The sequence below is a fragment of the Massilia sp. 9096 genome, assembly GCF_000745265.1.
Classification (GTDB): domain Bacteria; phylum Pseudomonadota; class Gammaproteobacteria; order Burkholderiales; family Burkholderiaceae_D; genus Telluria.
The window spans coordinates 4,800,396-5,027,007 of record NZ_JQNN01000001.1; the positions used below are offsets into that span (position 1 = coordinate 4,800,396).

A 226,612-nucleotide genomic window follows, 5' to 3' on the forward strand; every position below is an offset into this window, starting at 1 on the left:
AAGGGCTACGCGCTGCGCTCGATGCTCGCGCACCCGGCCGCGTGCGCGCTCGCGCGCGAGCAGCCGGTGCTGTTCGGCCTGTTCCGCATGAAGTACCACGGCACCTGCGAGAGCATCGCCGTGCGCCTGCGCGATGGCGACGAGCTGGTGCTGTCGGTGCTGCCGCCGCGCTCGGCCACTTCGCCCGAACGCACCGACTACACCGGCACCATCGTGCTGTTCCTGGTCAGCGTGGGCGGCCTGGCCTACCTGGTCGCGCGCATGACCACGCGCCCGCTCAAGCAGCTGGCGCAGGCCGCGAAAAACCTCGGCAACGACATCAACCACGCGCCGCTCGACCTGACCGGCGCCGACGAGATCCGCCAGGCCAGCGCCGCCTTCAACGCGATGCAGGCGCGCATCCGCCAGTACATCTTCCAGCGCACGCAGATGCTGGCCGCGATCACGCACGACCTGCAGACCCCGCTGACGCGCATGCGCCTGCGCCTGGAAAAGGTCAACGAGCCCGAACTGCAGGAGCGCCTGATCGGCGACCTGTCGGCGATGCAGGCGATGGTGCGCGAGGGCCTGGACCTGGCGCGCAGCATGGACACCAGCGAAACCATGCAGATGCTCGACCTCGACTCGCTGCTCGACTCGGTCTGCGCCGACGCCGCCGACGCCAGCCAGAACGTGTCCCTGAGCGGCCACGCCGGCATGGCGCTGCTGGGCCGCCCGCTCGACCTGCGCCGCTGCCTGGTCAACCTGATCGACAACGCGGTCAAGTACGGCCACGCGGCCAAGGTGACGGTCGACCGCATCAACGGCGCGGCGCGCATCCGCATCCGCGACGGCGGCCCGGGGATCCCGGAAGCCGAGCTGGCGCGCGTGTTCGACCCGTTCTACCGCGTCGAGGCCTCGCGTTCGCGCGAGTCCGGCGGCACCGGCCTGGGCCTGACGATCGCACGCAACATCGCCGAGCAGCACGGCGGCAGCATCACCCTGGCCAACCATCCGGAAGGCGGCCTGGAAGTGACCCTGATGCTGCCCGAGTACTATCCGGGAAAATAAGCGACACCGACGTAAAACAAACAACACTCGACATCCGTTTGTCATGGCCGCGTGCGACAATCTGCGCCGCATCCTCGTCGAATAACCGAGCCGCCTCCAAACGGCCATATCAAAAAAACCAGAAGAGAGAAGCCGCCAGCAACGGCGGCCCCGGGAGTGGAATGAAGAACAGCAAAGTTGGAATCATCGCCGGCCTCGTGATCGTCGCCGGCGCGGGCGCGTGGTACCTGAATGGCGGCGCCGGCGCGTCCAGTGCGCATGCTCAGGCCGCGACCGGCGCCAAGGACGGCAAGACGGAGCAGCCGCCCGCAGTCGTCAACGTGGTCGACCCGCAGCGCCACGACATCCCGGTGGTCCAGCAGGCCAACGGTACCGTGACCCCGATCCGCACCGTCGACCTGCACCCGCAGACCACCGCCACCATCCGCACGGTGCACATCAAGGAAGGCCAGTTCGTCAAAGAGGGCGAGCTGATGTTCTCGCTCGACGACCGCGCCGACCGCGCCAACCTCGACAAGGCCAGCGCCCAGGTCGAGCACGACCGCGCGCAGGTCGCCGACCTCGAACGCCAGCTCAAGCGCAGCCAGGACCTGTTCGCCCAGCACTTCGTCGCCCAGGGCGCCGTCGACACGCTGCGCGCCCAGGTCGACCAGGCGCGCGCCACGCTCGACGCCGACAGCGCCGCCGTGCGCGCCAGCAGCGTCGCCAACAGCTACACCGCGATCCGCGCGCCGATGTCGGGCCGCGTCGGCGGCATCGGCGTCTACCCGGGCAGCCTGGTGCAGCCGACCACGTCGCTGACCACCATCACCCAGCTCGACCCGATCACGGTCGCGTTCACCCTGCCGGAATCGAGCCTGCCGGCGCTGCTGGCGGCGCAAAGGCGCGGCAAGGTCGAAGTCCAGGTGATGCCGGGCGCCGACCTGGCGCCGGTCAACGGGCTGCTGAGCTTCATCGACAACACGGTCGACGTGCAGTCGGGCACGATCCGCGTGAAGGCGGAATTCGCCAACCGCGAGACCACGCTGTGGCCAGGCCAGTACGTCAACGCCAAGGTGACCGTGCAGACCATCAAGGACGCCGTCGTGATCCCTCAGAACGCGATCGTCACCAACGCGCAAGGGACCTTCGTGTACGTGCTCGACAAGGATTCGGCGCACCTGGTGCCGGTGCAGCGCCTGTACGCGGCGGGCGTCGACGCCGCCGTGTCTGGCCTGAACGGCAACGAAAAGATCATCACCGAGGGCAAGCAGAACGTGCGCCCGGGCGGCAAGGTGAGCCTGGCGCCGATCACCGCCAAGGGCTGAGCATGAACCTGTCCGAATTGTGCATCCGCCGGCCGACCATGGTCGTGCTGCTGTCGCTCAGCCTGATCCTGGTGGGCGTGCTGGCTTATTTTCACATCCCGGTCGCGGCGCTCCCCAGCTACAACACGCCGGTCATTAATGTTAACGCTAACCTCGACGGCGCCAGCCCGGAGACGATGGCGTCCTCGGTCGCGCTGCCGCTCGAGAAGCAGTTCTCGACCATCGCCGGCATCAGCCTGATCACCTCGACCAGCAGCCAGGGCTCGACCAACCTGACGCTCGAGTTCGACCCGTCGATCGACGTCAACGCCGCCGCGGTGGACGTGCAGGCCGCGCTGCTGTCGGCGCAGCGCCAGCTGCCCAAGGAGATGACGACCACGCCGTCCTACCGCAAGGTCAACCCGGCCGACGCGCCGGTGCTGTTCATGACCATGACGTCGCCGTCGATGAACCTGTCGGAACTGGACGACTACGCCGAAAATTTCGTCTCCCCGGCGATCTCGACGCTGCCCGGCGTGGCCCAGGTCCAGGTCCAGGGCGGCAAGAAGTTTGCCGTGCGCGTGCGCGCGAAGACCGACCTGATGAACGCGCGTAACCTGACGATGGACGAACTGGCCACCGCGCTCAACTCGGCCAACTCGAATTCCGCGCTCGGCATCCTGGACGGTCCGCAGCAGACGCTGACCATCCAGGGCCCGCAGCAGATGATGCATGCGGCCGACTTCGAGAACGTGATCGTCGCCACCCGCGACGGCGAGCCGGTGCGCCTGCGCGACGTCGCCACCGTCGAGGACAGCTACCAGTCGACCAAGGCCTTCGGCGCCTACAACGGCGAGCGCGCCGTGGTGTTGCAGGTGCAGCGCCAGCCGAACGCCAACACCGTCGAGGTGGTCGACGCGGTGCGCAAGATGCTGCCGCGCTTCCAGTCGCAGTTGCCGGCCTCGATCAAGATCAACCTGGTCAACGACCGCTCGGTCTCGATCCGCGAGGCGATCCACGACGTCAATTTTACGCTGGCGCTGACCGTCGGCCTGGTGGTGCTGGTGATCTTCCTGTTCCTGCACCGCGTCTCGGCGACCTTCATTCCGGCCATTACGATGCCGATCTCGCTGCTCGGCGCATTGTCGCTGCTGTACTGCCTCGGCTACAGCCTGGACAACATCTCGCTGCTGGGCATTACGCTGGCGGTCGGCCTGGTGGTCGACGACGCCATCGTGGTGCTGGAAAACATCGTGCGCCACATCGAGATGGGCAAGAAGCCGATGCGCGCCGCGCTCGAGGGTTCGCGCGAGATGGGCTTTACCATCATCTCGATCTCGGTCTCGCTGATCGCCGTGTTCATCCCGATCTTCTTCATGCCGGGCGTGATCGGTTTGCTGTTCCATGAATTCGCGGTGATCGTCGGCCTGGCGATCCTGGTGTCGGCGGCGGTGTCGCTGACGCTGGTGCCGATGCTGGCCTCGCGCCTGCTGCCGGCCGAAGGGCATGACCATCACGAAGAAAAGAGCTTCATCGGCCGCCACTTCGAGGCCGCGTTCACCTGGCTGCGCGACGGTTACGAAAAGACGCTCGATGTCGCCCTCAGATACCGCTTCGTGGTGCTGATGATCGCGTTCGGCACGTTTGCCCTGACCGCCGTGCTGTATGCGGCCAGCCCGAAAGGCTTCTTCCCGGAAGAGGACATCGGCCAGCTACGGGTCAGCACCGAAGCCTCGGAAGACATCTCGTCCGCCGCGATGGCCAAGCTGCAGACCCGCATCGCCGCCGTGTTCCAGGCCGACCCGGCGATCAAGGACGTCACCGCGTTTTCGGGCGGCGGCAACGGCGGCTTCATGTTCGTCGTGCTCAAGCCGCGCGAGCAGCGCGACAAGATGCCGGTGGTGATGGAGCGCCTGCGCAACGCCTCGCGCAAGATCGCCGGCATCAACGTCTACATGTCGCCGGTGCAGAACCTGCAGCTGGGCGGGCGCCAGTCCAAGAGCCGCTACCAGTACACGCTGCAGAGCGTCTCGGGCGCCGACATCGGCGGGTGGGCCGACCAGTACCTCGAGCGCATGCGCAACAACCCGCTGTTCCGCGACGTCACCAGCGACACCCAGAACAAGGGCTTGCAGGCCACCGTCGACATCGACCGCGACAAGGCCAACCTGCTCGGCGTGCAGATGGGCGACGTGCGCACCGCGCTGTACGCCGCCTTCGGCGAACGCCAGGTCTCGACCATCTATTCGACCGCGGCCAGCTATTACGTGATCCTGGAGACCGCGACCGCCGACCGCCAGTTCGAGGACGCGCTGTCACGCCTGTCGGTGCGCGGCAAGAACGGCCAGCTGGTGCAGCTGTCGAGCGTGGCGCGCATCAAGCGCACGGTCGGCCCGCTGGCGATCAACCACCAGGGCCAGCTGCAGGCGGTGACGCTGGCGTTCAACCTGGCGCCCGACGCTTCGCTCGGCGACGCCACCGCCGCCATCGAAAAGATGGGGCTGGACATGAAGCTGCCGTCCTCGATCATGACGAAATACGGCGGCGACGCGGCGGTGTTCCAGGCCTCGCAGTCGAGCCAGCTGGTCCTGATCATCGCGGCGGTCGGCGTGATCTACGTGCTGCTGGGCGTACTGTACGAGAGCTTCATCCACCCGATCACGATCCTGGCCGGCCTGCCGTCGGCGGCGGTCGGGGCGCTGCTGACGCTGCGCCTGTTCAACATGGATCTGACGATGATCGCCATGATCGGCATCCTGATGCTGATCGGTATCGTCAAGAAGAACGCGATCATGATGATCGACTTCGCGCTCGACGCCCAGCGCAATGGGGGCATGACGCCGCTCGACGCGATCCGCGAGGCCTGCATCCTGCGCTTCCGTCCGATCATGATGACCACGCTGGCGGCGCTGATGGGCGCGCTGCCGATCGCGCTCGGCCTGGGCGCCGGCGCCGAACTGCGCCAGCCGCTCGGCCTGGCGGTGTGCGGCGGTTTGATCTTCTCGCAGGTGATCACGCTGTACATCACCCCGGTGATCTACCTCTATCTCGACCGTTACAGCGGCACCGGCCCGATGACCGACGAGCAGCTGGCCAAGCTGGAGCAGCCGGACGTGCACGTGGTGCTGACGCGCGCCGCCTAGGCGAGGCGTCGCCGTTCGACACCGGCGCGCCACGACGATCGAACGACCGATCGGTGTGGCGCGCCTGATACATACTGTAACAACCATTAATCAGGGCAGCTTGTAAGCTGTCCCTTGATGCCCAAGAGCGTGCGCACGTGCGTCATTCCGGTTAGACTGCGCACGACACCTTATTTGATGCTCCTTGGAAAGCCGTTCGATTATCTTGCGTGACCATTCCCACACTTCCGTCGACGACAGCGATGTCTGCGTGCATTGCGGCCAGCCCCTGCCTGGACGGAATACGGTGACCTACGGCGAGCGCAAGCCGAACCGCATCGGCATCATCGTCACGATCGCGCTGCACCTGCTGATGGTGGCGATGTACTTCATGCAGCCGAAGATCGTGATCGACAAGACCGCGCGCAAGGCCGGCGAAGCCATCGTCTGGGTCCCGCCGACGCCGCCGAGCAAGCAGGCGGTGAAACCGCAGCAGAAGGCGCCGCAAACCCCCAACAAGCCGATCCCGATCAAGACCCTGCCGCCGCCGAGCGTGCCGCGCGTGGAGCGCCTGCCGGACACGATCACGCTGCCGAACGAAAAGCCGGTCAAGGTCCAGGACAAGCCGACCCCGCTCAAGGAAGAAAAGAAAGAGGCGCCGCCGCAGGAAGAAGACATGATGGCCCACGTGCGCGCCCAGAAGGCCAAGCGCGGCCAGATGGACGACACCCCGGGGCCGGAAGAAAGCGAAGCCTCCAAGGGCACGCGCGCCGCGCTGGCCAACATCGCCGCGATCAACGGCCGCGGCGGCCAGGACCCGAACGACAGCGGCGGCGTGTTCAGCGTCACCAATAAAACCTTCAATTCGGCCGACTTGAAGTTCCGCGGCTGGAACCAGAACTTCAAACGGCGCTGGCTGACCGCCGTCACGGTCGAGCGCGGCGGCGAGCCGGACATCGAGACCGCGATCGTCAAGAAGATGATCGAGCTGATCCGCAAGGAAAAGACCGGCGACTTCGAATGGGATTCGCACCGCCTGAACAAGGTCGTGACCTTGTCGGCGCGGCCGCAGGATACGCAGGAGCTGACCAACTTCCTGTACAAGGAAATGTTCCCGGAGTACAAGCCGCCGCGCGGCTGATCTTGCAGACGTAAAGTCGCAGCCAACAAAAAACCGCGCCGAGGCGCGGTTTTTTATTGGCGAAGCAGGGCGATCAGGCCGCGGCCTTCAAACGCCGCGCCACATCCATCGCAAAATAGGTCAGCACGCCATCGGCGCCGGCGCGCTTGAACGCCATCATGGTTTCCATGATTACCTTGTCCGGGTCCAGCCAGCCGTTCTGGAAGGCCGCCTGCAGCATCGCATATTCGCCGCTGACCTGGTAGGCGAAGGTCGGCACCTTGAACTCGTCCTTCACGCGGCGCACCACGTCCAGGTAGGGCATGCCCGGCTTGACCATCACCATGTCGGCGCCTTCGGCCAGGTCGAGCGCGACTTCGCGCAGCGCCTCGTAGGTATTGGCCGGGTCCATCTGGTAGGTGTTCTTGTCGGCCTTGCCCAGGTTGGCGGCGGAGCCGACCGCGTCGCGGAACGGGCCGTAGTAGCCGGAGGCGTACTTGGCCGAGTAGGCCATGATGCGCGTGTGAATGAAGTTGCCTTCTTCCAGCTTGGCGCGGATCGCGCCGATGCGGCCGTCCATCATGTCCGACGGGGCGACGATGTCGACCCCGGCCTCGGCCTGGGCCAGCGCCTGGCGGATCAGCATGTCGATCGTCTTTTCGTTGACGATGTAGCCGTTCTCGTCCGGCAGGCCGTCCTGGCCGTGGGTGGTGTAGGGGTCGAGCGCGACGTCGGTCATCAGGCCGAGCTGCGGGAATTCTTTCTTGAGCGCGCGCACCGCACGCGGGATCAGGCCGTCCGGATTGGTCGCCTCGACGCCATCGTAGGTCTTGAACGACGCGTCGACCATCGGGAACAGCGCCAGCACCGGGATGCCCAGCGTGACGGCTTCCTCGGCCAGCTTGAGCAGCAGGTCGATCGACAGGCGTTCGACGCCCGGCATCGAGGCCACTTGCTGGCGCTGGTTCTCGCCATCGAGCACGAAGACCGGGTAGATCAGGTCGGAGGCCGTGACGGTGTTCTCGCGCATGAGCGCGCGCGAGAACGGGTCGCGGCGCATGCGGCGCATGCGGACGGCGGGGTATTGCTGCGAGGGGATGATGATCGGCATGTCAGGTTCCTTCGGGTTCGGAGACGTCCTGGGCCGGATCTTCCGGATCCTGGTCCAGGCCGAGCAGTTCGATGATCTTGGCGTCTGCCTCGTCGATGCCCACGCGCTTCAGGGCCGAGAACAGCTGCACCGTGAACGGGAAGCCGTTGCCGTCCTCGTCCACGTAGCTGTCGAGGATCTGGCGCGCCTGGCGCAAGGCATTGGTCGACTCGTTGCGGTTCAGTTTGTCGACCTTGGTCAGGATGCAGTGGATCGGCTTGCCGGTGGGGGCGAACCATTCGAGCATCTGGATGTCCAGGTCGGTGAAGGGGCGGCGCGAATCCATGATCAGCACCAGCGCCGCCAGCTGGTCGCGGCGCTGCACGTAATCGCCTAGCAGCCGCTGCCAGTGCAGCTTGGCGTCGCCGGAGACTTCGGCGTAGCCGTAGCCGGGCAGGTCGACCAGCAGCGCCTGGATCTCGTCGACGTTGGTGGCATCCTTGCGGTGCATCGCCACATGGGCGCCGCCGATCGAGAAGAAGTTGATGTGCTGGGTGCGGCCGGGCGTCTTGGACGCGAATGCCAGGCCCTTCTGGTTGGTCAGGATATTAATCGCCGTCGATTTGCCCGCGTTCGAGCGTCCGGCGAAGGCGATTTCCGGCACCTGCAGGCGCGGTAGATCGCGCAGCTGGTTGACGGTCGTGAAAAAACGGGCTTGCCAGAGTTTGGACATGGGAAAGGATCAGACGGGGAATAAAGAAAAAGACAACAAAAAAGCGGCCAGGAAACAAAGCCATTGTACAATAGGGAGTTACCTGCCGTTGGACGCGCCGCGGCGGGGCACGAGCATCACCGCTGCACTGTCACAGCAAGAAGATCTTGAAACAGCCGCACGCGGCGGATTTCCCGATGATTTTTGACTTTTTCAGGGTGCTTGAATGAATCGTGTGTCGAAACGTGGTTTCCTGCTGGCCGCCTTCGTCATGGCCAGCTTCGTGACGTTCAACCCGGCCATCGCGGCCGATGCCGCCCACGCCGCCGGCGCACCCAAAGCCGATCCGGCCAAGGGCGGCTCGCTGTACGACACCGGCGACAACGCGCGCGGCCTGCCGGCCTGCGCGTCCTGCCACGGCGCCGCCGGCAATTCGGCCATCGCCACCAATCCCAAGCTGGCCGGCCAGGTCGACACCTACGTCCACAAGCAGCTGGTCGATTTCACCACGCCCGCGCGCAACCAGCCGATCATGACGACCTACGCCAAGATGCTGACCGAGCAGGAAAAGACCGACATCGCGGCTTACCTGTTCAGCCAGCAGGCCAAGCCGGGCGCGGCGCGCAACAAGGACACGCTCGATCTCGGGCGCAAGATTTACCGCGGCGGCATCGCCGACCGTGGCGTGGCCGCCTGCGCCAGCTGCCACGGCGCCACCGGCGGCGGCTTGCCGGCCCAGTATCCGCGCCTGGCCGGCCAGCACCAGGACTACACGCTCGCCCAGCTGCAGAACTTCAAAGGCGGCGCGCGCAGCAACAGCCCGCAGATGGGCGCGCTGGCCAAGCGCATGTCGGACGAGGAAATGAAAGCGGTGGCCGACTACATTGCCGGTCTCAAGTAAGACCGGCAGCGGTGCAACAAAATGAAAAGGGCGGCAGCGCAAGCGGGCCGCCTTTTTTGTTGTATGCTCGCGGCTGAAATTTGCTCTCATTAAATGTCCGAATCCGATGCGCACCACTGGAATTGAACTGAACACCCGCCGCCGCGGCCTGGCCACCGCGGTCGAGCTGCTGTCCTCGATGCGCTTCGCCATCACGCTGCTGGTCATGCTGGCGATCGCCGCCATCGTCGGCACCGTCATGAAGCAGGACCAGGCCACGCCGGACTACATCAACCAGTTCGGGCCGTTCTGGTACGCCGTGTTCGACAAGATCGGCTTGTACGCGGTGTATTCGGCCTGGTGGTTCCTGCTGATCTTCGGCGTGCTGATGACCTCGACGGCGCTGTGCATCGCGCGCAACGCCCCGAAGATGCTGCGCGACGTGCGCAGCTGGCGCGAGAACGTGCGCGAGCAGTCGCTGCGCAATTTCCACCATCGCGGCGAGTGGGCCAGCCCCGTCACCGCCCCGGTGCTGGCCCAGCGCAGCGCCGCGCGCCTGGCGGCCGGCGGCTACCGCGTCAAGGTGGTGGAAAAGGAGGGCGGCTTGCTGGTCGCGGCCAAGAAGGGCGCCGCCAACAAGCTCGGCTACATTTTCGCGCACACGGCGATGATCGTGATCCCGCTCGGCGGCCTGCTCGATTCGAACCTCCCGATCCGTGTGCAAGAATGGTTCGGTGGCAAGACGCCGTTCAATGGCGGCGGCCTGATCGCCGAGATCGCCCCGCAGCACCGCCTCGGCCTGGGCAACCCGACCTTCCGCGGCAACACGATGATCCCGGAAGGGCAGAGCAGCGCCACCGCCATCATCAACGAGCCGAACGGCGTGCTGGTGCAGGACTTGCCGTTCACGATCCACCTGAACAAGTTCATCATCGACTTTTACTCGACCGGCATGCCCAAGCTGTTCGCCAGCGAGGTCACGATCCGCGATCACGAAAGCGGCAAGGTATTCCCGGCCCGGATCGAGGTCAACAAGCCGCTGATCTACCGCGGCGTGGCCGTCTACCAGTCGAGTTTCGACGATGGCGGCAGCAAGCTGAAACTGACCGGCTGGCCGATGAGCGGCGCCGGCGCCGATTCCTTTGCCGTCGACGGCGAAGTCGGCGGCGCGACCCCGCTCAAGGGCGGCGCCGAGCAGTACTCGGTGGAGTGGTCGGGTTTCCGCGCGTTCAACGTCGAGAACATGGGCGCGGGCAGCGGTAATGGCAGCGCGGGCGACCCGCGCGCGGTCGCCAAAGGCGCCTCGCTCGAGAGCGCATTCGCCAAGACCCTGTCCGAACACACCGGCTCGGCCGCCAAGCACGCCAACGACAAGGACCAGAAAAACGTCGGCCCCAGCGTGCAATACAAACTGCGCGACAAGACCGGCCAGGCGCGCGAATTCCTGAATTACATGCAGCCGGTCACGCTGGACGGCGCCCAGTTCTACCTGGCCGGCGTGCGCAACAACCCCGGCGACCCCTTCAGCTACCTGCGCATTCCCGCCGACGACGGCCACGGCGTGCGCGAATGGATGCGCCTGCGCGCCGCACTGGCCGACCAGGCCGCCCGCAACGAGGCCGCGCGCCGCTACGCCGAGCGCGCCATGCCGCAAGCCGTCAACAACGTCCAGCTGGCAAACCAGCTGCAGGAATCGAGCGCCAAGACGCTGGCGATCTTCGCCGGGGAAGGTTCGCGCGGCGGCTTCCTCGGCGTCGCCGACTTTTTGGAACGCATCCCGGGCGCCGAGCAGGAAAAGGCCGCCAACGTGTTCATGAAGATGCTCAACGGCAGCCTGTGGGAGCTGTGGCAGGTCGCGCATGCGCGTGCGGGCGAGGCGGCGGTCGAGCCGAGCGAAACCCATGGACGCTTCCTGCAGCTGGCCACCAATGCGCTGTCCGACAGCTTTTTCTATGGCGCGCCGGTCTACCTGGCGCTCGACGACTTCGTGGAAGTGAAAGCCTCGGTGCTGCAGGTCACGCGCTCACCGGGCAAGAAAGTGGTGTACCTGGGCTGCCTGCTGCTGGTGCTGGGCGTGTTCGCGATGTTTTATATCCGCGAGCGCCGCATCTGGGTCTGGGTCAAGCCGGACGACGCCGGCGGCGCACACGCGCTGATGGCGATGAGCACGCAGCGCCAGACGCTCGACTTCGAACGCGAGGCCGAGGAATGGAAAACCAGGCTGCCCCAATCGGAGTAAGCTAGAGCAGTAAGGAGAAGATGACGATGGATATATCGCAGACCACGACGCCGCAGGGCGGCGCTTCCAAGCCGGCTTCGCAGCCCGTCGGCCAGCAGGTGTATGTCCAGCCGCGCGGCTATTTCCAGCGCCTGGGTATGCTCGACTGGCTGTACGGCATCGGCCTGTTCGCCGCGATGCTGTTCGCGCTGAACCGCTTCGGCGGCTACATGGATTACTACGAAAAGGCGATCCTGGTGCTGGCCGCGCCGGTCTTCACCGCGCTCGGCTGGGGCTGGAAACCGGTGCGCTGGCTGATTCCGCTGATCGCCGTGCTGGCGCTGTGCGGCGTCGCGTCGTATGGCGGCTCGCTCGATGCCGCCAACCAGAAATTCGTCCTCAAGTACATGCTGTCGAGCCAGTCGGCCATTTTGTGGATGAGCGCGCTGTTCGTGTTCTCGACCGCGTTTTACTGGCTCGGCCTGCTGGCCCGGTCGCCGTTCGGCGGCAGCGTCGGCTCCAAGCTGTGCTGGGCCGCCGTAGTGCTCGGCTTTACCGGCATGATGGTGCGCTGGTACGAGTCCTACCTGATCGGCGCCGACGTCGGCCATATCCCGGTGTCGAACCTGTACGAGGTGTTCATCCTGTTCTCGATGATCACCGCGCTGTTCTACCTGTATTACGAGCAGCGCTACCGCACGCGCGCGCTCGGCCCGTTCGTGCTGCTGGTGATCTCGGCCGCGGTCGGCTTCCTGCTGTGGTACACGGTCGCGCGCGACGCCGCCGAGATCCAGCCGCTGGTGCCGGCGCTGCAGAGCTGGTGGATGAAGATCCACGTGCCGGCCAACTTCATCGGCTACGGCACCTTCGCCCTGGCGGCCGCGGTCGGCAGCGCCTACCTGCTGAAATCGTACGGCATCCTGGCCGACCGCCTGCCGGCGCTCGAGGTGCTCGACGACGTGATGTACAAGTCGATCTCGGTCGGCTTCGCCTTCTTCACGGTGGCGACCATCCTGGGCGCGCTGTGGGCGGCCGAAGCCTGGGGCGGCTACTGGTCGTGGGACCCGAAGGAAACCTGGGCGCTGATCGTCTGGCTGAACTACGCGGCCTGGCTGCACATGCGCCTGGTGTCCGGCCTGCGCGGCCGCCCGGCGGCCTGGTGGGCACTGATCGGCCTGGTGGTGACGACCTTCGCCTTCCTGGGCGTGAACATGTTCCTGTCCGGCTTGCACTCCTACGGCAAGTTATAAACCCGAGGCGGCGTCGACGCCGCCAAGATGACAGATCGATTACAGCGTGTAACGAAGCGTCAAGCGTCCAGCCAATTCCGGACGCTTGGTGTAAGGTGATTGCTATCAAACGCAACATTGGGCAAGCACCTGTTGCGACACAGTCACCGGAGTCCGTCATGCTGATCAAACCATCCGAAATCACGCCGCGCGAGATCGTCGAAGGCCGGCGCAAATTCATCGCCGGCATCGCCGCCACTGCCGTGGCCGGCACGTCGGTCTGGGAAATGGCCAACCGCCAGGCGTTCGCGCAAGGCGCCCAGGCGCAAAAGCTGGCCGCCACCCGCAACGCCGCATTCTCGACCGGTGAGCCGCAGACCAGCTTCAACGACGCCACCCACTACAACAACTTCTACGAGTTCGGCACCGACAAGGGTGACCCGGCCGAGAACGCGCACACGCTGCGCACCCGTCCGTGGACCGTGCAGATCGACGGCGAAGTGAAAAAGCCGCTCACGCTCGACATCGACCGCCTGACGAAACTGGCGCCGCTGGAAGAGCGCGTGTACCGCCTGCGCTGCGTCGAGGGCTGGTCGATGGTGATTCCGTGGATCGGTTATTCGCTGTCGAACCTGATCCGCCAGGTCGAGCCGACCGGCAATGCGAAATACATCCAGTTCATCAGCCTGGCCGACAAGGCGCAGATGCCGGGCGTCTCCAGCCGCGTGATCGACTGGCCCTACCAGGAAGGCTTGCGCATGGACGAGGCGATGCATCCGCTGACCCTGCTCACGGTCGGCATGTACGGCCAGGTGCTGGCCAACCAGAACGGCGCGCCGGTGCGCGTGATCGTGCCCTGGAAATACGGTTTCAAGTCCGCCAAGTCGATCGTGCGCATCCGCTTCCTGTCCAGCCAGCCGCGCACCTCGTGGAATATGCTGGCGCCGGACGAATACGGCTTTTATTCGAACGTGAATCCGAATGTCGACCACCCGCGCTGGTCCCAGGCCAGCGAGCGCCGCATCGGCGAAGGTGGCCTGTTCACGCCCAAGCGCAAGACCCTGATGTTCAACGGCTACAACGAGGTCGCATCGCTGTACACCGGCATGGACCTCAAGAAGTTTTATTGAGCGGGGGCGGCCGATGGCGTTCAATCCCAGCCCTAAGCAGCTCACGGCCATCAAGGCGGTCGTCTTCGTGGCGGCGCTGCTGCCATTCCTGCGCATCGCCTACGCGCTCGGAACCGGCCAGGCCGTCGATCCGATCGCCTTCCTGACCAACGGCAGCGGCGACTGGGCGCTGTACCTGCTGTGCGCCACGCTGTGCGTCACGCCACTGCGCCGTTTTACCGGCATGAACTGGGTGATCAAGCTGCGCCGCATGCTGGGCTTGTACGCCTTTTTCTATGCCTGCGTGCACTTCCTGACCTTCGTCTGGTTCGAGCATGGCTTCGACGTCGCGGCGATCTGGAAGGACGTGCTCAAGCATCCTTACGTCACGGTCGGCTTTGCCGCCTTCGTGCTGCTGATCCCGCTGGCGGCGACCAGCACCCAGGCCATGATCCGGCGCCTGGGCCGCAACTGGACGCGCCTGCACCGGCTGATCTACCTGATCGCGCCGCTGGCGATCCTGCACCTGTGGTGGATCCGGGCGGGCAAGCACAACTTCCAGCAGCCGATCGTGTGGGGCAGCGTGGTTGCGGTGCTCTTGCTGCTGCGCGTGTATTGGGCCGTGACGCGCGCCCGTGCGCAGGCGGGGGCGCCGGCGCGCGCAAAAGTGCGCACTTGAGCGCCTTCGTGGCACGGTTCAAGCCGGCGGCCGGCACACCAGGTTGATCGGCTCGGTGATCGCATCGAAGCGGTGGGCATCGGCCGAAGTCACCGTTGCGCCATCGCCGGCCGGGGAAAACACCGTCATCTCGTAGCCGAGCTTTTCCAGCATGTCGATGTAGCCCGGTCCCGAGATGCCGCCGATGGCGCGCAGCGAGCGCGGGAAGAACTCGGTCAGGATGATCGGCGCGTGCTCGGCCAGCGTGCGGGCGGCGCCGCGGATGATGTGCGGCTCGAAGCCCTCGACGTCGATCTTGACGAAGCGGATCGGGCGCGCGTACGCGATCGCGTCGATCGGGCGGATACGGATGCGCTCGCCGTCGTCGGCCGTCGAGATGTAGGAACTGCCGGGATTGGTCGCGTGCCTGCTGAGGTGGAAGGAACCGCCGCCTTCGCGCTCGCCCAACGCTTCGTTGAACAGCACGCAGCGGTCTTCGAAGCCGTTGGCCAGCACGCTGCGCTCGAGCATCTGCCAAGTCTTTTTCATCGGCTCGAACGCATACACCCGGCCGGCGCCGCCCACCGCGCGTGCGGCCTGCAGCGTGAACACGCCGACGTTGGCGCCGGCATCGATCACGCCGTCGCCTTCGCGCAGGCAGGACAGCATGAAGCCGACCTCGTCGTTTTCCCAATTGCCCTGCAAGACGCCGAACGACACGAAGCCGTCGAACAGGTTGACCCAGACGCGCAGGCCGCGGTAGTCGGTCATCACCCACTTTTCCTCGGGCCAGAGGCCGATCTTGTCGCGGATGCTGCAGCGGAACCGGTCCGCGTCGAGCATCCTGAGCGCGACCTGGCGGATGTCGGCGCAGGCGAGATAGTCGGCCCGCGGCGTCAGGGCGTCGCACGGCCAGCCGTACAGGGCGGTGTGCAGCAGGTCGATCTGCTCGGCGAATCCGTGCCGCCACAGGTTCAGCTTGCTGTGGCTGTCGTGGCGGAAGCGCTCCGAGTCGATCATGCGCAGCGCGACCTGGTGGATGTCGCCGCAGGCGAGGTAGTCGTCGAGCGGCGTCAGGGCGTCGCAGGGCCAGCCGAACAGGGCGGTGTGCACGAGGTTGACCTGGTCGATGAAGGGCAGCGAGGCCGGCGGCTCCGGTTTGGGCTGGCCTTTCGTGATCTGCAGGTTCTCGAGAAGCCGTGTCGTCAGGTTCATGCGCGTCCCTTTCAAGCGGCCGATGGGCCAGGCGAACGCAGTGTATGCCGCGAGCCGCGTGAAACCTTGGCCGGGATCAGAGGTGCGCGCCTGTGCGCGAAAAGGAAGGGAGAACGCGTGCTGCCTCGGGCGCCTTCCGACCGCGTTCCGGAAATCGGCGCCCAGGCAGGTGTTGCCTGGACTTGCTTGGCGAGGCTGACTTGACGATGCTTATTTGACGATGCTTATTTGACGATGGTTTCCAGCGCAAACAGCTCGTCCGCCGTTTCGCGGCGGCGGATCAGGTGCACCTGGTCGCCGTCGACCAGCACCTCGGCCGGACGGCCGCGCGTGTTGTAGTTCGAGGCCATGGTAAAGCCGTAGGCGCCGGCCGCCATCATGGCCAGCAGGTCGCCCGGCTCGACGGCCAGGTCGCGGTCGCGCGCCAGCCAGTCGCCGGATTCGCACACCGGGCCGACCAGGTCGTACTTGACGGCGCCGGCGTCGCGCGGGGTCACTGGCTTGACGTCCATCCAGGCCTGGTACAGGGCCGGTCGCGCCATGTCGTTCATCGCGGCGTCGATCACGCAGAAATTCTTTTCTTCGCCGGTCTTGATGAACTCGACCGACATCAAGAGCACGCCGGTGTTGCCGACGATCGAGCGGCCCGGTTCGAACACCACCTTGATCGGCTTGCCGTCGTATTTCTCGGCGCGCCAGGCGTCCACGCGCGCGAACACGCGCTCGACGTAATGCGCGATCGGCACCGGTTCGCCGTCGCCGGCGCCGTAGTCGATGCCCAGGCCGCCGCCGACGTCGAGGTGGTGGATGTGGATGCCTTCACCCGCCAGCGTGTCGATCAGCTCGATCAGCTTGTCGAGGGCTTCGAGCAGCGGCGCGTCGTCCAGCAGCTGCGAGCCGATGTGGCAGTCGATGCCGACCACGTCCAGGTGGGCCAGCGCGGCGGCCTGGCGGTAGGTGTCGAGCGCGTCCGAGAAGGCCACGCCGAACTTGCTGGCCTTCAGGCCGGTGGCGATGTACGGGTGCGTCTTCGGGTCGACGTTCGGGTTCACGCGCAGCGAGACCGGGGCGCGCTTGGCCAGGCGGCCGGCCACTTCGTTGATGCGGTGCAGCTCGGGGATCGACTCGACGTTGAAGCACAGGATGCCCTTCTCGAGCGCCAGTTCGATCTCGGCCACGGTCTTGCCCACGCCGGAGAAGATCACCTTGCCCGGGTCGCCGCCGGCGGCGATCACGCGCTGCAGTTCGCCGCCCGAAACGATGTCGAAGCCGGCGCCCTGTTTTGCCAGCAGGTCGAGGATGGCCAGGTTGGAGTTGGCCTTCATCGCGTAGCAGACCAGGGCGTCGCGCCCGGCGCAGGGCTTGGCGTAGCCGTCGAAGTTGGCCAGCAGCTGGGCCTTCGAGTAGACGTAGGTCGGGGTGCCGAATGCCTTGGCGATGTCAGGCAAGGCGACGCGCTCGGCGTGCAGGACGCCGTCTTGGTAGGTGAAGTGCGACATGGGTTATTGTTGCTGTGGCTGGGATGTTGGCTGCGGCTGCTGTTGCGACGGCTGTTGCTGCACGGCCGGGAGCGGCTGGCCGGAGGCTTCGGTATTGTTGGCGTTCGATCCCGCGCCCGTGGCCGGGGTCGATGGCGCGGGCGGGGCCGGCGGCGGCGTGGCGGCGGCCGCGGCCGGGGTCGGCGGCTTGGGCATGTAGAGCGGGCCGGGCTGGCCGCAGCCGGTCAACAGCAGCGCCGCAGCGGCGCAGAGCGCAAATGGGGACTTCACGATTAGAATCACGGTTTGATTAGCAGACCTTGGAGTGTAGCATGACCGAAACCGAATTTTTGGACCTCGCCGAGTCCACCCTGGACCAGATCGAACAAGCCTTCGATCGCCTGTTCGACCAGGACGTGGTCGACGTCGAATGCAAGCGCAGCGGCAACGTGCTGGAAATCGAGTTCGTCGAGAACGGCTCGAAAATCATCGTCAACAGCCAGGCCCCGCTGCAGGAGATGTGGATCGCGGCGCGTTCCGGCGGTTTCCACTACAAGCGCGTCGGCGACCAGTGGCGCAACACGCGCGACAACAGCGAGTTCTTCGAGTCGCTGTCGCAGTACGCCAGCGAGCAGGGCGGGGCGCCGGTCAAGCTGGGCTGACTTTCAAGCCCGGTTGGGGCGTACGCGCGCCAGCACCGCCAGCAAGGCCTGCATGTCGACCGGCTTGACGAAGTGATGGTCGAAGCCGGCCTGCGCGCTCCTGGCGCGGTCGGCCTCCTGGCCATAGCCGGTGATCGCGATCAGGGTCGCCGAGGCCGTCTGCGGCAGCCGGCGCAGCTGGCGCGCCAGGTCGTTGCCGTCCATGTCGGGCAGGCCGATGTCGAGCAGGCACGCGTCGGGCGTAAACGTGCGCAGCGCTTCCAGCGCAGCCCGGGCACTGCCGGCCACCATGACCTGGTGGCCGCTCGCTTCCAGGTACAGGCCGAGCATGTGCGAGGCGTCGTCGTTGTCGTCGACGATCAGCAGTCGCAGCTGGTCCAGGTGTGCCGTGGCGCCGGCGGCCGGTCCGTCGGCGGCGGTTTGAACCGGCGCGGCCGCGCGCGGCAGCTCGACCGTGAAGCGGCTGCCCTTGCCGATGCCCTCGCTGAACACCGCCACCCGGCCGCGGTGCAGCGTCACCAGGTTCTTGACCAGCGCCAGGCCGATGCCCAGGCCGCCCTGGGCGCGGTCCGAGGTGCGCTCGGCCTGGGCGAACAGGTCGAACACGTGGCCGATGACGTGCGGCGCGATGCCGATGCCGTTGTCGCTCACTACGAAGCTGACGGTGTCCGTATCGGCCTGCAGCGCCACCGTGATCGCACCGCCCTCGGGCGTGTACTTGGCGGCGTTGTTGACGATGTTGGCGACGATCTGCACCAGGCGCTTCTGGTCGCCGTGCACGAAGACCGTTTCCTGCGGTGTCTCGATCGTCACCCGGTGGCGGCGCGCGTCCAGCAGCGGACGCACCTGTTCGACCGCGTTGCCGACGACCTCGCGCGCGTCCAGCAATTCCTCGTCGAGCGTCACCAGGCCGCGCGAGACGCGCGACAAGTCGAGCAGGTCGTCGATCAGGCCGGTCATGTGGCTGACCTGGCGCGAAATGATCTCGCTGGTGCGGCGGATCCGGTCCGAATCCAGCGCCGGCATGCGCAGCAGGTCGGAGGCGGCGCGGATCGGCGCCAGCGGATTGCGCAGCTCGTGGCCGAGCATGGCCAGGAACTCGTCCTTCCTCTGGTCGATCTCGCGCGTCGCGTATTGGCGCTTGCGCGCGCGCAGGGCCGCCCGCGCCGCGCTGACCAGCGTCACGCCCTGGGCCGGGCGCTCGATCAGCGAGACGTTGCCCAGCGCCAGGTGGCGGTGCTGCAACTCCGCGGACGCCGCGCCGCGCCGGGTCATGATCAAGAGCGGCAGGTCCGACCAGCTGGGCTGCTGCTCGATCACCTGGCCGAGGGCCTGGTGGAATTCCAGCGTGACGGCTTCGTCGCCGACCAGCAGCGCGCCGGCGCCGCGCGCGATCTCCGCGACCAGCTGGCCCACGTCGGCGCAGATGCAGCAAGCCAGGCCGGCGCGTCCGAACAGATCGGCAAGCAGCCTGGCGTCGCGCCCGACCGGGGCGTGGATCAGGATGCGGTATTCGAGATCGGTGTCGGGGCTCACGACGGTGTGTCGTCCTGGTCGGCCAGGATGGTCGGTACGCCGGTCAGGATGCCCTGGAAGTTGCTGAGCACCGGCCCGAGCGCGATCCCGCGCGGCGTGATCGCGAACCGGCGCAGCGTGGTCTCGTGCGCGCCGCCGCGCTTCTTGAACACCGAGATCGCCTTTTCCACCGCGCCCTGAGCCTCGAAATAGCGCAGGATCACGACGTTGTCCGCCATGTAGCTGACGTCCATGCCGGTCGACATGGTGCTGCCGACGATGCCCTGCTGGACCCCGACCAGGAAGGTGACGACGCCGCGCTGGCCCAGGTAGGTCAGGATCTCGTGCAGGTGGGTCGACAGGAAGCCCGCTTCCGGCATCGCGTTCATGTAGCCGTTCAGGCTGTCGATGACGACGACTTTCGCGCCGCGGTCGGCGGCGCCGCACACGGCGTGGCTGAATTCGCCCGGCGACATCTCGGCCGGATCGATCTGGTGCACGGTCAGGGCGCCCGATTCGTACGGCGTGTGCAGGTCGATGCCGATGCCTTCGCTGCGGTTGAGCATCGTGTTGAACGATTCCTCGAACAGGAACATGGCGGCGCGTTCGCCCCGGTCGGTGATGGCTTTGACGAACTGCACAGCGACGCTCGACTTGCCGGTGCCGGGCGGTCCCGAGATCAGCGTGCTCGAGCCTTCCTCGATGCCGCCGCCGAGCAGCATGTCGAGCGCCGGCAAGCCGCTGCCGACCTGGGCGCGGCGCGTGACTTCGCGCGATTCGGCCGCGACGATGCGCGGATAGACCACCAGGCCGCCGGTGACGATCGAATAGTCGTGCGGCCCGCGCCGGAACGCGACGCCGCGGTACTTCAGCACCCGCACCATGCGCCGCTCGGCGCCGTATTCGGAATCGGCGTGCTGCAGCGAGATCACGCAATGGGCGATGCTGCGCACCTGCTGGTCGCCCTTGAGCGACGTCTTGTCGTCGAGCAAGATGGCGGTGCAGGAACGCCTGGCGAAGTACTGCTTGAGCGCCAGCACGTGGCGCCGGTAGCGCAAGGGGCTGCCCGACAGGAGCTGCAGCTCGGACAGCGAATCGAGCACGACGCGGGTCGGGTTCAGCTTTTCGACCAGCGCCAGGATCATGTTGTTGGTTTCGCCCAGCTCGACTTCGGACGGATGCAGCACGGTGTACTGGTCGCTCGGATCGAGCAGGCTTTCCTCGGGAATCACCTCGTGCACGGTGACGCCGTCGAGCGACATGCCATGCGCCATCGCCACGGCGCGCAATTCGACCTCGGTCTCGGCCAGGGTGATGTACAGCACGGTCTCGCCGCGCGCCGCCCCCTCGGCCAGGTACTGCAGCGCCAGCGTGGTCTTGCCGGCGCCGGGGTCGCCTTCGACCAGGTACAGCCTGTCCTTGGTCAGGCCGCCGCCCAGCACGTTGTCGAGGCCGGAAATGCCGGTCGAGATGAAGGCCGTGCTGGAGGTGTTCTGGATACTCATGACTGCTCTTTCGTTCGATAAGCCTGCAAAATGCAGGATGGGAGCCATGATGACACAAGTCCTACGGCGTCAAAACAACTCGTTCCTCACCGCATCGCGCTGCTTCTGCTCGGTCGCCGCAGGAATGCCGACGTCGAGCGACTGCACGCCCGTGCCCGGCGGGTTCTCGGCATAGTAGTACTCGTCGCCGACCAGCACCAGCCCACCCGGCACCGGACGCTCGGCCACCGGTTCGGTCTTCAGCGCCTGCTGCATGAAGCCGATCCAGATCGGCAGCGCCAGGCCGCCGCCGGTTTCCTTGTTGCCCAGGTTGCGCGGCGTGTCGTAGCCGATCCAGGCGATGCCCACCAGGTGCGGCTGGTAGCCGGCGAACCAGGCGTCCATCGAATCGTTGGTGGTGCCGGTCTTGCCGGCGATGTCCGGGCGCTTGAGCACCAGGCCGGCCTTGGCCGCGGTGCCGTGGTGCGCCACGTCCTTGAGCATGCTGTCCATCAGCCAGGCGTTGCGCTCGTCGATCACGCGGTTGGCTTCCACGCCGGCGCGCTCGGGACGCGCCTCCGACAGCACCTTGCCGTCGGCATCGGTCACCTTCGAGATCAGGTAGGGATTGATGCGGTAGCCGCCGTTGGCGAACACCGAATAGGCGCCGGCCATCTGCAGCGGATTGGTGGCGCCCGCGCCCAGCGCCAGCGTGAGGTAGGGCGGGTTCTTGTCCGGATCGAAGCCGAAGCGGGTCGCGTATTCCTGGCCGTAGCGTGCGCCGATCTTGTTCAGGATGCGGATCGAGATCATGTTCTTCGACTTCATCAGGCCGCGCCGCATCGTCATCGGGCCTTCGTACTGGTTGTCGTAGTTCTTCGGCTCCCAGGCCTGGCCGCCGGTCGAGCCGGCGTCGAACGAGATCGGGGCGTCGTTGATCAGGGTGGCCGGCGACAGGCCGCGTTCCAGCGCCGCCGAATAGATGAACGGCTTGAACGAGGAGCCGGGCTGGCGCCAGGCCTGGGTGACGTGGTTGAACTTGCTGCGGTTGAAGTCGAAGCCGCCGACCAGCGCCTGGATCGCGCCGTCGTTCGGATCGACCGCGACGAAGGCCGACTCGACGTCCGGCAGCTGGGTGATGGCCCAGGCCGAGCCGCCGTCCTGGCTGACGCGGATCACGGCGCCGCGGCGGATGCGGCGCGTTTCCGAGGCCTTGGGCGAGAGCCACTCGCGCGCGAATACCAGGCCCGGGCCGGAAATCGCGATCTCCTCACCCGAGGCCAGCACCGCGCGCACCTGCGTCGGCGAAGCGGCCAGCACGACGGCGGCGACGATGTCGTCCGAGTCCGGATGCTCGGCCAGCTCGGCTTCGATCGCCTCGTCGGCGTCGCCCTTGCTGCCGCCCAGGTCGATGTATTTTTCCGGGCCGCGGTACGGATGGCGGCGCTCGTACTCCATCACGCCGCGGCGCAGCGCCAGGTAGGCGGCGTCCTGGTCGACCTTGGTGATGGTGGTGAACACGTTCAGGCCGCGCGTGTAGGTGTCTTCCTTGAACTGCTCGTACACCAGCTGGCGCGCCATCTCGGCCACGTACTCGGCATGCACGCCGAAGGCCGTGCTGTCGGTCTTGATCTTGAGATCCTCGTCCTTGGCCTGGGCGTACTGGGCGTCGGTGATGTAGCCCAGGTCGTGCATGCGCAGCAGGATGTACTGCTGGCGCTGGCGCGCGCGCTTCGGGTTGACCACCGGGTTGTAGGCCGACGGCGCCTTGGGCAGGCCGGCCAGCATCGCTGCTTCGGCGACGCTGATGTCTTTCAGGTCCTTGCCGAAGTAGATCTGGGCCGCCGAGGCGAAACCGAAGGCGCGCTGGCCCAGGTAGATCTGGTTCATGTAGACCTCGAGGATCTGGTCCTTGCTCAGGTTCTTCTCGATCTTGTAGGCCAGCAGCGCCTCGTAGGCCTTGCGCTTGATGGTCTGTTCGCTCGACAGGAAGAAGTTGCGCGCCACCTGCTGGGTGATGGTGGAAGCGCCCTGGCGCGCACCGCCGGTCGCGTTGTGCAGCGCCGCGCGCAGGATGCCCAGGTAATCGATGCCGCCGTGCTCGTAATAGCGGTCGTCCTCGATCGCCAGCACGGCCTTCTTCATCACGTCGGGGATGTCCTTGAAGTGCACCAGGGTGCGGCGCTCCTCGCCGAATTCGCCGATCAGGACGTTATCCGCGGTGAAAATCCGCAGCGGCATCTTGGGGCGGTAGTCGGTCAGGGTGTCGAGTGCGGGCAGGTTCGGGTAGGCCATCGCCAGCGCGAACACGACCACCAGCACGCCGCACAGCGCCAGGCCGGAGAGCAGGGCCAGCAGGGTGAGAAGAATGCGTTTGGTGGTGCGCTTGGGGCGGGGCTGGTTCGACGGCGGCTGCGGGGCAGGCGAGGCCGGCCCGTTCTGGGAAGCTTTCATGCGGGAGTGGATTCGCTTAAGAGTTCGCTGTGTTGATCGGTTTCATTATAAGTCACGGCCGCGTCCCGATCACCGCTGATCATATTGACAACAGTTGTGTAAATGGCGGCAATGTTGATCTATTACAGAAAGAAACCAAGTGTCGTTTTCCTGCTTCCGATCGGATGTTCCCGTAAAGAAATTTCTTGTCGCGGGTCATCAGTATTGCTACGATTTAATGTAGTGCCTCAGGTCAACTCACTAAGTCACCGTTTTCATAACGATTCCCCAACGCGGGCGTTCAATCAAGCACAGAGGGAGTACGCTCGTGATCAGTCTAGGTTCCTTGTTCGGACAGTCCAACCCGCCATTGGTCGGGCTCGACATCAGTACGTCCGGCGTGCGCCTGGTGGAGCTGGCCGACGCCGGCAAGGGCGAGCTGCGCCTGGAGCGCTACGCGTCGGAGCCGCTGCCGCGCGGGACCGTCGTGGACGGTAATATCGAGAACATCGAGGCGGTGTCGGACGCCGTGCTGCGCGTCTGGAAAAAAAGCGGCACCAAGGCCAAGCACGTGGCGCTGGGCATGCCGCCGGCCGCCGTCATCACCAAGAAGATCATCCTGCCGGCCGGGCTGGCCGAAGACCAGCTCGAAGTGCAGGTCGAATCCGAGGCAAGCCAGTATATCCCGTTCGCGCTGGACGAGGTCAGCCTCGACTTCGACGTGATCGGCGCGGCGCCGAACGCCCCCGACGATATGGAAGTCATGCTGGCCGCGGCCCGGCGCGAGAAGGTCGAGGACCGCGTCGCGATCGCCGAAGCGGCCGGCTTGACGGCCACCGTGATGGACATCGAGTCGTATGCCGCGCGCGCGGCGCTGGAGCGCGTGATCGCGGCCGCGCCGGGCGCCGCGGGTAACGCCAACGGACGGATCGTCGCCTTGTTCCAGATCGGCGCCCAGGTCACCCACATCTCGGTGCTGCAGAACGGCGAAACGATCTACGAACGCGAACAGCCTTTCGGCGGCAACCAGCTGACCCAGGACATCGTGCGCAGCTACGGCCTCTCGTACGAGGAAGCCGAGACGCGCAAGAAGGGCGGCGACCTGCCCGACAACTACCGTAACGATTTGCTCAATCCATTTCTAGAGAACGCGGCGCTCGAAGTCACGCGCGCGATCCAGTTCTTCTTCACCTCGACCCCGTACACGCGCATCGACCAGATCTGGCTGGCCGGCGGTTGCGCGCTGCTGCCCGGCCTGCTCGACATCATCGCCGGGCGCACCCGCATCGCCACCGGCGTGGTCGAGCCGTTCAAGGGCATGCAGCTGGGCCCGGGCGTGCGCGAGCAGCAGCTGCGCAACGAGGCGCCGGGCTACCTGGTCGCGTGCGGCCTGGCGCTGCGGAGGTTTGGCTGATGATCCGGATTAACCTGCTCCCGCACCGGGAAGCGAAACGCAAGCAGAAGCAGGCCGCCTTCGTGGCCCTGATGGCGCTCGGCGGCCTGGCCGGCGTCGCGCTGGTGCTGGTGATCGGCGGCTACAACGCCAGCCGCATCGCCACCCAGAACGAACGCAACCTGGTGCTCAAGAACGCCAACGCCGAACTCGACACCAAGATCAAGAAGATCGCCAACCTCAAGTCGGAGATCGAAGCGCTGAAGGCGCGCCAGCAGGCCGTCGAAGACCTGCAGGGCGACCGCAACCAGCCGGTCTACCTGCTCGACGAACTGGTGCGCCAGATGCCGGAAGGCGTCTACCTGAAAAGCTTCAAGCAGGACGGCCAGCGCGTGGTGCTCAACGGTTATGCGCAGTCGCAGGAACGGGTCGCCGAACTGCTGCGCAACCTGGCCGGCAATTCGCCCTGGCTGGAGCGTCCCGACCTGAGCGAAGTGCGCGCGTCGACCCTCGCGCAGGGCAAGAGCGCACGCAAGGTCGTGGAATTCACGCTGGCCGTGGCGATCAAGCGCGCGCGCGACAAGGATGGCGACGTCAAGAAGGACGGCGATGCCAAAAAGGACGGCGACACCAAGCCGGCCGGAGCCAAGACATGAATATCGACGTGAAACAACTGGGCGCCGACCTGGCGGCCCAGTTCCAGGGCCTGCAGGGCCGCCCGCCCGGCCTGTGGCCGCTGGCGCCGCGCCTGCTGTGCGCGGCCGGCGTCATGGCCGCCGTGCTCGGCCTGGGCTATTTCTTTTATTGGAGCGGCCAGTTCGAGGAGCAGGACACCCTGGCCGCCCAGGAGACCCAGCTGCGCGACAGCTACAAGCAGAAGATGGCGCAGGCGATCAACCTGGACGCGCTGGAAGCCCAGCAGCAGCAGGTCAACCGCTACGTCGAGCGCCTCGAGAAGCAGCTGCCGAGCAAGGCCGAGATGGCCGCGCTGCTGTCGGACATCAACCAGGCGGGCCTCGGGCGCGGCCTGCAGTTCGAGCTGTTCAAGCCGGGCCAGGTGCTGGTCAAGGATTACTACGCCGAGCTGCCGATCGACATCAAGGTCACCGGCAGCTACCACGACATCGGCGAATTCGCCGCCGACATGGCCAAGATGCCGCGCATCGTCACGCTCAACAACCTGTCCCTGAACACCGGGACCAACGGCACGCTGTCGCTGGACGCCATCGCCAAGACCTTCCGCTACCTCGACCAGGACGAGCTCGAGGCCCAGGCCAAGGCGCGCAAGGCCAAGAAGGCCAAGGGCGGCGCCGACAAGGAGAAGGCATGAGCCGCACCGCCATCGCAATGACGGCCGCCATGCTGGCGGCAACCCTGCTGGCCGGCTGCGACAGCGACGAGCGCGAGGTGCGCGACTGGATGGCCGAAGTCCAGCGCGATACCAAGCCGACCGTCAAGCCGCTGGCCGAGCCGAAGGATTTCATCCCCTACGCCTACGGCGCCAAGGGCGAGACCGACCCGTTCAGCCCGAACAAGCTGATGACCGAGCTGGCCAAGGCCGACGTGGCCTCGGCCGACCCCAACAAACCCGACCTGCAGCGCACGCGCGAACTGCTCGAGACCTTCCCGCTCGACACCATGCACATGGTGGGCACGATGGCGAAGGGCGGCGCCAGCTACGCGCTGGTGCAGATCGACCGCTCGCTGTACCAGGTCAAGCCCGGCCAGCGCATCGGTCAGAACTTTGGCGTCGTCACCCGCGTGAGCGACGATGCCGTGAATATCCGTGAAGTGGTGCAGGATGCCGCCGGCGAGTGGGTCGAGCGCATGGCGACACTGGAGCTGCAAAGCAAGGAGACAGGAAAATGACCCGACTTGGACGCATGGCGCTGGCCCTGCTGTTGACCCTGCCCGCCCTGCGCGCGCTGGCCGAGGACAACGCGATCGAATCGATCAGCGCCAACCAGCAGGGCGGCAACGTCGTGATCCGGGTGGCGATGAAGGAAGCGCTGCCCAAGCCGCCGATCGGCTTTTCGATCACCAATCCGTCGCGCATCGCGCTCGACTTCGGCGCCACCGCGAACGCCACCGGCAAGAACGTCCAGGACATCAACCTGGGCGACGTGCGCGGCGTGAACGTGGTGCAGGCCGGCGAGCGCACCCGCCTCGTGCTGAACCTGGCGCGTCCGCTGAGCTACGCCACCGCGATCGACGGCAAGTCGGTGATCGTGACCGTGGAAGGCTCGGGCGCGGGCGCGCAGGCGACCACGCGTGCGAGCGAACCGGCGGGCGCACCGGCGCGCGCGGGTGCGGCGCCTGCGCGAAATCAGTTGCGCGACATCGACTTCCGCCGCGGCAGCAACGGCGAAGGCCGCGTCGTGGTCGACCTGCCCAACGGCCAGGTCGCGGTCGACGTACGCCAGTCCGGCAACCAGATCCTGGTCGACTTCCTCAACAGCGGCGTGCCGCCGACGCTGCGCCGCCGCCTGGACGTGAGCGACTTCGGCACCCCGGTCTCGCGCATCACCACCACCCCGCAGGGCGACCGCGTGCACATGGTGGTCGAGGCCCAGGGCAACTGGGAACAGAGCGTGTACCAGAGCGACACCCAGCTGGTGCTCGACGTCAAGCCGGTCAAGGACAACCCGAACCGCCCGGCCGGCGGCGGCGACGGCCAGGCCTACCGCGGCGAGAAGCTGTCGTTCAACTTCCAGAACGTGGAGGTGCGCGCGGCGCTGCAGGCGATCGCCGACATCTCCGGCCTGAACATCATTACCAGCGACTCGGTCGCCGGCAACCTGACGCTGCGCCTGAAGGACGTGCCGTGGGACCAGGCGCTCGACGTGGTGCTGCAGGCCAAGGGCCTGGACATGCGCAGGAACGGCAACGTGCTGTGGATCGCGCCCAAGGAAGAGCTGCTGACCAAGGAAAAGCTCGAGCTCGAGCAGAAGGCGCAGATCTCCGACCTGGAGCCGCTGCGTTCCGAGATCTTCCAGCTGAACTACCAGAAGGCCGAAGCCTTCCGCACGGTGTTCGGCCTGGACCAGAACGGCGCGGCCGCCGGCGGCGCCGACAACCGCAACCGCGTGCTGTCCAAGCGCGGCAGCGCGATCATCGACGCGCGCACCAACCAGCTGTTCGTGACCGACATCGGCGCCAAGATCGAGGACATCCGCAAGCTGATCCAGAAGGTCGACGTCGCCACCAAGCAGGTGCTGGTCGAGGCGCGCCTGGTCGAGGCCAACGATGGCTTCTCGCGCAACCTGGGCGCCAAGCTCGGCTTCGCCGACCTGCGCACGCTGCGCGGCGGCGACTCCGGCTACCAGGTCAGCGGCAACCAGCGCGTGGCGGTCGGCGGTAATCTCACCGGCGTGGGCCAGATCACCGGCCAGACCCCGGACAAGGGCGACGGCTACACCAACAGCACGCTGGTCAACCTGCCGGCGGCCGGCATCAACGGCGCCGACGCGCCCAGCATCGCGTTCTCGCTGTTCTCCTCGGCCGCCAACCGCTTCCTGAACCTGGAGCTGTCGGCGCTGGAAGCCGACGGCAAGGGCAAGATCATCTCCAGCCCGCGCGTGGTCACCGAGGACAACGTCCCGGCGATCATCGAGCAGGGCGTCGAGCTGCCGTACCAGAACGCCACCAGCAGCGGCGCGACCTCGGTCCAGTTCCGCAAGGCCAGCCTGAAGCTGGAGGTGACGCCGCAGATCACCCCGGACGGCAACGTCGTGCTGGACGTCGACGTCGCCAAGGATTCGCAGGGCGCCAACACCACCGCCGGCCCGGCGATCAACACCCAGCACGTGCGCACCAAGGTGATGGTCGAGAACGGCGGCACCGTGGTGCTGGGCGGTATCTACCAGCAGACCCAGACCACGGACACCAACAAGGTGCCGCTGGTCGGCGACATCCCGGTGCTGGGCAACCTGTTCAAGAATACCCAGCGGGTCGACAACAAGACCGAGCTGCTGGTCTTCATCACTCCGAAGATCGTGGCCGAACGCCTGCAGAACGGGCACTGAACCCGAACGTAAAGAAGCTTTTCACGCAAGAACAACCGACAACAATCGCTGACATGACTGACTTCAAGACCTCACCCGTGCGCCGCTCCGGCCTGCACGCCCCCGTCCTCCTGACCGCGCTCGTGGCCGCGGCGCTGCTGTCCGCCTGCGGCGGCGGCGGCGGCAACCCTGGTGCGGTCGGCCCGACCGCCAGCAGCGGCACTGGCAGTACCGGCAGCACTGGCAGCACCGGCAGCACCGGTACCACCACGCCTGCGCCTGCCACCCCGACCGTCGCCGTAGCCTTCGCGAGCGCTGGCGGTAGCGCGACCAATACGCTGACCAGCGTTGCGCCGCTGACCGTCAGCGCGACCGTGCTCGATCAAGACAAGAAGCCGGTGCCGAATGCGATCGTGACCTTTGCCACCGATCCGACGCTGGCGGCCTTCTCGCCGAGCGCAGGCACGGCCCTGACCAACGCCAACGGCGTGGCCAGTGTCACCATGCACGCTGTCAGCCTGGCTGGCGGCGCCGGCACCGTTACCGCGACCAGCAGCGTGGCGGGTACCGCAATCACTGGCGTGTCCAACTATGCGCTGGGCGCCACCACGTTGACGCTCGGCAGTCTGAGCGCTTCTCCCGCCAGCCTGCAGGCCTACGGCTCGAGTACCTTGTCGGTCGACTTGATGAACGGCGCCAGCAAGTACATCGACCAATCGGTCAACGTCAGCTTCACCTCCGCCTGCGTAGCAGCGGGCAAGGCCACGCTCACGGCAATGACGTCGACCGTCAGCGGCACCGCCCAGGCCACCTACCGTGACAATGGCTGCGGCCAGGCTGATACCATCACTGCCTCGGCCAACGGCGTCTCCAAGTCGGCCAGCACCACGTTGCAGATCGCGCCGCCGAGCACTGCCTCGGTACAGTTCACGAGCGCCGCACCGGTCGGCCAGTCGATCGTGATCAAGGGCCAGGGCGGCAACGGCCGTACCGAGACCGCGACCCTGACCTTCAAAGTGGTCGACATCAATGGCCAGGGGCTGGCCAACAAGACGGTGAACTTCAGCGCCAGCACCAGTGCCGTCACGGTCAACATCCCCACCAGCGTCACCCAGGCTGATGGCACCGTGTTCACGACCGTCAATTCGGGCACTACGCCCACCTCGTTCCGCGTACAGGCGTCGCTGCCGGGCACCAGCATCTCGACGCTGTCCGATCAGATCCTGGTCAGCAACGGTTTGCCGGTGCAGGCTGCCGTGTCGGTCAGCAGCGCTTCCTTCGACGTCGAGGGCTGGACCGTCGATAACGCAACCGCGACCACCATCAAGGTCATGCTCGCCGATGCGAACGGCAACCGCGTGCCGGACGGTACTCCGGTCCTGTTCCAGACCAACATGGGTTCAGTGGGTTCGTCGAGCCAGGGTGGCTGCAGCACCGTCAACGGCCAGTGCTCGGTCGACTTCGGTACGCAGAACCCGCGTTACCCAAGCCCGAACTCGCCGGCCACGCCATGCAACGGCAACGGCACCGGAACCGGAACCGGAGTCACCAACGATAGCACCCGCCCTGGCCTGGCCACGATCTGCGCCAGCACCACCGACGGCACCACCACGCTGTTTGGCAAGACCACGATCTTCTTCAGCGGCAGCCAGGCCAAGAACGTGACCATGAACGGCAATCCGGTGTCATATGATGCGCTCTCCCCGAATGACCTCGGTACGATCAAATCGTCGGACACCAAGGTGTTCCAGCTGCAGCTGAACGACGTAAACAACAACCCGCTGCCGCAGGGCACGACGGTGGCAATCACCAGCCCGCTCAACGTCAACGCGGCCGCGCCACAACCCTCGGCCGTGCCGAACGTTGCGCCGCACACTACGGCGGCGGACGACGCGAGCGGCAATTCGATCAGCACCACGGCGGCCCAGGGCTCGATCCATACCTTCAGCATCGCCAGCACGCAGCCCACCAGCTGCACCGCGCCCAGCCAGGGGTCGTTCAACGTCACCCTGACAACGCCAAACGGTACGGTGACCAATATTCCGTTTAAACTGTCGTTCTCCTGCCCATAAATAAATCGGGAACCGAATGATACGCAGCGGCCAGGGATTTCCTGGCCGTTTGCTTTTTGAGCGATCACATACGTGGCTGAATGCAAGAACAACAATATCTTCCTGGTCGGGCTGATGGGCGCCGGGAAGACCACCATCGGCCGGCTGCTGGCGCGGCGCATGAACATGACGTTCATGGATTCGGACCATGAAATCGAAGCGCGCACCGGCGCCTCGATCCCGTGGATCTTCGAGATCGAAGGCGAACCGAGCTTCCGCCGGCGCGAAGCCGACATGATCCGCGAGCTGACCGCGCAGTCCGGCATCGTGCTGGCCACCGGCGGCGGCGCTGTGCTGAACCCGGAAAGCCGCGCCCTGCTGGCCGAGCGCGGCACCGTGATCTACCTGCGCGCCAGCGTCGGCAGCATCCTGCAGCGCACCTCGCACGACAAGAACCGCCCGCTGCTGCAGACCGCCGATCCGCGCAGGAAGCTGGAAGACCTGACCTGCCAGCGCGAGCCGCTGTACCGCGAGATTGCCGACCTGGTCATCGACACTGGCCGGCCTAACGTACAATCGATGGTACAGACAATTCTGGACCAGATGGCGGCGCTGAGCGCGGCGCGCGCACGGTCCGAGGCAAAGACGAGAATGAACGAACAGGCATGCATTTCCATTGACGTCGAACTGGGCGAGCGCAGCTACCCGATCCTGATCGGGCGCGGCTTGCTGGACGACGGCGCGCTGCTGATGAAGCACATCGGCGGCGCCGGCGGCAAGGTGGCCGTCGTCACCAACACCACCGTGGCCCCGCTGTACCTCGACAAGGTCGCGGCGCCGCTGCGCGCGGGCGGGCGCGAGGTCGTGCCGATCATCCTGCCGGACGGCGAGGAATACAAGAACTGGGAGCACCTGAACCTGGTGTTCGATGCGCTGCTGGCCAACAAGTGCGACCGCAAGACCACGCTGGTGGCGCTGGGCGGCGGCGTGATCGGCGACATGACCGGCTTTGCCGCGGCCACCTACATGCGCGGCGTGCCCTTCGTGCAGATCCCGACCACGCTGCTGGCCCAGGTCGATTCCTCGGTCGGCGGCAAGACCGGCATCAACCATCCGCTCGGCAAGAACATGATCGGTGCGTTCTACCAGCCGCGCGCCGTGATCGCCGACACCGCCACGCTGGACACGCTGCCGGACCGCGAGCTGTCGGCCGGCCTGGCCGAGGTGATCAAGCACGGCGCGATCCTCGACGCCGTCTTCTTCGACTGGATCGAGGCCAACATCGGCGCACTGGTCGCGCGCGACCACGCCGCGCTCGCGCACGCGATCGCGCGCTCGTGCGAGATCAAGTCCGACGTGGTCAAGCGCGATGAGCGCGAAGGCGGCCTGCGCGCGGTGCTCAACTTCGGCCACACCTTCGGCCACGCGATCGAAGCGGGCCTGGGCTACGGCGCCTGGCTGCACGGCGAGGCGGTCGGCTGCGGCATGGTGATGGCGGCCGACCTGTCGCGCCGCCTCGGCCACATCGACGATGCCGCGGTCGAGCGCGTGCGCGCGCTGGTGCGCTCGGCCGGCCTGCCGACGGTCGCCCCGGACCTGGGCGCGCAGCGCTGGATCGAGCTGATGGAAGTCGACAAGAAGAACGAAGGCGGGGCGATCAAGTTCATCCTGGTCAAGCCGCTGGGCAGCCCCAGCATCGGCAATGCCCCGCGCGAGCTGCTGCTGGCGACGCTGCAGGCCGGCGTGAGCGACGCAGTGGCAGACGCAGCGGGAGCAAACGCACGATGATCGACTTCGACGCCCACCTCGCACCGTATGCGGCGCATTCTTCGAAATCGCGTGGGCGTCGTCATCCGGAAGGTCCGGCCGGCGCGCGCAGCGAATTCCAGCGCGACCGCGACCGCATCATCCACTCGACCGCGTTCCGCCGGCTCGAGTACAAGACCCAGGTGTTCCTGAACCACGAGGGCGACCTGTTCCGCACGCGCCTGACCCACTCGATCGAGGTTGCCCAGATCGCGCGCACGCTGGCGCGCAGCCTGCGCCTGAACGAAGACCTGGTCGAGGCGCTTGCGCTGGCGCACGACCTCGGCCACACGCCCTTCGGCCACGTCGGCCAGGATGTGCTGAACGAATGCATGCACGACTACGGCGGCTTCGAGCACAACCTGCAAAGCCTGCGCGTGGTCGACCACCTGGAAGAGCACTACGGCGCCTTCGACGGCCTGAACCTCACTTTTGAAACGCGCGAAGGCATCCTGAAGCACTGCTCGCTGACGAACGCGCGCCAGCTGGGCGAACTCGGGCAGCGCTTCATCGACAAGAAGCAGCCCAGCCTGGAAGCCCAGCTGGTCAACCTGGCCGACGCGATCGCCTACAACAACCACGACATCGACGACGGCCTGCGCTCCGGCCTGCTCACCATGAAGCAGATGGAAGAGGTCGAGCTGTTCGCGCGCCTGCACCGCGAAGTGGTGCGCCAGTACCCGGGCCTGCCCGGCCGGCGCGAGCTGTACGAGACGATCCGCCTGATGATCACGGCGATGACGGTCGACCTGGTCGAGGCCTCGGGCGCGCTGATTGCGCAAGCGAATCCGCAATCGATCGAGGACGTGCGCAACAGCCCGCCTCTGATCCGTTTTTCGGACTCGATGCGCGCCGAGACCTCGGCGCTGAAGCGCTTCCTGTACGCCAACCTGTACCGCCACTTCCAGGTCAACCGCATGCGCGTCAAGGCCAGCCGCGTGATACGCGAGCTGTTCGACGCCTTCATGACCGACCCGGTGCTGCTGCCGCCCGACTACCAGGTGGCCTCTAGCGACACCCACAAGCAGGCGCGCAAGATCGCCGACTACATCGCCGGCATGACCGACCGCTACGCGATCAAGGAACACAAGCGCATTTATTCGCTCGACACTTTCTGAGGACGCCCATGGACCCGCGCTACCGCCTGCACACCGACCTGCCGACGATCGACGAATACCTGCGGCTGCGGCGCGTGTCGGGCCTGACGCGGCGCTCCGAGGCGGCCGCCAAAGCCGGTTTGCCGCACACGGTCGCGGCGGCGGTGGTGCGCTGCGACGGCCAGGCGGTCGGGATGGGGCGCGCGATCGGCGACGGCCTGTTCTACCTGGTGGTCGACATCGCGGTCGACCCGGAACATCAGGGACAGGGACTGGGCAAGGCCATCGTCGCCAGTTTGATGGAGGCGCTGCGCACGCTGGCGCCGGCCGAAGCCTACACCTGCCTGATCGCCGATGGCCGGGCCAACGAGCTGTATGCGCAGTACGGTTTCGAGCCGACCGCGCCGGCGTCGATCAGCATGGCGCAGTGGCTCAATCGCTAAGCTTTCAATCTCACTCGCTGCGCGCGAACACGCGCACGCGGTGCCCGTCCGGATCGGCGCCGCAGAAGGTGTAGCCGAAGTCCAGTTCGACCGGCGCCTGCAGGATGCGCAGGCCGGCCTCTTTCCATCTCACATGCAGCGCATCGACCTCGGCCCCGTCGGCGACGCGGAAGGCCAGTTCGCTGCCGCTGCCCTGGAAATCGTGGGCCGGCTTGACGCTCGACCTGGTCCACAGCCCGAGGATGCGGCCGTTTTCCAGCGCGAACAATTGAAACGTGGGCGAGGCCTCGACCGGCTCGGCGCCCAGCAGTTTGGCGTACAGCCGGGCGCTGGCGGCGGGCGAGTCGACGTAGAGGATGGTGTAGTTCGGGGTGTGCATCGCGTGGCTCCTTCAGTGGTTGGAATGGAGCCAGTGTAGGCAGCGGGACTGTCAGATCCTGTCAGCAGTCATCGACGTTCGGGGATGCCTTGGCTGGCGCGCCACTCTCCCAGCAGCGCACGGCGATGGCGCGGGTAACGTTCGCCAGTCACCTCGAGCGCGGCGATGCGGTCGAGACGGAAATGACGGAACCCCTGGCGCAGCTCGCACCACGCGGCCAGCATGCGGATGCGCTCGAAAAAGCCGAGCGCCACCGGCCAGACGATGCGGCGCGAGCCGTGGCCGGCCTCGTCGCGATAGTCCAGCACCAGCTTGCATTCCTCGCGCAGGGCGCCGCGGATCGCTGCCATGTGCGGATTCGAGGCATCGATCTCGCGCGCGGGCGCGACCAGCAGGCCGGTGCCGTCGAGCGTGCGGCGCAAGTCGTCCGGCAGCACCGCCGCGATTTTCTCGACCGCTTCGCGCGCCGCATCGGCCAGCCGTTCGTCGCCGTGTTCGGCGACCCAGCGGCCGCCCAGCACCAGCGCTTCGATCTCGTCTTCGCTGAACATCAGCGGCGGCAGCAGGAAGCCCGGCTTTAACACGTAGCCGATCCCGGGTTCGCCTTCGATGCGCGCACCCTGTTCGCGCAAGGTGGCGATGTCGCGGTACAGCGTGCGCAGGCTGATGCCCAGTTCCTGCGCCAGCGTGTCGCCGCGCACCGGCGTGCGCCGGCGGCGCAAGGCCTGGAGCAGGGCGAGCAGGCGTTGCGCGCGCATGATCGGCAGACGGCGCAGCTGTAAAGGCTCAGCCGAACAGCGTCGGCTGTCCCAGCTGCTCGAGCAGCTTCTTGACCGGCGCCGGCAGCGGCGCGGTGACGATCGCGGCCAGGTCCCACCACACATGCCCGGCCGGGGTGCCGCCGCGTGCCGCCAGCGCGATACGGTAGGGCTGGATGTGCAGTTTGTAGTGGGTAAAACCGTGCACCAGCGGCAGCAGCGGTTCGACCTCGGCGACGTCGCCGAATTCGCCGCCGGCATTGGCCAGCGTGGCGACATCGACCTGGTCCGCATCCTCGAGCGCCACGTGGCCGTCGAATTCAGGCAGCGACAGCAGGCCGCCCCAGATGCCCGATTCCGGCCGCTGCTGCAGCAGCACCTGGCCGCGATCGACGACCGCCAGCATCAGCGCGCGCTTTTCCGGCGTCGCCTTTTTCGGTTTCGGCACCGGCAGCACGCCCGTGCGGCCGGTGGCGTAGGCCACGCAGCGTTCCTGCAGCGGGCAGCGATTGCAGTCGGGCTTGCCGCGCGTGCACAGCGTCGCGCCCAGGTCCATCAGGCCTTGCGTGTAGGCTTCGATGCCTTCGCCGTTTGCGGGGAGCAGGGCGTCGGCCCGTCGCCACAGCGCGTCCTCGACCGGCTTGATGCCCGGGTACTGGTCGACGCCGAACACGCGCGCGAACACGCGCTTGACGTTACCATCCAGGATCGCGGCGCGCGTGCCGTACGAAAACGCGGCGATGGCGGCGGCGGTCGAACGGCCGATGCCGGGCAGCTCGGCCAGCAGCGCCGGGTCGCTCGGGAACGCGCCGCCGTAGGCTTCGACCACGCGCTTGGCGCAGGCGTGCAGGTTGCGCGCGCGGGTGTAGTAACCCAGGCCGCTCCAGTGCGCCATCACGTCTTCCAAGGGCGCTTCGGCCAGCGCCTGCACGGTCGGGAAGCGCTCCAGAAAGCGCGCGTAATAGCCGAGCACCGCGGTCACCTGGGTCTGCTGCAGCATGATTTCCGACAGCCAGACGCGGTAGGCGTCGCGTGTGTTCTGCCAGGGCAGGGCGTGGCGGCCGTGGGCCTTTTGCCAGTCGATCACGGCGCGCGAAAAAGTCGGGTCTTCCAGTTGGGTGATATCGAATTCCGTCAGTCGTTTCATGCAGCTTCCAGTTGGGGCGACGCGGCGCCGAGCGCCGCATGCACCGCGCCGCTCAAGGCGGCCAATTGATTGCGCACCTTGTCCAGGTCGGCGCGCGCGGCATCAAAAGCCGCGATCTTCTGTTCCAGGTTCTCGGTCGCATCGTGGATGCGCTGGATCGAGGTCTGGCGGTGGCGCAGCTGCTCGCGGTGCTGGCGCACCTGGGTCTCGAGCGGCGCCATGATCACCTTCAGCCAGGCTTCGACGTCGGCGTTCACCGCGCGCAGCACGTGCTTGACGCGCGAGGCGATCGAGTCGAAGAAGCGTTCCAACAGCACGCCGCGGCTGGTCATCAGCAGCGTCGCGGTGCCGAACTGCTTGACGTAGACGGCTTCGATGGCGTCGATCTCGGCGCCGTAGCGCGCCAGCGAGAGCGGCATCGGCATCGTCATCGACAGCGCGTGGTCGGTGGCGAACTTGCGGTACATGGTCTCCATCATCGCGCCGATCTCGCCGATCTTGCCGGCGGCCGCCGCCAGGTCGGCGCGCACCGCCTCGAAAAACGCACGCACCGGCGCGCGCGTGCCGGTGCCGAAGCGGGCCGCCTGCATCGCCGTGCGCACCGCGTCGATCTGCTGCTGCACCACGTCCATGCCGACCGTGCTGTACAGCTCCGTCGACAGCGTGGTGAACACCGCGCGCGTGCCCTGCAGCTTGAACAGGCTGGCGTCGAATTCCTTCTTTTCCATCTCGACGCGGCGCACCATGTGGGCGATCACGCCCTGGTTCTTGCCGCGCAGGCTTTTCAGTTCCTCCTGCTGCTCGACCAGGTCGCGCACGCGCGCGCCGAGCAGCGCCTGCTGGCCGACTTCCAGCAGTTCGAGGTCGCGCACCAGCTGGCCGCGCAGGATGCCCTGGCGCGCCGGCACCAGTTCGTTGAACAGCGCCGATTCTAGCAAGCCGAGGCGGCTCTTTTCGAACAGGGCCAGGTCGCCATTGATCTTCCCGACCAGCGCCTTTTGCGCCGAGACCGGGAACACGTTGGCATGGCCCACCCCGAGCAGCTGCGCCACGCTGTGCTGCTGGCGCGCGATCGTCGCGTCGTTGTCCTGCGCGCTCTTCAGCTCGTCCCACAGCGCGTCGATTTTATTGAGCACGACGATCCTGCCTGGGCCGTTGCCGATATGGTCGCGCCAGACTTCGATGTCGCTCTTGGTCACGCCGGTTTCGGCGGCCAGGATGAACAGCACCGCGTGCGCGTTGGGGATCAGGTTCAGCGTCAGTTCGGGCTCGGTGCCGATCGCGTTCAGGCCGGGCGTGTCGAGGATCACCAGGCCTTGCTTGAGCAGCGGATGCGGGAAGTTGATCAGGGCGTGGCGCCATTGCGGGATCTCGACCAGGCCGTCGTCGCCGAGCATGCCGGCCAGGTCGGGGTCGTGCGGATCGTACAGGCCGTAGCGCTGGGCTTCCTCGAACGGCACGCGCCGCGTCAGGCTGACCTGGCGGAAGGCTTCGCTCATGCGCTCGGGCGCGTCCAGCTCCAGTGGCAGCATGGTCCAGGCGCTATCGATCTCGCGCCAGTCGCCGGTGGACAGGTGCCGGACGCGCGTTTCGATCGGCAGCAGCCGGATCGACGGGGGCAGGGCGGCGTCCCAGGCCAGCTCGGTCGGGCACATGGTGGTGCGGCCCGGGCTGGACGGCACGATGCGCTGGCCGTAGTCGGCGAAGAAGATCGCGTTGATCAGCTCCGATTTCCCGCGCGAGAACTCGGCGACGAAGGCGACCGACAGGCGCTCGTCCTGGAGGCGGCGCAGCGCCTGCTGCAAGCGCTGGTCGCCGGCGTCGTCCAGCAGGTCGGCGGCCTGCACCCAGCTGCGGTAGCGTTCCAGCGATTCGGCGACGCGCGTGCGCCAGTCGCCATATTGTTGTAGATCTTGCATGCTCGCGCCTCTCTCCGCGTTTCTGTATGGCCTCACCGCTGGCAAGTCGCACAGTAGAAGGTGGAGCGCTGGCCCTGCTTGATCTGGCGGACCGGCGCACTACAGTTGCGGCAAGGCACTCCAGCACGATCATAGACGAAATATGTCTGCTGGAAATATCCAGATTGACCATTTACTGCAATAAAGTCACGCAGCGTGCTGCCGCCCTGCACGATGGCGGCCGCGAGGATGTCGCGGATCGCTTCGGCCAGCTTGTCGTAGCGCGCGCGGCTGATCTTGCCGGCCGCCGTCTTCGGGTTGATGCCGGCGCGGAACAGGCTTTCGCAGGCGTAGATGTTGCCGACGCCGACCACGATGTCGCCGGCCAGCAGCACCTGCTTGATCGGGGCACTGCGGTTGCGCGTCGCCTTGTGCAGCAGCGCGCCGGAGAAGCCGTCTTCGAGCGGCTCGACGCCGAGTTCGCGCAGCAGCACGTGCTGCTCGAGTTCGCCGTCGTCGTGGGCGTGCCAGAGCACGGCGCCGAAGCGGCGCGGGTCGTGCAGGCGCAGCACCTGGCGGCTGCCCGGGCCCGCATTTCCTCCGCTCACCACCAGGTCGAAATGGTCGTGCTTCTTGAGTTCCGTCCCCTCGGGCAGCACGCGCAAGTGGCCCGACATGCCGAGGTGAACGATCAGCGTGCCGTGCTCGAACTTGATCAGCAGGTATTTGCCGCGCCGGCCCGTGCCGAGGATGCGCCGTCCGGCCAGCAGTTCGCGCAGCTTGGGCGGGAAGGGCCAGCGCAAGCCTTCGCGGCGCAGGATGACGTCTTCGACGATGCGGTCTTCGAGGTGGGGCGCGACGCCGCGCCGGGTGACTTCAACTTCCGGTAATTCAGGCATGTATCATTAATCCGATGTTCGAAAGGCTCGTAAACCTGCTGCGCGTTGCATTGCCGGCTTGCGATGCTCCGCACCGGCGGACCGGCTGTACTGCTCGTACAGCTGCGCTTCTCAGCCAGCACTGCGGTCGCTCGCGACGGTTTCCAAGCCTTTCGTGATAACTGTGTAAATTCGTGTTGCGGCGGCGCACGCGCGACAGGCGAACAGCGTAGAATCGGACATCTTTTTGATGTGGGGGTGCCTTGAAAAACGCTGTCGCCATTGTAACTCTCTCCGCCTTGCTGTCGGCGTGCGCCGTGGCGCCCAAACGGCAGCCGGCGGCGGACAACGCCGACCAGCCGTTGGCCGCCGCCGAAGCCGCCGACGCTGCCCGGAACGGCCAGTCCCAGGCCGGCCAGGAAGGCGCGGACGAGAACGTGCCGAACGTGAAAATGACGCCCCAGATGATGACGCAACTCATGGGCGCCGAACTGGCCTTCAAGAAGGGCGACTGGCAAGGCCCCTATCTCACGATGATGAGCCTGGCCCAGCAGACCCGCGATCCGCGCCTGGCCAAGCGCGCCGCCGAGATGGCGCTGTCGGCCAAGCAGGCCGACGACGCACTCGCCGCGGTCAAGCTGTGGCGTGAATTCGCGCCGAACTCCGATGAGGCCAGCCAGTACTATCTGGGGCTGGTGGTCCTGTCCGACAACCTCGGCGAAGCAGAAAATCTGCTGAAGCAGCGCCTGGCCGACGCCACCCCCGGCGCCCGTGGCCTGGTGATGTTCCAGATGCAGCAGCTGCTGCTGCGCGCCAAGGACAAGGAAGCGGCCGCGGCCATGCTCGAGCGCCTGGTCGCGCCTTACCCGAACATGATGGAAAGCCACGTCGTGCTGTCGCAGGCGGCGCTGGCGCGCAACGACAAGGCCGCCGCCCAGCGCGAAGCCCAGACCGCGCTCAAGCTCAAGCCCGATTCCGAGATCGCCGTGCTGACGCTGGCCCAGGTCAGCGACAGCGAAGCCCAGGCGACTCAGGTGCTGCACGATTACCTGGCCGCGCACCCGGACGCGCGCGAGGTGCGCGTCGCCTACGCGCGCCTGCTGGTCAACGCCAGGCAGTACGACGCCGCGCGCGCGGAATTCCTGGCGCTGGACAAGGCCCAGCCCGACAATCCGGGCACGCTGTACGCGCTCGGCATCCTGTCGATGCAGATGAACGATTCCAAGGCCGCCGACGGCTATTTCAGCCGCTTCGTCGACCTGGCCGAAAAGACCCCGACCGACGAGACCGATCCGACCAAGGCGATCCTGATCCTGTCCCAGCTGGCCGAGGAAAGGGGCGACAACAAGGCCGCGCTGGCCTGGCTCGACCGCCTCGAGACCGACGACCCCAAGATGGCCTTCGGCGCCGAGCTGCGCCGCGCCCAGCTGACCGCGAAGGACGGCGACGTGCCCGGCGCGCGCAAGCTGCTGGCCACGCTCAAGACCGCCGACCCGGCCGAGCAGGCCCAGATCCTGCTGGTCGAGGCGCAGATCCTGCGCGACGCCGGCAAGCCGCAGGAAGGCTTCAAGCTGCTCGAGCAGGGCGCCAAGCGCTTCCCGGACAACACCGACTTCCTGTACGACTACGCGCTGATGGCCGAAAAGCTGGGCCGCACCGACGTGATGGAAAAGACGCTGCGCCAGGTGATCGCCAAGCAGCCCGGAAACCAGCAAGCCTACAACGCGCTCGGCTACTCGCTGGCGGAACGCAACGTGCGCCTGAAGGAAGCCTACGCGCTGGTAGACAAGGCCCTCAAAATGGCGCCGGACGACCCGTTCATCATGGACAGCATGGGCTGGGTGCAGTACCGCATGGGCCACCTGGATGCCGCCGAAGCGCAGCTGCGCAAGGCCTACGGTTTGCGCGGCGATCCCGAAATCGCCGTGCACCTGGGCGAGGTGCTGTGGAAGAAGGGCGACAAGGAAGGCGCGCGCAAGCTGTTCCTCGACGCCCAGGCCAAGGACCCGAAGAACGACGCGCTCAAGAGCACCCTCGCGCGCCTGCGCACCAGTCTGTAATTTCTGATTCAGTTTATGTCGATCCGTTTTCTCCTGAATGCGGCCGTGACTGCCGGCGTCCTCGCGCTGGCCGGTTGCGCCGCCCCGGCCGGCCACGTGGCCGATCCGAACGCGCAAGTCGGCGCTTACCGCGACACCATCGACCTGACCGGTCACCTGTCCGTCAACTACATGCGGGATGGGAAAGTGGAGCCGCTGACCGGCAAGTTCGAATGGAGCCAGAAGCCCGGCCTCGTCGACGTGGCACTGCTCAATCCGCTGGGCCAGACGGTGGCCGAGATCAGCGTCACGCCGCAGGCCGCCACGCTCAACCAGGGCAACAAGCCGCCGCGCACCGCCGCCGACATCGACAGCTTGACCGCCCAGGCGCTCGGCTTTCCGCTGCCGGTGAGCGGCCTGCGCGACTGGATGCAGGGCTACGCCACCGATGCGGCGGGCAAGCGTTTCGTCGCCTCGCCGGTCAGGAACAGCGTGGTGACCAAGGACGGCTGGCGCCTCAAATTCGCGACCTGGCAAGACCAGGCGGCCGGCGCTACTGCCGCGCCAATGCCGCAGCGCATCGATATCGCACGCGGCTCCGCCGCCAACGGCGACGCGCTCGACATCCACGTGATCCTCGATCCGGCGGGCTGAGATGGCGCTGACTTCCCTGCATGATTGCCCGGCGCCGGCCAAGCTCAACCTGTTCCTGCACGTCACCGGCCGCCGCCCCGACGGCTACCACTTGCTGCAATCGGTGTTCACCCTGATCGACCGCAGCGATACCTTGCACTTCGACTTGCGCGCCGACGCGCAGATCGTGCGCAGCAACGACGTGCCCGGCGTACCCGCCGAACAAGACCTGATCGTGCGCGCCTTGCGCGCGTTGCAGCTTGAATACGAAAAGCGCCACGGCCGTGTGCCGCCCGGCATCGAGGTCGCCGTCGAGAAGCGCTTGCCGATGGGCGGCGGCCTGGGCGGCGGCTCGTCCGATGCGGCCACCGCGCTGATGGCGGCCAATCACCTTTGGCAAGCCGGCCTGACCGACGCCGAACTGATGGCGATCGGCCTGCCGCTGGGGGCCGACATCCCGTTCTTCCTGTTCGGCGAAACCGCTTTCGCCGAGGGCGTGGGCGAGGCCTTGCAAGCCATTCCCGGTCCGGATTGCTGGTACGTGGTGATCGAGCCGGGCGTCGCGGTGCCAACCGCTGCAATTTTTACTGCGCCAGATTTGACAAGGAACACAAAACCCATCACAATAGCTGACTTCCTAGGGAGACAAACCGATTCTAGCGATTTGGTTGGCTTCGGGAAAAATGATTTGCAGGACGTGGCAATTCGCCTGTTTACGCCGGTAGCAGAGGCGGTCGAATGGTTGAGTGGCTACGGAGCAGCCAGGATGACTGGTTCAGGAGCGTGCGTGTTTTGTGCGTTTTCCAGCGAGCAGGAAGCGGAGCGGGTGCTGCAGCAGGCGCCGGCGAAGTGGAAAGCGTGGAAAGCCAGATCGCTGACACGTCATCCGATGAAAATCGCTCTTGCAAATCAACGAGTTGTAGAATAAAATTCTGCCTGTCGACGCAGCGACGAAATACAAATCGATGCGTAGATGAGTAGTACAAGTTTCAGCGTAGGGGAATCGCCAAGCTGGTTAAGGCACCGGATTTTGATTCCGGCATACCAAGGTTCGAATCCTTGTTCCCCTGCCAAAGTTTTATTGCCTGGACTGTCGATGACTCGTGCTCCAGCAGGCAACCGAAATGGAGCCGCCTCGAGCGGCCCATTTTTTTTGTAGCTCAGCCGTTGATTTTATTGCACTGCGCTTATTGCACTGCGCTTCGTGAATTCCGGCTTTCAAAAGTTTTTTCATTACTCTTCTGGGACTCCCCATGGCTTACGAAAACCTGATGGTTTTTACCGGCAATGCCAATCCGGCGCTAGCAGAAGGGGTCGCAAAAAGCCTCGGTCTTTCCCTCGGCAAGGCCGTGGTGTCGAAGTTCTCCGACGGCGAAGTCATGGTCGAAATCAACGAGAACGTTCGTGGCAAGGATGTCTTCGTCCTGCAATCGACCTGCGCTCCCACCAATGACTCTCTGATGGAAATCATGCTGATGGTCGACGCTCTCAAGCGCGCATCGGCAGGCCGCATCACCGCGGCGATTCCCTATTTCGGCTATGCCCGCCAGGACCGCCGTCCGCGCTCGGCGCGCGTCGCGATCTCGGCCAAGGTCGTCGCCAACATGCTGGAAGAAGCCGGCGTCGAGCGCGTCCTGATCATGGACTTGCACGCCGACCAGATCCAGGGCTTCTTCGATATCCCGGTCGACAACATCTACGCTTCGCCGCTGCTGCTGGGCGACCTGCAGCGCAAGAACTACGACGACCTGCTGGTCGTGTCGCCGGACGTCGGCGGCGTGGTGCGCGCGCGCGCGCTGGCCAAGCGCCTCGGCTGCGACCTGGCGATCATCGACAAGCGCCGCCCGAAGGCGAACGTGTCGGAAGTCATGAACATCATCGGTGAAGTCGAAGGCCGCAACTGCGTGATCATGGACGACATGGTCGACACCGCCGGCACGCTGACCAAGGCCGCCGAAGTCCTGAAAGAGCGCGGCGCCAAGAAAGTCGTGGCGTACTGCACGCACCCGGTGCTGTCGGGCCCGGCGATCGACCGCATCACCAACTCGCCGCTGGACGAACTGGTCGTGACCGATACCATCCCGCTGAGCCCGGCTGGCCAGGCTTGCGGCAAGATCCGCCAGCTGACTTGCGCACCGCTGCTGGCCGAAACCTTCAAGCGTATCGTGAAGGGCGATTCGGTCATCTCGCTGTTCGTCGACTGAGCTCGCAAACGTTTCAATTGCGGCGCGCCCGGCTGAAACAGCCGGCGCGCCGTTGACGTATCAAGATGTGCAGCATTCTTGAGCGCGCAAGCGCTCTTTCTTTGATGTCCCTGGTCGCGGGGACATCGCAACCGGGCCGCCGGGCCAGCCAGGAGCTGGCATTCGGGGTCCATTTATTTGGAGTAACACCATGAAAGTCGTCGCATTCAACCGCGAACTGCAGGGGACCGGAGCGAGCCGCCGCCTGCGTAACGCCGGCCAGACCCCGGGCATCATCTACGGTGGCGCCGCCGCCCCGCAACTGATCGCCGTGGACGGTAACGCCCTCTGGCACGCGCTCAAGAAAGAAGCATTCCACGGTTCCGTGCTGGACCTGGAAATCGAAGGCCAGACCCAGCAAGTCCTGCTGCGTGACTTCCAGATGCACGCATACAAGCAGCTGGTCCTGCACGTCGACTTCCAGCGCGTCGATGCAGCGCAAAAGATCACCACCAAGGTCGCTCTGCACTTCGTCAACGCCGACGTGTCGCCGGCAGTCAAGCTGGGCGGCGCCATCGTGTCGCACGTGCTGAACGAGCTGGAAGTGTCGTGCCTGCCGGGCCAACTGCCGGAATTCATCACCGTCGACCTGTCGACGCTGGAAGCCGGTGCATCGGTCCACGTGTCGCAGCTGACCCTGCCGGAAGGCGTGACCGTGGTCGCTCACGGCAAGGACCAGACCGTCGCCACCTCGTCGGTGCCGCGCGGCGCCGCATCGACCGACGCTGCCGAGTAATCAGCGCGTCCTGCCGCCCATGCGCTGGGCGGCAATCACGAAAACCCGTCGCGACGCGAGTCCGGCGGGTTTTTTGTTGGGCGCGTTTTACACGCCAGGTATTGGACGTGTTTACGCGCTAAGTCTTGAACACGTTTTACGCGCTAAGTGTTGAACGCGTTTTACGCGATAATTCTCTTTTTCCCCACTTCCACAGTCTCATGTCCATCCGCCTGATCGTCGGCCTCGGCAACCCCGGCCCGGAATACGAACAAACCCGCCACAATGCCGGCTTCTGGCTGGTCGATAACCTGGCCAACACGCTGCCGGGCTGCCGCCTGCAGCGCGAGTCCCGCTTCAACGCGATGGTGGCCAAGACCTCGATCGGCGGGCGCGATGTCTGGCTGCTCGAGCCGCTGACCTACATGAACCGCTCCGGCCAATCGGTCGGCGGACTGGCGAAATTCTTCAAGGTCGCACCCGACGAGATCCTGGTCGTGCACGACGAGCTCGACCTGCCGCCGGGCGCCGCCAAGCTCAAGAAAGGTGGCTCGTCCGGCGGACACAACGGCTTGAAGGACATTACCGCCGCCCTCGGCACCCAGGACTACTGGCGCCTGCGCCTGGGCATCGGCCACCCGCGCACGCTGAACCTGCAGCAGGGCGTCGCCGATTTCGTCCTGCACCGCCCGCGCCGCGAGGAGCAGGCCCTGATCGAAGAGGCGATCGACAAGGCGCTGCGCGTCATCCCGACCGTGGTCGAAGGCAAAATGGACCAGGCCACCATGGTGCTGCACAGCGCTTGAGAACTGGCCAGAAGTTTCCCAAAAGTATCGTACGTACAACAAAATGACAAAATCATTTATTGTTCTTTATCAATAAAGATTTCTGTGAAATAATTATCACTGAATTCAATCAGTGAAACCGTCATTTTGACCGTGCCGCCGGCTGTGGCGTTGCCCGTCATACTCAAATTTGGGAAATTATATGCGCTTTAAATCTGCGTTACTTGCGATCGCCACCGTGGCGTCGCTCTCGGCCATCGGCAGCGGCAATGCAACCGAACTGATCACCAACGGTAACTTCGACGGCAGCAACTACGGCCAGATCGGCTGGAACGGCAATACGCTGCAGGGCTGGAACACCACCGGCTACAACTTCCTGTTCAATACCTCGAACGACGAAGTCTACGGCACGAACGGCGCCAACGGCGCCGTGCGCCTGTGGGGCTGGAATAACGGCGGCCTGAACAACCTCGTCGCTAGCCCGACCGGCGGCAACTACGTCGCGGCTGATGGCGCCTACGGCGTCGCACCGCTGACCCAGACGATCAATGGCCTGACGGTTGGCCAGCAGTACAACCTGACCTTCTATTGGGCCGGCGCACAGCAGTACGGCTACGACGGCATCACCACCGATCGTTGGAAAGTAACGCTCGGCAACGAAACCTATTCGACCGCCATCAAGACCGATGCCAGCCACGGCTTTACCGGCTGGACCCAGGAATTGATGACCTTCACCGCGACCGGCACCAGCGAGCTGCTGAGCTTCCTGGCGATCGGTACCCCGAGCGGCGAGCCGCCGTTCTCGCTGCTCGACGGCGTGTCGATGAACCAGGTGGTGCAGCCGACGCCGGCCCCGACGACGAAGGTCCCGGAGCCGGGCACGCTGGCCATGATCGGCCTGGGCCTGGGCCTGCTGAGCTTCGGCGTACGCCGCCGCAAGTCGAAGCAGAAGTAATTCCGTAGCCGCTTCAACGACTGCCGGGCTCGTGCCCGGCATCGTCGTTTGTTCTACCCCTCGTTCCTGACGGATGCAGCGATGCTGGCCCATTTACCTCCTTTCGCAATGAACGTCGTGCGCCTGTGCGTCTGGCTGGGCTTGCTGTCGCTGGTGCTGGCGCCGCTCGAGCGCTGGCTGGCGCTGCGCCAGGTCCAGCCGAGCCGGCGCCGCCTGGCGGCCGACGTCGGCCTGTACTTCTTGAACAGCATCCTGCCCATCGCCGTCCTGAGCCTGCTGTTCGGCGCCGCCGCGGCTACCCTGCAAGTCATCCTGCCCGAGGCGCTGCGCGCCGCGATCGGCGCGCTGCCGTTCGGCGTCAAGGTCGTGCTGGCGTTCCTGGTTTCCGAAACCGGGTTTTATTGGGGCCATCGCCTCAGCCACCAGATGCCCTGGCTGTGGCGCTTCCACGCCGTGCACCATGCGCCCGAGGACCTGTACTTCCTGATCAATACCCATGCGCACCCGGTCGACATGATCGTCACCCGGCTGTTCGGCATGACGCCCTTGTATGTGCTGGGGCTGGCGGGCGCCGGCACCGCCGGCAGCGCCGTCCCGGCGGTGGTCATCGTGCTGGGCACGGCCTGGGGCTTCTTCATCCACTCGAACGTACGCGTGCGTCTCGGCTTGCTCGAGCAGGTCGTCGCGACACCGTTCTTCCACCACTGGCATCACACCAGCCTGGCGCCGCTGGACCGCAACTTCGCGGCGACGCTGCCGATCCTGGACCGCGTGTTCGGCACCCTGCACATGCCGTCGGAATGGCCGCGCGCCTATGGGCTGGCCGACGCCGGTGCGGCGCACGAGCTGCCGGCTGATTCCGTTTCCGAGACCACGGCGCAAGCGCCGCTGCCGGCGCCATAAGCCAGGCGCACGCGAGGCATCGCCTTTCAGATCAGGCCGCGCGCCAGCGCCTTGAGCGTGGCCGCCGGGCGCGAATTCGAACCGAGTTTTTCGAAGATGACGTCGACGTGGCTGCGCACCGCCGCCGGCGTCATCTTCAGCGCGCGCGCGGTGTCGCGGCTCGTCTCGCCCAGGCTGACGTGGCGCAGCACTTCGGCTTCGCGCGCCGACAGCAGGCCCTCTCGCGCTGGTGCGCCCGCCAGCGCACCAGCGGTTGCACCTGCGCGCGTACGCGAGGGTGAAGCCTGCGCCGCCGCGATCACCGCGGCCACTGCCTGGCGATCGAAGCGGCCGGCCGCCGCCTGCGCCGTCAGCAGGGCGGCGGCAGCCGCTTCGCCATGCGGCGGACGCCACGGCCGCGCCGAGCACAGCGCCGTGAACACCACCGCCACCGCCAGCACGCTCTCCTGCATCCCGAGCGCCGCGCCGCGCGCCTTGCGAAAGTAACCGCTGCCGTCCAGCCGTTCGTAGGCATACGACGCCAGCGTCGCTTCCAGCTGGATCGCCGGCACCTGGCTGGCCGCGCGCGCAGTCCAGAACGGCGCCTGGTGCGCCTTGTCCCAGTCGGCGGCATCGAGCTTGCCGGGACGGTCCCACACCGCGTTCGGCACCGCCACCCGGCCCAGGCCGTGCAGCAGAGCCGCGCGCACCATCGGCTTTTCTTCCAGCGCCAGCATGCCGGCCAGGTTCGCGCTGTGCCGGGTCAGCTCGGCCACCCGGCGCGAAAAGCCGGCCAGCCAGGGCAGCTTGAGTTCGATGACGTCGGCCAGCAGCGCCATCGGCACGCGCCGGTCGTGGCCGGCGTAGTCGGCGGCGCAGGTCGGCTCTTCGAGCGCGTCGAGCCAGGCCTGCGCATGCGGCGCCAGGCGCTCGACCAGCAAGGCCGGGTATTTCACGCCGGCGCGCTCGCCGATCAGGCGCAACGCGCCCTCGGTGCCGTGCGCCGGCGCCAGTACCTCGAGGTCGCCGGCCAGGCGCACGTAGAATACTGAACGCGGGATGCCGGGCGCGAACAGCGGGTCCTGCATGTCGCTATGCTGATGGGTGCCGAACAGGTGGCGCAGGCTTTCCTCGACGTCCTCGGACAGCCCGAGCAGCGCGGCGATGTCGCCGGCGACCTCGCATTGCATCTGCGCCAGCGGCAGCACGTTGTGCAGGCTGAGGTTGCTGGCGCCGGGCAGGGTGCGCGTGACCATCGCCAGGCGTCCGCCGACGTCGTCGCCGAGCAGCTGGGCGAAGCCGCCTGCGGTGGCCGTGCTGCCCGACCAGCGCAGCAAGGCCACCAGCCGGGTGCTGGTGCAGGCTTGCGCGCCATCGCCGTTTTCCTCGGCGAGGCGGGCGGCCAGGCGCGCCGTGCGCATCGAGTGGTCGATCGGCAGGCCCATGCTGAGGTCGCCGACCACGGCCAGCACCTGCACGGCATCTTCGACGCTGATGGTTTCTAGGGATTGCATGGTCATAATGTAACGGCCAAGCAGAGAGTGAACAAGGAGCACGATATGAAGAACCGCATCCGCCGCTACCGGGAGAGCGACCGCAAGGCCGTGATCGCCGCGTTCCGGACCAATGTACCGGACCATTTCCCGGCGTCCGAAGAAGCCTGGCTGCGCTCGGCGCTGGATGAACCGGACGGTCCAATGTTCGTGGTGATCGAGGGCGAGGGCAAGCACAAGGCGCTGGTCGGCTTCGGCGGCTACGAGATCTCCGCGTTTTACAACCTCGCCACGCTGGTGTTCGGCCTGGTGCGCGCCGACCGCCACGGCAGCGGCATCGGCCGCATGCTCTTGCAGTACCGCCTGCTGCACATGGCCGGGCGCAAGCTGCGGCCGCGCTATGTGACGGTCGATACGCATCCACACACGGCCGGCTTTTTTCAGCGCTGCGGTTTTACGGAGATGGCGCGCTGGCCAGGCGGCTACCGCTCCGGGCGCGACCGGGTCGACTTGCGCTTCGAGCTGAGCGACGCCGCCCTCGATGACGTGCGCGCGGCGCTCGAGCGCGATGGCATCCGGCTGCCGCACAGGGCGCCGCGCATCCAGGTCACTGCGAAGGCTGGCGTGCAAGCGTGATGCGGCTTCGCAGGTCGCGCTCGATGCGCGCCAGCGCCGGCTGCATCCGCTTGATCTCGAGTGCGCCGCAGAGCGGGCGGCCGCTGCGGAAGGTCAGGCGGCGCCGGATCAGCACCGTGTTGCCTTGCCGCTCGTAGGCCGCGTGATAAAACACGCCGCCTTGCACCACGCTGAGCGGCGCCGGCAGCTCGGCGATGCGCACGTCGGGCGGCAGGCGCACGCGCAGCTGGTCTTCGGCATCGATCGCGGCGCAGGCGGCGCGGCCGCTCGAACCGGACAGGCCTCCACGCGGCAAGCCAGCCACGGCTTCGCCGATCGTGCCCAGGTGGCCGTAACTGGTCGGCAGCGCCGTCGACAAGGCGTGCGCATCGGGCAGGGCGAGCCGTTGCGCAGCGGTGCCGGACAGCGCGATGCGGTAGTCGCCGCCGCCGTCGAGCGAACCCGAGTTCAAACTGGCATGGCCGAACTGGCGGGCCTCCGGCAGCAGGTAGCCCGCCAGCTGCGCATGCGCGGCCGGAGGGGCATGCCGCACCAGCGCGCGCGCCGCCATGCGCGCAGGCTCGGCGGCAGCGCCGGCGTAGGTGCGCTCGAGCCGGACGCTGGCGCGGCCGTCGCGCCGTACGTCGACGACGGCGGCGCTGCGCACGCTTTGCGGCTGCGCCATCGGCGTCATCGCGAAGCCGCCGCTCGCCAGCAGCAGCGCCGGCTTGCCCAGCAGCGCAGGCGGCAGATAGCCGGCCCCAGCCTCGGGCGCATGCGGGGCGAGGTAGAGACCGAGGGCGGGCAGGTAGACGATCGCGTCGTCGAAGGCGGCCAGCGTGGGCGGGTCCGGCACGCCGTCGTCCGGAGCGTGCCCGACCAGCGCCGGGGTCGCGTCGATGCCGGCGGCCGCCAGCAGCGCCTGCAGCAGCAGGGCGGATTCAAGACTATCGGCCTGGCCGCTCTCGAGCACGGCCGCCGCCGGACGCGGCGCCGCGCCACCGGGCGCTATCTGCGTATCGAGTGGCTGGATATGCTGGCGCACCCAGTCCGCCAGCGCCAGCGCGCGCGTGCGCGGGTCGGCGTACCCGGCCGTGAGCCGGCGCGCGAGCGCAGTCAGCGCCGGTGTCGGCGCGGCCTTGCCGGCCACGCGCTGGCGCAGGGCGGCGGCCAGGTCGGGGTAGTCGGCGCGCGCATGTGCATGCGCCTGCGCGGCGCCGGCCTCGCGCGCAGGCGCATGCACATGCGCGCACGCGAGGAGGGCGGCAAGCAGGAGCGGCAGCAGTCGCAGCAGCGCCGTCAATGGCGCAGGGAAAGGGCAATAAGGCATCAAGGCTCCGCAACAGGTCTGGGCATGAACCGGACCATGGTACGGGGCCGCTTGCGCCAAGGCTTGTGGCGGCGCAAGCGTGCTGGAGGCTCGGTTCAGGCCGATGCGATGGCCGCACCGGTCAGGCGCTCCCAATTTGCGCTGGCAAACCCGGCCCGTGCATCGCCTTCCAGGCCGCACGCGTCGAGGAAGCGGCGCGCCGTGCCGCCCGGTTTGTACTGGTAGGGATAGTCCGTCGAGAACAACAGCCGCTCCGGCCTCACGACTTCCAGGGCCCGCTGCAGATAATGCGGCATGAACATGCCGCTCGAGGTCACGTACAGGTTGCGCTTGAAATAGGAGGTGATGGGCTGCTGCAGCTTCGCGAACCGGTCCATCGCCGCCAGGCGCTCGGCGAAGAACAGCACCATTTCGCCCCAGTGGCCGAGGATCACCTGCAGGTCCGGATGGCGGTCGAAGGTGCCGGCGAGGACGAGGCGTACGAATTGCACCCCGGCGTCGTAGTGCCACCCCATGCCGAAGTTGGCGAAGGCTAAGTCGAGCTCCGGATTGAAGCCGGAATAATAAGCCTTGCTCACCGCGTCGTCCGGTGTGCGCGGATGCAGCAGGATCGGCACGTGCAGCTCGGCCGCGGCGGCGAAGATGCAGGCCAGGTCGGGGTGGTCGAGATTACGCGTGCCCACCCGGCCGCACAGCATCGTGCCCTTGAAGCCCAGGGTCTTGACGCAGCGCTCCAGTTCTTGCGCCGCTGCCTCGGGCGCCGCCACCGGCAGCGTGGCGAAGGCCTGGAAACGCGTCGGATGGCGGGCCACGGCTTCGGCAACGGCATCGTTGACGCGGCGGGCCAGGTCGACGCTGTCCGGTCCCAGTTCGTGCAGGGCCGGGGTCGTCAGCGACAGCACCTGCACGTCCAGCCCGGTCTCGTCCATCAGGGCGATACGCCGATCGCCCATGTCCATCAGCCGCTGCGCCATCGGCCCCAGGTCATAGGCAGCCATGGGGTTGGAAGCGTCCAGGCCCAGCGCGCGCCAGGCGGCGCCGACGTCGGGTGTCAGGTAGTGTTCCTCGATACCGATCAGTTTCATATCAATTCCTCGCGTCAGGGGTTTGTAGGGTGTGGCGACTATATCGGCGCCTGCATGGGGGCGGAAGGCGCTTGCCATGCAAGGTGTCTTTGCACGGCGTGGATGGTTCAGCGGGGTGCGGACGAGGTACCATGCCTGACATGGATTTGAATCTGCTTTTGGCACTGGATGCGCTGCTCGCCCACGGCAGCATCACGCGCGCCGCCGGCATTCTGGGCCTGAGCCCGTCGGCGATGAGCCGGACCTTGACCCGCTTGCGCGACGCGACCGGCGATCCGCTGCTGGTGCGCGCCGGCCGCGACATGGTGTTGACGCCGCACGCCGAAACGCTGCGCACGCGCACGCGCGCCGCCGTCCTCGAAGCGCAGGCGCTGCTGGCGCCGGCGCCGCATGCGCTCGACCTGGCGGCGCTGCGCCGCACCTTTCGCATCCGCGCCAACGAGGCCTTCGTGGAGGCGTTCGGTGCGACCCTGATTGCTGCGGTGGCGGCGCAGGCGCCGCTCATGCGGCTGCATTTTTCCGGCAAGCCCGACAGGAAGCCGGCTTACCTGCGTGACGGCGACGCCGACCTCGAGGTCGGTGTCGTCGAGAACATGGGGCCCGAAGTGCGTGTGCGCGCCTTGTTCCGCGATCGCTACGTCGGCGTGGTGCGCGCCGGTCACCCGCTGGCGACGGGTGGCGCCGTCACGGCAGCGCGCTACGCCGCCTTTTCGCATGTGGCGACGCCGCACGGCGAGCGCATCGTCCAGGCGCTCGATGCCTCGCTGGTCGAGCAGGGCCTGCGGCGCAGCGTGGCCGCCGTCGTGCCGGTGTTTTCGGCGGCGCTGGCGGTGGCCCTGGCCTCGGACCTGGTCGCGCTATTGCCGGCATCGTTCATGTTGGCGCAGCACCGCCCGGCCGCGGCGCCGGCCGCGGCGCATCCTCACGCATTCGAATTGCCGGTGCCGCTGGACGGGTTTTCGATTTCACTGATGTGGCATCCACGGGCCGAGGCCGATCCGGCACACCGCTGGCTGCGTGAACTGATCGTGGCGGCGTGCCGGGAACGCATGCCGCTGTGAGGCGACCGCCTGTGTTTGCCGGCCAGCCCGTGAAGCGTATGGCATAGGCCGATATAATGGCGGAACCGGCTTTGGCCGCGTCCTCATGGCGTCAAGTCATCACCTGGAAATACGCAAAATCATGGAATGGATCCCGATCGTCTTCGTTGTATTCAAGGTGCTCGTGCTCGGCACGGGCATGTTCTTCGCCGTGAAGTGGCATTACGATCAAGGGAAGAAGGGCCGCAAGACCGAGAACGAGAGGCGCGCGGTGCTGCGCGCCGGCGGCAAGGCGGCCGCGCTGTTCGTGCTCTCGCTCGCGGTCGTGGGGCTCGCCACCTTCGCCCTCGTCAAGGTACTCGGCATGTAAGCGCCGTTCTTATTCGTAGCGCAAGGCCTCGATCGGGTCGAGCCGCGCCGCCTGGCTGGCCGGCACCACGCCGAACACCACTCCCACCGTACCCGAAAACAGCACCGACAAGGCCACCGCCCACCACGGCACCACCGCCGGCGGGAAATCGGGAATCATCGCCGCGATCATCGCGCCCAGGCCGTAGCCGATCGCCAGGCCGAGCAGGCCGCCCAGCAGCGACAGCGTCACCGCCTCGATCAGGAACTGCAGCAGGATGTCGCGGCTGCGCGCGCCGATCGCCTTGCAGATGCCGATCTCGCGCGTCCGCTCCTTCACCGACACCAGCATGATGTTCATGATGCCGATGCCACCCACCAGCAGCGCGATGCCGACAACGCCGCCCATCACCAGCGTCACCGTGCTGCTGAGCTTATCGAAGGTCTTGGCGATCTGGTCGGCCGATTCGAGCTCGAAGTCGTCGGTTTCAGCGCCCTTCAGGCGGTGCGCCTGGTGCATCACCATGCGGATGTGGCCGCGCGCCTCGTCGATGCGGCCGAGGTCGCGCACCGCCATCGTGATCGACAGTTGCGGCCGCGTGTTGTTGCCGATGATGCTTTGGCCGGTCTTGAACGGGATGATCATGTAGCTGTCCTGCGACATGCCGAAGATCTCGCCGCGTTTTTCCATCACGCCGATCACCTTGAACCACTCGTTGGCGTACAGGATGAACTGGCCGACCGGGTTGGCCGGCAGGTGCAGGTCCTCGATCAGCTTTTCGCCGATGACCGCCACGCGGCGCGCGCCGGCGTCGTCCGAATCGCTGACGAAGCGGCCCAGGCGCGCGTAGCGCTGGTTGACGTCCTGGTAGCTGCTGGAGGCCGCGAACACCTGTGCGGTGGCCGACAGGCCGGTGAAGCGCACCTCGGAAAAGCCGGGCGTGAACACCGGGCTGAGCTCGCGGATCTCGTCGACGCGCGCGCGCAGCTGCTCGACGTCCTCGAAGCGCAGGTAGTTGACCTTGCCGCGCATGACGTCCTTGAACTCGTTGTGCGGCCGCACCGTCAGGCCATTGCCGCCCAGGCCCTCGAACTGGTCGCTGACGCTTTTCGACAGGCCCTGGATCAGGGAGATGACCGTGATCACCGAAGCCACGCCGATCACGATGCCCAGCGACGTCAGGAAACTGCGCAGCCGGTGCGCGCGGATCGAGGCCAGCGCCGAGCGCACGCTTTCGAGCAGCAGGTTCATGGCGCGCGCTCCGGACGCGGCGCCTGCACGCGTTCGTCGGATACGACCTTGCCGTCGCGCAGGCGCACGATGCGCTGGCACTGCTCGGCGATCTCGGGCTCGTGGGTCACCATGACGACGGTCTGCCCCTCGGCATGCACTTCGCGGATCAGGTCCATGATCTCCAGGCTGGTGGCCGAGTCGAGGTTGCCGGTCGGTTCGTCGGCGAGCAGGATCGACGGCTTGCCGACCAGCGCGCGCGCGATCGCCACACGCTGCCGCTGGCCGCCCGACAGTTCGTTCGGCCGGTGGTGCAAGCGCGTGCCCAGGCCGACGCGCTGCAGCGCGCGTTCGGCCAGCGCCAGGCGCTCGCGCAGCGGCACGCCGCGGTAGATCAGCGGCTGGGCCACGTTGTCGAGCGCACTGGCGCGCGGCAGCAGGTGAAAGCTCTGGAAGATGAAGCCGATCTCCTGGTTGCGCACGTGAGCCAGGTCGTCGCCCGACATGGCCGCTACTGCGCGCCCGTTGAGCCAGTACTCGCCGCCGCTGGGCCGGTCGAGGCAGCCGACGATGTTCATCATGGTCGACTTGCCCGAGCCCGACGCGCCGATGAAGGCGACCATCTCGTTGCGCCCGATCTGCAGGTCGATCCCCTGCAGCGCGTGCACGGTCTGGTCGCCCATGCGGTACTGGCGCGTGATGTTCTGCAGCTTGATCAACGCGCGGCTCCGCCGGCGTCGGCGACCTTGGACGCCGGCGCGGCCGCCGGTTCGGCCTTCTTCGCGCTCACCACGTCGCCGTCGTGCAGCTCGCGCAGCAGGCGCGCCGGACCGACCGCGATGGTCTGGCCGACCGCGATGCCCTTGGTGACTTCCTGGTTGGCGTCGTCCGACTGGCCGAGCTCCACCGGCGTCTTCTTCGCCTTCCCGTCCTGCACCACGAACACGTAGCTGGCGTTCTTCATGTGGTCGCGGGCAGAGGCGACTTCCTCGTTCATCACCGCCTGGATCGGCACCGCCGGGCGCGCGGCGTTCGAGCCGACCACGATCTCGACGCGGCAGGTCATGCCCGAGCGCAGCGCCAGTTTCGGGTCATCCAGGCGCAGCTTGACCACGTAGCTGCGGCCCTGGGCGCCGGCGACGCCGGGCAGGGCGGTCTTGGGCGCCATCGCCACGCTCTCGACCTTGCCGACGAGCGGCTGGTCGGGATACGCCGCCGGGAACACCTTGGCCTGCTGGCCGACCGTCACGCGCGCGATGTCGGCCTCGTCGACGTTGACCTCGGCCATGATCGAGCCGACGTCGGCGATCGTCATCAAGGACGAGCCGGCGATGCCGGTGGCGCTGGCGACCGCCGTCTCGCCGATCTTGATCGGCACCGCGGTCACCGTGCCGTCGATCGGCGCGCGCACCTCGGTCTTGGCCAGGTGCTCGCGCGACTGCGACAGCAGCGCGTTGGCCTGCTCCAGCGTCCCGCGGCTGGCGCTCAGGTCGACCTTGGCCAGGTCGACCTGGTGCACCGCGTCGTCATAGCTCGAGATGTTGATGAACTTGTCCTTGACCAGCTTGGCGCTGCGGTCCAGGTTGCGCTCCTGGTTGGCCAGGTTGATCTGGGCGCGCTGGATGGCGATCGCGGCGTTTTTCCGGCTGGCGTCCTGCTGCGCGACCTCGGCCACGTACACGGTCGGGTCGAGTTTCAGCAGGATCTGGCCGCGCTTGACGCTGTCGCCTTCCTTGACCAGCACCTCCGACACCTTGCCGATCACCTCGGCCGACAGCTGCACTTCCTGGCGGAACACCAGGTTGCCGGTGGCCAGGATCGACGGGTGGATCTCGAGCTTCTGGACGGTCGCCAGCTCGGCCTCGTGCTTCGGCTTGCCGGCGCCGAACTTGACCGCCACCGGCACGGCCAGGAAGGCGGCCACGACGGCCGCGACAATCAGCTTTTTACGCATGCGTTCGATTCGATTGATTTAGCCGAGCAGGGCGATCTTGGCGGCCCACAGGCCGTACACGATCAGGTAGGGCAGCACGGCGAGGAAGGCGCAGGTGCCAATCGGACGGCCGGTCCAGGCTTTCAGTCCGAGCGTGGCCAGCGCCAGGCTCCAGAACATGGTCAGGTCGATGCTGCCGACCAGGCCGGCCCAATGATTGGTCTGCGGCAGGTGGAACAGCAGGTAGTTCAGCGACGTCATGTTCAAGTCTTCCGGCGCCAGCTGGCCGTGCGAGGTCACGATCTGCAGCGCCGTCAGCGGAATGGTCAGCAGGCGCGGCACGCTGGTCCAGACCGCGAAGCCGAACCATTTGCCGAAGGTGATATCGCTGCCGATCGCCTTGCCGGCGATGAGGTAGTACAGCGCAGCCAGGGCCGACATCAGCAAGGTGCCGACCACGACGCCGAGGCTGGACGTGATCAGCATCGTCCGGGGCGTCATGAATTTCGCCATCGCCGCGCGCATCTCGGGCTTGGGGTTGGGCTGGCTGGCCAGCATGTGCTGCAGCAGCCAGTCGAAGTCGAGGGTCATGATCCACCAGCCCATCACCGCGAGGCTAAGCACGACCGACACCAGCAGCGGCAGCCAGGCGCTGGTCTTGCTCTTGAGGCGGCCGAAGGTCGGCGTGGGGTCCAGGATGACGTTACCGATATCGAAAAACGCTTGCGCAGCCATGGTCGCTCCAGTGAGTAAAGACAGCCGAGTGTAGGTTATTTCAATACCCATAATACTCACCCATTGTCACAATGCAATCTATCTTGGCAAGCGTCGCTTTGCCGCAACGGCGCCGGCCTTGCTGCGATAATGCGCCCATGAGTGCTCTGACTTTCCACGCCGGGCCGCTGGCCCTGGCTCACATCCGCGCGCATGGATTGCGCGCCCGCGACATCGGCATCGTGCCCGCCGCCGCGGGCGGTCCCAAGGGCCTGGTCTTCCGCGCGCTCGACCAGTGGGTGTTCGGCGACTGGTTTCCGAAGTCGCCGCGCGAGCGCACGCTGATCGGTTCGTCGATCGGCGCCTGGCGCATGGCCGCGGCCTGCCAGCGCGACCCGGTCAAGGCGTTCGCGCGCCTGGGCGAGCTGTACAGCGGCCAGCGCTACACCAGCAAGAAGCCGGCCCAGCAGGAAATCGACGAGGTCGTGCGGGGACTGCTGGCCGAATTCGTGCGCGGCCACGAGGACGACATCGTCGACCACCCGCAGCATCGCCTGCATGTGCTCACCGTGCGCGGCAAGCGCGCGCTCGAAGCCCCAGGCGGCCCGCGCGCCGAACTGCGCGGCTTTGCGCAAGCGGCACTGCACAACTTCGCCTCGCGTGACCGGCTGGCGCGGATGGTGGACCGCGTCGTGATCGGCGACCGCCGCGCCGATGCGCGCTGGCTGCGCGAGCGCTTCGACGGTTTTCACACCCATTTTTCGCCGCTCACGCGCGACAACCTGGCCGCCAGCCTGCTGGCCTCGGGCACGCTGCCGATGCTGATGAAGCCGGTGCGCGACATCGCCGGCGCGCCGCCCGGGCATTACTGGGACGGCGGCATCATCGACTACAACCTGGCGCTGCCGTATGCACGGGCGCACGATGCGCCGCTGCACGATGCGCACGCGGGCGAGGCCGCCGAGCTGGTGCTGTATCCGCACTTTTCCGAGCACATCGTGCCCGGCTGGCTCGACAAGGCGATGCCGTGGCGGCGCGCCGCGCGCGGACCGAACCGCGCCTGGCTGGACAACGTGCTGATCGTCGCGCCCAGCCGTGAGTTCCTGTCCAAAATGCCGCGCGGGAAGATCATCGACCGCAGCGACTTCCAGTTTTATGGCCTGGACCACGACGCCCGCATCCGCGCCTGGAACGCCGCGATGGAGGAGGGCGAGCGGCTGCGCGACGCGTTCGCGGCCTTCGTGCACAAGCCGGATCTGTCGTTGATTCGTCCTCTTTGAGCGACGATTCTCGGTCAGCGACGGCAAGCCGGGGTACAAGGGATGTAGAATACAAGGTTTCGTAATTCGACCTGAAAGCTTCCCATGAGTCTCAAATGCGGCATCGTCGGCCTGCCCAACGTTGGCAAGTCCACCCTGTTCAACGCCCTGACCAAGGCCGGCATCCCGGCTGAAAACTACCCGTTCTGCACCATCGAGCCGAACGTCGGCGTGGTCGAGGTGCCGGATCCGCGCATCGACCAGCTGGCCGAGATCGTCAAGCCGGAGCGCGTCGTCAAGGCCATCGTCGAGTTCGTCGACATCGCTGGCCTGGTGGCCGGCGCCTCGAAAGGCGAGGGCCTGGGCAACCAGTTCCTGTCGCACATCCGCGAAACCGACGCCATCGTCAACGTGGTGCGCTGCTTCGAAGACCCGAACGTGATCCACGTCGCTGGTAAGGTCAGCCCGATCGACGACATCGTCGTGATCCAGACCGAGCTGGCGCTGGCCGACCTGAGCACCGTCGAAAAGGCGCTGCACCGCGAGCAGAAGAAGTCGCGCGCCGGCGACAAGGATGCGATCAAGCTGGTCGCGCTGCTGGAAAAAGTGCTGCCGCACCTGAACGAAGGCCTGCCGGTGCGCACCATGGGCCTGGACGACGAGCAGCTGGCGCTGCTGTACCCGCTGCAGCTGATCACCGCCAAGCGCGCGATGTACGTCGCCAACGTGTCGGAAAGCGGTTTCACCAACAACCCGCTGCTGGACCAGCTGACCGAATTCGCCAAGGGCCAGAACGCGCCGATCGTCGCCATCTCGGCCGCGATCGAAGCCGAAATCGCCGACCTGGACGACGCCGACAAGCAGGAATTCCTGGCCGACATGGGCATGGAAGAGCCGGGCCTGGACCGCCTGATCCGCGCCGCCTTCAAGCTGCTCGGCCTGCAGACCTATTTCACCGCCGGCGTCAAGGAAGTGCGCGCCTGGACCGTGCCGATCGGCGCCACCGCCCCCCAGGCGGCCGGCGTGATCCACACCGACTTCGAACGCGGCTTCATCCGCGCCCAGACCATTTCGTTCGACGACTACATCGCCTACAAGGGCGAGGCGGGCGCGAAGGAAGCGGGCAAGATGCGCGCCGAGGGCAAGGAATACATCGTCAAGGATGGGGATGTGTTGAACTTCCTGTTCAACGTCTAAGCGCTCCATAAAACAAAGCCCCGGCCGCCTTCCAGCGCCGGGGCTTTGTCACATCTGCCGCAAGCCTAGCGCCGCGGATTTACCACGGCCCGATGACCGGCGCATGACTTCGGTCGTCGCGCCAGTATTATTTTTTTGTAATGAAGATGAAACACGCGTCGCCTACTCTCCCGGTCATTCCCGCGCCACAGAACGCGGCCCATGACCCAGCCACTGGAGAGATGACGCATGAACCCGAGCTCGACCCCGAATACCGACCTGTCCCGCCGCCGCCTGCTGCGCATGATGGGTGCGACCCCGATGCTGCCGCTGGGCGCCGGTGGCGTGGCCGCACTGCTGTCCGCCTGCGGCGGCGATGACCACGACACGGCGCCGGTGAGCAGCACCCCGGCGCCGGCCGTGACGCTGGCAAGCGTGTCGTTCGGATCGATGAATGCGCCCGCGCTGGCCGATGCCGCGGCGATGGCCAGGACCACGGTCGGCTCGACCATGACGGTCAGCTTCAGCGACGCCAGCAAGCTCGATTTCAAGCTGTCCTACCAGCCTTTCTTCATCACCGGCGACATGGTCCCGAACGGCAGCGGCGGCACCGTCCTGGCCGGCGGCTACTACGACATCAACAACAAGCCGATCATCGACGCCAGCGTCGCCGGCAAGGAGCGCCAGTTCTTTTCCGATTCGCCGGACGGCACCTCGCTCTTGAGCGTGCCGAACGCCAAGGTCGCCGGCGTGAAAGGCAACACCGTGTTCGCCGTCGTGCAGTTCGAATACACCACGCTGGCCCAGGATGGCGCGACCAGCATGTACGGCCGCCTGCCGTCGCCGATCGCCGTGCTGACGCTGGACCAGGACACCACCACCGGCAAGCTCACGCTGGTCAAGTACCACAACGTCGACACCTCGGGCGTGAACGGCCTGTGGATCACCTGCGGCGCCAGCCTGTCGCCGTGGGGCACCCACCTGTCGAGCGAGGAGTACGAGCCGAACGCCTTCACCGCCGCCACCGACGCCCAGTTCAGGGGCTTCAGCACCAGCCTATACGGCGACGCGACGAAAGCCAATCCGTACAACTACGGCCACCTGCCGGAAGTGACCGTCAACCCCGACGGCACCGCCAGCATCAAGAAGCACTACTGCATGGGCCGCATCTCGCACGAGCTGGTGCAGGTGATGGGCGACAACCGCACCGTGCTGATGGGCGACGACGCCACCAACAGCGGCTACTTCGTGTTCGTGGCCGACAAGGAGAAGGACCTGTCGAGCGGCACGCTGTACGTGGCCAAGGTCGGCGCCGGCTTCTCGCTCGACCCGGCCGCCGCCGCCGCGCCGCTCACCTGGATCAAGCTGGGCTCCGCCACCAGCGACGAGATCCGCTCGCTGGCCGCCTCGATCAAGGCGCCCGACATCATGGACGTCAAGACCAGCGACCCGGCCGACGCGAGCTATACCAAAGTCGCCGCCAACGGCCGTATCGAATGGCTCAGGCTCAAGCCTGGCATGGAAAAGGCCGCCGCTTTCCTCGAAACCCACCGCTATGCCGCCCTGATGGGCGCCTCGATGGGCTTCACCAAGATGGAGGGCACGACCGTCAACCTGAAGGACAAGATCGCCTACTCGGCCCTGCAGAACTGCCAGAGCTCGATGGTGGCCGGTAACGCCTTGAACGTGCCGGGCAACGGCATCTCGATCCCGAAGGCGCTGGATGCGGGCGCGGTCATGATGCTGAACCTGAAGGGCGGCCAGAAGGACATCGCCGGCAACGCGATCAACAGCGAGTGGATGCCGGCCGACACCAAGGCGCTGCTGGTGGGCGAGGACATCGCCGCCGACGCGCTGGGCAATACCGCCAACCCGAACAAGGTCGGCAACCCGGACAACCTGAAGTTCTCGGAAAAGATGCGCACCCTGTTCATCGGCGAGGACAGCAGCCAGCACGTCAACAACTTCCTGTGGGCCTACAACGTCGACACCAAGCAGCTCTCGCGCGTGCTGTCGGTGCCGGCCGGCGGCGAATCGACCGGCCTGCACGCGGTCGACGACATCAACGGCTGGACCTACATCATGAGCAACTTCCAGCACGCCGGCGACTGGGGCGGCATCCACGCCGGGGTCAAGGCGACGCTGGAACCGCTGATCCGCGCCAACTACAAGGACAAGTTCGGCGCCGCGGTCGGCTACGTGACCGCGGAGCTGGCGCAGTTCAAGCTGGCCAAGGCCTGAGTCGCCGCCGGCGACGAGCGCGACGGCTTCGTCAAGATCGACGGCGAAGCTTAGCGGGCGGGTGGGTACAGCGCGCGCTGGTCGCTACACGGCCGGCATCGCAATAAGCTGGAACAGGTTCTTAAAAAGCCCTGTCGTCATTTTGGCGCCGGGGCTTTTTACCGTCCGCTTTTATTTCGGTATTCGGGACCAGGAAACAAGACATGATGTCTGCGGCTTTGGCTTGGTAGCCGCTGGACTTGTCCGCCAGCTGGCTGGCTTTCTGCATAACGGGCAAGCAATATGTCAGCTTCTTCGCGTAAGCGGGATCGCCGACGTTATATAAGCTTGCGATGCTGTTTGTGTTGGCGGAAGCCCACCTCGCGATGACTTTTTGAATCGACGCTTTTCGATACCGGAGGGATTGCCCGGGACGTAAAACGAGCGCGCCGGTGCTGCACTTCCTTATCGTCCCTACGGTAGTGCCATTTGATTTTGCGATCTTTTCGAGTGTGTCCCCAGCCTTCACCAGGACATCGTAGGTCTTGTTACCCTGCTCATCCTGGACAGTTGTAAAGCTGTAGGACGCATGACGCATGAGAAGACAGGCAATGCCGGCACTGATGTTCATCTGCGGCGACATCTTCACGGTTCCGATGGTCAGCCTGTTTCGGAGTTCGGGCGGGATGATGAGTTCGCCCCCCTCACGCCCAGAAAACAATGCGGAAAGTCCGGGATCGCCTGGATTGCCGATCTGGATAGGATTGTCGCGCCAAGCCCTGCTGTTCGGGCCGCCGGATTCAGTCCAGACCATTGCCTTGATGAGCCGCCAATCAAGCGCCCTGTAGCCGGCAGTACGCGATAGATGCTTGTTGAATTGATTGACGGCGCGTTGGATATCGCAATCGTAGCCATGCCACCGCGCGTCGCTCATTGCTCCATCAATGGTTTCTTGCCAAAGTTCATAGCCACTTGTTGCACGTGACGGTGTTTCCTTCGCCTGCCCCTTGGTCTGTCTTGCCTCCAGTCGAATGAAAAGGCCGGTCGCCATTGTGCTCGGCGAACAATCAGACAAGTTGGCCTTTCGCAAGAATCGAAGGCAGAGCGGCCTGGGGTTAGAACAGCGCTGCGAACTCCTGCGCCGCATTCCGCGTATCCTGCGCCAGATACACGCTGCTGATCGCCGCCACCATATCCGCCCCCAGCGCGACCAGCGGCTTGCTGTTGGCCGCCGTCATCCCGCCGATCACCACCACCGGCACTTGCAACTCCGCCTTGGCGCGCGCGACGATATCGGGACGGGTGGTGACTTCGTACTTCTTGACCAGCGACGGATAGAAGCCGCCGAAGGCGACGTAGCTGGCGCCGTTTGCCTCGGCGGTGCGCGCCAATTCGAAATCGCCGTAGCACGAGGCGCCGACGATTTTCGATCCGCCGAGCGCCGCGCGCACCGTGGCGACCGCGGCGTCGGTGCCGCCGACGTGCACGCCGTCGGCGTCGATCGCCATGCACAGGTCGACGTGGTCGTTGATGACCAGCGGGCAGTCGTGCTCGCGGCACAGCCGCAGCAGGGCCTGCGCCTGTTCCTGGCGCAGCGCCGGCGAGGCGTCTTTGTGGCGGTACTGCAGCAGCGCGAAGCCGGCCCGCATCGCCTGGCGCGTCACGTCCAGCAGACGGTCGGTGTCATCCCAGTTGGGCGTGACCAGGTACAAGCCGCGCAGATTCGCTCGCAGATTCGCTTGCATATTCGGTCCTTTCGTTCAGAGGTGAGTGCGGTGCGGGATGAGCTGGCCCGGCGCGATCGCATACGCGTCGGCCAGCGCCTGGTTGCAGTAGCGCTGGCCGTTTTCCAGCGCCTGTTCCATCGTGTCGCCCAGCGCCAGCCGGGCGGCGATGCTGGAGGCCAGCGTGCAGCCGCTGCCGTGGAACTCGCCGGGCAGGCGCGGCCAGCGCCATTCGCGCGCGCCGGCCGCGCCGGTCCAGCGGTTGACGACCACGGCGCCCTCGCCGTGGCCGCCGGTGATCAGGAGGTGCGGGCAACGCGCGGCGCTGGCCGCGATCGCCTGCGCTACCGGCGCCACATCCGTCTCCAGCGCCGGCAGCAGGCCGAGCGCCCGTGCTTCCGGCAGGTTCGGCAGCAGCAGCGTGGCATGCGCGAGCAGCGGCGCCAGGCTGTCCAGGGCGCTGCCTCGTGCAAGGGCGTCGCCGCGGCCGCTGCCCAGCACCGGGTCGAGCACCACCGCCAGATCGGGCTGGAGCGCGCGCAGCTGCGCCACGACCGCGGCGATGGCCTCGGCATTGGCGCGGTTGCCCGGGATGCCGAGCTTGACCGCGCGGATCGGCATCCGTTCGAGCAGCACGGCCGCCTGGCGCGACAGCAGCGCGCTGTCGACCGGGACGATGCCGTGCACGCGCTCGTTGTCCTGCACGGTCAGCGCGGTGACGATCGGCAGCGCGTGCGCGCCGTTGGCGCCGATCGCTTCGATGTCGGCCTGGATGCCGGCCCCGCCGGACGGGTCCAGGCCGGCGAACACCAGCACGCACAGACGCATCCGCGCCGGCGTCATACCCGCCCGGCCATCGGCGAGGAAGGCGAGGCGGCGAAGCGGCGCGCCATCCGGCCCGCCAGGAAGGCTTCGCGTCCGGCCTGCACCGCCAGGCGCATCGCGCGCGCCATGCGCACGGGGTCGCGCGCGTGCGCGATGGCGCTGTTCATCAGCACGCCGTCGCAGCCGAGTTCCATCGCGATCGCCGCGTCCGACGCGGTGCCGACGCCCGCGTCGACCAGCACCGGCACCTTGGCCTGCTCGATGATCAAGGACAGGTTCCACGGGTTGAGGATGCCCATGCCGGAACCGATCAGCGAGGCCAGCGGCATCACCGCGACACAGCCGATATCCTCCAGCATCCTGGCCTGGATCGGGTCGTCGCTGCAGTAGACCATCACGTCGAAGCCGTCGCGCACCAGTTCCTCGGCCGCCTTCAGGGTTTCGGGCATGTTGGGGAACAGCGTCTTCTCGTCGCCCAGCACTTCCAGCTTGACCAGCTTGTGGCCGTCGAGCAGTTCGCGCGCCAGCTGTAGCGTGTAGACCGCGTCGTTCGCGTTGTAGCAGCCGGCGGTGTTGGGCAGGATGGTGTAGCGCGAGGGCGGCACCGCGTCGAGCAGATTGGGCGCGTTCGGGTCCTGGCCGATGTTCACGCGGCGGATCGCCACCGTGATGATCTCCGCTTCGGCCGCTTCGGTCGCTGCGCGGGTCTGCTCGAGGTCGCGGTATTTGCCGCTGCCGACCAGCAGGCGCGAGCGATATTCCTTGCCGGCGATGACCAGGGGACGGTCTTCGCCAACGATGTCGTCAACCATGCCGCGCGCCGCGGCGTGCGAGGTGTTCATGTCGTTCATTGCTTGCTCCAATTTTTCAAGTGGCGCTCAGCCGCCGCCGATCGCGCGCACCACGTCGACCTTGTCGTGGTTCGCCAGCAGCGTCTCGCGCCAGCGCTCGCGCGGCACCACGCGGCGGTTGACGGCCAGCGCCACCGCCTGGCCCTGCAGCCCGAGCGATTCGACCAGGGCGAGCAAGGTCGCTTCGCCCGCCGATCCAGGCGCGGCATGCGCCGCGCCGTTCAGTTCGATCTCCAGCATGGCGCCGTCAGGCCTTCTGGTACAGCTCGGCGCCCTGGCGCATGAACTCGACCGCCTTGACTTGCATGCCGCTGGCCGCGTAGTCGCGCACTTCCTGCGTGATCTTCATCGAGCAGAAGTGCGGGCCGCACATCGAGCAGAAGTGAGCGACCTTGGCCGAGTCCTTGGGCAGCGTCTCGTCGTGGAACTGGCGCGCCTTGTCCGGATCCAGGCCGAGGTTGAACTGGTCTTCCCAGCGGAATTCGAAACGCGCCTTGGACAGCGCGTTGTCGCGGATCTGCGCGCCCGGATGGCCCTTGGCCAGGTCGGCCGCGTGCGCCGCGATTTTGTACGTGATGATGCCGTCCTTGACGTCGTCCTTGTCGGGCAGGCCGAGGTGTTCCTTGGGCGTCACGTAGCACAGCATCGCGGTGCCATACCAGCCGATGTTGGCCGCGCCGATGCCCGAGGTGATGTGGTCGTAGCCCGGCGCGATGTCGGTGGTCAGCGGTCCGAGCGTGTAGAAAGGCGCTTCGTGGCACTGCTCGAGCTGCAGGTCCATGTTCTCCTTGATCAGCTGCAGCGGCACGTGGCCCGGGCCTTCGATCATGGTCTGCACGTCGTGCTTCCAGGCGATTTGGGTGAGCTCGCCGAGGGTGCGCAGCTCGGCCAGCTGGGCTTCGTCGTTGGCGTCGTAGATCGAGCCGGGACGCAGGCCGTCGCCGAGGCTGAAGGCGACGTCGTAGGCCTTCATGATTTCGCAGATCTCTTCGAAGTGCGTGTACAGGAAGGATTCCTTGTGATGCGCCAGGCACCACTTGGCCATGATCGAGCCGCCGCGCGAGACGATGCCGGTCAGGCGGTTGGCCGTCATCGGCACGAAGGGCAGGCGCACGCCGGCGTGGATGGTGAAGTAGTCGACGCCTTGCTCGGCCTGTTCGATCAGGGTGTCGCGGTACATCTCCCAGGTCAGCTCTTCGGCCTTGCCGTTGACCTTTTCCAGCGCCTGGTACAGCGGCACCGTGCCGATCGGGACCGGGCTGTTACGGATGATCCATTCGCGCGTCTCGTGGATATGCTTGCCGGTCGAGAGGTCCATCACGGTGTCGCCGCCCCAGCGCGTGGCCCAGGTCATCTTCTCGACTTCCTCGCCGATCGACGACGTGACCGCCGAGTTGCCGATGTTGGCGTTGATCTTCACGAGGAAGTTGCGGCCGATGATCATCGGCTCCGATTCCGGATGGTTGATGTTGGCCGGCAGGATGGCGCGGCCGCGCGCGATCTCGGAGCGCACGAATTCCGGGGTGATCTCGCGCGGCACCGAGGCGCCGAACGACTGGCCCGGGTGCTGGCGGCCCAGCATCTGCGCCATGCGCTGGCCGGTCGGGCCGGCCGCTTCCAGGCTTTGCAGGTATTCCTGGCGGCGCAGGTTTTCGCGGATGGCCACGAATTCCATTTCGGGGGTGATCAGTCCAGCACGCGCGTAGTGCATCTGCGTGACGTTGCGGCCGGCCACGGCGCGGCGTGGCTTGCGCGTGAGCTGGAAACGCAGCTCGGCCAGCTTGGGGTCGTTCAGGCGTTCGGTGCCGTAGTGCGAGGTCGGGCCGGGCAGTTCCTCGGTGTCGCCGCGCTCGCGGATCCAGCCGGCGCGCAGCGCGTCCAGGCCGGAACGGATGTCGATGCGCGCATCCGGGTCGGTGTACGGACCGGACGTGTCGTAGACCCAGACTGGCGGATTCGGCTCGGCGCCGAACGAGGCGGGCGTGGGCGACTGCTGGATTTCGCGCATCGGCACGCGGATGTCCGGACGGCTGCCGCCGACATAGACCTTGCGCGAGTTGGGGAGGGGTTCGACCGCGGCGGCATCGACGATGGCGCTGGCGGACAGGAATTTCGGATCGGCGTTCAAGTGCACTCCTTGTTGGCGACTGAAGATCGATCCAGCAGTCAGGAGTGCAAAGATGCGGACGGTCCCGATGGGTGCACGTACGCGGACTCTGTAGCTTCCCTTCGCTGGCATTATCCAGATCAGGTTCGGAGGGTATTTCTCACCCGCGCCGACAGTTCGGCGCAGGACCCCTAGCGTTGTGCCGCCCTTCTTGTGACAGGCGACGGGGCGGAGTGTACGCCGGTTTTTCTGCGATGGCAAACCCGGCGAGGGCGGTGGTGTCGCAGAAAGTTTGATGCGATACTATCCGCCCCGCCGACACCACGCATCCCATGGCCACTCTGACTCAGCTGTTGCTGTACCCGATCAAATCCTGCGCCGGCATGGCCGTGGCGTCCGCCACGCTGCTGGAATCCGGCCTGATGGCCGAGGGCGTGCACGACCGCGAATGGATGCTGGTGACCGACGACGGCCAGTTCCTGACCCAGCGCGAACACCCGCGCATGGCCCTGATTCATCCCCGTCCCGACGGGGACGCCTTGCGCATGCGCGCACCCGCGCAGGAAGACCTGCTGCTGCCGCTGGCCTGGAGCGACGCGGCCCCGGTGCGCACGGTGCGCATCTGGGACGACCTGGTCGACGCGCTTGACTGCGGCGACGCCACGGCCGCCTGGTTCAGCGCCGCGCTCGGCGCGCGCTGCCGCCTGGTGCGCTTCCCACGCAGCGCCGTGCGTCCGACCAGCGTCAAGTGGACCAGTGGGGTGCCGTCGCAGACGCGCTTTTCGGATGGCTATCCGCTGCTGCTGATCGGCCAGGCTTCGCTCGACGACTTGAACGCGCGCCTGCGCGCCGCCGGCCGCGCGGCGCTGCCGATGGACCGCTTCCGCCCCAACCTGGTGGTCGACGGCATCGACGCTTATGAAGAAGACTACATCGCGCAACTGAGCGCCGGCGGCATCGCGATCCGGCCCGTCAAACCGTGCGCGCGCTGCCCGATCCCGGCGATCGACCAGGCCACCGGCATCCCCGGTCCCGACCCGCTCGACATCCTGCAAAGCTACCGCGCCAATCCGCGCCTGGATGGCGGCATCTGCCTGGGCATGAATTGCATCGTGGGCGCCGGCGCCGGCCAGTTGCTGCATACGGGGCTGGAACTGGACGTCGATCTGGCATTTTGACAACGATTTAATTACGAGCCTGTTAGTTTTCGCGATTTTTTCGTTTTCTGGCGCGATAACTAGGCATAATTACAGATAATTGCCGAGGGGGAACGATTCATGCATGAGCGTGGCGCCAGCGTGCGCGAACTGATAGCCGAGAACGAGGCTCTGCGCCGGCAGCTTGCGAGCCTGCTCGACCAGGCCGAGAGCAATCACGCCATCATGATGCGCCACCAGGCCTTCGACCTCGAGCTCGTCGGCGCGGCCAATTTCCCCGAACTGGTCGGCACGATCTTCCGCCTGCTGCCGGTGGTGTCCGACCTCGACATCGTCACCCTGGCGCTGGTCGACACCGGCGCCGACATCTACACCGTCATGCACAAGCTGGGCGTCGATTTCGAAGCCTTTCCGAACTTGCTGTTTTATGAAAGCGTCGAGGAACTCGGCTACGACCTGGAGGCCGGCATGCCGCCCAAGCCGCGCCTCGGCCTGTACCACCCGGTGGCGCAGCGCATGGCGTTTCCGCAGCCGCCCGCCGGCCTGGCCAGCGTCGCGCAGGTGCCGCTGCTGCGCAACAAGCGCCTGATCGGCAGCCTGAACCTGGGCAGCCGCGACCCCGGCCGCTTCACGCCGATCCTCGGCACCGACTTCGTCGAGCACATGGGCTCGATCATCGCGATCTGCCTCGAGAACGTGATCAGCAACGAGATGCTGAAGTACATCGGCCTGACCGATGCGCTGACCGGCGTCTACAACCGCCGCTACATCGACCGCCGCCTGCTCGAGGAGATCGCGCGCGCGCGGCGCCAGGCCTACCGGCTGTCGTGCATGTACATCGACGTCGATTACTTCAAGCAGGTCAACGACACTTACGGCCACCAGGCCGGCGACGACGTGCTGCGCGAAGTCGCCGCGCGCATCAAGGCCGAGCTGCGCATGTCGGATGCGCTGGGGCGCTTCGGCGGCGAGGAATTCGTGGTGCTGCTGATCGACGCCGACCTGGACAGCGCCTGCATGGTGGCCCAGCGCATCCGCGCCGGCATCGCCGACCAGCCCTTCCTGCTGGCGGACGGGCAGGGGCTGGCGGTGTCGGTGTCGATCGGCGTCGCCACGCTCGGCGTCGCCACGCTCGGCGACGTCGCGCGCGAGCACCCGACCGAGGGCGTCGCCCAGCAGCTGCTGGCCCAGGCCGACCAGGCGCTGTACGCGGCCAAGGGGGCGGGGCGCAACCGGGTGGTGGCCGCGGAATAAGGGCGCGAAGGCCAGCCTGAAAATCAGCGCAGCAGCCGCCCCTCCGCCCGCGTCACCGCCGACCCGGTCCCGCGCAGCACCACCACGTCGCCGGCGCGCAGCTCGGTGTCGCCGCCCGGCTCGATGCGCTCGTTCCCGCGCCGCAGCGCGGTGATCTCGGCCCCGACCTCGTCCAGGTCCAGGTCGGCCACGCAGCGCCCGACCGCGCCGGCGCCTTCGCGCAGCGTGACCGAGTGCAGGCGCACGTAGCTGTGCTCCTGGTCGTCGGCGAGGTCGCCGGCGCCGGGGAAGAAGCCGCGCAGGGTGGCGTAGCGCTCGTCGCGCGCGGCCTGTACGCGGTGCACCACGCGCCGCAGCGGCACACCCATCACCACCAGCGCGTGCGAGGCCAGCATCAGGCTCGATTCCAGCGCCTCGGGCACCACCTCGGTGGCGCCGGCCTTTTTCAGCACGTCGAGTTCGGTGTCGTCGTGCGCGCGCACGATCACCGGCAGCTTGGGCGCCAGTTCGTGCACCAGGTGCAGCACCTTGAGCGCCAGGCGCGTGTCGGCGAAGGTGATCACCAGCGCGCTGGCGCGGTTGATGCCGGCCGCGATCAGCGCTTCGCGCCGGCCGGCGTCGCCGTAGGAGACGTTGGCGCCGGCCGCGTGGGCTTCCTGCACGCGCTCGGGGTCGAGGTCGAGCGCGTACCAGGGCAGCTTTTCCTCGGACAGCAGGGTCGCCAGGCTCTGGCCGCTGCGTCCGAACCCGGCGATGATCACGTGCTTTTGCGCCGCCATCGTGCGGCTGGCGAGCTGGGTCAGCTGCAGCGACTGCAGCATCCATTCGTTGGCCGCGACCTTCATCGCGATCTTGTCCATGTTGGCGATGACGAAGGGGGCCGCCAGCATCGACAGCACCATCGAGGCCAGCACCAGCTGGATCAGGTAAGGGGCGATCAGGTGAGAGTCCGAGGCGAGGTTGAGCAGGACGAAGCCGAATTCGCCGGCCTGGGCCAGGGCCAGGCCGGTGCGCATCGCGATGCCGTCCGAGGAACCGAAGGCCTTGGCCAGCAGCGCGATCAGCGCGAATTTGAGCAGCACCGGCACCACCAGCAGGAACAGCACGATCCACCAGTTCTCCGCCACCAGGCGCAGGTTGAGCAGCATGCCGATGGTGATGAAGAACAGGCCGAGCAGCACGTCGCGGAACGGCTTGATGTCCTCTTCCACCTGGTGCTTGTACTGGGTTTCCGAAATCAGCATGCCGGCGACGAAAGCGCCGAGCGCCATCGACAGGCCGGCGTGCTCGGTGATCGCGGCCGCGCCCAGCGTCACCAGCAGCAGGTTGAGCATGAACAGCTCCTGCGAGCGCCGCTTGGCCACCACGTTGAACCATTTGCGCATCACCTTCTGGCCGAAGAACAGCAACAGCGCCAGCACGCCGGCCGCCTTGATGCTGGCCCAGGCCAGCGTCATCGCCAGTTCCTCGGCCGGTTTGGCCAGCGACGGGATCAGGATCAGCAGCGGCACCACGGCCAGGTCCTGGAACAGCAGGATGCCGATGATGCGCCGCCCGTGCTGGCTCTCGAGCTCCAGGCGCTCGGTGAGCAGCTTGGAAACGATCGCCGTGGAGGACATCGCCAGCGCGCCGCCGAGGGCGAGGGCGGCCTGCCAGCCGATGTGCAGCGACGGCGGCAGGTAGCGCGTGAGGCTGGACACCAGTACGGTCGCGACGATGGTCAGGAGGACCTGGGCCAGGCCCAGGCCGAACACCAGCCGGCGCATGGATTTCAGCTGCTGCAGCGAGAATTCCAGGCCGATCGAGAACATCAGGAACACGACGCCGAATTCGGCCAGCGCGTGGGTCGAGGCGCCGTTGTCGGCCAGGTTCAGCGCATGCGGGCCGATCAGCACGCCGACCGCCAGGTAGCCCAGCATCGGCGGCAGGTGCAGCATGCGGAAGGCGACCACGCCGAGGACTGCGCTGCCCAGCAATAAAAGGGTTAATTCCAGGCCGGAGGTCATTCAGCGCGGTCTGTCAAGATGTGGTTTGTTTCGACTGGCAAGTTTTTTGCTTTCTTAATTCGGCTATACTTTGAATATGAGTGTAACCCATGAAAAAATAATGTTGACAAGTTTTGACGCGGCCCAGGCGCGTCGTGCGCTCGATCTTGCGCGCGACGCCCTGGAGATCGAGGGCGAAGCGATCCGCAAACTGGCCGAGCGCCTGGATCGCGACGACAGCGTGGCGCATGCGGTTCCCGAGGCGGTCGCCCTGATGCTGGCCTGCCAGGGGCGCGTGGTGGTGTCGGGCATGGGCAAATCGGGCCACGTCGCGCGCAAGATCGCCGCAACCCTGGCCTCGACCGGCACCCCGGCCCTGTTCCTGCATCCGGCCGAAGCGGCGCATGGCGACCTCGGCATGGTCACTCCCCAGGACGTCCTGATCGCCATCTCGTATTCGGGCGAAAGCAGCGAGCTGGCGGTCGTGATCCCGGCCGTCAAGCGCATGGGCGTGCCGGTGATCGCGATGACCGGCCGTCCCGACTCGCGCCTGGCCCAGGTGGCCGACGTGCACCTCGACGTCGCGGTCGACAAGGAAGCCTGCCCGCTGAACCTGGCGCCGACGGCGTCGACCACCGTCACCTTGGCGCTGGGCGATGCCCTGGCCGTGGCGCTGCTCGAACTGCGCGGTTTCAAGTCGGAAGACTTCGCGCTGTCGCACCCGGGTGGGGCCCTGGGGCGCCGTCTGCTCACGCACGTGCGCGACGTCATGCGCAGCGGCGCCGCGGTGCCGAAGGTCAAACCCGACGCATTGCTGACCCAGGCCCTGCTCGAGATTTCGGAAAAGGGCATGGGCATGACCGCCGTCGTCGACGAGGCCGGACGCCCGGTCGGCGTGTTCACCGACGGCGACCTGCGCCGCCTGATCGAAAAGGCCCAGGACTTTTCCAGGGTCGTGATCCGCGACGTGATGCACGCCAATCCGCGCCGCATCCACCCCGAGCAGCTGGCGGTCGACGCCGTCGCCGTGATGGAAGAATTCCGCATCAACCAGATGCTGGTGACGGACGCCGACGACGTGCTGGTCGGCGCGCTGCACATCCACGACCTGACCCGCGCCAAGGTGATCTGATGGGCGTCCCACTGGAACACATGCAGCGCGCGGCGCGCGTCAAAGTCATGATCTTCGACGTCGACGGCGTGCTCACCGACGGCAGCCTGACCTACGACGCCAACGGCGAGATCACCAAGACGTTCTTCGTGCTGGACGGCCTGGGCATCCAGCTGCTCAATCGCAGCGGCGTGCAGACCGCGATCATCAGCGCGCGTACCTCGCCGATCGTGATCAAGCGCGCGGCCGACCTGGGCATCACCCACGTCTTCCAGGGCCAGCACGACAAGCGCATCGCGTTTGCCGAGCTGCTCGAGAAAACCGGCGTCACGGCCGAGGAGTGCGGCTACATCGGCGACGACGTGATCGACCTGCCGCTGCTGTCGCGCGTCGGCTTTGCCGTCACGGTGCCGAGCGGCCATCCGGACGTGCAGTACCGCGCGCATTACGTGACCAGGAATCCGGGCGGACGCGGCGCCGTGCGCGAAGTCTGCGACATGGTGATGCGCGCCCAGGGCACCTACGAACAGGCGCTCGCGCCGTATTTCGGATAAGGATGGAGGCCATGGCCACGAACACTCGCAACAAGCGCACCGCGCACCGCGGCCCGCTGCTGGCCCTGATGCTGCTCGGGGTGTTCGCCGCGTTCGGCAGCTTCTGGCTGCTGCAGGTGATGCAGGGCGACCAGTCGGGGCCGAACATCGATGCGGGCAACGAGCCCGACTACATCATCGACAACTTCAGTTTCGTGCGCATGACCGAGACCGGCCAGCCGCGCTACGTGATCACCGGCGACCGCCTGACCCACCACCCGGCCGACAACACCTCCCTGATCGACAAGCCGATCGTGGTGAGCATGACGGTCGAGCGCCCGCACATGACCATGACCGCCGAGCGCGCGAACGTGAACCAGAACCAGAACCAGGTCGACCTGGCCGGCAACGTCGACATCCAGCGTCCCGGCGCACCGGCGCGCCCGGGCATGGGCGCGCTGCAGCCGCTGCGCATCCGCACCGAGGCCATGACGCTGCTGACGGACGACGAGATCGCCAAGACCCAACTGCCGATCACCATGACGCTGGGCGACGCCAAGGTCGACGCCATCGGCATGGTAGCCAACAACGCAACCCAACAGATCCAGCTGGGCGGCCGCGGCACGGCCACTTTCCCGCCGCGCCAGCAGCGCTGAAGCCCTACTAGAGAGGACAAGCACCCATGAAAAAAATACTCGCTGCCGCCATCTTCCTGTTGCCGCTGGCCGCATCGGCCGAGAAAGCGGACGCCCTCAAGCCGATCAAGATCGACTACAACGATGCCCACGTCGACCAGGTCACGCAGAACTACATCGCCACCGGCAACGTGGTCATCACGCGCGGCACCATGATCCTGAAGTCGGACAAGGCCGAAGTGCAGGAGACCCCGGACGGCTACCGCACCTTCATCCTGACCGCTGCGCCGGGCAAGCTGGCCACCTTCCGCCAGCACCGCGACGACGGCCCCAACATGTGGGACGAAGGCCAGGCCCAGCGCATCGAGTACGACGAGCGCAACGACCTGGTCAAGCTGTTCTCGAAGGCCGTCATCAAGCAGCTCGACGGCACGAAAGTAACGCAGGAGATGGACAGCGAATTCATCTCGTACGACAACCGCAAGGAAGTCCTGGTCGGCCGCAACGACGCCAACGGCGAGAACAAGGTCGGCAATGGCCGCGGCAGCATGACGCTGCAGCCGCACCGCGCACCGGCCGGCGCTGCAGCGCCCGCACCGGCGGCGGCGCCTGGCGCCCCATCTGCCGCACCCGCGGCCACACCGGCCGCCACCCCCGCCGCGGCGCAACCGGCAGCGGCAGGGAACAAGTGATGGAGGTGCGCAACGACGCAGCCGCGATCGCGTGCGGCAGCACCCTGGTCGTCAAGGGTCTCCAGAAAAGCTACGGCAAGCGCCTGGTGGTGCGCGACGTTTCGCTCGAAGTCGCGTGCGGCGAGGTGGTCGGCCTGCTCGGCCCGAACGGCGCCGGCAAGACCACGTCGTTCTACATGATCGTCGGCCTGGTGCCGTCGGACGCCGGCACCATCGAAGTCAACGGCGCCGACATCAGCAGCCTGCCGATCCACCGGCGCGCGCTGATGGGCCTGTCCTACCTGCCGCAGGAAGCCTCGGTGTTCCGCCGCCTGACGGTCGAGGAAAACATCCGCGCGGTGCTCGAGCTGCAGCGCGAGAACGGCAAGCCGCTGTCCAAGGCGCGCATCAACGAGCGCCTCGACCAGCTGCTGGGCGAGCTGCAGATCGACAAGCTGCGCCAGAACCCGGCGCTGTCGCTGTCGGGCGGCGAACGGCGCCGCGTCGAGATCGCGCGCGCGCTCGCGACCGATCCGCGCTTCGTGCTGCTGGACGAGCCGTTCGCGGGCGTGGACCCGATCGCCGTGATCGAGATCCAGCGCATCGTGCGCTTCCTGAAGGAGCGCGGGATCGGCGTGCTGATCACCGACCACAACGTGCGCGAGACGCTCGGCATCTGCGACCGCGCCTACATCATCAACCAGGGTGCGGTGCTGGCCTCCGGCCGGCCCGACGACATCATCGCCGACGAATCGGTACGCCGCGTGTATCTGGGTGAACACTTCAGAATGTAGTTATGAAACAGACGCTGCAACTCAAGACATCACAGCATCTTGCGCTCACGCCGCAACTCCAGCAGTCGATCCGCCTGCTGCAGCTGTCCACTCTCGAGCTGCACCAGGAAATCGAGCAGGTCCTGAGTGATAATCCGCTGCTCGAACGGCTCGACGATCCGCTCGACCGCTCGGTGCGCCTGCTGGGCGACGGCGCCATCAACAACGCCCCGGCCACGCCGGGCGAGGCTCCCAGCCCGGCCAACGCCAACGGCAGCGACGAGCACAGCGCGCCGGCCGCGAACGCCGAGGGCGAGGGCCACGAAGGCGGCGACGACGTGCACGCCGCCGAGCACGACGGCGACTGGGGCGAGGGCGGCCGGTCGAGCGGCGGCGGCGAGGAAGAGGATGGCCGTCCGCAGCTCGAGGCCAGCCCGGTCTCGCTGCGCGAACACCTGATGGAGCAGGTGCGCATGACCTGCGCCGCGGCGCGCGACTGCGCCCTGGTCGAGCTGATCGTCGACGCGCTCGACGACAACGGCTACCTCGAGGAATCGCTGGACGACATCCACGCGCGCCTGCCGGAAGAGCTCGAGATCGAGTTCGACGAACTGCGCACCGCGCTGTCGATGGTGCAGAGCCTCGACCCGGCGGGCGTGGGCGCGCGCAGCGCCGCCGAGTGCCTGGCGCTGCAGATCCGCCGCATGCCGGGCGTGCCGCTGGTGACGCGGCGCATGGCCCTGGTCATCGTCGAGCGCTACCTGAGCTGGTTCGCCCAGCGCGAATTCAACAAGCTGAAAAAGGCGCTCGACTGCGACGACGAGGACCTGCGCGAAGCCCAGGCCGTGATCCGCCGCTGCAACCCGCACCCGGGCGCCGCGTTCGCTTCGGACGTGTCGGACTTCGTGGTGCCGGACGTGATCGTGCGCCGCGCCAAGGATGGCTGGAGCGTGCAATTGAATCCCGAAGTGATGCCGCGCCTGCGCGTGAACAGCCTGTATGCGCAGGCGCTCAAGCAGGGCAAATCCGAGACCCAGATGAGCGCGCAGCTGCAGGAAGCCAAGTGGCTCATCAAGAACATGCGCCAGCGTTTCGACACGATCCTGCGCGTGGCCCAGGCCATCGTCGAACGGCAGCGCAACTTTTTCTCGCACGGCGCGGTTGCCATGCGGCCCCTTGTTTTACGCGAGATAGCTGATACACTAGGTTTACACGAGAGCACAATTTCTCGCGTCACAACGCAGAAATACATGCTGACCCCGCACGGCATGTTCGAGCTGAAGTATTTCTTCGGGAGCCACGTTGCCACCGAGGCGGGAGGCGAAGCATCATCGACGGCCATCCGGGCTCTCATCGTACAACTCACAGGAGCAGAAGACCCCAAGAACCCTTTATCCGACAGCAAGATCGCGGAGATGCTAGGGGAACAGGGAATGGTCATTGCGCGGCGCACGGTCGCCAAATACCGTGAGGCGCTCAAGATCCCGCCCGTTAGCCTTCGCAAATCCTTGTAACAAACGCTGCCTGTTGCGCTCCTGCGCACGCTTGCGGCAGCGTATCTTCAAAGGAGTGTGTGTATGAATCTCACCATCAGCGGCCATCACCTCGATGTCACCCCAGCCATCCGTGAATACGTACAGAACAAGCTCGAACGCATCACCCGCCATTTCGATCAAGTGATCGATTCCCACGTCATCCTCTGCATCGACAATCTCACCGAAAAAGACAAACGCCAAAAGGCCGAGATCAATCTGCGGGTGGCGGGAAAGATCCTGCATATCGCCAGCGCCGCGCACGACCTGTACGCCGCGATCGACATGCTGATGGACCGCCTGGACAGGCAGGTCGTCAAATACAAGCAGATGCTGCAGAATCATAGTCACACCGGACACAAGCGCATGCTGGATGAAGGAGACAGTGCAGCCGCCACGGCCTGACGCCGTCCGCAGCACAGCATGACGAAGGGCGCACTGGCGCCCTTTTCGTTTTATGATGCGGCTAGATCAACCATCTCCGACATCATGAGCGCAGACGCTACCCGCGAACACGTGCAGACCCGCATTGCCAACGGCACCGGCACCTTTACCCTCGACCGGCCCAAGGCCCTCAATTCGCTGTCGCTCGACATGGTGCGTGCGCTGACGCAGACCCTGCTGCTCTGGCGCGACGATCCTGCGGTCGATGCGGTCGTCATCGCCAGCAGCAGCGAAAAAGCGCTGTGCGCGGGCGGCGACATCCGCTTCTTTTACGAAGCCGGCCGTGCCACGCCGGGCGGTGGCAGCGCGCTGCTCGAAGATTTCTTCACCGAAGAATACGCGCTCAATCACCTGATCCATTTTTATCCCAAGCCCTACATCGCGCTGATGGATGGCGTCGTCATGGGCGGCGGCATGGGCATCGCGCAAGGCGGCCCCGACTGCGCACTGCGCATCGTGACCGAGCGGACCAAGATGGCGATGCCGGAGGTGAACATCGGGCTGTTCCCGGACGTGGGCGGCAGTCACTTCCTGTCGCATGCGCCGGGCAAGCTGGGGGTGTATCTGGGCGTGACGGGCGCGACAATTGGCGCGGCGGATGCGCTGTATGTCGGGTTGGCGGACGCGTTCGTGCCGGGTGAGCAGATGGGCGCGCTGCACGCATTGATCGAGGCGACCCCGGGTGCGCAACTGCCGGCGGCCATGCGCGACTTTGCCGCACCGTTTGCGCAGCAGGCCGGCGCGAGCAAGCTGCAAGCCGCGCGCAGCGTCATCGACCGCCACTTCGGCGCGGCATCGGTGTCCGCCATCATGGCCGCGCTGGCCGGCGACGACGATCCGTTCGCGCAGCAGGCGCTGCAGGCGATGCGCCAGCGCTCGCCGTTGATGATGTGCGTGACCCACGAGATGCTCGAACGCGGCGCCGCCATGGGCGTGGCCGACTGCCTGCGCATGGAGCGTTCGGTGGTGCGCCGCAACTTCGAACACGGCGAAGTGCTGGAAGGCGTACGCGCGCTGGTGATCGACAAGGACAACCGGCCTGCCTGGAATCCGCCGGCGCTGGATGCGGTCACGCCGGACATGGTGGCGCGCTTTTTCGAACCGGTGTGGCCGGACTGGGCGCATCCGCTGCGCCATCTGTGATCCTCGCGCGCGCGTGACGCGCAGTCCCGCGCGAGGCCTTACGGCTGCTCGCGGTGCCTGACCACCACGCGCTCGGTATCGCCGAAATACGCCCCGAGCCGCTCCGCCATGTACACCGAACGGTGCTGGCCGCCGGTGCAGCCGACCGCCACCGTCAGGTAGCTGCGGTTGTCCTTCTTGAACGAGGGCAGCCATTTGGCGATGAAGGCGCGGATGTCCGACAGCAGCTCGGTCGCTTGCGGCTGGGCGTCGAGGAAGGCGATCACCGGCGCGTCGCGGCCATTCAGCGGGCGCAGCGTCAGGTCGTAGTAGGGATTCGGCACGGCACGCACGTCGAACACGAAGTCGGCGTCCAGCGGCACCCCGTGCTTGAAGGCGAACGATTCGAAGAACAGCGTCAGCGGCGCGTGTTCGACCTCGGCCAGTTCCTTGACCCAGGCACGCAGCTTGTTGGCCGACAGCTCGGAGGTGTCGATCACGTGGCCGAGCTTTTCGATCGGTCCCAGGCGGTCGCGCTCTTCCAGGATGCACTCGATCAGCGTGCGGCGCGACGCCGGGTTCTCGCCGGGACGCAGTTCGTGCGACAGCGGGTGGCTGCGCCGCGTTTCGGAAAAGCGCGCGACCAGCGAATGCGTGCTCGAGGTCAGGAAGATCACCTTGACCTGGTGGCCTTCGTCGCGCAGCGTGCTGACCGTGGCCGGCAGCTCGGCCAGCGACTCGGCGCTGCGGGCGTCGACCGCGACCGCGATCTTCTTGTCCGGGTCGCCGTCGACGGTCTTGACCAGGGCCGGCAGCAGGGCGGGTGGAAGATTGTCGACGCAATAATAACCCGCGTCTTCGAGGACGTTCAGGGCAACCGATTTGCCGGAGCCCGAGATACCGGTGATGAGTACAATGCGCATGAGCGCATCATACCGCAATAATTGTCGATGAATTCGTCAAAGACGCGCGATGAATGCTGCTTAATCGCTGCTCATTGCCTGCCGCTGGCGGAGCAGGGGTTTCGTGAAGCATGGCTTCACGCCTGCGGAGCGGGCCGGGCCGCGAGGGCCGGCACTGTAATGCAGCGCATTAATCGCTGCTCATTGCCTGCCGCTGCCGCTCCATGAACTCCTGCAGCGTATCGATGCCGCGCAACTGCAGGATCGTGTTGCGCACCGCGGCCTCGAGCAGCACCGCGATGTTGCGGCCGGCCGCGACCGGGATCACGACCTTGCGGATCGGCAGGCCCAGCACGTCTTCGGTCGGGAAGTGGAACGGCAGGCGCTCGACTTCCTCGTCCAGCGCGCCGCGCTTGACCAGGTGGACGATGAGTTTCAGGCGCATCTTGCGGCGCACCGCGGTCTCGCCGAAGATCGCCTTGATGTCGAGCAGGCCCAGGCCACGCACTTCGAGCAGGTTCTGCAGCAGCGGCGGGCAGCGGCCTTCGATCATGTTGGGGGCAATGCGCGAGAACTCGACGGCGTCGTCGGCGACCAGGCCGTGCGAGCGCGAGATCAGCTCCAGGCCCAGCTCGCTCTTGCCGAGGCCGGAGTCGCCGGTGATCAGGACGCCCACGCCGAGCACGTCCATGAACACGCCGTGCATGATGACGCGCTGCGCCAGCTTCTTGGACAGGTACACGCGCAGGAAGTCGATCACCTGCGCCGCCGGCAGTGGCGTCGAGAACAGCGGGATGTTCTGCTCGTCGCAGATGGCGAGGATGTCCGGCGGGGTATCGAGACCCTGGGCGATGATCAGCGCCGGCGGGCCGCCCGCGATCAGCTCGCCGATCACATGGCTGCGCGAGCCGGTTTTCAGGCGCTGGTAATAGTTCAGTTCCTGGTGCCCGAACACCTGGATGCGGCCCGGGTGGATCAGGTTCAGGTGGCCGACCTGGTCGGCGGCCGAGACGGCGTCGCCCGAGATCAGGCGCTCGCCGCCCGGAAAACCGGCGAACCAGCCGAGTTGCAGGCTGTCGCGGTTGTCGTCGTACAGCCTCTGGATGGTCAGCGGAGTCTGCAGCATGATGGTCGCCGGCTCAGCCCAGGGCCTGCAGGCTCGGCTGCCAGTTGATGATGCGTTCGTGGACCGAGCGCGGATCGGGATCGGTCGCCAGCGCGGTGCGGATCGCCTCGTCCGAGAACAGCTCGGCGATCTCGGACAGGATTTCCAGGTGCTGCTGGGTCACGTGGTCCGGGATCAGGAGGAAGAACAGCAGCTTGACCGGCTGGCCGTCGGGCGATTCGAAGGGAATCGGCTCGACCAGGCGGACAAAAGCGGCCATCGGCGACTTCAGACTCTTGCTGCCCTTGACACGCCCGTGCGGCACGGCGACGCCGTGACCGAGGCCGGTGGAACCGAGGCGCTCGCGCGCGAACAGGTTGTCCGTGACGGTCGAGCGGGCGATACCCAGATTGTTTTCGAAGATCAGACCAGCCTGTTCAAAGGCGCGCTTCTTGCTCGACACTTCGATGTCGAGTTGGACATTCTCGAGCAAGAGGATTTTGCTTAAATTAGTCATAACACGCTTCAATTGCGGTGCACCAGGGGTGCTTGCGAGCGGGAATTATAGGCCTGTTTTATGCCTGTGTAATTCGAATTCTCGTCTGTACGATAAGCTGTAACGCCACCCTCATAAACCGTTACTGACCTGGCTTAAGGATGACGACCGAGTGTACGCAATTTCCTATATGGAATTTAGGATTTTGCGCAAGGAATACTTGTTGACAAGCGGTTTCGCCGATTTTTCTGGCGACCCGCAGCGCTGCCCGGCGCCCCCGGGTCTGTCCTCCGGGCCGGCAGCTGTGGCCCGAAACGGACACTTCACGTCTGCCAGATGGGGGCGCCGAGCTGGATTTCAGCCTGGATCCATCGGCTTCACTGGCGCGCGGTGCGCAAATTCGGCGGCTTGCCGGTGCTGAAATTCGCGCGCCAGGGATTGATGTCGAGGCCGCCGCGCCGGGTGTAGCGGGCATACACCGCAAGCTTGTTCGGTTTGCACTGGCGCAGGATGTCGCTGAAGATACGTTCGACACATTGCTCATGAAACTCGTTGTGCTCGCGGAAACCGATCAGGTAGCGCAGCAGGCTTTCCTGGTCGATCTGCGGACCGACGTAGCGGATCTGTACGCTGGCCCAGTCCGGCTGCCCGGTGACCAGGCAATTCGACTTGAGCAGGTGCGACACCAGGGTTTCCTCGACCGCGGCTTCTTCAAAATTGGCCTTGAGCAGCTCGGGCGCCGGACTGTAGCTGTCGACTTCGATGTCGAGGCGGTCCAGCAGCACGCCATCCAGTTCGCCCATCTTGAGCTTGGCGAAATCTTCCGGCAGCGTGAGCGCGACGTGGACCGGCGCACCGAAGGCATTCGACAAGTCTTCGCGCAGCAGGGCGAGCAGGGCGTCGGTATTGGCCAGGCGGGTCTGGTTGAAGGAATTCAGGTAGAGCTTGAACGACTTGGACTCGACGATGTTGGGCGAATCGGCGGGCGCCGTGATGACGGCGATCGCCACCTGAGGCTTGCCGCGCATGTTCAGCCACGACAGCTCATAGGCGTTCCAGATGTCGACGCCGAAGAAAGGCAGCGTGCCCTTCAAGCCGAGTTCGTCGCGCTTTTGCTGGCGCGGGATCGGAAACAGCAGCTCGGGCGCGTACTCGGTCTGGTAAGCCGAGGTTTTGCCGAGCGGCGATTGATCAGGAGTATTGTTCATGGTTCAGTCTCGATAGGCCGGCTGAGTTTGCCTGCCGCTGCGCACGGGATCGCCGGCGCGGCGGCAAAGCGGCGTATCGTACACCTTTTTCGGCACTGTATGCGCGTCCAGTCCTTACAAAAACAGCTTGTAGACCGGATTGGCCGTCTCGTCCCAGTGACGGTAGCCCAGCGTGTCGAGGAATTGGCGGAACTCGTCGATCTCGTGCGGCGGCACCTGCAGGCCGACCAGGATGCGGCCGACGTCGCCGCCCTGGTTGCGATAATGAAATAGCGAGATGTTCCAGTTCGGCGCCAGGCTGTCCAGGAAACGCATCAGCGCGCCGGGCCGCTCGGGAAACTCGCAGCGGTACAGCAGCTCGTCGTGCGCCAGCGCGCTTTTTCCCCCGACCAGGTGGCGCAAGTGCTGCTTGGCCAGTTCGTCTTGGGTCAGGTCGAGCGTACGAAAACCGTGCTCTTCGAAGGTGCGCGCCAGCAGCGTCGACTCGTCGCGGTTGCCGATCTGCACGCCGACGAAGACGTGCGCTTCACGCTCGTCGCTGATGCGGTAGCTGAATTCGGTGACGTTGCGTGGTCCGACCAGGCTGCAAAAGCGCTTGAAGCTGCCGCGCTGCTCGGGCATCGTCACCGCGAACACGGCTTCGCGCGCTTCGCCGACTTCGGCGCGGTCCGCGACAAAGCGCAGCCGGTCGAAATTCATGTTGGCGCCGCAGGCGACCGCGACCAGCACTTCGTTATGGACCGGCCGGCGCGTCATCTGCGCGCGCTCGATATACGCCTTGGCGCCGGCCACCGCCAGCGCACCGGCCGGCTCGAGGATGCTGCGCGTGTCCTGGAACACGTCCTGGATCGCGGCGCAGATGGCGTCGGTGTCGACGATCACGATCTCGTCGACCACTTCCTTGGCGATCCGGAAAGTTTCTTCGCCGACCAGGCGGACCGCGGTACCGTCGGAAAACAAGCCGACGTCCGGTAGGGTGACGCGTTCACCCGCCTTGAGGCTTTTCGCCATCGCGTCGGAATCGACGGTTTGCACGCCGATCACGCGGATGTCGGGCCGCACCGCTTTCACGTAAGCGCCGACGCCCGAGATCAGGCCGCCGCCGCCGATCGCGACGAAGATCGCATGGATCGGACCGGCATGCTGGCGCAGGATTTCCATGGCGATCGTGCCCTGGCCGGCGATCACGTCCGGGTCGTCGAACGGATGCACGAAGGTCAGCTTTTGTTCGCGCTCGAGCGACAGCGCATGGTTGTAGGCATCGGTGTAGGAATCGCCGTGCAGGACGACCTCGACGTTGGCGCCGCCGCGCGCCTTGACCGCATTGATTTTCACCGGCGGCGTGGTGGTCGGCATCACGATCAGCGCGCGGCAGCCAAGCCGGCTGGCCGACAAGGCAACCCCTTGCGCATGGTTGCCGGCCGAGGCGCAGATCACACCGCGCTTGAGCTGCTCGGGCGGCAGGTGCGCCATTTTGTTGTAGGCACCGCGCAGCTTGAAGCTGAACACGCTTTGCATGTCTTCGCGCTTGAAATAAATGCGGTTGCCCATGCGCTGCGACAAAGTCGGCGCGTACTCGAGCGGTGTTTCTTGGGCTACGTCATAGACGCGCGCGGTCAGGATTTTCTTGAGATAGTCGGTCGTCATGTTGAGGTCTGGGCTGAGTAATTGCCGACGACATGCCGCGTCCGAATGGCGGACGGCGTGGCGAAACGGTCCTGCTTGGCGATAGCCGAGGCGTGCAAGGCGGTGGCGGTGCTGGGTGTGGCGTGGCCAACCGTGTCGTTGCGAAGGTTGCAGCTCATTATAATGGCCGATCCCTGCCATCCGCTATTTCCATTTTTTATCGATGATCGACTCCGCCGTCCTCTGGCTGCTGAAATTCCTTGCCGTGCCGACCGTCGGTCTCTCATCGGTGTTCCTGATCAGCTTCGTCTCCGCGACCTTGCTGCCGCTTGGCTCCGAGCCGGCCGTGTTTGCCGTCATCAAGGCCAATCCATCGATGTTCTGGCCGGTGGTGCTGGTGGCGACGCTCGGCAATACGCTGGGCGGCATCACCGATTACTGGATCGGCTATCGCGCCAAGGTGGCGTTTGCCAAGGAACGCTCGTCACGCTGGTTTCACTGGCTGTCCAAATATGGCGCCAAGACCATGCTGCTGTCCTGGCTGCCGGGCATCGGCGATCCCTTGTGCACCTTGGCCGGATGGCTGCACCTGCCGTTCTGGCCGAGCGTGATTTATATGGCGATCGGTAAATTCGGGCGTTATCTGTTCATGACGATGACGCTGCTTTATATTCCGAATGGATGGTGGCGCTGGGCCGGCGATACCTTGAATCGCTTGTTTTGAAAAGCGAATCGCCTGGATCATGAAAAAAGCCCCTGGACGGGGCTTTTGCATTGGGATGTGCGAATTATTTCGAACGCGCGAACTTGCGGCGCAGGCCCAGGCCTGCCAGGCCGAGGCCGATCAGGGCCAGCGAAGCCGGCTCCGGGACGTTATTCGTCACAGCGATGTTGGTGAAGACGAAGTTCTCGTCGTTGTAGTCGAAGTCGGTGCCGTGGGCGCGGTCCAGGTCTTCGAAACCGATCGCGATACCTTCCGGGATCACGTCGTCGCCGCCGTAGATCGACGAGTAGATGTGCTGGGTCAGGTCGGTATTCTGGGTCGGGTCGGTGGACCAGGTCGGAATCGTCGAGCCGTCGTAGGTCGCCGTGGTGATCAGCTGGAACGTCAGGACCGTGCCTGCCTGCACCACACCGAAATCGAGCATATCGCCATAGGCCGAAGTGTGATTACCCAGCCCGGAAATATTGGTCGGCTGCCCATTGAGGAGCAAGGTAATCATGTTGGTATTGGCCGCATCGGAGCCGGCGAAATACGCTTTTACGTTACCAGTCGTCGCCGCGGTAAAAACATAAACATCGGGATTCGGCGTGCCGGGATTCGCATACGAAGTCGGCATTGCATGGGCAGTCCCCATAAATGCAAACACAGAACCCAGAGCCAAGCTTGTAATGATTTTTTTCATGACATTCCCCTTAGTGAGTGGAGCTCAACAATTAGCAATTAATATGCCATTGAGTATTTGCGTATATTAAACAAGTAGTTATAGGGATATGCATACTGGATGTTACCCAAGTGTAAAGAATGCCGACAGGAAAAAACGGAAAAAATGAAATGGACGAAGACGCTGTAGTCGGCTCAGCCACTGTGGATAAGTTGCCACTGTTTTCACGCTGCCAATCTTTTGATGGAAAAAGTTCTATTCGGCAAAAATAAATTCGACGAAAATTGTCGTTCGCCGCGATTTGTCGCGGTGTCGAGCTTGGCAGGATGGGCTGCGAGCCAGCGTAGTGAACCGCAATACGCTAGAATGGATGTCCTACGCGTCAGTTCGTCAGCCGATCTCCCATGAACGCCCCTGCCAATATCCACGCCCTGCTCGAAGAAAACGCGCCTGCCCGGTTGCGTGAAATCCCCTATAACTACACATCGTTCTCGGATCGCGAAATCGTGATCCGCCTGTTGGGCGAGTCCTCGTGGCAGTTGCTCGATGCGCTGCGCGGCGCGCGCCAGACCGGGCGTTCGGCGCGCATGCTGTACGAGGTGCTCGGCGACATCTGGGTGGTGCGCCGCAACCCCTACCTGCAGGACGACATGCTGGACAACCCGAAGCGGCGCGCCAAGCTGATCGAGGCCCTGCATCACCGCCTGGCCGAGGTCGACAAGCGCCGCCTGGCGGTCGATGCGGGCGAGGGTGACGATCCGGCCAGCGCCAGCGCGCGCAGCCACGCCGTCGAGCAGCTGCTGGTCGCGGCGCGCAAGGCGGTCGACGATTTTGGCCGCGAATTTTCCGACATGTACGACCTGCGCAAGCGCGCACGCGCGGTGCTGGGTCGCTACACGGACAAGCGCAACATCCGCTTCGACGGCATGCACCGCACCTCGCACGTCACCGACGCCACCGACTGGCGCGTCGAGTACCCGTTCCTGGTGCTGGTGCCGGACACGGAAGACGAGATGGCCGGCCTGGTCAAGGGCTGCATCGAGCTCGGACTGACCATCATCCCGCGCGGCGGCGGCACCGGCTACACCGGCGGCGCGATCCCGCTGACGCCGATGTCGGCCGTGATCAACACCGAAAAGCTGATCACGCTGGGCCAGGTCGACATGCAGCACCTGCCGGGCGTGGACCGCGAGTACGCGACCATCTACACCGGCGCCGGCGTGGTCACCCAGCAGGTCTCGCAGGCCGCCGAGAAGGCCGGCTTCGTGTTCGCGGTCGACCCGACCTCGGCGCATGCGTCCTGCATCGGCGGCAACATCGCCATGAACGCCGGCGGCAAGAAGGCCGTCCTGTGGGGCACCGCGCTCGACAACCTGGCTTCCTGGCGCATGGTCGACCCGAACGGCGACTGGCTCGAAGTCACGCGCATCAAGCACAACCTCGGCAAGATCCACGACGACCCGCTCGCGATCTTCAAGCTCGAATGGACGCATCCGTCGGAAAAGGGCGCGCCGCGCGGTGCGCCGTTCCGCACCGAGATGCTGGAAATCGAAGGCCGCCGCTTTCGCAAGGAGGGCCTGGGCAAGGACGTCACCGACAAGTTCCTGGCCGGCCTGCCGGGCATCCAGAAAGAGGGCACCGACGGCTTGATCACGTCGAGCCGCTGGATCCTGCACAAGATGCCGAAGCACACGCGCACCGTGGCGCTGGAGTTCTTCGGCCAGGCACGCGACGCGATTCCGTCGATCGTCGAGATCAAGGATTACCTCGATAGCCTGCCGAAAAACGGCAAGCCGGAATTCGCGAGCCTGCGCCTGGCGGGCCTGGAGCACCTGGATGAGCGCTACCTGCGCGCGGTCGGCTACGCGACCAAGTCCAAGCGCGGCACGCTGCCGAAGATGGCGCTGTTCGGCGACATCGTCGGCGACGACGAGAACGCCGTGGCGCTGGCCGCGTCGGAAGTCGTGCGCCTGGCGAACACGCGCGTGGGCGAAGGCTTCGTCGCCGTCAGCCCGGAAGCGCGCAAGAAATTCTGGCTCGACCGCGCGCGCACCGCGGCGATCGCGCGCCACACCAACGCCTTCAAGATCAACGAGGACGTGGTCATCCCGCTCAACCGCATGGGCGAGTACACCGACGGCATCGAGCGCATCAACATCGAGCTGTCGATCAAGAACAAGCTGCAGCTGGTCGAACAACTGCACGCCTACATCACCTCGGGCACGCTCGACGTGATGAAGGCCGACGACGCGACCGGCGAGGGCATCTCGAAGGAAGAGATCCTGGGCGAGCTTCCGCAGCAGGCCGACGAGCTGCTGGCCAGGGTCGCGGCGCGCTGGGGCTGGCTGCTGGCCAACCTCGACCAGCCGCTGCGGGACGCCATGTCCAAGCTGACCGACTTCGGCCTGGACGGGATGCTCGAAACCTTCGAGCGCCGCCTGCTGGAACAGCCGCGGGCGACCGTATTCGACGTGGTGCAGGACCACACGGTGCGCGTCTCGTGGAAGAACGACATCCGCGCGCCGCTGCGCCAGATCTTCAACGGCGCGGCCTATCAGCCGATCCTGGATGAGGCCACGGCGATCCACGGCCGCGTGCTGCGCTCGCGCGTGTTCGTCGCGCTGCACATGCACGCCGGCGACGGCAACGTCCACACCAACATCCCGGTGAACTCGGACGATTACGCGATGTTGCAGGATGCGCACAAGTCGGTCGAGCGCATCATGAAGCTGGCCCGTTCGCTGGACGGCGTGATCTCGGGCGAGCACGGCATCGGCATCACCAAGCTCGAGTTCCTGACCGACGACGAGATCCGCGAGTTCCGCGACTACAAAAAGCGCGTCGACCCGGAAAACCGCTTCAACAAGGGCAAGCTGCTCAACGGCGAAAGCGGCTACGCCGACCTGCGCAATGCCTACACGCCGTCGTTCGGCCTGATGGGCCACGAATCGCTGATCATGCAGCAGAGCGACATCGGCGAGATCGCCAACAGCATCAAGGACTGCCTGCGCTGCGGCAAGTGCAAGCCGGTCTGCACGACGCACGTGCCGCAGTCGAATCTGCTGTACTCGCCGCGCGACAAGATCCTCGCGACCTCCGCGCTGATCGAAGCCTTTTTGTACGAAGAGCAGACCCGCCGCGGCGTGTCGATCCGGCATTGGGAAGAATTCGAGGACGTGTCGGACCACTGCACCGTGTGCCACAAGTGCGTGACGCCGTGCCCGGTCAACATCGACTTCGGCAACGTCTCGATGAACATGCGTAACCTGCTGCGCAAGATGGACAAGCGCAGCTTCAAGCCGGGCAACCGCGCCGCGATGTTCTTCCTGAACGCGACCGATCCGACCACGATCAACCTGACGCGCAAGGCGATGGTCGACCTGGGTTTCAAGGCCCAGCGCCTCGGCAACGCCGTGCTCAAAGGCCTGGCCAAGGAGCAGTCGCACAACCCGCCGCCGACCACCGGCAAGGCGCCCGTGCGCGAGCAGGTGATCCACTTCGTCAACAAGAAGATGCCGGGCAATCTGCCGAAGAAGACGGCCCGTGCGCTGCTCGACATCGAAGACGACAAGGTCATCCCGATCATCCGCAACCCGAAGGTCACCAACGCCGACACCGAGGCCGTGTTCTACTTCCCGGGCTGCGGCTCGGAGCGCCTGTTCTCGCAGGTCGGCCTGGCGACCCAGGCGATGCTGTGGGAAGTCGGCGTGCAGACCGTGATGCCGCCGGGCTATTTATGCTGCGGTTACCCCCAAAGGGGAGCAGGTCAGTACGACAAGGCCGACAAGATGGTGACCGATAACCGCGTGCTGTTCCACCGCATGGCCAACACGCTCAATTACCTGGACATCAAGACGGTCGTGGTCTCGTGCGGCACCTGCTACGACTCGCTGGCGGGCTACGAGTTCGACAAGATCTTCCCGGGCTGCCGCATCATCGACATCCACGAGTACCTGCTCGAGAAGGGCGTCAAGCTGGAAGGCGTCACCGGTACCCGCTACATGTACCACGACCCCTGCCACACGCCGATGAAGCTGCAGGAGTCGACCAAGACGGTCAATGCGCTGATCCAGACCGTCGACCAGGTCAAGATCGAAAAGAACGACCGCTGCTGCGGCGAGTCGGGCACCTTCGCCGTCAGCCGTCCGGACATCGCGACCCAGGTCCGCTTCCGCAAGGAGCAGGAGATGGACAAGGGCGCAAATAAACTGCGCGCCGACGGCTTCACGGGCGAGGTCAAGATCCTGACCAGCTGCCCGTCCTGCCTGCAGGGCCTGTCGCGCTACAACGAGGACGCCGGCACCACCGCCGACTACATCGTGGTCGAGATGGCGCGGCACCTGCTGGGCGAAAACTGGATGCCGGATTACGTGGCCAAGGCCAACAACGGCGGTATCGAAAGGGTGCTGGTATGACGCTGCAGCCACGGGCGGAGCCGGGCTGCGAGCTGTGCGGCCTGGCCGCCGGCACGATCCCATCGGGCGCCCAGGCCGTGTTCGAGCACGACAAGTTCGTCGTGATCCTCGTCGACGAGCCCAACTATCCCGGCTTCGCGCGCGTGGTCTGGCGCGCGCACGTGCGCGAGATGAGCGACCTCGACGACGAGGACCGCCTGCTGGTCAACGACGCCGTCTACAAGCTCGAGCTGGCCGTGGTTGACGCGATGCAGCCGCTGAAGGTCAACGTGGCCAGCCTGGGCAACGTGGTGCCGCACCTGCACTGGCACGTCATCCCGCGCTACGCGGATGACGCCCACTTCCCGGCGCCGGTATGGGCGCAGGCGATGCGCGCCGCCGATCCGGCCGTGCTGGCCTCGCGCCGCGCCTTGTTGCCGCAACTGGCCCAGGCGATCGAACGCCAATTCACAGCGCGGTAAAATCCCGCGCGGTAAAATCCCGCTATCCCTAACGCATACGGAACACCATGCCCACTCCTACCGAACTCACCGTCCGCCGCCATTCGAAAGTCGTCGAAATCGCTTTCGATGACGGCGCCGCCTTCTCGATCCCGTTTGAACTGATGCGCGTGTATTCGCCGTCGGCCGAAGTGCAGGGCCACGGCCCGGGCCAGGAAGTGCTGCAGCTTGGCAAGCGCGACGTCCTCATCAACGGCGTCGAGCCGGTCGGCAACTACGGCATCAAGCCGATCTTCAACGATGGCCACGAGTCCGGCATCTACACCTGGGACACGCTCTACAAACTGGGCAAGGACCAGGACCGGCTGTGGAAGGATTACCTGGGCCGCCTGGTAGCCGCCGGCTTCAAGGGCGACAGCGGGCGCGAGCCGATTCCCGACCTGGGCATCAAGAAGGGCGGCGGTTGCGGTAGCGGCAGCTGCGGCTGCAAGTGAGCTTTGACGTAAAAGCAGAGGCGTAAACGTGAAACGGGGAGCGTCTCCTTGCGGAGGACGCTCCCTCGGGAATCCGGATGTTCGACCGGTCTGAAGAAAGCTGCGTCAGCGCCGGCTCAGGCCTGCGGCTGGATGTTCGAGGCTTGCTTGCCCTTCGGGCCGGTGGTGATGTCAAAGCTGACGCGCTGGTTTTCGGCCAGCGATTTGAAGCCTTGGCTATTGATTGCCGAGAAGTGCGCGAACAGGTCTTCACCGCCGTTGTCCGGTTTGATGAAGCCGAAGCCCTTCGCGTCGTTGAACCATTTCACAATGCCAGTTGCCATTTGTATCTCTCAAGAAGATTGATTGTTTGAACTTAAGGTCCCCTCCACGCAGCGCCGGTCCTGATCGTTGGCCGTCCCTGCAGAAGCGAAAATCATTATAGATAGGATTTTATTAAGCAGGTGCACAGTTGAAGCCGCTTTGTGGAATAAATTTCACACTTTTACAAATAGCGTGACCTGCCTCGGTAAACTGCACGATTAAGCATGAGCCATACCCTGGCTTGTATAATGTGGCAAGACCAAAACAGCTTGCTACCATGACCAACACCACCCATTTCGGCTACAAGACCGTTTCCGAGGACGAGAAGGTCCACGAGGTCGCCAAGGTTTTCCACTCGGTCGCATCGAAATACGACGTGATGAACGACCTGATGTCGGGCGGCCTGCACCGCATCTGGAAGACCTTCACCATCGCCCAGGCGGGAGTGCGTCCCGGCTTCAAGGTGCTCGACATCGCTGGCGGCACCGGCGACCTGTCCAAGGCCTTCGCCAAGCAGGCCGGCCCGAGCGGCGAGGTCTGGCTCACCGACATCAACGAGTCGATGCTGCGCGTCGGCCGTGACCGTCTATTGAATAAAGGTCTAGTCACCCCCACCTTGCTCTGTGACGCGGAAAAGTTGCCCTTCCCGGACAACTATTTCGACCGGGTCAGCGTGGCCTTCGGCCTGCGCAACATGACGCACAAGGACCAGGCACTGGCGGAAATGCGCCGTGTGCTCAAGCCGGGTGGCAAGTTGCTGGTGCTGGAGTTCTCGAAGGTGGCCGCGCCGCTGCAGAAACCGTACGACGTGTACTCGTTTTCGGTGCTGCCGTGGCTGGGCAAGAAAATCGCCAACGATGCCGAGAGCTACCGTTACCTGGCCGAATCGATCCGCATGCATCCGGACCAGGACACGCTCAAGTCCATGATGGAGACGGCGGGCCTGGAACGCGTGCAGTACTACAACCTGACGGCCGGCGTGGCGGCGCTGCACACCGGCATCAAACTCTAGGGTGAACACGATGAAGAAGTTTTTGGCCAGTATGATGATCGCCGTGACCGCATTCTCGATGGTCGCGGATGCGTTCGCGCGCCCGGTCGGCGGCGGACGGTCGTTCGGTCGCCAGTCCTCGTCGGTGAGCCGGATGCGCGCACCGGCCCCGGCGCCGGCGCCTTACGCGCCGAGTAACGGTTACCAGCAGGGCTACCAGCGCCCGGCGCCGGCCCCGATGGCGCCGCAGCAAATGCCGCGTCGTCCTAGCCCGTGGCGCGGCATCCTCGGCGGCGCACTGCTCGGCCTCGGCCTGGGCGCGCTGTTCTCGCACATGGGCATCGGCGGCGCCGCCGCCGGCATGCTGTCCTCGCTGCTGATGCTGGTGCTGCTGGCGCTGGCCGTGATGTTCGTCGTGCGCATGTTCCGCCGCCGTGCGACCCCGGCCAGCCCGGCCTTCACCGGCTTCAACCAGAACCCGGTGCCGGCCAGCGCCACGCCGGAAATCGGTTCCGGCCTGAACGGCGGCTACTCGAACGGCTACCAGGGTACGCAGGCTGGTGGTTTCCAGGCCGGCTTCCCGGGCCAGACCACGCTCGACAAGCCGCACCAGGCCTGGGGCGTGCCGGCCGGCTTCGACACCGAAGCCTTCCTGCGCCATGCCAAAGGCTCGTTCATCCGCATGCAGGCCGCCTGGGACCGTGGCGACCTGGCCGACCTGCGCGAGTTCACCGCGCCCGAGGTGTTCGCCGAGCTGCAGCTGCAGATCCAGGAACGCGGCAACCAGCAGGACTACACCGAGGTCGTGTCGATCGAGGCGCAACTGCTGGGCATCGAAACCACCGACCGCGACTACCTCGCCAGCGTGCAGTTCAACGGCATGATCCGCAATGCCCCGGGCGCGCCGGCCGAGCCGTACGTCGAGGTGTGGAACCTGTCCAAGCCGCTGGCCGGCAATGGTGGCTGGGTCCTCGCGGGCATCCAGCAAGTTTCATAACGCTTTTGCAAGAATTTTTTGCATCGGCATCCCGTGCTGCCGGGTTTTACCCCGGTGAACTGGTAAGATCGAAACCGCCCGCAGCCCGGGCGGTTTTATTTTGTAGAGACTCCACCATGTCTTCGACCTCACTTTTCGCCTTGCCGCAGCGCGGCCTGTCGGCGCCGGCCGTGGCCACGATCAATCACCTGCTGGCCCAGGAAGCCTGGGCGCGCGATACGCTGATGCGCCATGCCGGCAAGACCGCCGTCATCGATACCGGCCACCTGCAGGTGCGCCTGCGCGTGGAACGCGACGGCATGCTGGAAGCGGCCGATGCCGACGATACCGCCGCCGTCACCATCCACGTCAAGCTGTCCGACCTGCCGCTGATCCTGCAGAACCGCGACCGCGCGTTTTCCTACGTGCGCATCGACGGCGACGCCGAGTTCGCCAACACGATCTCGCAGCTGTCGAAAGGCCTGCGCTGGGATGCCGAGCATGACCTCGAGCGCCTGTTCGGCCCGATCGCAGCGAACCGGCTGGCCGGCGGCGCGCGCGGCGCGGTGGAAGGGGCGGCCAACGCCGGGCGCCGCCTGGCCGAGAACGTCGCGGAATTCCTGCTCGAAGAACGCCACGTGCTGGTGCGCCCGACCAGCGTGGAGAGCTTCGCCGACGACGTCAGCCGTGTGCGCGACGACGTCGAACGCGCCGCCAAGCGCATCGCCAAGCTGGAGCAGAAACTGGCGCAGATGCCGGCACGTCCTGCTTCGGTGCCCACCCCGGCGTCCACCACCGCGATCGTACCCGCGCCGGCCCGCCCGACGTCTGTCGATGTCGTCCCCATGCCCGAGCACGCGGTGATCCCGCTGCCGACCGCCCAACCCGCACCACCCGACCACACCGCCGATAGCTGATGATCCTGAAATTCTTGCGTTTGCTGAAGATCCTGACCGTGGCGATCCGCTACGGCCTGGATGAAATCGCGATGTCCGGCCTGCACGTGCCGCGCACGGCGCGCCTGATCAACACCGCGTTCTTCTGGCGCCGCATTACCTCGCCGCGCGCGATCCGCCTGCGCCTGGCGCTGGAAGAGCTGGGCCCGATCTTCGTGAAGTTCGGCCAGGTGCTGTCGACACGTCCCGACCTGATGCCCGAGGACATCGTCGCCGAACTGTCGCTGCTGCAGGACCGCGTCCCGCCCTTCGATTCCGAGCTGGCCATCGCCCAGATCACGCGCTCCCTCGGCGCGCCGCCGGACCAGCTGTTCGCCAGCTTCGAACGCACCCCGGTGGCCTCGGCCTCGATCGCCCAGGTTCACTTCGCCACGCTCAAGAACGGCAAGGAGGTCGCGGTCAAGGTGCTGCGTCCGGGCATGAAGAGCACGATCGACGAAGACCTGGCGCTGATGCAGATGGCCGCCGGCCTGATCGAGAAAGTGTGGCCGGACAGCCGCCGCCTGAAGCCGAAGGAAGTCGTCGCCGAGTTCGACAAGTACCTGCACGACGAACTCGACCTGATGCGCGAAGCCGCCAACGCCAGCCAGCTGCGCCGTAACTTCGCCAACTCGACGCTGCTGATGGTGCCGGAGATGCACTGGGATTACTGCTCCAGCAGCGTGATCGTGATGGAGCGCATGATCGGCATCCCGATCTCGCAGACCGACCGCCTGATCGCGGCCGGCGTCGACATGAAGAAGCTGTCGAGCGACGGCGTCGAGATCTTCTTCACCCAGGTGTTCCGCGACGGCTTCTTCCACGCCGACATGCACCCTGGCAACATCCTGGTTTCGGTCGAACCGGCCACCTTCGGGCGCTACATCGCGCTCGACTTCGGCATCGTCGGCACGCTGACCGACTACGACAAGGATTACCTGGCGCAGAACTTCCTGGCCTTCTTCCGGCGCGACTACAAGCGCGTGGCCGAGGCCCACATCGAGTCCGGCTGGGCGCCCAAGGAAACCCGCGTCGACGAGCTGGAAGCCGCGGTGCGCGCCACCTGCGAGCCGATCTTCGACCGCCCGCTGAAGGACATCTCGTTCGGCCAGGTGCTGCTGCGCCTGTTCCAGACCTCGCGCCGCTTCAACGTCGAAGTCCAGCCGCAGCTGGTTCTGCTGCAAAAGACCATGCTCAACATCGAGGGCCTGGGCCGCCAGCTCGACCCCGACCTCGACCTGTGGAAGACGGCGAAACCTTACCTGGAGCGCTGGGTCGCCGAGCAGATCGGCTGGCGCGGCATGTGGGACCGCCTGAAGGATGAGGCGCCGCGCTTCGGCCAGATCCTTCCGCAGCTGCCGCGCCTGGCACACGCGGTGCTGCAAAAGCGCGCTTACAGCGACCTCGACATGGGCGACCTGATGGCCCAGATGGTGCAGTACCAGCGCCAGACCAACCGGCTGCTGATCACGATCGCCTGTGTCGGCGGCGTGGGCGCCGCCCTCGGCGTATTCGCGCTGGGCATGCACTTCGGCCACCTCGGTGGTTTCTAGCGCCGACTTCGCCAGCCGCGATCCGCTTGCGCCGCAGTTCTGGGACGAACGCTTCGAAAAGCGCTTCACGCCCTGGGACCGGGGTGGGGCGCCGGCGGCCCTGCGCCGCTTCGTGCACGGCGCGGTCCGGCCGCTGACCGCGCTTGCGCCCGGGGCCGGCTCGGCCTACGAGCTGACCCTGATGTGCGAAGCCGGCTGGGACGCCACCGCCATCGATTTTTCCCCGGTCGCGGTCGCGCGCGCGAAGGCGCTGGCGGGGCCGTGGGCGGAGCGCGTGCTCGAAGCCGATTTCTTCGACTACCAGCCGCCGCGCCCGCTCGACGTCGTGATCGAGCAAGCCTTCCTGTGCGCGCTCCCGCGCGCGCGCTGGCCCGAGGTGACAGCGCGCTGGGAACGGCTGCTGGCGCCCGGCGGCCTGCTGGCCGGCTACTTTTACTTCGACGACCTGCCCAAGGGACCGCCGTTCGGCATCGAGCGCGACCAGCTCGACGCGCTGCTCGCGCCCGGTTTCGAATGCATCGCCGACGAGGCGGTCGAGGATTCGATTCCGGTCTTCCTGGGCAAGGAACGCTGGATGGTGTGGCGCCGGCGCTGACCGTCCGGGCGTCTTAATGAGAGGCTGCGGACGCGGCCTTGACCATGTTGAGCAGCTTGACCTGCATGAAGTGGCCAGCAGGGCGCTCCATATCGCTCAGTACCAGCGTATCGCCTTCACCGCCATAGCCGTCCCAATAGGTCGCGTGTACTCCTTCGGCTGTTCTTTGCTCCGAGCTGGGTCCCAGCCGGAGTGTCTTGATCGCTGCGTCGCGAAACGCCGCCACGTCCGCTACGGAGCCTTCAATCGCGCACGAGGTCGAGACGCCTTTGATCCCGCGCATCTGCTCGGTACGAAGCGCGAACGACCCCGTGGTCAGCATGCCGAACCACGCTTTCTCATGGATAGTTTCGCCGGTCGGGGTCGTACTTGTATCGTCACCAAGCATTTTCATGCGCATCGCGCCTGCCTGGCCGGACAGGTGATCGAAGTCGGGCGTCTGGAGGGTGCACATGACTTGAAAGGCATTGATCAGCGAGCCGTCGCGCTCGGCCGGTGACCTGGCTTCGTCGGCACCGCGTGCGGTCAATGCGCAGGTCGTGCACACGATGAGAGCAAGCAATGCAGATCGAATCGATTTCACGCACATTCCTTATCCGAAGTAACAACCAGGGCCACGCCCAGTCTACGTCATTCTCGAAACACGCAAGCTCACCCAGGCTTTCAAGAGCTTCATTGCCGGCAACGGCGTCGACCTGCAAGTGGAGCGCGGCCACGATGCGTGGGGCACGCAAGCCTGAACCGACGCGCCAAAAGAAAAAGGCCCGCGAGCGGGCCTTTGATTTGCAGTGTTCTTGTACGGCTTGGCGGCAAACGGCGACGAATCGGCATCCACGCAAACTTCTGTTTCTTGTCATTCGGCAGTAGTCGAAAACGCTAGTGCCGAGGGCTGCTATTAAAACAGGTATGTTGATGTTCGGCAAACGGATATTGGTTTGTGCTGAATAAAAACAACACCGTCAGTCTCCAGGCCCGGGTTCGCTGAAGCCCTGGCTTAGACGGCATACTGACGAAAGGGCAAATCCCTGCGCAAAAGCTTTATAATCCAGGGTTTTGATGATTTTTGCGGAGTATTCAGATGCCGATTTACGCCTACCGCTGCGATGAATGCGGTTTTGCCAAGGATGTACTGCAAAAGATGTCCGACCCGGTTCTGACCGTGTGCCCGTCGTGCGGCAAGTCATCGTTCAAGAAGCAAGTCACGGCCGCCGGCTTCCAGCTCAAGGGCAGCGGCTGGTACGTGACCGACTTCCGCGGTGGACAGGCCCCGGCGACCGGGGCGGCGCCGTCGGCCGATGGCGGCAGCAAGCCTGCTTCCGAAGGCGCCGGCGCGAGCGCGCCTGCGTCCTCGTCTGCCACGCCAGCCGCCGCTACGCCCGCCCCGGCGGCCACGCCGTCGAAGGACGGCAGCAGCAGCTGAGCCGCGATGCGTAAATATTTCATCACCGGCGCGCTGGTCCTGGTGCCCCTGGCGATCACCGCCTGGGTGCTCAACTTCGTGATAGGCACGCTCGACCAGTCGCTGGTGCTGGTGCCTGAGCAATGGCAGCCGCGCACCTACATTCCGGGTCTCGGCGCGATCATCACGCTGGCGATCGTGTTCGTGACCGGCCTGCTGACCAACAACCTGGTCGGCAAGTGGTTCGTGCGCATGTGGGAACGGCTGCTGAACCGCATCCCGGTGGTGAACTCGATCTACGGCAGCGTCAAGCAGGTGTCCGACACCCTGTTCTCGTCGTCGGGCAATGCGTTCCGCAAGGCCGTGCTGATCCCGTACCCGCACGAGAATTCCTACACGATCGCCTTCCTGACCGGCGTGCCGGGCGGCGACGTGAAGAACCACCTGGTGGGCGACTACGTGAGCGTGTACGTGCCGACCACCCCCAACCCGACCTCCGGCTTCTTCCTGATGATGGAACGCAGCCGGGTCGTGGAACTGGACATGAGCGTCGACGCGGCCCTGAAGTACATCGTCTCGATGGGTGTGGTGGCGCCGCCGCCCGCCGTCGAGGGCGCAGTCGCCGCGCCCGCCGTCACCGCAGATTAGTAATAAAATCAAAGGCCTGCTGGATAAGCAGGTCACGGAATCAACCAACCTGGATCGAAAAATTATGTCCTCCATGCGTACGAACTACTGCGGCCTCGTGACCGAAGAGCTGCTGGGCCAAACCGTCAGCCTGTGCGGCTGGGTGCATCGCCGCCGCGACCACGGCGGGGTCATCTTCATCGACCTGCGCGACCGTGAAGGCATCGTGCAGGTGGTCTGCCACCCCGACAATGCGGAAGTCTTCAAGGCGGCCGAGCACGTGCGCAACGAATACTGCCTGCGCATCGTCGGCACCGTGACCAACCGCCTGGAGGGCACCGCCAACGCCAACCTGAAGTCGGGCAAGATCGAGATCAACGCCTCGCAAGTCGAAGTGCTGAACGCGTCGGTGCCGGTGCCTTTCCAGCTGGACGACGACAACCTGTCGGAAACCACCCGCCTGACCCACCGCGTGCTCGACCTGCGCCGCGGCCAGATGCAGCACAACCTGCGCCTGCGTTACAAAGTGTCGATGGAAGTGCGCAAGTACCTGGACAACCTGGGCTTCATCGACATCGAGACCCCGATGCTGACCAAGTCGACGCCGGAAGGCGCACGCGACTACCTGGTGCCGTCGCGCGTCAACCCGGGCAACTTCTTCGCGCTGCCGCAGTCGCCGCAGCTGTTCAAGCAGCTGCTGATGGTCGCCAACTTCGACCGTTACTACCAGATCACCAAGTGCTTCCGCGACGAAGACCTGCGCGCCGACCGCCAGCCGGAATTCACCCAGATCGACTGCGAGACCTCGTTCCTGACCGAGCAGGAAATCCGTGACCTGTTCGAAGACATGATGCGCGTCGTCTTCAAGAACGCCGCCGGCATCGATCTGCCGAACCCGTTCCCGGTGATGGACTTCGCCACCGCGATGGGCTCCTACGGCTCGGACAAGCCAGACATGCGCGTCAAGCTGCAGTTCACCGAACTGACCGAACTGATGAAGACGGTCGAGTTCAAGGTGTTCAACTCGGCCGCCAACCTGCCGAACGGCCGCGTGGTCGGCCTGCGCGTGCCGCAGGGCGGTTCGATGCCGCGCTCGGAAATCGACGCCTACACCCAGTTCGTCGGCATCTACGGCGCCAAGGGCCTGGCCTACATCAAGGTCAACGAGAAGGCCAAGGGCCGTGACGGCCTGCAGTCGCCGATCGTCAAGAACATCTCGGACGAGGTGCTGGCCAAGGTGCTGGAACTGACCGGCGCCGAAGACGGCGACCTGATCTTCTTTGGCGCCGACAAGGCCAAGGTGGTCAACGATGCCCTGGGCGCACTGCGCGTGAAGATCGGCCACTCGGAATTCGGCAAGAAAGCCGGCCTGTTCGAAGACCGCTGGGCGCCGCTGTGGGTCATCGACTTCCCGATGTTCGAGTACGACGAGGAAGGCGACCGCTGGAACGCGACCCACCATCCGTTCACCGCACCGAAGGACGGCCACGAAAACATGCTCGAGACCAACCCGGGCGCCTGCGTCGCCAAGGCCTACGACATGGTCTTGAACGGCTGGGAACTGGGCGGCGGTTCGATCCGTATCCACCGCGAAGAAGTGCAGAGCAAGGTGTTCCGCGCGCTGAAGATCGACGCCGAGGAAGCCCAGCTGAAGTTCGGCTTCCTGCTCGACGCGCTGCAGTACGGCGCGCCGCCGCACGGTGGCCTGGCCTTCGGCCTGGACCGCCTGATCACGCTGATGACGGGCTCCGAGTCGATCCGCGACGTGATCGCCTTCCCGAAGACCCAGCGCGCCCAGGATCTGCTGACCAACGCGCCGTCGGAAGTCGACGAGAAGCAGCTCAAAGAGCTGCATATCCGCCTGCGCAACGAGGCGAAGGTCGCGTAAGCATCCGCGTTTCATTCGCACGAAGGCCGGACTCTTCGCCGCAAGGCGGGGGCTCCGGCCTTTTTCTTGTTTGACGCTACAATATCGGCATGCCCTACAAGATCCCCGAATCCGTCCTCGTCGTGATCCACACTGCCGATTTGCAGGTGCTGCTGATCGAACGCGCCGACCGGCCCGGCTTCTGGCAATCGGTGACGGGGTCGCTGGATGCTTTGGACGAGCCGCTGCTGGAAACCGCGCGGCGCGAGCTGTTCGAGGAGACCGGCATCGTTGCCGATGGCGAGCGCATCCAGCTCGTGGACTGGCACCTGTCCAACATCTACGAAATCTACGAAACCTGGCGCCATCGCTATGCGCCCGGGGTCATCCACAATACCGAGCACGTGTTTTCGGTGTGCGTGCCGCGCGCTATCCCGATCACCCTGTCGCCGCGCGAGCACGTCCAGCATGCCTGGCTGCCGCTGCTGGAGGCGGCCGACCGCTGCTTTTCCAGCTCGAACGCGGAAGCGATTCTGCAATTGCCGCGTCACGTCGGCGAGCGCTAAATCCACCCCACATAATCTTTTCGACACCCTTTTCTGCTACGCTGCTGCTCAATGATGAGCACCGTCTCATAAAAGGAGGGTCGCATGGCGAATTCGATGACAGTGCTGGCCGGCGCCGGCGCATTCGTGGGCACGCATTTCATCCTGTCGCATCCTCTGCGCCAGCCGCTTGTCAAAGCCATCGGCGAAAAGGGCTTCCTCGGCCTGTATTCGGCGGTGGCGTTCATCACGCTGGGCATCACCGCCTGGGCTTACCCGAAAGCGCCGGCCACGCCGCCACTGTGGCAGGTCGGCGATGGCTTGTGGGCGCTGGCGAGCGTGCTGATGCTGATCGCGGCGATCCTGCTGATGGGGTCGATGGTGCGCAACCCGGCCATGCCCGGCGCATCGAATGCCGCCACGGCCGAGGCGCGCGGCGTGTACGGCGTCACGCGCCACCCGATGTTATGGGCGTTCGCGATCTGGGGCGGCGTGCACATCATGGTCTACCCGGTGACCAAGAACATCATTGTCGCATGCGCGATCATCGTGCTGTCGCTGGTAGGGGCGGCGCTGCAGGACCGCAAGAAGGCGCGGCTCGACCCGCATGGCTGGCCCGCGTGGGAAAGCCGCACCAGCTACTGGCCGTTCGCGGCGATCGTGCAACAGCGCGCGCGGCTCACAGGCTTTGGCGGGCACGCGCTCGGCGGCGGCGTCGTGGTCTGGCTCGTGGCGACCTGGGCGCACATCCCGCTGGCCGGCTGGGCGGCGGGGATCTGGCGCTGGCTTGTTTAAGCAGGGGTGAACCCTGTCGAGCCGGAGTTGAGGTAAGCTGCGCACCATGCAAAATCTACCTTACGAATGGCTGATCGGCCTGCGCTACACCCGCGCCGGCAAGCGCAGCAGCCGCAACAGCTTCATCTCCTTCATTTCGCTGATTTCCGTGGCCGGCATCGCGCTCGGCGTGGCCGCGCTGATCGTGGTGCTGTCCGTGATGAACGGCTTCGAGAAAAAAGTCACCGAACGCATGCTGTCGGTGGTCGCGCACATCGAGATCTTCGACGCGCGCGGCAGCATGCCGGACTGGCAGGCGAAAGCGCAGGAAGCGCGCCGCAATCCGCAGGTGCGCGGCACCGCGCCTTTCGTCGAGACGCAAGGCATGCTGGTCAACGAGGACGTCATGAAGCCGGCGGTCGTGCGCGGCGTGCTGCCCGCCATGGAAGGCCAGGTGTCCGACGTCGCGCGCCAGATGAAGCAGGGCAGCTTCGACGCCTTGCAGCCCGGCTCGTCGACGATCGTGCTGGGCAGCGCGCTGGCGCAGGCGCTCGGGCTGTCGGTCGGCGATTCGGTGACGCTGCTGACGGCCGCGCCGGCGCCGGCCGGGCAGGGCGGCGTCACCAGTACTGGCACCTCGAGCGGCAATGGCACCGGCATCATGCCCAAGCCACATGCGTTCCGGGTGGCGGGCATCTTCGAGGCCGGGCACTTCCAGTTCGACTCCACGCTGGCCTTCGTCAGCCTGGAAGACGGCGAGCGCCTGGCCGACGTGCCGGCGCCGTCCGGCCTGCGCCTGCGCCTGGCCGACATCTACGCCGCACCGCGCGTGGCGGTGGAGCTCAAGCAGGGCATGACGGGCGACCTGTACATGCGCGACTGGTCGCAGGTGAACGCGATCTGGTTCGCCGCCGTGCAATCGCAAAAGCACATGATGTTCATTATCCTGGCGATGATCATCGCGGTGGCCGCGTTCAACCTGGTGTCGACGCTGGTCATGACGGTGCGCGACAAGCAGGCCGAAGTCGCGATCCTGCGTACGCTGGGCGCGTCGCCGGGCTCGATCATGAAGATCTTCATGGTGCAGGGCACGCTGGTCGGTTTGCTCGGCACCCTGATCGGCATCGGCCTGGGGGTCGTGGTGGCGCTCAACGTCGACGTGATCGTGCCCGCCATCGAGCACGTGTTCGGCGTGCACTTCCTCGACAAGGACATCTATTTCATCGGCGAGATGCCGTCCGAGCTGGAGTGGAGCGACGTCGCCCAGATCGGCGGCGTGGCGGTGCTGCTGGCCTTCGTGGCGACGCTGTACCCGAGCTGGTCGGCCGCGCGGCTGGCGCCGGCCGAGGCCCTGCGCTACGAATAAAGTTGAACTATTTGCACATCGATATGCGCCGAATGTTTTAACAGTTTTGACATAAGCAAGCGCAAAAGCATTCGTTCCGGTTCCGCGACCCCGACGTTAGCCTGTTGGGGTCTGCCATGAACGGAACCCACCATGAATGTCTTATTGCTGGGCGGAAGCCCATCGGCGCCTTCGAGCAGCTGGCGCCTGCTGCAGCTGCTCGGCGAGCGCCTCGCCGCGCCGGGCCAGCGCACCGCGCATCAAATCCATGCGCTGCAAGTCCGTGACCTGCCCGCACTGGCGCTGCTGCGCGCCGACATCGGCGATCCCGCCATCGCCGCCGCCGCCGCGCGGGTGCTGGATGCCGATGCGGTCGTCATCGGCACCCCCGTCTACAAGGCAGCCTACAGCGGCCTGCTGAAAACCTTCCTCGACCTGCTGCCGCAAGACGGCCTGGCCGGCAAGATCGTGCTGCCGCTGGCCACCGGCGGCGGCCAGTCGCACATGCTGGCGCTCGACTATGCGCTGCGCCCCGTGCTGGCGTCGCTGTCGCCGCGCCACATCCTGCCGAGCATCTACGCGACGTCCGACCAGCTGCCCTGGCACCCCGAACGCGGCTTGAACCCGGCCGCGCCGATCGCCGCGCGCATCGACGCCGGCATCGAGCAGCTGGAGCACGCGCTGCAGACGCTGCCGCGCAAGCCGGCCGCCATCGACAGCCGCGCCACGCCGGCCGCGCTGGCGGCCTAGGTTGCCTTGAATCGCCCGATCATAACAACGACAAAGGACGCTCCATGACCGCCCCCATCGCCGACCCCACCGCCGACGCTCTCGAGCATGCACGCCAGCGCCGCCGCACCCTCGGGCTGCTGTTCGCCAGCGCCGCCGGCGCCTTCGCCGCGACGGCCGGCCTGCCGCAGGCGCAGGCCGCCGAGCCCTTGCAGGAACTGCGCATCGGCTACCAGAAATACGGCACCTTCACCCTGCTGAAGGGCCGCGGCGCGCTGGACCAGCGCCTGGCCGCGAAAAACATCGAGGTCAAGTGGACCGAGTTCCCGGCCGGCCCGCAGCTGCTCGAAGGCCTGAACGTCGGCAGCATCGACATCGGCACCGTGGGCGAAGCCCCGCCGATCTTCGCCCAGGCCGCCGGCGCCAACATGGTCTACATCGGCAACGAGCCGCCGTCGCCCAATTCCGAGGCGATCGTGGTGCCGAAAAACTCCACGGTGCGCAGCCTGGCCGACCTGAAGGGCAAGAAGATCGTCCTGAACAAGGGCTCGAACGTGCACTTCCTGCTGGTGAAGGCGCTGGAAAAGGCCAACATCGACTACCGCGCGGTCCAGCCGGTCTACCTGCCCCCGGCCGATGCGCGCGCCGCCTTCGAGCGCGGCGCGGTCGACGCCTGGGTGATCTGGGACCCGTTCCTGGCCGCGGCCGAGAAGCAGCTGGGCGCGCGCGTGCTGGTCACCGGGCAGGGCCTGGTCGCCAACCACCAGTTCTACCTGGCCGCGCGCCCGTTCGCCGAGCAGCATCCGGACGTCGTGCGCATCGTGCTCGACGAGCTGGCCAAGGTCGATGCCTGGGGCGCCGCCCACCCGCGGGACGTGTCGGCGATCCTGAGCGCGCAGACCGCGCTGCCGCCGGAGGTGGTCGCGCTGGCGGCCGGGCGCTATGCCTACGGCGTCAGGACCATTACCCCCGAAGTGCTGGCCGCGCAGCAGAAGATCGCCGACGCCTTCCACAACCTGAAACTGATCCCGAAACCGATCGCCGTGCGCGATATCGCGCCGCCGCCGCAACTCGTCAACCTGACCCTGGCCAAGGAATAATCCCATGAGCAACCCGAACGTCTTCTGGTTCATCCCCACCCACGGCGACAGCCGCTATCTCGGCACCAGCCAGGGCGCGCGCGCCGTCGACGCCGACTACATGCGCCAGATCGCCGTGGCCGCCGACACGCTCGGCTACGACGGCGTCCTGCTGCCGACCGGGCGTTCCTGCGAGGATGCCTGGGTCGTGGCCTCGAGCCTGATCTCGGCCACGCGCAAGCTGAAATTCCTGGTCGCGGTGCGTCCCGGCCTGTCTACGCCGGGCCTGGCGGTGCGCATGGCCTCGACGTTCGACCGCCTGTCCAACGGGCGCCTCCTGATCAACGTCGTCACCGGCGGCGACCAGAGCGAACTCGAGGCCGACGGCCTGTTCGCCGACCACGCCGAACGCTATGAAATCTCCGACGAATTCATCCGTATCTGGCGCGGCGCCTTCGAAGCCGACGACAAGGGGTTTCATTACGAAGGCAAGCACCTGACCGTGAAGGGCACGCGCACGCTGTACCCGCCGGTGCAGAAACCCTATCCGCCGCTGTACTTCGGCGGCTCGTCCGAAGCCGCGCACGAACTGGCGGCCGAGCAGATGGACGTGTACCTGACCTGGGGCGAGCCGCCGGGCGCGGTCGCCGAAAAGATCGCCGACATCCGCGCGCGCGCCGCCAGGCACGGCCGCAAGGTGAAATTCGGCATCCGCCTGCACGTGATCGTGCGCGAGACCAGCGAGGAAGCCTGGCGCGCCGCCGACAAGCTGATCAGCCACCTGGACGACGCCACCATCGCCAAGGCGCAGGCGGCGTTCGCCAGGATGGACTCGGTCGGCCAGCAGCGCATGGCGGCCCTGCACGGCGGCCGGCGTGACCAGCTGGAAGTCTCGCCCAACCTGTGGGCCGGCGTCGGCCTGGTGCGCGGCGGCGCCGGCACCGCGCTCGTCGGCGACCCGGAGACGGTCGCGGCGCGCATGCGCGAGTACCAGGACCTCGGCATCGAGACCTTCATCCTGTCCGGCTATCCGCACCTGGAAGAGTCGTACCGCTTCGCCGAGCTGGTGTTCCCGCTGCTGGGCAAAGGGAAAGAGCAGGGCGAGCATTCGCTGAGCGGGCCATTCGGCGAGGTGATGGCGGTCGATATCGTCCCGAAACCCGGCCTGCCCAAGGCGGCAGAGCAGAAGGCGGCCTGATGGCGGCCCCGCGCTCCTCCGCGACCAGGACGCATGCCATCGGCGCGGCGCTCGCCCCCTGGGCGCTGCCGCTGCTGCTGGTCGCGGTCTGGCAGACCACCGCGCAGATCGGCTGGCTGTCCAGCCGCATCCTGCCCGAACCGTGGGCCGTGGCCAAAGCCTTCTGGGACCTGACGCTGTCGGGCGAGCTGTGGACCCATTTGCGCGTGAGCCTGTGGCGCGCCGCCGCCGGGTTCGGGCTGGGCGCCGGCTTCGGCCTGCTGCTCGGCCTGTTGAACGGCAGCAGCCGGCGCGCGGCGACGCTGCTCGACACCACGCTGCAGATGATCCGCAACATCCCGGCGCTGGCGCTGATCCCGCTGGTGATCCTGTGGTTCGGCATCGACGAGGCGGCGAAACTGTTCCTGCTGTCGGTCGGCGTGTTCTTCCCGGTGTACCTGAATACCTTCCACGGCATCCGCTCGGTCGACGCCGGCCTGATCGAGATGGCGCGCAGCTACGGCCTGTCCGGCTGGGCGCTGTACCGCGACGTGATCCTGCCGGGGGCGCTGCCCTCGATCCTGGTCGGCGTGCGCTTCGCGCTCGGCCTGGTGTGGGTGCTCCTGATCGTCGCCGAAACCATCTCGGCCCAGGCCGGGATCGGCTACATGACCATGAATGCGCGCGAATTCCTGCAGACCGACGTGGTGCTGGTGGGCGTGCTGCTGTACGCGCTGCTGGGCAAAGCGGCGGACTGGTCGGCGCGCGGCATGGAGCGTCATTTCCTGCGCTGGAATCCGGCGTATCGCTGAGCCGCCCTATTGTTGAGATACAACCATGCAGATCAACCAGACCGAACAGACCCGGGTCAAAGAGACCCACAAGCGCGTCAATCGCGGTACGGAATTACGCTTGACCCGCCTAACTAAACGCTTCGACGGGCGCACCGTGCTGGACGGCGTCGACCTGAAAATTCGGCCGGGCGAGTTCGTCGCCATCGTCGGGCGCAGCGGCTGCGGCAAGAGCACGCTGCTGCGCGCCATCGCCGGACTCGAGACACCGGACGAGGGCCAGGTGGCGATCGAGGGCGCGCCCGGCGAGAAGCCCGAGCTGCGCATGATGTTCCAGGATGCGCGCCTGCTGCCCTGGAAGACCGTGCTGCAGAACGTGATGCTGGGGCTCAAGAGCGGCGAAGACAGGGCGCGCAAGGCCTTGGACAGCGTCGGCCTGCTGGCGCGTGCCGGTGACTGGCCCTCCGTGCTGTCCGGCGGCCAGCGCCAGCGCGTGGCCCTGGCGCGCGCATTGGTGCATGCGCCGCGCCTGCTGCTGCTGGACGAGCCGCTCGGGGCGCTGGACGCTCTCACGCGCATCGAGATGCAGGGCTTGATTTCCACCCTGTGGGCCGCGCGCGGCTTCACGGCGGTGCTGGTCACCCACGACGTGCAGGAAGCGGTGGCGCTGGCCGATCGCATTCTCCTGATCGAAAACGGCCGCATCGAGATGGATTTACAGGTCGACCTCGCGCGCCCGCGCGAACGGGGCAGTGCGGCGTTCGGTACCCTTGAGAAACAAGTACTCGACAGAGTGTTGGATAAGCATCACAACTGAAGAAAGTATTGACGAATCACTCAACCGTTAACCTTTTTGTCATGGAAATCAAGTAGAGTCGATACAATCTGTTACGAATTTAATTTAGGAAATTCTTGTAAGCACAATAGATTAGTTCGTTTGACAGTCTTGAGCTATTTGATTAATGTCAATTGGCCGCTAACGGCAAGTTTTAGTTTGGCAACATTTGACAAAACAGGGAGATTACATGAGCGAACGCAAGCAGGAGCAAAAGGTCAAAGAACTCAGCATCAATGAAGATAGCTTCACCATTGAACTGTTGAACGGACTGTGCCTGAGCGGCCCACGGCGTACCAAGCCGATCTACCGCGATCCCGTGCCGCAGACCGATACCCGGTCCATGCAGAGCGCGGATTTCGGCCAGCCTCTTGCTGCTACCTGAGCTTCCCCCCAACGCCCTTTCCGGTCGTCGCCGGAGAGGGCGGCCCCTGGCGCACGATTGCGCCGCCCCGGAAAGAAACACGGACTGATGGGGTTACAATGTTCCCATGAAAATCCGTGTTGCAACTTACAACATCCACAAGGGCGTTTCTTCGATCCGTAGTACGCCGCGCGTGCTTGCGCTGAAAAAAGCCATCGGGCTGTTCGACGCGGATGTCGTGTTCCTGCAAGAAGTGCAGGGCCGGCACGACCGCTTCCAGGCGCGCTACGGCGAGAAAGTCCGCGTTCCTCACCACCAGTGGCCCGAAAAGGCCCAGCACGAGTTCCTGGCCGGCGAGGCGCTGCATGCGGCCTACGGCATGAACGCCGTGTACGACCACGGACACCACGGCAATGCCTTGCTGTCCTGTTATCCGATCGCGAATACGCGCAACCACGACGTGTCCGACCATGCCTACGAGCAGCGCGGCATCCTGCACTGCGTGCTGGAGACCCCGGTCGGCAACGTGCATTGCTATGTCGTGCACCTGGGCTTGTTCGAAGGCAGCCGCCGGCGCCAGACCGATGCGCTGATCAATGCCGTCAAGGAATCGGCCGAGCCGGGCGAACCGGTCATCATCGCCGGCGACTTCAACGACTGGCGCAATACGCTGAGCGATTGCCTGCGCGTGAACCTCGGCGTGACCGAGGTGTTCGACGAACTGGCGCCGCGTTCGCGCATCGGCCAGCTGGTGCGCAACGTGGCCGGGCGCGATCCGCGTCTCGTGCCGGCGCGCACCTTCCCGGCGGCCATGCCGTGGTTCCGGCTGGACCGGATCTACGTGCGCGGCTTCGCGGTCGAGCACGCCGAAGTCCTCCACGGTCCGCAGTGGGCGCGCCTGTCGGATCACGCGCCCATCGTGGCCAATCTGCAGCTGGCATAGCGAGATGCGTGCGGTTCCGTTCGTAGCCAACAACGACATCACCCTGCTCGAAAGCGGCAGCACTTATTTTCCGACGCTGCTGGCCGCGATCGGGGCGGCCGAGTACGAAATCCTCTACGAGACGTATATCTACGCCGAGGATCCGCAAGCCCAGGCCATCACCGAGGCCCTGGTCGCGGCCGCCAAGCGCGGCGTCAAGGTGCGCGTGGTGGCCGACTGGTTTGGCACCGGCAACAGTACCGCGCGCAAGCTGGGCGAAACCTTCGCCGCGGCCTGCGTGCACTACCGCATGTTCAACCCGTGGTTCAAGCGCGGGGTGGCGCGCAGCCACCGCAAGGTCGTCGTCATCGACAGCAAGACCGCCTTCGTCGGCGGCATCAACACCAACGACGACCGCTTGTGCGACTACAAGCCGCACGCGCCGCTGCCGGCGCCGCGCTGGGATTTCGCAGTCCAGGTGCGCGGACCGCTGGCCGAGCAGATCCACCGCGAGTCCCAGGTCCAGTGGCTGCGTGTCGGCCACCTGGACCTGGTCAACCGCTTCCATTTGTCGCGCGAGATGCGCAAGCGTCCATCCCAGCAGGGCGAGCATCCGATGCGCGCCGCCTTCGTGGTGCGCAACAACCTGCGCAACCGCCGCACCATCCAGAGCGCCTACCTGCAGGCGATCGGGCGCGCGCGCAAGCGCGTGCTGATGGCCACGCCGTATTTCGCGCCGGGGCGGCGGTTCCGCGACGCGCTGTGCCAGGCGGCGCGGCGCGGGGTCGACGTCTGCCTGCTGGTCGGGGTCGGCGAGTTCCGCATGCAGGATGCGGTGGCGGCGTCGTACTATCCGCAGCTGCTGGCGTGCGGCGTGCGCATCGTCGAGTACCGCAAGACCCAGCTGCACGCCAAGGTGGCGGTGATCGACGACGATTGGGCCACGGTCGGCTCCAGCAACTGCGATGCGCTGTCGCTGTTCATCAACCAGGAAGCCAACGTGGTGGTGCGTGACGCGAAATTTGCCGCCAGCCTGGCCGAGCGCATCGGTCAGGGCGTCGCCGACGGCGTGCCGGTCGATGCGGAAGACATGAAAAAACTCAGTTGGGTGCGCCGCTATGGCCACGAAATAGCCTATCTTCTCTATAAACTCACGATGCGCGTGTTCACCATCGGTTACGCGTGACATGGCGCATCAGGCAACACAGGCAGTACTGACATGACGGAAAACGACAACGTACGAATCGACAAATGGCTGTGGGCGGCGCGCTTCTTCAAGACGCGCTCGATGGCGGCCGATGCGGTCGACCGCGGCCGCGTGCGCATCGGCGGCGAGCCGGTCAAGCCGGCGCGCGCAGTGAAGCTCGACGACAAGATCTTCATCGACAATGGCTCGACCCGCTGGGAAGTGCTGGTGCTGGGCCTGTCCGACAAGCGCGGTCCGGCGCCGGTGGCCCAGGCGCTGTACCGCGAGACCGAAGACAGCATCCAGAAGCGCGAGAACGATTCGGAGGCGCGGCGCCTGTTCCCCGAGCCGAGCATGAGCATCAAGGGCCGTCCCACCAAGCGCGACCGCCGCCTGATCGACCGCACCGGCGGCTGAGTCCACCCATCGCACGGCGGTCAGGCCAAGCACCGCTGTTGCGTTACCGCACTAGAACGGCGACTCTAAGTTCCAGTTTGACAAATCAAGGCTGGTAGATAATAGTACGAGCGTTCGGATTTTTTCGATTCACGCAGAGGCGACTATTAACACTTCAGCTAAATCCATGAGCATGCGCAAGGGCGAGATGACGCGGGCCGCGATTCTCGACGTCGCGCTCGAGCTCGCCAGCCGCGACGGCCTCGAAGGGCTGACGATCGGCTTGCTGGCGGACCGGATGAACATGAGCAAATCGGGCGTGTTCGCGCACTTCGGTTCGCGCGAAGACCTGCAGATCGACGTGCTCAGGCTCTATCACCGCCGCTTCGAGCAGGAAGTGTTTTTCCCCAGCCTCACGGAGCCGCGCGGCCTGCATCGCCTGGAAGCGATGTTCAACCGCTGGCTCAAGCGCGTGTCGGTCGAGATCGCCTCCGGCTGCATTTATATCAGCGGCGCGGTCGAATACGACGACCGTCCCGGCCCGATCCGCGAGGCGCTGGTCGCGATGGTGCAGCTGTGGCAGGGCGCCCTGGTGCGCTGCGCCCAGCAAGCCATCGACGGCGGCGACCTGAAAGCCGACACCGATGCCGAGCAGCTGGTCTACGAAATGTACGGCCTGGTGCTGGCGGTGCACCACGACGCGCGCTTCCTGCGCGTCCCGGGCGCGGTCGACCGCGCCCACCGCGGCTTCGCCCGCCTGATCGCGGATTACCGCAACCCGAATACCAAGCAAGACATGCCCGCGGACGCCGTCCACGCGCAGTAACAACCTTCATTTTTACCAGTTCACCAGTTCACCAGTCAGGAGATCACCATGGGTCAGTACGTCGCGCCACTTCGGGATATGCAGTTCGTCCTGCACGAGTTCCTCAACGTCGCCGAAGAGTTCAAGAACCTCCCGGCGTACCAGGAAATCGACGCCGACATCATCAACCAGGTGCTGGAAGAGGGTGCCAAGTTCACGCAGGAAGTGCTGTTCCCGCTGAACCACAGCGGCGACCGCGAAGGCTGCCACTACGACGCCGCCACCAAGAGCGTGACCACGCCGAAGGGCTTCAAGGAAGCGTATAAACAGTATGTCGAAGGCGGCTGGGCAGCGCTGGCCTGCGATCCGGAATACGGCGGCCAGGGCCTGCCGGTCTCGCTGAACAACTCGTTCTACGAGATGCTCAACTCGTCCAACCAGGCCTGGACCATGTACCCGGGCCTGTCGCACGGCGCCTACGAGTGCCTGCGCGAGCACGGCACCGAAGAGCAGAAGAAGTTCTACCTGCCGAAACTGGTCTCGGGCGAGTGGACCGGCACCATGTGCCTGACCGAAGCGCACTGCGGCACCGACCTGGGCCTGCTGCGTTCGAAGGCCGAGCCGCAAGGCGACGGCACCCATAAAATCAGCGGCTCGAAGATCTTCATCTCGGCCGGCGAGCACGACGTCGCCGAAAACATCGTCCACCTGGTGCTGGCGCGCCTGCCGGACGCACCGGAAGGCAGCAAGGGCATCTCGCTGTTCCTGGTGCCGAAGTTCCTGCCGAACGCCGACGGTTCGATCGGCGAGCGCAACCCGATCTTCTGCGGCGCGATCGAAGAGAAGATGGGCATCCACGGCAACGCCACCTGCCAGATGAACCTGGACGGCGCGGTCGGCACCCTGATCGGCCAGCCGCACAAGGGCCTGCAGGCGATGTTCGTGTTCATGAACGCGGCGCGCCTGGGCGTGGGCATGCAGTCGCTCGGCCTGACCGAAGTGGCCTACCAGAACGCGCTGGTGTACGCGAAAGACCGCCTGCAGATGCGCAGCCTGTCGGGCCCGAAGGCGCCGGACAAGCCGGCCGACCCGATCATCGTGCACCCGGACGTGCGCCGCATGCTGCTGACCGCCAAGGCCTACGCCGAAGGCGCGCGCGCGCTGACCTCGTACGTGGCGCTGCAGATCGACCGCGAACTGAACCACCCGGACGAGGAAGTGCGCAAGGAAGCCGCCGGCGAAGTCGCGCTGCTGACCCCGATCGTCAAGGCCTTCATCACCGACAACGGCTGGATCGCGACCTCGGAAGCGATGCAGGTGTACGGCGGCCACGGCTACATCAGCGAGTGGGGCATGGAGCAGTACGTGCGCGACGCGCGCATCAACATGATCTACGAAGGCACCAACACCATCCAGTCGCTCGACCTGCTGGGCCGTAAGATCCTGATGGACAACGGCGCCAAGCTGCGCGCCTTCGGCGAGAAGATCAAGGCCTTCGTGGAAGACAACGGCCTGGACGAAAACCTGTCCGAGTTCGTGACCCCGCTGGGCGAACTGGGCGAGAAGGTCGGCAAGCTGACCATGGAAATCGGCATGAAGGCCTTCCAGAGCCAGGACGAAGTCGGCGCCGCCGCCGTGCCTTACCTGCGCGTGGTCGGCCACCTGGTGTTCTCGTACTTCTTCGCGCAGATGGCCAAGATCGCGCTGGAGAAGAAGGATTCCGGCGACAAGTTCTACGAGTCGAAGCTGGCCACGGCGCGCTTCTACTTTGCCCGCCTGTACCCGGAAACCGCGATGCTGATCCGCCAGGCGCGTTCGGGCGCGTCGAACCTGCTGGCGCTGGACGCCGACCTGTTCTAAGCCACCGTCACACTGACTAAACAAGGGATAACGAGAATGTCCAACTTCATCGTCAAGAAAGTCGCCGTGCTGGGCGCCGGCGTGATGGGCGCGCAGATCGCGGCGCACTGCGTCAACGCCAAGGTGCCGGTCGTGCTGTTCGACCTGCCTGCAAAGGACGGTAACAAAAACGGCATCGTCCTGAAAGCGATCGAGAACCTGAAAAAGCTGTCGCCGGCTCCGCTCGGCAACAAGGATGACGCGAACCTGATCGAAGTCGCCAACTACGAGGACAACCTCGACGTGCTGGCCGGCTGCGACCTGATCATCGAAGCCATCGCCGAGCGCATGGACTGGAAGCACGACCTGTATAAAAAGGTCGCACCGCACATCGGCGCCAACACGATCTTCGCGTCCAACACCTCGGGCCTGTCGATCGAGAAGCTGGCCGAAGGTTTCGACGACGAGCTGAAGGCGCGCTTCTGCGGCGTGCACTTCTTCAACCCGCCGCGCTACATGCACCTGGTCGAGCTGATCCCGACCGCCGCGACCCGTCCGGAGATCCTCGATCAACTGGAAACCTTCCTGACCTCGACCCTGGGCAAGGGCGTGGTGCGCGCGAAAGACACCCCGAACTTCATCGCCAACCGCGTCGGCATCTTCGGCATGCTGGCCACCATCCACGAAGCCGAGAAGTTCGGCTTGTCGGTGGACGTGGTCGACGACCTGACCGGCGCCAAGCTGGGCCGCGCCAAGTCGGGCACCTTCCGCACTGCGGACGTGGTCGGCCTGGACACCATGGGTCACGTGATCAAGACCATGCAGGACAACCTGCAGGACGATCCGTTCTTCGGCGTGTACAAGACGCCGGAAGTGCTGACCAAATTGATCGAGAAGGGCGCGCTGGGCCAGAAGGCCGGCGCCGGCTTCTATAAAAAGGTCGGCAAGGACATCCAGCGCCTGGACTTCGCCACCGGCGAATACGTGGCCGGCGGCGCCAAGGCGGCCGACATCGTCGCGCGCATCCTGAAAGAGAAGGACCCGGTCAAGAAATTCAAGGCGATGCGCGAATCGAGCAACCCGCAGGCGCAGTTCCTGTGGGCGATCTTCCGCGACGCCTTCCACTACATCGCCTTCCACCTGGATACGATTGCCGACAACGCGCGCGACGTCGATTTCGCGATGCGCTGGGGCTTCGGCTGGAGCGTCGGCCCGTTCGAGACCTGGCAAGCGGCCGGCTGGAACACCATCGCCCAGTGGGTCAAGGAAGACATCGAGGCCGGCAAGGCGCTGACCAATGCGCCGCTCCCTGGCTGGGTATTCAGCGCACCGGTATCGGAGAAGGGCGTACACACGGCCGAGGGTTCGTACTCGGTGTCGAAGAACGCCTACGTCCCGCTGTCGGACCTGCCGGTGTACAAGCGCCAGCAGTTCCGCGCGCCGGTCGTCGGCCTGGGCGGCGCCGATCCGAAGACCGCGGGCACCACCGTGTTCGAAGACGAGTCGGTGCGCCTGTGGCACTCGGACGACGAGGTGCTGGTCATCTCGCTCAAGACCAAGATGCACGTCATCGGTGACGGCGTCATCAAGGGCCTGAAACGCGGCATGGAAGAAGCCGAGAAGGGCTACAAGGGCCTGGTGATCTGGAATACCGATGCGAGTGAGGGCGGCGCGTTCTCGGCCGGCGCCGACCTGCAATCGGCCCTGCCGGCCTTCATGACCGGCGGCGCGAAAGCGATGGAGCCGATCGTCAAGGAACTGCAGGACACCTTCATGGCGATGAAGTACTCGAACGTGCCGGTGGTCGCGGCCGTGGCCGGCCTGGCGCTGGGCGGCGGCTGCGAGATGGCCCTGCACGCTTCCAAGCGCGTGGCCTCGATCGAGTCCTACATCGGCCTGGTCGAAGTCGGCGTCGGCCTGGTGCCGGCCGGTGGCGGCCTGAAGGAAGCCGCGCTGCGCGCCGCCAACGAAGCGAAGGGCAACGACATCCTGCAATTCCTCAAGGTCGGCTTCACCAATGCCGCCACCGCGCAAGTGTCGAAGTCGGCGCTGGAAGCGAAGGCGATGGGCTACCTGAAGGAAGACGACGTCATCGTGTTCAACCCCTACGAGCTGCTGCACGTGGCGAAAGTGACGGCACGTTCGATGTTCGACGCCGGCTATCGCGCGCCGCTGCGCCGTGCGATCCCGGTCACCGGCCGCTACGGTCTGGCGACGATCCGCGGCCAGCTGGTCAACATGCGCGACGGCGGCTTCATCTCGGCCTATGACTACCAGCTGGGCGACACCATCGCCGCGATCGTCACCGGCGGCGACATCGACCAGGGCAGCCTCGTGTCCGAGCAGTGGCTGCTCGACATGGAGCGCAAGGCCTTCGTATCGCTGCTGAACAATCCGAAGACCCAGGAACGGATCATGGGCATGATGCAGACCGGTAAGCCGGTACGTAACTGAGCCGCTGCGGACAACAAGGACTACTGACATGAGCAAACAACTTCAAGACGCATACATCGTCGCAGCGACCCGCACCCCGATCGGCAAGGCGCCGCGCGGCATGTTCAACAAGACCCGCCCGGACGACCTCCTGATCGCTGCGATCAAGGGCGCGATGGCGGCCGTGCCGAACCTGGACCCGGCGCTGATCGTCGACGCCGTGATCGGCTGCTCGTTCCCGGAAGCCGAGCAGGGCTTCAACATCGCCCGCCAGGCGGTCGTGATGGCCGGCTTGCCGAACACCGTCGGCGGCGTCACCGTCAACCGCTACTGCGCCTCGGGCATCACCGCGCTGGCGATGGCGGCCGACCGCATCCGCGTGGGCGAAGCCGACGTGATGATCGCCGGCGGCGTCGAATCGATGTCGATGGTGCCGATGATGGGCCACCACCCGTCGATCAACATGCGCGTGTTCGAAGACGAGAACGTCGGCCTGGCCTACGGCATGGGCCTGACCGCCGAGAAGGTCGCCGCGCAGTGGAAGGTCTCGCGCGAAGACCAGGACGCCTTCGGCCTGGAATCGCACCGCCGCGCCATCGCCGCGCAGCAGGCCGGTTACTTCAAGGACGAGATCACCCCGGTCGAGATCACCACCCGCACGCCGAACCTGGCGACCGGCGAAGTCGACGTCAAGCGCCGCACCGTCGATGCCGACGAAGGCCCGCGCGCCGACGCCAGCATGGAATCGATGGCCAAGCTGAAGCCGGTGTTCGCCGCCAAGGGCAGTGTGACCGCCGCGACCTCGTCGCAGATGTCGGACGGCGCCGGCGCGCTGATCGTCGTCAGCGAAAAGATCCTGAAGGAGCACAACCTGACCCCGCTGGCCAAGTTCTCCTCGTTCGCCGTGCGCGGCGTGCCACCGGAGATCATGGGCATCGGTCCGAAGGTCGCGATCCCGGCCGCGCTGGCCGCCGCCGGCATCAGCCAGGACCAGCTGGACTGGATCGAGCTGAACGAAGCGTTTGCCGCGCAGGCGCTGGCCGTCATCCGCGACCTCGGCCTGGACACCAGCAAGGTGAACCCGCTGGGCGGCGCGATCGCCCTGGGCCACCCGCTGGGCGCGACCGGCGCCATCCGCGCCGCGACCGTGGTCCACGCCCTGCGCCGCAACAACCTGAAGTACGGCATGGTGACCATGTGCGTCGGCGCCGGCATGGGCGCGGCGGGCATCATCGAGCGCGTGTAATCCTCGGGTAGCACTGACAGAAAGGCGCTGTGGGAACACCTGCAGCGCCTTTTTTCATATCAAGACAAGGAGACCCTGAATGGACATCCAGACCAGCAAAACGGACGGCATCCTCACCATCGAATTCAACCGCCCCGAGCGCAAGAACGCGATCACCGGCGCCATGTATTCGACGATGGCCGCAGCCCTGCGCGACGCCGAGGGCGACGCCGGCGTGCGCGCCATCCTCATCACCGGCAAGCCGGAGATCTTCACCGCCGGGAACGACCTCGACGATTTCCTGAACAACGTCGGCGAAGGCAAGATGACCGAGGACCGCCCGGTGTTCCAGTTCATGAGCGCGCTCGAATCGAGCAGCAAGCCGGTCGTCGCGGCCGTGGCCGGCGCCGCGGTCGGCATCGGCACCACGATGCTGATGCACTGCGACCTGGTGTACGCGGCCGACACGGCCAGGTTCTCGATGCCGTTCGCGCAGCTGGGCCTGTGCCCGGAGTTCGCATCGTCGCTGCTGGTCGCGCAAGCGGCCGGCTATACGCGCGCGGCCGAAAAGCTGCTGCTGGGCGAAGCCTTCGGCGCCCAGGAAGCGTTCGAGATGGGGATCGTGGCCAAGGTGCTGCCATCTAGCGAGCTGCTGGCCTTCGCGCAAAGGCAGGCGGCCAAGCTGGTCAAATTGCCGCCGGCGTCGATCCGCACGACCAAGGCGCTGATGAAGCGTTCGCGCGCGGCGTTGGTCAAGGAGACCATCGCGGCGGAGAACGAGCGCTTTTCGGCGATGCTGGTCGGGGACGAGGCCAAGGAGGCGTTCACGGCGTTCTTCGAGAAGAGGAAGCCGGATTTCAGCAGGTTCGACTGAACGGCTTTACTGTCCGGACAGCCGAACGATCCCGCCCGCACGGGATCAAACCAGCAGCGCCAGGTCATCTGGCGAGGGAGGGCACCATGAACCTGCTGCTGGCATTCATGCCGTTCATCGTTTTCGTGATCGTCGAGCGCCTGCTGAGCATCCCGGTCGGGCTGGCCGCTGGCGCGGTGGCGGCGGCCGCCTTGCTGATGCGCGACCTGATCACGCCGGGGCGCAGCGTCAAGCTGCTCGAGGTCGGGACCTTGCTGCTGTTCGGCGGACTGACGCTGCTGCATCTGGCCATGGGCGAGCAATGGACAATCGTTGACGTGCGCCTGCGCGTGGATGCCGGCCTGCTGCTGATCGTGCTGTCGACGATGGTGCTGGGCCGGCCGTTCTCGCTGCAGTACGCACGCGAGCGCGCCGCGCCCGAACATTGGGAACGTCCCGATTTCCTACGCGTGAATTACGTGATCAGCGCCGCCTGGGCGTTGGCCTTTGGCGTGCTGGTGGTGGCCGACGTCGTGATCGATGTGATGCCGGGGCTGCCGCGCGCGGGCGGCATCTTGGCGATCGTGGCCGCGCTATGGACGGCGGCCTGGTTTACGGGCTGGTATCCGGAACAGCACCAGCGCCGGATGGCGGGCCGAACCTGATCCGCCGCGACACATCTCAGTTGCGGGCAACCTGCACGGTCGCGTCGTGGGTGACGGCGGCCATCTCGCGCGCATCCTGGCGCATATCGTCACGTACCGACAGCACCAGCAGGGCCGAAATCATCAGAACGCTCACACCCGACACACCAGCCATAAACATGATTTTCATGAAATTCTCCGTTGAGCAGCGACCGATGTGCTGCTGTTCGAAATCATAGCGCTCAATTTGTATTTCCCGGTAGCACTTTCTTTCTGAGGCGCAAAAAAAGTTCCTAAAAGCAGCAATTTCCCCACACTCGGCATGGCGCCGTTATCGATGCTTGCACGCAAGGCACGAGCTTTCCACTAGGCATCGTGATGCGGCCGCTTGACTTTGGCTTGCGGTATCGCAAACGCCGTTCGCACGCGGCTACACGCAACGTCCCAGGTGGCTAGCCCGCATTCCACGCCCAATGCAAGATGAGTGATTGACATCAAAGTGACACAAAGAAGCGCTACCATGGGCCAAGCTCTGGTGTGCCGCGCCTATTCGGAACACGGTAGAGTAGACGACTCGGCAAGGAGCTCACATGGAATGCGAAATCAAGCTGGCGGTCAATGCGACCGGCGCTACCCAAATTACGAAGTCGCCGGTACTGCGTGAACACGCAGTCTCGAAACCGGAGGAGCGCGACCACGTCGACCAGTATTTCGATACCCCCGACTTCACGCTGTGGAAGCACGGGTTCGCGCTGCGCGTGCGCACCGACGGCAACCATCACGTGCAGACGCTCAAGGGCGGCGGCAGCGCGCTGGCCGGGCTGCACCGGCGCACCGAACTCGAAGCCGACGTCCCGACCGACCAGCCCGACCCCGAGCTGTTCGCGCGCCAGCTGCACCAGGTGCTGCCCGACCTCGCGCACAAGCTCGGCGCCAAGCTGGGCGACGGCCACCACATCCAGCTCGAGCCGGTCTTTGTCAACCGCACCAAGCGCACCAGCTGGCTGATCGCACTGCCGGACGGGGGTGGCCAGGTCGAGTGCGCGCTCGACATCGGCGAGCTGCAGCGCGGCGACCATGCGGTGCCGGTACGCGAACTCGAACTCGAGATGAAGAGCGGCGACCCGGCCATGCTGTACGACCTGGCGCGCCAGGTGCACGAGGCCACGCCGGTGCGCATCGAGAACATCAGCAAGGCCGAACGCGGTTACGCAATGGCGGCCGAGGCGGCCAAGCCGCAGGCCGTCAAGGCCGCGCCGGTCAAGCTCGGACGCAAGGCCAGCATGGGCGAAGCGCTGGCCGAGATCGTGCGCAACTGCCTGCAGCAGATGCAAGCCAACGAGCGCGGCGTGCTGACCGGCGGCGTCGAAAGCCTGCACCAGATGCGCGTCGGCCTGCGCCGCCTGCGCGCGGCCCTGGCGATGGTGCGCGACATGGTGCAATTGCCCGAGCCGATGGCGGCCGACATCGAGTGGCTGGCCGCCGAACTCGGCGACGCCCGCAACTGGGACGTTTTCATCGACACGCTGCTGCCGGCGCTGCCGCTGGCGGATGAACACCAGCCGGCGATGGAGCGCGTACGGGTGGCGGCGCGCGAGGAAGCCGAGCGTCATCGCTCGCGCGTGCGCGGGGCCGTGAACAGCCCGCGCTATACCACGCTGATGCTGGCGCTGGGCGGCTGGATCGCCGGGCGCGGCTGGCAGCAGCCGGGCCTGCCGTCGGAGCCGCTCGACCAGCGCGTCGCCAAGGCCGCGCCGCAGCTGGTGCAGCACGCGGCCGCGCGCGTACGCAAGCGCGCGCGCCAGCTCGACCTGAGCCGGCCGGAGTGCCTGCACAAGGTGCGCATCGCCGCCAAGAAGGAGCGCTATGCGCGCGAGTTCTTCGCCACCCTCGGCCACGGCAAGCGCGGCGCGCGGCGCCACGAGCTCTTGAGCGGCATGCAGGACGAGCTCGGCGAGATCAACGACGCCGCCGTCGCGCGCGAGCTGGTCGCCGAGTTGCGCGAGCGCGTGCCGCAGGAATCGGCGCTGCTCGGCTTCATCGAAGGCGTGCTGGCCGAACGTGCGGTCCAGGCGTTGCCGCGTGCGCGCAAGCATGTGCAGCGCAATCTGCGCGAGCGCGCCGGGTTTTGATGGCGCCTTCACCGCCAGGAACCGGCTTTTCCGACCGGCGCCAGGCTGGTCGTGAAGGCGGGCGGCATGCACGGCGTCCGTGAAGCCGGCCGTCTCGTGCGGGTAAGCCGCGCGTTTCTCAAGCGCGCTTCTCGTGCAGGTTCGTCGAGCAAGACGCTCGAGCCTGGATTCATGCGTTCTCCCGCGATTGTGGCTTGCGGATCTTGCCACAATCGCGGGGCATGTTGCGGAATTGGTGCCGGTATGTTTCCCGACCGCCGGCGCCGGTAGGGCGGCCAAGCCGCCTGGCTCTTTTCCCTAGGAGCGAGGCCTATTTTGGCGGTCGTATGTGACAGGCGTTTGACGTTTTCGTGACGTTTTCATGCGTAATGACTGGGCTTTAGCCGCCAGGTTCTTGCCTCTTTTCCCTTTTCCCTTAAGCAAAAAGCACAGATAATCTTCGTTTGCCGGTGTCGAACCGCCGTTGTCCAGGAGAATCCAGTGCAAGACCACGATCAAGACCACGATCAAGCCCAAGAGCGCGACCGCAAACGCACTGCGGCCGGCCAGCCGGCCAGCCCAGCGCGCCGCAAGATCTTTCAGGCCGCCGCCGCGGTCGGGCTCTCGGGCTCGCTGCCGGTCGGCGCCGAGGCGGCCCAGGGCAGTCACGGCGATGGCAAGACGGATGCGGCCACTGGTGCGGCCACCAAGGGTTCGCTCGACGCCAAGCTCAAGGCGAACGTCAAGAACGTCGTCGTGATCTACCTGGAAAACCGCAGCTTCAACAACCTGTTCGCCGATTTCCCCGGCCTGGCGCAGCCGCTGTCGGCGGTGTCCGCGCAAGCCGCGCAGCAGAAGGACCGCGACGGCTCGGTCCTGCCGGCGCTGCCGAAGGTCTGGGGCGGCATGGTGCCGGCGCGCCAGAACCTGGGCGGCAAGGATTACCTGATCAAGGAAGACCAGATCCATGGCTTGCCGAATGCGCCGTTCAAGCTGACGGATGCCGAGGGCAAGCCGCTGCCGGAAGGCCTGGTCACGCGCGACCTGTGCCACCTGTTCTATCACAACCAGATGCAGATCAATGGCGGCAAGAACGACGGCTTCGTCGCCTGGGCCGACAGCGGCGGCCTGGTCATGGGCCGTTACGGCGAGACTTCGAAGAACCTGGGCCTGTTCCAGATCGCGCGCGAGTACACGCTGTGCGACAACTTCTTCATGGCCGCTTTCGGCGGCTCCTACCTGAACCACCAGTTCCTGGTCAGCGCGCGCACGCCCGAGTATTTCAATGCGCACGCAACGCCGGCCGCCAAGAAGATCGCCGTGCTGGACGACGGCCCGCAGGGCTATCGTCTCAAGCAAGCGCCGGATTCGCCCAAGTCCGCGCTGGAGGGCAAGCCGAAGTTCGTCAACAACGGGACCATCACCCCGGACGGCTACGCGGTCAACACGATGGCGCCGCCGTACCAGCCGACCTGGGTGCGCCCGGCGCCGGGCGGCGATCCGCAGATGGCCGACCCGGACGACCCGTCGGTGCTGCCGCCGCAGACCTACGACACCATCGGCGACCTGCTGTCCCGGCGCGGCGTGAGCTGGGCCTGGTACGCCGGCGCATTCCAGGCGGCGCTGGACGGCCGCGGCGAAGGCACGCGTCCGAACTTCCAGTTCCACCACCAGCCGTTCAACTACTTCAAGCAGTTCGCGCCGGGCACGCCCGCGCGCGCCGAGCACTTGCGCGACGGCGGCCTGGGCGACAGCCCGATCTCGAACAAATTCATCGCCGATGCGCTGGCCGGGAAGCTGCCGGCGGTCGCGTTTTACAAGCCGCAGGGCAACCTGAACCTGCACGCCGGCTACTCGGACATCGAATCCGGCGACGCCCACGTCGCCAACGTGATCGCCCACCTGAAGCAGTCGCCGCAGTGGAAGGACATGGTCATCGTGGTCACCTTCGACGAGAACGGCGGCTGGTGGGACCACGTGGCGCCGCCCAAGGGCGACCGTTGGGGGCCGGGCACGCGTATCCCGGCGATCGTGATCTCGCCATACGCCAAGAAGGGCGCCGTCGACCACAATTTCTACGACACCACCTCGATCCTGCGCTTCATCACGCGCCTGCACGATTTGCCGCTGCTGGAAGGCATCGCGGCGCGCAACGCGGCCTTCGAAGCGCGCGGCGCGCGTCCGCCCGGCGACTTGACCGGGACGCTCAGTTTCCGCTGATCTCGTTCTCGACCACCACGAAGCGGCCCATGCGGCTGCTTTTTTGTTTTTGTTTCCTGCAGGCTAACGCGCGCTGTGTTGCAAAACACGGCGCTACACTAGCTCGGCGTTGTAATTTTTATATGCGCTTTTGCGCACGGCGCCCCGCCGTCAAGCGCCAACTTTCAATTCGATGAAATCAGGAGAACAAAATGCAAAACAATAAAACCTTGAAAGGGCTGCTTGCCGTGTCGGCAGTGGCCGCCATGTTCAGCAGCTTCGGCGTGCACGCCCAATCCGCTACCACCGCCGCCGGCCAGAACATGGGCCAGATGGGCACCGGCACCGGTAGCCAGGCCGCCCCGAACACCTCGGGCAAGACCACCTCGGCCGGCACCATGGGCAACAGCAACAGCACCGGCATGGAAAGCCGTCCGGAAGCCGGCTCGTCGAGCATGGGCCAATCCGGCGCAGCCGGCGCCACCGGTTCGTCGGGTGCTTCGCTGAGCAGCGGCGACAAGAAAGCCATGATGGACATGGCCCAGGCTGACATCAACGAAGTCGCAGCCGGCAAGATCGCCGTCAGCAAGGCCCAGAGCGCCAGCGTCAAGGCCTACGCCCAGCAGATGATCGACGACCACAGCGCCGCGCTGACCAAGGTGCAAGCCGTGGCCCAGCAAAAAGGCGTGACCCTGCCGACCGAGCCGGATTCGGCCCACAAGGCCATGGCCGCCAAGCTGGAAAAGATGAGCGGCGACGCTTTCGACAAAGCCTATATGCAGAATGGCGGCGTCAAGGACCACAGCATGGTCCAGAAAAAGCTGATGGCCGATGCCAAGAAGATCAAGGATGCGGACGTCAAGGCCCTGGCCGACCAGCACGCACCGGTGGTCGACCAGCACCTGAAATCGGCCCAGCAGATGGACATGACCAAGTCGGGTACGACTTCGGGCAAATAACACGACTGACCGACCGGAAACGCTCGGCCAACTGTCGCGAACCGCTGTTCCGGATGTCGGGGCAGCGGTTTTTTCATTGTGGAAATGTTAACGATGTGGCTTAGGGGTGCCGACGGCCTGCCCCGCGCTGACGCATGCACGATCGCATTGGATCAATGCATGTCGGACTGCAGCTTTTCCTGGTATTTGATTTTGACAAACGGACGCGATCGGAAGAGGTACCCGATGCGCTTGAAGTACTTTCGTACGTAGTACATGTAATTCCGGCCGCGCATTTCGCTCAGCTCTTTTATCCTATCGGACGACTCACCGATGTTCGAAGCAAGCGAGGCCGAGGTCAGGCCAATCGAATACGGCACCAGGACTTTTACAGGGAAGAATTCTTCCTGAAAGTATTCCCATTTGTCCGCCACGACGTAGATCGGAAAGAGTTTTTCGACCATCATTTGCGCCGCTGCTTTGGTAATGAAATAACCATGCGCGCAGACGCCGCGATAGGCTTCATACAGCCGGTGCTGGTTGTGGAGGCGATCTTCGGTATTCTCGTCGTAGCGCTTCGCATGGCTCAGCAGTACCGCGATGGGAAGGCTGGCCGGGTAATGCCACGCCAGGTTCGACAGCGTCGCCGGCAGCTGGTCATCCAACAGATTGGCATCGTCTTCCAGCACGAGCGCATGCGGAATGTCTTCAGCGACCATCTTGCGGTAAATGTTCATGTGGCTGAGCGCGCAGCCGATTTCATCCTTCGACAGTTCCCGGTTAAAACGCCAGATCGCCTTTTCGGGATCGTAGGAAGCCGCCAGTTCTTCAGCCGATAAGGCTTTGCCATAGACGGCTTCCGTGATCGCATACGGAATGCTCAACTTCCGCAATTGCGTTTCGAGATGTTCGCGACGTTCTTTATCTTGGGCAGGCTGATAACGAAAGCGGGAATGTTGTTTTCGGTACGCATGGAAGAGTGAAGACCTACAATGACTTGGAAGGCAATATTTCAAAATAATCAAGCGGATCGCCAGGGAAGTCATCGATTGGCCGGGACCGCAAGGCACGCGAAACCACTTGAATGGATAGGCGTCGGGGCAATGCGCATGATTGATCTGCGTAATTATAGCTTGGAAGAGATTACAAATGCATCGTGGAAATATCCATGCGGCGATAAGTCAGGTCGGAGGAATCCGCTTTCAATCCTGCACGTCGCGGCCGGCTTTGACGGCCCCATCCATTGTCGATAACATTCCTGCAATAACATCGGTAGCGCTAACGCGCCGACACAACCAGGAGACGACGATGACCCACCCCTTCGCCCGGCTGCTTGCCTGCGCCGCCTTCGCGCTGCCAGTCTTGCAGGCCGCCCATGCCGCCGGTGCCGCTCAGGCCGCTCAGCCGCCGGTCGATGTGCAACTGGCCGGCCAGCCATCGAAAAACGCCCAGGCCAGCAGCCTGATGGCGCCGATCCAGAACATCTACGGGCGCACGCACCTGAGCCTGAACGGGCGCTGGTCGTACATCATCGACCCCTACGAAAACGGTTATTACGATTACCGCCACATGCCGTTCGACCAGTCGGCCAGCGGCAAGGGCGGCTTTTATGACGACCGCAAGCCGAAGGACAAGACCGACTGGGTCGAGTACGACTTCGACGCATCGCCGACCATGAAGGTGCCGGGCGACTGGAACTCGCAAGCCGAAAAGCTGCAGCTGTACGAAGGCACCGTCTGGCTGCGCCAGGTATTCCAGGCCGATCCGAAGCCGGGCAAGCACTACGCGCTGTACTTCGGCGCGGTCAACTACGAGGCGCACGTCTACCTGAACGGCAAGAAGCTCGGCATGCACAAGGGCGGCTTCACGCCATTCCAGTTCGACGTCACCGACAAACTGGTCAAGGGGCGCAACTTCGTCGTGGTCAAGGCCGACAACACGCGCCACCAGGACGAGATCCCGACCGTGAACACCGACTGGTGGAACTACGGCGGCATCACGCGCGACGTCATGCTGGCCGAGCTGCCGGCGACCTACATCGCCGACTACAAGGTGCAGCTGGCCCGGCACGACCGCCATCGCATCCAGGGCTACGTGCAGATGGCCGGCGCGGCGAAACAGCAGCAGGTCACGCTGACGATTCCGGAAGCCGGCCTCACGGCCACCGTGCGCACCGACGCGATGGGCCGCGCCGCCATCGACCTGCCGGTCGCCGACGGCAAGCTGCAATTGTGGTCGCCCGACAGCCCGAAGCTGTACGCGGTTCAGCTGCAGGCCGGCGAAGACAAGGTGAGCGACCGCATCGGCTTTCGCACCATCGAGACGCGCGGCCACGACATCCTCCTGAACGGCAAGTCGATCTTCCTGCGTGGCGTCGCCATGCACGACGAGAACCCGCTGATCCCGGGCCGCCTGCGCGGCCAGGGCGACATGCGCATGCTGCTGCAGTGGGCCAAGGAGCTGAACTGCAATTACGTGCGCCTGGCGCATTACCCGCACAGCGAGGAGATGATCCGCCTGGCCGACGAGATGGGCATCCTGGTCTGGGCCGAGGTGCCGGTCTACTGGACCATCTCGTGGACCAACCCGGACACCTACGCCAACGCCAACGCGCAATTGACCGACCTGATCGTGCGCGACAAGAACCGCGCCAGCGTGATCGTCTGGTCGGTCGGGAATGAGACCCCGGAAAGCGACGCGCGCAACGCCTTCATGGGCAAACTCGCAAAAACCGCGCATGCGCTCGACGACACGCGCCTGGTCGCGGCCGCGCTGGAAATCCACCGCAAGGGCAACGAGGTGACGGTGGAGGACCCGCTGGCCGACCAGCTCGACCTGGCCAGCTTCAACGAGTACGCCGGCTGGTACTGGGCCAGCAATGCCGAGATGCTGAACTATCACTTCAACATCAAGTACGACAAGCCGGTCGTTATCACCGAGTTCGGCGCCGACGCGCTCGCCGGCTACCACGCCGATGCCGACACGCGCTGGAGCGAGGAGTACCAGGACGCGCTGTACCGCAACCAGTTCCAGATGCTCGACAAGATCCCGGGCCTGCGCGGGATGACGCCGTGGGTGCTGGTCGACTTCCGCTCGCCGCGCCGCCCGCACCCGTACTTCCAGGACTTCTGGAACCGCAAGGGCCTGATTTCGGACGACGGCAAGAAGAAGCAGGCGTTCTGGACGCTCAAGGGGTATTACGACGCCAAGCAGCGCCAGTACGACGGCAAGGCCGCGGCACCGAACTGAACGTCAATCCAGCAGCGGCGCGAGGTCCGGGTCGCCCTTGGCCATCGCGCGGCGGTAGGCCGGCCGTTCGCCGATGCGTTGCAGCCAGGCGCGGATATGCGGCCAGGGTGCCAGGTCGATCGGCTGGAACAGGCGCATCGTCGTGAACGTGAAGGCGCTCATGATGTCGGCCGCCGAAAAGTCCTCGCCCGCGAGCCAGGGCGCCTCGGTAAGGCGCGCGTCCACGTGCGCGAACGCGCGCGCGAGGCGCTCCTGCGTGTTCGCCAGCAGCGGGTGCCCGGCCGGCAGCCCAGCGCGCTGCGCCGTCATGGTGCGCATCACGACCGGCTGCAGATTGCCGTTGGCGAAGTGGAACCAGTACAGGAAGTCGGCGTAGTCCGATCGCTCGGGGCCGGGCTTGAAGCGGCCGCCGCCATGCTTGACGATCAGGTATTCGACGATCGCCGCCGATTCGGCCAGAAGCAAGCCGTCGTCTTCGATGACAGGCGCGGCGCCGAGTGGGTGCAGGGCCTTCAGCTCCGGTGGCGAGAGCCGGGTGACCGGATCGCGCGTGTAACGCCGCAGTTCGTAGGGCAGGCCGAGCTCTTCGCAGAGCCAGACGATGCGTTCGGATTGAGAATGGCCTAGGTGATGGATGGTGAGCATGGGATTTCTCCACGTTGGGGCATCATTGGGCGCGGTCATGACCGCGCACGGCGGTCGGCGCGAAACCGAAGCGCTGGCGGAAGCGCACCGCGAAGCGCGACGGCGATTCGTAGCCGACGGCGGCGGCGATGTCCGACACCGGCTGCTCGGTCGCCTGCAGCAGCGTCAGCGCGGTCGCCATCCTGGCCTCGACCAGCAGCGCCGACAGCGAAGTTCCTTCGGCGGCCAGGCGGCGTCGCAGCGTCGCTTCCGACAACGCGAGTTCGCTGGCCACGCGGCCGGCGCTCCAGTCGCGTTCCAGGCGGCCGGCGGTCAGCGTGCGCACGCGCGCCGACACGTCCTGCGCCAGCGACGCGCTATGCAGCACGATGCCGGCCTCCAGCAGCCAATGCATCGCTTCGAGCAGGCGCAGGCGCGCGATCGCGTCGGGGACGACCGCGTCGGGCGCCAGCGCCTGCTCGGCGTGGGCGACGGCCGCCGTCAAGGCCGGGTCCACGTCGGCCAGCAGACACACCGGCGCCGCAGGGCGATTGGCCGCGTCGCTGCGCGCGGCGGCGTCGCGGTAGCTGGCGTCATCCAGCAGCGCAGGATCGAACACCAGCCAGCGCGCCGCATAATGCGCGCCTTCCGACACGGCGTTCCTGAAATCGACCGTCTGACCGCCGGCCAGGACGATCGCCTGGCCTGGCTGGGCCCGCGCTTGTGCCCCGCGTTCGGCGCGTACGGTCTTGACGCCGCGCTCGACCAGGATCAGCACCGGCTGGTCGATGCGGATGCGCAGTATCACGAGCTCGCGGCCCTGCGCGACACGGGCCGTGGCGCCGAGGCCGGGCCGCGCGTGGATGACGCGGGCGGATGCGTTCAACGCGAACCCTGCGCGGTGAAGCAGGCCTTGCCGACTGTGTGACCGAGCGCCATGAACGCCAACAGGGCCGGCGTCGCCGTCGGTGGCAGTTCGAGGCGCGGCACGTCGAGCGCCGTCACGGTGACGACGTAACGATGTGTTTCCCCAGGCGGCGGCAGCGGGCCGCCGTAGCCGGGCACGCCCATGTCGGTGTTGACCTGCAGCGCACCCTCGGGCAGCAGCGCCTCGTCGGTGCCGGCGCCGCGCGCCAGTGCGCGGGCCGTGCCGGGAATGTTGGCAACCGCCCAGTGCCACCAGCCGGAGCCGGTCGGGGCATCCGGATCGTACAGCGTGACGATGAAGCTTTTCGCATCGGCCGGCGCGTCGTGCCATTCGATCTGGGGCGAGAGGTTGTCGCCGTCGCCGCCCATGATGTTGGCGAACTGCGCGCGGGCGACGCGGCCATCGGCCATGTCGGGACTGTTGACGCGAAAGCGGGCGGAAGGCGTGGGATGCGGTGAGTTCATGGATGCCTCGTCAGTTGAGAGGCAGCCAGTCTAGCGCCGAAAACCACGATATTTTGTGCGACTTCGGTCAGATTTGGTGCCGATCCGATCAAGTGCCTGTCCTAGTCCGGCAGCGCCACCCCCGACAGCTCGGCGCACAGGGCCAGTAAACGGTCCTGCAACGCCGGGTCCTGCGCCTGCGGGTTCGGGCTCTTTGGACGCATGTGATAGAAGTAGCGGCCGCTCACGCGCGCGGCCGGATCGTCGCCTGCGGCCAGCCAGGCCTGGGTGCGGTGGCCCTGGTCGAGGTCGTCGGGCGCGCCGCGGCCACCCATGCGGGTCGGCACCCAGCCGGGTTCCAGCGCGTTCGAACAGACCTGCGGCCAGCGCCGCGCGATGGCGAAGGCCAGCATGGCGTCGTGCAGCTTGCTCTCGGCGTAGGCGCTCGAACCGCTCCAGCGGCGCTTGCGCCACAGCAGGTCGTCCAGGTCGGCCAGATGCGCGTCGGCGTGCAGGTGCATGCCAGAGCTGAGATAGACCAGCCGCTCCGGCCGTTGGTCTTCACCGCCCATCAATGCCGTCAGCACATACGGGGCCAGCGTGTTCACGGCGAACACGTGCGGCAAGCCGTCGCTCGTTTCACGCTGGCCTTCCTGGTAGCCGACCGCGGCATTGTGGATGACCGCGTCGAAGCGGCCCAGCGCATTGGCCTGCCCGGCGACGGCCCGCATGCCGGCCAGCGTCTCCAGGTCGCCCTCGACGATGGCGTCAAACTGCGGCAGCGCCTCGCGCGCATGCGCGGCGCGCTCGCGCGTGCGCGCGTGCAGGACCACCCGGTGGCCCTGTTGAACCAGCAGCTGGCCGGCCATCAGGCCCAGGCCGGTGGACGAGCCGGAAATGAAGATACGTGCCATGCGAGCTCCCTGTTCTCGACGATCGGATGCGTGCAGTCTAGGACGTCTCGTCGATCCGCGGCGCATGTTCCGGCGCCGGCCTGAAGCGTTCCCTGGCCAGGTCGACGAAGGCGCGCACCTGGGCCGGCAGCCAGGGACTGGCGGCGAACAGCAGGCTGACCTCGAGCGGCGCCGGACGGTGTCCGGCCAGCACCTCGACCAGTCGTCCGGCGTCCAGTTCCTGCTGCACCAACATCTGCGGCGCCTGGATCAGGCCGAAGCCGGCCAGGGCCGCCTGCACCAGTGCCTGGCCATCGTCGATCGTCGCCACCGCGCGCCAGCCGGGCGTTCCGGCGGGCAGCTCGAGCGGACGCGGGCGGCCGCTGTCGGGCAGGCGGAATTGCATGCCTTCGTGGGCGGCCAGGTCGGCCGGACCGAGCGGCGTCCCGGCGCGCTCGAGGTAGGCGGGCGCGGCGCAGATGACCAACGGCGTCGCCATCAGCGCCAGGGCACGCACGTTGCTGTCCTTCAGGCGGCCGAAGCGCAATGCGAGATCGTTGCGGTCGCGTACCAGGTCGCTGTGGCCATCGTCGACGTTCAGGCGCAGCTGGACGCCCGGATGAGCGCGCCGGTAGTCGGCCAGCAGCGGCGCCAGCCAGGGCAGGGCGCCGGCCGGTATCGACAGCGCCAGCTGGCCCCCCAGCTCGGCGGGCGCGGCCAGCGTGTGCTGCAGCGTGTCGAGTTGGTCGAGCAGCTCGGCGTAGGCGGCATAAGCTTGCAGCCCACGTTCGGTCGGCGCCAGGTTGCGGTTGTCGCGCGCCAGCAGCTGCACCCCGAGCTCCGCCTCCAGGCGCGCGATGTTCTTGCTGACCGCCGACGGCGTCAGCCCGAGCAGGCGCGCGGCGCTGCTGATACCGCCGGTGCGTACGGTTTGCACGAAGGAGCGCTGCTTCATCAGCTCTTGCGCGCCGGTGTTGACTTTGAGTCCAATCGGTTTAGACATGCGGTGCCGTTCCCTGTAAGTCGGTCGCTGCGGATAATGCGCGCATCCACTCACAATCGAAGGAGCGACCATGGAAGTCCGCAACGTCAATACGATCCCCGCCGTCGAACTGCCCGGCCTGACGCACCGCACCCTGGCCTCGGCCGCCGGCGGGATCACATCGTTCGAAGTATGGCAGCAATCGCTGGGCCCGGGGTCGGCGACTCCGCTGCACCGGCACGATTGCGAAGAGGTGATCGTGTTCACCGGCGGCAGCGGCATCATGCTGCACCAGGGCGTCGAAACCCCGTGCGCGGCGGGCACCGTGCTGCTGTGCCGGCCCAACGAGCTGCACCAGATCGTCAACACCGGCAGCGACGACCTGACCTTGTATGGCGTCCTGGCGGTGTCGCCGGTGCCGGTGGTCGATGCCGACGGCCAGGCGATTCCGCTGCCCTGGTAGGGCGTTTATACTGGCAGGATGAACCCGACCCGCTGCACCTGGGCCAACCTGGCCAACCCCAACTACATCGCGTATCACGACCACGAGTGGGGCGTGCCCTGCCATATCGAAACCACGCTGTTCGAGATGCTCAACCTCGAGGGCGCGCAGGCCGGGCTGTCGTGGGAGACCATCCTCAACAAGCGCGACAACTACCGCGCCGCCTTCGACGGCTGGGACGCCGACAAGATCGCGCGCTACGACGACGCCCGCGTGGCCGAACTGCTGGCCAACCCGGGCATCGTGCGCAACCGCCTGAAGGTCGGCGCGGCGATCAACAATGCGCGCGCCTACCTGGCGCTGCGCGAGCAGGGCCTCACGCTCGACCGGTACCTGTGGGCCTTCGTCGACGGCCAGGCGATCGTCAACGACTGGCCGGATGGCGCGCGTCCCGCCAGGACCGATCTGTCCGACCGCATCTCGAAAGACCTATCGAAACGCGGCTTCAAGTTCGTCGGCTCGACCATCGTCTACGCCTACATGCAGGGCATCGGCATGGTCGACGACCACGACCGCGCCTGCTTCTGCCGTGCGCGCCGCTGAACGCTGGCGCGGGCGCACGCGCTTCACGGTGTTTTACGGCGACCACGGCGACGGCGACGGCGCCGCGCTGCGCACGCGGCTCGACGCCTGGCGCGCCGACCCCGACAAACCGCCGCACCTGCACCTGATCGCACTGAGCCCGGACCTGATGCCGGGCGTGCACCGCATCCCGCAACCGGATGCGGGCGTGACGCTCGACCTGGTGAGCAGCACGCTCGATGCCGCGCTGGCCCAGCTGGCGGCGCGCGTCGACCTGTTCGTGCTGGATGGCCTGGCGCAGGCAGGCGAGGCCTTCGCGCGCCCGCTCGCGCGCGTGGCCGCGCAGGACGCGGTGATCGACGCGCGCGGCTTGACCCCGGCGCAGGTTGGGGCTTTGACGGCGCAGGGTTTCGTGTTCGATGACGCCGGCCGCGGCAGCACCCAAAGCGCCCGCTTCGCCAGCCGCAAGCCGCGTCCGCCATCGCCGCCGGAGCCGGAGCGGCGCGCGATCGTGCTCGGCGCCGGCATCGCCGGCTGCGCCGCGGCCGAACGCCTGTGCGCGCGCGGCTGGGACGTCACGCTGGTCGAGCGCCATGCGCAGCCGGCCGGTGAGGCGTCCGGCAACCGCGCCGGCATCTTCATGCCGCTGGTCTCGAAAGACGACAACATCCCGACGCGCCTGACCCGCAGCGCCTACCTGTTCGCACTGCGCCACTGGGCCGCGCTGGGCGGGCTGCAGGGTGGCGATGCCCTGAGCGATGGCCTGAGCGATGACCTGAGCGGCGGCCCGATCGAAGGCCAGGCCTGCGGCGTGCTGCAGCTCGCGCGCGACGCTGAGCACGCTGCCGTGCAGCGCGCCATCGGCGCAGCCGGCACGCTGCCGCGCGAGTTTGCCGAGTGGCTCGAGCGGCCGCAGGCCGAAGCGCTGCTCGGCTTGCCGGCCCCGGATGGCGGCTGGCTGTTCCGCCAGGGCGGCTGGGCGCGGCCCGGCAGCGTCTGCGCGGCGATGCTGGCGGCCTGCGGCGCGAAGCTGACGCAGCGCCTGGGCGTCGGCGACGTCCACATCGAAGCGGTGGCCGAGGGCTGGCGCGTGCTGGACGCGCTAGGGACTGAAATCGCACGCGCGCCCACGCTGATCCTGGCCAATGGCGTCGGCGCGCTGCGCATCCCGCAAGCATCGGCGCTGCCGCTCACCGCGATGCGCGGCCAGGTCACGCATGTACCGGCCGGCCTGCTGCCTCCGCTGCCGCTGGTGCTGTGCCGCGAGGCCTACCTGACCCCGGTGGCGCACGGCGTGTGCAGCGCCGGCGCCACCTACGACCTCGATCCCGACCCGGCGCTGTGGCCGTCCAGCCAACAGGAAAACCTGGAGCGCCTGCGCGGCCTGCTGTCGGAGCCGCATGCGTTTGAAAACCTGCCGCTGCAGGGGCGCGTGGGCTTTCGCTGCATCGCGCCGGACCGGCTGCCGCTGGTGGGTCGCCTGCCCGACGTCGACGCACTGGGTGGCACCGAGCGCCTGCGCGACGTGCCGCGCCATCCCGGCCTGCACACGCTGCTCGGCTACGCGTCGCGCGGGCTGATCTGGGCCGGCTGGGCGGCCGAGCTGTTGGCGGCCCAGCTCGAGGGCGAGCCGCTGCCGCTGGAGTCGACGCTGGTCGATGCGCTCGATCCGGCGCGCTTCGTGTTGCGCGCACGCCGCAATCCACGCGCTCCGCAGGGGAGCTGACGCCCGGCGTTTGACATGGGAGAAGGATTTTTTGCGGCCAAGCGTATAATTGGCTTTGAGCAACATTGCTCGCATAAAGGCCAGGATGGACGATACGCTGATGGAAACGCCGCATGCGCAGGAACTGTTCATGTTCCTCGCCGCCACCGCGCACGACATGAAAAATTCGATCAGCGTCCTGTCCGGTACGCTGGAGCGCCTGCTGGTTGCGAACGCGCCGGCCGGCGCGGCGGACGTTGCCGCGCCGGCTGATCCGGCGTATCCGCAGATGGCGCACATGCTGTACCAGACCAAGCGCCTGAACGACAACCTGATGCAGCTGCTGGCGTTGTACAAGCAGGTCGGCACGCCGGCCTACCCGTTCGACATGCAGCCGCTGCAGCTCGGCCAGCTGGTCGAGCAGGTCGCGGCGCTGGAGCGCGTGCTGCTCACCTCGCGCGGGATCCGGCTCGAACTCGACTACGACCCCGACCTGGTCTGGCACCTGGACGAAGACCTGATCGTCGGCGTGCTCTCGCATGCGATCAACAACGCGATCCACTACACCCGCGACACGGTGCGCCTGTCGATCCGCGAACTGGACGGCTGGCTCGAGCTGCGCGTCGAAGACAACGGCCCGGGCTATCCGCCGGCGCTCCTGCGGGCCGGCACGGTGAGCGCGCGCGACGCCGCCGGCGGCGTCAACTTCCTGACCAACAACGCCGGCCTGGGCCTGTATTTTTCTGGCGAAGTCGCGAAGATGCACCGGCACCGCGAGCGCCGCGGCGAGGTGCGCCTGGAGAATGGCGGGCTGCATGGCGGCGGCTGCTTCGTCCTGAGGCTGCCGTGAACGCACCGGTTCCCCCCGCAGCGGTCGCCAGCGCGCCCCCGGCCGCCAACCCGGCCGCCAACCCGGCCGCCAACCCGGCTGCCGGCGCGGTCGCCAGCCCGGCCGCGCCGGCGCCGATCGACTGGGCCGACAAGAACTACCTGATCGTCGACGATTTCGTCGGCGTGCGCCAGCTGCTGCGCGAGAGCCTGCGCAGCCTGGGCGCGAAGAACATCGACCAGGCTTCCAGCGGCGGCGAGGCGGTCGGCTTGCTGGCGCGCACGCGCTACGACGTGGTCCTGTGCGACTACAACCTCGGCGAGGGCAAGAACGGCCAGCAGGTGCTGGAAGAAGCGCGCGTGCGCAACCTGGTCAATCCGAGCACCGTGTGGCTGATGGTCTCGGCCGAAAAGAGCGTCGAGTCGGTGATGGGCGCGGCCGAGCAGCAGCCGGACGCTTACCTGATCAAGCCGATCACCGAGGGCGTGCTGCTGACGCGCCTGAACCGCGTGTGGCACAAGAAGCAGGTGTTCCGCATGATCGACCAGGCGGTCTTCGAGAAGGACACCCTGCGTGCGGCAAAACTGTGCGACACCCAGGCCGAGCTCAACCGCGCGCACGAGATCGACCTGCTGCGCATGAAGGCCAAGCTGCTGGAGCGCTCGGGCGAGCCCGCGCGTGCGCGCGAGGTGTACGAGCGCGTGCTCGAGCAGCGCGAGTACCAGTGGGCGCGCGCCGGCATCGCGCGCATCCGCCTGGCCAACGGCGAATTCGAGCAGGCGCGCCAGGCCTTCCAGGGCGTGATCGCCGAGAACCGCTACTACATCGACGCCTACGACCAGCTGGCGCTGGCCTACCAGAATCTCGGCAAGCCCGAGGAAGGCTGCGCGATCCTCGAGCGTGCGGCCAGGCTGTCACCCAATTCGGTGCCGCGCCAGAACCGCCTGGGCCAGGCCGCGCTCAAGCTGGGCAACCTGGCGCTGGCCGAAAAGGCCTTCCGCAAGTGCATCGCGATCGGCGCGTACTCGATCGCCAGGACGCCCGACGCCTACCTCGGCCTGGCGCGCGTCTGCGGCCAGAAGAACGACCCCAAGGAAGCGCAGGCGCTCTTGCAGTTGGCCCAGCGCGAGTTCGGCCACGAGCACCCGGACCTCGAGCTGCGCGCCAAGATCACCGAGGGCCTGGTCTGGCACGAGAGCGGCGACTACCGGCGCGCGCGCAAGGCCGGCGACGAGCTGGAAGCGCTGCTGGCCACGGATGCCGAGCGACCCGACACCGCGACCTGCCTGGAGATGGCGACGCTGCTGTTCGCGGTCGGCGTCAAGGAGGCGCCGGTCGAGCTGCTGTGCTGGGTCGTGCGCAACAACCACGACCATCCGCTGCTGCTCGACGAGGTGCAGAAGATCTTCGACAAGGGCCGCCTGGGCGAGGAGGGCGCAGCCCTGATCCGCAGCGTGCGCAAGGAAGCGTCCGACCTGATGAATCAGGGCGTCCTGCTGTGGAAGACCGGCAAGCTGGGCGAGGCGGTCGCGTGGATGCGCAATGCCCGCCAGACCACGCCGCACAACCAGCGCATCCTGTTCAACGCGGCCCAGATCCTGGTCTCGCACATGCAGCAGCACGGCTACGACGAACGCCTGTCCCTTGAGGCGCGCGAGGTGCTGCACCACGTCGACCGCCTGCTGCCGGGGCAGCAGCGCTTTGCGCAGTTGATGGAGCAGCTGGCGGCGCTGCAGCCTGTAGCTGAAGTAACGCTGAGCTCCAACGTGGCGGAAGTCGCGTAGCCGTCCGCATCATATACCGTCACCTCACTGCCATCCCAGCCGGCGCTGCCCGGCGCCTCGTCATGCTGAGATTGTCTCGCTGAGGCGACACTGCCCACTTAATAAACTTTATTTCTTTCCATTTCGCATTTTGTGATATGTGGAGAGAATATTTACGCATTTCTACTTTATTCTTGAGCGTATTTATCGGGGCGGAAAAAGGTGCAGCGGGTATCGGCTATTAACTTTGCAGCTTACTGCACTTCTCCCTCATGAATGGCATCAAAAGGTCGTGTTGTGTGAACTGAGCACCAGGTCGTACCGTTTGGAAGTTTAAGAAAAAGATTTAAAAACCGCTGAGTTTCCTCTTGGCAAGCGGGAAATTAGCGATATAATTAAAATTATAATAAAAAAGTAAATACAGCGCGTTTTTGGTCTGCTCCACAAATACAAAGCATACGGAGCCAAGCCGGAGATTCTGCTGATTGATGGCATCTTGGAGACATCACGGCCCGGCATTACGCTGTCGCGTCTCTGCGTTTTCCCAAATAAAACTTAAGCATTCGTGGGTAAGTGCGCTCCCAGTAGTCGTGCTCGCCCTTTCGAATCTGCTCGTTTTTCGGCATTACAAATAATGAATCGGCTTACGCAGATATAACTTGGCGCGGCCCAAGAGCATGACGACGGCAGGCGCCGTCAACACGGCGATTTCTTACGACAGCGCTTCCCGACCGCAAGTTATCGGCCTGGACCCGAGCGGTGCTTCGTACGATGTCGCTCATACGCTTGGCTACAATCCGGCGGGGCAGATCGTCAATGACACGTTAAGCAACAGCAATTTCGAGCACTTCGAAAACAGGAGCTCGGCCGGCGCTTATGCGGCCAACGGTCTGAACGAATATACGCAGGTCGGTAGCCAGAGCTACGCCTACGACGATAACGGCAACCTGACGTCCGACGGGGCAACGACCTACACGTACGACGCCGAAAACCGCCTGATCAACACCGTCGGCGCGAAAAACGCCACGCTCAAGTACGACCCATTTGGCCATCTGTACCAGATCACCGGCGACACCACGACCAATTTCCTGTACAGCGGAGATTCGCTCGTCGCGGAATACCGAAATGGTGCGATGACCAAGCGCTATGTATTTGGCGCGGGCGTGGACAAGCCCTTGGTCATGTACGACGGCGCAACGGTGACGAGCGCGAACCGGCAATTTATTCACGGGAATCACCAGGGCTCGGTCATCGCGATCACGGACAGCGCAGGCAACGTGGTGGCGACCAACACCTACGATGCATTTGGCGTGCCCAGCGCCTACAACCAGGGCCGGTTTGCCTATACCGGACAAGCCTACCTGGACGAAATCGGCATGTATTATTACAAGGCGCGCGTGTATTACCCGCAAATCGGCCGGTTCCTGCAAACCGATCCTGTCGGGTACAAGGACGACATGAACATGTACGCGTATGTCGGCAACGATCCGCTGAACAAGACGGATCCGACCGGTATGTTCCAGCTGACGGGATGTCGGGAAGTCAGTGACAGCTACCTCTGCGGCGGCTCATCGTCGGACGACGATGGCAATCAAAAGAAGGCGGATATGGTAGCGGGCGCCGAGGTCGGTGGAGCGGTTGGCGCCGCCGCCGACGTGGCGATCTCCGGCGGTTGCGACGTGGCGACCAGTGGCGTTTGCGCGCCAGCCAATCCGGAAATCGTCGCTGTGAGCGCGGCGGCGGGGGCGGCGATCGGTGCTAAGCTGGGCCCACCTGTCATGGCCTCGTCGAGGATACTTGCTAAGAATATTGCAGCTGCAACTGGAAATACCAAAAAGAAATCTGAGGAAAGCCATCATATTGTTGCAGAGAATGAGCCTCAGGCCGCCAACTCGCGAAAAATCCTGGCCAATGTGGGGATGAGTATCGACAGCGCATTCAATGGCATGAACATGAATTGGCGGTATCATCGTCGCGTGCATACCGATTTGTATTACCAGAGCGTCGAAAATGCCTTGACAGGTTCGACTTCGTACGCCGATGTCGCGGCGCGACTTTCCGTGATCAGAATTAAGATCTATTTGGGTACCTTTCCGTTCTAGACATGAAGATTTTTGCCATAAACATAGCGAATGGCTTTCAATCCGTACTTCCGAGAGAGGGGGGGCAGGAGACGATCGAGCTTAAATTCAACCAGAACCGGCTCTCGGAAGCGTGGAAGAGTTATCAGTATGACTTTTTCGAACTGGCGAAAAAGAAGCCCAGGAAACCCGACCTATCGATCTTGGCAGGCGGCGTACTTGCACTGCGCGCGGATTTGAAGGAAGCGGTTTTCCCGTCCTCCACTGATGACCTGGAAGTTCTACCGATTCGTGTTTCTTCGGAAGACTGGTACATCGTGAATTGCCTTAGAGCGACGGACGCGATCGACGAAAAGGCCTCCATCCTGTATCGCAGTATCGAAGGGCAGATCTTTATGGTCGATAAGGTCGTGATCGATGATCCATCGCTGGAACGAAGCGATATGTTCGTTCTCGATGGATCGAATCGTACGACCTTGCTGACGTCGCCGTCCGTGGTCGAGCGCGTTGCCAGTCTCGGCATCGGCGGCGTCACGTTCCGTGAAATCGGCGAGTTGAACCTTGACCACCGTTCTCCAGCATGAGGTCCACGCCACCGCTCCTCTAAGTTCGAACAGCACAGGTTCATGCCATCTTTTAACCTTAACGATTCGAGCACAGTATGCCTATCCCTACATCAAAATCCGAGTTGGTGAAAGTTTTTACGGAGCTTGGGGCTTCGTCTCCGGAACTGTGGGCCAACTCGCAGATAGAAGAAGGTATTCCTCAGCTACTTCGCTTCCTATTTCTGAAGAGTGCGTGGCACTACGTAGTGGCGGAGGGGGATAGCTCGTGGATTGATGAGGAAATCGAACTTGGTCGAAGCCGACCGCAGGCACCATATGCGGGACTCAGTCAAACGTTAGAAAAGCTGAGAAACCAAGGTGTTGCGGACGAAGACCTGACGACGATTGCTCGTTGTCTGCAGGCGCAGATGATCTTCTCGCTCGGTTACTTGCTTGATGCAGGTCCATCTGAACAAATCGAGGAGATTGAAGACGTTACCTGGGGACTTTTCCAAGTCGATGACAATGGTAACCCGTTCGGTCCGGCTATCTCAGGCCTGCATGAATCTGTGCTCGAGCTCGATCCCACCGGGCGCGAAATGCGGCCCATCGGATCTCCGTAAAAGCGCCATTAAATTAGAACGGTTACGTTTACCGGTTGAACCCGCCATCGGCTACATTGATGCCGTTGCGGTAGGGGGCGTATTACGACAACCTGAATCGGTGTGGCGCAAGGAAGTGCCGAATACCGATGGCAGCATCACATCGGTTTTCGAGGTCATGACTTGTTCGAAATCAGCTGTGTGCCCGGTTCGGCAACGACAGCGGAGCGGACACTACTTTCGTTTACAACGGTTTTGGCGAATTAGTGTCGGAAACGAGCAATGCGAACAGCGCCAGCAACATGTTGAGCTATCAATATGACCTGAATGGTAACCGTATGCTCGTCCATACCAACAACCTATCCGGGCAGCCATCTGCCTGATCGGCAAGTAGACAGCGTCTTACCCGGCAGGACACGCTGCACTGCAATGATGCGTGCAGGGTGTGTTCGCAGGCCTGCGGTTAGAATCGCAGGCTCGAACAACCATCGGAGAACAGGCATGGACGGCAAGACGCTGCGGGTAGGGATCATCGGTTTCGGTTTCGCGGGTACGACCTTTCACGCGCCCTTGATCCGCACCACGCCGGGCATGGCGATCGCGGCGGTGGCCAGCAGCGACGCCGGCAAGGTGCATGCGGCGCTGGGCCGGGACGTGCAGGTCTACGCCGACCCCAAGGCGATGATCGCCCAGGCCGAGATCGACCTGGTGGTGGTCGCCAGCCCGAACGCGACGCATTACGAACTGGCCGCGCTGGCGCTCGACCACGGCCGCCACGTGGTGGTCGACAAGCCGTTCACGGCGACCGTGCAGGAAGCCGAAGACCTGGCCCAGCGCGCGCGCGCGAAGGGCGTGCTGCTGAGCGTCTATCACAACCGCCGCTGGGACAGCACCACGCGCACCGCGCAGCGTCTGCTGGACGCCAACCTGCTGGGCGAAGTGCGCCAGGCCGGCATGTACTTCGACCGCTTCCGCCCGGCGCCGCAGGCGCGCTGGAAGGAGGACGCCGATGCGCTCGGAGGCGTGTGGATGGACCTGGGCCCGCACCTGCTGGATGAGGCGCTGCTGTACTTCGGCATGCCGGAGGCGATCCAGGCCGACATCGGCCGCCTGCGTCCCGGCACGCGCTGCGACGACGCCTTCCAGGTGCGCCTGCGCTACGGCGACGGCCTGTGCGTCGACCTCGGCGCCAGCATGCTGAGCGCGATCCCGCGTCCACGCCTGACCCTGCACGGCACGCGCGGCAGCTATGCCAAGCAGAGCCTGGACCCGCAGGAAGCGATGCTCAAGGCCGGCGAGCTGCCGGGCGATCCGCGGATGTGGGGCATCGATACGGAACAGGGCGTGCTCGTCACCGGGCGCGACGGACAGATCGAGCAGACCGCGATGGCGACCGAAAACGGCGCCTACCCCGAGTACTACCGCCTGGTGCGCGATGCCATCCTGGGTGTGGGGCCGAATCCGGTGCCGCCGGAACAGGCGGTCCGCGTGATGCGCCTGCTCGACGCCGGCCGGCAGAGCAGCGACGAGCGCCGCGAAATCAGCGTCGCCGCGTGATGCTCGAGCGTTCGGCGTACCCGGCGGGATCGGTGCGCCGAGGACGCTGAGCGCGGCTCAGGATTTGTCGGCCCTGGAGCGCGGCGTGCGCGCCTTGCCGTTGCCGGCTGCGCCGCCGTCGGCGCTCGCATCGGCGCCGGGGTTGGGGGCGGCGTTCGAGCCCGGGCTTGAGCCCGTGTTCGAGCCGGTATTCGGGCCGGCATTCGAACCGGCATTCGAACCAGCCCCAGCGCCGGGCGCGGCTGGCGCGGCATTCGCTTCCGGCGCAGGCGGCGCCGGTGGTGCGGACGCCGCGGCGCCCGGTGCCGCCGAGCTCATCGCCGAGGTCACGGCCTGCGTGAATTGCTCCTGCAACATATTCCACCAAGCAACGGCGGCCGGCATGCCCATCGCGGCAGCGCCGCCCGCAGCGGTGGCGCCGGCATCCGAACCGGCCGGGGCCGCGGCGCCGGGCTGGGCGCTGCCTGCGCCGGCCGGGGCTGACGATGCCGCTGCAGGGGCGGGCGCGGCCGGCTTGCCGCCTGCGGACGGGCTCGGTGGCGTGAAGAAGGCCGCGAACGGCATGGCGGCCATCTTGTCGGTGCCGATGCCGGACTGGCGCATCGCGTCCGCCATCGACGCGCTCATCGACTTGAGGGCGGCCAGCGTGCCGCGCTGCACTTCCAACGCCTGGATCGTGCCGCGCAGCATGGTGACGTTCATGTTGAGCCAGGACTCGACCGCCTTCAGGTCGGCGATGCGTTTGTCCAGCTCGTCGGTGGAAAGCGGGGGCGTGGCCAGGCCGGACATGCCCGGCATGCCGACGCCCGGGATGTTCATCGATCCCCACAGGTTCTTGACGAAGTCCAGCGTATCCGTCATCCCGGGAATGGTAGGGGCAGGTGGTTTCAGCATGGTCGTCTCCTTGGAAGATCGTTCTTATAGCACGCTTTAGCGTAACAGATAAATAACATCGCGCAAAAGTGCGTACATGTGTATTACACCATCGGGCGGGCGGAGCGGATACACTAGGCAGATGAGTCATGCTTTTGACCGCGCCAGGCGCCCCGGCGCTTTCCGTTCCCGCCGCCGGCAGATCGTGCTCGGGGCGGTCACGGTCCTGCTTCACCTGGTCGTCTTCGACTGGTTCAGCGGCGAGCTCGGCGTGCCGCAGCACGAATCCGTGCGCGCCGAACAGCCGATGCAAGCCGAACTGATCAGCGACACGCCGCAGCCGGCGCCGGCCACCCAGCCGCCGCCGCAGCCCAAGCTCGACCTGCCGCCCTTGCCCGACTTCGATCCCGAGCCGGTGGCCGTGGCCGAGCCGCCGCCGCCGAAACCGCAGCTGGCGCAGCCCGCGCCTGCCGCGCCGGGCGACGCCAACGGTGCGCCCGGCGATGCCGGTGCGCAAGTGGCCGGCCAGTCCGGCGAGGCCGGCGCCGGCGCCGATTCATCGGGGCAGGCAGGCGCGGGCGCACCCGCGGGCGCGCCCGCGCAGGCATCGAACGGCGCAGCCCCGGCCGAGCCGGCGGCATCCGCCAAGCCCGCATCTGACGCACATCCCGAGGTGCGCCACTACAAGGTCGACCCGCCGCCTTCGAGCGAGATCACGATGGACGTCGCGCGGGTCGACGCCAACGGCACGCGCTGGAGCGGCGAGGAATCGCTGGCCTGGCAGTTCGGTCCGGCGGCAGCCTACCGGATCCAGCTCGAAGCCGGCATCAGCGTGGTGTTCACGCGCATCAACCTGCTGACCGTCACCAGCGAAGGCACGGTCGGCGAGGACGGTTTCAATCCGAACCTGATGACCGAAAAGCGGCGCGGGCGCGCGCTGACCGCGACCCACTTCAACCGCGCCGACGGCACGATGACGTTTTCAAGCTCGCAGGCGAAATACCCGCTCACCGCCGGCGCACAGGACAAAGCCAGCGTGACCCTGCAACTGGTGGCGATCGCGCGCGCCGATCCGAAGCAATTGTCAGGCAATATCGACATCTTTGTCGGCGAAGACCGCGACGCGAGCGTTTTCAGCTTCACGGTGGCCGGCCAGGAACAGATCGACACCCCGATGGGGCGTATCGCGACCTGGCACCTGGTGCGTCCGCCCAAGCCGGGCTCGTACAATTCGCGCCTGGACCTGTGGCTGGCGCCGTCCTATGGCTGGCTGCCGGTGCAGATCCGCAACCTGGAAGCCAGCGGGGCGGTCACGACGCAAACCGCACGTAAAATCGAAAAGAAAGAAGCAGGAAATTCATGAAGACAGTATTCAGATTGGCGGCCGGGCTGGTCCTGGCCGCAGCGATGGGCGCGGCGGCAAGCGCGGCGCTGGCCTCGGCGATGAACCTGGCGGCCATCGACGCGCCGGCGGCCGAAGACAAAGCCGCCGACCGCCCGGTCGAGCATCCCTCGATCAAGCGGCCGTTCGACCTGCCGCCCTCGGCCGACCTGACCTATTCGATCAGCGCGCGCCAGCGCGGCTTCAGCCTGAACGGCGACGCCCTGCTGGTCTGGCGCGCGGGCGAGGGCAAGTATTCGGTCAGCGCGGAATCGCACGTCGCCATGCTCGGCAAGCTGACCGAGAACCGCAGCAGCGGCAGCGTCGACGCCTACGGCCTGGCGCCCTTCGAATACTACGACAAGCGCTTCCGCAAGGACCCGACCACCACCACCTTCGACCGCGACGACAAGACCATCAGCTTCAGCGACGGCAAGCAGAGCTACCCGATCAAGGGCGGCGAGCAGGACCGCGTCTCGATCTCCTGGCAACTGGCGGCGATCGCGCGCGCGGCCGGCGCCAAATTCAAGCCGGGCTCGGACTGGGAGTTCTTCGTGGTCGGCCCGCGCGACGCCGACCCCTGGACCTTCCGCGTGGTCGGCCGCGAAAAAGTGCAGGCCGGCGCCGCGATCGGCACGGTCGACGCCATCCACGTGCTGCGCGAGCCGCCGCCGGGTTCGAAGGACCAGACCCTCGACGTGTGGCTGGCGCCGTCGCAGGAGTGGTATCCGGTCAAGCTGCGCTTCACCGACAACGACCGCGACTACGTCGAGCAGACGCTGGAGCGCGTCACGCGCAAATAAGGTTGCGGACGTTCAATCCTGCCATGCGCGCACGTAGTCCGGGGCGGGCAAGCTGCAGGCCGGGTCGGGCTGCGGCGCGGGGCGCGACTGGGTGAGCGGCAGCACGCCGGCCCAGACGGCCAGTGGCAGGTCTTCCTCGTCGTCCTTCGGGCCGCCGGTACGCACCTTGCACGCCGCTTCATGCAGCGCGATGCGCATCACCGTCGTCGCCGCGTACTCCTGCTCGTTGCCCGGCCTGACGTCGGCCTGGCGACCCGGCAGCAGGTGCTCCATCAAGGCTTCCAGCGCCGCCCGCTTGCCGGCGTCGGTCACGGTTTCGAAGCGGCCGTAGATCATCGCGCTGCGGTAATTCATCGAATGGTTGAAGGCGGAGCGCGCCAGCACCAGGCCGTCCACGTGGGTGATCGTCACGCAGCATTCCTGTTCGGCCAGGCGCTTGAGCATGCGGCTGCCGTTCGAGCCATGAATGTACAGGTGGCCGCCGCTGCGCCAGCAGGCGGTCGGGATGTTGTGGACGCCGTGTTCGTCATCGAAGGCGATGTGGCAGATGTAGGCGGCATCGACGATGGCGTGCAGCAGGGCGGTGTCGTAGGACGCGCGCTGTACGCCGCGCTTGACTTGGGTGCGGACGGAGGGGGCGGTATTCATGGCCTTGGCGTGGTTGGTTGAAGCACAACTATAATGCCGCTCTGGCCCTGGAAAAAGATCCACGGGGCGTCAATTTGATGGAGCCACGATGGATTACGCGCTGTTGCTCGACGGTTTCGAACGTGCGCATGGCGGCGCCGGCTGGCCGCGCCAGCGCCTGCTGCACGAATGCCTGCGTGCGGCGATCCGCGACGGCACGCTCGCCGCCGGTACGCGCCTGGCGGCGACACGCGCACTGGCGCAGGAACTGGGCATCGCCCGCAACACCGTGCTGTACGCCTATGAGCAGCTGGCCTGCGAAGGCTATCTGCTGCCGGACCGGCGCGGTACCGTGGTCGCCGACGTCGCGCCCGGCCCCCTGCGCGTAAAGGCTCCGCCGCCGCAGGCCGGCCTGGCGCGCCGCGCCCAGGGCTTGCGCACGCTGCACAACGCGGCGCTGGACGGTGCGCCGTTCGCGCCCGGCGTGCCGGACCTGCACGGCTTTCCGCTGGCACAATGGCGCCGCAGGCTGGAGCGCGCCTGGCGCGGTTTGGCGCCGGCACAGCTGAACTATGGCGATCCGGCCGGCGAGCCGGCGCTGCGCGCGGCCATCGCGGACCACCTGCGCGCCTCGCGCGGCGTGGTGTGCGACGCCAGCCAGGTCTTCGTCACCGACGGCACCCAGGGCAGCCTCGACCTGTGCGCGCGCGCCTGCGCGGACGAGGGTGACACCGTGTGGATCGAGACGCCGGGCTATGGCGGCGCGCTGGCGGCGTTCCGTGGCGCCGGCTTGACGATCGAGGGCATCGAGGTCGACGGCGAGGGCCTGGCCCCGAGCGCCGCCGACTGGCGCGCGCGTACGCCCAAGCTGATCTACACCACGCCGTCGCACCAGTACCCGGTCGGCGTGGTAATGTCGCTGGCGCGGCGCTTGTCCCTGATCGAGGGCGCGCGCGCAGCCGGCGCCCTCATCGTCGAGGACGATTACGACAGCGAGTTCCGCCACGAAGGCCCGCCGCTGGCGGCCATGCAGGGCCTGGCGCCGGATGCCCCGGTGCTGTATTGCGGCACCTTCAGCAAGACGATGTTCCCGGGCCTGCGCATCGGTTTTCTGGTCGTGCCGCCGGCGCTGGCGCCGCAGCTGGCAAGCATGCGCGCCCAGTCCTCGGCCGCCGGCCGCACCGCCGAGCAGCTGGCGCTGGCCGAGTTCCTGCGCAGCGGCGAGTTCGCGCGCCACCTGCGCCGCATGCGCCGCCTGTACCGCCAGCGCCGCGACGCACTGGTCGAATCGCTCGAGCGCCACCTGGGCAGTCGCGCCGAAGTGCACGGCGCATCGGCCGGCATGCACCTGGCGCTGCAGCTGACGGATGCGCGCCTGATTGATGTGGCGATCGCGCGTGACGCGCGCGCGCAAGGCATCGTCGTGAACGCGTTGTCGGCCCACGCGATGCCGGGCAGGGTGCCATCGGCGACGCGCTGGAATGGCCTGATGCTGGGCTATGCGCAGGTGCCGGCCGAGCAGATCGACGGCCTGGTCAGGCGGCTGGCCGGCGTGGTGGATCGGGCCGACCCGGAACCGCCGGACAGCTAGCCCGACGAACGCTTACTCGCCCGGATCGTTTGGCGAGTCGTTTTCCCAGTGCAGCGTCATTTCCTTGGCGCCGGCGCCGATCTTGACGGTGCGCTTGAACGTCTTGCCTTCGGCCGCGGCGCTGATGCGGTAGGTGCCCGGCGGCAGCTTGGCGAAGAACATCGGACCGCTGTTCGGCACGCTCAGCAGGTTGGCGCCCTTGGCGTCCATGATGTCGAGCTGGACGTCGGAGCGGAAGGCGCCGCTCTGGTTGGTGGCGAAGGTCAGCTGCAGGTTGTAGTCGGCGCGCGTGGCGCGCATCGCGCTCTGTTCTTCCTGGCCGACGCCGCCGTTGACGTAGGCGATGCCGTTCTGCTGGTGCTGCGACAACGCGCCCGGCGCAGGGGCGGCGTTCTGGGCGGCGTTTTGGGCCGCATCTTGGGCAGAAGCGGTGAGGGCCGACAGGCCGATGGCGGCAGCCAGGATTGTGCGGGCAAATAATTGTTGCATCGTCATCCTCCGTGGTATGAAAGTCAACATGCTCATTATCACCTGCTCAGCAGGAACAGCGCGCGCGCCTGCCGCGATGCTGCCGGGCGTGCTTATAAAAAAGGCAAGTCAAGCACAGTCTTGAATCCGTTGCATATTCGCCAGATGTGAAACCCCGGCCGCCTTTCCTTATTAGTTGCCTAGTCCTAACTGTTATACTGGCGCCCCCGCGCTGGCTTTGTACGTCCCGCGCGCGATCCGCGAACTGGTAACTCTGACAATGATCGACAACCTGGCAGCTGCCGCCGCCGACCTCCCCCTGGCGCAAGACGACTTCGACCCGCTGCAGGCCCACTTCCAAGAGGGCGTGGCGCCGGACGAGATCGAGCAGGTGTATCACCTCAAGCGCGCGCAGCCGATGCTGCAAGCCTTCACGGCGCTGTTCCACGGCCCGCAGGATGGCGTCATCGTGCGCCTGCTGGTGCTGCGCGAACTGGCTTCGGACACGGCCGACTCGGCGTTTTCGCGCGCCGACATCAACACCAAGTTCGCCTACCTGATCCCGGAAAGCCTTGAGACGGTGCTGGGCCGCCTGCGTTCGCACGGCCTGCTGGCCTGGGACAACCCGGCGGCCGTCTACCGCATCACGCCGATGGCGCGCAACGTGCTGGCCGCGCTCGACACGCTGCTGGCGCTGGCCAAGCCCGAGGAAGACGAGGCCGAGATGGGCTTCCTGCTGTCCCAGGTGGCCGGCGCCCAGGCGGTCGGCGGCGTCACCGTCGACCAGCTGCGGCACCTGCTGGGCCGCCTGGTCGAGCTGCACGAGGAGTTCCGCGACGCGATCGCCTCCGGCTCCGAATTCCGCCTGCGCGCCTCGCAGGCCAAGTGGCACATGGCCTGCGACTGGGTCGAGAAGGGCTCGCAGATCCTGCGCGCGATCACCTCGAGCGAGCAGGCCGACGCCGCCACCCACAAGGCCGCGCAGGCGATCGGCCGCGCCCAGTCGTCGCTGCTGAACATGCAGGGCATGTTCTCGCGCGCGCTGAACCAGATCGAACGCCAGCGCGTGCACCTGGGCCAGTCCGGCCTGTCGACCACCGACATCAAGCGCTGGCTGCTGGCGCACGACGACCTGGCCAGCCTGGCCGAAGGCGCGATCGAGCGTCCGGTGCTGCCGCTGTTCATCACGCCGGCCGAGATGATCGACGTCGCCGAGACCGAGCTGTTGACGGAACGCCCGGTCTACACCGGCCCGACCGGCCTGCCGAGCGGCCAGGATGCGCCGACCACGATCAACGACAACCCGGCGATGCAGGCCGAGCTGGACGACTGGATCCAGCGCCTGGCCGACTTCGCCAACCTCGACAACTTCCCGGTCATGGCCGAAGGTGCACCGAAGAGCGTGCCGATCGAGGAATCGCTGCTGCCGGCCACCTTCGCAATCGCGTCCTACCGCGCTTCCCTGCTGCCGCTGCTGGGCGATCCGGCCGAGGCCAGTCTGCAGGGCCCGACCGCGGCACTGGCGCGCCTGCCGGTACGCTTCGCGTCCGAGGACGAGATGATCGAGCTGGACGACCCGCACATCGCCGCGATGTCGCGCGCGACCCTCTCACTGAATTTGGATTTGGACAGTACTAAAGATGAATGACGACGCACAGATCCTGATTGCGCGCCTGCTCACGCACCAGACCCTGCGCCGCGACGACAAGATGGTCAAGCGCGCGCTGTCCGACGACACCTTCCGCGCCGAAGTCGACAAGCGCCTGCTCGAGACCGGCCTGAAGCTGATCGACAACGTGTACGCCGACCACGTCACGCTGGCCCTGCACCGCAACGTCGAGCCGAAGATCTTCGGCGCCAAGGACGTCTGGCAGAACAACAACTTCGGCCTCACGCGCGACGGCGTGGCGCTGCTGGTGGTGCTGTGGGCGCAGATCATCCTGCCCAAGCGCCAGCGCCAGGAAACCCACCAGGCGGTCAACGACGAGCAATCCGACATGTTCGACAAGGACAATCCGATCCTGCGCGCCGAAGACGCCTCGACCGGCATCTCGTACACCGCGCTGCTGGCCGACTTCGGCGAGAAGCTGGGCAAGAAGACGCGCATGGACATGAACCTGGGCCAGCTCTCCAAGCTCGGCTTCATCGAACGGCGCGGCGACGTGATCCTGGAAGGCCCGCTGCTCGACCTGCTGATGGACACCGACCTGCTCAAGGAGCGCATCATCAACGGCGCGCTCGCCGACGTGTTCAAGCGCGCGCCGCTGTCGGTGGCGCGCCGCGTCGCCAGCGATGCGGCAGCCGCCGCCGCCAACGATTCCGGGTCCGTCGTCGCCGACACTGTCGCGGCAGCTGCCGACAGCACCGACCCCCAAGCCTGAGACGCACCGCATGTTCCACATTAAATCTCTCGAACTCGTCCACTGGGATTACTGGCAGCGGATCAAGAACATCCCGCTCGACGCCAAGATCATCACCATCGCCGGCCAGAACGGCTCGGGCAAGACGACGCTGCTCGACGCGCTGCGCACGCTGTTCGGCCTGGACTGCTCGATGGGCCGCACCTATAAACACTACGCGCGCCACTCGGGCCAGCAGAGCGCCTGGATCCGCGCCGTGGTCGACAACAAGCCGGCCGGGCGCCAGCTCTCGAACCGTCCATTCCGCCACTCGGGTTTCTTTTCCGACGACGAAGTGACGCTGTTCTGCCAGGTGCAAAAGAACGGCGGCGACTGGAAGCGCCAGTACCTGATGCGGCCGGGGAACGTCGATATCGAGGAAGTGACGGAAGCCACCGACTGGCTCGGCGTCGAGAATTACCGCAAGCGCCTGGCTTCGGCCGGCCTGTCGCCGGCGATGTCGAAGGTGCTGGCGCTGGAGCAGGGCGAGACCGATAAACTGTGCGAGTACGCGCCGCGCCAGCTGCTGGACCTGGTGTTCCAGGTATTCGGCGACAAGGAAGTGCTGGACGCCTACGACGAAGCCAAGCGCCACCAGCGCGACACCGAGGCCGAGCTGAAGCGCTTCGAGGCCGAGCTGGAAGCGTCGCGCACCAATCTCGAAGGCCTGCGCCTGCGCGTGGCCAACTACCACCAGTACGAAGACCTGAGCAAGGAAAAGCGCACGCTGGTCGAGGAAGTGCTGCCCAGCCTCGAATACCACGAGGCGCGCGAAAAGGCCGCCAACACCAGCCGCGCGCTGCGCGAAGCGAAGAAGCCGCTGCTCCAGGCCGACGGCCAGCTGGCCGAAAAGCGCAACGCGCTGGCGGCCCAGCAGCGCGCGCTGACCGAGGCGCAACAGCAGGAAGTCAAGCTGGAACAGGAAGGCAACGAGCTGGCGTCGCGCCTCAGCCAGGTCAACGCCAAGCTCAAGCCGCTGGAAAGCCTGCTCGAGCAAAGGGACCGCCTGCACAAGCTGTCTGCGGACGCCGGCGCCGACATCGCCGAAGTCGCGCTGCAGCTGGAAGCCAAGGAAGCGGAGCTGGCCAAGAAGAAGGCCGAGCGCGAGAACCTGAGCGCGCGCATCATGGGCGAGCGCGCGACGATCTCGGCGCTGCAGGGCAAGAGCTCGATGCCGGAACCGGAAGCGCAGCGCATGATGCGCCGCGCGCTGAACGATGCCGGCATCGCGCACGCCATGCTGTCGGACATCGTCGAAGTGACCGATCCGAAGTGGCAGGGCGCGGTCGAGGGCGTGCTGGGCGGTTACGCCTCGGTGGTGCTGCTCGAACGCGCCAAGGATGCGCCGGCGGCTTACAAACTGGCGGAGAAGGAGCGCTATCGCCACTTCATCGTGCCCGATTGCGTCGATGCGCCGGTGGTCAAGGACGACACGCTGCTGTCGGTCGTGCGCTTTTCGAGTCCGGCCCCTGGCTGGCTGATCGACCAGCTCGAGCGCATCGAGCGCGTCGAGTCGGTCGACGCCGGCTTCAAGTCCGACACCGACGAGTGGATCACGCCGGACGCGTATCACCGCGAACGCCGCGGCGGCCGCTCGCTGTTCGTCGAACCGTCGCGCTACCGCTTTGGCGCGGCCGGTAAAACCCAGCGCCTGGAAGCGATCAGCAAGGCGCTGCCCAAGCTGGAAGCGCAGGAAGACACGCTGACGCTGGCGATCAGCAAGCTGGCCAGCGAAGTCTCGGCACTGCGCGTGCGCATCGCCGGCGTCGACGCGGCCAAGGAGCTGTCGGCGCGCCAGGCCGAGTTCGACGAAGCCACGCGCGCGCTGGAACCGCTGAAGGCCGAGCGCCTGCAGGTGGGTGCGCGCCTGGGCGAGCTGCAGGTCCTGACCAAGAACGCGACCGTCACGCGTACGCGCGCGGACACGGTCTGGCAGAACGCGCGCATGGCGCTGTCCGAAGCCGAAGCCGGCATGCGCCTGAACAACCGCCGCCAGCTCGACCAGCGCAGCGAGCATGCGCGCATGCTGCTCGAGCTGCGCCGCAGCTGGCGCCACGTGCCCAAGTCGTGGCGCAATCCGCAGCAGCGCGCCAGCCTGGTGGCGACGCACCAGAACACGCACCAGGTCAAGCTGCGCGTGGCCTCGCTCGACCATGCGCTCGGACGCGCCGACTGGGAACTCGATCCGACCGTGATCGACCAGTACGCGCGTCTGAACGACCAGCTGGCCAGCCGCGGCGAGGAGACCGACGAGCGGCGCTACCAGAACAACCGCGCGATCGAAGCGACGGCGAATGCGCGCGGCGCCTACATCGAGCGCCTGCGCTACACCATCAAGACCTATTCGAAGAACATTAGGGAGCTGGGCGAACTGGCCAACATCGAGGTCAACGTCGACCCGGTGCGCCTGGAAAACGACGACCTGCAGCTGGCCCAGGCCGGCCTGCACGTGCGTTTCAAGTTCGACGGCAAGGGCCAGATCGGCATGAACGACGGCGAGGCCTCGGGCGGCCAGCAGGTGATGAAGTCGCTGGTCTTGCTCATCGGCCTGCTCAAGTCGGAAGAGGGCTCGGGCGGCTTCGTGTTCATCGACGAACCGTTCGCCCACCTGGACATCCGCAACATCCAGCTGGTCGGCGAGTTCCTCAAAAATACCGACGCCCAGTACCTGATGACGACGCCGCTGACGCACAACACCGACGTCTACGACCCGTCCGACCTGACGCTCATCACCAGCAAGAAGAAGAAGGACGTGCAGTGGGCCCAGCCGATCTTCGTGCTGCAGCGGCGGAAGGAAGGCGACAAGGTGGAGGCGAAGGCGGCGTAATTCTTCACGCACGCGCTTGGCCCTGCGCCTGCGCGCGCATGCATGTGAAAAGCCGAACGGCCGGTGTTCCACGAACGCCGGCCGTTTTGTTTTTGGCGGTGCGCGCAGGTTGCCGAAAACCTTATGAAACCGGTTTCATCACTGCGGTATGATCTTCCCGAGCGCATGCCCACATGCGCCGACACCCGAAGGAGACAGCAGTTTGAAGACGACCCCGATGACCCCGCCGCTGCGCGCGATCGCCGCAGCGGCCTTTACTGTGGCGCTGTGCACGAGCCTGACAGCCACCGCGCAGGCGCCCGCCAAGCCGGCCGATGCGCCCGCCGCCCCCATCGACACCAGCCACGCCCCGTTCCGCGACACCCACCTGGCCGCGCAGGCGCGCATCGCCAACATCCTGTCGCTGATGACGCCGGACGAAAAGATCGCCGCGCTGTCGACCGATTCCGGCGTGCCGCGCCTGGGCATTCCGAGCTTCGGCGGCACCGAGGGCATCCACGGCGTGGTGCGGCGCGGCGACCAGGAATTCCAGAAGGAGCGCATCACCACCACCCAGTTCCCGCAGCCGCCCGGCATGGGCGCGAGCTGGGACCCGGCCCTGGTCAAGCAGGCCGGCGCGGTCCAATCGACCGAAGCGCGCTACATCACGCAAAGCGCCAGGTACGCGGGGCAGGCGCCGATCCTGATGCAATGGGGCCCGCAGGCCGACCTGGCGCGCGATCCGCGCTGGGGCCGCAGCGAAGAGGTGTACAGCGAAGACCCGTTCCTGGCTGGGACCATGGTCACCGCCTTCGCGCAAGGCATCCAGGGCGACGACCCGACCTACTGGCGCGGCGCCGCGCTGATGAAGCACTTCCTCGCCAACAGCAACGAGAACGGACGCGGCAACTCGACCTCGGACTTCGACGACCGGCTGTTCTGGGAATACTATTCGGTGCCGTTCCGCATGGGCTTCCAGGATGGCGGCGCGCGCGGCGTGATGGCGTCCTACAACGCCTGGAACGGCACGCCGATGGGCGTGCACCCGATCCTCAACAGCCTGGTCATCGGGCAGTGGGACGCGGACGTCGTCTCGAGCGATGGCGGCGCGATCGGCAACCTGGTCAAACTGTATCAACGCTATCCGACCCAGAAGGAAGCGGCGGTGGCGGCGCTCAAGGCCGGCATCAACCAGTACCTCGACACCTACAAGGACGAGCTCAAGGCCGCACTCCAGGACGGCTCGATCACGGAATCCGACCTGGACACCGCACTGGCGCGCAAGTTCAAGGTCACGCTCAAGCTCGGCCTGGTGGACCCGCCGCAGGGCAACCGCTATGCGGCCATCAAGGACGGTCCCGAGCCCTGGCAGGGCGCCGAGCACAAGGCGGTGTCGATGCACATGGCGCTCGAGTCGATCGTGCTGATGAAGAACGACCGCCACGCGCTGCCCTTGTCCAGGACCGGTATCAAGAGCATCGCCGTGATCGGCCCGCAGGCCGACAGCGTGCACTGGGACTGGTATGGCGGCATCCCGCCGTACAAGGTGACGGCGCTGGACGGCATCAAGGCGGCGCTGGGTTCGAACGTCAAGGTCAACTACGCGTTTGACAACGCCGGCGGCGCGGCGGTGCAGGCGGCGCGCGCGTCCGACGTCGCCGTGGTCCTGGTCGGCAACGACCCGACCTGCGGCCCCAACATGGCGCACGAGTGGTCGGCGGACGGCACCAAGCCCTGCGCCGATCCGGGCGATGGCCGCGAAGGGCGCGACCGCGCGACGCTGGCGCTCGCCCAGGAAGCACTGGTGAAACAGGTGTTGGCGGCGAACCCGCGCACGGTGATGGTGCTGGTGTCGAGCTTCCCGTACACGATCAACTGGTCGAAGCAGCATGTGCCGGCGATCCTGCAGATGGCGCATGCGTCGCAGGACCAGGGCGCCGCGCTGGCCCAGGTGCTGTTCGGCGACTACAACCCGGGCGGCAAGCTGGTCGAGACCTGGCCGGCGTCGGAAGCCCAGCTGCCGCCGATGCTCGACTACGACATCCGTCACGGCCGCACCTACATGTACTTCAAGGCCACGCCGCTGTTCCCGTTCGGGCACGGCCTGAGCTACACCAGCTTCAGTTACGCCAACCTGCGCACCGACCGTGCATTGCTGGCATCGGCAGCCACGGCGGATGTGCAGGTCGACGTGCGCAATACCGGCAAGACCGGCGGCGACAGCGTGGTGCAGCTGTACGCGGCGTGGCCGAAGTCGAAGGTGGCGCGGCCCAGGCAGATGCTGGTCGGCTTCCAGCGCGTCCATCTGCAGCCGGGCGAGCGCCGCACCGTGCACATCGCGCTGCCGGCCAGCCGGCTGGCCTACTGGAACGAGAAGACCGGCGCGTTCGAGGTCGAAGCGGCGCCGGTCAAGCTGATGGTCGGCGAGTCGTCGAGCGACATCAAGCTGAGCCGTGCGCTCGACGTGCGCTGATCAGCCGACAAGGGCTTTCAACAGGTAGGCGGTATCGCGCCGCAGGATCGACTCGTTGAAGCCCAACTGCACCTTGCCCTCGCTGATCTTGCCGAGCCGGACGTTGGCCTGCTGCAGGCGCGCCTCCAGTCCGGCCAGGCGCTGCGGCGCGATCTCCAGCATGGCGAGATTGCTGCCGTTGGCGATGCGGCGCACCTTGAAGCCGGGCGTGCGTTCCAGCGCGGCCAGCAGGCGCTCGCCGGCGGCGCGCACGTCGGCGAAGCGCTGCTCGGCGGCCTCCAGCGCATCGAGCGCCGGCAGCGCGGCCTGCCAGCCATGGTAGATCGTGCCCCCGAAGATGTGGCGCAGCGCGCGCGCCTTGGCCATCAGCGACTTCGGCCCGGACAGCACAGCGCCGAACGGCGCGCCCAGGTATTTGTAGAGCGAGACGTAGACCGTGTCGAACGGTTCGCAGTAAGCCTTGACGCTGAAGCCCGGCATCCCGCTCATCAGGAGCAGACGGGCGCCGTCCAGGTGCATCGGGATGCCCTTCGCGCGCGCGCTGCGCGCGATCGCCGCGACCAGGGCCGGCGGCAAGGCTTCGCCGTCGGCGCGCCGCACCGGGCTCTCCAGCGCGATGGCGCCGACCTTGATCGGGTAGGGGCCGACTTCGGCGCGCTCGATCGCGGCGTCGACTTCCTCGAGCGTGGGCGCGGCGCGGCCGGGCGCCAGCGGCACCAGGTTGATGCCGGACAGCGTGGTGACGGTGTCGGATTCGTCGCGGTAGACGTGGCTTTCCTGCTGCACCAGCGCATGGCGCGCCTCGCCGCACAGGATGCGGATGGCGAGGTGGTTGGCCAGTGTCCCGGTCGGCATGAAGACCGTGTCTTCCTTGCCCAGCAGCACCAGGGTGTCGAGGTCGACCGGCGCCTGGGTCTGCGGCGATGAGGATGGCGGCGCGCCGTACTGCGCCTGCGCGGGCGGGCTGACCTGCGCCACCGTCAAACCCAGCGAAGCAATCGGTACGGCTCCCAGAAAACGGCGGCGGTTCAGTGTCATGCGCTCCTCATCGGTTGAAAATTAAACTTTCTCGACTTCCTTGCGCTTGCGCTGGCGCCAGCGCATCAGCGCGGCCGAGAAGCTGCCGAAATAGGCGGCGCACAGGCCCACGCAGAACATCGTCAGCGGGCTGTCGGAAAAGCGCGGGTTGGGCTGGTTGCTGCCGTGGTTCAGGTAGATCTCGATGCCGAGGTAGATCACGCGCGCCACCAGCAGCATCGCGACCAGCGTGCCCATGCGCGCCGGCGGCGTGAAGAAGTAGCCTTCAGGCGTGTCTTCGAAGCGGGTGCGGCGCAGGGCGTAGCTGCCCAGCGCGATGCCGGCCAGCGCACCCGCGGCCAGCGCGGCCAGCGAGAACGGACGGTCGAACAGTTCGGTGAGCGGCACCAGCAGCAGGGCGCCGAACACCAGCAGGCCGGTGTAATGGCGCGACACGATCGAGCGCTGGCGCGTCATCTGGCTTTGCACGCGCTGGTAGACGCGCCAGACCAGGAAGGGAACGAGGATGATGAGGGCGAGGGTGGTGAGACTCATGAGGGGTGAGGCTGCAGAGGGTTGGGCTGATTACGCGGGAACGGGGTCGGGCGCGCTGCGCTTGCGCCAGGCCAGCAGGCCGTACGCGAACAAAATATAGTAACCGGCGACGATGCCGAAGGTGAGCAGGGTCAGCGGGCTGGCGATGTAGTCGCTGCTGCCGCCCGGCACCATGAACATCTGGTAGCCGCGCCAGGCCATGCGGCCCAGGAACAGGAGCGCCACCACCATCCCGATCGGCGCGTGCGGGGTGAAATAGAACTCGTCGCCGCCGACGTGCTCGAAGCGCGCCTTGCCGATCGCGGTACGGCCCAGCACGGCGCCCAGCGGCAGCCCGACCGCCAGGCCGGCCAGTGCGATCGGATTGGTGCGCAGCGCCAGCGCGGCCAGCGCCAGCACCAGCAGCGGGAAGAACGCCAGCGTGGTGCGGTGGCGCCAGGTCTTGGAGCGCTGGCGCGTGGTCAGCCGCTTGACGCGGCTGTAACCCCGCCACAGCACCAGCGGAATCAGGATCAAGGCGACGACGGCATGGGGCATGGAGTGCATGACGAGTCCTTTCTGTCGAATCCGCCATTGTAATGCAGGCGGACGTCGCCCAAACAAGGATGATGGTAATGTTTTGGTATCAACCGCAGGAGTCCCCGACATGATGTTTTTTCCCATCCAAGCCCACCGCGCGCCCGACCCGGCGCCGCTCGACGAACCGCCCGCCGACCCGTTCGAAGGCACCGATCCGCACCAGCCGCCGATCCGCACGCCGCTCAACGACGAACCGGTGCACGACCCGAAGCCGAGCATGTTCGGCGCGCGTGTTCGCCAAGTGCGCGCTCGCGTGCTGCACTGAAGCCGATTTCGCCGTGCTACCCGTCGCGCATTGGCGGCCTGCGAACCCGGGCCTAGTATTTGGTCAATGGTCTCATGAGGACGTTTTCTAAATATGCGGAGGGGTGACCATGAAGCGCAATGCTGTCGCGTTGCGATTTCTCGGAGTGTGCTGCGTGGTGCTGTGCTTGATCACGGGACGGGCTGCAGCCGCCGAGCCCGCGGGACCGGCCGGGCAGGCGCTCACGCAAGAGGTCAAGGGCGGGGTACTGGCCGGCACGCTGATGCTGCCCGCCGCGACCGGCAAGATGCCGGTGGCGCTGATCATCGCCGGTTCCGGGCCGACCGACCGCGACGGCAACTCCACCGTGCCGGGGTTTCGTAGCGACAGCCTGAAGTTGCTGGCGGCGGCGCTGGCGCAACAGGGCATCGCCTCGCTGCGCTACGACAAGCGCGGCATCGGCGCCAGCCGCGCGGCGATGCCGAGCGAGTCGGCGCTGCGCTTCGACGATTACGTCGACGATGCCGCGCGCTGGCTCGCCACGCTGAAGGCCGACCCGCGCTTTTCCAACGTGGTGGTGATCGGCCACAGCGAAGGCGCGCTGATCGGCATGCTCGCCGCCGCCAATGCGGGCGCCGACGGCTTCGTGTCGCTGGCCGGCATCGCCGATGGGTTCGCTGTCGTGCTGCGCAAGCAACTGGCCGGCAAGATGGCGCCGGCGCAGCTGGCCGAAAGCGAGCGCATCCTGACCGCCCTCGAACATGGAGCGACGGTGGCCGACGTGCCGCCCGGCTTGGCGATGCTGTTCCGGCCGAGCGTACAGCCATATCTGATATCGGTGATGAAATACGCGCCCGCCGAGCGCTTCGCCACGCTGCGCATACCGGCACTGATCGTGCAAGGAGAGACCGACGTCCAGGTCGGCGTCGACCAGGCTGTCAAGCTCAAGGCGGCCAAGCCGGACGCCTTGCTGGTGACGATCCCCGGCATGAACCACGCGCTCAAGGCGGCGACGTCCGACATCGCACAGCAGAAGGCCGCCTACGGCGACCCGGCCCTCCCGCTGCACCCGCAGCTGGCCCCGGCCATCGTCGGCTTCGTCCGCAGCCTCAAGCAGGCAAACTGAAGCGCGCCAGCCGCGAGGCGGCGGGATCGGCGCTTGCAGGCCCCTTCTTGCCGCACAGGATGGAGCGGGTAGGCGTCATCGGATGACTTCCGGCAGGGCCGCGACCAGCGCACGCACTTTATCGGCGTCCGTCTCGGTGGCCGGGTTGTAGACGATCATGGACAGTTCGGGGCGGCCGTCGACCGCGAACGACGCATACGCCAGCGCGAGCAGGCCGGCGACCGGGTGGCGCAGCTGCTTGACGCCTTCGCCGAAGGCGCGCACCTCCTGGTCTTCCTGCCAGAAGGCGTCGAATTCAGGACTGCGCGCGCGCAGTTCGCGGATCAGGCCGCCGGCGTTGGCGCTCAGGCCGGCGCGTGCGGCGTCGGCGCGGAACACCGACACCACCAGGCGCGCCACGCTCTCCCAGTCGGGCTGGGCGGCGCGGCTGTGCGGATCGAGGAAGATGCGGCGCAGGATGTTGCGCTGTTCGGGCTGGGCCTCGTCGTAGCCGAACACGGCGGCCGCGGCGCGGTTCCAGGCGACCAGGTCCCAGGTCAGCGTCTTGACGAAGGCCGGCGTGGCCGGCATGGCGTCGAGCACGCGCTGCAGGTTGGGTGAGACCGCGGCGCCGGCCTGGTAGCGCGGCTCGGGCGGGCGGCCCAGGCCGAGCAGGAACAGGTGTTCGCGCTCGACCTCGGTCAGCATCAGCGCGCGCGCGATGCGCTCGAGCACCTCGGACGAGGGCGCGCCGCCGCGGCCCTGCTCGAGCCAGGTGTACCAGGTCGCGCTGATGTGGGCGCGCTGGGCGACCTCTTCGCGCCGCAGGCCCGGCGTGCGCCGGCGCGGGCCGGCGTAGCCGAGCGCCGCCGCGTCGAGCCGGGCGCGCCGGTCCTTCAGGTAGCTGCCGAGCGGATTGTCGTCGCGGACCGCTGCGTCCATAGCCTGTTACTCCCCATACCCGTATAAGCCCACTACTTTACCCCGATGAGGCCATGCGCGAAAGTGGACCTGTCATCAATCACAGGAGGTCATCATGCGGGTATTCGTTACGGGAGCAAACGGTTGGGTCGGCTCAAGCGTGGTCAAGGAATTGCTGGGCGCAGGCCATACGGTGACGGGGATGGTGCGATCCAGTGCCGGCGCGGCCACCGTCGAAGCGGCCGGCGCCGCCGTCGTGTGCGCCGACCTGGACGACTTGGTGGCCATGCGCCGCGCGGCCGGCGCCGCCGACGGCGTGATCCACACCGCCTTCAACCACGACTTTTCCAACTTCGCCAAGGGTTGCGAGCAGGACCGCCGCGCCATCGAGGCGCTCGGCAGCGCGCTCAAGGGCACCACCAAGCCGCTGGTGGTGACGTCCGGCCTGGCGCTGCTGGCGTCGGGCCGTCCGGCGCTTGAATCCGATCGTCCGCCGGCGCCCGGTCCGCACTACCCGCGCGCATCGGAAGCGGCCGCCGACGCCCTGGTCGCGCTGGGCGTGCACGCCTCGGTCGTGCGCCTGGCGCCGTCGGTACATGGGACCGGCGATCACGGCTTCGTGCCGATGCTGATCAACTTGGCGAAAGAGAAGGGATCTGCCGCCTATATCGGCGAGGGCGCCAACCGCTGGGCCGGCGTGCACCGGCTGGACGCGGCGCGCCTGTTCCGCCTGGCGCTGGAACATGGAGGCATCGGCGAGCGCTGGCATGCGGTGCAGGACGAAGGCGTGCCGCTGCGCGACATCGCCGCCGTGATCGCGCGCCGGCTGGAGGTGCCGCTGGCGCCGCTCACGCCGGAGCAGGCGCAAGACCACTTCGGCTGGATGGCGCCGTTCGCCGGCATCGAGATGGCCGCCTCGAGCGCGCGCACGCGCGAGGCGCTGGGCTGGGCGCCGCGCGAGCGCACCCTGCTCGAGGACATCGAGCAGGGCGGCTACTTCTGAAGTTGAAAGCTTAGTCGAACGCCCAGGAGTACAGCACGTCCAGCGCCGTGTTGGTGCCGGTTTGCAGCTGCAGCGTGATCTTCTGGGTCAGCTTGTAGCGCAGGCGCACGGCGCTGCTGGCGGTGCCTGCGCCCTGCTCGAAGCTGATGTACAGGCGCGAGGAGATACGCTTGCCGACCGTGACCACGGTGCTCTCCAGGCCGCTGGCCTGGCCGCTGCCGGCGCCCGCCGCCTGGCGCACACCGAGTTCGTCCACGCCGAGCTTGTTGGCGATCTTGCTGGTGATGCCGCCGGTGCCGCCTTTGCCGCCGAGCAGGGCGCCGGCCGCGGCGCTCAGCACGTCGGCTTCGCTGCCGGTCGCGGTCTGCATGCCGTGGCCGAGCACCAGCCAGGACAGCTTGTCGCTGTCGGACACGCTCGGCGTCGACACCAGGCGCGCGTTCGGCGACAGCGCGGTGCCGCGCACCTGCACGCCGGCTTCGACGTTGTTCTCGCTGATCGTGGTGCCGTCGGGCACCGCGCGCACCGCCAGGATGTCGAGCGCCGGGTTGTCGTAAGGGCCGCTGAAGGTGACGACACCGCGCTCGATGGTCAGCTTCTGGCCGTAGGCCGCGTAGGTGCCGTTGGTGGTGTGGATGCTGCCGTTCACGCGCGGCGGATCGTCGCCGACCATGCGCACGCGCACGCTGCCTTCCAGATAGGTGTCGGCGCCCATGCCGCGCAGGTGGAAGTTGTCGCCGAGGTCGGCCGTCAGGTCGACCGTGAGCGGCACCTTGGCCGGCTTCTTGGGTGGCGGCGCGCTCTGGCCGCGGCCCAGCACGACCACGTCCTCGGAGATGGTCGGGCGGTCCTGCGGCGCCAGCTCGACCAGCGCGCGGTCGGCCTTGAAGTTGCCTTCGACGTTGAAGCGGGTGGCGTCGCGCACCACGCTGGCCTGGCCGCTGACGATCACGGTGCGGTCCGGGCGCGACAGCGCTTCGAGCTTGTTGGCGACCAGCTTCAGGTTCATGGTCGCCTCGCCGCCGGCGAAGCGCAGGTTGCCGTCGACGCTGGCGCTGCCGCTCTTGCCCTCGAACGCGAGGCGCTGCAGCTGCAGCTGGTCGCCGGCCAGTACCGCGCGCAGCTGGCCGTTGCGCAGGCTCAGGCCCTGGTCGGGCCAGCGCACGGCGAGGGCGTCGCCGTTGACGGTGCCGTTCAGGGTGGGCGCGCCGATCGTGCCGGCGCCGCTCACCGCCAGCGCCAGCGCGCCGTCCAGCTCCAGGCCGGGCTGGCCGAGCAGCGGCGCCACCCAGGCCAGCGAGCCGAGGTTGGCGTTTGCCGTCAATCGCAGCGGGCTGTCGTTGTCGATGCGGCCGTGGATCATCTGCGCGGTGGCGTCGGCCTTGGCCGAGCCGATGCGCGCGCCGTCGATCGCCAGCTGGCCGCGCAGGGCGCCGCCGACCACGTCCGCGCGCATGTCCAGCGTGCGCAGGCCGAGCACCACCGGCACCGTCTGGCCGGCGATCAGGTCGCCCTTTTCGCGGAACACGTGGACGTTGCCGTTCAGCGCCGGCGTGGCGCCGGCGGCAGTCGGCATCGTCATGTCGAGCGCCCACTGCGCGCCCAGGGTCATGTCGCCGCGCAGGTTCTCGCGCACCGCCTCCGAAGCTTGCGCCAGGTAGCCGACCGGGACGCCGGTGGCGCTGCCGCGCGTGTTCCAGCGCGGCCCGATCTTGGCCAGCGATTCGACCGTGATCGCGCCGGCCGGCAGGCGGACGGTGGCGCCATTGAAGGCGATCTGCTCGGGCTTGGCCAGGCCGGCGATGCCGCTGCCGGGCGCACCGGCGATGCGCAGCGGCGTCGGCGCCGCCAGCGACAGCGCGAAGCGGCCGCGGTTCTGCAGGCTGTCGATGCTGCCGTTCCAGGCGTTGGCGGAGAGGGAGCCGTGCACCGCCAGCGAGGCGTCGAAGCCGTCGCCGCGCGCCGCCGCATTGATCGTGTGGGCGCCGCGCGTGCCGGTCGAGGTCAGGCGCGCAAAGGCGATGCGGGTGCCGCTGGTATCGGCCGTGGCCGCGTCGGCGCCGGTGGTGGCGCGCGGCACGCTGGCGTAGTCGGTGACCTGCACGTCGAGCGCGAACGGGTCGGCGGCGCCGCGGCCCGCGCCCAGGTTGGCGGTGGCGCGCAGGCCGCGGATCGATTGCGTGCCCATCGCGCGGATGTTCTGGCCTTCGAGCGAGGCGGTCAGCGACGGCGTGTCCATCGTGCCGGACAGCGTGCCCGAACCGCGCAACGAACCGGCGAAATCGGGACCGAGCGCGCCCAGCTGCGGCGCGTCGATGCGCCAGTTGAGCGTGTCGCGCCCGCTGCCGAAGGCGCCGCGTGCGGCTACCACGTTGCCGCCCAGGTGCAGGTCGATGTCGGCATTCGACACGTGGCGCTTGTCCGCGCTGAGCTTGGCGTAGCCCGACAGCGGCGAATTCGACAGCGTCGACTGCGCCAGCGTCAGGTTGACCGAGCCACCCATGTCGGCGCCGCTGTGGCCGCTGGCGTCGAAACTGCCGTTGATGCTGCCCGCGAACGGCGAGCCGAAGGCGGCCGGGTTCAGGCGCTGCATGCTGCCGCTGGCCTTGACTTCGGCGACACGGGCGTCGGCCTTGCCGCCCAGCCAGGCTTCACCGCTGGCGTGCAGGTTGCCGTTGTTGTTCTTGCGCTGGGCCGGCACCCAGCCCAGGCCGTTGGCGTCGACCGTGAAGCTGGTGCGCGGCGCCTGCATCGTGCCGCTGACGACGCCGTTGGCGGCCAGTGCGCCGTACAGGTCGCCGCGCAGCGCGTTCAGCTGGCGTCCATCCAGGTTCCAGGCCAGCTTCTCGCCCGGTGCACCGAAGGCGCCGCGCAGGCCGACCGTGTTCTGGCCCAGGCCCAGCGTGGCGTTGACGTCGTGCACGTGCACGCCTCCGGGCGCGCCCGCGTCGGCCACCAGCTTGCCCTGGCCGGACAAGGGCTGGTCGAACAGCCGGCTCGGGCGCAGCGCGAAGTCGGCCGCGACCTGCCATTGCGGGGCGAGGGCGCCGGACGCGTTGATCTCGGCGTTGATGTCGGCCTTGGGGAAGTCGCCGAAGGCAGCGGGGTCGAGGCGGCTGGCCACCGCGTTGACCTTGAACGGCTTCTTGTCGGCCAGGTTGGCGCTGCCGCTCAAGCGCACGCTGCCGCTGCCGGCGGTCAGCTGGGCCTGTTGCAGCGTGAGCACGTTCTTGGCCAACGTGGCGTCGGCGGCCAGGCGCAGGCCGGCGTCGCGCAGGTCGACGTTGAGGGTTTGCGTATCCTCGGTGTTGGCCACGCGCAGGCTGCCGGCGATCGCGGTCTGCTTCATGCTGCCGTAGATCTGGTGCAGGTCGAAGCGATCGGTCTTGAGCGCGAACTGCGCGGTGCCGAGGCCTTGTTCGTCCGGGCCGCGCTGGACCGAGCCGCTGCCGGTGAAACTGCCGGCGCCGCCCATGTCGAGCAGCACGTCGCTGATCTGCATCGACGACAAGGACCCGCCGAGCTTGCCGCGCATCGCGCGCAGCGGCAGGCGCTGCTGGTCGATCGTGCCTTGCGGGCCGTCGTTGGTCAGGTCGACCGAGCCGGCGATGCTCTTGTTGGCGCCGATCTGCGCCGACACCGCCAGGTTCAGGTCGGCGGTCGGCAGCGACGGGTTGAAAAAGCCCGGGTCGATGTTCTGCGCGTTGAGCGTGAACGACTGCAGCGGGATGTCGGCGAACGGCGACATCACGATGCGCGCCTTGCCCTGCGCGCGCGCGGCCTGGCCGCTGGCGTCGACGATGGTGTTCTGCAGGTCGCCGCCGGCGTGCACCTTCAGCTGCGCGCCGATGTTGCCCGGGCCCTTGGCGCCGGGGGCCTGGCTCAGGCTGGCGTCGGCATTGAGCTTGTAGGGCAGGGCGTTGTCGATCGTGCCGTTGGCGGCCAGCTGGCCCCAGGGCGTGCTGGCGCTGGCGTAGTCGAGCTTCCAGCGGGTCTTGTCGCCGTGCAGCTGCGCGCGCACGGCGTCGATCTCGGTGGTGGGCGGGGCGCCGTTGATTTGACTGGTGGTGCGGTCGACCAGCAGCACCTTGCCGACGCGCGCATCCTCGACGGCGACCTGGAACGGCGGCGCCAGGCGCTTGGGCATCGGCGTCTTTTCGTCGGTTTTCTTGAGCGTCTCGACCTGCAGCACGCGCGCGTACAGCTGGTCGATCTCGATGCCGCGCGACAGGTATTGCCAGGGCTTCCAGTCGATGTCGATGTCGTCCGCGGTCATGACCGAGGTGTCGCTGCGGAACACGACGTGGGCGATGTGCATGTGGCCGTACAGCGAACCGGACACGCCCGACAGCGTGAGCTTGCCGCCGCTGGCGTTGGCGGCGCGCTGGGCGATCATCTGCAGCGTGGTTTCGCGCCCCCCGTACCAGACCACGCCGCCGACGACGATGGCGAAGATGCCCACGCCGATCGCGACGCGGCGTGGCCAGCGGCGCTTGGGCGGCTGCGTCTGTGGCGCCTGGTCGGTCGGCGGGGTGGCGTTATCGGTGGTATCCATACAATCAGAAGGTAAATCCAAGCGAGAAGTGCAGGCGCACCTTGTGCACCGCCTTGCCGTAGGCGACGTCGACGTTGATCGGGCCGACCGGGCTGCGCCAGCGCGCGCCCACGCCGTAGCCGACCTTCGGTTTCAGGTCGGAGAAGTTGTCGGCGGCGTTGCCGACGTCGTAGAACACGGCCGCGCCCCAGGGCGGCTTGAAGAAATAGTCGTACTCGGCGCTGGCGGTGAACAGGTAGCGCGCGCCGGTGATGGCGCTGCCGACCGGGATGCCGAGCTCCTGGTAGCCGTAGCCGCGCACCGAGCCGTCGCCGCCGGCGCGGAACAGGAAGGTCGACGGCACGCCGGCCTTGTCCTTGGACAGCACCGCGCCGAACTCGCCGCGCGTGATCAGGGTGCCGTTGTCGCCCAGCGGGTAGTAGTCCAGCGCGCGCGTGTAGGTGCGCAGGAAGCGTTCGTCGGTCAGGATCGGCAGGACGGCGACGCCGAGCTGGGTGTTGACGATGTAGCCCTGGTTCGGTTGCACCAGGCTGTCCAGGTGGCGCTTGGTGATCGAGAACGTCAGCGGCACGCTTTTGACGCGCGTGAACGGCAGGTTGTCGATCGCGACCTGTTCGGTCAGCGCCTGCAGCGTCAGGCTGCGCTCGAGCAGCGGCGAGCCCCAGGCGCGGGTGGCGTCGATGCTGGTGGTGCGCGTGACCTGGCCTTCGGCGTCGAGACGCTGGTAGCCGGCGCCGACGCTGTTGCGGTAGCCGTTGGAGGTGACCGGCCAGTAAAAATCGGTGCGCAGGGTCTGCTGCTTCTGCTCGTAGATCAGGTTGCTCTTCATGCGCTTGCCGAAGACGTTCAGGTCGTCGTACGAGGCTTGCGCGCGTGCACCCAGGTTGGTCGAGTAGCCGACGCCGACCGACACGTTCTTGCGCTTGTTTTCGGTCACCCGCACCAGCACCGGCAGCGTGCTCGGGCCGCCCTGGGCCGCGGCGGTCTGGGCGGGAGCCTGGCCCTGGGCGCTGGCCTGGTTCAGGTTGGCGACCTGCTGGTCGAGCACCGGCGCCATGTCGGCGCTGACTTCGACGCTGGCGAAGTAGCCGGTCTCCTGCAGCCGGCCCTGCAGCGCCTGCAGCGCGGCTTCGCTGTACTCGTCGCCGGGCTTGATCTGGTTGAGGTTGTTGATGATGCTGGCCGGGTAGCGCTGCAGGCCCTGGATCTCGAGGCCGCCGAAGTGCATGTCCGGGCCGCTGTCGATCACGACCTTCAGGCGGGCGCGCCGGGTTTCCGGATCGACCGTGGCATTGGAATCGGCCAGCTCCGCGCGCGGGAAACGCGATTGCGTCACCTGGCGCAGCAGGCCGCGCTTGGCGGCTTCCCAATCGGCAGTGCGGAAGCGCGTGCCGGCCGGCAGCGTCCAGCGGTTGCGCAGCGAAGCGGTGTCGAACGGGTTGTCGCCCTGCTTGAACGGCGCGAAGCCGCGCAGCTCGATGTCGACGTCGCCCACCACGGTCGGCTCGCCGGGATCGACCTCGACCACCGCCACCGGCGTGGCGCCCGTCATGTCCAGGCGTGCGTTGACCTTGGGCGAGTAATAGCCCTCGGTGGCGACCAGGGTCTTGACCTCGTTGGGCGCGGTGCGCACCAGGCGCCGCAGCTGTTCCAGGTCGACGTTGGCGTTGCCGCGCCAGCGCATCAGGTCGAGGTTGTTTTCCAACAGCTCGCGCAGCGCGCGCGGGGACTCGATGCGCACGGTGTAGCGCACCGTGCGTACCTGGTCCAGCGCCTGCGCATTGGCGGCGGCCTGCGCTTCGGCCTGGGTGACCGGCTGGGTGGGCGGGCGCTGCTGCGGCTGCTGGGGATCTTGCGGCTGCTGCGGCTGCGGTTGCGGTTCTTGCGGCGCCGGCGCTGGCGCTTGTTGCGCTGGAGCTGTTGCCATTTGGGCAGCCACGACCGGCGCGAGGCATAGCGCGTTCACGCCCAGCACGATTTGTGCCAAAATTCGTGGTCGCGCCGGCGCCATCGCCGTGAGCTGGTCGGGTCGTACAAGCAAAACTTACTCCAATTCGTCAATATGCCGGCCACATCTTAACTTATTGTTAAAAGGGGTGGCGGACGGTTTAATTCAGGAAAATCAACATGCAACAAGCGGATTCCGCACTGGTATTGTTCAGCGGCGGCCAAGACTCCACCACCTGCCTGGCCTGGGCGCTGCAGCGCTACGTGCGCGTGGAAACCATCGGCTTCGACTACGGCCAGCGCCATGCGATCGAACTCGAGGTGCGTCCGACCGTGCTGGCCAAGATGCGCGCGCTGTCGCCCGGCTGGGATGGGCGCCTCGGCGAAGACCACCTGATCGACCTGTCGCTGATTTCCCGTATCTCGGACACGGCGCTGACCAGCAACGTCGAGATCGCGATGCAGGAAAATGGCTTGCCGAACACGTTCGTGCCGGGCCGCAACTTGATGTTCATGACGGTAGCCGCCACCGTCGCCTACCGCCGCGGCTTGAACGTGCTGGTCGGCGGCATGTGCGAGACCGACTTCTCCGGCTACCCGGATTGCCGCGACGACACCATGAAGGCGCTGCAGGTCGCGCTCAACCTCGGCATGGCGACGCGCCTGAAGGTCGAGACCCCGCTGATGTGGATCGACAAGAAGCAGACCTGGGAGCTGGCGGAGCAGTGCGGCGGCACGGCGCTGGTCGACCTGATCCGCTTCGACACCCACACCTGCTACCTGGGCGAGCGCGGCGCGGCCCACCCATGGGGCCACGGCTGCGGCACCTGCCCGGCCTGCGCCTTGCGCGCGCGCGGGTACGCGCAATACGTGCAGGCGCATGCATGAAATTCGTGACTTGCGCGCGCCTTACGACCATGGCGCGGCGGCGCGCAAGGTGATCGCCGCCGGCCTGCCGATCGTGTTCGCGATGCGGCTGGTCGAAGGCATCTGAATCTTCTTTGATTTACACCGCCTGTTCGCGCAGCATGCGCTGCTTGCGCGAGCGGCCGAACACGTACCAGATCACGGCCAGCGGCAGCAGCAGCGGCAACAGCAGCGGCGAAATCGCCAGCGCCAGCAGCGCCATGCCCAGCGCCAGGCCGCCGGCCAGCATGATGCCGACCCCGGCGAACACCGCCGCCAGCACGACGCCCACGAACAGCATGACGACGCCGGCCAGCAGCATGCCGCCGCCCGCGAACACCAGGCCAAGCAGGGCGCCGAGCGGGCCGTCGACATGGTCGCCGTCGATGTCGACACCGATGCCGTTGCCGCCGAAGACGTTCCAGGCGAATACGGCGAACAGGAAGAAAACGATGATGGCGACGGTCTTTTTCATGATGGTGTCCTCGGTGATTGGGGTGTCGATGAAGCCACTGTATCTGCATGCTTGTCGCGCGGCCATCGACGTGCGACAAGCTGCCGTTTTGGCGGGACCGGAGGTTGCCGGCGCGGGATGAACGGCAGCCGGGCTTGACGGGAAGTAAGCCTTGCAATGCGAGACCATCTGTCTATACTGACAGCCTGCTCTGTCACAGGAGGCCTGTATGCGAAACATCCACGCTGATCCGAACCAGCGGGCCTGGGGCGATGCGGCCGGCTACAAGAATCCGCCGTCGGCGCCGCCCACGATCCCGCCGATCATCATCAATCCGTTCACCGACCAGACCCGCAGGCCTATCCCGAATCCGGCGATCGACCCGCGCAGCAAGCCCCCTGGGCCGCCCATCGTGCCGCCGCCCGGTCCGAGCCTGCGCATGGCCGGCCGGCCGCGGCCTGCCTGACCCGGTTTTTGCAGGGAAAAGGCAGCTTCTGCTTGTCCAGTCGGGCGGAATTTTCTATGATCAGGGGTTGGGCACAACCCCTGAACGAGACTGGAACAATGAGCAACGAAGTACCCGAGCACGAAGATAACTTCAACGATGAGCCGAGCGACGCCCCGGTGCAGGAAGCACGCCTGTGGCAAGGCAACGGCTGGACCGCGCGCGTCATCAAGAACGACGACGACGACGGCTGGGCGGTCGCCATGTACAAGGATGGCGAGCCGGAGCCGGCGCTGGTCGGTCCCTGGACCATGGGCCGCGACAAGAAGAACCCGAAGCCGCTCGACGTCAACGCCTTCAACACGCTGATCAAGACGGCGTCCGAGGTGATCCGCCGCCACGAGCAGCACCTGCACGCGATGCTGCACAAGAGCACGGTCGTGTCGACCGCGCAGGGCGAACTCAAGGTCACGCTCGACATCGTGCCCGACGAGGACAACCCGTACGCGCTGCTGGCCGCCATCGACGAGATGGGCGAGCAGGTGGCACAGGTGCGCGTCGAGGCATCCTTCAAGCTGTCGCCGTCGTCGGCCCAGGCCTGGGTCGAGAACGATTTCCGCGCGCCGCGCTGAATCGGCAATCCACAGTAACCTCACAGCAACATCGACGGTTTTTCCGGGCGAAACCCTGCTAATATTTCCTCAGTGAATTATCTGCAATCAAGGGAATCCGATGGAAAGCCGTCTCGTCCGCCTGGAAGCCGTCCAGGCGATGCTGCTCGAGATCGGTCAGCTGTCCGCCAGCTGCACCGACATCACCGAATTCATCGGCGCCGTGCACCGCGCGCTGGGCCGCATCATGTATGCGGACAATTTCTATGTCGCGCTGGCCGAGCGCGTGGACAACACCGTCCGTTTCGTCTACTTCGTCGATACCGTCGACCAGGGCCCGGATCCCGAGGAGCGGGTGGCGCTGGCCTCGCCCGAACAATCGCCGACCGCCTGGGTACTGATGAACGCCCAGCCGATGTCGATCACCGCCGAGCAGATGCACGCCCGTAACAATGGCGTCAACTGGGGCCGCGGCAGCATCGCCGAGCACTGGATGGGCTGTCCGCTGTTCGACCAGCAGCACCAGGTGCTGGGCGCGATCGTGATCCAGAGCCACTTGCCGCAGCACACCTACAGCGAGGAAGACGAAGCGCTGTTCCAGCTGATCGCCAACCACGTGTCGAACGCGCTGCAGGGCCTGCAGAGCATGGACCGCCTCGAGCGCGCCGTGCAGGAGCGCACGCGCGCGCTGGCGCGCGAGGTGGCCGAGCGCCGCCGCGCGGAGCAGATCCAGCACGCGCTGTACCAGATCGCCGAGCTGTCGGCCTCGGCGATCGAGACCGATGCGCTGGCCGCCAGCCTGCACCGCATCATCGGCGAGCTGATGACGGCCAGGAACTTCCTGATCGCGCTGACCCATCCGGACAGCGGCGAACTGAGCGTCCCCTACCATGCCGACGAACGCGACAGCTATGCGCCGCACCAGCGTTTCCCGCTCGGCGCCGGCCTGGTCTCGTACGTGCTGCAGAGCCGCCAGGCACAGCTGCACGACGCCGGCAGCGTCGCGCGCCTGCGCGCGGCCGGCAAGATCCGCGAGCCGCTCGGCGACACCGACATCGCCAGCTGGATCGGCGCGCCGATGCTGGTGAACGACAAGGCCTACGGCGTGATGGTGGTGCAGAGCTACGACCCGACCATCGTGTATGGCAAGGCCGAGCTCGACCTGCTGGCCTTCATCGCCAGCCACGTCGCCGTGGCGATCGCGCGCATGCAGGCCGACCGCGCGATCCGCAAGACCAAGGAAAGCCTGGAAAAGCAGAACGCGGCGCTGAACCAGGCGCTGACCCAGCTGCAGGAAGCGCAGAGCGAGCTGGTGCGCCAGGAAAAGCTGGCCTCGCTGGGGCAGATGGTGGCCGGGGTGGCGCACGAGATCAACACGCCGCTGGGCATCTGCGTGACCGCCACCAGCCACCTGGTGCAGGAACTCAAGCTCACGCGCGAGGAGCTGGCCGCGGGCGCGATGACCGAAGACAGTCTGAACGCCTTCTTCGACGTGGTCGACCAGTCGCTGCGCATCATGACTACCAACACCCAGCGCGCGGCCAGCCTGGTGCGCAGCTTCAAGCAGGTCGCGGTCGACCAGTCCTCGGACGACATCCGCAGCTTCAACCTGGGCGCCTACCTGAACGAGGTGCTGCTGTCGCTGCAGCCCAAGCTCAAGGGCCGGCCGGTCGAGGTGGCGATCGACTGCCCGAAGGACCTGGCGATGGAGAGTTTTCCCGGCGCGGTCTCGCAGATCGTCACCAACATGGTGGTCAATTCGCTGGTGCACGGCTTCGAGCGCGACCAGCGCGGACGCATCTCGATCCGCGCCCGGCTGGACGGCGGCCAGGTCGTGTTCGAATATGCCGACGACGGCGCCGGCATGGACGCCGACACGCTGGCCAAGCTGTTCGACCCGTTCTTCACCACCAAGCGCGGCAGCGGGGGCAGCGGCCTGGGCGGGCACATCCTGTACAACCTGGCGACCGGCGTGCTGAAAGGGTCGCTGCGCGCCGAGAGCAGCCCGGGCCAGGGCTTGCGGTATCACTTGCGCTTCCCGTGCAAGGTGGCCAGGCCGCAGCGGCTGGCGGCGTGATCAGCGTGGTTTGACCACCAGCTCCTTGAAACCGGTGAACGGATCGTCCTCGCGCGTGAACTGGACGTCCGGCAGCAGCGCCACCAGCACCTCGGCCGTGGTGCGCACGATGCAACCGGCGCCGACGTGGCCGCCGGTCACGCGCCCGGCCGCGTCCGACACCGACATGTGCAGGTGCGGCCCGTCCGGCGACAGCGAGCCGCCCAGGCTCAGGATTTCCAGGTCGCCGCGCAGCAGGTCGCTATCGGGCCGGCCGGCGTAGCGGATCGCTGCGGCCGATAGACTGCCGATCCCTTGCAGCACGAAGGCGGCCCGGACACCGTGCAGGGCCGGCAGTTCGGCCAGCGCCGCGCGCAGGTCGAGGCCGGCGGGAATGCGCAAGGCGAGTGTCTTCAACGTTTCCTCTTTCAAGCGCGTTGGGCCAGGTTGGCCAGCAGGTCGACCAGGCGGCCGATCTCGTAAGGCTTGGACAGCACCTGCACGCCCGGGATCGCGACGCGCTGGTCGGTGTAGCCGGTTGCCAGCACCACCGGCAAGCCGGGGCGGCGTTCGCGCAGCAGGCCGGCCAGGTCGACCCCGCTGAGCTTGCCCGGCATGACGATGTCCGAGAACATGACGTCGACTTCCAGCCCTTTGTCCAGCCTGGCCAGCGCCTCGTCGCCGCTGGCCGCGACCAGCACTTCGAAGCCGGCTTCCTCGAGCGCGCGCACCACCGCTTCGCGCACCAGCGGATCGTCCTCGACGAACAGCACGCGGCCCCCGCCGCTCAGGGCATCGTCGGCCGCGCCGGGGCGCGCCGGCGGGTGCGACAGCGGCTGGTGCGAACGCGGCAGGCAGATCTCGATCGCGGTGCCTTCGCCGACCGTGCTGGCCATGTGCAGGAAACCCTGCGACTGGCTGGCGAAGGCGTACGCCTGCGGCAGGCCCAGGCCCGAGCCCTGGCCCGCCGCCTTGGTGGTGAAGAAGGGGTCGAGCGCGCGCGCCAGCACTTCCGGCGGCATGCCGCTGCCGGTATCGGCGACCGTGATCTGCACGTAGTCGCCGCCGGCGCGTTCGCGCGTCGCCTCGAGTACGCGGTTGCGCACCGCGATGCGCAGCAGGCCACCGTCCGGCATGGCGTCGCGCGCGTTGATCGACAGGTTCAGCAGGGCCAGGTCGAACTGCAGCGGATCGACCGTCACCGGCCACAGGCCGTCGGCGCAGTCGAGCTCCAGCGTCACGCCCTGGCGCAACACGTTGCGCACCAGCTGCGCCGCGCTGTGCGCCTGGGCGCACGGATCGATGGTCAGCAGCCTGGCGTCCTGCACGCGGCCGAATGAGCCGAGCTGGCCGGTCAGCGCGGTGGCGCGCGCGACCGTGCGCTTGCAGGTGTCGATCAGGCTGAGTACCTTGGGTTGCGTCGCGGTCAGCGCGGCCAGCTGCAGCGCCGTGGTGAGGGTCTGCAGCAGGTTGTTGAATTCGTGCGCGATGCCGCCGGTGAGCCGGCCCAGCGCTTCCATCTTCTGGCTGCGCACCAGCGCGGCCTGGGCCTGCTCGCTGGCGCCCACGGCCTCCTGCACGCGCTGCTCGAGTTCCTGCTGCGCGTGACGGATGCGCCGGCTGGCTTCGGCCATGCGCAGCGCCACGGCGTCCAGTTCGACCACGCCGTGCGGCGTGTAGGCCACTTCGCGGCCCTGGCCCAGGTCTTCGGCGCCGCGCCCCAGGTCGTGGATCGGCGCCAGCGCGCGCTTGCCGAAGCGGCTTGCCGCCGCGATCGCGACGACCAGCAGCAGCAGCATGATCGCGGCCAGGAAGGCGGCAGCCTGCAGCGGGACGCGGCGCAGCTCGGTCTTCGGGATCGTCACCATGACCTTCCAGCCGACCTCGGGAACCGTGCTGAAAAAGCCCTGCACGGGCGTGCCCTGGAGGTTACGGTTCGAGAACACCCCCTCGGCGCCGGCGGCGAACCGGCGCCGCGCCACTTCGCTCACCAGGCGGCCGCGGAAATGCTCGGCGTCTTGCGTGCGCGCGGCGATGCGGCCGGCGCGGTCGATCACGATCGCTTGCCAGTCGGACGGGAAGCGCTGACGCTGCACCAGGCGCTGCAGGCTGGCCGCGTCCACGCCCATGGTGAGGAAGTAGCGCAGGCGTCCGGCCTGGCGCACCGGCACCTGGATCACGAAGTCGTACTGGCCGACGTGCGGCACCAGGAACAGGTCGGACACCAGCGTGCGCTCGGCGCCGTAGCGTTGCGCCAGCGCTTCGACGTTGGAGGCGCGCCGGAACGGCAGCTCGGCATCGAACGGAAGGCGGGTGTTGAGCAGCTGGTGGCCGTCGAGGTCGAACAGGACGATGTTGCTTTCCCGGGTCGGCATCAGCGCGCGCGCATGCTGGTAGAAGGTCGCCAGGTCGTTGCGCTCGAGCGCCGGCGAATTGGCCAGCGCCAGCAGGATGCTTTCCTTGATTTCCAGTTCGTTGCCGACCAGCTGGGCGAACGTGCGCACCGTCTCGCGCACACTGTTTTCCTGGGCGCGGCGCTCTTCCAGATAGACGTAGCCGACCGCCAGCAGGGCCGCCACGAAGGCGGGCACCAGGATGGACAGGATCAGGATCAGCAGTCGGGTTCGGATGCGCATGGTGCGCCAACACTAGAGTGCGTCAAAAGCCGGCTAGTCTACCTGACAATATCGGACTTGTCCTTGCGACACGGTTGCCTAATCGGGCCAGCGGCGGTTGATCTCGGCCGCCTTGTCGAGGTTGCGGATCAGGATGTCGACGTAATAAGGATCGAGATGCTGGCCCGAGACCTCGCGCAGGTAGTCGTGCACCTGCTCGATCGGCCAGGCTTTCTTGTAGACGCGCTCGTGGGTCAGGGCGTCGAACACGTCGGCCACCGCGACGATGCGCGCGTACGGGTGGATCTGCTCGCCCTTCAGGCCTTGCGGGTAGCCGCTGCCGTCCCACTTTTCGTGGTGCTGGTGGGCGATCACCGCCGCCGCCTTCAGGATCGGACGCTGCGAGCCGTCCAGGATCTGCAGGCCGATGGTCGGGTGCTGCTTCATGATCTCCCATTCGTCGGGCGTGAGGCGGCCGGGTTTCAGCAGCACCGCGTCGGGCGTGCCGATCTTGCCGACGTCGTGCATCGGCGTGGCGTGCATCAGCACCGCGGTCTCGTCCTCGGGCATGCCCGATTCCAGCGCCAGCATGTGGCACACCTGGGCCATGCGGCGCACGTGGTTGCCGGCTTCGTGCGAGCGCGACTCGACCACGTCGCCCAGGCGCAGGATCAGCTCGGCCTGGGTGTCGGTGATCTCCTGGTTCAAGAGGATGTTGTCGAAGGCGACCGCCACGCCCGAACAGAACACGTCGAGCAGCTGGACGTCGATCTCGGAGATCTCCTCGACGCCCTTGAGCACCAGCAGCGACGCCTTGCCGCTGTTGTTCGGGAAGTAGCCGACGTAGGTGTCGCCGTGCAGCTTGGAGATGCGGTTGTGGCGCGCCTCGTCGAGCTGGGCGATCAGCTCGGGGCCGATGGTGTCTTCGCCGAGTTCGCCGATCTGCGCCAGGATCTCGTACTGGCTCTCGCCGGCGATCACGCTGGCGCCGGCCACGCGCAGCAGCATGCTCTGCTCGAGGCGCAGCAGCGCCACCACCTGTTGCAGCAGGCCGCTGGCGAAATCCTTCAGGCTGCGCTGGCGGAACAAATGGGTCGAGGCCGAGATGACGCGCTCCAGGCCTTCGCGGTAGGTTTCCTGCAGGCGGCGCGCGTCCTCGACCTTCATGATGTCGCGGTAGGCGCGCAGCGCGGCGAAGGTGGTGGTGAACAGCTTGGTCCGATCGAGCTCGGTCTTTTCCTTGTAGTCGTTGATGTCGTAGTCGACGATCACGCGCTCTTCCGGCGCCTGGCCGGGCTGGCCGGTGCGCAGGACGATGCGGGTGAACTGGTTGTCGAGGTCCTGGCGCAGCCAGCGCGCCACTTCCAGGCCGCTGTCTTCGCGTTCCATCACCACGTCGAGGAAGACCAGCGCGATGTCCTTTTCGCGCGCCAGCACTTCCTTGGCCTGTTCGCCGCTGTAGGCGTGCAGGAAAGTCAGGGCGCGGCCGTCGAGGCGGAAACGCGACAGCGTGAGCTTGGTGATGTCATGGATGTCGGGTTCGTCATCGACGAGCAGAACTTTCCATGGGGCGAGTTTCGGCGCGGCAGAGGACAGGAATGACATAGGGACATCCGTATCGAAGTGACTGGAAACAGAAAGTTGATGTAAAGCAGTGATATTTCAGATCGATTGTAGTATGAGCAGTTTCCCTTAACAACAGGAAATATTTGATCCCGCATGTAATTGCTGGGTTGTCTGTAACTCGGCAGCAACAGCCATGACATCTGCACAAGCGCGGGGCGTGTAGATGCTGCGCCATCGTGCGTGCAGCGCGGCCGCTGCACCGCGATGGCGCCGGCGCGCTGGACGCACCGCTTCAGCCGTAGCGCTTCTGGCAGCGCTCGCACCAGAAGCTGCGCCGGTTGCTGCGGCCGAGGTTGGCCTTGTGGAAGGGGATGTGGTCGCGCGGGCAGGTCTTCTGGGCATGCGCCAGCCAGTGCTGCTTGAGCGTGAATTCCTTTTTCCAGCCCAGGAAATCGAAGCTGTACTGGCGCGCCTCGTGCACCAGCGCGCGCAGCTTGGCCGGCGGCAGCGCCCCGACCGTCGAGCGCGGATCGACGCGGATGCGAAACAGCACCTCGTTCTTGATGATGTTGCCCACGCCCGAGAAGATGTCCTGGTCGAGCAGGGCGTCGCAAGCCAGCATATCCGGCTGGGCGCGCAGTTTCTTCAGCGCTTTTCTCGGATTCCATTCGTCGGACATGACGTCGGCGGCCCAGTCGTACATGGCGTCGATGTCGCAGTCGATTTCCTTGACCGAGCAGGCATAGAAATTCATGACGCTGCCGTCCTCGAAGCCGAGCGACAGGCGCGGCGGCTTCTCGCGTCCTTCGTTGATACGGTAGGTGCCGAACAGCAGGAAATGGATGCGCACCACCATCGTCGGCATCTGGATCAGGAAATGCTTGCCCCAGGTGCGCAGCGCGACGATCGGCTGGCCGACCAGGCGCGTGGTGTCGATCGCCCAGGTGTTGCCCTCGGCGCGCACGACCGTCTGCCCGACGAAGCGGGCGGTCTGTTCTTTCAGGATGTACAGCGATGGACCTTCCGGCACGGTGAACCTCCTCGTAGCATGAGTTCGATTCTCTATTGGAAAGGTTCGAACGCCCTGTGCGGGGACTAACATTTCGATACAAACTTATACACGCGCTGTACCGACAGGCCCGCTTCGGGAAGCGTATATTGGTGTTCAAAATGCGAAAGGAAAAAACGTGAAAACGACCCTCGAAACCCTGGCCCTGGCGGGCTTGCTGGCGTTGGCGGCAGGCGGCGCGGCGGCGGCCACCACCGTCAATTACATCCAGCCGGACAAATTTTCCGACATCCCGTTCACGCCGTGGGAACGCGAGGATGCGCTCAAGCACATCACCGACCACTTCAACAAGCTGGGCGAATCGCTGCCGCCAGGACAGGACCTGCGCATCGACGTGCTCGACGTCGACCTGGCCGGCCGCGAGATCCCGAGCGCGCGCAATGGCCGCGACCTGCGCATCATGACCGGACGCGCCGACTGGCCGCGCATGAAGCTGCGCTACGCGGTCGAGCAAGGCGGCCAGGTCATCAAGAGCGGCGAATCGCAGATCCAGGACATGGACTACCAGAATCATCTCAACCAGTATTTCGACAGCGACCCGTTCCGCTACGAAAAGCAGATGATGGATGACTGGTTCGTGAAAAACATCGGGCCGCTCAAGGACACACGCCGGCGCCGCTGAGGAAGAATCTATAATTTCTATCGCAACGATAGGAATTCATTTACGGACTATATACCTCATGTGTTAGGCCGTTAACGTAGCGTCCTGCCGTCATCCGTTATGTTAATCATTCAATAAAACAGATATTGAACGAGGAAACTGATGACTGCACCCAATACCCAAGCCGGCGTCGATGGCGCCGGCTCGTCGCTGAGCACCGTTGCCGGGCCGTCGGCGCCGCCGGCATCGTCCAGCAACGCCACCAACCCGGTCGAAAAGCGCCTGTTCGACAAGATGGCCGACGAGAAGGCCCTCGTGGCATCGATGCCGTTCAACCCGAACAAGCCGGCCGAATACGGCGATGCCTCGCGCGTCCCGAACGAAGGCGCGCACAACAAGCCGTCCGACCCCGCCACCACCGGCAGCACCGCAAGCGAGATCGCCAGCTCCGCCAAGGTCGGCAGCGGCCAGCCGCCGGTGGGCGAGAACCCGACCGTGGCGCCGCTGGACCGCGTGCGCGTCGACCCGTCCGACCGCCACCTGACCACCAACCAGGGCGTGCCGGTGGCCGACAACCAGCACTCGCTGAAGATCGGCCTGCGCGGTCCGACCGCGCTGGAAGACTTCATCCTGCGCGAAAAGATCATGCACTTCGACCACGAGCGCATTCCCGAGCGCGTGGTGCACGCACGCGGTTCGGCCGCGCACGGCTTTTTCGAAGCGTATGACGACTTTTCCGAACTGACCCGCGCCAACGTGTTCGCCGCCAAAGGCAAGCGCACCCCGGTGTTCGTGCGCTTCTCGACCGTGGCCGGCGAGCGCGGCTCGACCGACGTCGCGCGCGACGTGCGCGGCTTCGCCGTCAAGTTCTATACGGAAGAAGGCAACTGGGACCTGGTCGGCAATAACATCCCGGTGTTCTTCATCCAGGACGCCATCAAGTTCCCGGACCTGGTGCACGCCGCCAAGCCGGAACCGCACCACGCGATGCCGCAGGCGGCCACCGCGCACGACACCTTCTGGGACTTCGCCGGCCTGTCGCCGGAAATCGCGCACATGCTGATGTGGGTGATGTCGGACCGCGCCATCCCGCGCAGCTACCGCACCATGCAGGGCTTCGGCGTGCACACCTTCCGCCTGGTCAATGCGCAGGGCGAGTCGCGCTACGTGAAATTCCACTGGAACCCGCTGCAGGGTACGCACTCGCTGGTGTGGGACGAAGCCGTGCGCATTTCGGGCGCCGACCCCGACTTCCACCGCCGCGACCTGTGGGAATCCATCGAGTCCGGCAACTTCCCGGAATGGGAACTGGGCGTGCAGATCTTCACCGAGGAACAGGCCGCATCGTTCCCGTTCGACATCCTGGACGCGACCAAGCTGGTGCCGGAAGAACTGGTGCCGATCACGCCGCTCGGCCGCATGGTCCTGAACCGCAACCCGGACAATTTCTTCGCCGAGACCGAGCAGGTGGCGTTTTGCACCGCGCACGTCGTGCCGGGCATCGACTTCACCAACGATCCGCTGCTGCAAGGACGTAATTTCTCGTATCTGGACACGCAGATCACCCGCCTGGGCGGTCCGAACTTCCACGAGATTCCGATCAACACGCCGGTGGTGCAAATCCAGAACAACCAGCGTGACGGCTTCCATCGCCAGGCAATCAACCGCGGCCGCGTGAACTACGAGCCGAACTCGCTGGGCGGCGGCGTCCCGTACCAGGCCGGCAAGGCGGGCTTTACCAGCTTCCCGGAGCGCTTCACCAGCGTCGACAAGGTGCGCGGCAATCCCGAGCTGTTTGCCGAGCACTACGGCCAGGCACGCATGTTCTACCACAGCCAGACCGCGGTCGAGCAGGCCCACATCGCCAACGCCTTCCGCTTCGAGCTGACCCGCGTGCAGACCCCGGCCGTGCGCGAGCGCATCCTGGCGCTGCTGGCCAATATCGACACCGGCCTGGTCACCGCGGTGGCGGACGGCCTGGGCATGGACGTGCCGGCGCCGCTGCCGCGCGCTTCCGACGCCCCGGTGCCGGAATACGAGCCGTCGCCGGCGCTGTCGCTGATGGCGCGTCCGGGCCAGACCGGCGTGCGCACGCGCCGTGTGGCGATCCTGGTGGCGCCGGGCGTCGACGGCGAGCAGGTGCGCGAGATGTACGGCCAGCTGCTCAACGCCGGCGCCGTGCCGCGCGTGGTCGGCTCGATGCTGGGCAAGGTCAAGTCCAGCAGCGGCGACCCGCTCGACGTCGAGATCTCGCTCGAGGCCGGCCCGTCGGTCATGTACGACGGCATGATCGTGCCGGACGGCGCCGCCGATCTGCTGGCGCGCAACGCCCACGCGATCGACTTCGTGCGCGAGCAGTACCGCCACTGCAAGCCGATCCTGGCCCTGGGCGGCGGCGCCAACCTGCTGGTCAAGGCGATGATCCCGCAGGCGCTGCCGGACGGTTCGGCCGACCCGGCCCTGCTGGTGGACGGCACGCTGGAAGCGTTCGCAAACGCGCTGGCCAGCCATCGCGCGTTCGCGCGCGAGACCGATCCGCCGATGGTCTAAGGGTGTGAAGGTGTAACAAGCGAGGCCGGTACGCACGCGCGCATCGGCCTCGCTTGTCGTTCAAGCCCGGTGGTGGGGTTCAGTCGATCCAGTTCACGCGATCGAACTTGGCGCGGAATTCGTCCGGCATCGCCACCACCTGGCTGGTCTTGTAATTGAAAAACACGAAACCCTGCTTGGCCATCGCCACCATCTTCTTGTCCTTGGGCCGGGTGATGCGAAAGGTGATGTCGCCGCCGTACTTGTTGAAGTCCATGACGCCGACTTCGAACAACAGCTGGTCGCGCGCGTGCGCCTCGGCCCGGTAGGTGGTGGCCAGGTCGGTGACGATGATGCCGGTGCCGTCGCGCTCGGCTTCCTGCACGCCGAACTCGAACAGGAAACGCGCTCGCGCCTCGGAAATCATCGAGATCATCGAGTCGTTGCCGAGGTGGTTGCCGGCGTTGATGTCGGTGACGCGCACCGTCAGCAGCGTCGTGTAGTAGTACTGGTCTTCCGGAAAACTGAGCTGTAGGCGTGCCATGTCTGCATTCTATCCCGTGCGGGTTGGGTGTCCGATTGCGCTGGTTCGATGCGGATCAGCGTGTGAGGCGGTAGATCAGGAGCGCCGCCCGGATCGCCCCGCGCTCGATCGAGACCGGGTCGAGGTCTTCCTCCGGTGAATGGGCGCCGCGGCCGTTGGCGCCCAGGCCGTCCAGGCTGTCGAGCAGCGGCGCGATGAACTGGATGTCGCCGGCGCCGCGCGCCTCGGGCGGCACCATGCCGATCGGGCCCAGGCCGGCGTCGCGGCTGGCGCTGGAATAGGCCGCGAGCACTTTGAGGTTGCCGGGCGTGACCGCCATCGGCGGGTAGGAATCCTCGAAGCTGATGCTGGCGCTGGCGCCCGGCAGGTTCTGCGCGACGATCGCGCGCATGCGCGCCTGGGCGCGGTCGCGCTGGGCGTAGTCGAGGTAGCGCAGGTCGGATTTCACGATCACGCTGTTGGCGATCACGTTGGTCTTGCCGGCCGCCGTGCCGCGGATCTGACCGGCGTCCAGGCTGGCTTCGGTGCCGCCGACGATCAATCCCGGGTTAAAGGTCAGGCCGGGTTCGATCACCTGCTGGCGGAAGGCGTCGAGGATGCGCGCGGCCTCGTACACGGCGCCGTAGCCGTTCACGCCGAACACGCCCATCGAGTGGCCCTGTTTTCCGCTCACTTTCAGTTCGAAGCCGGCGGTGGCGCGCCGGCCGACGGTGGCGGTCGCCACGCCGTCCTTGTCGATGATGCTGCCCTCGAACGACAGCGCGACGTCGCTGCGCTTGGCGAGCTCGACCATGTCGCCGCGCGAGACCGCGTGCGGATGGCCGGCTTCTTCCTCGTCGCCGGTGAACAGTACGCTGATCGTCGCGCCGTCCAGCGCGCCCGCCTGCTGCAGCGCGCGCAGCGCTTCGATCACGACGACGTCGCCGCCCTTCATGTCGGACACGCCCTGGCCGCGCACGCGCGCACCCGGATCGCTGCCTTGCGGCTGCCACAGCGGCGTGGCGTCGCCGGGTTCGAACACGGTGTCGAGGTGGCCGAGCAGCAGCAGGCGCTTGCCCTTGCCGGGCGCACCCGTGTGCGTGGCCAGCAGGTGGCCGGCGCGCTTCATTTCGGGCGGCATGTCGATCCAGCGGGTCTGGAAACCAAGGGCGTCGAACTGGCTGCGGAACAATTGTCCGACCGCGCGCACGCCTTGCAGGTTATGGGTGCCGCTGTTGATCAGCGCGCTTTGCCGGAGCAGATCGAGCGCCTGCGGACTGTGGGCGCGGACCGCGGCCACGATCCGCTGTTCGACCGGGCTCAGGGCTGGACCCGGTTGCGAATCCGATTGCGAACTTGGTTGCGAACCCGGTTGCTGGGCCGGCTCGTACGCCGCCGCAGTGCGGACCGGGCCCGCGGCGGCCAGCGCGAGCAGGCAGGCCATCGTCCTGCGCATCGCGATCTCTCGAAAGATAAGGATGCTCAACTGTACACCGATTTTGCGGCGATGTTCAGCGCGGATGAAGGCCGGGTGAATGCCGACTCAATCGAGGCGCTGGTTGCTGATGCGCACCGACTGGCTCTGGATCTTGCCGTCGATGACTTCGTAGATGCAGACCAGGTCGACCTTGCCCGGTCCTTCCGGGAAGGTGCGGGTGACGGTTTCGTAATCGATCACGATGTTGCCCATCACCGCGCGCTGGATCAGGTGGGCGTGCAGATTTGGCTCTTGCAGGCGCGGGGCCAGGCGGGCACGTATCTCATCGTGGCCGCTCGCGAGCAGCTTGGCCGGCAGCTCGTACTGGCACGCATCGGGCGCATAGGTGGCGAGCAAGCCATCGAGGTCGCGGGCGTTGTAGGCGTCGAGCTGGCGCTGGACGACGGCTTCAGGACTGTGCAGGTCGGTCATGTCGGTTCCGTGGTCAAGATGGAAAGCTTTTAATTATGCCACGGTTGCCGCGTCAGGGCGGGGGATCGCCGGGGTAGGGCGGACGTGCGCGCATCTTGCGCACGATACCCTCGCGGTCCAGCAGCAGCACCAGTTCGGTATGGCGCCCGCCGCCGGCCGCGCTTTCATACAGCCAGGTTTCGAAGCCGCTGTCGAACACGACGGTCTTGGTCGGCCCGAACGCGGCCAGCAGCTCGGCCTTGGTAGTGCGCCCCGGCACGACCAACTGTTCGAAGCGGTCTTGCGCGACGTCCTTGCCGGGTTCGGGGGCGTTGGTGGCGCAGCCGGACAGCGTCAGCGAGGCGGCCAGCAGCGTGCTCGCCAGCGTGCCGGACAGGATGCGGTACGCGCTCATTGACTGGCTCCAGGCGCGGAGGCGGGCGCGGCGGGCGGATCGTCCCGCATGGTGTCGAAGCTGACCAGGGTGTCGTCGGGCCAGCTGCGGTCCCAGATCGGCGCGTAGTAGGTGCGGTCGAGCAGCACCTGGCAATCGCAGTAGGGCAGCATGTCGGGCGTCTGATCGCCGCCGGCGTACAGCATGTGGAAGGGCAGGACTTCGGTGCGGTCGCCGGCGCGCAGCGTGACCGAGAACAGCGGCCGCTCCGTGAAGAACAGGAAGTTGCCGTCCGGGTTGTTGCAGACCTGTTCCGGCGTGGTGAGCGCATTCGAGATCCAGCCGAACAGCGGCGAACTGTTCGACACCAGGCCGGCCTCCATGCCGACCAGGCACTCCAGGCGCAGGTCGCCGAGGCGGCGCGTGCCGGGCGGCAGGCCGGGCGTGGTGACTACCGCGCGCCAGGTCATGCTGGTGGTCTTGCGGTTGGCTATCACGGCGGCGTCCTCGCGCAGCGCCTGTTCGTTGCGCGGCAAGGTAAAGCTGTTGTCTTCGGCCACCGGCACCGGCACGGTGATATGGTCGCCCACGACCTTGAGCGTGATGCCGTGCATGTCGACGCTGCGCGTGCGCGGCAACAGGCGGAAATGCAGCGTGGCCCGGGGTGCCAGCGCGTGCTCGCGCTCGAAACGCTCCATGCCGCGGATCATCTTGCGGTAGGACTTGTCGACCGGGTCGCGGGTCGAGGTAACGGTCACGCTCTGGACCGCGCCCGACGGCGTGCTGTCCGGCGCCTGCTGCGGCTGTTGCTGTTGCTGTTGCTGAGGCTGCTGCGCCAGCGCCGCACCGGGCAGGCCGCCCAACAGCCCACTCAACAATCCACTCAGCAGCCCGCTCAGCAACGCGGCGCCCGGCATCAAGGAACGAATCACCCCGCGCATCCGCACCCTTACCAGTAGCGGACGCGGCCGACGTCCATGTGCACGAACTGCGAGTCCGGGTAATAGCCGACGCCGCCGGCGCGCGCCGCCATCGCCGCCTTGTGCAGCCTGGCCAGGTCCTGGCCGACGATGCGCACGTCGATCGCCTTGCCTTCCATGTGCAGGCTGTGCTTGGCGACGCCGCCGGTGTTTTCGTGCAGCATCTCGTTGGTTTCCGGCGAGCGGTAGCCGGAGATCACCTGGAACGTGGGGTGGTCGCCGAACTGTGCGCTGATGCGGTCGAGCAGCACCAGCAGCTGCGGGTCGATCGCCGCGATCTTGTTGTTGCGGTGGTCGCGCAGCAGCTTGTTGACGTCTTGCAGCGCGTCCGGGATGAACTGGCCTTCGGCCCAGAACACGGTGCGCAGGCTCTCGCCGGTATGGGTGTTGTGCAGGCGCAGGATGCGTTCGCCCGGCGCGGCGGCGGGCGTGACCGGCGCGGCAGCGGCGGGCTGCGCTGCGGCCCGCGACAGTGCCGGCGTGCCCAGCACGGAAGCCAGGACGACGGAACTTTTCAGAAAGGAACGTCGATGGTTCATGGGTATTTCCTGTGCTACGGAAGGCTTCATGATACGCCCGGTTCGCCAGGCGTGCAGACAGACGGTTGCTTCGTGCTCTGTAAGCACAGGACGACAAGCGCCTCTGTTCAATGTGGCATGCTCGCCGAAAACGCGGCATTTGCACGTCGTTTGCGTTGGCTGATTCAGGTGTCGGCGGCGCTGGAAGCTACCTGTGCTGCATATTGACGTGCATCGTCCCTGCTCGTGCCGGGCGCGCGATCATGAGTCCGGCACCCGCCAAGTCACGGAGACCTCATGCTGCGTGTTCTGCTTTCATGGGCATCGATCCTGCCGCAACGGCTGCGCTCGGCGTTACCGCCGCCGGCGCGCGTGGTGCGCCGGCCCGTCGCAACATACGCTGCGCAGGCCGGCTATCTGCTGGTAGCCGTGCTGGCGCCGGCCTGCCTGTTCCTGCTGTGGCTGAGCGACTTACCGCTGCGCGACAACAACGAGGGCCTGTACGCCGAGATCGCGCGCGAGATGCTGGCAAGCGGCAATTACGTGGTGCCGCACCTGAACGGCGTGCCCTATATCGAAAAGCCGCCGCTGCTGTACTGGCTGGCCGGCGCCGCGATGGCGGCATGCGGCCCGGCGCCCGGCGTGGTCCGGCTGGCGTCGGCGCTGCCGATGCTGGCGCTGTGCCTGGGCCTGTTCCAGTTCTGCCGCCACCACCTGGGCCCGGCAATCGCCTGTTATGCCAGCGTCACGCTGGCCAGCATGGTGCCGGTGGCGCTGATCGCCCGCCTGGTGCTGTTCGATCCGCTGTTGACCGCATTGCTGGGGGGCTGGATGCTGTGCTACCTGCACACTTATTTGCAGGCGGATCCGCAAGCGCCGCCAACGCCGGGCGCGAGCCGGGCCGGCGCCGTGCTGCTCGGCCTGGCAGTGATGGACAAGGGGGCGGTGGCCCTCGTGCTGGCCCTGGGCGTGGCGGCCGTGTTCCTGCTGTCGATGCGCGAGCGCCGCGGCTGGCGCCCGCTGTACGACCCGGCCGCGCTGGCGCTGTTCCTGGCCGTGGTGCTGCCGTGGCACCTGCTGGTGGCCAGGGAGCAGGACGGCTTCGCCTGGTTCTACGTCGTCAACGAGCACCTGCTGCGCTTCCTCGGCCAGCGCCAGCCCGACGATTATCATCGCGGCCCGTTCTGGTTCTACCTGCCGCGCCTGCTGATGATGACCATGCCGTGGACGCCTTTCCTGTTGCTGCTGGCGCGCGGTGCGCACTGGCATGATCGCAAGCGCGCCGTCGTCGTGCGCTTCTGCCAGGCGGCGGTGGGCTTCCCGCTGCTGTTCTTTTCGCTGAGCCAGGCCAAGGCCGACTATTACCTGGTGGTGTGCGCGCCTCCCCTGGCGCTGTGGCTCGCGCTGGCGCTGGCGCAGGCGCTCGAGCACGCACAGGCGCGGGCGCGCGCACGCAGCCTGCGCCTGGCCGCCTGCTGGGGCGCGGCGTTCTCGACCTGCACGGTACTGCTGGTGGCCTTGCCGGATGCCGACGACCGTATCTGGTCGGCACTGCCGCTGGTTTTGCTGATCCTCGCCTGGCTGGCGCTGATGCCGGTGGCCACGCGTGTCTTCCTGGCCCTGCGCTCCACGCGCGAGCGCGAGGGCGCGCTGCTGGCCATCGTGCTGTTCGCGCTGCCGCTGCTGGCGCTGGCGGTCGAGCACGGCGGCACACGCGCCGCGCGCGACAGCAGCCTGCGCATCGCCGAGCTCCTGCGCGCCCAGGCCGGTCCCGCGCGCCAGGTCTTCATCTACCGCGACTTCGAAGACCGCTTCGCCAGCCTGCCGTTCTACCTCGGCCGCCCGATCGCAGTGGTCGACAGCATGAGCCGCGACCTGCTGTTCGGCTGCGCGGCGGAGCCCGGCACGGCCTGTATCGATCGCGATGCCTTCCTGCGCCGCAGCCGCGCCGGACCGGTCGCAGTCGCCGTGCTGGCCGAACGCCGCGACGAATTTCTTGCGCTGGCGGGACCGGGCTGGCGCAGCGAAGCGGTCGGCGGCAAAATCGTCTTCTTCAATGGGGCGCAGGATGCGGCACACGACAGGCCGCCGGTGCACGAGGCGCCTGTGAACGCCAAGCCCTGAAGCTGCGCGGCCGAGCTCGAATTTGCATCTGTGCAATTCTTCCAAGCTGTTCTAGAATGGAAATTGTCGGGACGACAACGCATGTCCTGGCAACTCATTTCATGTATCCCGCCGTGACGGCGGTCCCTGGAGGAACTGCATGCATCTGTTTGTCCGTTCGTTCATTCGCTCCTCAAGCTGCCTGTCCGTGGTGCTGGGATTGAGCGGCGCCTCGGCCCTGGCCGCACCCGCAAAGCCGGTGCCCGCCGCCGTCGCCAAGGCCGCGGCCCAGGCCGACATTCCGATTCCCGACATCCCGTACACCAAGTTCGTGCTCAAGAACGGACTGACGGTACTGGTGCACGAAGACCATAAATCGCCGGTGGTGGCGGTCAACACCTGGTACCACGTCGGATCGAAGAACGAACCGGCGGGCAAGACCGGTTTCGCGCACCTGTTCGAGCACCTGATGTTCTCGGGCAGCCAGAACTTCAACAAGACCTTCCTGTCGGCGCTGGAAGGCATCGGCGCGACCGACCTGAACGGCACCACCAACGCCGACCGCACCAATTATTTCGAGACCGTGCCGACCTCGATGCTCGACTTCGCGCTGTTCGCCGAAAGCGACCGCATGGGCCACCTGCTCGGTGTGCTCGACCAGAAAAAGCTCGACCTGCAGCGCGGCGTGGTGCAGAACGAAAAGCGCCAGAACGAGAACCAGCCCTACGGCCTGGTCTACCAGACCATCACCGAGAACACCTGGCCGGCCGGCCACCCGTATGCGCATACCGTGATCGGCTCGATGGACGACCTCGACGCCGCCTCGATGAACGACGTGCAGACCTGGTTCAAGACCAACTACGGCCCCAGCAACGTGGTGCTGGTGCTGGCCGGCGACATCACGCCGGCGCAGGCGCGCGAAAAGGTCCAGAAGTACTACGGCGACATCCCGCCCGGACCGCCGCTGCAGCACCAGCACGACTGGGTCGTCAAGCGCACCGGCACCCACCGCAGCACACTGCAGGACCGCGTGCCCCAGGCGCGCATCGTGCGCGTCTGGAACGTGCCGGGTGCGAACACGCCGGAAGAAGCGCTGCTCGACCTGGCGTCGCACGTGCTGGGCGGGGCCAAGAGTTCGCGCCTGTACCAGCGCCTGGTGGTGAAGGAGCAGCTCGCCACCGGGGTCTCGGCCAGCGACAACTCGAAAGAGATCGCCGGCCAGTTCGAAATCGACCTGACCGCCCGGCCCGGCGTCGACGTCGCGCGCATGGAAAGCATCGCCGACGAAGAACTGCGCCGCCTGATGCAGAGCGGCCCGACCGAGGACGAGCTGCGCCTGGCCAAGAACGCCTTCCTGGCCAATTACACGCGCCGGGTCGAGCGCATCGGCGGCTTCGGCGGCAAGAGCGACCTGCTGGCGCAATGCACGACCTTCACCGGCAATCCCGATTGCTACAAGGTCTACCTCGAGCGCATCAAGGCCGCCACTCCGGCGGCGGTGCGCAAGGCGATGCAGGATTGGCTCAGCGACGGCGACTTCATCCTGCAGGTGAACCCGTTCCCGACCCTGGCGGCCGAGAACACCGGCCTGGACCGCAGCAAGGGCGCGCCGCTCGGCCATCCGGAAGCGCTGCACCTGCCGCCGATGCAGGCGGCCACGCTGTCGAACGGCATGAAGATCGTGCTGGCCGAACGCCACGGCGCGCCGGTGATCAACCTGTCGACCATCCTCGACGGCGGCTTTGCCTCCGACGACCGCGCCACCGCCGGCCTGGCCAGCCTGACGCTGCGCATGCTCGAAGAGGGCACGGACGGGAAAACCCCGCGCACCGCGCTGGCGATTACCCAGGAACTGGAAGCGCTGGGCGCCTCGTTGGGCACCTCGACCAACCTGGACGGCGCGTTCGTCAACCTGAACGTGCTCAAGTCCACGCTGCCGCAGGCGCTCGGCCTGTACGCCGACCTGGTGCTGCACCCGGCCTTCCCGCAAGCCGATTTCGAACGCCTGCAGCGCGACCGCCTGGTCGCGATCCAGCGCGAAAAGACCGTCCCGCGCGCGATGGCGCTGCGCGTGCTGCCCGGCCTGGTCTACGGTCCTGACCATGCCTACGCGCTGCCGCTGACCGGCACCGGCACCGAAGCCTCGGTCGGCCGCCTGACCCGGGCCGACCTGGTGCGCTACCACGACACCTGGTTCAAGCCGAACAACGCGACCCTGCTGGTGGTCGGCGACACCACCATGGCCGAACTCAAGCCGATGCTGGAGAAGGCCTTCGGCGCGTGGAAGCCCGGCCAGCTGCCGCACAAGACCATCGCCACGGTGGCGCAGCCGCAGGGGACCACGGTGTACCTGATCGACCGCCCGGGCGCGCTGCAGAGCGAGATCCTGGGCGCCCAGCTCGCGCCCCCGCGCAACACGCCGGAAGCGGTGCCGCTGAACCTGCTCAACGACCTGTTCGGCGGGACCTTCAGCTCGCGCCTGAACATGAACCTGCGCGAGGACAAGCACTGGTCGTACGGGGTCGGCACCGGTCTGGTGGCGGCCGAGGGCCAGCGCATCTGGTACAGCGACTCGCCGGTGCAGACCGACAAGACGGCCGACGCGCTGCGCGAACTGGCGCGCGAGTACGTCGACATCGGCGGCAAGCAGCCGGTCACGCAGCAGGAGCTCAAGCAAGCCCAGGACAACGCGACCCTGGGCCTGCCGGGCGAGTTCGAGACCGTCGGCCAGCTGTCCAACGCCTACGCCGCGATCCTGCAGTACCACCTGCCCGAGGACTATTACAACACCTACACGGCCAAGGCCCTGGCGGCGACCCCGGGCCAGGTCGACGCGCTGGCCAAGCGCCTGATCCTGCCGAAGCAGCCGGTGTGGATCGTGGTCGGCGACATGAGCAAGATCGAGGCCGGCATCCGTGCGCTGAACCTGGGCGAGGTACGCCGCATCGACGCCGACGGCAAACCGCTGCCCTGAGCGTTGCCCCGACCCGTCGTGTCCCGGCGGGAGCGGTGTGCATTGTTGACACCGCTCCCACCGCCGGGCTATGTTGTTTCTTCAGCCAAATCCTGGCGTTCATCGAAGAGACCATGCCCGTGAATACCCGTTTGCCGTCCCGCCTGCAGTCCCGTCGCGACCTCCTGAAATTCGCCCTGGCCGGCGCCGCCGTCTCGGCCTTGCCGGCCGCCGCATCGGCCGCCGCCAAAAAAGCAGCGCAAGGCGCCAACAACGCCGCCTCGCCGGCCGACCGCCAGTTCAACACCCTGATGGCCGACTTCGCCGACGAGATCCTGCGCCTCGAGCCGAGCAGCGCCACCTCGCTCGGCCTCGACACCGGCGCGCGCGCCGGCCTGAAGTCGCAACTGGAAGACGTCTCGCACGCCGGCGACGAGCGCTGGAACGTACAAGTCAAATCGATGGGCGCGCGCCTGGCCAAGGTCGACCGCAAGGCGCTCAGCCAGCAAGACCAGATCCGCTACGACACGCTGCGCTATGCAGTGCAAAGCGGCCTGGAAGGCATCCCGTTCCCGTTCGGCGGCGCGGCCAGCGGTTTCAATGGCGGCACCGCGCCGTTCCCGGTGACGCAGCAGGACGGCGCCATCACGCGCATCCCCGAGTTCCTCGACTCGCAGCACCAGATCGCCGACAAGGCCGACGCCGAAGCCTACCTCGCGCGCGTGCAGGCGATGGCGCGCATGCTCGACCAGGAAACCGCGCGTATCAACGAACAGGCTGCGATGGGCGTCATGCCGCCCAGCTTCATCATGCAGACCGCGCTGGGCCAGCTGCAGGAGTACCGCAAGACCCCGGCCGGCCAGCAGAAGCTGGTGACCTCGGTCGGCGCGCGTGCGCGCAAGCTGGGCCTGGCCGGCGACTGGGATGCGCGCGCCACCAAGCTGGTCAACGATGCCGTGTATCCGGCGCTCGATCGCCAGATCGCCGCCTATACCAAAGCCGCGCAAAAGGCGACCGACGTGGCCGGCGTGCATCGCCTGCCGAACGGCGAAGCCTACTACCGCTGGGCCCTGAAGCTCGGCACCACCACCAGCTTCACGCCCGAAGAGATCCACAAGATCGGCCAGGACCAGAACCGCGAGCTGGAATCGAAGATGGATGCGATCCTGCGCGCGCAAGGCATGACGCAGGGGACCGTGGGCGCGCGCATGCACGCGCTGTCGGTCGACCCGAAACGCCTGTACGCCGACAACGACCAGGGCCGCGCCGAGCTGATCGCCTACTGCAACGAGCGCGTCGCGCAGATCCGCAAACTCCTGCCGCAGATTTCGCACCTCGGTCTCGAGGCGCCGCTGGTGATCAAGCGCGTGCCGGCCGACATCCAGGACGGCGCGGCGCTGGGCTACATGAACTTCGCGTCACTGGACGGCTCGCGTCCGGCGATCTATTACATCAACCTGAAGTCGACCGGGCTGTGGCCGCGCCACGAGCTGACCTCGCTGACCGCGCACGAAGGCGTGCCGGGCCACACGCTGCAGGGCGCCTACCTGGCCGAGCACCACGCCGAGATGCCTTTGATCTCGTCGCTGATCGGTTTCAATGCGTTCGTGGAAGGCTGGGCGCTGTACGCCGAGCAGCTGGTCGACGAGCTGGGCCTGTACAAGGACGATCCGCTCAGCCGCCTGGGCTACATGCAGGCGCAGAAGTTCCGCGCCTGCCGCCTGGTGGTCGACACCGGCATGCACGGCCTGAAGTGGACGCGCCAGCAGGCCATCGATTTCCTGTCGCAGAACACCGGCCGCGCGCTGGCCTCGTGCACCAGCGAGATCGACCGCTACACGGTGTCGCCGGGCCAGGCCTGCGGCTACAAGATGGGTCACAACGAGATCCTGCGCAACCGCGAGCGCGCCAAGGCGGCGCTGGGCAGCCGCTTCGACCTGGCGGCGTTCGACGACGCCATCATCTCGAGCGGCGGCGTGCCGTTGGCGGTGCTGCCGACCGTCATCGACCAGTACATCGCCGCGGCCAAGCGCGCTTGATGAAATCGGCCGGGCATCACAGCCCGGCCACCATCACTGCGCCCAGTAATCGATGACCAGCGGACGCTCGATCACCGGGCCGAGTTTTTCGACGAAAGCCTGGTGATTCGGGTGCACCAGGTAGGCGTCGCGGTCTTCGGCCGAGTTGAACGTCAGCGTGAAGCAGTGGGTGAAACCGGCGTTCAGGCCTTCCGGGCTGACGTTGGTGCCCCATTCGTAGGCGACGACGCCCGGCACGGCTTGCGGCAGCGCGCCGAAGCCGATGACGATGGCGTCGACCTGCTCGGCGCTGGCCTCGGCCTTGAACGAAAACAGGACGACGTGGCGCAGCAGGGATTGGGTGGTTTGGGTCATGACGATCCTCGATCAAAAAAGGTTCGTCATCTTACCTCGGTCACGCCGTCGGCGTCGGCGGCTGGCCCCAGCTGTCCTCGTACACGACGTGCTCGACCGGCTGGCGCGCATCCCAGCCTTCCATCTCCAGCATCGGCGCCGGATAGAACGCGTCGACGTGGCCGACGCACAGCACGGCGATCGGCAGGCTGTCATCCGGCATCGCGCACAGGCCGCGGATGTGCTCCGGGTCGAACAGCGACACCCAGCCCACGCCGATGCCCTCGGCGCGCGCGGCCAGCCAGAAGTTCTGGATCGCGCAGGATGCCGATGCCAGGTCCATCTGCGGCATCGTGCGCCGTCCGAACACGTAGCGCTCGCGCTTGTCCATCAACGCCACCACCAGCACCTCGCCGCATTCCAGGATGCCCTCGACCTTCAGGCGCATGAAGTCCTCGGCGCGCTGGCCCAGCGCTTCGGCGGTGCGCCTGCGTTCCGCGTCGACGTGGGCGTGGATCGCCTGGCGCCGCGCGGGATCGACGATGCGGATGAAGCGCCACGGCTGCATCAGGCCGACACTGGGCGCCTGGTGCGCGGCGGCGACGAAGCGCGCCAGCTGGGCCGGATCGATCGGCCCGGGCCGGAAGTGGCGCACGTCGCGCCGCTCGCGGATCGCGCGGTAGACGGCGTCGACGTCGTCCTGCGCATAAGCGTGCGGACTCGGGTTCATTTCTGCGCCTTGGCCTTCGCCTTGCGCGCGTCCTCGTAGGCCTGGTAGCGCTCGATGCTGGCCTCGCGCTTGAGCACTCTGGAGTGCGGATCGAGCGTGAAGGTCGCGCCGGCCGGCAGCTTGACGCTGCCGCGCCCGTCCGCCATCGGCACGGTCACGACCTGGTTGCCGATGCGCACGTCGACCGGCATCGGGAACGGCGTGTTCTTTTCGGTTTTCCAGCTCAGCTGCAGCGTGCCGCCGCCCTGTTTGACCAATAGCTCGGGCAGGGCGGCCTGGTACAGGTAGGCCTGGAAGAACCAGTCGAGATCGCGTCCGCTGATGCGCTTGGCGATCGCCATGAATTGCGCCGTGGTGCCATAGCGCGGCTTGAAATTGCCTGGACGCGGATCCTGGCGGCCGTACACGGCTTCGCGGATCGTCGCGAAGAAGGCCGGGTCGCCGATCAGCTCGCGCAGCGTGTGCATCACCAGCGCGCCCTTCACGTAGATGTCCTGGCCGGGCCCGCCGCGCTCGGTGTCGTAGACGTCTTCCTCGCGGCGCGGCTTGCCCGAGACGATCGGCGCCTTGTTGCGCACGCCGCCGCGAAATTGCATCAGCCAGGCGTAGTAATCCATGTCGCCGTTCAGGTATTGCGAATACAGCGGCTGCATGTAGCTGCCCAGGCCTTCGTGCAGCCACATGTCGTCCCAGTCGGTGTTGGTCAGCTGGTTGCCGAAGTACTCGTGCGCGAACTCGTGCTGCAGCAGGTCGTCGTAGCCGTGCACGGTCTTGGCGTAGCCGTTGCCGTAGGCGTTGATGGTCTGGTGCTCCATGCCCTTGTGCGGGGTCTCGACCACGCCCATCTTTTCGTCGCCGAACGGGTAGGGACCGATGGTCGACTCGAAAAAGTCGAGGATCTGCGGGAACTCGGCGAACAGCTCCTTCGCGCCTTTCTCGCTCTGCGGCAGGTACCACAGGTGCAGCGGGATCACGTTGCCGAAGCGGCTTTTATATTCGCCGCTCAGTTCCTTGTACGGGCCGACGTTGATCGACACGCCGTAGGTGCTCGGGTTCTTCGCATGCCAGTGCCAGGTGCGCCAGCCGTCCGCTTCGGTCATGCCGGTGGCAACGCCGTTGCCGGCCGCGACCAGCGGCGCCGGCACCGTGAAGTGCTCGTCGACGACCTTCGGCTTGCCGGTCGGGTGGTCGATGCAGGGCCAGAACAGGTCGCAGCCTTCGCCCTCGACCGCGCTGGCCACCCAGGGCTGGCCGTCCGGCGTCTTGGCCCAGACGAAGCCGCCGTCCCAGGGCGCACGCTTGGCCACGTGCGGCTGGCCGTGGTACTTGACTTCGATGCTGACCGTGCGGCCCGGCTCGAGCGGCTGCGGCAGGTCGATCGACAACAAACCCTGCGGATTGCGCCAGCGGTCCGGGCCGAGTGCCTGGCCGTCGACGGCGATGGCGTCGATCGGCAGGTTGCGGTCCAGGTCGAGGTCGATGCGGCGCATCGTCGTGCGCGTGCCGAAGGTGAGGGTGGCGTCGCCGCGGATGCTGCGCGTGTCGGGTTCGATGCGCAGCTTCAGGTCGGCCTTGTCGAACTCCAGGCCGGCCTGGTCCGGGTTGCGGGCCGCGCCGGAGTTGGCGCTGTAATCGGTGAGCGGGGGCGGGGTGGTGGCGCAGGCCGCGAGCAGCGAAGCCGCGGCGGCAGCGGTAACAATCTTTTTCATCGGGACCGGCGCGGCGCGCCACTATTTGTTATGCCGGCAATCTATCACAGCGGCAATCAAATATATGTATTGACGGCGCATCGGCGCATCGGCGACCGGCGCGGCAGCGAGCGCGCGCCGTCCACGGCTGGCTTGGGCAATACTGGACCTTCACACGCATGCCGAGGAGGGCCCATGACCGAGCTGAACATCGATATCGCACGCACCGCCCTGGTGCTGATCGACCTGCAGAACTTCAACGTGAAAAGCGACACCGCGCCGTACAAGACCGATACCGTGGTCGGCAACTGCGCGATGCTGGCCGGCGAGATGCGCGACCGCGGCGCGATGGTGGTGTACGTGCGCGTGCTGGCGGACCAGCTGCTGGCGCCGCCCGCGGACGCGCCCATGCGTGCGCCCGGCAGTCCGCCGCCGCCGCCGGACGCGATCCTGTTCGCACCCGAGGCGCAGCTGCAGGCGACCGACCTGGTGATCACCAAGCGCCAGTGGGGCGCGTTCTACGCGACGGAGCTGGACCAGATGCTGCGCCGGCGCCGCATCAAGACGCTCATCCTGGGCGGCATCGCGACCAACATGGGCGTCGAGTCGACCGCGCGCGCGGCCTTCGACATGGGTTACGAACTGATCTTTGCGGAAGATGCGATGAGCGCCAAGAAGACCGAGGCGCACCAGGCCTCGGTCGAGGGCGCCTTCCGCACCATGGGACGGGTGCGCAAGACGCAGCAGATCATCGATGCGCTGCAGGCGGGAACGGGCGAGGCTTGAACGAAGAGCCTCGAAAACCGTCGCGAGCGGCAGCAGGGTTCTTCAACCCGCGCGGTGGATGTCGGCGGTGATCTCGTACGAGCGCAGGCGCGCCTTGTGCTCGAAGATCTGCGAGGTCAGCATCAGCTCGTCCGCACCGGTGCGCGCGATGAAGTCCTTGATCTGGCGCGCGACCGTGTCCGGGGCGCCGATGGCCGAGCAGGACAGCACACCGTCCAGCATCGAGCGCTCGGGCGGCGACAGCAGCTCGAGATAACCCTCCACCGGCGGCTTGAGCTTGGTCGGGCGGCCGCTGCGCAGGTTGATGAAGGCCTGCTGCATCGAGGTCGCACGGTAATGCGCTTCGGCGTCGGTGTCGGCGGCAAACACGTTAAAGCCGAGCATCACGTACGGCTTGTCGAGCTGCGCCGACGGGCGGAAGGTGGCGCGGTAGATGTCGATCGCCTGCATCATCATCTGCGGCGCGAAGTGCGACGCGAACGCGTACGGCAGGCCGAGCGCCGCCGCCAGCTGGGCGCCGAACAGGCTCGAACCGAGGATCCAGACCGGCACGTTCAAACCCGCGCCCGGCACCGCACGCACGTTGCGGCGCGGCGAGTCGGCAAAATAATCCATCAGCTCGACGACGTCCTGCGGGAACTCGTCGGCGTCGGACGCCAGGTTGCGGCGCAGCGCGCGCGCGGTGGTGTGGTCGGAGCCGGGCGCGCGGCCCAGGCCCAGGTCGATACGGCCGGGGAACAGCGACTCGAGCGTGCCGAATTGTTCGGCGATCACGAGCGGCGAGTGGTTCGGCAGCATGACGCCGCCGGCGCCCACGCGGATGGTCCTGGTGCCGCCGGCCACGTGGGCCAGCAGCACGGACGTTGCCGCGCTGGCGATGCCTGGCATGCCGTGGTGTTCGGCCAGCCAGAAACGGTTGTAGCCCCATTGTTCGCCGTGCTGCGCGAGGTCGAGCGAGCGGCGGAACGACTCGGCAGCGTCGCTGCCTTCGGTGATGGGAGAGAGATCGAGGATCGAAAATGGAATCATGGATTCATGATACGCCGATCGCGGCGAGCGCGTGCGCGGGCCCCCAAAACGCTCCGATGCGCCAAAACACCGGATCTGCGGCACGCGATTCTCGCGCTGTCATCCGGGCCCGGAGGTCCCGCGTTGTCTCCCTGTGAGCGAGCGATCCTCATAGGAGAACGTCGCTTTTTTGCTGCAACTTTTAGTTTCCAGGCGGCTAACGCGCGCACCCTTCACGAGGACCGTTCTACACTTCGCTTCATCAGTATCCCATTGATACTGTTGAGATTTTGCCCCAATTCCATTAGGAGAGCGACATGAAAATGAATAAGTTACTGAAAGGCCTGCTGGGTGCATCCGTTGCCGTAGCAATGTTCGGTACTATGAACGCTCAAGCCCAGACCGGCAGTTCGTCGGGGTCGAGCGGCGGTTCCAGCGCCAGTTCGCAAGACCAGTCGGGTTCGAGCGGTTCGTCGTCGTCGTCGGGTCATTCCAAGAAATCGTCGAAGAAGCACAGCTCGAGCAGCGGTTCGTCGTCGGGCGGCAGCACCCATTCGGGCAGCAGCGGTTCGAGCATGGGCAGCGGCTCCTCCTCGGGCGGCAGCAACTCGTCCTCGGGCGGCACCACCGGTAGCGGCAGCATGGGCACCAGCGGCTCGTCGGGCAGCGGCGCCGGCGGCAGCGGCACCGGCTCCAGCAACGGCGGCTCCTCGAGCGGCAGCATGGGCAGCGGTTCGTCCTCGGGCTCGAGCGGTTCGTCGGGCATGAGCGGCTCGTCGGGTTCGTCGGGCACCGGCGGCTCGATGGGTTCGGGCGCAGCGGGTTCGTCGGGCATGAGCGGCTCGGGCATGAGCGGCACCGGCTCGGCTTCGGGCGCAGGCGGCAGCGCCACCGGCACCTCGGGCGGCGCGGGCGCCGGCACCACCGGCGGCGCGGGTCGCTGATAACAAACAGCGCGCGCCTGCGCTTGCAGGCGCACAGCCAAAGACACCAGCCCTCGGGTTGGTGTTTTTTTTCGTCAAAACGCCGTCTAGCTGAGCCGGTAGTCGACCGGCAGCAGCGGCGGCGGCAAGTCGCGCTCGCCCAGCGCCACGCGCAGGTCGATTTCGATCGTGCGGCAGATGGCGGCGAGCGGCAGGTCGTGGTCGGATGCGCCGAACGGTTCCTCGATCTCGTCGCCGAGGGCGTCGAGGCCGAAGAAGGTGTAGGCGACGATGGCGGTGACCACCGGCGTCAGGTCGCCGATCGCGCCGACCAGGCCGAACGGCAGCAGGATGCAGTACAGGTAGGCGGTGCGGTGCAGCAGCAGCGTGTACGAAAACGGGATCGGCGTACCGCGGATGCGCTCGCAGGCGGCGGCCACGCCGGTCATGCTCGAGAGCGTCGCATCGATCGACGCCGCCAGGTTCGGGTCGACGCGGCGCTCGCGCAGGCAGCGTCCGAGGTCGGCGCCCATTTCCAGCATCAGCGCGTGCGGCAGGTTCGGCAGGGTGCGCACGCGCGACCATTCTTGCGGGGAGAGCCAGGGCGCGACCTCGGCTTCGGGATCGGACTTGCGCAGGTGATGGCGCAGCGCGTGCGCGTACGCGGCCGCGCGCCTGAGCATGCGCACGCGCGGGTCGGCGGCGTGGTCCGGTGCGGCGTCGGTGGCGAACGGCGCATCGCCGCTTACCAGGCTCAGGCACTGGCGCGCCAGGCTGCGGCTGCGCAGCACCAGCTCGCCCCATTGCTTGCGGCCTTCCCAGTAGCGGTCGTAGGCGGCGTTGTTGCGAAAGCCCAGGAAGATCGCCAGCGGCAGGCCCATCAGCGTGAACGGGATCGCGCTGAGCGACAGCTTGTGGCTTCCCAGGCTGCCGCCGGTCAGGGTCACGCCGATCGCCAGCAAGGTCGTGAAGGCCAGGCTCTTCCAGATATTCGGAAGAATCGAGCCGCGCATGACCAGGAACAGGCGTAGCGGGGAGGGGCGGTCGCGTACGATCATGGGGAGTGCGGATCTGTTGTCGGGACTCGCATTGTGCATCAGCCGGGCGAATGGCGCGCCGCACAGATTCGGAACGCGCTATGGTGGGCTCCCCTTATCTCAGGAGGACACCATGAAGACACGCCAGCTCGGCAATCAGGGATTGCAGGTTTCGAGCATCGGGCTCGGCTGCATGGGCATGAGCGATTTCTATGCCGGCCGCGACGACGCCGAATCGATCGCCACCATCCAGCGCGCCATCGACCTCGGCGTCACGCTGTTCGACAGCAGCGACATGTACGGCCCGCACACCAATGAAGAACTGCTGGGCCGGGCGATCCAGGGCCGGCGCGAAGGCCTGGTCATCGCCACCAAGTTCGGCGTGATGCGCACGCCCGAGAACCCGACCGACTACCGCATCAACGGCCGTCCCGAGTACGTACGCCAGGCCTGCGAGGGCAGCCTGAAGCGCCTGGGCATCGAGACCATCGACCTGTACTACCAGCACCGCGTCGACCCCAACACGCCGATCGAAGACACCGTCGGCGCGATGGCCGACCTGGTACGCGAGGGCAAGGTGCGCTACATCGGCCTGTCGGAAGCGTCGGCGGCGACCATCGAACGCGCGGTGAAGGTGCATCCGATCACGGCGCTGCAGACCGAATATTCGCTGTGGACGCGCGATCCGGAAGAAGACGCCGACAAGGGCGTGCTGGCGACCTGCCGTCGCCACGGCATCGGCTTCGTGCCCTACAGCCCGCTGGGCCGCGGTTTCCTGACCGGCGAGATCCGCCGTCCGGAAGACTTCGCGCCCGACGACTGGCGCCGCAACAACCCGCGCTTCCAGGGCGAGAACTTCGCCAGGAACCTGGCGCTGGTCGACAAGGTGACGGAACTGGCGAAGGAAGCCGGCTGCACGCCCGGCCAGCTGGCCCTGGCCTGGGTGCTGGCGCAGGGACCGGACATCGTGCCGATCCCGGGCACCAAGCGGCGCAAGTACCTGGAGCAGAACGTCGAGGCGGTCGACCTCGACATCGGGCCGTCCCAGCTGACCGAGCTGGAGTCGATCTTCCCGCGCGGCGCCGCCTCGGGCACGCGCTATCCGGAAGCGCAGATGGGCGCAGTTAACCGATAAAGTTCGCGCTAAAGTTCGCGCTAAAGTTCGCGCTAAGGCGCGTCAGGACACGGCGGCGATCTGCCCGCAGGCCGCCGCCCGCCATCCCGCCAGCCCGTTGATCGCATCTTCCTTCAACTTCGCCTCGATCTCGATCCACGGCGCCTGCGCATACGACGACGGCATCACAGAAATCAGGTCCGAATGCTGGCGGTCGTTGAAGCCCTCCCTTCCGTTCGAGATGTGCACCAGCTGCTCGGCCGGGTCCGGCCAGGTCTCGCGTGCGCGCGCGAGCATCTCGGCCACGCTCGGGTCGTCGTAGCTGTCCAGCTTTTCGCTGACCACGTGGTGGTGCGCGTCGAACACCATCGGCACGCCGCTCCTGACGCAGACGTCGTGGATCTGCGCCGCGCTGTACGCGTACTCGTCGTTCTCCAGGCACAGGCGCAGCCGGATCGGGTCGGGCAGGTCGGCGATGCGCGCGACCAGTTCGTCGCTGCGGTTGGCCTTGCCGCCGTGGATCTCGAGCAGCGCCCACGGCGAGCGCGGCTGCTGCAGCAATTCCATGATGTCGGCGTGCATCTGCAAGATCTTGACGCTGTTGGCCACCACGTCCGGCGAGTCCGAGCTCAGCACCACGAACTGGTCCGGATGCATCACCAGGCGCAGGCCGAGTTCCTTCGCGCGCGTGCCGGTGCGCGCCAGCGCCGGCGCGAGCGCCTGCATCACCTCGCGTCCGATGTCCTCGTCGAAGAAGGGAAAGATCGAGGAGGGCATGCGGTACAGGCGGATGCCGTTCTTCTGGCAGTACTGCAGCGCCCCGTCGAGCGTCTGCAGGTTGTCGCGGTAGATATCGTCGAGCACTTTGCGCTGGCCGGCGTCGGACTGCTCGAGCAGGCGCTTGCGCGTGACCGTGCGGTAGCGGACCTCCTTCGAGGTCGTGATGCAGACCAGGCCGAGATGCGGCTGCGCGGGCAGGAACGACGCTGCGGAGGATGAAGCTGGCGATGACGATACAGATGCAGACATGGCGTGATGGATAGTTGGCGTCGATTCGATGTTCCCCCGATTCACCGGGGCCGTCAAACGCGTGCTGCTCTGCACTCTGCAACGCGGGTCAATACGGGGACAAGACCAGATTTGCGGCTTTTTCGCTGCATTGCGGCATTTTTTACTGTTTCAGACGCAAAATTGCTTCTAGGCTACATCGTCTGTTCCGTATAATTTTGCGATAAAAATATTGATCACGTGGGGTCAAACACTCCCTGCGTCTGCCTTCGCGTCTCCACCCTGACCCCCCGACGATAATGAAGAACCTGAAGATCGGCGTGCGCCTCGGCCTCGCTTTTGCTGCGGTGTTAGCGCTAACCGCCGTGCTGACCCTGGTCGGCGTCATCCGCCTGCAGCAAATCGGCGCCGCCAACGACGCCATGGATGCGACCATCGAGAACCGCCGCCTGGCCGAGCGCTGGCTGGCCGACAACGGCGTCAGCGACGCCCTCGGCGAAGCGCGCCTGCGCGCCGTCGATGCGCAGGACCGCGATGCGATCGCGGCCCGCATGCGCGACAACAGCGCCGACATCACGGCCGTGCAGACGTCGCTCGACAAGCGGCTCGGCGCGTCCGATGCCAGGGCGATGATGGACGACGTGATGCAGCGCCGGCGCGACTATGTGGCCGCGCGTACCGAGGTGTTCAAGCTGCAGGACGATGGGGCCGCCATGGCCGCGATCCAGGCCGCCAGCCGCGACAGCATGCGGCCCCGGCTCGGTGCCTACAACAAGGCGCTCGGCGAGCTGGTCAAGCAGCAGACCGGCTTGTTCGACGAGTCCAATACCCACGTCGACGTGATGGTCGCCACCGCACGCAGCGTGCTGGTGACGGTCGGGCTGATGGCGCTGGCGCTGGGCGCCGTGCTGGCCTGGCGCCTCACGCGCAGCATCACGCTGCCGCTGCGGCACGCGGTCGAGGTCGCCAACGCGGTCGCGCGTGGCGACTTGTCGACCCCGGTCGAGGTCACGCGCCGCGACGAGACCGGCGAGCTGATGGCCGCGCTCGAGACCATGACCGGCAACCTGAATGCGCTGGTGACGCGGGTGCGCGGCGGCGCCGATGCGATCGCCGGGGCGGCGGTGCAGGTCGCGGCCGGCAACCACGACCTGTCTTCGCGCACCGAGCAGCAGGCCGGCGCGCTGGAAGAAAGCGCCTCGTCGATGGAAGAGCTGACCTCGACCGTCAGGCAGAACGCCGACAACGCGCGCCAGGCCAACACGCTGGCGCACGGCGCCTCCGAGGTCGCCACGCGCGGCGGTGCGGCGGTGGCGCAGGTAGTCACGACGATGGGTGCGATCGATGCCTCGGCGCGCAAGATCGTCGATATCATCGCGGTCATCGACGGCATCGCCTTCCAGACCAATATCCTGGCCCTGAACGCGGCGGTGGAGGCGGCGCGCGCGGGCGAGCAGGGACGCGGCTTCGCGGTGGTGGCGGGCGAGGTGCGCACGCTGGCGCAGCGCTCGGCCGCCGCGGCCAGGGAAATCAAGGACCTGATCGGCGATGCGGTCGACAAGGTCGGCGCCGGCACGCGCCTGGTCGACCAGGCCGGCGCGACGATGCAGGAGGTGCTGGCCAGCGTGCGCCACGTCACCGGCATCATCGCCGAGATCTCGGCGGCCTCGGGCGAACAGAGCGCGGGCATCGAACAGGTCAACCAAGCCATCAACGAGATGGACCACGCGACCCAGCAGAACGCGGCCCTGGTCGAGCAGTCGGCGGCGGCCGCCGCGGCCATGCAGGACCAGGCGCGCAGCCTGGCCGAGGCGGTCGGCGTGTTCAAGCTGGCGCAGGCCGCTTGAGTTTCCGGCGCTCTCCAGCGCGCCTCGTGCGCATGGCCTGATGCAGAATGGCTTGGATGCCTTGAACTGTGCAGAATCAGTCCGGCAAGGTCGGCGGTCTGCCGACTGACCGGCTGCCCTCATCCCATGCAAAAATTCCTGATCATCACCGGCCTGCTGCTGGTCGCGGCCGGCCTGGCCTGGCCCTGGCTGCGGCGCCTGCCGCTGGGCCGCCTGCCGGGCGACATCCACGTCGTGCGCGAGGGGTTCAGCTTCAGCTTTCCGATCGTTACCTGCATCGTCTTGTCGATCGTCGTCTCGCTGCTGCTATGGCTGTTCCGGCGCTGAGGCCGGCCAGAGAACCGCTCAGCCGCCGACCCGGTGGTGCGCCATCCAGTACAGGCGCGTCCCGGCCACGGTGACGGCCGCGCCGAGGCTCAGGCCGGCGATCATGCCGCTCGCCGCGATCGGCGCCAGCAGCGAAGCCAGGATGTAACCCAGGCCGCCGAGCACCAGCGCCCAGCCGGTGAAGCGGCGCGCCGCCAGCGCCGGCGCGCAGCGCGTGCGCGCGAACACCACTTTCGGGATCGCATTGGCATAGACCACGACGATGGCGCCCACCAGCACCCCGCTCAAGCGCTGGCGCATTTCGCCGCTGAAATACGCGGGCGTCAGCCATGCCAGCGCGGCCGAGATCGCGAGAACGAGCGCAGCGCCGAGCAGGCTGCGCAGCGGGGATGCACACTTCATGACGACTCCTTGTTGGAATGGTGTGGAACGTCGGGCCGGCTGGCCTCGGGACGCGAGACGTTCAGGCCGAAGGTTTGTGCGAACGCCAGCAGCGCATCTTCCAGCACCGACATGCGCAGGTGATACGTGATCGTGCGCCCCCGTTTGTCCGCATCGATCAATCCCGCCTCCGCCAGCACCGCGAAGTGGGCCGACATGGTCGGCTTGGAGACGTCGAACAGGGCGGCCAGTTCACCCGCGCCCATCGGTCCGCCCTGCAGGTGCTGGAGCACCGCACGGCGGGTCGGATCGGCTAGGGCCTTGAAAATTTTGCTCATGATTGATTGTTAGCTAAAGATCGAAAAATTGCAAGCGGATTGCCGTGTGGTGTGGCGTCGACGGTGGTTTATTGCGTCCGTGGGTCTTGTAATACGCCGGCTATACTCCAATTGGAGTATGCTGGACGTATATTCACTTCGATTGCATTCCTGGGACTTACATAAATGAAACTCGTCGAGAGCAAGGCGCGACTGCCGGACACCGAAAAAGTCACCATCAACCTCGGACTGGTGGACCTGGCGCAGATGGATCTGCTGGTCGAAGAAGGCTTCTATACCAACCGCACCGACTTCGTCCGCACGGCCATCCGCAAGCAGCTCGAGCGCCACGACGAGGCGATCCGCCAGACCGTGATCCGCAAGCGCTTCGTCATGGGACTGCAGCGCTACACCCGGATCGACCTCGAACAAAGCGTCGCCGCCGGCGAACGCCTGGAAATCCACGTGCTGGGCCTGGCCACCATCGACGACGACGTCACGCCCGAGCTGGCGCAGGCGGCGATCGCTTCGATCCGCGTGCTTGGCGCCTTCCTCGCGCCCGCCCCGGTCAGGGCCGCCCTGGCCGACCGCACCCAACCATAAGGAACACATCATGAAGGTTTACGAACAATTCGCCGGCAAGCTGCTGCAAGCCGTGAAGTCGAGCCAGGGCAAGGACCCGACCGCCGCCACCGACATCATCCAGCAGGCGCTGCGCAGCGCCGGCCTGTTGCAGCCGTCCACGTCCGCCACGCCGCGCGCGCAGCAAACGCCGGATGGCGCCGCCCGCTTCGTCGACCTGAACGCGGCGCCGGCCTGGTCGCGCCACGGCGCCGCGCCGAATGCCGGGTCACAGGCCGAGTCGCAGGCCGAAGCAGAACAAGCCGACACCGGACAGGCCGGGGCGTACGCCGCAGCGCCATCGATGCCGGCGTTCGATCCGCAGGCGCTGCGCGACTGGGCCGCGCGCTTCATGCCGGGCGCGCCTGCGCAGGCGTCGCAAGCGCGTGCCGGCGCGTCCGCACTGCCGGGCGAGCTCGTGCGCGCCAGCTTCAGTAACGCCGCAGGTGCGCGCGGCTACCGGCTGTACGTGCCGGCGCGTGCGCACGAAGGCCCGCGCGCGCTGGTCGTCATGCTGCACGGCTGCCAGCAGGACCCCGACGATTTCGCCGCAGGCACGCAGATGGATGCGCTGGCCGAGGAGCACGGCTTCCTGGTGCTGTACCCCGAACAGTCGCGCAGCGCCAACGGCTCGAATTGCTGGAACTGGTTCGAGACCCCGCACCAGCAGCGCGACCAGGGCGAGCCGTCGATCATCGCCGGCATGACGCGCGAGGTGGTGCGCACCCACGGCGCCGACCCGGCGCGGGTGTACGTGGCCGGCTTGTCGGCGGGCGGCGCGATGGCGGCGATCCTGGGCGGCAGCTACCCCGAGCTGTACCGCGCGATCGGCGTGCATTCCGGCCTGCCGGTCGGCAGCGCGCACGACCTGATGTCGGCGCTGAACGCGATGCGGCGCGACACGTCCGGCGGCAGGAAAGGCAACGCGGCGCTGGCGCGCGCGGTGCCGGCCATCGTTTTCCACGGCGACCAGGACGCGACGGTGCACCCGTCCAACGGCCAGGCCGTGCTGCGCCAGTTCACCGCCGGTACTGCCGATGCGCCGCTGCGCGAAACCGAGGAGCGCGGCCAGGACGGCGCCGGCCGCGCCTACACCCGCACACGGATGCTGGACGGCGACGGCCGGAGCGTGGCCGAACACTGGAACGTGCACGGCGCCGGCCACGCCTGGTCCGGCGGCAGCCCGGCCGGCTCGTACACCGATCCGTCCGGTCCCGACGCGTCGCGCGCGATGTTGCGCTTCTTCCTCGCGCAGTAGCGGCGGCGGCCACCGGGCTGGAGCCGTCTGCTATGCTATCGGCGAAAAATCGACGGAGCATTCACCATGGTTTCACTACAAGAGCAGCTCATGAAGGCCGGCCTGGTCGACAAGAAGAAGGTCAAGGTCGCCAACCAGGAAAAGAGCAAGCAGCAAAAGATCGAGCGCCGCACCGGCGTGCAGAGCGTCAGCGAGTCGAAGGAAGCGGCGCTCGAAGCCCAGCGCCAGCAGGCCGAGCGCGCGCGCGCGCTGAACGCCGAGCGTGATGCCGCGGCCGCCGCGCGCGCGCTCGAGGCGCAGATCGTCCAGATGGTGCAGCAGAATCGCCAGAACAGGGGCAAGGACGAAGTCGCGTACAACTTCACGCTCGGCACCAAGATCGAGCGCATCCACGTCTCGAACGCGGTGCGCGACCACCTGGTGGCCGGCCGCCTGGCGATCGTCGCGATGGGCCAGAATGTCGAGCTGGTGCCGCGCGCGATCGCCGACAAGATCGCCGAGCGCGCGCCCGAGCGCGTGGTGCGCCTGAACCGCAACGCCGCCGCCGCCCCGGTGGACGAGGACGATCCGTACAAGGACTTCAAGATTCCGGACGATTTCGACTGGTAAGCGCAACCGGGTCGTCAAGCGGCGCTCACTGGGCGGCGCTTACTTCGCGTCGTGCTCATCCATGCTGTAGGTGATGCGCGCATCGTCCGACCAGTCCTTGTCGCCCAGGCGCGGCGCTTTCGATTGCCTGGCCGGCAGCACCAGGCGGTGCTCGCCGTCCTCGATGGTGACGGTATCGAAACGGCCGGCCGGTTTGTCGAAATCCATGACCTTGGTATCGTCGCAGAGGTCGAGGCCGAACAGGTTGGTGACCGACAGCATGGCCTTGACCTTGAATCCTTCCGCCTTGAGCATCGCCATCTGCGCGGCACAGGCCAGGCGCAGGTCGCCCAGGCGCCGCACGTTGTCGGCCAAGCCGGGCGAGCGGACCTGTACGACCGGCTCGTTGTAGCTGCCGGCGTCGAAGTTGCGATTCGCGGCTTTCACCACCGCGCCGGCCTGCGCGACGGCGGCGTCGCGCGTCAGCGCAAAGGCATCGTTCGAGACCATCGTCAGCGTGGCACGGTGCCCGGCGCGCACGATCTCGACCTGGTTGCCGTCCTGGCCCAGCGCCGGTTTCGGCAGGCGGAAGGCCAGCGTCGCGCCCGGGGCATGGGCGCCAACGCGCTCGTCGAATACGTCCTGGGCCGCGCGCAGCACCTTGTAATCCCAGGCGATGGGATTGCCGCTGGCCTGGCCTTCGGCCGGGGTGATGCGGTGGCCGAATCCGACGGTGTCTTGGGCGTGGGCGGCGGCGCTGGCGGTGGCGAGGGTCAGCAGGATCGGGGCAAGAAGGCGGGCGTGCATGGGCGTGTCGGCTGTGGTTGGGATGCTGAACGTTAGCACGCCGCCGACGCCCGGGGACGGCGCTGCGACGAACGGTCGAAGTCGCGGGGCAGATCGCCGTGATCCGGGATGAACGGCACTCAGCTTTCCTGCTAGCGCAGCCGGGAATACATCCAGAAGTTACCCGAGCGGCCGCGCACCTGGCGGTACGATCGCAGATAACCTTCGCGCTGGAATCCGCTCCGCTCGAGGGTGCGCGCCGAACGCAGATTCGTCTCCAGCACGACGGCCTGCACGCGCACCAGGTTCAGGCGCGTGAAAGCCCACTGCAGCGCCGTCTCGCACAGGCTGCGGGCGATGCCGCCAGGTGATGCCTTGATGGGCGCCTGAGCGCAGCGTTCAGGCCGCGCCGAGCAGCGCCACGCCTTGCCGTCCCGCGTGCGCGGGCGCGCGTGGCCGCGCCGGCGCGTGTGCCTGTGCGGGCACGTGGGCGGCATCGGCGATCTGGAACACCGCCATCAACTCGCGCAGGCGCGCGGCCTCTTGCTGCAGTTCGGCGGCGGCGGCGGCCGCGTGCCCGACCAGGCCGGCGTTCTGCTGGGTCGCCTGGTCCATCTGCGCGACGCTGGCGGTGACCTGGCCGATGCCGCTGGCCTGTTCGCGGCTGGAGGCGACGATGTCGCCCATGATGGTCGTCACGCGCTCGATGCCGCTGACGATGCCGCCGACGGTCGATCCGGTGCGCTGGGCCAGGACCGCGCCCTGTTCGACGCGCCGGGTCGAGTCCTCGATCAGGCCCTTGATTTCCTTGGCCGCCGCGGCCGAGCGCTGGGCCAGGTTGCGCACCTCGCTCGCCACCACCGCGAAACCGCGCCCCTGTTCGCCGGCGCGCGCCGCTTCCACCGCCGCGTTCAGCGCCAGGATATTGGTCTGGAAGGCGATGCCGTCGATGACGCCGATGATGTCGGTGATGCGCTTGGACGACTCGTCGATCGACCCCATGGTCGCGACCAGCTCCTCGACCATCGCGCCGCCCTGGCGCGCCACGCGTGCGGCGTCCTCGGCCAGCTTGTTGGCGGCGTGGGCGTTGTCGGCGTTCTGGCCGACGGTCTGGGTCAGTTCTTCCATCGAGGCCGCGGTTTCTTCCAATGATGCGGCCTGGCGCTCGGTGCGGCCGGACAGGTCGCGCGCCTCGACGGCGATGTCGTCGGCCGAGTGGCCGATCACCAGCGTGCTCTCGCGTACCTGGCCGACCATCTGCGCCAGGCTGTCGCGCATGCGCAGCATGTTGGCCATCAGGCTGTCCTGGTCGCCGTTGCGCAGCGCGATCGGCGCCTGCAGGTTGCCGGCCGCGATCTCGGCCACCGCGACGGCGGCATCGAGCGGCTCGCCGCCCAGGCGGCGGAACAGCGCACGCGCGAACAGCACGCCGGCGGCGATGCTGAAGGCCAGCGTCGCCAGGCTCAGCGCGACCAGCACGTTCTGGCTGCGATCGGCGCCGTCCAGCATCTCCTGCGCACGTGCGTCGATCGCGTGCTGCTGCATGGTCAGAAGTTGCTGAACCTTGGCCACGTACGCCTTGCTGTGCGGCGTGAAATCGCTGTCGAACAACGCCAGCGATTCTGCGCCCTTGCCGTCGGCCTTGAGCTGCATGACGCGGTTGCGGTCGCCGGTGTACTGCTTGCGCGCTGCGCCGATGTCGGCGTACAGCGCCTTTTCCTGGTCGGTCGAGAGCAGGGTGCCGATCTTCTGCTGCAGCTCGGCGCTGCCGGCGGTGCCCTGCTTGCTGTCGTCGGCAAAATAATCGGTCAGCGTCGGGTCGGAAGAACGCGCGATGGCGGCAGTGCGCTTGACGCCTACCGAGATGTTGACCAGCCAGCTTGAAATCAGCCTCTCCTTGACCAGCGGCTGGGTGGTCAGCTCATGCGTGTCGTTGGCCAGTGCGCGCAAGCGCCAGATGGCCAGGCCGGCCGAGAGAAAGGACAGGGCGATGACAATCGCAAAGGCCAGGCGCAGCTGGCCGCGCACACTGGTGAGGGCGGTTCGAATCACGGTAGCTCCAGAATTGGGTCCGGACGATGTTCCGGTACATACGCACCGGCTACGCCCGTCAATGAAATTGAACAAGCAACGTATGTTGCTTTATGGAAAAATCACAGAATATCACGAATTTGCTGAAAAATACGTTTGTACGAAGCGATTTTTGCTAACGACGTCGTCTATCCGGAAAATTTGCGCCAATTTACGGAAACAGACGGGGTTGCGATAAAAGTCGCAGCACAAATGCAATCAAGCGCTTGTCCTTGCGATGAACCGCTATAATGGATTCATTGCGGTTCACCCACGGTTCAGGCGGAAATCATGATCAAACAGAACGTTGTGCAAAAAATCCCCGAAGACGATGGCTTCGACCAGCCCAGTTACCGAAGCGGGGCGGCGGCGCGCCTGGCCGGGCTGTCGGCGGAAACCCTGCGCGTGTGGGAACGGCGCTACGATCTGTCGGATACCAAGCGTTCGGCCCACGGCCAGCGCCTGTATTCCGCGCAGCAGGTGCAGCGCCTGAGCCTGCTCAAGCAACTGGTCGACCAGGGTCACCCGATCGGCCAGCTGGCGCGCCTGTCGATCGAACGCCTGCGCGAGCTGGCCGGCAGCGTCGACAGCGGCCAGGACGGGGAGGGCGCGCCGGCGCGGCCGATCGGCGTGGTGGTGATCGGCGTCAGCCTGGCGCGGCGCATCGCCGCCAGCGGCCCCGAGGTCTGCCCGCTCGAGGTCCAGGCCAGCTGTGCGCGCCTGGAGCAGGCCGGCGAGCTGCCGGCGCTGGCGGGGACCGAAATCTTGCTGGTCGAACTGTCGGAACTGGATGAAAGCGCGGTGCCGCGCATCGTGGGCGCGCGCGCGGCGGTGCATGCGGCGGCGGTGGTGGTGCTGTACCGTTTCGCGCCGAGCGCCACCATCCGCGCGCTGCGCGCCCAGGGCTGGCTGGTCGCGCGCGTGCCGGCCGAGATGGGCGAGCTGGCGCCGCTGTGCCGCTCGGCGCTGGCCGGGCAGCGCCTGCCGACGTCGCGTCCGGCCGCCAATTCGGTCGCCAAGCCGGCGCCGCGCCGCTTCGACGAGGAAGCGCTGGCCAACATCAGCGCGGCCGGCAGCAGCCTTACCTGCGAATGCCCGCGCCATCTGTCGGAGCTGCTGCTGATGGTCGGCAGTTTTGAAACCTACAGCGCCCAGTGCGCCTCGCGCAATCCGGAAGACGCGCGCCTGCACCATGCGCTGGAGCTGGCCGCCGGGCGCGCGCGCGTGATCCTGGAATCGGCCATGGAGCAGCTGGCGCGCACCGACAACCTGCCGCTGCCGCCGAATCTTTCCCGATCGCTCGCGTAAGTCGGGGGCCAGGCGCCGTGAAAAGAAAACGCCACCCGCGGGTGGCGTTGTTCATGATGCCGCCGAGCGCGAACGCGATCAGCTCTGCTTGTGCAGCTGGGCGCGCAGCTGCTCGCGCAATTCCTGCGCGCTCGAGTGCGTATAGTCCTTGTTGACCTCGAGCTTGATCAGCGGTTTGATCTGCGCATCGAGCAGCGCGCGCAGTTCGCCCAGGAAGTGCGGCGAGGCGGAGATGACCAGCTGCTGGTAGCGGCCGTCGCGGTGCGCCTCGAGCAGGTATTTCGCGATGTCGCGCGCGAACTTTTCGGTTTCGTGCTGTTCGGGCGTCTGCGCCGGCTGGTACTGCTTGTTGGGCGCGCCGACCTGGCCGTTGTGGGCATGACCCACGCCCTGGGTGCCGCCGATGTTGTGGCTGCTGCTGCCGGCCGATGTCGGACCGAGCCGGTCGGTTTCGAGGTCGCTGTCGCGCATGCGCGCGGCGTCGTTGACCATGTCTTGGATTTCTTCCAGCGGTTCGGACGGATCCGACTCCGAGAAGAAGCGCGCGCGGCCCGCATTGGCCGAGATGATCCAGGTTGTTTGCATGCTACCCCCTGTCTGAAGATGAATGGTGGAGGTCGTCCGGACCACGACGGCGTCATGCGGCCATGGACCGGCGACCGGGCACCGGCATGCGCATCGCGATGGCATGCCGGCCTGGCTGTGATCCAGTATAGCCCGTGTACCCGATCCTCGGCGCACCGGCGCCGCCGGCCGTGCGCGACCCGATTCGATACGGAAACAATCGACCGGATCAGGCACTGCGCCGGCGTGCCGCCAGGTCGCGCACGACGCGCACCAGGCGGTCGATTTCGTCGCGGGTGTTGTAGAACGCCAGCGAGGGCCGTACCGTCGCCTCGAGCCCGAAGCGGTGCAGGATCGGCTGGGCGCAATGGTGGCCGGTGCGCACCGCGATGCCTTGCCGGTCGAGCGCCGCGCCCACTTCGAAGGTCTCGTACCCGGCCAGCACGAAGGACATCACGCTGGCCTTGTCCTGCGCCGTGCCGATCAGGCGCACGCCGCGGATCGCGCCGAGTTCGCGCATGCCGTAGTCGAGCAGCGCGTGCTCGTGGAGGGCGATGTTCTCGATGCCGATGCGGTTGACGTAGTCGAGCGCGGCGCCAAGGCCGGCCGCGTCGGCGATGTTGCCGGTGCCGGCCTCGAACCTGTTCGGGATGCCCTGGAATTCGGTGTGCTCGAAGGTGACGTCGGCGATCATGTTGCCGCCGCCCTGCCACGGCGGCATGTCTTCCAGCACCTCGCGCTTGCCCCACAGGACGCCGATGCCGGTCGGCGCGAACACCTTATGGCCCGAGAAGACCAGGAAGTCGGCGTCCAGCGCCTGTACGTCGACGCGCATGTGCGACACCGACTGCGCTGCGTCGACCAGCACGCGCGCACCTGCGCGCCGGGCCATCGCCGCGATCTGCGCGACCGGCGCGACGGTGCCGAGCGCGTTCGAGACCTGGGTCACGGCCACCAGTTTCGTGCGTCGGTTCAGCAGCCTGGCGAATTCGTCGAGGCGCAGCTGGCCGCTGTCGTCGACCGGGATCACGCGCAGGCGCGCGCCGGTGGCGGCGGCCAGCTGCTGCCAGGGCACGATGTTGGCGTGGTGCTCGAGATGCGAGACGACGATCTCGTCGTCCTTGCCGACGTGCCGCACGCCCCAGCTCTTGGCGACCAGGTTGATCGCTTCGGTGGCGCCGCGCACGAACACGACTTCCTCGACCGCGGGCGCGTTGATGAAGCGGCGTACCGTCTCGCGTGCGCCTTCGTAGGCGTCGGTGGCGCGGCCGGCCAGCGCGTGCGCGGCGCGGTGGATGTTGGAGTTCTCGTGCGCATAGAACTGCGCCAGGCGGTCGATCACGGCCTGTGGCTTGTGGGTGGTGGCGGCGTTGTCGAGCCAGGCCACCGGGTGGCCGTTGATGCGCTCCTGCAGCGTGGGGAAATCGCGCCGCACGGCGTGCACGTCGAAGGCGGGGTGGGCGCCGGTACGATCGCCCGGCGGCGGCACGGCGGCATCGACGAAATAGAACTGCGGCGTGCTCGATGCGGCCGGCGGCTCCGGCATGGCTGGCCTCACCGTGGGGTAGGTGACCGCCACCGCGGGCGCGGCCAGGGCGTCGCGGGGATCGTAGGCCGGGCCGGGCGCGGCGGGCAGGGCGCCGAACATCGCGTTGGCCATCTGCGCCAGCCAGGCCGGGTCGAGCGGAGAGACGGGCGGCGCGGTCGGCTGTGGATCCGGAAAGGACGGGGCGCTCACGGGGTCGCCTCTCATTTGTAGGTGTCGGGATAGTCGTGGTACTTGCCGATCTCGACCTCGTCGAGCACCGCCAGCGCATCGGTGGCGAGCACCGCGCCCGAGCAGTACAGCGAGATCAGGTAGGACGAGATCGCATGGTGGTTGATGCCCATGAAGCGCACCGACAGGCCCGGACCCTGCTCGCCCGGCAGGCCTGGCTGGAACAGGCCGACCACGCCCCGGCGCCGCTCGCCCACGCGCAGCAGCAGGATCTTGCTCTTGCCGTCGGCGACCGGCACCTTGTTCGACGGGATCAGCGGGATGCCGCGCCAGGTGATGAACTGCGAGCCGAACAGGCTGACGGTCGGCGGCGGGGTGCCGCGCCGGGTCGCCTCGCGCCCGAACGCCGCGATCGCCAGCGGGTGCGCCAGGAAAACGCCGGTTCCTTCCATACGCGGGTCAATAGTTCGTCCATGTCGTCCGGGGTCGGCGCGCCGGTCAAGGGGACGATGCGCTGGCTGTCGTCGACCTGGGACAGCAGGCCGTAGTCGGGATTGTTGATCAGTTCGCTTTCCTGGTTTTCCTTGATCGTCTCGATCGTCAGGCGCAGCTGTTCCTTGACCTGGTCGTGCGGGCTGCTGTACAGGTCCGACACGCGGGTGTGCACGTCGAGGATCGTCGAGACGGCATTGAGCACGTATTCGCGCGGCTGGGGATCGTAGTCGACGTAGGTGCGCGGCAGCTGGTTCTCGACCTGGCGCGCGCTGCAGGTGACGCGGATGGCTTCGGGATTGCGCACCTTGTTGAGCCGGTAGACGCCGGCCTCGACCGGCATCCACTGCAGCAGATGGGTCAGCCAGCGCGGGCTGATGGTCTCGAGCTGCGGCGTCGACTTGGTGGAATTGGCCAACTGCCTTGCCGCGTGGTCGCCAAGGGTTGAGATCTCTTCGACTGGTGCCAGCATCGTGCCTCCGTGGGATGGGAAAGGATGGACAGTGGGATTGCTTTCTATTGAGAAAGCGCAGGCCCAGTGTCGGGGAATGTCCTGTCCCGATCAACGGCTAGTCGAGTTTGACTTGATCTGGTGCAAACGTACTCGAGTATTGTGTCCAGGCCGCGTCAATCCGTGTCCAGGCGCGGCGCTCATGGCGAAGCGTATTCCGAAACCGGTCAGTACCCGGTCGAGCGCGAACCCTCAAGACAAAAGGCATGACTGGGCCGATGCGGCCGGAACCGAAGCATCGGCACGAAGGATTTCACGCCTTGCCTGCCGGCTCAGCTTTTGCGCACGAACTCCGACTTCAGGCTCATCGCGCCGAAACCGTCGATCTTGCAATCGATATCGTGATCGCCGTCGACCAGGCGGATATTCTTGACCTTGGTACCCTGCTTGACGATACCGCCGCCACCTTTCAGCTTCAGATCCTTGATGACCGTGACGGTGTCGCCATCCTGCAGCAGGTTGCCGGCCGCGTCGCGCCATACACGAACCACTTCGTCCGCCGCCGTGTCGGCCTTGACAGGCCATTCATGCGCGCATTCCGGACAGACGTAGTTACCAGTTCCGTCTTCATAGGTCAGTTCTGAGCCGCAAGCGGGGCAGGGCGAGATGGTTGGCATGGCAGTATCCGGGTGGTAAGGGAGAGGCAAACAAAAACGCCACCCGAAGGTGGCGTTTTTTGCTGAGTCTTGGTGGCCCGGGGCGGAATCGAACCACCGACACAAGGATTTTCAATCCTCTGCTCTACCAACTGAGCTACCAGGCCAAGGCGGCGAATTATAGCACGACGTTACGCAAAATCCATAATGCCGTGCCAGTGGGCCGCCTGGACAACCGACCCGGCGGCCTGGATTACCAGCCGATGTCCTTCATGACCGGCAGGGTCAGGTCGTACGGCGGCGTCAGGGTCGTGGTCAGGTCCGGGTTGATGTTCGGTTCCATCAGCAGGTTCGGCGAGGCCGAGACGTCCCAGTGCGAGACCGACGAACCCGGCGCCAGCGTGGCCGGGGTGTACAGCAGCGGACGGCCCTTGGCGTCGGCGCCGGCCATGCGCACCGGGTCGACCGTCAGCGAGACCGTCACCGAGCCCGGCTTGCTGCGGCTGCCGTACGGGATGGCGGCGGTAACCGCAGCCCTGAGCGCGTCGCCGTCGGCCTGGCTGATGCCCACGGCCGGGATGGTGACGGTGGCGTCGGTGCCGCCCGGCGGCTGGATGCCGGTGGTGTTATTTGCCAGCAGCACGGCGACGGCGCCGGCGTTCTGTGCGTTCTTGACCTTGAGCGCGAAGTTGCAGGCGCCGCGGCTGATGATCGCCACCTTGCCCTTGACGGCTGCGCTATTGGCGGCGTTGAACGGGTCGCAGCCCGGACCGGCTTCGCCAGTCTGCGGCGCCACCACGGCCAGCGCGCCGAGCACGCCGCTGCTCGGCGGCAGCGGGCCGAAGCTGGCGGTGGCGTAGTCGACGTTGCGGTTGCCGCCCGGCGCCGGCGAAGCCGCCTGCACGATCGGGATGTGGCTCAGCATGGTGGCGCCGGCGACCGCGTTGGCGCCGGTCCAGGCCAGCTGCAGGTTGTTGACGGCCGACGCCTTGCGCTCCGCCGAGGTCATGTTCAGCCAGCTCTTGTTGGCGGTGTTGTCGAACATGAACTGTTCCCACACGCTCGGCAGGCCGCCGGTCGCGACATAGGCGGTGCCGGCCGAGTTGATGCGGTAGCCGTTCGAGGTGTTCACGCTCACCACGGCGAAGCCCAGGCCGTGGCCCAGCTCGTGCAGCAGGGTCTCGACGAAGTTGATGTCGTTGCCGGCCTTGCCGTCCAGGCCCAGGTAGAAGTGGGTATTGTCCAGGCAGCCCGCATTGCCGAGGTTCGAATTGAACTGGGTCTTGATGTCGACGTTGTCGTAGCCGGTGGTGTCGGGCTGGCCGGCGGAGAGGTTGGTGCCCGCAATCTTGTTGGCCAGCGCCTGGGGATACCAGGTGCCCGGCTTACCGCCCGGGAAGTCGTGCCAGATGTTCCATGCGCTGGCGCTGCCCAGGGTCGCCTGGGTGGCGGTGCAGCTCAGGGCTTCCCAGCCGGCGTTGACGGTGATCGTCACGTCGCTCTGGATGTTCTTTTCCCAGATGCTGGCGACGTATTTGTAGACGTTCATGCGCTGCTGGCCGAGCGTGGTGCCCATGTTGCCGCCGACCGGTGCGACCGGGGTCGGGTCGTTGAAGCCCAGGCCGGCCGGGTCGCGGCTGGTGATGTTGATGGTGGCGGCTTGCGCGCCCAGGCAGGTCAGGGCGCAGGCGGCGGCGATCAGCGAACGGGCCGCTTGGCGCGATACGAATTGGGTACGCATGAATTACTCCGTGACGGTGTTGGTGGCGCGGGCGTTGGCCTTGGCTTCGGCTTCGGTGGCGCCGTGGCCGATGACGATCCTGCCGTCCGGGGCGCGGACCGCGACTTCGGCCGATGCATTGACCATCTCGTCGGTCAGGCGCACGCCGCGCGCACCGCTGGCGTGGAATTTCTGCTGCACCTGGGGCGTCGCCACGCGCATCAGCGACTTGGCTTTCAGCGCATGCATGGCGGCCTGCTCTTCGGCGGTCGAAGCGCGCAGCTTGCCGGTGGTGGCGTCACGGGTCACGGTGGCCGAGTCGGCCGTCTGCACGGCGGCCTGGTCGGCTTGTTCGGTTTGCTGGGCGGCGGCCGGCAGCGCGGCGGCGCACAGCGCCAGGCCGGCGCAGGCGACGAGCGCGCGCGCGAGGGATTGGGTACGGGTCATGAATGTCTCCGGGAATCGATGGATCAGCCTTGCTTGCGGCGGCGGATGGCGCCCAGGCCGAGCAGGCCGCCGGCGACCAGCGCGATGCTGGCCGGTTCAGGCACGTTCACGCTCAGGGTGTCGAGGCCGATGACGTTGGCGCTGTCGGCGGCGCCGACGTAGGCGATCGCGAAACGCGCGCGGCCGCCGGCGCCCAGGCCGTTGATGGTGTAGGTGTATTCGCTCCAGCCGTCGGTGCCGAGAGTGATCGGGGCGCTCATGATGAAGTCGCTGATGGCGCTGCCGCCGGTGCTGTAGCCGAACGCGACCTGGTCGGTGTAGCCCTGGTCGGAACCGGAGCGCATCCAGAAGGTCACCTTGTCGTCGTTGACGGCATAGAAGTCCGGCGTGATCAGGTAATTGGCGAGCGTGCCGCCGGGCGCTGCGTTGTTGTAGTTGGCCGAGATGTAGGAGTTGGCTGCGCCGGATTGCGAAGTCAAGATAGTCTGGTCGCCCTGGTACCAGCCCACGGTTGTACCTACAGGCGTGCTGGCATTGGCCATGCCCCAGCCTTTGCTCAGCTTGGTGATGTCATCGAAGCCTTCTTTGATCGCGACATCGGCCTGTGCCGACATGGCCACGCCCACCAGGGCCATCGCTGCTAACGCTTTCTTCATCATTTTGTAGTGCGCCTCTTCAGGGTTTGAAAAGCGGACCGTCGATTCGCGCGGTCCGGCATGGCTCGAGCTTGCGGACTCGTAGTCCGTCATCCGGCCAGTCCCATACCCATTGCATATACCGTGCCACGCTTGTAATTACCTGATTTCCATAAGAAAACTGTAAACATCGTAGGAAATATTACAGAGTTGTAAGAATTTCCGACAGAAACCTATTTTTGGTGCATATTTTGCACATAATTCGAGCGATTTATTACAATTTAATACATTTGATGCGCCGCAATAAAAATCTTTAAGTAACCATAAGTCGTTAACGTACGAACAATTGTGAATCGATTTTCCCAGTACGGGATGGACCGCAAAGCGCTATCGCATCGTTGTAGAAGAGTGGAAAACTTATCGACAGCAAAAACGGAAACGCCCCGTGATGGGGCGTGCGAAGGGATAAAAGCGGGGAAGGAGGTCAGCTGCGTCCAGGGTGGCGCGCGGCATGCTGGCGGTCGAGCGCGAGGCGGGTATCCTTGCGCGCCTTGGCTTCTTCGAAGCGGCGATGCTCGTCCGGGGTCGACGGCTGGATCGGCGGCACCGCGACCGGCTTCTTGTCTTCGCCCACCGCCACCATCGTGAAAAAGCAGCTGTTCACGTGGCGGACTTCCTTGGTGCGGATGTTCTCGGCCACCACCTTGATGCCGATTTCCATCGACGTGCGTCCGGTGTAATTCACGGCCGCCAGGAACGTGACCAGCTCGCCGACGTGGATCGCCTGGCGGAACACCACCTGGTCGACGCTCATCGTCACCACGTAATGGCCGGCATAGCGGCTGGCGCAGGCGTAGGCGACCTGGTCGAGCAGTTTGAGGATGTGGCCGCCATGGACGTTGCCGGAAAAGTTGGCGGTGTCCGGCGTCATCAGCACGGTCATGCTGAGCTGGTGGTTGGGCAGGTTCATTGCATCGACTCCTTGATGTCCTTAACGTGTGCCGACCATGCCGCGCACCGAGGCGTTCAGCCTGGCCGGGTCGTAGCCGACGCCGTCCTTGAACACGATCTCGACGTTCTCGACGTCGTTGATGCGGCGGCTCGGGTCGCCGTTCACGACGACCAGGTCGGCGTTCTTGCCCGCTTCCACGGTGCCGATTTTATCCAGGCGGCCCAGGTAGCGCGCACCGTTGGCGGTGCCGATCCGGATCGCTTGCAGCGGCGTGAAGCCGGCTTCGACCAGCAGTTCCAGTTCGCGCTGGTCGCCGAAGCCCGGCAGCACGCCGCCGTTGCCGGTCGGGTCGGGGCCGGCCAGCAGCAGCCCGCCGGCTTTCACGAAGGCGCTCTCGAACGCCATTTCCTTCTTGAGCGAGGCTTCCAGCTGGGCCGCGCGCGCCGGCGAGGTGGCGGCGGCGACGCGTGCGGCGAGGTGGCTGCGCAGCGACTCGGCCGACATCATCGCCTGCTGTTTGCGCGACAGCACCGGGCGCGTCGCCACGAACGATTCGAACACCGGCAGCGTCGACGTGATCGCCACCTTGCGCTCGACCAGCTCGTGGATCAGCGACTGCACCTGCGGGCTGTCGATGGTCAGCTTGTCCCACGACGCCGCGATCTGCGAGCCCGACGGGCACACGTCCTTCTTGCGCTCGGCGACGTATTCGGAGTCGGTGAAGATCGGGCCGTGCTCGAGGTTGTCGATGCCCAGGCGCGCCGCGGTGCGGTAGTCGACGGAACAGAGGTGGCCGGTCAGCTTGGCGCCGTGCTTGTGCGCTTCCTGGATGGCGGCGCCGAGCACGTCCGCCGGGATGTTCATATAGGCCTTGAACGAGGTCGCGCCTTCGTGCGACCAGAAGTCGACCGTGCGCCGCACTTCGGCCGCCTCGTCGATCGCCGTCATCTGCGGGAAGGCGCTGCCTTTGCCTTCGAGGTAGGGGCCGGTGACGTCGATGTGCGGGCCGGGGATGACGCCGTCGTCGATCTTGCGGCGGATGTTCAGGTCGGTGTAGGGCTCGACGCTGCCGGTGGTGCGCATCGTCGTCACGCCGGCGGCCAGGTACATGCGCGGCGCCGAGAACGCGATCTCGGTGACGAAAAAGCCCGGCGGCGGCAGCTTGTCGTCGTCGTCGAGGTTCAGCGAGGCCGTGTACATCAGGTGGTTGTGCATGCCGACCAGGCCGGGCATCACGGTGCGTCCCGGCAGGTTCATGACGCGCGCGCCCGCGGGCGCGGCCTGGCCGTCGTCGAGGATCGCTTCGATGCGCCCGCCGCGCAGCACCACGGTGCGGTTTTCCTGGACCGGCGCGCCGGTGCCGTCGATCACGCGCACGCCGGTCAAGGCCACCAGCGGCTGGTCGACGGTAACGAACTTGCGCACTTCGGCCGAAGGCGCGCGCGCAGGCGTGGGCGCGCCCGCCTGCGCGCGCGCGAGGGCGGCGCTCAGCGCAGCCGCGCTCAGCGCAGCTGCGAGAAGGGTCAGGGTGAGTTGTCGCCGCATTGTCATGGGTCTCCTAAGTTGATGTTGCATGCTAGCATGACGCATGTCCATCCTGCTCGTCCCCGGCTTCATGGCCGATGAAACCCTCTGGAACGACCTGCTGCCGCGCCTCGCGCCGTTCGGCCCGGTCGTGCATGCCGACCTGCGCCACGACGCGACCATCGAGGCGATGGCGCGGCGCGCGCTTGAATCCGCCCCCGAGACCTTCCTGCTGGTGGGCTTTTCGATGGGCGGCTACGTCGCGCGCGAGATCGCCCGCCTGGCGCCCGCACGCGTGCGCGCGCTGGTCCTGATCGCGACCTCGACCCGGCCCGACACGCCGTCACTGCAAAAGAAAAAAGGCGCGATCGGCCGCGCCGATGCGTCGATCGCCTTCAGCGGCTTGAGCCGCACCGCGGTGGCCAGTTCGCTGCATCCGAAGGACCGCAACAACGACGCCCTGATCGAGCGCGTGCGTGCGATGGGCACGCGCCTGGGCGGCGAAGTGTTCCGGCGCCAGTCGATGCTCGAGCGTCCCGGCGACCTCGATCGGCTGAACGAGATCCGCTGTCCGACGCTGGTGATCGCCGCCGATCACGACCAGCTGCGCAGCATGGAGGAAGCGCAGGAGATGCAGGCCGGGATCGCGGGCGCGGCGTTTGCCGTGATCGCGGACAGCGGGCACATGATTCCGATCGAGGCGCCGCAGCGGCTGGGCGACGTGGTCGTGCCGTGGCTGGCGCGGCATGCCGGCTGAGTATCGCTGTCGCCCCAGCGTGCGCGGGGGGCGACATTTAAGCTAGCGATAGATCAGAGCGCGCGGTTGTGCAAACGCTGGATCGCTTCCGCCACGCCCTGGCCGTAGGCCGGATCGGCCTTCAGGAAGTGCCCGATCTGGCGGTCTTGCGTGGCCGCATCGGTCTGGCCCAGCGCGCCGGCGATGTTATCGATCAGGTTGCGCTTGCCTTCCTCGGTCAAGAGGCGGAACAGGTTGCCGGCCTGGGTGAAATGGTCGTCGGTGGCGCGGGTGTCGTAACGGCCCGCGACGCCTTCGACCTGCCAGCCCGCATCGCCGTGGCCGAAACCGCCGGCCGCCGGCATGGCGCGCACCGGGTCGTAGTTCCGCGCCGCGCCGCCGTTGGCGATCGCCATGCCGCCGTCGCGCTGCTGGTTGTGGAACGGGCAGCGCGGACGGTTCACCGGCAAGTGCTGGTGGTTGGTGCCGACGCGGTACAGCTGGGCGTCGTGGTAGGCGAACAGGCGCGCCTGCAGCATCTTGTCCGGGCTGTAGCCCAGGCCCGGCACCACGTTCGACGGCGACAGCGCGGCCTGCTCGACATCCTGGTGGTAGTTGTCCGGATTGCGGTTCAGTTCCAGGATGCCGACCGGGATGCGCGGGAACTCGCCCTGCGGCCACACCTTGGTCAGGTCGAACGCGTCCCAGCCGGTTTTCGCTTCCCAGCGCGCGCGCGTGTCGTCGTCCATGACCTGGATCTCGACGCTCCAGCGCGGAAAATCACCCTTGGCGATCGCGTTGAACAAATCGCGCTGCGCGTAGTCCGGGTCGGCGCCGGCCAGGCGCACCGCTTCCGCGGCCGACAGGTTCTTGATGCCCTGCAGGGTCTTGAAGTGCCATTTCACCCAGACGCGTTGGCCGTCTTCGTTGATCAGGCTGTAGGTGTGGCTGCCGAAGCCGTCCATGTGGCGGTAGCCGTCCGGGGTGCCGCGGTCCGAGAACAGGATCGTGACCTGGTGCAGGCTTTCCGGGGCCTGGCTCCAGAAGTCCCACATCATCTGCGCCGATTTCAGGTTGGTCTGCGGATCGCGCTTCTGGGTGTGGATGAAGTCCGGGAACTTGATGCCATCCTTGAGGAAGAAGGTCGGGGTGTTGTTGCCGACCAGGTCCCAGTTGCCGTCTTCGGTGTAGAAGCGCAGCGCGAAGCCGCGCGGGTCGCGTTCGGTGTCGGCCGAACCCTTTTCGCCGCCGACGGTCGAAAAACGCAGGAAGGTCTCGGTCTGCTTGCCGACTCCGTTGAACAGCCTGGCCTTGGTGTATTGGCTGATGTCATGCGTGACAGTAAAGGTGCCGAACGCGCCCGAACCCTTGGCGTGCACCACGCGCTCGGGGATGCGCTCGCGGTTGAAGTGCTGCAGTTTTTCGATCAGGTGGAAGTCCTGCAGCAGCACCGGGCCGCGCGGGCCGGCGGTGATCGAGTTCTGGTTGTCGGCGACGGGGATGCCGGAAGCGGTGGTCAGGTCGGTCATGGCTGTTCTTTCAAGGCTGAGGTTGTTTGCTATCGAACTCAATAAATCGATAGCTGTGATTTATTCATGGCCATGATAGGTCAGCCATACTATTTGGGCAAACTATCTGTTTATATGGATTCCATTAAAAAATTTAATGGATGTGTTGACACCAATCGATGATCGATATTGCCCATAATCATCAAATATTATCGAATCGAAAGCCTGGTCGAGCCATGAACGCGCCTGCATCCCACCTCCATGCCCTGAAATTGTCGGAACTGATCGGTTCCTTCAGCTATGCGCTCGACATCACCGAGGGCCAGCCGCCGGGCCATTGCCTGCGCTGCTGCTGGATCGGCATGCATATCGGGCGCCAGGCCGGCTTGAGCGAGACGCAGCTGTGGGAGCTGTACTACACGCTGCTGCTCAAGGACCTGGGCTGCAGCAGCAATGCGGCGCGCATCTGCGAGCTGTACCTGACCGACGACCTGAATTTCAAGAGCGACTGGATGCTGGTCGGCGACAGCCTGCCGCAGGTGCTCGGCTTCGTGCTCAAGCACACCGGGCTGAAGGCCGGCCTGGCCGAGCGCTTCCGCAAGGTGATGACGATCCTGCGCGAAGGCCCGACCTATGCGCAGGAACTGGTGGCCACGCGCTGCCAGCGCGGCGCCGAGATCGCGCGCCTGCTGCGCTTCCCGCAGGGCGTGGCCGACGGCATCTACTCGCTCGACGAGCATTTCAACGGCGGCGGCAAGCCGGCGCAGCTGGCGGGCGAGGCCATCCCGATCTATTCGCGCATCGCGCTGATGGCGCAAGTGATCGACGTGTTCCACACCGCGAGCGGGCGCGCGGCCGCGCTCAAGGAAGTGCGCACGCGCGCCGGCCAGTGGTTCGACCCGCGCCTGGTCGAGGCGTTCGAGGCGGTCGCCCCGAGCGACGCCTTCTGGACCGTGCTGGCCGGCGACCAGGTCGAGCGCGCGGTGGCCGATCTGCAGCCTGCCGGCCATGGCCAGGAATCGCCGCTGGACGATGACTACCTGGACGACATCGCCGCCGCCTTCGGCCAGGTGGTCGATGCGAAAAGCCCGTACACCAGCGGCCACAGCGCGCGCGTGGCGCTGTACACCGACATGATCGGCGAGTCGCTCGGCTTGTCCGAGCCGCGCCGGCGCTGGCTCAAGCGCGGCGCGCTGCTGCACGACGTCGGCAAGCTGGGCGTCTCGAACAGCGTGCTCGACAAGGCCGGCGCGCTCGACCGCGATGAATGGGACGCGGTCAAGCAGCATGCCGCCTTCACCGAGACCATCCTGGGCCGCATCGGCGCCTTCCGCGAGCTGGCGGCGATCGCCGGCGCCCACCACGAGCGCCTGGACGGTACCGGCTATCCGCGCGGCCTGAGCGCGGACGACATCCGCATCGAAACGCGCATCATCACCACCGCCGACATCTTCGACGCCATCACGGCGGCGCGCCCATACCGCGGCGCGATCCCGATTCCGCAAGCCCTGGAGATGATGGGCAAGACGGTCGGCAGCGCGCTCGATCCGGATTGCTACGCGGCGCTGGTGCGCGCGGTGGAGCAGGTGCCGTTCCCGCAGGCGGCTTGAGCGCTGCGCTCGGCCCGGAACGCCGCCCGGCTAGATCGTCTGGCCGCCGGACACCTCGATGCGCTGGCCGGTGACCCAGCGGTTGTCCGGGCGCAGCAGGCTGGCGACCATCGGTCCGATATCGTCGGGCAGGCCGACCCGGCCGAGCGCCGTCATCGCCGCGAACTGCCGGTTCAGGTCGGGCAGGTCGCGCACCGCGCCGCCGAGGAAATCGGTTTCGATGGCGCCCGGCGCGATCACGTTGGCGGTGATGCCGCGGCTGCCGAATTCCTTGGCCATGTACAGCGTCAGCGTTTCGACCGCGCCCTTGGCCGCGGCATAGGCCGCGAAGCCCGCGAACGAGATGCGGGTCAGGCCGGACGAGACGTTGACGATGCGCCCGCCATCGGCGAGAAGCGGCGCCAGCGCCCGGGTCAGGAAGAACACGCCTTTGACGTGGGTGTCGAACAGGCTGTCGAACTGGGCTTCGGTGGTCTCGAGGATGCTCGCCATCTCGCCCTGGCCGGCATTGTTGACCAGGTGGTCGAAGCCGTCGCGTTGCCAGGTGTCGGCCAGCGCGGCTTTCAACGCGCCGGCGAAGGCGCCGAACGAGGCGATGTCGGTGAGGTCGAGCCGCAGGGCGAGCGCCTTGCGGCCCAGTTGCGCGATCTCGGCGGCCACGGCCTGCGCCTGGTCGGCGCCGCCGCGGTAGGTCAGGATCACGTCGCCGCCCTGGCGCGCGATGGCCAGCGCCATATTGCGGCCGAGGCCGCGGCTGGCGCCGGTGACGAGGGAAACGGTAGTCATTGCAGGATTCCTTGCAGAGGGTGGAGAAGGGCTCCACTATCGTGCCGTTCGAGCGTTCGAAGTTGCCCGATCCGGCCGATTGCTTGCCCGATCGTCCAGGCGCCGTTGCGCCGGCGCGCAGCCGGCGCTAAGCTCGCGCCATGACCATTTCACTGCTCGATGCCGTGCGCCGCCATGCGGACGTCCACGCCGATACCCAGGGCGTCGCCGCCACGCCCATCGCCGGGCTGGCGATCCTGCGCGAGACCTGTCCGTCGCCATTGCGCGTGGCCGTCTCGAAGCCGCTGGTGGCCCTGGTGCTGCAAGGCGCCAAGCGCGTGGCGATGGGCGCCCATACCTTCGATTTCGGCGCCGGCGACTCGCTGCTGATCGCGGCCGACGTGCCGACCGTCAGCCAGGTCACCGCCGCTTCGCCGGCGCAGCCTTATTATTCGTTCGTGATCGAACTCGATCCGGCCGTGATCGCGGCGCTGGTGGCGGAAATGGGGCCGGCCCCCGCTTTGCTGCGGGCCGAGCTGGCGGTGCGCGTCGATCCGACCGAGGCCGAAGTCGCGGACTGCGCACTGCGCCTGCTGCGCTTGCTCGATCGTCCAGACGCGTTGTCGCTGTTGGCGCAGCCGCTGGTGCGCGAACTGCACTACTGGCTGCTGGCCGGACGCCACGGCGCGGCGATCCGGGCGCTGGGCGCGGCCGGCAGCCACGCGCAGCGCATCGGACGGGCGGTGGCGCTGATCCGCGCCGGATTCGCCGGGCCGCTGCGGGTCGAACAGCTGGCCGAGGCTGCCGGCATGAGCGTGTCGAGTTTCCACGTCCATTTTCGCGGCGTGACCTCGTTGTCGCCGCTGCAGTTCCAGAAGCAGCTGCGTCTGATCGAGGCGCGCCGGACCATGCTGGCCGACGGCGCGCCGATCGCCAATGCCGCGTTCGCGGTCGGCTACGAGAGCGTTTCGCAGTTCACGCGCGAGTACGGGCGCATGTTCGGCCGTCCTCCCGCGCGCGACGTGCGTGATGCGCGCGCCCGCCCGCGTGCGGCCTAGTCGAGCCGTCCCGTCACCCCGCCAGGACCGGCGGCGCCAACACTCGATCGGCCAGGCGACGCGTGGCGCCGCGCAGCCGACGGCCAGCGTGCGCCTGGCGCCGCACTTCGTCGTCGACATGCCGGTGGCCCGGATCGTCAATCCGATCACTCACGCCAACTGGGAAGGCAAGGGCGTGCAGCCCGACGTGGTGGTGCCCTCGCGCGCCGCGCTGGAGGTCGCGACCGTCGTCATCCTGAAGCGGATGCTGGCGATCGAGACCGGCCCGGCGCGCCGTGCACGCATCGCGCAATGGCTGCGCGACGAGCAGTAAGGCGTTTTGCGCCGGGAAAAAGAAAAGGCGCCGACCCACGAGCGGGCGGCGCCTTCGTTCATGCGCACCGGACGGCGCCGGTGCGTGTTGGAGCTTAGACCAGGTGCACGTTCACTTCGATGTTGCCGCGGGTCGCGTTCGAGTACGGGCAGACGATGTGGGCGGCGTCGATCAGGTCCTGCGCCACGGCGCGGTCCAGGCCCGGCAGGTTGACTGCCAGCTCGACGGCCAGGGCGAAGCCGGTCGGCACCGGGCCGAGCGAGACGCTGGCGTCGACCGAGGTCTCGGCCGGGACGGTGACTTTCTTCTGGCCGGCGACGAACTTGATGGCGCCGATGAAGCAAGCCGAGTAACCGGCGGCGAACAGCTGTTCCGGGTTGGTCGCGCCGCCTTTGCCGCCCAGTTCCTTCGGCGGCATCAGGGCCACGTCCAGCAGGCCGTCGTCGGTGGTGGCGCGGCCTTCGCGGCCACCGGTGGTGTGTGCTTTGGCGGTGTACAGGACTTTGTCGAGCTTGGTGGTCATGGCGATACCCTTTCTTTTTACGGTTATTGAGAGTGACTGATCAACGTTTCGATTCGGCCAGGCGGTCGCGCAGTTGTGCGATCTCCCTGGCCAGTACGGCTATCTGTTCGACTTCGCAGCCGGTGCTGTCCAGGATGCAGCCCGGGATGGCGGCGGCGTCCTGCCTGAGTGCGCGGCCTTGCTCGGTCAGACGGATCACGACGCGGCGTTCGTCGTCGGGATCGCGGGTCCGGCTGAGCAGGCCTTGCGCTTCGAGGCGCTTGAGGAGCGGCGTCAGCGTACCGGAGTCGAGGAAAAGCCGTTCTCCGATGGCCGAGACGGTCAAGCCGTCGCGCTCCCACAGCACCAGCAGCACCAGATACTGCGGGTAGGTCACGTTCAACGCATCCAGGTGCGGCTTGTACACCTTGGTCATCGCCAGCGATGCCGAATGCAGGGCAAAGCACAGCTGATTGTCCAGGAGCAGAGCGTCGGTTGCAGTGTTCGTTTCCATGGGTTGAACTATAGCGCTCAATTAAATTGCGCGCAATTTATTATTTTTGATGATGGCGATAGCCGGAATGCATGGCTGTTACCAGGCGTCAGCGTGGACGGGCGAACACCTGGGTCCAGTAGGCCGTGTGGTTCTCGTTGCCCGGATTGATGGCGTAGGCCGTGCCCGTCTCGGTAAAGGTCGGGTTCATGATGTTGGCGCAGTGGCCCGGGCTGTCGAGCCAGGACTGGACCGCTTCCGCCGCCGTGCGCTGGCCGGAGGCGATGTTTTCGCCGACCCGCGACCAGCCGTAGCCGGTGCGCGTCACGCGCGAGGCCGGCGTGCTGCCGTCGTGTTCGACGTGGCTGAAGTAGTGGTGCGTGGCCAGCTCCGTGCTGTGGCCGAGCGCGGCTTCGGCCAGCGTGTCGTTCCAGCGCAGCGGGCCGGCGGCGGAAAAAGCTTGCGTGCCGCAAGTGCGAGGCTGGGCGCGCGCGGCGTTGACCAGGGCCAGGATCTCCTCGCCGGTCTGCTGCTGGCCGGGCAGCACGGGGATGTCGAAGCGGTGCGCCAGCACGACCTGCCACTCGTTGCCATGGCGCGCGGTGCCGACCGCCGAGAACTCGCTGCTCAGCAACCGGCCGCAGTATTTTTCGCGCAGGATCTGCATCGCCGATGGCGCGTCCGGCGGACCGGTGACGAAGATCGCTTCGGCGTGGTCGGTCGAATAGCCGGCGCGCTTGAGCGCTGATTCCAGGAAAGTGCCAGGACCGATGCGGATGCCTGCCAGCGCCGGCTCGGGCGCCAGCGGCGCGGCGGCGTCCGCGGCTTGACCGGCGCAGCTGGAAGGCACGGCGCGGTAGGCGTTGATCAGGTTGGCCAGCTCGTCCGCGCGCGCGTGCGCGGGGGCGCCGAGCGCGAGCGCGCCTGCGCACGCGAGGGCGGCGCGAAGCGGCAGGCGCGCGCCAGACGGGAAGGGGGAAGCGAAAACGGACATGAAGAAAATTGGTGATCTGCGGAGATAGGCACGATCGTGCCCGTCATCGATATGGGGACGGAGGCGCCGAATTCCAGTCGGACGTAACGAACCGGACGCCAGGATCTTCCGTGATAAAACAAAGGCCGGAAACCCATGCAATCATCAAGGAGCTCACCATGTTAAAAATTGCAAATGTCGATGACGCGCGCATCGACAAAGTCGGCGCGCTGACCGCGCACGTCGTTGAACAGGCGCTCGCCTCCGGCCTGACCTGGGACGAAGCGATCGTCGCCTTCGGTGTCGCCGCCAGGGCCATCGCGGCGCGGGCGGCCGACCAGGGCGTCGGGACGATGGACCAATGCGCGGCCTTGGCCGAGCGACGCCTCAAGTCCGGGTTGGACCAGGGCTCGGAGGTGTTGCGCGCCTGGCTGCGCTGAATACGCTGCCGGCGCGCGTACTGACTTTCATAGCACCGTGACGCCACGCGCGCGGTAGACATCCAGCCGACGACGTGGGCGGCCGAGCGCAGCATCGCGCGCTTGACGGCCGCTTCTTCGGCGTCGGCGACGGTGAGGCCCGCCTCCGGATGCAGACCGTAGGCGCCCAGGAAGCAGACGTCGATATTATGCAAGAACTCCATGACTGGACTGATAACCATGACGACCGCATTCAAAGCCGTATTGTTCGACCTGGACGGCACGCTCGCGAACACGCTGCCGCTGTGCATTGCCGCGTTTCGCAGCGCCATCGAACCCGCCACCGGCGTCGCGCTCAGCGATGCGGATATCGTCGGCACGTTCGGCCCATCCGAAGAGGGCACGATCCGCGCACTCGCCCCAGGCCATTACGATGAGTGCGTGGCGGCCTATCTCGCACATTACGAACGGCTGCACCCGGATTGGCCCGACCTTTTCGCCGGCATGCGCAACCTGCTGGACGACTTGCGCGCGCGCGGCGTGCGCCTGAGCCTCGTCACCGGCAAGGCCGCTGCGAGCACGCAACTCTCGCTGCGCCAGTTCGGCCTGGCCGATTATTTCGAACTGATCGAGACCGGTTCGCCGGATGGCCCGCGCAAGCCGGAGGCGCTGCGCAGTATCCTGGCGGCCTGGCAGCTGGCGCCGGCGGAAGCCGTCTACATCGGCGATGCGCCGAGCGACGTGACGGCGGCGCACGGTGTCGGCATGCCGGTGGTCGGTGCGGGTTGGGCCGATACCACCGACGGCGCCGCGCTGGCGGCGATGGCGCCGGATCACTTCGCTGCCTCGGTCGACGCGCTGCGCGACTGGCTGCTGCCGCGCCTTGCCGCACCTGACAGCAGCGCGTGGCTGCGCATCGCCCAGCGCGTGCAGGCGCTGGCGCAGACGGGACTGGGCTTCAACCCGGCGCCGTACGACGCCGAGCGCTACCAGGAATTGCTGCAGCTGGGCCAGCGCATGCTGCACCATCTGACCGGCGTGCCGCTGCCGGTACTCGAACGGGAGGCGGCAACCCATAGCGGC

At 66.5% G+C, this 226,612-nt stretch carries 207 protein-coding genes, 2 tRNA genes, 2 pseudogenes and 1 riboswitch (2 of these 212 only partly in view); of the genes and pseudogenes, 123 read left to right on the top strand and 88 right to left on the bottom strand.

Annotation, left to right across the window (positions count from 1 at the left end):
* The 4 genes from FA90_RS20835 to FA90_RS20850 form a co-directional block, all read left to right on the top strand.
* Window positions 1-1,050, top strand: partial view of an ATP-binding protein gene (locus tag FA90_RS20835; protein WP_081933966.1) — the 3' portion only. Its footprint begins 321 nt before the window's first position; the window shows 1,050 of its 1,371 coding nt (coding positions 322-1,371); its start codon lies beyond the left edge, outside the window; it ends in the stop codon at window positions 1,048-1,050.
* Window positions 1,051-1,211: 161 nt separating this feature from the next.
* Complete coding sequence (locus FA90_RS20840; RefSeq protein ID WP_051971967.1) at window positions 1,212-2,357, top strand: efflux RND transporter periplasmic adaptor subunit; 1,146 nt, start codon at window positions 1,212-1,214, stop codon at window positions 2,355-2,357.
* Window positions 2,358-2,359: 2 nt separating this feature from the next.
* Entirely contained in the window at window positions 2,360-5,479 is a 3,120-nt protein-coding gene (locus tag FA90_RS20845; RefSeq protein WP_051971968.1) for an efflux RND transporter permease subunit, read from the top strand.
* Between the two features lie 205 nt (window positions 5,480-5,684).
* The gene (locus tag FA90_RS20850; protein ID WP_036176574.1) at window positions 5,685-6,599 is read left to right on the top strand and encodes a hypothetical protein; all 915 of its coding nucleotides are present in this window, start codon (window positions 5,685-5,687) and stop codon (window positions 6,597-6,599) included.
* Between the two features lie 73 nt (window positions 6,600-6,672).
* Here the strand turns inward: FA90_RS20850 and hemB are convergent, their stop codons facing one another.
* Window positions 6,673-7,689, bottom strand: coding sequence for a porphobilinogen synthase (hemB, locus tag FA90_RS20855; protein WP_036172240.1), 1,017 nt, complete (start codon window positions 7,687-7,689; stop codon window positions 6,673-6,675).
* Between the two features lies 1 nt (window position 7,690).
* Complete coding sequence (gene yihA, locus FA90_RS20860) at window positions 7,691-8,401, bottom strand: ribosome biogenesis GTP-binding protein YihA/YsxC (RefSeq protein ID WP_036172242.1); 711 nt, start codon at window positions 8,399-8,401, stop codon at window positions 7,691-7,693.
* Here yihA and FA90_RS26655 point away from each other — a divergent pair.
* From FA90_RS26655 to FA90_RS20885, 6 genes are all read left to right on the top strand, one after another.
* The gene (locus FA90_RS26655) at window positions 8,400-8,588 is read left to right on the top strand and encodes a hypothetical protein (protein ID WP_156116790.1); all 189 of its coding nucleotides are present in this window, start codon (window positions 8,400-8,402) and stop codon (window positions 8,586-8,588) included. The genes yihA and FA90_RS26655 overlap by 2 nt on opposite strands.
* Before the next feature lie 63 nt (window positions 8,589-8,651).
* Entirely contained in the window at window positions 8,652-9,281 is a 630-nt protein-coding gene (locus FA90_RS20865) for a c-type cytochrome (RefSeq protein WP_239701039.1), read from the top strand.
* 106 nt (window positions 9,282-9,387) lie between these two features.
* Window positions 9,388-11,499 (top strand): cytochrome c biogenesis protein ResB, encoded by a 2,112-nt coding sequence (locus FA90_RS20870; RefSeq protein WP_036172246.1) that lies wholly within the window; start codon window positions 9,388-9,390, stop codon window positions 11,497-11,499.
* Window positions 11,500-11,525: 26 nt separating this feature from the next.
* Window positions 11,526-12,728 (top strand): c-type cytochrome biogenesis protein CcsB, encoded by a 1,203-nt coding sequence (ccsB, locus tag FA90_RS20875; protein WP_051972235.1) that lies wholly within the window; start codon window positions 11,526-11,528, stop codon window positions 12,726-12,728.
* Window positions 12,729-12,886: 158 nt separating this feature from the next.
* Complete coding sequence (gene msrP, locus FA90_RS20880; RefSeq protein WP_036172248.1) at window positions 12,887-13,837, top strand: protein-methionine-sulfoxide reductase catalytic subunit MsrP; 951 nt, start codon at window positions 12,887-12,889, stop codon at window positions 13,835-13,837.
* A 13-nt stretch (window positions 13,838-13,850) separates the two neighbouring features.
* Window positions 13,851-14,495: a sulfite oxidase heme-binding subunit YedZ gene (locus FA90_RS20885; protein ID WP_036172250.1), complete on the top strand. Its 645-nt coding sequence runs from the start codon at window positions 13,851-13,853 to the stop codon at window positions 14,493-14,495.
* 18 nt (window positions 14,496-14,513) lie between these two features.
* Here FA90_RS20885 and FA90_RS25225 read toward each other — a convergent pair whose 3' ends face one another.
* The 3 genes from FA90_RS25225 to FA90_RS20900 form a co-directional block, all read right to left on the bottom strand.
* On the bottom strand, window positions 14,514-15,689 hold the full coding sequence (locus FA90_RS25225; protein ID WP_051971969.1) for an FkbM family methyltransferase: 1,176 nt from the start codon (window positions 15,687-15,689) through the stop codon (window positions 14,514-14,516).
* 224 nt (window positions 15,690-15,913) lie between these two features.
* Entirely contained in the window at window positions 15,914-17,188 is a 1,275-nt protein-coding gene (gene lysA / locus FA90_RS20895; protein ID WP_036172252.1) for a diaminopimelate decarboxylase, read from the bottom strand.
* 3 nt (window positions 17,189-17,191) lie between these two features.
* Entirely contained in the window at window positions 17,192-17,458 is a 267-nt protein-coding gene (locus FA90_RS20900) for a lipoprotein (RefSeq protein WP_036172254.1), read from the bottom strand.
* A 41-nt stretch (window positions 17,459-17,499) separates the two neighbouring features.
* Between FA90_RS20900 and cyaY the strand changes: the two genes are divergently transcribed.
* Window positions 17,500-17,829, top strand: a complete 330-nt coding sequence (gene cyaY / locus FA90_RS20905; protein WP_036172256.1) for an iron donor protein CyaY — start codon at window positions 17,500-17,502, stop codon at window positions 17,827-17,829.
* 3 nt (window positions 17,830-17,832) lie between these two features.
* Here the strand turns inward: cyaY and FA90_RS20910 are convergent, their stop codons facing one another.
* The 3 genes from FA90_RS20910 to FA90_RS20920 all read right to left on the bottom strand — a co-directional run bounded on the left by FA90_RS20910 (window position 17,833) and on the right by FA90_RS20920 (window position 23,282).
* Window positions 17,833-19,365 carry an ATP-binding protein gene (locus tag FA90_RS20910; protein WP_036172258.1) on the bottom strand — a complete coding sequence of 511 codons (1,533 nt, stop codon included), beginning with the start codon at window positions 19,363-19,365 and terminating at the stop codon, window positions 17,833-17,835.
* Complete coding sequence (locus FA90_RS20915) at window positions 19,362-20,849, bottom strand: ATPase domain-containing protein (RefSeq protein ID WP_036172260.1); 1,488 nt, start codon at window positions 20,847-20,849, stop codon at window positions 19,362-19,364. The genes FA90_RS20910 and FA90_RS20915 overlap by 4 nt, the downstream gene beginning before the upstream one ends.
* Window positions 20,850-20,918: 69 nt before the next feature.
* A complete protein-coding gene (locus FA90_RS20920) occupies window positions 20,919-23,282 on the bottom strand; it encodes a penicillin-binding protein 1A (RefSeq protein WP_036172262.1) in 2,364 nt (787 codons plus the stop codon).
* A 307-nt stretch (window positions 23,283-23,589) separates the two neighbouring features.
* On the opposite strand from FA90_RS20920, the gene FA90_RS20925 reads away from it, so the two are divergent.
* From FA90_RS20925 to FA90_RS20965, 9 genes are all read left to right on the top strand, one after another.
* The gene (locus FA90_RS20925) at window positions 23,590-24,675 is read left to right on the top strand and encodes a pilus assembly protein PilM (protein ID WP_036172264.1); all 1,086 of its coding nucleotides are present in this window, start codon (window positions 23,590-23,592) and stop codon (window positions 24,673-24,675) included.
* On the top strand, window positions 24,675-25,310 hold the full coding sequence (locus FA90_RS20930; protein ID WP_036172265.1) for a PilN domain-containing protein: 636 nt from the start codon (window positions 24,675-24,677) through the stop codon (window positions 25,308-25,310). Before FA90_RS20925 ends, FA90_RS20930 begins: the two co-directional genes overlap by 1 nt.
* Window positions 25,307-25,984, top strand: coding sequence for a type 4a pilus biogenesis protein PilO (locus FA90_RS20935; protein ID WP_036172267.1), 678 nt, complete (start codon window positions 25,307-25,309; stop codon window positions 25,982-25,984). The genes FA90_RS20930 and FA90_RS20935 overlap by 4 nt, the downstream gene beginning before the upstream one ends.
* Complete coding sequence (locus FA90_RS20940; protein ID WP_036172268.1) at window positions 25,981-26,523, top strand: pilus assembly protein PilP; 543 nt, start codon at window positions 25,981-25,983, stop codon at window positions 26,521-26,523. The genes FA90_RS20935 and FA90_RS20940 overlap by 4 nt, the downstream gene beginning before the upstream one ends.
* On the top strand, window positions 26,520-28,679 hold the full coding sequence (gene pilQ / locus FA90_RS20945; RefSeq protein WP_036172270.1) for a type IV pilus secretin PilQ: 2,160 nt from the start codon (window positions 26,520-26,522) through the stop codon (window positions 28,677-28,679). The genes FA90_RS20940 and pilQ overlap by 4 nt, the downstream gene beginning before the upstream one ends.
* Window positions 28,680-28,732: 53 nt before the next feature.
* A complete protein-coding gene (locus FA90_RS20950; protein ID WP_036172272.1) occupies window positions 28,733-30,730 on the top strand; it encodes an Ig-like domain-containing protein in 1,998 nt (665 codons plus the stop codon).
* A gap of 114 nt (window positions 30,731-30,844) precedes the next feature.
* Complete coding sequence (gene aroKB, locus FA90_RS20955) at window positions 30,845-32,497, top strand: bifunctional shikimate kinase/3-dehydroquinate synthase AroKB (RefSeq protein ID WP_051972236.1); 1,653 nt, start codon at window positions 30,845-30,847, stop codon at window positions 32,495-32,497.
* Window positions 32,494-33,633, top strand: a complete 1,140-nt coding sequence (locus FA90_RS20960) for a deoxyguanosinetriphosphate triphosphohydrolase (protein WP_036172274.1) — start codon at window positions 32,494-32,496, stop codon at window positions 33,631-33,633. The genes aroKB and FA90_RS20960 overlap by 4 nt, the downstream gene beginning before the upstream one ends.
* An 8-nt stretch (window positions 33,634-33,641) precedes the next feature.
* A complete protein-coding gene (locus tag FA90_RS20965; protein WP_036172276.1) occupies window positions 33,642-34,055 on the top strand; it encodes a GNAT family N-acetyltransferase in 414 nt (137 codons plus the stop codon).
* Between the two features lie 10 nt (window positions 34,056-34,065).
* Here the strand turns inward: FA90_RS20965 and FA90_RS20970 are convergent, their stop codons facing one another.
* From FA90_RS20970 to mutM, 5 genes are all read right to left on the bottom strand, one after another.
* Window positions 34,066-34,434, bottom strand: coding sequence for a VOC family protein (locus FA90_RS20970; RefSeq protein WP_036172278.1), 369 nt, complete (start codon window positions 34,432-34,434; stop codon window positions 34,066-34,068).
* Between the two features lie 68 nt (window positions 34,435-34,502).
* Window positions 34,503-35,195, bottom strand: coding sequence for a YafY family protein (locus FA90_RS20975; RefSeq protein WP_036176586.1), 693 nt, complete (start codon window positions 35,193-35,195; stop codon window positions 34,503-34,505).
* 25 nt (window positions 35,196-35,220) lie between these two features.
* On the bottom strand, window positions 35,221-36,339 hold the full coding sequence (gene mutY / locus FA90_RS20980) for an A/G-specific adenine glycosylase (protein ID WP_051971970.1): 1,119 nt from the start codon (window positions 36,337-36,339) through the stop codon (window positions 35,221-35,223).
* Window positions 36,336-38,258 (bottom strand): dynamin family protein, encoded by a 1,923-nt coding sequence (locus FA90_RS20985; RefSeq protein WP_036172280.1) that lies wholly within the window; start codon window positions 38,256-38,258, stop codon window positions 36,336-36,338. Before FA90_RS20985 ends, mutY begins: the two co-directional genes overlap by 4 nt.
* A gap of 32 nt (window positions 38,259-38,290) precedes the next feature.
* Entirely contained in the window at window positions 38,291-39,136 is an 846-nt protein-coding gene (mutM, locus tag FA90_RS20990) for a bifunctional DNA-formamidopyrimidine glycosylase/DNA-(apurinic or apyrimidinic site) lyase (protein ID WP_036172282.1), read from the bottom strand.
* 296 nt (window positions 39,137-39,432) lie between these two features.
* Here mutM and FA90_RS20995 point away from each other — a divergent pair, with 296 nt between their 5' ends.
* The 9 genes from FA90_RS20995 (at window position 39,433) to FA90_RS21035 (ending at window position 47,388) form a co-directional block, all read left to right on the top strand.
* Window positions 39,433-41,175: a tetratricopeptide repeat protein gene (locus FA90_RS20995; RefSeq protein ID WP_239700869.1), complete on the top strand. Its 1,743-nt coding sequence runs from the start codon at window positions 39,433-39,435 to the stop codon at window positions 41,173-41,175.
* Window positions 41,176-41,190: 15 nt separating this feature from the next.
* The gene (locus FA90_RS21000; RefSeq protein WP_036172286.1) at window positions 41,191-41,808 is read left to right on the top strand and encodes an outer membrane lipoprotein LolB; all 618 of its coding nucleotides are present in this window, start codon (window positions 41,191-41,193) and stop codon (window positions 41,806-41,808) included.
* A 1-nt stretch (window position 41,809) separates the two neighbouring features.
* Complete coding sequence (gene ispE / locus FA90_RS21005; protein ID WP_036172288.1) at window positions 41,810-42,715, top strand: 4-(cytidine 5'-diphospho)-2-C-methyl-D-erythritol kinase; 906 nt, start codon at window positions 41,810-41,812, stop codon at window positions 42,713-42,715.
* A gap of 68 nt (window positions 42,716-42,783) precedes the next feature.
* Window positions 42,784-42,860, top strand: a tRNA-Gln gene (locus FA90_RS21010).
* 180 nt (window positions 42,861-43,040) lie between these two features.
* Complete coding sequence (locus tag FA90_RS21015; protein WP_036172290.1) at window positions 43,041-43,991, top strand: ribose-phosphate pyrophosphokinase; 951 nt, start codon at window positions 43,041-43,043, stop codon at window positions 43,989-43,991.
* Window positions 43,992-44,181: 190 nt separating this feature from the next.
* Window positions 44,182-44,766 (top strand): 50S ribosomal protein L25/general stress protein Ctc, encoded by a 585-nt coding sequence (locus FA90_RS21020; protein WP_036172291.1) that lies wholly within the window; start codon window positions 44,182-44,184, stop codon window positions 44,764-44,766.
* A 200-nt stretch (window positions 44,767-44,966) separates the two neighbouring features.
* Window positions 44,967-45,551, top strand: a complete 585-nt coding sequence (gene pth / locus FA90_RS21025; protein ID WP_036172293.1) for an aminoacyl-tRNA hydrolase — start codon at window positions 44,967-44,969, stop codon at window positions 45,549-45,551.
* A gap of 181 nt (window positions 45,552-45,732) precedes the next feature.
* A complete protein-coding gene (locus FA90_RS21030) occupies window positions 45,733-46,485 on the top strand; it encodes a PEP-CTERM sorting domain-containing protein (RefSeq protein WP_036172295.1) in 753 nt (250 codons plus the stop codon).
* Window positions 46,486-46,566: 81 nt separating this feature from the next.
* On the top strand, window positions 46,567-47,388 hold the full coding sequence (locus FA90_RS21035; protein WP_051972237.1) for a sterol desaturase family protein: 822 nt from the start codon (window positions 46,567-46,569) through the stop codon (window positions 47,386-47,388).
* Window positions 47,389-47,414: 26 nt separating this feature from the next.
* Here the strand turns inward: FA90_RS21035 and FA90_RS21040 are convergent, their stop codons facing one another.
* On the bottom strand, window positions 47,415-48,881 hold the full coding sequence (locus FA90_RS21040; RefSeq protein WP_036176602.1) for an HD domain-containing phosphohydrolase: 1,467 nt from the start codon (window positions 48,879-48,881) through the stop codon (window positions 47,415-47,417).
* 45 nt (window positions 48,882-48,926) lie between these two features.
* Here FA90_RS21040 and FA90_RS21045 point away from each other — a divergent pair, with 45 nt between their 5' ends.
* The gene (locus tag FA90_RS21045) at window positions 48,927-49,496 is read left to right on the top strand and encodes a GNAT family N-acetyltransferase (RefSeq protein WP_051971972.1); all 570 of its coding nucleotides are present in this window, start codon (window positions 48,927-48,929) and stop codon (window positions 49,494-49,496) included.
* Here the strand turns inward: FA90_RS21045 and FA90_RS21050 are convergent.
* Together FA90_RS21050 and FA90_RS21055 are read right to left on the bottom strand one after the other, a co-directional pair.
* Window positions 49,468-50,805: a transglutaminase domain-containing protein gene (locus tag FA90_RS21050; RefSeq protein WP_081933967.1), complete on the bottom strand. Its 1,338-nt coding sequence runs from the start codon at window positions 50,803-50,805 to the stop codon at window positions 49,468-49,470. The two genes, FA90_RS21045 and FA90_RS21050, sit on opposite strands and share 29 nt — an antisense overlap.
* A gap of 95 nt (window positions 50,806-50,900) precedes the next feature.
* On the bottom strand, window positions 50,901-51,890 hold the full coding sequence (locus FA90_RS21055) for an amidohydrolase family protein (protein WP_036172296.1): 990 nt from the start codon (window positions 51,888-51,890) through the stop codon (window positions 50,901-50,903).
* A gap of 131 nt (window positions 51,891-52,021) precedes the next feature.
* On the opposite strand from FA90_RS21055, the gene FA90_RS21060 reads away from it, so the two are divergent.
* Both FA90_RS21060 and FA90_RS21065 read left to right on the top strand, forming a co-directional pair.
* The gene (locus FA90_RS21060) at window positions 52,022-52,951 is read left to right on the top strand and encodes a LysR family transcriptional regulator (RefSeq protein ID WP_036172298.1); all 930 of its coding nucleotides are present in this window, start codon (window positions 52,022-52,024) and stop codon (window positions 52,949-52,951) included.
* Between the two features lie 121 nt (window positions 52,952-53,072).
* Window positions 53,073-53,300, top strand: a complete 228-nt coding sequence (locus tag FA90_RS21065) for a hypothetical protein (protein WP_036172300.1) — start codon at window positions 53,073-53,075, stop codon at window positions 53,298-53,300.
* Window positions 53,301-53,309: 9 nt separating this feature from the next.
* Here FA90_RS21065 and FA90_RS21070 read toward each other — a convergent pair whose 3' ends face one another.
* The 4 genes from FA90_RS21070 to FA90_RS21085 are packed head-to-tail and all read right to left on the bottom strand — an operon-like array spanning window position 53,310 to window position 57,177.
* The gene (locus FA90_RS21070; RefSeq protein ID WP_036172302.1) at window positions 53,310-54,530 is read right to left on the bottom strand and encodes an ABC transporter permease; all 1,221 of its coding nucleotides are present in this window, start codon (window positions 54,528-54,530) and stop codon (window positions 53,310-53,312) included.
* Window positions 54,527-55,228, bottom strand: coding sequence for an ABC transporter ATP-binding protein (locus FA90_RS21075; RefSeq protein WP_036172304.1), 702 nt, complete (start codon window positions 55,226-55,228; stop codon window positions 54,527-54,529). Before FA90_RS21075 ends, FA90_RS21070 begins: the two co-directional genes overlap by 4 nt.
* A complete protein-coding gene (locus tag FA90_RS21080; RefSeq protein ID WP_036172306.1) occupies window positions 55,225-56,463 on the bottom strand; it encodes an efflux RND transporter periplasmic adaptor subunit in 1,239 nt (412 codons plus the stop codon). The genes FA90_RS21075 and FA90_RS21080 overlap by 4 nt, the downstream gene beginning before the upstream one ends.
* 18 nt (window positions 56,464-56,481) lie before the next feature.
* On the bottom strand, window positions 56,482-57,177 hold the full coding sequence (locus tag FA90_RS21085) for a YIP1 family protein (protein WP_036172308.1): 696 nt from the start codon (window positions 57,175-57,177) through the stop codon (window positions 56,482-56,484).
* A gap of 137 nt (window positions 57,178-57,314) precedes the next feature.
* Here FA90_RS21085 and FA90_RS21090 point away from each other — a divergent pair, with 137 nt between their 5' ends.
* The 3 genes from FA90_RS21090 to FA90_RS21100 all read left to right on the top strand — a co-directional run bounded on the left by FA90_RS21090 (window position 57,315) and on the right by FA90_RS21100 (window position 61,832).
* Window positions 57,315-58,436, top strand: a complete 1,122-nt coding sequence (locus FA90_RS21090) for a patatin-like phospholipase family protein (protein WP_036172310.1) — start codon at window positions 57,315-57,317, stop codon at window positions 58,434-58,436.
* A gap of 84 nt (window positions 58,437-58,520) precedes the next feature.
* On the top strand, window positions 58,521-59,612 hold the full coding sequence (gene ychF, locus FA90_RS21095) for a redox-regulated ATPase YchF (protein ID WP_036172312.1): 1,092 nt from the start codon (window positions 58,521-58,523) through the stop codon (window positions 59,610-59,612).
* Between the two features lie 228 nt (window positions 59,613-59,840).
* A complete protein-coding gene (locus tag FA90_RS21100) occupies window positions 59,841-61,832 on the top strand; it encodes a PhoX family phosphatase (protein WP_036172314.1) in 1,992 nt (663 codons plus the stop codon).
* Between the two features lie 121 nt (window positions 61,833-61,953).
* On the opposite strand, the gene FA90_RS21105 is transcribed toward FA90_RS21100, so the two are convergent.
* The 6 genes from FA90_RS21105 to thiC all read right to left on the bottom strand — a co-directional run bounded on the left by FA90_RS21105 (window position 61,954) and on the right by thiC (window position 67,339).
* Window positions 61,954-62,862: a LysM domain-containing protein gene (locus FA90_RS21105; RefSeq protein ID WP_081933969.1), complete on the bottom strand. Its 909-nt coding sequence runs from the start codon at window positions 62,860-62,862 to the stop codon at window positions 61,954-61,956.
* A 64-nt stretch (window positions 62,863-62,926) separates the two neighbouring features.
* On the bottom strand, window positions 62,927-63,556 hold the full coding sequence (thiE, locus tag FA90_RS21110) for a thiamine phosphate synthase (RefSeq protein WP_036172316.1): 630 nt from the start codon (window positions 63,554-63,556) through the stop codon (window positions 62,927-62,929).
* A 15-nt stretch (window positions 63,557-63,571) separates the two neighbouring features.
* On the bottom strand, window positions 63,572-64,378 hold the full coding sequence (locus FA90_RS21115) for a hydroxymethylpyrimidine/phosphomethylpyrimidine kinase (RefSeq protein WP_036172318.1): 807 nt from the start codon (window positions 64,376-64,378) through the stop codon (window positions 63,572-63,574).
* Window positions 64,375-65,172, bottom strand: coding sequence for a thiazole synthase (locus FA90_RS21120; protein WP_036176624.1), 798 nt, complete (start codon window positions 65,170-65,172; stop codon window positions 64,375-64,377). Before FA90_RS21120 ends, FA90_RS21115 begins: the two co-directional genes overlap by 4 nt.
* A gap of 66 nt (window positions 65,173-65,238) precedes the next feature.
* On the bottom strand, window positions 65,239-65,451 hold the full coding sequence (gene thiS / locus FA90_RS21125; RefSeq protein WP_036172321.1) for a sulfur carrier protein ThiS: 213 nt from the start codon (window positions 65,449-65,451) through the stop codon (window positions 65,239-65,241).
* Window positions 65,452-65,458: 7 nt separating this feature from the next.
* Window positions 65,459-67,339 carry a phosphomethylpyrimidine synthase ThiC gene (gene thiC, locus FA90_RS21130; protein ID WP_036172322.1) on the bottom strand — a complete coding sequence of 627 codons (1,881 nt, stop codon included), beginning with the start codon at window positions 67,337-67,339 and terminating at the stop codon, window positions 65,459-65,461.
* A gap of 79 nt (window positions 67,340-67,418) precedes the next feature.
* Window positions 67,419-67,521, bottom strand: a riboswitch (TPP riboswitch).
* Window positions 67,522-67,650: 129 nt separating this feature from the next.
* On the opposite strand from thiC, the gene FA90_RS21135 reads away from it, so the two are divergent.
* Together FA90_RS21135 and FA90_RS21140 are read left to right on the top strand one after the other, a co-directional pair.
* A complete protein-coding gene (locus tag FA90_RS21135; RefSeq protein ID WP_036172324.1) occupies window positions 67,651-68,496 on the top strand; it encodes an MOSC domain-containing protein in 846 nt (281 codons plus the stop codon).
* A gap of 99 nt (window positions 68,497-68,595) precedes the next feature.
* A complete protein-coding gene (locus tag FA90_RS21140) occupies window positions 68,596-69,729 on the top strand; it encodes a diguanylate cyclase (RefSeq protein WP_036172326.1) in 1,134 nt (377 codons plus the stop codon).
* A gap of 23 nt (window positions 69,730-69,752) precedes the next feature.
* Here the strand turns inward: FA90_RS21140 and FA90_RS21145 are convergent, their stop codons facing one another.
* Window positions 69,753-71,735, bottom strand: a complete 1,983-nt coding sequence (locus FA90_RS21145; protein WP_036172328.1) for a monovalent cation:proton antiporter family protein — start codon at window positions 71,733-71,735, stop codon at window positions 69,753-69,755.
* A 76-nt stretch (window positions 71,736-71,811) separates the two neighbouring features.
* Between FA90_RS21145 and FA90_RS21150 the strand changes: the two genes are divergently transcribed.
* The 8 genes from FA90_RS21150 to FA90_RS21185 all read left to right on the top strand — a co-directional run bounded on the left by FA90_RS21150 (window position 71,812) and on the right by FA90_RS21185 (window position 78,556).
* A complete protein-coding gene (locus tag FA90_RS21150; RefSeq protein WP_036172331.1) occupies window positions 71,812-72,846 on the top strand; it encodes an SIS domain-containing protein in 1,035 nt (344 codons plus the stop codon).
* Entirely contained in the window at window positions 72,846-73,379 is a 534-nt protein-coding gene (locus FA90_RS21155) for an HAD family hydrolase (protein ID WP_036172333.1), read from the top strand. The genes FA90_RS21150 and FA90_RS21155 overlap by 1 nt, the downstream gene beginning before the upstream one ends.
* 11 nt (window positions 73,380-73,390) lie before the next feature.
* The gene (lptC, locus tag FA90_RS21160; protein ID WP_036176627.1) at window positions 73,391-74,014 is read left to right on the top strand and encodes an LPS export ABC transporter periplasmic protein LptC; all 624 of its coding nucleotides are present in this window, start codon (window positions 73,391-73,393) and stop codon (window positions 74,012-74,014) included.
* A gap of 26 nt (window positions 74,015-74,040) precedes the next feature.
* Window positions 74,041-74,685: a lipopolysaccharide transport periplasmic protein LptA gene (lptA, locus tag FA90_RS21165; RefSeq protein ID WP_081933970.1), complete on the top strand. Its 645-nt coding sequence runs from the start codon at window positions 74,041-74,043 to the stop codon at window positions 74,683-74,685.
* Window positions 74,686-74,690: 5 nt separating this feature from the next.
* Window positions 74,691-75,458, top strand: a complete 768-nt coding sequence (gene lptB / locus FA90_RS21170; protein ID WP_239700872.1) for an LPS export ABC transporter ATP-binding protein — start codon at window positions 74,691-74,693, stop codon at window positions 75,456-75,458.
* A 2-nt stretch (window positions 75,459-75,460) separates the two neighbouring features.
* The gene (locus FA90_RS21175) at window positions 75,461-76,951 is read left to right on the top strand and encodes an RNA polymerase factor sigma-54 (RefSeq protein WP_036172335.1); all 1,491 of its coding nucleotides are present in this window, start codon (window positions 75,461-75,463) and stop codon (window positions 76,949-76,951) included.
* Window positions 76,952-77,014: 63 nt separating this feature from the next.
* Window positions 77,015-77,374, top strand: coding sequence for a ribosome hibernation-promoting factor, HPF/YfiA family (gene hpf / locus FA90_RS21180; protein ID WP_036172337.1), 360 nt, complete (start codon window positions 77,015-77,017; stop codon window positions 77,372-77,374).
* A gap of 84 nt (window positions 77,375-77,458) precedes the next feature.
* Window positions 77,459-78,556 (top strand): enoyl-CoA hydratase/isomerase family protein, encoded by a 1,098-nt coding sequence (locus tag FA90_RS21185; protein ID WP_036172339.1) that lies wholly within the window; start codon window positions 77,459-77,461, stop codon window positions 78,554-78,556.
* Between the two features lie 38 nt (window positions 78,557-78,594).
* On the opposite strand, the gene rapZ is transcribed toward FA90_RS21185, so the two are convergent.
* From rapZ to ilvA, 5 genes are all read right to left on the bottom strand, one after another.
* A complete protein-coding gene (rapZ, locus tag FA90_RS21190; RefSeq protein ID WP_036172341.1) occupies window positions 78,595-79,458 on the bottom strand; it encodes an RNase adapter RapZ in 864 nt (287 codons plus the stop codon).
* 169 nt (window positions 79,459-79,627) lie between these two features.
* The gene (gene hprK / locus FA90_RS21195; protein WP_036172343.1) at window positions 79,628-80,563 is read right to left on the bottom strand and encodes an HPr(Ser) kinase/phosphatase; all 936 of its coding nucleotides are present in this window, start codon (window positions 80,561-80,563) and stop codon (window positions 79,628-79,630) included.
* A 13-nt stretch (window positions 80,564-80,576) separates the two neighbouring features.
* Window positions 80,577-81,059: a PTS sugar transporter subunit IIA gene (locus FA90_RS21200; protein WP_036172345.1), complete on the bottom strand. Its 483-nt coding sequence runs from the start codon at window positions 81,057-81,059 to the stop codon at window positions 80,577-80,579.
* A gap of 356 nt (window positions 81,060-81,415) precedes the next feature.
* On the bottom strand, window positions 81,416-82,246 hold the full coding sequence (gene queF, locus FA90_RS21205) for an NADPH-dependent 7-cyano-7-deazaguanine reductase QueF (protein WP_036172347.1): 831 nt from the start codon (window positions 82,244-82,246) through the stop codon (window positions 81,416-81,418).
* Window positions 82,247-82,360: 114 nt separating this feature from the next.
* Complete coding sequence (gene ilvA, locus FA90_RS21210) at window positions 82,361-84,073, bottom strand: threonine ammonia-lyase, biosynthetic (RefSeq protein ID WP_081933971.1); 1,713 nt, start codon at window positions 84,071-84,073, stop codon at window positions 82,361-82,363.
* Window positions 84,074-84,095: 22 nt separating this feature from the next.
* Here ilvA and FA90_RS21215 point away from each other — a divergent pair, with 22 nt between their 5' ends.
* A complete protein-coding gene (locus FA90_RS21215) occupies window positions 84,096-84,596 on the top strand; it encodes a YqaA family protein (protein ID WP_036172351.1) in 501 nt (166 codons plus the stop codon).
* Window positions 84,597-84,660: 64 nt separating this feature from the next.
* Here FA90_RS21215 and FA90_RS27010 read toward each other — a convergent pair whose 3' ends face one another.
* Window positions 84,661-85,278 carry a PEP-CTERM sorting domain-containing protein gene (locus FA90_RS27010; RefSeq protein ID WP_081933972.1) on the bottom strand — a complete coding sequence of 206 codons (618 nt, stop codon included), beginning with the start codon at window positions 85,276-85,278 and terminating at the stop codon, window positions 84,661-84,663.
* Between the two features lie 383 nt (window positions 85,279-85,661).
* Here FA90_RS27010 and FA90_RS21225 point away from each other — a divergent pair, with 383 nt between their 5' ends.
* Genes FA90_RS21225 through FA90_RS21235 form a run of 3 tightly spaced genes read left to right on the top strand, consistent with a single transcriptional unit; the run spans window position 85,662 to window position 90,606 of the window.
* Window positions 85,662-89,672: an FAD/FMN-binding oxidoreductase gene (locus tag FA90_RS21225; RefSeq protein WP_036172353.1), complete on the top strand. Its 4,011-nt coding sequence runs from the start codon at window positions 85,662-85,664 to the stop codon at window positions 89,670-89,672.
* Window positions 89,669-90,133: an HIT family protein gene (locus FA90_RS21230; RefSeq protein ID WP_036172355.1), complete on the top strand. Its 465-nt coding sequence runs from the start codon at window positions 89,669-89,671 to the stop codon at window positions 90,131-90,133. The genes FA90_RS21225 and FA90_RS21230 overlap by 4 nt, the downstream gene beginning before the upstream one ends.
* A 47-nt stretch (window positions 90,134-90,180) precedes the next feature.
* Entirely contained in the window at window positions 90,181-90,606 is a 426-nt protein-coding gene (locus FA90_RS21235) for a gamma-butyrobetaine hydroxylase-like domain-containing protein (protein ID WP_036172357.1), read from the top strand.
* Between the two features lie 116 nt (window positions 90,607-90,722).
* Here the strand turns inward: FA90_RS21235 and FA90_RS21240 are convergent, their stop codons facing one another.
* Window positions 90,723-90,929 carry a cold-shock protein gene (locus FA90_RS21240; protein WP_036172358.1) on the bottom strand — a complete coding sequence of 69 codons (207 nt, stop codon included), beginning with the start codon at window positions 90,927-90,929 and terminating at the stop codon, window positions 90,723-90,725.
* 257 nt (window positions 90,930-91,186) lie between these two features.
* On the opposite strand from FA90_RS21240, the gene ubiE reads away from it, so the two are divergent.
* The 5 genes and pseudogenes from ubiE to FA90_RS21265 all read left to right on the top strand — a co-directional run bounded on the left by ubiE (window position 91,187) and on the right by FA90_RS21265 (window position 95,959).
* Entirely contained in the window at window positions 91,187-91,921 is a 735-nt protein-coding gene (gene ubiE, locus FA90_RS21245) for a bifunctional demethylmenaquinone methyltransferase/2-methoxy-6-polyprenyl-1,4-benzoquinol methylase UbiE (RefSeq protein WP_036172360.1), read from the top strand.
* 10 nt (window positions 91,922-91,931) lie between these two features.
* A complete protein-coding gene (locus FA90_RS21250) occupies window positions 91,932-92,897 on the top strand; it encodes a Tim44 domain-containing protein (protein ID WP_036176637.1) in 966 nt (321 codons plus the stop codon).
* A gap of 116 nt (window positions 92,898-93,013) precedes the next feature.
* A pseudogene (locus tag FA90_RS21255) lies at window positions 93,014-93,622 on the top strand (SCP2 domain-containing protein); the annotation flags it as partial.
* Window positions 93,623-93,792: 170 nt separating this feature from the next.
* Window positions 93,793-95,364 (top strand): ubiquinone biosynthesis regulatory protein kinase UbiB, encoded by a 1,572-nt coding sequence (gene ubiB / locus FA90_RS21260; protein WP_036172362.1) that lies wholly within the window; start codon window positions 93,793-93,795, stop codon window positions 95,362-95,364.
* Window positions 95,354-95,959 carry a methyltransferase domain-containing protein gene (locus FA90_RS21265; protein WP_036172364.1) on the top strand — a complete coding sequence of 202 codons (606 nt, stop codon included), beginning with the start codon at window positions 95,354-95,356 and terminating at the stop codon, window positions 95,957-95,959. Before ubiB ends, FA90_RS21265 begins: the two co-directional genes overlap by 11 nt.
* A gap of 13 nt (window positions 95,960-95,972) precedes the next feature.
* Here the strand turns inward: FA90_RS21265 and FA90_RS21270 are convergent, their stop codons facing one another.
* A complete protein-coding gene (locus FA90_RS21270; protein ID WP_156116793.1) occupies window positions 95,973-96,542 on the bottom strand; it encodes a hypothetical protein in 570 nt (189 codons plus the stop codon).
* A gap of 495 nt (window positions 96,543-97,037) precedes the next feature.
* Here FA90_RS21270 and FA90_RS21275 point away from each other — a divergent pair, with 495 nt between their 5' ends.
* The 21 genes from FA90_RS21275 to FA90_RS21375 all read left to right on the top strand — a co-directional run bounded on the left by FA90_RS21275 (window position 97,038) and on the right by FA90_RS21375 (window position 117,815).
* Complete coding sequence (locus FA90_RS21275) at window positions 97,038-97,379, top strand: FmdB family zinc ribbon protein (RefSeq protein ID WP_036172368.1); 342 nt, start codon at window positions 97,038-97,040, stop codon at window positions 97,377-97,379.
* A 6-nt stretch (window positions 97,380-97,385) separates the two neighbouring features.
* Entirely contained in the window at window positions 97,386-98,006 is a 621-nt protein-coding gene (locus FA90_RS21280; protein ID WP_036172370.1) for a DUF502 domain-containing protein, read from the top strand.
* A 73-nt stretch (window positions 98,007-98,079) separates the two neighbouring features.
* Window positions 98,080-99,873, top strand: coding sequence for an aspartate--tRNA ligase (gene aspS / locus FA90_RS21285; RefSeq protein WP_197065335.1), 1,794 nt, complete (start codon window positions 98,080-98,082; stop codon window positions 99,871-99,873).
* Window positions 99,874-99,962: 89 nt separating this feature from the next.
* Window positions 99,963-100,418 (top strand): dihydroneopterin triphosphate diphosphatase, encoded by a 456-nt coding sequence (gene nudB / locus FA90_RS21290; protein WP_036172375.1) that lies wholly within the window; start codon window positions 99,963-99,965, stop codon window positions 100,416-100,418.
* An 84-nt stretch (window positions 100,419-100,502) separates the two neighbouring features.
* Window positions 100,503-101,192 (top strand): NnrU family protein, encoded by a 690-nt coding sequence (locus tag FA90_RS21295; protein ID WP_036172377.1) that lies wholly within the window; start codon window positions 100,503-100,505, stop codon window positions 101,190-101,192.
* 37 nt (window positions 101,193-101,229) lie between these two features.
* On the top strand, window positions 101,230-102,537 hold the full coding sequence (locus tag FA90_RS21300) for a lipoprotein-releasing ABC transporter permease subunit (protein ID WP_156116794.1): 1,308 nt from the start codon (window positions 101,230-101,232) through the stop codon (window positions 102,535-102,537).
* Window positions 102,538-102,669: 132 nt separating this feature from the next.
* Window positions 102,670-103,266: an NADPH-dependent FMN reductase gene (ssuE, locus tag FA90_RS21305; protein ID WP_036172380.1), complete on the top strand. Its 597-nt coding sequence runs from the start codon at window positions 102,670-102,672 to the stop codon at window positions 103,264-103,266.
* 44 nt (window positions 103,267-103,310) lie between these two features.
* Window positions 103,311-104,345 carry a sulfonate ABC transporter substrate-binding protein gene (locus FA90_RS21310; RefSeq protein WP_156116795.1) on the top strand — a complete coding sequence of 345 codons (1,035 nt, stop codon included), beginning with the start codon at window positions 103,311-103,313 and terminating at the stop codon, window positions 104,343-104,345.
* Between the two features lie 4 nt (window positions 104,346-104,349).
* The gene (ssuD, locus tag FA90_RS21315; RefSeq protein ID WP_036172382.1) at window positions 104,350-105,522 is read left to right on the top strand and encodes an FMNH2-dependent alkanesulfonate monooxygenase; all 1,173 of its coding nucleotides are present in this window, start codon (window positions 104,350-104,352) and stop codon (window positions 105,520-105,522) included.
* The gene (gene ssuC / locus FA90_RS21320) at window positions 105,522-106,313 is read left to right on the top strand and encodes an aliphatic sulfonate ABC transporter permease SsuC (protein WP_036172384.1); all 792 of its coding nucleotides are present in this window, start codon (window positions 105,522-105,524) and stop codon (window positions 106,311-106,313) included. Before ssuD ends, ssuC begins: the two co-directional genes overlap by 1 nt.
* Window positions 106,314-106,338: 25 nt before the next feature.
* Entirely contained in the window at window positions 106,339-107,109 is a 771-nt protein-coding gene (locus FA90_RS21325; protein ID WP_036172386.1) for an ATP-binding cassette domain-containing protein, read from the top strand.
* A 208-nt stretch (window positions 107,110-107,317) separates the two neighbouring features.
* The gene (locus tag FA90_RS21330) at window positions 107,318-107,512 is read left to right on the top strand and encodes a hypothetical protein (RefSeq protein WP_036172389.1); all 195 of its coding nucleotides are present in this window, start codon (window positions 107,318-107,320) and stop codon (window positions 107,510-107,512) included.
* Between the two features lie 106 nt (window positions 107,513-107,618).
* Window positions 107,619-108,434, top strand: coding sequence for an endonuclease/exonuclease/phosphatase family protein (locus tag FA90_RS21335; RefSeq protein WP_036172391.1), 816 nt, complete (start codon window positions 107,619-107,621; stop codon window positions 108,432-108,434).
* A 4-nt stretch (window positions 108,435-108,438) separates the two neighbouring features.
* Window positions 108,439-109,599 (top strand): cardiolipin synthase ClsB, encoded by a 1,161-nt coding sequence (gene clsB, locus FA90_RS21340; RefSeq protein ID WP_036172393.1) that lies wholly within the window; start codon window positions 108,439-108,441, stop codon window positions 109,597-109,599.
* Window positions 109,600-109,632: 33 nt separating this feature from the next.
* Window positions 109,633-110,016 (top strand): RNA-binding S4 domain-containing protein, encoded by a 384-nt coding sequence (locus tag FA90_RS21345; protein WP_036172395.1) that lies wholly within the window; start codon window positions 109,633-109,635, stop codon window positions 110,014-110,016.
* Between the two features lie 172 nt (window positions 110,017-110,188).
* Complete coding sequence (locus tag FA90_RS21350) at window positions 110,189-110,821, top strand: TetR/AcrR family transcriptional regulator (protein WP_036176643.1); 633 nt, start codon at window positions 110,189-110,191, stop codon at window positions 110,819-110,821.
* Between the two features lie 48 nt (window positions 110,822-110,869).
* Window positions 110,870-112,660, top strand: a complete 1,791-nt coding sequence (locus FA90_RS21355; RefSeq protein ID WP_036172397.1) for an acyl-CoA dehydrogenase C-terminal domain-containing protein — start codon at window positions 110,870-110,872, stop codon at window positions 112,658-112,660.
* Between the two features lie 36 nt (window positions 112,661-112,696).
* Window positions 112,697-115,093 carry a 3-hydroxyacyl-CoA dehydrogenase/enoyl-CoA hydratase family protein gene (locus FA90_RS21360; RefSeq protein ID WP_036172399.1) on the top strand — a complete coding sequence of 799 codons (2,397 nt, stop codon included), beginning with the start codon at window positions 112,697-112,699 and terminating at the stop codon, window positions 115,091-115,093.
* Window positions 115,094-115,121: 28 nt separating this feature from the next.
* Window positions 115,122-116,318, top strand: coding sequence for an acetyl-CoA C-acyltransferase (locus FA90_RS21365; RefSeq protein ID WP_036172401.1), 1,197 nt, complete (start codon window positions 115,122-115,124; stop codon window positions 116,316-116,318).
* A gap of 79 nt (window positions 116,319-116,397) precedes the next feature.
* Window positions 116,398-117,171 (top strand): enoyl-CoA hydratase, encoded by a 774-nt coding sequence (locus tag FA90_RS21370; RefSeq protein WP_036172403.1) that lies wholly within the window; start codon window positions 116,398-116,400, stop codon window positions 117,169-117,171.
* A gap of 86 nt (window positions 117,172-117,257) precedes the next feature.
* The gene (locus FA90_RS21375) at window positions 117,258-117,815 is read left to right on the top strand and encodes a hypothetical protein (RefSeq protein WP_036172405.1); all 558 of its coding nucleotides are present in this window, start codon (window positions 117,258-117,260) and stop codon (window positions 117,813-117,815) included.
* A 16-nt stretch (window positions 117,816-117,831) separates the two neighbouring features.
* Here FA90_RS21375 and FA90_RS26665 read toward each other — a convergent pair whose 3' ends face one another.
* Entirely contained in the window at window positions 117,832-117,984 is a 153-nt protein-coding gene (locus FA90_RS26665) for a hypothetical protein (RefSeq protein ID WP_156116796.1), read from the bottom strand.
* 400 nt (window positions 117,985-118,384) lie between these two features.
* Here FA90_RS26665 and FA90_RS21380 point away from each other — a divergent pair, with 400 nt between their 5' ends.
* The 3 genes from FA90_RS21380 (at window position 118,385) to FA90_RS21390 (ending at window position 123,063) form a co-directional block, all read left to right on the top strand.
* Complete coding sequence (locus tag FA90_RS21380; protein ID WP_036172407.1) at window positions 118,385-119,926, top strand: CYTH and CHAD domain-containing protein; 1,542 nt, start codon at window positions 118,385-118,387, stop codon at window positions 119,924-119,926.
* Between the two features lie 480 nt (window positions 119,927-120,406).
* Window positions 120,407-122,125, top strand: a complete 1,719-nt coding sequence (locus FA90_RS21385; protein ID WP_036172409.1) for an acid phosphatase — start codon at window positions 120,407-120,409, stop codon at window positions 122,123-122,125.
* 191 nt (window positions 122,126-122,316) lie between these two features.
* Window positions 122,317-123,063: a DUF4142 domain-containing protein gene (locus tag FA90_RS21390; protein WP_036172411.1), complete on the top strand. Its 747-nt coding sequence runs from the start codon at window positions 122,317-122,319 to the stop codon at window positions 123,061-123,063.
* 152 nt (window positions 123,064-123,215) lie between these two features.
* Here FA90_RS21390 and FA90_RS21395 read toward each other — a convergent pair whose 3' ends face one another.
* On the bottom strand, window positions 123,216-124,088 hold the full coding sequence (locus tag FA90_RS21395; protein WP_081933973.1) for a glycosyltransferase family 25 protein: 873 nt from the start codon (window positions 124,086-124,088) through the stop codon (window positions 123,216-123,218).
* 262 nt (window positions 124,089-124,350) lie between these two features.
* On the opposite strand from FA90_RS21395, the gene FA90_RS21400 reads away from it, so the two are divergent.
* Entirely contained in the window at window positions 124,351-126,291 is a 1,941-nt protein-coding gene (locus FA90_RS21400; protein ID WP_239700874.1) for a glycoside hydrolase family 2 protein, read from the top strand.
* Window positions 126,292-126,294: 3 nt separating this feature from the next.
* On the opposite strand, the gene FA90_RS21405 is transcribed toward FA90_RS21400, so the two are convergent.
* The 5 genes from FA90_RS21405 to FA90_RS21425 form a co-directional block, all read right to left on the bottom strand.
* The gene (locus tag FA90_RS21405) at window positions 126,295-126,936 is read right to left on the bottom strand and encodes a glutathione S-transferase family protein (protein WP_036172413.1); all 642 of its coding nucleotides are present in this window, start codon (window positions 126,934-126,936) and stop codon (window positions 126,295-126,297) included.
* A 22-nt stretch (window positions 126,937-126,958) separates the two neighbouring features.
* Entirely contained in the window at window positions 126,959-127,801 is an 843-nt protein-coding gene (locus FA90_RS21410; RefSeq protein ID WP_036172415.1) for an AraC family transcriptional regulator, read from the bottom strand.
* A complete protein-coding gene (locus tag FA90_RS21415) occupies window positions 127,798-128,307 on the bottom strand; it encodes a YbhB/YbcL family Raf kinase inhibitor-like protein (RefSeq protein ID WP_036172417.1) in 510 nt (169 codons plus the stop codon). The genes FA90_RS21410 and FA90_RS21415 overlap by 4 nt, the downstream gene beginning before the upstream one ends.
* A 101-nt stretch (window positions 128,308-128,408) precedes the next feature.
* Complete coding sequence (locus FA90_RS21420; RefSeq protein WP_036172419.1) at window positions 128,409-129,200, bottom strand: SDR family NAD(P)-dependent oxidoreductase; 792 nt, start codon at window positions 129,198-129,200, stop codon at window positions 128,409-128,411.
* A 37-nt stretch (window positions 129,201-129,237) separates the two neighbouring features.
* Entirely contained in the window at window positions 129,238-130,182 is a 945-nt protein-coding gene (locus tag FA90_RS21425; RefSeq protein ID WP_051971977.1) for a LysR family transcriptional regulator, read from the bottom strand.
* A 55-nt stretch (window positions 130,183-130,237) separates the two neighbouring features.
* Between FA90_RS21425 and FA90_RS21430 the strand changes: the two genes are divergently transcribed.
* From FA90_RS21430 to FA90_RS21470, 10 genes are all read left to right on the top strand, one after another.
* Complete coding sequence (locus tag FA90_RS21430; RefSeq protein ID WP_275041330.1) at window positions 130,238-130,624, top strand: cupin domain-containing protein; 387 nt, start codon at window positions 130,238-130,240, stop codon at window positions 130,622-130,624.
* A gap of 18 nt (window positions 130,625-130,642) precedes the next feature.
* A complete protein-coding gene (locus FA90_RS27385) occupies window positions 130,643-131,206 on the top strand; it encodes a DNA-3-methyladenine glycosylase I (RefSeq protein WP_036172421.1) in 564 nt (187 codons plus the stop codon).
* Window positions 131,193-132,911 carry an FAD-dependent 5-carboxymethylaminomethyl-2-thiouridine(34) oxidoreductase MnmC gene (gene mnmC, locus FA90_RS21440; RefSeq protein ID WP_036172423.1) on the top strand — a complete coding sequence of 573 codons (1,719 nt, stop codon included), beginning with the start codon at window positions 131,193-131,195 and terminating at the stop codon, window positions 132,909-132,911. The genes FA90_RS27385 and mnmC overlap by 14 nt, the downstream gene beginning before the upstream one ends.
* A gap of 100 nt (window positions 132,912-133,011) precedes the next feature.
* Window positions 133,012-133,740 carry a sensor histidine kinase KdpD gene (locus FA90_RS21445; protein WP_239700877.1) on the top strand — a complete coding sequence of 243 codons (729 nt, stop codon included), beginning with the start codon at window positions 133,012-133,014 and terminating at the stop codon, window positions 133,738-133,740.
* Window positions 133,737-135,503 carry a tetratricopeptide repeat-containing response regulator gene (locus tag FA90_RS21450; RefSeq protein ID WP_081933976.1) on the top strand — a complete coding sequence of 589 codons (1,767 nt, stop codon included), beginning with the start codon at window positions 133,737-133,739 and terminating at the stop codon, window positions 135,501-135,503. Before FA90_RS21445 ends, FA90_RS21450 begins: the two co-directional genes overlap by 4 nt.
* A 638-nt stretch (window positions 135,504-136,141) precedes the next feature.
* Window positions 136,142-137,584: an RHS repeat-associated core domain-containing protein gene (locus FA90_RS25230; protein ID WP_051971979.1), complete on the top strand. Its 1,443-nt coding sequence runs from the start codon at window positions 136,142-136,144 to the stop codon at window positions 137,582-137,584.
* Between the two features lie 2 nt (window positions 137,585-137,586).
* Window positions 137,587-138,147, top strand: coding sequence for an imm11 family protein (locus FA90_RS21460; RefSeq protein WP_036172427.1), 561 nt, complete (start codon window positions 137,587-137,589; stop codon window positions 138,145-138,147).
* Between the two features lie 77 nt (window positions 138,148-138,224).
* A complete protein-coding gene (locus tag FA90_RS21465; protein ID WP_036172429.1) occupies window positions 138,225-138,731 on the top strand; it encodes a hypothetical protein in 507 nt (168 codons plus the stop codon).
* A 176-nt stretch (window positions 138,732-138,907) separates the two neighbouring features.
* Window positions 138,908-139,093: a hypothetical protein gene (locus tag FA90_RS27745; RefSeq protein ID WP_156116901.1), complete on the top strand. Its 186-nt coding sequence runs from the start codon at window positions 138,908-138,910 to the stop codon at window positions 139,091-139,093.
* Window positions 139,094-139,211: 118 nt separating this feature from the next.
* Entirely contained in the window at window positions 139,212-140,267 is a 1,056-nt protein-coding gene (locus FA90_RS21470) for an oxidoreductase (RefSeq protein WP_036172431.1), read from the top strand.
* Window positions 140,268-140,324: 57 nt separating this feature from the next.
* Here FA90_RS21470 and FA90_RS27015 read toward each other — a convergent pair whose 3' ends face one another.
* Window positions 140,325-141,161 (bottom strand): PhaM family polyhydroxyalkanoate granule multifunctional regulatory protein, encoded by an 837-nt coding sequence (locus tag FA90_RS27015; RefSeq protein WP_197065336.1) that lies wholly within the window; start codon window positions 141,159-141,161, stop codon window positions 140,325-140,327.
* Window positions 141,162-141,282: 121 nt separating this feature from the next.
* On the opposite strand from FA90_RS27015, the gene FA90_RS21480 reads away from it, so the two are divergent.
* Together FA90_RS21480 and FA90_RS21485 are read left to right on the top strand one after the other, a co-directional pair.
* A complete protein-coding gene (locus FA90_RS21480; protein ID WP_051971982.1) occupies window positions 141,283-142,503 on the top strand; it encodes a DUF3108 domain-containing protein in 1,221 nt (406 codons plus the stop codon).
* The gene (locus tag FA90_RS21485) at window positions 142,500-143,324 is read left to right on the top strand and encodes a DUF3108 domain-containing protein (RefSeq protein WP_239700882.1); all 825 of its coding nucleotides are present in this window, start codon (window positions 142,500-142,502) and stop codon (window positions 143,322-143,324) included. Before FA90_RS21480 ends, FA90_RS21485 begins: the two co-directional genes overlap by 4 nt.
* A gap of 12 nt (window positions 143,325-143,336) precedes the next feature.
* Here FA90_RS21485 and FA90_RS21490 read toward each other — a convergent pair whose 3' ends face one another.
* Window positions 143,337-143,972, bottom strand: coding sequence for a pyridoxamine 5'-phosphate oxidase family protein (locus FA90_RS21490; protein ID WP_036172432.1), 636 nt, complete (start codon window positions 143,970-143,972; stop codon window positions 143,337-143,339).
* A gap of 88 nt (window positions 143,973-144,060) precedes the next feature.
* Here FA90_RS21490 and FA90_RS21495 point away from each other — a divergent pair, with 88 nt between their 5' ends.
* A complete protein-coding gene (locus tag FA90_RS21495) occupies window positions 144,061-145,542 on the top strand; it encodes a PLP-dependent aminotransferase family protein (RefSeq protein WP_036172434.1) in 1,482 nt (493 codons plus the stop codon).
* Between the two features lie 12 nt (window positions 145,543-145,554).
* Here FA90_RS21495 and FA90_RS25235 read toward each other — a convergent pair whose 3' ends face one another.
* Window positions 145,555-146,031 carry a hypothetical protein gene (locus FA90_RS25235; protein WP_156116797.1) on the bottom strand — a complete coding sequence of 159 codons (477 nt, stop codon included), beginning with the start codon at window positions 146,029-146,031 and terminating at the stop codon, window positions 145,555-145,557.
* 259 nt (window positions 146,032-146,290) lie between these two features.
* On the opposite strand from FA90_RS25235, the gene FA90_RS21505 reads away from it, so the two are divergent.
* The 4 genes from FA90_RS21505 (at window position 146,291) to FA90_RS21520 (ending at window position 153,688) form a co-directional block, all read left to right on the top strand.
* A complete protein-coding gene (locus FA90_RS21505) occupies window positions 146,291-147,658 on the top strand; it encodes a hypothetical protein (protein WP_036172436.1) in 1,368 nt (455 codons plus the stop codon).
* A complete protein-coding gene (locus FA90_RS21510) occupies window positions 147,651-148,391 on the top strand; it encodes a hypothetical protein (protein ID WP_036172438.1) in 741 nt (246 codons plus the stop codon). The genes FA90_RS21505 and FA90_RS21510 overlap by 8 nt, the downstream gene beginning before the upstream one ends.
* 10 nt (window positions 148,392-148,401) lie before the next feature.
* Window positions 148,402-151,236, top strand: coding sequence for an ATP-binding protein (locus FA90_RS21515; protein WP_036172440.1), 2,835 nt, complete (start codon window positions 148,402-148,404; stop codon window positions 151,234-151,236).
* A gap of 202 nt (window positions 151,237-151,438) precedes the next feature.
* Complete coding sequence (locus FA90_RS21520) at window positions 151,439-153,688, top strand: glycoside hydrolase family 3 C-terminal domain-containing protein (protein WP_239700885.1); 2,250 nt, start codon at window positions 151,439-151,441, stop codon at window positions 153,686-153,688.
* Here FA90_RS21520 and FA90_RS21525 read toward each other — a convergent pair whose 3' ends face one another.
* The 3 genes from FA90_RS21525 to FA90_RS21535 are packed head-to-tail and all read right to left on the bottom strand — an operon-like array spanning window position 153,689 to window position 155,806.
* Window positions 153,689-154,726, bottom strand: coding sequence for a low specificity L-threonine aldolase (locus FA90_RS21525; RefSeq protein ID WP_081933978.1), 1,038 nt, complete (start codon window positions 154,724-154,726; stop codon window positions 153,689-153,691).
* A 21-nt stretch (window positions 154,727-154,747) separates the two neighbouring features.
* Entirely contained in the window at window positions 154,748-155,260 is a 513-nt protein-coding gene (locus FA90_RS21530; protein WP_036172442.1) for a hypothetical protein, read from the bottom strand.
* A 30-nt stretch (window positions 155,261-155,290) separates the two neighbouring features.
* The gene (locus tag FA90_RS21535; protein WP_156116798.1) at window positions 155,291-155,806 is read right to left on the bottom strand and encodes a hypothetical protein; all 516 of its coding nucleotides are present in this window, start codon (window positions 155,804-155,806) and stop codon (window positions 155,291-155,293) included.
* A 100-nt stretch (window positions 155,807-155,906) separates the two neighbouring features.
* On the opposite strand from FA90_RS21535, the gene FA90_RS21540 reads away from it, so the two are divergent.
* The gene (locus FA90_RS21540; protein ID WP_051971985.1) at window positions 155,907-156,104 is read left to right on the top strand and encodes a hypothetical protein; all 198 of its coding nucleotides are present in this window, start codon (window positions 155,907-155,909) and stop codon (window positions 156,102-156,104) included.
* 109 nt (window positions 156,105-156,213) lie between these two features.
* A complete protein-coding gene (locus FA90_RS21545) occupies window positions 156,214-157,209 on the top strand; it encodes an alpha/beta hydrolase (RefSeq protein ID WP_051971986.1) in 996 nt (331 codons plus the stop codon).
* Between the two features lie 75 nt (window positions 157,210-157,284).
* Here FA90_RS21545 and FA90_RS21550 read toward each other — a convergent pair whose 3' ends face one another.
* On the bottom strand, window positions 157,285-158,130 hold the full coding sequence (locus FA90_RS21550) for a helix-turn-helix transcriptional regulator (RefSeq protein ID WP_036172450.1): 846 nt from the start codon (window positions 158,128-158,130) through the stop codon (window positions 157,285-157,287).
* A 94-nt stretch (window positions 158,131-158,224) separates the two neighbouring features.
* Between FA90_RS21550 and FA90_RS21555 the strand changes: the two genes are divergently transcribed.
* The gene (locus tag FA90_RS21555) at window positions 158,225-159,112 is read left to right on the top strand and encodes an SDR family oxidoreductase (protein WP_036172452.1); all 888 of its coding nucleotides are present in this window, start codon (window positions 158,225-158,227) and stop codon (window positions 159,110-159,112) included.
* Window positions 159,113-159,122: 10 nt separating this feature from the next.
* Here FA90_RS21555 and FA90_RS21560 read toward each other — a convergent pair whose 3' ends face one another.
* Window positions 159,123-163,667 carry a translocation/assembly module TamB domain-containing protein gene (locus FA90_RS21560; protein WP_036172454.1) on the bottom strand — a complete coding sequence of 1,515 codons (4,545 nt, stop codon included), beginning with the start codon at window positions 163,665-163,667 and terminating at the stop codon, window positions 159,123-159,125.
* A gap of 4 nt (window positions 163,668-163,671) precedes the next feature.
* The gene (locus tag FA90_RS21565) at window positions 163,672-165,594 is read right to left on the bottom strand and encodes an autotransporter assembly complex family protein (protein ID WP_036172456.1); all 1,923 of its coding nucleotides are present in this window, start codon (window positions 165,592-165,594) and stop codon (window positions 163,672-163,674) included.
* A gap of 200 nt (window positions 165,595-165,794) precedes the next feature.
* Here FA90_RS21565 and queC point away from each other — a divergent pair, with 200 nt between their 5' ends.
* The gene (queC, locus tag FA90_RS21570) at window positions 165,795-166,502 is read left to right on the top strand and encodes a 7-cyano-7-deazaguanine synthase QueC (RefSeq protein ID WP_036172458.1); all 708 of its coding nucleotides are present in this window, start codon (window positions 165,795-165,797) and stop codon (window positions 166,500-166,502) included.
* A gap of 118 nt (window positions 166,503-166,620) precedes the next feature.
* Here the strand turns inward: queC and FA90_RS21575 are convergent, their stop codons facing one another.
* Entirely contained in the window at window positions 166,621-166,995 is a 375-nt protein-coding gene (locus tag FA90_RS21575) for a hypothetical protein (RefSeq protein ID WP_036172460.1), read from the bottom strand.
* A gap of 208 nt (window positions 166,996-167,203) precedes the next feature.
* Here FA90_RS21575 and FA90_RS21580 point away from each other — a divergent pair, with 208 nt between their 5' ends.
* The 3 genes from FA90_RS21580 to FA90_RS21590 all read left to right on the top strand — a co-directional run bounded on the left by FA90_RS21580 (window position 167,204) and on the right by FA90_RS21590 (window position 170,107).
* Window positions 167,204-167,440 (top strand): hypothetical protein, encoded by a 237-nt coding sequence (locus FA90_RS21580; protein ID WP_036172462.1) that lies wholly within the window; start codon window positions 167,204-167,206, stop codon window positions 167,438-167,440.
* 98 nt (window positions 167,441-167,538) lie between these two features.
* The gene (locus FA90_RS21585; protein WP_036172464.1) at window positions 167,539-168,051 is read left to right on the top strand and encodes a hypothetical protein; all 513 of its coding nucleotides are present in this window, start codon (window positions 167,539-167,541) and stop codon (window positions 168,049-168,051) included.
* Window positions 168,052-168,151: 100 nt separating this feature from the next.
* Window positions 168,152-170,107, top strand: coding sequence for a GAF domain-containing sensor histidine kinase (locus FA90_RS21590; RefSeq protein ID WP_036172466.1), 1,956 nt, complete (start codon window positions 168,152-168,154; stop codon window positions 170,105-170,107).
* Here the strand turns inward: FA90_RS21590 and FA90_RS21595 are convergent, their stop codons facing one another.
* The 4 genes from FA90_RS21595 to FA90_RS21610 form a co-directional block, all read right to left on the bottom strand.
* Window positions 170,108-170,503 carry a PPC domain-containing DNA-binding protein gene (locus FA90_RS21595; RefSeq protein WP_036172468.1) on the bottom strand — a complete coding sequence of 132 codons (396 nt, stop codon included), beginning with the start codon at window positions 170,501-170,503 and terminating at the stop codon, window positions 170,108-170,110.
* Window positions 170,504-170,514: 11 nt separating this feature from the next.
* Window positions 170,515-172,722, bottom strand: a complete 2,208-nt coding sequence (locus FA90_RS25240; RefSeq protein ID WP_051971987.1) for a response regulator — start codon at window positions 172,720-172,722, stop codon at window positions 170,515-170,517.
* A gap of 78 nt (window positions 172,723-172,800) precedes the next feature.
* Window positions 172,801-174,306, bottom strand: coding sequence for an HD domain-containing phosphohydrolase (locus FA90_RS21605; protein ID WP_036172470.1), 1,506 nt, complete (start codon window positions 174,304-174,306; stop codon window positions 172,801-172,803).
* Window positions 174,307-174,559: 253 nt separating this feature from the next.
* Window positions 174,560-175,297 (bottom strand): DNA-formamidopyrimidine glycosylase family protein, encoded by a 738-nt coding sequence (locus FA90_RS21610; protein ID WP_036172472.1) that lies wholly within the window; start codon window positions 175,295-175,297, stop codon window positions 174,560-174,562.
* 157 nt (window positions 175,298-175,454) lie between these two features.
* Here FA90_RS21610 and FA90_RS21615 point away from each other — a divergent pair, with 157 nt between their 5' ends.
* Both FA90_RS21615 and FA90_RS21620 read left to right on the top strand, forming a co-directional pair.
* Window positions 175,455-175,958 (top strand): DUF3016 domain-containing protein, encoded by a 504-nt coding sequence (locus tag FA90_RS21615; RefSeq protein WP_036172474.1) that lies wholly within the window; start codon window positions 175,455-175,457, stop codon window positions 175,956-175,958.
* A 141-nt stretch (window positions 175,959-176,099) separates the two neighbouring features.
* A complete protein-coding gene (locus FA90_RS21620; protein ID WP_036172476.1) occupies window positions 176,100-178,487 on the top strand; it encodes a catalase in 2,388 nt (795 codons plus the stop codon).
* Window positions 178,488-178,566: 79 nt separating this feature from the next.
* On the opposite strand, the gene FA90_RS21625 is transcribed toward FA90_RS21620, so the two are convergent.
* From FA90_RS21625 to FA90_RS21650, 6 genes are all read right to left on the bottom strand, one after another.
* Window positions 178,567-179,010: a thioesterase family protein gene (locus FA90_RS21625; RefSeq protein WP_036172477.1), complete on the bottom strand. Its 444-nt coding sequence runs from the start codon at window positions 179,008-179,010 to the stop codon at window positions 178,567-178,569.
* 55 nt (window positions 179,011-179,065) lie between these two features.
* Window positions 179,066-180,445, bottom strand: coding sequence for a M20/M25/M40 family metallo-hydrolase (locus tag FA90_RS21630; protein ID WP_239700888.1), 1,380 nt, complete (start codon window positions 180,443-180,445; stop codon window positions 179,066-179,068).
* 87 nt (window positions 180,446-180,532) lie between these two features.
* Window positions 180,533-180,898, bottom strand: coding sequence for a nuclear transport factor 2 family protein (locus FA90_RS21635; protein ID WP_036172478.1), 366 nt, complete (start codon window positions 180,896-180,898; stop codon window positions 180,533-180,535).
* 52 nt (window positions 180,899-180,950) lie between these two features.
* Entirely contained in the window at window positions 180,951-181,292 is a 342-nt protein-coding gene (locus FA90_RS21640; protein WP_036172479.1) for a hypothetical protein, read from the bottom strand.
* Entirely contained in the window at window positions 181,289-182,203 is a 915-nt protein-coding gene (locus tag FA90_RS21645) for a hypothetical protein (protein ID WP_239700891.1), read from the bottom strand. The genes FA90_RS21640 and FA90_RS21645 overlap by 4 nt, the downstream gene beginning before the upstream one ends.
* A gap of 17 nt (window positions 182,204-182,220) precedes the next feature.
* Window positions 182,221-182,790: a DUF882 domain-containing protein gene (locus FA90_RS21650; protein WP_051971988.1), complete on the bottom strand. Its 570-nt coding sequence runs from the start codon at window positions 182,788-182,790 to the stop codon at window positions 182,221-182,223.
* Window positions 182,791-183,066: 276 nt separating this feature from the next.
* Here FA90_RS21650 and FA90_RS21655 point away from each other — a divergent pair, with 276 nt between their 5' ends.
* From FA90_RS21655 to FA90_RS21665, 3 genes are all read left to right on the top strand, one after another.
* Window positions 183,067-184,893, top strand: a complete 1,827-nt coding sequence (locus FA90_RS21655; protein ID WP_036172480.1) for a glycosyltransferase family 39 protein — start codon at window positions 183,067-183,069, stop codon at window positions 184,891-184,893.
* 139 nt (window positions 184,894-185,032) lie between these two features.
* Entirely contained in the window at window positions 185,033-187,846 is a 2,814-nt protein-coding gene (locus FA90_RS21660) for a pitrilysin family protein (protein ID WP_081933980.1), read from the top strand.
* A 119-nt stretch (window positions 187,847-187,965) separates the two neighbouring features.
* Window positions 187,966-189,864 (top strand): DUF885 family protein, encoded by a 1,899-nt coding sequence (locus FA90_RS21665; protein WP_081934126.1) that lies wholly within the window; start codon window positions 187,966-187,968, stop codon window positions 189,862-189,864.
* Window positions 189,865-189,897: 33 nt separating this feature from the next.
* On the opposite strand, the gene FA90_RS21670 is transcribed toward FA90_RS21665, so the two are convergent.
* The 3 genes from FA90_RS21670 to FA90_RS21680 are packed head-to-tail and all read right to left on the bottom strand — an operon-like array spanning window position 189,898 to window position 192,636.
* Complete coding sequence (locus FA90_RS21670; protein WP_051971989.1) at window positions 189,898-190,218, bottom strand: Dabb family protein; 321 nt, start codon at window positions 190,216-190,218, stop codon at window positions 189,898-189,900.
* Between the two features lie 40 nt (window positions 190,219-190,258).
* Entirely contained in the window at window positions 190,259-190,927 is a 669-nt protein-coding gene (gene bluB, locus FA90_RS21675) for a 5,6-dimethylbenzimidazole synthase (protein WP_036172484.1), read from the bottom strand.
* Window positions 190,924-192,636, bottom strand: a complete 1,713-nt coding sequence (locus FA90_RS21680) for a M1 family metallopeptidase (RefSeq protein ID WP_036172486.1) — start codon at window positions 192,634-192,636, stop codon at window positions 190,924-190,926. The genes bluB and FA90_RS21680 overlap by 4 nt, the downstream gene beginning before the upstream one ends.
* A gap of 174 nt (window positions 192,637-192,810) precedes the next feature.
* Between FA90_RS21680 and FA90_RS21685 the strand changes: the two genes are divergently transcribed.
* Window positions 192,811-193,401 (top strand): isochorismatase family protein, encoded by a 591-nt coding sequence (locus tag FA90_RS21685; protein WP_036172488.1) that lies wholly within the window; start codon window positions 192,811-192,813, stop codon window positions 193,399-193,401.
* Window positions 193,402-193,443: 42 nt separating this feature from the next.
* On the opposite strand, the gene FA90_RS21690 is transcribed toward FA90_RS21685, so the two are convergent.
* Complete coding sequence (locus FA90_RS21690; RefSeq protein ID WP_036172490.1) at window positions 193,444-194,430, bottom strand: LLM class flavin-dependent oxidoreductase; 987 nt, start codon at window positions 194,428-194,430, stop codon at window positions 193,444-193,446.
* 296 nt (window positions 194,431-194,726) lie between these two features.
* Between FA90_RS21690 and FA90_RS25925 the strand changes: the two genes are divergently transcribed.
* Entirely contained in the window at window positions 194,727-195,353 is a 627-nt protein-coding gene (locus FA90_RS25925) for a hypothetical protein (protein WP_081933981.1), read from the top strand.
* 86 nt (window positions 195,354-195,439) lie between these two features.
* Here the strand turns inward: FA90_RS25925 and FA90_RS21700 are convergent, their stop codons facing one another.
* Window positions 195,440-196,390 (bottom strand): bestrophin family protein, encoded by a 951-nt coding sequence (locus FA90_RS21700; RefSeq protein ID WP_036172492.1) that lies wholly within the window; start codon window positions 196,388-196,390, stop codon window positions 195,440-195,442.
* A 112-nt stretch (window positions 196,391-196,502) separates the two neighbouring features.
* On the opposite strand from FA90_RS21700, the gene FA90_RS21705 reads away from it, so the two are divergent.
* Window positions 196,503-197,504 carry an aldo/keto reductase gene (locus tag FA90_RS21705; RefSeq protein ID WP_036172494.1) on the top strand — a complete coding sequence of 334 codons (1,002 nt, stop codon included), beginning with the start codon at window positions 196,503-196,505 and terminating at the stop codon, window positions 197,502-197,504.
* Between the two features lie 42 nt (window positions 197,505-197,546).
* Here the strand turns inward: FA90_RS21705 and uvsE are convergent, their stop codons facing one another.
* Entirely contained in the window at window positions 197,547-198,512 is a 966-nt protein-coding gene (uvsE, locus tag FA90_RS21710; RefSeq protein ID WP_051971991.1) for a UV DNA damage repair endonuclease UvsE, read from the bottom strand.
* 278 nt (window positions 198,513-198,790) lie between these two features.
* Between uvsE and FA90_RS27550 the strand changes: the two genes are divergently transcribed.
* Both FA90_RS27550 and FA90_RS21720 read left to right on the top strand, forming a co-directional pair.
* Entirely contained in the window at window positions 198,791-200,338 is a 1,548-nt protein-coding gene (locus FA90_RS27550; RefSeq protein ID WP_036172496.1) for a methyl-accepting chemotaxis protein, read from the top strand.
* A gap of 126 nt (window positions 200,339-200,464) precedes the next feature.
* Window positions 200,465-200,665: a DUF2905 domain-containing protein gene (locus tag FA90_RS21720; RefSeq protein WP_036172499.1), complete on the top strand. Its 201-nt coding sequence runs from the start codon at window positions 200,465-200,467 to the stop codon at window positions 200,663-200,665.
* 18 nt (window positions 200,666-200,683) lie between these two features.
* Here the strand turns inward: FA90_RS21720 and FA90_RS21725 are convergent, their stop codons facing one another.
* Together FA90_RS21725 and FA90_RS21730 are read right to left on the bottom strand one after the other, a co-directional pair.
* Window positions 200,684-201,067, bottom strand: coding sequence for a hypothetical protein (locus tag FA90_RS21725; RefSeq protein ID WP_036172501.1), 384 nt, complete (start codon window positions 201,065-201,067; stop codon window positions 200,684-200,686).
* Window positions 201,064-201,384, bottom strand: a complete 321-nt coding sequence (locus FA90_RS21730; protein WP_036172503.1) for a metalloregulator ArsR/SmtB family transcription factor — start codon at window positions 201,382-201,384, stop codon at window positions 201,064-201,066. The genes FA90_RS21725 and FA90_RS21730 overlap by 4 nt, the downstream gene beginning before the upstream one ends.
* A gap of 165 nt (window positions 201,385-201,549) precedes the next feature.
* Here FA90_RS21730 and FA90_RS21735 point away from each other — a divergent pair, with 165 nt between their 5' ends.
* The 3 genes from FA90_RS21735 (at window position 201,550) to FA90_RS21745 (ending at window position 203,851) form a co-directional block, all read left to right on the top strand.
* Window positions 201,550-201,966, top strand: a complete 417-nt coding sequence (locus FA90_RS21735) for a CopG family transcriptional regulator (RefSeq protein WP_036172505.1) — start codon at window positions 201,550-201,552, stop codon at window positions 201,964-201,966.
* 10 nt (window positions 201,967-201,976) lie between these two features.
* Entirely contained in the window at window positions 201,977-203,242 is a 1,266-nt protein-coding gene (locus tag FA90_RS21740) for a PHB depolymerase family esterase (protein WP_036172507.1), read from the top strand.
* Window positions 203,243-203,308: 66 nt separating this feature from the next.
* Entirely contained in the window at window positions 203,309-203,851 is a 543-nt protein-coding gene (locus FA90_RS21745; protein WP_036172509.1) for a DUF2058 domain-containing protein, read from the top strand.
* A 39-nt stretch (window positions 203,852-203,890) separates the two neighbouring features.
* Here FA90_RS21745 and FA90_RS21750 read toward each other — a convergent pair whose 3' ends face one another.
* The 3 genes from FA90_RS21750 to FA90_RS21760 form a co-directional block, all read right to left on the bottom strand.
* Entirely contained in the window at window positions 203,891-204,637 is a 747-nt protein-coding gene (locus FA90_RS21750; RefSeq protein WP_036172511.1) for a hypothetical protein, read from the bottom strand.
* 131 nt (window positions 204,638-204,768) lie between these two features.
* Complete coding sequence (locus tag FA90_RS25250) at window positions 204,769-205,113, bottom strand: GNAT family N-acetyltransferase (protein ID WP_051971992.1); 345 nt, start codon at window positions 205,111-205,113, stop codon at window positions 204,769-204,771.
* Window positions 205,016-206,668 (bottom strand): methyl-accepting chemotaxis protein, encoded by a 1,653-nt coding sequence (locus tag FA90_RS21760; protein WP_081933982.1) that lies wholly within the window; start codon window positions 206,666-206,668, stop codon window positions 205,016-205,018. Before FA90_RS21760 ends, FA90_RS25250 begins: the two co-directional genes overlap by 98 nt.
* Window positions 206,669-206,977: 309 nt before the next feature.
* Between FA90_RS21760 and FA90_RS21765 the strand changes: the two genes are divergently transcribed.
* Window positions 206,978-207,994 (top strand): MerR family transcriptional regulator, encoded by a 1,017-nt coding sequence (locus tag FA90_RS21765; RefSeq protein WP_051971994.1) that lies wholly within the window; start codon window positions 206,978-206,980, stop codon window positions 207,992-207,994.
* A gap of 78 nt (window positions 207,995-208,072) precedes the next feature.
* Here the strand turns inward: FA90_RS21765 and FA90_RS21770 are convergent, their stop codons facing one another.
* The 10 genes and pseudogenes from FA90_RS21770 to FA90_RS21815 form a co-directional block, all read right to left on the bottom strand.
* Window positions 208,073-208,579, bottom strand: coding sequence for a host attachment protein (locus FA90_RS21770; RefSeq protein WP_036172513.1), 507 nt, complete (start codon window positions 208,577-208,579; stop codon window positions 208,073-208,075).
* A gap of 208 nt (window positions 208,580-208,787) precedes the next feature.
* Complete coding sequence (locus tag FA90_RS21775; RefSeq protein WP_373994620.1) at window positions 208,788-210,311, bottom strand: family 2A encapsulin nanocompartment cargo protein cysteine desulfurase; 1,524 nt, start codon at window positions 210,309-210,311, stop codon at window positions 208,788-208,790.
* Window positions 210,308-211,239 (bottom strand): annotated as a pseudogene (locus tag FA90_RS21780) (family 2A encapsulin nanocompartment shell protein). Before FA90_RS21780 ends, FA90_RS21775 begins: the two are co-directional and overlap by 4 nt.
* A 311-nt stretch (window positions 211,240-211,550) precedes the next feature.
* A complete protein-coding gene (locus tag FA90_RS21785) occupies window positions 211,551-211,895 on the bottom strand; it encodes a zinc ribbon domain-containing protein YjdM (RefSeq protein ID WP_036172515.1) in 345 nt (114 codons plus the stop codon).
* Window positions 211,896-211,965: 70 nt separating this feature from the next.
* Window positions 211,966-212,041 (bottom strand) — tRNA-Phe (locus tag FA90_RS21790).
* Window positions 212,042-212,127: 86 nt separating this feature from the next.
* Window positions 212,128-213,615, bottom strand: a complete 1,488-nt coding sequence (locus FA90_RS21795; protein WP_036172517.1) for a PA domain-containing protein — start codon at window positions 213,613-213,615, stop codon at window positions 212,128-212,130.
* A 3-nt stretch (window positions 213,616-213,618) separates the two neighbouring features.
* Window positions 213,619-214,041, bottom strand: coding sequence for a post-PEP-CTERM-1 domain-containing protein (locus FA90_RS21800; protein WP_036172519.1), 423 nt, complete (start codon window positions 214,039-214,041; stop codon window positions 213,619-213,621).
* 23 nt (window positions 214,042-214,064) lie between these two features.
* Window positions 214,065-214,700 (bottom strand): choice-of-anchor J family PEP-CTERM protein, encoded by a 636-nt coding sequence (locus FA90_RS21805; RefSeq protein WP_197065337.1) that lies wholly within the window; start codon window positions 214,698-214,700, stop codon window positions 214,065-214,067.
* 460 nt (window positions 214,701-215,160) lie between these two features.
* On the bottom strand, window positions 215,161-215,646 hold the full coding sequence (locus tag FA90_RS21810; RefSeq protein ID WP_036172521.1) for an acyl-CoA thioesterase: 486 nt from the start codon (window positions 215,644-215,646) through the stop codon (window positions 215,161-215,163).
* Between the two features lie 21 nt (window positions 215,647-215,667).
* A complete protein-coding gene (locus FA90_RS21815; protein ID WP_081933983.1) occupies window positions 215,668-217,173 on the bottom strand; it encodes an amidohydrolase family protein in 1,506 nt (501 codons plus the stop codon).
* Window positions 217,174-217,216: 43 nt separating this feature from the next.
* Here FA90_RS21815 and FA90_RS21820 point away from each other — a divergent pair, with 43 nt between their 5' ends.
* Complete coding sequence (locus FA90_RS21820; RefSeq protein WP_036172523.1) at window positions 217,217-217,909, top strand: alpha/beta fold hydrolase; 693 nt, start codon at window positions 217,217-217,219, stop codon at window positions 217,907-217,909.
* Between the two features lie 53 nt (window positions 217,910-217,962).
* Here FA90_RS21820 and FA90_RS21825 read toward each other — a convergent pair whose 3' ends face one another.
* Window positions 217,963-219,417 carry a catalase gene (locus tag FA90_RS21825; RefSeq protein WP_036172525.1) on the bottom strand — a complete coding sequence of 485 codons (1,455 nt, stop codon included), beginning with the start codon at window positions 219,415-219,417 and terminating at the stop codon, window positions 217,963-217,965.
* Between the two features lie 215 nt (window positions 219,418-219,632).
* On the opposite strand from FA90_RS21825, the gene FA90_RS21830 reads away from it, so the two are divergent.
* Window positions 219,633-221,006, top strand: coding sequence for an HD-GYP domain-containing protein (locus FA90_RS21830; RefSeq protein WP_036172527.1), 1,374 nt, complete (start codon window positions 219,633-219,635; stop codon window positions 221,004-221,006).
* Window positions 221,007-221,036: 30 nt separating this feature from the next.
* On the opposite strand, the gene FA90_RS21835 is transcribed toward FA90_RS21830, so the two are convergent.
* Entirely contained in the window at window positions 221,037-221,792 is a 756-nt protein-coding gene (locus tag FA90_RS21835; protein WP_036172529.1) for an SDR family NAD(P)-dependent oxidoreductase, read from the bottom strand.
* A 140-nt stretch (window positions 221,793-221,932) separates the two neighbouring features.
* Between FA90_RS21835 and FA90_RS21840 the strand changes: the two genes are divergently transcribed.
* Window positions 221,933-222,829, top strand: coding sequence for an AraC family transcriptional regulator (locus FA90_RS21840; protein ID WP_036172531.1), 897 nt, complete (start codon window positions 221,933-221,935; stop codon window positions 222,827-222,829).
* A complete protein-coding gene (locus tag FA90_RS21845) occupies window positions 222,819-223,142 on the top strand; it encodes a S41 family peptidase (RefSeq protein ID WP_197065338.1) in 324 nt (107 codons plus the stop codon). The genes FA90_RS21840 and FA90_RS21845 overlap by 11 nt, the downstream gene beginning before the upstream one ends.
* Before the next feature lie 94 nt (window positions 223,143-223,236).
* On the opposite strand, the gene FA90_RS21850 is transcribed toward FA90_RS21845, so the two are convergent.
* From FA90_RS21850 to FA90_RS27405, 3 genes are all read right to left on the bottom strand, one after another.
* Complete coding sequence (locus FA90_RS21850; protein ID WP_036172535.1) at window positions 223,237-223,665, bottom strand: organic hydroperoxide resistance protein; 429 nt, start codon at window positions 223,663-223,665, stop codon at window positions 223,237-223,239.
* 40 nt (window positions 223,666-223,705) lie between these two features.
* Complete coding sequence (locus FA90_RS21855) at window positions 223,706-224,158, bottom strand: MarR family winged helix-turn-helix transcriptional regulator (protein WP_036172537.1); 453 nt, start codon at window positions 224,156-224,158, stop codon at window positions 223,706-223,708.
* Between the two features lie 88 nt (window positions 224,159-224,246).
* Window positions 224,247-225,131, bottom strand: a complete 885-nt coding sequence (locus FA90_RS27405; RefSeq protein ID WP_081933984.1) for a CAP domain-containing protein — start codon at window positions 225,129-225,131, stop codon at window positions 224,247-224,249.
* Between the two features lie 110 nt (window positions 225,132-225,241).
* Between FA90_RS27405 and FA90_RS21865 the strand changes: the two genes are divergently transcribed.
* Together FA90_RS21865 and FA90_RS27025 are read left to right on the top strand one after the other, a co-directional pair.
* A complete protein-coding gene (locus tag FA90_RS21865; protein ID WP_036172539.1) occupies window positions 225,242-225,550 on the top strand; it encodes a hypothetical protein in 309 nt (102 codons plus the stop codon).
* Window positions 225,551-225,769: 219 nt separating this feature from the next.
* Window positions 225,770-226,612, top strand: partial view of an NUDIX hydrolase N-terminal domain-containing protein gene (locus FA90_RS27025; protein WP_036172541.1) — the 5' portion only. Its footprint extends 444 nt past the window's final position; 843 of the gene's 1,287 nt are visible here — the first part of the coding sequence; the start codon lies at window positions 225,770-225,772; its stop codon lies off the right edge, out of view.

What these genes read in the sequence shown, in the direction of transcription:
- FA90_RS20840 (WP_051971967.1), top strand. Translation starts at nt 1,212, where the DNA reads ATGAAGAACAGCAAAGTTGGAATCATCGCCGGCCTCGTGATCGTCGCC.
- FA90_RS20845 (WP_051971968.1), top strand. Translation starts at nt 2,360, where the DNA reads ATGAACCTGTCCGAATTGTGCATCCGCCGGCCGACCATGGTCGTGCTG.
- hemB (WP_036172240.1), bottom strand. Translation starts at nt 7,689, where the DNA reads ATGCCGATCATCATCCCCTCGCAGCAATACCCCGCCGTCCGCATGCGC.
- FA90_RS26655 (WP_156116790.1), top strand. Translation starts at nt 8,400, where the DNA reads ATGGGAAAGGATCAGACGGGGAATAAAGAAAAAGACAACAAAAAAGCG.
- yihA (WP_036172242.1), bottom strand. Translation starts at nt 8,401, where the DNA reads ATGTCCAAACTCTGGCAAGCCCGTTTTTTCACGACCGTCAACCAGCTG.
- FA90_RS20865 (WP_239701039.1), top strand. Translation starts at nt 8,652, where the DNA reads ATGGCCAGCTTCGTGACGTTCAACCCGGCCATCGCGGCCGATGCCGCC.
- FA90_RS20870 (WP_036172246.1), top strand. Translation starts at nt 9,388, where the DNA reads ATGCGCACCACTGGAATTGAACTGAACACCCGCCGCCGCGGCCTGGCC.
- ccsB (WP_051972235.1), top strand. Translation starts at nt 11,526, where the DNA reads ATGGATATATCGCAGACCACGACGCCGCAGGGCGGCGCTTCCAAGCCG.
- msrP (WP_036172248.1), top strand. Translation starts at nt 12,887, where the DNA reads ATGCTGATCAAACCATCCGAAATCACGCCGCGCGAGATCGTCGAAGGC.
- FA90_RS20885 (WP_036172250.1), top strand. Translation starts at nt 13,851, where the DNA reads ATGGCGTTCAATCCCAGCCCTAAGCAGCTCACGGCCATCAAGGCGGTC.
- FA90_RS25225 (WP_051971969.1), bottom strand. Translation starts at nt 15,689, where the DNA reads ATGAACCTGACGACACGGCTTCTCGAGAACCTGCAGATCACGAAAGGC.
- lysA (WP_036172252.1), bottom strand. Translation starts at nt 17,188, where the DNA reads ATGTCGCACTTCACCTACCAAGACGGCGTCCTGCACGCCGAGCGCGTC.
- cyaY (WP_036172256.1), top strand. Translation starts at nt 17,500, where the DNA reads ATGACCGAAACCGAATTTTTGGACCTCGCCGAGTCCACCCTGGACCAG.
- FA90_RS20915 (WP_036172260.1), bottom strand. Translation starts at nt 20,849, where the DNA reads ATGAGTATCCAGAACACCTCCAGCACGGCCTTCATCTCGACCGGCATT.
- FA90_RS20920 (WP_036172262.1), bottom strand. Translation starts at nt 23,282, where the DNA reads ATGAAAGCTTCCCAGAACGGGCCGGCCTCGCCTGCCCCGCAGCCGCCG.
- FA90_RS20930 (WP_036172265.1), top strand. Translation starts at nt 24,675, where the DNA reads ATGATCCGGATTAACCTGCTCCCGCACCGGGAAGCGAAACGCAAGCAG.
- FA90_RS20935 (WP_036172267.1), top strand. Translation starts at nt 25,307, where the DNA reads ATGAATATCGACGTGAAACAACTGGGCGCCGACCTGGCGGCCCAGTTC.
- FA90_RS20940 (WP_036172268.1), top strand. Translation starts at nt 25,981, where the DNA reads ATGAGCCGCACCGCCATCGCAATGACGGCCGCCATGCTGGCGGCAACC.
- pilQ (WP_036172270.1), top strand. Translation starts at nt 26,520, where the DNA reads ATGACCCGACTTGGACGCATGGCGCTGGCCCTGCTGTTGACCCTGCCC.
- FA90_RS20950 (WP_036172272.1), top strand. Translation starts at nt 28,733, where the DNA reads ATGACTGACTTCAAGACCTCACCCGTGCGCCGCTCCGGCCTGCACGCC.
- aroKB (WP_051972236.1), top strand. Translation starts at nt 30,845, where the DNA reads ATGGGCGCCGGGAAGACCACCATCGGCCGGCTGCTGGCGCGGCGCATG.
- FA90_RS20960 (WP_036172274.1), top strand. Translation starts at nt 32,494, where the DNA reads ATGATCGACTTCGACGCCCACCTCGCACCGTATGCGGCGCATTCTTCG.
- FA90_RS20965 (WP_036172276.1), top strand. Translation starts at nt 33,642, where the DNA reads ATGGACCCGCGCTACCGCCTGCACACCGACCTGCCGACGATCGACGAA.
- FA90_RS20970 (WP_036172278.1), bottom strand. Translation starts at nt 34,434, where the DNA reads ATGCACACCCCGAACTACACCATCCTCTACGTCGACTCGCCCGCCGCC.
- mutY (WP_051971970.1), bottom strand. Translation starts at nt 36,339, where the DNA reads ATGAAACGACTGACGGAATTCGATATCACCCAACTGGAAGACCCGACT.
- FA90_RS20985 (WP_036172280.1), bottom strand. Translation starts at nt 38,258, where the DNA reads ATGCAAGATCTACAACAATATGGCGACTGGCGCACGCGCGTCGCCGAA.
- mutM (WP_036172282.1), bottom strand. Translation starts at nt 39,136, where the DNA reads ATGCCTGAATTACCGGAAGTTGAAGTCACCCGGCGCGGCGTCGCGCCC.
- FA90_RS21000 (WP_036172286.1), top strand. Translation starts at nt 41,191, where the DNA reads ATGTCGATCCGTTTTCTCCTGAATGCGGCCGTGACTGCCGGCGTCCTC.
- ispE (WP_036172288.1), top strand. Translation starts at nt 41,810, where the DNA reads ATGGCGCTGACTTCCCTGCATGATTGCCCGGCGCCGGCCAAGCTCAAC.
- FA90_RS21015 (WP_036172290.1), top strand. Translation starts at nt 43,041, where the DNA reads ATGGCTTACGAAAACCTGATGGTTTTTACCGGCAATGCCAATCCGGCG.
- FA90_RS21020 (WP_036172291.1), top strand. Translation starts at nt 44,182, where the DNA reads ATGAAAGTCGTCGCATTCAACCGCGAACTGCAGGGGACCGGAGCGAGC.
- pth (WP_036172293.1), top strand. Translation starts at nt 44,967, where the DNA reads ATGTCCATCCGCCTGATCGTCGGCCTCGGCAACCCCGGCCCGGAATAC.
- FA90_RS21030 (WP_036172295.1), top strand. Translation starts at nt 45,733, where the DNA reads ATGCGCTTTAAATCTGCGTTACTTGCGATCGCCACCGTGGCGTCGCTC.
- FA90_RS21035 (WP_051972237.1), top strand. Translation starts at nt 46,567, where the DNA reads ATGCTGGCCCATTTACCTCCTTTCGCAATGAACGTCGTGCGCCTGTGC.
- FA90_RS21040 (WP_036176602.1), bottom strand. Translation starts at nt 48,881, where the DNA reads ATGCAATCCCTAGAAACCATCAGCGTCGAAGATGCCGTGCAGGTGCTG.
- FA90_RS21045 (WP_051971972.1), top strand. Translation starts at nt 48,927, where the DNA reads ATGAAGAACCGCATCCGCCGCTACCGGGAGAGCGACCGCAAGGCCGTG.
- FA90_RS21050 (WP_081933967.1), bottom strand. Translation starts at nt 50,805, where the DNA reads ATGCCTTATTGCCCTTTCCCTGCGCCATTGACGGCGCTGCTGCGACTG.
- FA90_RS21055 (WP_036172296.1), bottom strand. Translation starts at nt 51,890, where the DNA reads ATGAAACTGATCGGTATCGAGGAACACTACCTGACACCCGACGTCGGC.
- FA90_RS21060 (WP_036172298.1), top strand. Translation starts at nt 52,022, where the DNA reads ATGCCTGACATGGATTTGAATCTGCTTTTGGCACTGGATGCGCTGCTC.
- FA90_RS21065 (WP_036172300.1), top strand. Translation starts at nt 53,073, where the DNA reads ATGGAATGGATCCCGATCGTCTTCGTTGTATTCAAGGTGCTCGTGCTC.
- FA90_RS21070 (WP_036172302.1), bottom strand. Translation starts at nt 54,530, where the DNA reads ATGAACCTGCTGCTCGAAAGCGTGCGCTCGGCGCTGGCCTCGATCCGC.
- FA90_RS21080 (WP_036172306.1), bottom strand. Translation starts at nt 56,463, where the DNA reads ATGCGTAAAAAGCTGATTGTCGCGGCCGTCGTGGCCGCCTTCCTGGCC.
- FA90_RS21085 (WP_036172308.1), bottom strand. Translation starts at nt 57,177, where the DNA reads ATGGCTGCGCAAGCGTTTTTCGATATCGGTAACGTCATCCTGGACCCC.
- FA90_RS21090 (WP_036172310.1), top strand. Translation starts at nt 57,315, where the DNA reads ATGAGTGCTCTGACTTTCCACGCCGGGCCGCTGGCCCTGGCTCACATC.
- ychF (WP_036172312.1), top strand. Translation starts at nt 58,521, where the DNA reads ATGAGTCTCAAATGCGGCATCGTCGGCCTGCCCAACGTTGGCAAGTCC.
- FA90_RS21100 (WP_036172314.1), top strand. Translation starts at nt 59,841, where the DNA reads ATGAACCCGAGCTCGACCCCGAATACCGACCTGTCCCGCCGCCGCCTG.
- FA90_RS21105 (WP_081933969.1), bottom strand. Translation starts at nt 62,862, where the DNA reads ATGGCGACCGGCCTTTTCATTCGACTGGAGGCAAGACAGACCAAGGGG.
- thiE (WP_036172316.1), bottom strand. Translation starts at nt 63,556, where the DNA reads ATGCAAGCGAATCTGCGAGCGAATCTGCGCGGCTTGTACCTGGTCACG.
- FA90_RS21115 (WP_036172318.1), bottom strand. Translation starts at nt 64,378, where the DNA reads ATGACGCCGGCGCGGATGCGTCTGTGCGTGCTGGTGTTCGCCGGCCTG.
- FA90_RS21120 (WP_036176624.1), bottom strand. Translation starts at nt 65,172, where the DNA reads ATGGTTGACGACATCGTTGGCGAAGACCGTCCCCTGGTCATCGCCGGC.
- thiS (WP_036172321.1), bottom strand. Translation starts at nt 65,451, where the DNA reads ATGCTGGAGATCGAACTGAACGGCGCGGCGCATGCCGCGCCTGGATCG.
- FA90_RS21135 (WP_036172324.1), top strand. Translation starts at nt 67,651, where the DNA reads ATGGCCACTCTGACTCAGCTGTTGCTGTACCCGATCAAATCCTGCGCC.
- FA90_RS21140 (WP_036172326.1), top strand. Translation starts at nt 68,596, where the DNA reads ATGCATGAGCGTGGCGCCAGCGTGCGCGAACTGATAGCCGAGAACGAG.
- FA90_RS21145 (WP_036172328.1), bottom strand. Translation starts at nt 71,735, where the DNA reads ATGACCTCCGGCCTGGAATTAACCCTTTTATTGCTGGGCAGCGCAGTC.
- FA90_RS21150 (WP_036172331.1), top strand. Translation starts at nt 71,812, where the DNA reads ATGAGTGTAACCCATGAAAAAATAATGTTGACAAGTTTTGACGCGGCC.
- FA90_RS21155 (WP_036172333.1), top strand. Translation starts at nt 72,846, where the DNA reads ATGGGCGTCCCACTGGAACACATGCAGCGCGCGGCGCGCGTCAAAGTC.
- lptC (WP_036176627.1), top strand. Translation starts at nt 73,391, where the DNA reads ATGGCCACGAACACTCGCAACAAGCGCACCGCGCACCGCGGCCCGCTG.
- lptA (WP_081933970.1), top strand. Translation starts at nt 74,041, where the DNA reads ATGAAAAAAATACTCGCTGCCGCCATCTTCCTGTTGCCGCTGGCCGCA.
- FA90_RS21175 (WP_036172335.1), top strand. Translation starts at nt 75,461, where the DNA reads ATGAAACAGACGCTGCAACTCAAGACATCACAGCATCTTGCGCTCACG.
- hpf (WP_036172337.1), top strand. Translation starts at nt 77,015, where the DNA reads ATGAATCTCACCATCAGCGGCCATCACCTCGATGTCACCCCAGCCATC.
- FA90_RS21185 (WP_036172339.1), top strand. Translation starts at nt 77,459, where the DNA reads ATGAGCGCAGACGCTACCCGCGAACACGTGCAGACCCGCATTGCCAAC.
- rapZ (WP_036172341.1), bottom strand. Translation starts at nt 79,458, where the DNA reads ATGCGCATTGTACTCATCACCGGTATCTCGGGCTCCGGCAAATCGGTT.
- hprK (WP_036172343.1), bottom strand. Translation starts at nt 80,563, where the DNA reads ATGCTGCAGACTCCGCTGACCATCCAGAGGCTGTACGACGACAACCGC.
- FA90_RS21200 (WP_036172345.1), bottom strand. Translation starts at nt 81,059, where the DNA reads ATGACTAATTTAAGCAAAATCCTCTTGCTCGAGAATGTCCAACTCGAC.
- queF (WP_036172347.1), bottom strand. Translation starts at nt 82,246, where the DNA reads ATGAACAATACTCCTGATCAATCGCCGCTCGGCAAAACCTCGGCTTAC.
- ilvA (WP_081933971.1), bottom strand. Translation starts at nt 84,073, where the DNA reads ATGGCAGGGATCGGCCATTATAATGAGCTGCAACCTTCGCAACGACAC.
- FA90_RS21215 (WP_036172351.1), top strand. Translation starts at nt 84,096, where the DNA reads ATGATCGACTCCGCCGTCCTCTGGCTGCTGAAATTCCTTGCCGTGCCG.
- FA90_RS27010 (WP_081933972.1), bottom strand. Translation starts at nt 85,278, where the DNA reads ATGAAAAAAATCATTACAAGCTTGGCTCTGGGTTCTGTGTTTGCATTT.
- FA90_RS21225 (WP_036172353.1), top strand. Translation starts at nt 85,662, where the DNA reads ATGAACGCCCCTGCCAATATCCACGCCCTGCTCGAAGAAAACGCGCCT.
- FA90_RS21230 (WP_036172355.1), top strand. Translation starts at nt 89,669, where the DNA reads ATGACGCTGCAGCCACGGGCGGAGCCGGGCTGCGAGCTGTGCGGCCTG.
- FA90_RS21235 (WP_036172357.1), top strand. Translation starts at nt 90,181, where the DNA reads ATGCCCACTCCTACCGAACTCACCGTCCGCCGCCATTCGAAAGTCGTC.
- FA90_RS21240 (WP_036172358.1), bottom strand. Translation starts at nt 90,929, where the DNA reads ATGGCAACTGGCATTGTGAAATGGTTCAACGACGCGAAGGGCTTCGGC.
- ubiE (WP_036172360.1), top strand. Translation starts at nt 91,187, where the DNA reads ATGACCAACACCACCCATTTCGGCTACAAGACCGTTTCCGAGGACGAG.
- FA90_RS21250 (WP_036176637.1), top strand. Translation starts at nt 91,932, where the DNA reads ATGAAGAAGTTTTTGGCCAGTATGATGATCGCCGTGACCGCATTCTCG.
- ubiB (WP_036172362.1), top strand. Translation starts at nt 93,793, where the DNA reads ATGATCCTGAAATTCTTGCGTTTGCTGAAGATCCTGACCGTGGCGATC.
- FA90_RS21275 (WP_036172368.1), top strand. Translation starts at nt 97,038, where the DNA reads ATGCCGATTTACGCCTACCGCTGCGATGAATGCGGTTTTGCCAAGGAT.
- FA90_RS21280 (WP_036172370.1), top strand. Translation starts at nt 97,386, where the DNA reads ATGCGTAAATATTTCATCACCGGCGCGCTGGTCCTGGTGCCCCTGGCG.
- aspS (WP_197065335.1), top strand. Translation starts at nt 98,080, where the DNA reads ATGCGTACGAACTACTGCGGCCTCGTGACCGAAGAGCTGCTGGGCCAA.
- nudB (WP_036172375.1), top strand. Translation starts at nt 99,963, where the DNA reads ATGCCCTACAAGATCCCCGAATCCGTCCTCGTCGTGATCCACACTGCC.
- FA90_RS21295 (WP_036172377.1), top strand. Translation starts at nt 100,503, where the DNA reads ATGGCGAATTCGATGACAGTGCTGGCCGGCGCCGGCGCATTCGTGGGC.
- ssuE (WP_036172380.1), top strand. Translation starts at nt 102,670, where the DNA reads ATGAATGTCTTATTGCTGGGCGGAAGCCCATCGGCGCCTTCGAGCAGC.
- FA90_RS21310 (WP_156116795.1), top strand. Translation starts at nt 103,311, where the DNA reads ATGACCGCCCCCATCGCCGACCCCACCGCCGACGCTCTCGAGCATGCA.
- ssuD (WP_036172382.1), top strand. Translation starts at nt 104,350, where the DNA reads ATGAGCAACCCGAACGTCTTCTGGTTCATCCCCACCCACGGCGACAGC.
- ssuC (WP_036172384.1), top strand. Translation starts at nt 105,522, where the DNA reads ATGGCGGCCCCGCGCTCCTCCGCGACCAGGACGCATGCCATCGGCGCG.
- FA90_RS21325 (WP_036172386.1), top strand. Translation starts at nt 106,339, where the DNA reads ATGCAGATCAACCAGACCGAACAGACCCGGGTCAAAGAGACCCACAAG.
- FA90_RS21330 (WP_036172389.1), top strand. Translation starts at nt 107,318, where the DNA reads ATGAGCGAACGCAAGCAGGAGCAAAAGGTCAAAGAACTCAGCATCAAT.
- FA90_RS21335 (WP_036172391.1), top strand. Translation starts at nt 107,619, where the DNA reads ATGAAAATCCGTGTTGCAACTTACAACATCCACAAGGGCGTTTCTTCG.
- clsB (WP_036172393.1), top strand. Translation starts at nt 108,439, where the DNA reads ATGCGTGCGGTTCCGTTCGTAGCCAACAACGACATCACCCTGCTCGAA.
- FA90_RS21345 (WP_036172395.1), top strand. Translation starts at nt 109,633, where the DNA reads ATGACGGAAAACGACAACGTACGAATCGACAAATGGCTGTGGGCGGCG.
- FA90_RS21350 (WP_036176643.1), top strand. Translation starts at nt 110,189, where the DNA reads ATGCGCAAGGGCGAGATGACGCGGGCCGCGATTCTCGACGTCGCGCTC.
- FA90_RS21355 (WP_036172397.1), top strand. Translation starts at nt 110,870, where the DNA reads ATGGGTCAGTACGTCGCGCCACTTCGGGATATGCAGTTCGTCCTGCAC.
- FA90_RS21360 (WP_036172399.1), top strand. Translation starts at nt 112,697, where the DNA reads ATGTCCAACTTCATCGTCAAGAAAGTCGCCGTGCTGGGCGCCGGCGTG.
- FA90_RS21365 (WP_036172401.1), top strand. Translation starts at nt 115,122, where the DNA reads ATGAGCAAACAACTTCAAGACGCATACATCGTCGCAGCGACCCGCACC.
- FA90_RS21370 (WP_036172403.1), top strand. Translation starts at nt 116,398, where the DNA reads ATGGACATCCAGACCAGCAAAACGGACGGCATCCTCACCATCGAATTC.
- FA90_RS21375 (WP_036172405.1), top strand. Translation starts at nt 117,258, where the DNA reads ATGAACCTGCTGCTGGCATTCATGCCGTTCATCGTTTTCGTGATCGTC.
- FA90_RS26665 (WP_156116796.1), bottom strand. Translation starts at nt 117,984, where the DNA reads ATGAAAATCATGTTTATGGCTGGTGTGTCGGGTGTGAGCGTTCTGATG.
- FA90_RS21380 (WP_036172407.1), top strand. Translation starts at nt 118,385, where the DNA reads ATGGAATGCGAAATCAAGCTGGCGGTCAATGCGACCGGCGCTACCCAA.
- FA90_RS21390 (WP_036172411.1), top strand. Translation starts at nt 122,317, where the DNA reads ATGCAAAACAATAAAACCTTGAAAGGGCTGCTTGCCGTGTCGGCAGTG.
- FA90_RS21395 (WP_081933973.1), bottom strand. Translation starts at nt 124,088, where the DNA reads ATGACTTCCCTGGCGATCCGCTTGATTATTTTGAAATATTGCCTTCCA.
- FA90_RS21400 (WP_239700874.1), top strand. Translation starts at nt 124,351, where the DNA reads ATGACCCACCCCTTCGCCCGGCTGCTTGCCTGCGCCGCCTTCGCGCTG.
- FA90_RS21405 (WP_036172413.1), bottom strand. Translation starts at nt 126,936, where the DNA reads ATGCTCACCATCCATCACCTAGGCCATTCTCAATCCGAACGCATCGTC.
- FA90_RS21415 (WP_036172417.1), bottom strand. Translation starts at nt 128,307, where the DNA reads ATGAACTCACCGCATCCCACGCCTTCCGCCCGCTTTCGCGTCAACAGT.
- FA90_RS21420 (WP_036172419.1), bottom strand. Translation starts at nt 129,200, where the DNA reads ATGGCACGTATCTTCATTTCCGGCTCGTCCACCGGCCTGGGCCTGATG.
- FA90_RS21425 (WP_051971977.1), bottom strand. Translation starts at nt 130,182, where the DNA reads ATGTCTAAACCGATTGGACTCAAAGTCAACACCGGCGCGCAAGAGCTG.
- FA90_RS27385 (WP_036172421.1), top strand. Translation starts at nt 130,643, where the DNA reads ATGAACCCGACCCGCTGCACCTGGGCCAACCTGGCCAACCCCAACTAC.
- FA90_RS21445 (WP_239700877.1), top strand. Translation starts at nt 133,012, where the DNA reads ATGGAAACGCCGCATGCGCAGGAACTGTTCATGTTCCTCGCCGCCACC.
- FA90_RS21460 (WP_036172427.1), top strand. Translation starts at nt 137,587, where the DNA reads ATGAAGATTTTTGCCATAAACATAGCGAATGGCTTTCAATCCGTACTT.
- FA90_RS21465 (WP_036172429.1), top strand. Translation starts at nt 138,225, where the DNA reads ATGCCTATCCCTACATCAAAATCCGAGTTGGTGAAAGTTTTTACGGAG.
- FA90_RS21470 (WP_036172431.1), top strand. Translation starts at nt 139,212, where the DNA reads ATGGACGGCAAGACGCTGCGGGTAGGGATCATCGGTTTCGGTTTCGCG.
- FA90_RS27015 (WP_197065336.1), bottom strand. Translation starts at nt 141,161, where the DNA reads ATGCTGAAACCACCTGCCCCTACCATTCCCGGGATGACGGATACGCTG.
- FA90_RS21480 (WP_051971982.1), top strand. Translation starts at nt 141,283, where the DNA reads ATGAGTCATGCTTTTGACCGCGCCAGGCGCCCCGGCGCTTTCCGTTCC.
- FA90_RS21485 (WP_239700882.1), top strand. Translation starts at nt 142,500, where the DNA reads ATGAAGACAGTATTCAGATTGGCGGCCGGGCTGGTCCTGGCCGCAGCG.
- FA90_RS21490 (WP_036172432.1), bottom strand. Translation starts at nt 143,972, where the DNA reads ATGAATACCGCCCCCTCCGTCCGCACCCAAGTCAAGCGCGGCGTACAG.
- FA90_RS21495 (WP_036172434.1), top strand. Translation starts at nt 144,061, where the DNA reads ATGGATTACGCGCTGTTGCTCGACGGTTTCGAACGTGCGCATGGCGGC.
- FA90_RS25235 (WP_156116797.1), bottom strand. Translation starts at nt 146,031, where the DNA reads ATGCAACAATTATTTGCCCGCACAATCCTGGCTGCCGCCATCGGCCTG.
- FA90_RS21505 (WP_036172436.1), top strand. Translation starts at nt 146,291, where the DNA reads ATGATCGACAACCTGGCAGCTGCCGCCGCCGACCTCCCCCTGGCGCAA.
- FA90_RS21510 (WP_036172438.1), top strand. Translation starts at nt 147,651, where the DNA reads ATGAATGACGACGCACAGATCCTGATTGCGCGCCTGCTCACGCACCAG.
- FA90_RS21515 (WP_036172440.1), top strand. Translation starts at nt 148,402, where the DNA reads ATGTTCCACATTAAATCTCTCGAACTCGTCCACTGGGATTACTGGCAG.
- FA90_RS21525 (WP_081933978.1), bottom strand. Translation starts at nt 154,726, where the DNA reads ATGACACTGAACCGCCGCCGTTTTCTGGGAGCCGTACCGATTGCTTCG.
- FA90_RS21530 (WP_036172442.1), bottom strand. Translation starts at nt 155,260, where the DNA reads ATGAGTCTCACCACCCTCGCCCTCATCATCCTCGTTCCCTTCCTGGTC.
- FA90_RS21535 (WP_156116798.1), bottom strand. Translation starts at nt 155,806, where the DNA reads ATGCACTCCATGCCCCATGCCGTCGTCGCCTTGATCCTGATTCCGCTG.
- FA90_RS21540 (WP_051971985.1), top strand. Translation starts at nt 155,907, where the DNA reads ATGATGTTTTTTCCCATCCAAGCCCACCGCGCGCCCGACCCGGCGCCG.
- FA90_RS21545 (WP_051971986.1), top strand. Translation starts at nt 156,214, where the DNA reads ATGAAGCGCAATGCTGTCGCGTTGCGATTTCTCGGAGTGTGCTGCGTG.
- FA90_RS21550 (WP_036172450.1), bottom strand. Translation starts at nt 158,130, where the DNA reads ATGGACGCAGCGGTCCGCGACGACAATCCGCTCGGCAGCTACCTGAAG.
- FA90_RS21555 (WP_036172452.1), top strand. Translation starts at nt 158,225, where the DNA reads ATGCGGGTATTCGTTACGGGAGCAAACGGTTGGGTCGGCTCAAGCGTG.
- FA90_RS21560 (WP_036172454.1), bottom strand. Translation starts at nt 163,667, where the DNA reads ATGGATACCACCGATAACGCCACCCCGCCGACCGACCAGGCGCCACAG.
- FA90_RS21565 (WP_036172456.1), bottom strand. Translation starts at nt 165,594, where the DNA reads ATGGCAACAGCTCCAGCGCAACAAGCGCCAGCGCCGGCGCCGCAAGAA.
- queC (WP_036172458.1), top strand. Translation starts at nt 165,795, where the DNA reads ATGCAACAAGCGGATTCCGCACTGGTATTGTTCAGCGGCGGCCAAGAC.
- FA90_RS21575 (WP_036172460.1), bottom strand. Translation starts at nt 166,995, where the DNA reads ATGAAAAAGACCGTCGCCATCATCGTTTTCTTCCTGTTCGCCGTATTC.
- FA90_RS21580 (WP_036172462.1), top strand. Translation starts at nt 167,204, where the DNA reads ATGCGAAACATCCACGCTGATCCGAACCAGCGGGCCTGGGGCGATGCG.
- FA90_RS21585 (WP_036172464.1), top strand. Translation starts at nt 167,539, where the DNA reads ATGAGCAACGAAGTACCCGAGCACGAAGATAACTTCAACGATGAGCCG.
- FA90_RS21590 (WP_036172466.1), top strand. Translation starts at nt 168,152, where the DNA reads ATGGAAAGCCGTCTCGTCCGCCTGGAAGCCGTCCAGGCGATGCTGCTC.
- FA90_RS25240 (WP_051971987.1), bottom strand. Translation starts at nt 172,722, where the DNA reads ATGCGCATCCGAACCCGACTGCTGATCCTGATCCTGTCCATCCTGGTG.
- FA90_RS21605 (WP_036172470.1), bottom strand. Translation starts at nt 174,306, where the DNA reads ATGTCATTCCTGTCCTCTGCCGCGCCGAAACTCGCCCCATGGAAAGTT.
- FA90_RS21620 (WP_036172476.1), top strand. Translation starts at nt 176,100, where the DNA reads ATGACTGCACCCAATACCCAAGCCGGCGTCGATGGCGCCGGCTCGTCG.
- FA90_RS21625 (WP_036172477.1), bottom strand. Translation starts at nt 179,010, where the DNA reads ATGGCACGCCTACAGCTCAGTTTTCCGGAAGACCAGTACTACTACACG.
- FA90_RS21630 (WP_239700888.1), bottom strand. Translation starts at nt 180,445, where the DNA reads ATGCGCAGGACGATGGCCTGCCTGCTCGCGCTGGCCGCCGCGGGCCCG.
- FA90_RS21635 (WP_036172478.1), bottom strand. Translation starts at nt 180,898, where the DNA reads ATGACCGACCTGCACAGTCCTGAAGCCGTCGTCCAGCGCCAGCTCGAC.
- FA90_RS21640 (WP_036172479.1), bottom strand. Translation starts at nt 181,292, where the DNA reads ATGAGCGCGTACCGCATCCTGTCCGGCACGCTGGCGAGCACGCTGCTG.
- FA90_RS21650 (WP_051971988.1), bottom strand. Translation starts at nt 182,790, where the DNA reads ATGAACCATCGACGTTCCTTTCTGAAAAGTTCCGTCGTCCTGGCTTCC.
- FA90_RS21655 (WP_036172480.1), top strand. Translation starts at nt 183,067, where the DNA reads ATGCTGCGTGTTCTGCTTTCATGGGCATCGATCCTGCCGCAACGGCTG.
- FA90_RS21660 (WP_081933980.1), top strand. Translation starts at nt 185,033, where the DNA reads ATGCATCTGTTTGTCCGTTCGTTCATTCGCTCCTCAAGCTGCCTGTCC.
- FA90_RS21670 (WP_051971989.1), bottom strand. Translation starts at nt 190,218, where the DNA reads ATGACCCAAACCACCCAATCCCTGCTGCGCCACGTCGTCCTGTTTTCG.
- bluB (WP_036172484.1), bottom strand. Translation starts at nt 190,927, where the DNA reads ATGAACCCGAGTCCGCACGCTTATGCGCAGGACGACGTCGACGCCGTC.
- FA90_RS21680 (WP_036172486.1), bottom strand. Translation starts at nt 192,636, where the DNA reads ATGAAAAAGATTGTTACCGCTGCCGCCGCGGCTTCGCTGCTCGCGGCC.
- FA90_RS21685 (WP_036172488.1), top strand. Translation starts at nt 192,811, where the DNA reads ATGACCGAGCTGAACATCGATATCGCACGCACCGCCCTGGTGCTGATC.
- FA90_RS21690 (WP_036172490.1), bottom strand. Translation starts at nt 194,430, where the DNA reads ATGATTCCATTTTCGATCCTCGATCTCTCTCCCATCACCGAAGGCAGC.
- FA90_RS25925 (WP_081933981.1), top strand. Translation starts at nt 194,727, where the DNA reads ATGAAAATGAATAAGTTACTGAAAGGCCTGCTGGGTGCATCCGTTGCC.
- FA90_RS21700 (WP_036172492.1), bottom strand. Translation starts at nt 196,390, where the DNA reads ATGATCGTACGCGACCGCCCCTCCCCGCTACGCCTGTTCCTGGTCATG.
- FA90_RS21705 (WP_036172494.1), top strand. Translation starts at nt 196,503, where the DNA reads ATGAAGACACGCCAGCTCGGCAATCAGGGATTGCAGGTTTCGAGCATC.
- uvsE (WP_051971991.1), bottom strand. Translation starts at nt 198,512, where the DNA reads ATGTCTGCATCTGTATCGTCATCGCCAGCTTCATCCTCCGCAGCGTCG.
- FA90_RS27550 (WP_036172496.1), top strand. Translation starts at nt 198,791, where the DNA reads ATGAAGAACCTGAAGATCGGCGTGCGCCTCGGCCTCGCTTTTGCTGCG.
- FA90_RS21720 (WP_036172499.1), top strand. Translation starts at nt 200,465, where the DNA reads ATGCAAAAATTCCTGATCATCACCGGCCTGCTGCTGGTCGCGGCCGGC.
- FA90_RS21725 (WP_036172501.1), bottom strand. Translation starts at nt 201,067, where the DNA reads ATGAAGTGTGCATCCCCGCTGCGCAGCCTGCTCGGCGCTGCGCTCGTT.
- FA90_RS21730 (WP_036172503.1), bottom strand. Translation starts at nt 201,384, where the DNA reads ATGAGCAAAATTTTCAAGGCCCTAGCCGATCCGACCCGCCGTGCGGTG.
- FA90_RS21735 (WP_036172505.1), top strand. Translation starts at nt 201,550, where the DNA reads ATGAAACTCGTCGAGAGCAAGGCGCGACTGCCGGACACCGAAAAAGTC.
- FA90_RS21740 (WP_036172507.1), top strand. Translation starts at nt 201,977, where the DNA reads ATGAAGGTTTACGAACAATTCGCCGGCAAGCTGCTGCAAGCCGTGAAG.
- FA90_RS21745 (WP_036172509.1), top strand. Translation starts at nt 203,309, where the DNA reads ATGGTTTCACTACAAGAGCAGCTCATGAAGGCCGGCCTGGTCGACAAG.
- FA90_RS21750 (WP_036172511.1), bottom strand. Translation starts at nt 204,637, where the DNA reads ATGCACGCCCGCCTTCTTGCCCCGATCCTGCTGACCCTCGCCACCGCC.
- FA90_RS25250 (WP_051971992.1), bottom strand. Translation starts at nt 205,113, where the DNA reads ATGCCGCCCACGTGCCCGCACAGGCACACGCGCCGGCGCGGCCACGCG.
- FA90_RS21765 (WP_051971994.1), top strand. Translation starts at nt 206,978, where the DNA reads ATGATCAAACAGAACGTTGTGCAAAAAATCCCCGAAGACGATGGCTTC.
- FA90_RS21770 (WP_036172513.1), bottom strand. Translation starts at nt 208,579, where the DNA reads ATGCAAACAACCTGGATCATCTCGGCCAATGCGGGCCGCGCGCGCTTC.
- FA90_RS21775 (WP_373994620.1), bottom strand. Translation starts at nt 210,311, where the DNA reads ATGAGAGGCGACCCCGTGAGCGCCCCGTCCTTTCCGGATCCACAGCCG.
- FA90_RS21785 (WP_036172515.1), bottom strand. Translation starts at nt 211,895, where the DNA reads ATGCCAACCATCTCGCCCTGCCCCGCTTGCGGCTCAGAACTGACCTAT.
- FA90_RS21795 (WP_036172517.1), bottom strand. Translation starts at nt 213,615, where the DNA reads ATGCGTACCCAATTCGTATCGCGCCAAGCGGCCCGTTCGCTGATCGCC.
- FA90_RS21800 (WP_036172519.1), bottom strand. Translation starts at nt 214,041, where the DNA reads ATGACCCGTACCCAATCCCTCGCGCGCGCGCTCGTCGCCTGCGCCGGC.
- FA90_RS21805 (WP_197065337.1), bottom strand. Translation starts at nt 214,700, where the DNA reads ATGATGAAGAAAGCGTTAGCAGCGATGGCCCTGGTGGGCGTGGCCATG.
- FA90_RS21810 (WP_036172521.1), bottom strand. Translation starts at nt 215,646, where the DNA reads ATGAACCTGCCCAACCACCAGCTCAGCATGACCGTGCTGATGACGCCG.
- FA90_RS21815 (WP_081933983.1), bottom strand. Translation starts at nt 217,173, where the DNA reads ATGCGGCGACAACTCACCCTGACCCTTCTCGCAGCTGCGCTGAGCGCG.
- FA90_RS21820 (WP_036172523.1), top strand. Translation starts at nt 217,217, where the DNA reads ATGTCCATCCTGCTCGTCCCCGGCTTCATGGCCGATGAAACCCTCTGG.
- FA90_RS21825 (WP_036172525.1), bottom strand. Translation starts at nt 219,417, where the DNA reads ATGACCGACCTGACCACCGCTTCCGGCATCCCCGTCGCCGACAACCAG.
- FA90_RS21830 (WP_036172527.1), top strand. Translation starts at nt 219,633, where the DNA reads ATGAACGCGCCTGCATCCCACCTCCATGCCCTGAAATTGTCGGAACTG.
- FA90_RS21835 (WP_036172529.1), bottom strand. Translation starts at nt 221,792, where the DNA reads ATGACTACCGTTTCCCTCGTCACCGGCGCCAGCCGCGGCCTCGGCCGC.
- FA90_RS21840 (WP_036172531.1), top strand. Translation starts at nt 221,933, where the DNA reads ATGACCATTTCACTGCTCGATGCCGTGCGCCGCCATGCGGACGTCCAC.
- FA90_RS21850 (WP_036172535.1), bottom strand. Translation starts at nt 223,665, where the DNA reads ATGACCACCAAGCTCGACAAAGTCCTGTACACCGCCAAAGCACACACC.
- FA90_RS21855 (WP_036172537.1), bottom strand. Translation starts at nt 224,158, where the DNA reads ATGGAAACGAACACTGCAACCGACGCTCTGCTCCTGGACAATCAGCTG.
- FA90_RS27405 (WP_081933984.1), bottom strand. Translation starts at nt 225,131, where the DNA reads ATGTCCGTTTTCGCTTCCCCCTTCCCGTCTGGCGCGCGCCTGCCGCTT.